The organism is Sphingobacterium sp. UBA865 (genome assembly GCF_002295765.1).
Classification (GTDB): domain Bacteria; phylum Bacteroidota; class Bacteroidia; order Sphingobacteriales; family Sphingobacteriaceae; genus Sphingobacterium; species Sphingobacterium multivorum.
In genome coordinates this window covers 1-230686 of the sequence record NZ_DBGB01000019.1, presented here as the reverse complement: position 1 = coordinate 230686, position 230686 = coordinate 1, and the positions used below count along the sequence as shown (strand labels likewise).

General features: G+C 39.7%; 195 protein-coding genes and 1 other RNA gene (1 of these 196 cut by a window edge). 103 read left to right on the top strand and 93 right to left on the bottom strand.

Going from position 1 to position 230686, the window contains the following annotated elements; genetic code table 11:
* On the bottom strand, positions 1-658 hold the beginning of the coding sequence (locus tag B2O97_RS10675; protein ID WP_286767376.1) for a TolC family protein. It extends 725 nt beyond the left edge of the window; the window shows 658 of its 1383 coding nt (coding positions 1-658); it begins with the start codon at positions 656-658; its stop codon lies off the left edge, out of view.
* A 591-nt stretch (positions 659-1249) separates the two neighbouring features.
* On the opposite strand from B2O97_RS10675, the gene B2O97_RS10670 reads away from it, so the two are divergent.
* The 16 genes from B2O97_RS10670 to B2O97_RS10595 all read left to right on the top strand — a co-directional run bounded on the left by B2O97_RS10670 (position 1250) and on the right by B2O97_RS10595 (position 33793).
* Positions 1250-2503 carry an efflux RND transporter periplasmic adaptor subunit gene (locus B2O97_RS10670; RefSeq protein ID WP_112373733.1) on the top strand — a complete coding sequence of 418 codons (1254 nt, stop codon included), beginning with the start codon at positions 1250-1252 and terminating at the stop codon, positions 2501-2503.
* Positions 2504-2566: 63 nt separating this feature from the next.
* Positions 2567-4933, top strand: coding sequence for an ABC transporter permease (locus B2O97_RS10665; protein ID WP_286767375.1), 2367 nt, complete (start codon positions 2567-2569; stop codon positions 4931-4933).
* Between the two features lie 95 nt (positions 4934-5028).
* Positions 5029-5706, top strand: coding sequence for an ABC transporter ATP-binding protein (locus B2O97_RS10660; protein WP_046672289.1), 678 nt, complete (start codon positions 5029-5031; stop codon positions 5704-5706).
* A 44-nt stretch (positions 5707-5750) separates the two neighbouring features.
* Positions 5751-8156, top strand: a complete 2406-nt coding sequence (locus B2O97_RS10655; RefSeq protein WP_286767374.1) for an ABC transporter permease — start codon at positions 5751-5753, stop codon at positions 8154-8156.
* Positions 8157-8204: 48 nt separating this feature from the next.
* The gene (locus tag B2O97_RS10650) at positions 8205-10580 is read left to right on the top strand and encodes an ABC transporter permease (protein ID WP_286767373.1); all 2376 of its coding nucleotides are present in this window, start codon (positions 8205-8207) and stop codon (positions 10578-10580) included.
* A 60-nt stretch (positions 10581-10640) separates the two neighbouring features.
* Positions 10641-13061 (top strand): ABC transporter permease, encoded by a 2421-nt coding sequence (locus B2O97_RS10645; RefSeq protein ID WP_286767372.1) that lies wholly within the window; start codon positions 10641-10643, stop codon positions 13059-13061.
* Positions 13062-13095: 34 nt separating this feature from the next.
* Complete coding sequence (locus tag B2O97_RS10640) at positions 13096-15567, top strand: ABC transporter permease (RefSeq protein WP_286767371.1); 2472 nt, start codon at positions 13096-13098, stop codon at positions 15565-15567.
* A gap of 45 nt (positions 15568-15612) precedes the next feature.
* Positions 15613-18021, top strand: coding sequence for an ABC transporter permease (locus tag B2O97_RS10635; RefSeq protein ID WP_286767370.1), 2409 nt, complete (start codon positions 15613-15615; stop codon positions 18019-18021).
* A 69-nt stretch (positions 18022-18090) separates the two neighbouring features.
* On the top strand, positions 18091-20472 hold the full coding sequence (locus tag B2O97_RS10630) for an ABC transporter permease (protein WP_286767369.1): 2382 nt from the start codon (positions 18091-18093) through the stop codon (positions 20470-20472).
* 33 nt (positions 20473-20505) lie between these two features.
* Entirely contained in the window at positions 20506-22869 is a 2364-nt protein-coding gene (locus B2O97_RS10625) for an ABC transporter permease (RefSeq protein WP_204990950.1), read from the top strand.
* Between the two features lie 215 nt (positions 22870-23084).
* Positions 23085-25475: an ABC transporter permease gene (locus tag B2O97_RS10620; RefSeq protein ID WP_286767368.1), complete on the top strand. Its 2391-nt coding sequence runs from the start codon at positions 23085-23087 to the stop codon at positions 25473-25475.
* 99 nt (positions 25476-25574) lie between these two features.
* Positions 25575-27968 (top strand): ABC transporter permease, encoded by a 2394-nt coding sequence (locus B2O97_RS10615; RefSeq protein WP_286767367.1) that lies wholly within the window; start codon positions 25575-25577, stop codon positions 27966-27968.
* Positions 27969-28019: 51 nt separating this feature from the next.
* Complete coding sequence (locus tag B2O97_RS10610; RefSeq protein ID WP_286767366.1) at positions 28020-30410, top strand: ABC transporter permease; 2391 nt, start codon at positions 28020-28022, stop codon at positions 30408-30410.
* Positions 30411-30443: 33 nt separating this feature from the next.
* The gene (locus tag B2O97_RS10605) at positions 30444-31073 is read left to right on the top strand and encodes an ABC transporter permease (protein ID WP_286767365.1); all 630 of its coding nucleotides are present in this window, start codon (positions 30444-30446) and stop codon (positions 31071-31073) included.
* The gene (locus B2O97_RS10600) at positions 31045-31197 is read left to right on the top strand and encodes an ABC transporter permease (protein ID WP_286767364.1); all 153 of its coding nucleotides are present in this window, start codon (positions 31045-31047) and stop codon (positions 31195-31197) included. Before B2O97_RS10605 ends, B2O97_RS10600 begins: the two co-directional genes overlap by 29 nt.
* Before the next feature lie 190 nt (positions 31198-31387).
* Positions 31388-33793 carry an ABC transporter permease gene (locus B2O97_RS10595; RefSeq protein WP_286767363.1) on the top strand — a complete coding sequence of 802 codons (2406 nt, stop codon included), beginning with the start codon at positions 31388-31390 and terminating at the stop codon, positions 33791-33793.
* A gap of 72 nt (positions 33794-33865) precedes the next feature.
* On the opposite strand, the gene B2O97_RS10590 is transcribed toward B2O97_RS10595, so the two are convergent.
* Entirely contained in the window at positions 33866-34534 is a 669-nt protein-coding gene (locus tag B2O97_RS10590) for a hypothetical protein (protein ID WP_159332743.1), read from the bottom strand.
* Between the two features lie 127 nt (positions 34535-34661).
* Here B2O97_RS10590 and B2O97_RS10585 point away from each other — a divergent pair, with 127 nt between their 5' ends.
* The 6 genes from B2O97_RS10585 to B2O97_RS10560 all read left to right on the top strand — a co-directional run bounded on the left by B2O97_RS10585 (position 34662) and on the right by B2O97_RS10560 (position 44378).
* On the top strand, positions 34662-34886 hold the full coding sequence (locus tag B2O97_RS10585) for a helix-turn-helix domain-containing protein (protein WP_070566237.1): 225 nt from the start codon (positions 34662-34664) through the stop codon (positions 34884-34886).
* Between the two features lie 204 nt (positions 34887-35090).
* Positions 35091-37532, top strand: a complete 2442-nt coding sequence (locus B2O97_RS10580) for an ABC transporter permease (RefSeq protein WP_159332742.1) — start codon at positions 35091-35093, stop codon at positions 37530-37532.
* Between the two features lie 27 nt (positions 37533-37559).
* Positions 37560-40007: an ABC transporter permease gene (locus tag B2O97_RS10575; protein ID WP_286767362.1), complete on the top strand. Its 2448-nt coding sequence runs from the start codon at positions 37560-37562 to the stop codon at positions 40005-40007.
* A 256-nt stretch (positions 40008-40263) separates the two neighbouring features.
* Positions 40264-42666: an ABC transporter permease gene (locus tag B2O97_RS10570; RefSeq protein WP_159332740.1), complete on the top strand. Its 2403-nt coding sequence runs from the start codon at positions 40264-40266 to the stop codon at positions 42664-42666.
* A 103-nt stretch (positions 42667-42769) separates the two neighbouring features.
* Positions 42770-43429 carry an ABC transporter ATP-binding protein gene (locus B2O97_RS10565; protein WP_159332739.1) on the top strand — a complete coding sequence of 220 codons (660 nt, stop codon included), beginning with the start codon at positions 42770-42772 and terminating at the stop codon, positions 43427-43429.
* A 97-nt stretch (positions 43430-43526) separates the two neighbouring features.
* Positions 43527-44378: a transglutaminase-like domain-containing protein gene (locus B2O97_RS10560; protein WP_312128990.1), complete on the top strand. Its 852-nt coding sequence runs from the start codon at positions 43527-43529 to the stop codon at positions 44376-44378.
* A gap of 8 nt (positions 44379-44386) precedes the next feature.
* On the opposite strand, the gene B2O97_RS10555 is transcribed toward B2O97_RS10560, so the two are convergent.
* Positions 44387-45547 carry a hypothetical protein gene (locus B2O97_RS10555; RefSeq protein WP_070566229.1) on the bottom strand — a complete coding sequence of 387 codons (1161 nt, stop codon included), beginning with the start codon at positions 45545-45547 and terminating at the stop codon, positions 44387-44389.
* A 178-nt stretch (positions 45548-45725) separates the two neighbouring features.
* On the opposite strand from B2O97_RS10555, the gene B2O97_RS10550 reads away from it, so the two are divergent.
* The 12 genes from B2O97_RS10550 (at position 45726) to B2O97_RS10495 (ending at position 55777) form a co-directional block, all read left to right on the top strand.
* A complete protein-coding gene (locus B2O97_RS10550) occupies positions 45726-46376 on the top strand; it encodes an epoxyqueuosine reductase QueH (RefSeq protein ID WP_070566227.1) in 651 nt (216 codons plus the stop codon).
* Between the two features lie 102 nt (positions 46377-46478).
* Positions 46479-47015 (top strand): YceD family protein, encoded by a 537-nt coding sequence (locus B2O97_RS10545; protein ID WP_046672268.1) that lies wholly within the window; start codon positions 46479-46481, stop codon positions 47013-47015.
* Positions 47016-47029: 14 nt separating this feature from the next.
* Positions 47030-47221, top strand: coding sequence for a 50S ribosomal protein L32 (gene rpmF, locus B2O97_RS10540; protein WP_046672269.1), 192 nt, complete (start codon positions 47030-47032; stop codon positions 47219-47221).
* Positions 47222-47327: 106 nt separating this feature from the next.
* A complete protein-coding gene (gene plsX, locus B2O97_RS10535) occupies positions 47328-48266 on the top strand; it encodes a phosphate acyltransferase PlsX (RefSeq protein ID WP_070566225.1) in 939 nt (312 codons plus the stop codon).
* Between the two features lie 7 nt (positions 48267-48273).
* Positions 48274-49263: a beta-ketoacyl-ACP synthase III gene (locus B2O97_RS10530; RefSeq protein WP_046672271.1), complete on the top strand. Its 990-nt coding sequence runs from the start codon at positions 48274-48276 to the stop codon at positions 49261-49263.
* 74 nt (positions 49264-49337) lie between these two features.
* Positions 49338-49817 carry an acetyl-CoA carboxylase biotin carboxyl carrier protein gene (gene accB / locus B2O97_RS10525; protein ID WP_046672272.1) on the top strand — a complete coding sequence of 160 codons (480 nt, stop codon included), beginning with the start codon at positions 49338-49340 and terminating at the stop codon, positions 49815-49817.
* A gap of 73 nt (positions 49818-49890) precedes the next feature.
* Positions 49891-51246 carry an acetyl-CoA carboxylase biotin carboxylase subunit gene (accC, locus tag B2O97_RS10520; protein WP_159332738.1) on the top strand — a complete coding sequence of 452 codons (1356 nt, stop codon included), beginning with the start codon at positions 49891-49893 and terminating at the stop codon, positions 51244-51246.
* A 76-nt stretch (positions 51247-51322) separates the two neighbouring features.
* The gene (tatC, locus tag B2O97_RS10515; protein WP_070566223.1) at positions 51323-52183 is read left to right on the top strand and encodes a twin-arginine translocase subunit TatC; all 861 of its coding nucleotides are present in this window, start codon (positions 51323-51325) and stop codon (positions 52181-52183) included.
* Between the two features lie 12 nt (positions 52184-52195).
* Positions 52196-52642 carry a ribose 5-phosphate isomerase B gene (gene rpiB / locus B2O97_RS10510; protein WP_159332737.1) on the top strand — a complete coding sequence of 149 codons (447 nt, stop codon included), beginning with the start codon at positions 52196-52198 and terminating at the stop codon, positions 52640-52642.
* A 179-nt stretch (positions 52643-52821) separates the two neighbouring features.
* Positions 52822-54396 (top strand): M28 family peptidase, encoded by a 1575-nt coding sequence (locus tag B2O97_RS10505; RefSeq protein WP_159332736.1) that lies wholly within the window; start codon positions 52822-52824, stop codon positions 54394-54396.
* Positions 54397-54549: 153 nt separating this feature from the next.
* Positions 54550-55482: a DnaJ C-terminal domain-containing protein gene (locus B2O97_RS10500; protein ID WP_070566219.1), complete on the top strand. Its 933-nt coding sequence runs from the start codon at positions 54550-54552 to the stop codon at positions 55480-55482.
* A 4-nt stretch (positions 55483-55486) separates the two neighbouring features.
* Positions 55487-55777 (top strand): chaperone modulator CbpM, encoded by a 291-nt coding sequence (locus tag B2O97_RS10495; protein ID WP_046672278.1) that lies wholly within the window; start codon positions 55487-55489, stop codon positions 55775-55777.
* A gap of 23 nt (positions 55778-55800) precedes the next feature.
* On the opposite strand, the gene B2O97_RS10490 is transcribed toward B2O97_RS10495, so the two are convergent.
* The 5 genes from B2O97_RS10490 to B2O97_RS10470 all read right to left on the bottom strand — a co-directional run bounded on the left by B2O97_RS10490 (position 55801) and on the right by B2O97_RS10470 (position 60112).
* Positions 55801-56691 carry a hypothetical protein gene (locus B2O97_RS10490; protein ID WP_112373758.1) on the bottom strand — a complete coding sequence of 297 codons (891 nt, stop codon included), beginning with the start codon at positions 56689-56691 and terminating at the stop codon, positions 55801-55803.
* A 16-nt stretch (positions 56692-56707) separates the two neighbouring features.
* The gene (locus B2O97_RS10485) at positions 56708-58441 is read right to left on the bottom strand and encodes an energy transducer TonB (RefSeq protein ID WP_201303465.1); all 1734 of its coding nucleotides are present in this window, start codon (positions 58439-58441) and stop codon (positions 56708-56710) included.
* 31 nt (positions 58442-58472) lie between these two features.
* Complete coding sequence (locus B2O97_RS10480; protein ID WP_046672281.1) at positions 58473-58841, bottom strand: BlaI/MecI/CopY family transcriptional regulator; 369 nt, start codon at positions 58839-58841, stop codon at positions 58473-58475.
* Between the two features lie 150 nt (positions 58842-58991).
* Positions 58992-59396 carry an alternative ribosome rescue aminoacyl-tRNA hydrolase ArfB gene (gene arfB / locus B2O97_RS10475; protein WP_070566211.1) on the bottom strand — a complete coding sequence of 135 codons (405 nt, stop codon included), beginning with the start codon at positions 59394-59396 and terminating at the stop codon, positions 58992-58994.
* On the bottom strand, positions 59393-60112 hold the full coding sequence (locus tag B2O97_RS10470; RefSeq protein WP_112373760.1) for a DUF1003 domain-containing protein: 720 nt from the start codon (positions 60110-60112) through the stop codon (positions 59393-59395). Before B2O97_RS10470 ends, arfB begins: the two co-directional genes overlap by 4 nt.
* Before the next feature lie 361 nt (positions 60113-60473).
* Here B2O97_RS10470 and bshA point away from each other — a divergent pair, with 361 nt between their 5' ends.
* From bshA to B2O97_RS10450, 4 genes are all read left to right on the top strand, one after another.
* Positions 60474-61616, top strand: a complete 1143-nt coding sequence (bshA, locus tag B2O97_RS10465) for an N-acetyl-alpha-D-glucosaminyl L-malate synthase BshA (protein WP_046672291.1) — start codon at positions 60474-60476, stop codon at positions 61614-61616.
* Positions 61617-61689: 73 nt separating this feature from the next.
* On the top strand, positions 61690-62394 hold the full coding sequence (gene pyrH / locus B2O97_RS10460) for a UMP kinase (protein WP_046672284.1): 705 nt from the start codon (positions 61690-61692) through the stop codon (positions 62392-62394).
* A gap of 28 nt (positions 62395-62422) precedes the next feature.
* A complete protein-coding gene (gene frr / locus B2O97_RS10455; RefSeq protein WP_070566206.1) occupies positions 62423-62986 on the top strand; it encodes a ribosome recycling factor in 564 nt (187 codons plus the stop codon).
* Between the two features lie 230 nt (positions 62987-63216).
* Positions 63217-64200, top strand: a complete 984-nt coding sequence (locus B2O97_RS10450) for a sugar phosphate isomerase/epimerase family protein (RefSeq protein ID WP_236560116.1) — start codon at positions 63217-63219, stop codon at positions 64198-64200.
* Between the two features lie 37 nt (positions 64201-64237).
* Here B2O97_RS10450 and purE read toward each other — a convergent pair whose 3' ends face one another.
* The 8 genes from purE to glyA all read right to left on the bottom strand — a co-directional run bounded on the left by purE (position 64238) and on the right by glyA (position 72384).
* Positions 64238-64747 (bottom strand): 5-(carboxyamino)imidazole ribonucleotide mutase, encoded by a 510-nt coding sequence (purE, locus tag B2O97_RS10445; protein WP_112373762.1) that lies wholly within the window; start codon positions 64745-64747, stop codon positions 64238-64240.
* A gap of 8 nt (positions 64748-64755) precedes the next feature.
* Complete coding sequence (locus tag B2O97_RS10440; protein WP_112373763.1) at positions 64756-65898, bottom strand: 5-(carboxyamino)imidazole ribonucleotide synthase; 1143 nt, start codon at positions 65896-65898, stop codon at positions 64756-64758.
* 31 nt (positions 65899-65929) lie between these two features.
* Positions 65930-66433, bottom strand: a complete 504-nt coding sequence (locus tag B2O97_RS10435) for an NADH-quinone oxidoreductase subunit B (protein WP_046674041.1) — start codon at positions 66431-66433, stop codon at positions 65930-65932.
* A gap of 2 nt (positions 66434-66435) precedes the next feature.
* Positions 66436-67026 carry an NADH-quinone oxidoreductase subunit A gene (locus tag B2O97_RS10430; RefSeq protein WP_070562335.1) on the bottom strand — a complete coding sequence of 197 codons (591 nt, stop codon included), beginning with the start codon at positions 67024-67026 and terminating at the stop codon, positions 66436-66438.
* Positions 67027-67361: 335 nt separating this feature from the next.
* Positions 67362-68702, bottom strand: a complete 1341-nt coding sequence (gene ffh / locus B2O97_RS10425; protein ID WP_046674043.1) for a signal recognition particle protein — start codon at positions 68700-68702, stop codon at positions 67362-67364.
* A gap of 133 nt (positions 68703-68835) precedes the next feature.
* On the bottom strand, positions 68836-69531 hold the full coding sequence (locus B2O97_RS10420) for a zinc metallopeptidase (RefSeq protein WP_070562330.1): 696 nt from the start codon (positions 69529-69531) through the stop codon (positions 68836-68838).
* Between the two features lie 442 nt (positions 69532-69973).
* Positions 69974-70570, bottom strand: coding sequence for an RNA polymerase sigma factor (locus tag B2O97_RS10415; protein WP_046674045.1), 597 nt, complete (start codon positions 70568-70570; stop codon positions 69974-69976).
* Between the two features lie 542 nt (positions 70571-71112).
* Positions 71113-72384: a serine hydroxymethyltransferase gene (gene glyA / locus B2O97_RS10410; protein ID WP_046674046.1), complete on the bottom strand. Its 1272-nt coding sequence runs from the start codon at positions 72382-72384 to the stop codon at positions 71113-71115.
* Between the two features lie 285 nt (positions 72385-72669).
* On the opposite strand from glyA, the gene B2O97_RS10405 reads away from it, so the two are divergent.
* The 7 genes from B2O97_RS10405 (at position 72670) to B2O97_RS10375 (ending at position 80415) form a co-directional block, all read left to right on the top strand.
* Positions 72670-73020, top strand: a complete 351-nt coding sequence (locus B2O97_RS10405; protein WP_046674047.1) for a HesB/IscA family protein — start codon at positions 72670-72672, stop codon at positions 73018-73020.
* A 214-nt stretch (positions 73021-73234) separates the two neighbouring features.
* Positions 73235-76648, top strand: coding sequence for an isoleucine--tRNA ligase (gene ileS, locus B2O97_RS10400; protein ID WP_159332735.1), 3414 nt, complete (start codon positions 73235-73237; stop codon positions 76646-76648).
* Between the two features lie 3 nt (positions 76649-76651).
* Positions 76652-77038 (top strand): TraR/DksA family transcriptional regulator, encoded by a 387-nt coding sequence (locus B2O97_RS10395; RefSeq protein ID WP_046674049.1) that lies wholly within the window; start codon positions 76652-76654, stop codon positions 77036-77038.
* A 55-nt stretch (positions 77039-77093) separates the two neighbouring features.
* Positions 77094-77744: a lipoprotein signal peptidase gene (locus B2O97_RS10390; RefSeq protein ID WP_075991120.1), complete on the top strand. Its 651-nt coding sequence runs from the start codon at positions 77094-77096 to the stop codon at positions 77742-77744.
* Between the two features lie 87 nt (positions 77745-77831).
* Positions 77832-78776: a M20/M25/M40 family metallo-hydrolase gene (locus tag B2O97_RS10385; RefSeq protein WP_201639729.1), complete on the top strand. Its 945-nt coding sequence runs from the start codon at positions 77832-77834 to the stop codon at positions 78774-78776.
* A 182-nt stretch (positions 78777-78958) separates the two neighbouring features.
* Positions 78959-79873 (top strand): SDR family oxidoreductase, encoded by a 915-nt coding sequence (locus B2O97_RS10380; RefSeq protein ID WP_286767361.1) that lies wholly within the window; start codon positions 78959-78961, stop codon positions 79871-79873.
* A 14-nt stretch (positions 79874-79887) separates the two neighbouring features.
* On the top strand, positions 79888-80415 hold the full coding sequence (locus tag B2O97_RS10375) for an acyl-CoA thioesterase (protein WP_046674180.1): 528 nt from the start codon (positions 79888-79890) through the stop codon (positions 80413-80415).
* A gap of 110 nt (positions 80416-80525) precedes the next feature.
* Here the strand turns inward: B2O97_RS10375 and B2O97_RS10370 are convergent, their stop codons facing one another.
* From B2O97_RS10370 to B2O97_RS10355, 4 genes are all read right to left on the bottom strand, one after another.
* Entirely contained in the window at positions 80526-80933 is a 408-nt protein-coding gene (locus B2O97_RS10370) for an EVE domain-containing protein (RefSeq protein WP_070562313.1), read from the bottom strand.
* Between the two features lie 27 nt (positions 80934-80960).
* On the bottom strand, positions 80961-81311 hold the full coding sequence (gene gldC, locus B2O97_RS10365) for a gliding motility protein GldC (RefSeq protein ID WP_046674054.1): 351 nt from the start codon (positions 81309-81311) through the stop codon (positions 80961-80963).
* A 105-nt stretch (positions 81312-81416) separates the two neighbouring features.
* Positions 81417-81662, bottom strand: a complete 246-nt coding sequence (locus tag B2O97_RS10360) for a hypothetical protein (protein ID WP_286710152.1) — start codon at positions 81660-81662, stop codon at positions 81417-81419.
* Between the two features lie 6 nt (positions 81663-81668).
* Positions 81669-83039, bottom strand: a complete 1371-nt coding sequence (locus tag B2O97_RS10355) for a DEAD/DEAH box helicase (RefSeq protein ID WP_286767360.1) — start codon at positions 83037-83039, stop codon at positions 81669-81671.
* 176 nt (positions 83040-83215) lie between these two features.
* On the opposite strand from B2O97_RS10355, the gene B2O97_RS10350 reads away from it, so the two are divergent.
* Both B2O97_RS10350 and B2O97_RS10345 read left to right on the top strand, forming a co-directional pair.
* The gene (locus B2O97_RS10350) at positions 83216-85354 is read left to right on the top strand and encodes a S46 family peptidase (RefSeq protein ID WP_046674056.1); all 2139 of its coding nucleotides are present in this window, start codon (positions 83216-83218) and stop codon (positions 85352-85354) included.
* 118 nt (positions 85355-85472) lie between these two features.
* Entirely contained in the window at positions 85473-85652 is a 180-nt protein-coding gene (locus B2O97_RS10345) for a histone H1 (RefSeq protein ID WP_070562307.1), read from the top strand.
* A 61-nt stretch (positions 85653-85713) separates the two neighbouring features.
* Here the strand turns inward: B2O97_RS10345 and B2O97_RS10340 are convergent, their stop codons facing one another.
* From B2O97_RS10340 to B2O97_RS10310, 7 genes are all read right to left on the bottom strand, one after another.
* A complete protein-coding gene (locus B2O97_RS10340; protein ID WP_070562305.1) occupies positions 85714-86505 on the bottom strand; it encodes a GLPGLI family protein in 792 nt (263 codons plus the stop codon).
* Between the two features lies 1 nt (position 86506).
* Positions 86507-89224, bottom strand: a complete 2718-nt coding sequence (locus tag B2O97_RS10335) for an outer membrane beta-barrel protein (RefSeq protein ID WP_286767359.1) — start codon at positions 89222-89224, stop codon at positions 86507-86509.
* A 253-nt stretch (positions 89225-89477) separates the two neighbouring features.
* Positions 89478-90266 (bottom strand): GLPGLI family protein, encoded by a 789-nt coding sequence (locus B2O97_RS10330; protein WP_286767358.1) that lies wholly within the window; start codon positions 90264-90266, stop codon positions 89478-89480.
* A gap of 18 nt (positions 90267-90284) precedes the next feature.
* On the bottom strand, positions 90285-93008 hold the full coding sequence (locus B2O97_RS10325; protein ID WP_286767357.1) for an outer membrane beta-barrel protein: 2724 nt from the start codon (positions 93006-93008) through the stop codon (positions 90285-90287).
* Between the two features lie 188 nt (positions 93009-93196).
* Positions 93197-93550 (bottom strand): hypothetical protein, encoded by a 354-nt coding sequence (locus tag B2O97_RS10320; protein ID WP_070562294.1) that lies wholly within the window; start codon positions 93548-93550, stop codon positions 93197-93199.
* Entirely contained in the window at positions 93543-94094 is a 552-nt protein-coding gene (locus B2O97_RS10315; RefSeq protein ID WP_070562291.1) for an RNA polymerase sigma factor, read from the bottom strand. Before B2O97_RS10315 ends, B2O97_RS10320 begins: the two co-directional genes overlap by 8 nt.
* 7 nt (positions 94095-94101) lie before the next feature.
* The gene (locus B2O97_RS10310; RefSeq protein WP_139144912.1) at positions 94102-94416 is read right to left on the bottom strand and encodes a hypothetical protein; all 315 of its coding nucleotides are present in this window, start codon (positions 94414-94416) and stop codon (positions 94102-94104) included.
* Between the two features lie 107 nt (positions 94417-94523).
* Here B2O97_RS10310 and B2O97_RS10305 point away from each other — a divergent pair, with 107 nt between their 5' ends.
* The 16 genes from B2O97_RS10305 (at position 94524) to B2O97_RS10230 (ending at position 112095) form a co-directional block, all read left to right on the top strand.
* Positions 94524-95894, top strand: a complete 1371-nt coding sequence (locus B2O97_RS10305; RefSeq protein ID WP_112373775.1) for a dipeptidase — start codon at positions 94524-94526, stop codon at positions 95892-95894.
* Positions 95895-95955: 61 nt separating this feature from the next.
* Positions 95956-96858 carry a LysR family transcriptional regulator gene (locus B2O97_RS10300; protein ID WP_286767356.1) on the top strand — a complete coding sequence of 301 codons (903 nt, stop codon included), beginning with the start codon at positions 95956-95958 and terminating at the stop codon, positions 96856-96858.
* Positions 96859-96938: 80 nt separating this feature from the next.
* A complete protein-coding gene (locus tag B2O97_RS10295; protein ID WP_070562279.1) occupies positions 96939-97919 on the top strand; it encodes a c-type cytochrome in 981 nt (326 codons plus the stop codon).
* A gap of 31 nt (positions 97920-97950) precedes the next feature.
* Positions 97951-98421 (top strand): DsrE family protein, encoded by a 471-nt coding sequence (locus tag B2O97_RS10290; RefSeq protein ID WP_070562276.1) that lies wholly within the window; start codon positions 97951-97953, stop codon positions 98419-98421.
* A 4-nt stretch (positions 98422-98425) separates the two neighbouring features.
* Complete coding sequence (locus B2O97_RS10285; protein ID WP_286767355.1) at positions 98426-99340, top strand: substrate-binding domain-containing protein; 915 nt, start codon at positions 98426-98428, stop codon at positions 99338-99340.
* Between the two features lie 66 nt (positions 99341-99406).
* Complete coding sequence (locus tag B2O97_RS10280; RefSeq protein WP_286767354.1) at positions 99407-100198, top strand: lysophospholipid acyltransferase family protein; 792 nt, start codon at positions 99407-99409, stop codon at positions 100196-100198.
* Positions 100180-100938, top strand: a complete 759-nt coding sequence (locus tag B2O97_RS10275; protein WP_070562268.1) for an ABC transporter ATP-binding protein — start codon at positions 100180-100182, stop codon at positions 100936-100938. The genes B2O97_RS10280 and B2O97_RS10275 overlap by 19 nt, the downstream gene beginning before the upstream one ends.
* 122 nt (positions 100939-101060) lie before the next feature.
* Positions 101061-101282, top strand: coding sequence for a DUF2795 domain-containing protein (locus B2O97_RS10270; RefSeq protein ID WP_028072584.1), 222 nt, complete (start codon positions 101061-101063; stop codon positions 101280-101282).
* A gap of 151 nt (positions 101283-101433) precedes the next feature.
* The gene (locus B2O97_RS10265; protein ID WP_139144911.1) at positions 101434-101901 is read left to right on the top strand and encodes a hypothetical protein; all 468 of its coding nucleotides are present in this window, start codon (positions 101434-101436) and stop codon (positions 101899-101901) included.
* 361 nt (positions 101902-102262) lie between these two features.
* Complete coding sequence (gene trpD / locus B2O97_RS10260) at positions 102263-103252, top strand: anthranilate phosphoribosyltransferase (protein ID WP_070562080.1); 990 nt, start codon at positions 102263-102265, stop codon at positions 103250-103252.
* 1 nt (position 103253) lies between these two features.
* Positions 103254-103880, top strand: coding sequence for a phosphoribosylanthranilate isomerase (locus tag B2O97_RS10255; RefSeq protein WP_112373782.1), 627 nt, complete (start codon positions 103254-103256; stop codon positions 103878-103880).
* Positions 103877-105061, top strand: a complete 1185-nt coding sequence (gene trpB, locus B2O97_RS10250) for a tryptophan synthase subunit beta (protein WP_070562076.1) — start codon at positions 103877-103879, stop codon at positions 105059-105061. The genes B2O97_RS10255 and trpB overlap by 4 nt, the downstream gene beginning before the upstream one ends.
* Before the next feature lie 3 nt (positions 105062-105064).
* Complete coding sequence (gene trpA, locus B2O97_RS10245; RefSeq protein ID WP_286767353.1) at positions 105065-105826, top strand: tryptophan synthase subunit alpha; 762 nt, start codon at positions 105065-105067, stop codon at positions 105824-105826.
* A gap of 184 nt (positions 105827-106010) precedes the next feature.
* Positions 106011-108476 carry a phosphocholine-specific phospholipase C gene (locus B2O97_RS10240; RefSeq protein WP_286767352.1) on the top strand — a complete coding sequence of 822 codons (2466 nt, stop codon included), beginning with the start codon at positions 106011-106013 and terminating at the stop codon, positions 108474-108476.
* Between the two features lie 170 nt (positions 108477-108646).
* Complete coding sequence (locus B2O97_RS10235; RefSeq protein ID WP_286767351.1) at positions 108647-109246, top strand: HYC_CC_PP family protein; 600 nt, start codon at positions 108647-108649, stop codon at positions 109244-109246.
* Between the two features lie 263 nt (positions 109247-109509).
* The gene (locus tag B2O97_RS10230; RefSeq protein ID WP_286767350.1) at positions 109510-112095 is read left to right on the top strand and encodes a TonB-dependent receptor domain-containing protein; all 2586 of its coding nucleotides are present in this window, start codon (positions 109510-109512) and stop codon (positions 112093-112095) included.
* A 55-nt stretch (positions 112096-112150) separates the two neighbouring features.
* Here B2O97_RS10230 and B2O97_RS10225 read toward each other — a convergent pair whose 3' ends face one another.
* On the bottom strand, positions 112151-112729 hold the full coding sequence (locus B2O97_RS10225; RefSeq protein WP_115047264.1) for a Maf family protein: 579 nt from the start codon (positions 112727-112729) through the stop codon (positions 112151-112153).
* A gap of 2 nt (positions 112730-112731) precedes the next feature.
* The gene (locus B2O97_RS10220; RefSeq protein WP_070562067.1) at positions 112732-113250 is read right to left on the bottom strand and encodes a KdsC family phosphatase; all 519 of its coding nucleotides are present in this window, start codon (positions 113248-113250) and stop codon (positions 112732-112734) included.
* A gap of 944 nt (positions 113251-114194) precedes the next feature.
* Here B2O97_RS10220 and B2O97_RS10215 point away from each other — a divergent pair.
* The 7 genes from B2O97_RS10215 to B2O97_RS10185 all read left to right on the top strand — a co-directional run bounded on the left by B2O97_RS10215 (position 114195) and on the right by B2O97_RS10185 (position 123441).
* Positions 114195-117620 (top strand): hybrid sensor histidine kinase/response regulator, encoded by a 3426-nt coding sequence (locus tag B2O97_RS10215; RefSeq protein WP_286767349.1) that lies wholly within the window; start codon positions 114195-114197, stop codon positions 117618-117620.
* Complete coding sequence (locus tag B2O97_RS10210; RefSeq protein ID WP_236560115.1) at positions 117608-118447, top strand: CheR family methyltransferase; 840 nt, start codon at positions 117608-117610, stop codon at positions 118445-118447. The genes B2O97_RS10215 and B2O97_RS10210 overlap by 13 nt, the downstream gene beginning before the upstream one ends.
* A gap of 6 nt (positions 118448-118453) precedes the next feature.
* Positions 118454-119014, top strand: coding sequence for a chemotaxis protein CheB (locus tag B2O97_RS10205; protein WP_070562064.1), 561 nt, complete (start codon positions 118454-118456; stop codon positions 119012-119014).
* A gap of 22 nt (positions 119015-119036) precedes the next feature.
* Entirely contained in the window at positions 119037-120638 is a 1602-nt protein-coding gene (locus tag B2O97_RS10200) for a response regulator (RefSeq protein WP_286767348.1), read from the top strand.
* A 176-nt stretch (positions 120639-120814) separates the two neighbouring features.
* Positions 120815-121348 carry a plastocyanin/azurin family copper-binding protein gene (locus tag B2O97_RS10195; RefSeq protein ID WP_070562060.1) on the top strand — a complete coding sequence of 178 codons (534 nt, stop codon included), beginning with the start codon at positions 120815-120817 and terminating at the stop codon, positions 121346-121348.
* Positions 121349-121563: 215 nt separating this feature from the next.
* Positions 121564-122970 (top strand): dihydrolipoyl dehydrogenase, encoded by a 1407-nt coding sequence (gene lpdA, locus B2O97_RS10190; protein ID WP_070560648.1) that lies wholly within the window; start codon positions 121564-121566, stop codon positions 122968-122970.
* 66 nt (positions 122971-123036) lie between these two features.
* The gene (locus B2O97_RS10185; RefSeq protein WP_046674085.1) at positions 123037-123441 is read left to right on the top strand and encodes an acyl-CoA thioesterase; all 405 of its coding nucleotides are present in this window, start codon (positions 123037-123039) and stop codon (positions 123439-123441) included.
* A 20-nt stretch (positions 123442-123461) separates the two neighbouring features.
* On the opposite strand, the gene B2O97_RS10180 is transcribed toward B2O97_RS10185, so the two are convergent.
* Both B2O97_RS10180 and B2O97_RS10175 read right to left on the bottom strand, forming a co-directional pair.
* Positions 123462-123590 (bottom strand): hypothetical protein, encoded by a 129-nt coding sequence (locus B2O97_RS10180; protein ID WP_286752332.1) that lies wholly within the window; start codon positions 123588-123590, stop codon positions 123462-123464.
* Between the two features lie 19 nt (positions 123591-123609).
* On the bottom strand, positions 123610-123909 hold the full coding sequence (locus B2O97_RS10175; RefSeq protein ID WP_046674086.1) for a DUF3817 domain-containing protein: 300 nt from the start codon (positions 123907-123909) through the stop codon (positions 123610-123612).
* Positions 123910-124154: 245 nt separating this feature from the next.
* Here B2O97_RS10175 and lpdA (B2O97_RS10170) point away from each other — a divergent pair, with 245 nt between their 5' ends.
* Positions 124155-125543: a dihydrolipoyl dehydrogenase gene (gene lpdA, locus B2O97_RS10170; RefSeq protein WP_070560650.1), complete on the top strand. Its 1389-nt coding sequence runs from the start codon at positions 124155-124157 to the stop codon at positions 125541-125543.
* Positions 125544-125624: 81 nt separating this feature from the next.
* Here the strand turns inward: lpdA (B2O97_RS10170) and B2O97_RS10165 are convergent, their stop codons facing one another.
* From B2O97_RS10165 to B2O97_RS10150, 4 genes are all read right to left on the bottom strand, one after another.
* On the bottom strand, positions 125625-126629 hold the full coding sequence (locus B2O97_RS10165) for a LacI family DNA-binding transcriptional regulator (protein ID WP_286767347.1): 1005 nt from the start codon (positions 126627-126629) through the stop codon (positions 125625-125627).
* Positions 126630-126756: 127 nt separating this feature from the next.
* Positions 126757-127287 (bottom strand): hypothetical protein, encoded by a 531-nt coding sequence (locus B2O97_RS10160; protein ID WP_070560652.1) that lies wholly within the window; start codon positions 127285-127287, stop codon positions 126757-126759.
* Positions 127288-127364: 77 nt separating this feature from the next.
* Positions 127365-127844, bottom strand: coding sequence for a hypothetical protein (locus B2O97_RS10155; RefSeq protein WP_070560653.1), 480 nt, complete (start codon positions 127842-127844; stop codon positions 127365-127367).
* A gap of 29 nt (positions 127845-127873) precedes the next feature.
* A complete protein-coding gene (locus B2O97_RS10150; protein ID WP_172462322.1) occupies positions 127874-128524 on the bottom strand; it encodes an ABC transporter ATP-binding protein in 651 nt (216 codons plus the stop codon).
* A gap of 172 nt (positions 128525-128696) precedes the next feature.
* Here B2O97_RS10150 and sucC point away from each other — a divergent pair, with 172 nt between their 5' ends.
* The 3 genes from sucC (at position 128697) to B2O97_RS10135 (ending at position 132428) form a co-directional block, all read left to right on the top strand.
* Complete coding sequence (gene sucC, locus B2O97_RS10145) at positions 128697-129890, top strand: ADP-forming succinate--CoA ligase subunit beta (protein WP_046674091.1); 1194 nt, start codon at positions 128697-128699, stop codon at positions 129888-129890.
* 323 nt (positions 129891-130213) lie between these two features.
* Positions 130214-131659 (top strand): asparagine--tRNA ligase, encoded by a 1446-nt coding sequence (gene asnS / locus B2O97_RS10140; RefSeq protein ID WP_112373791.1) that lies wholly within the window; start codon positions 130214-130216, stop codon positions 131657-131659.
* A 148-nt stretch (positions 131660-131807) separates the two neighbouring features.
* Positions 131808-132428: an L-threonylcarbamoyladenylate synthase gene (locus tag B2O97_RS10135; protein ID WP_070560659.1), complete on the top strand. Its 621-nt coding sequence runs from the start codon at positions 131808-131810 to the stop codon at positions 132426-132428.
* 678 nt (positions 132429-133106) lie between these two features.
* Here the strand turns inward: B2O97_RS10135 and B2O97_RS10130 are convergent.
* From B2O97_RS10130 to tilS, 5 genes are all read right to left on the bottom strand, one after another.
* Positions 133107-133433, bottom strand: coding sequence for a DUF721 domain-containing protein (locus tag B2O97_RS10130; protein ID WP_070560660.1), 327 nt, complete (start codon positions 133431-133433; stop codon positions 133107-133109).
* Positions 133426-134529, bottom strand: coding sequence for a DNA replication/repair protein RecF (gene recF, locus B2O97_RS10125; RefSeq protein ID WP_070560661.1), 1104 nt, complete (start codon positions 134527-134529; stop codon positions 133426-133428). The genes B2O97_RS10130 and recF overlap by 8 nt, the downstream gene beginning before the upstream one ends.
* A 33-nt stretch (positions 134530-134562) precedes the next feature.
* A complete protein-coding gene (locus B2O97_RS10120) occupies positions 134563-134883 on the bottom strand; it encodes a DUF4834 family protein (protein WP_070560663.1) in 321 nt (106 codons plus the stop codon).
* 89 nt (positions 134884-134972) lie between these two features.
* Complete coding sequence (locus B2O97_RS10115) at positions 134973-135467, bottom strand: hypothetical protein (protein ID WP_286767346.1); 495 nt, start codon at positions 135465-135467, stop codon at positions 134973-134975.
* A gap of 192 nt (positions 135468-135659) precedes the next feature.
* Positions 135660-136991: a tRNA lysidine(34) synthetase TilS gene (tilS, locus tag B2O97_RS10110; protein WP_286767345.1), complete on the bottom strand. Its 1332-nt coding sequence runs from the start codon at positions 136989-136991 to the stop codon at positions 135660-135662.
* A 54-nt stretch (positions 136992-137045) separates the two neighbouring features.
* Between tilS and B2O97_RS10105 the strand changes: the two genes are divergently transcribed.
* Positions 137046-139619, top strand: coding sequence for an OstA-like protein (locus B2O97_RS10105; RefSeq protein WP_286767344.1), 2574 nt, complete (start codon positions 137046-137048; stop codon positions 139617-139619).
* A 158-nt stretch (positions 139620-139777) separates the two neighbouring features.
* Here B2O97_RS10105 and B2O97_RS10100 read toward each other — a convergent pair whose 3' ends face one another.
* The 7 genes from B2O97_RS10100 to B2O97_RS10070 all read right to left on the bottom strand — a co-directional run bounded on the left by B2O97_RS10100 (position 139778) and on the right by B2O97_RS10070 (position 146440).
* Entirely contained in the window at positions 139778-140353 is a 576-nt protein-coding gene (locus B2O97_RS10100) for a non-canonical purine NTP diphosphatase (RefSeq protein WP_112374049.1), read from the bottom strand.
* Between the two features lie 147 nt (positions 140354-140500).
* The gene (locus B2O97_RS10095) at positions 140501-141160 is read right to left on the bottom strand and encodes a hypothetical protein (RefSeq protein ID WP_236560113.1); all 660 of its coding nucleotides are present in this window, start codon (positions 141158-141160) and stop codon (positions 140501-140503) included.
* Positions 141161-141251: 91 nt separating this feature from the next.
* Positions 141252-142232, bottom strand: coding sequence for a deoxyhypusine synthase family protein (locus B2O97_RS10090; RefSeq protein ID WP_046674101.1), 981 nt, complete (start codon positions 142230-142232; stop codon positions 141252-141254).
* Between the two features lie 129 nt (positions 142233-142361).
* The gene (locus tag B2O97_RS10085) at positions 142362-143231 is read right to left on the bottom strand and encodes a hypothetical protein (protein WP_159332732.1); all 870 of its coding nucleotides are present in this window, start codon (positions 143229-143231) and stop codon (positions 142362-142364) included.
* A 21-nt stretch (positions 143232-143252) separates the two neighbouring features.
* A complete protein-coding gene (locus tag B2O97_RS10080; RefSeq protein ID WP_286767343.1) occupies positions 143253-144728 on the bottom strand; it encodes an N-acetylmuramoyl-L-alanine amidase in 1476 nt (491 codons plus the stop codon).
* On the bottom strand, positions 144721-145092 hold the full coding sequence (locus B2O97_RS10075) for a BlaI/MecI/CopY family transcriptional regulator (protein ID WP_070560671.1): 372 nt from the start codon (positions 145090-145092) through the stop codon (positions 144721-144723). The genes B2O97_RS10080 and B2O97_RS10075 overlap by 8 nt, the downstream gene beginning before the upstream one ends.
* 250 nt (positions 145093-145342) lie before the next feature.
* Positions 145343-146440 carry a mandelate racemase/muconate lactonizing enzyme family protein gene (locus B2O97_RS10070; protein WP_286767342.1) on the bottom strand — a complete coding sequence of 366 codons (1098 nt, stop codon included), beginning with the start codon at positions 146438-146440 and terminating at the stop codon, positions 145343-145345.
* 303 nt (positions 146441-146743) lie between these two features.
* Between B2O97_RS10070 and gltB the strand changes: the two genes are divergently transcribed.
* Together gltB and B2O97_RS10060 are read left to right on the top strand one after the other, a co-directional pair.
* Positions 146744-151258, top strand: coding sequence for a glutamate synthase large subunit (gene gltB, locus B2O97_RS10065; RefSeq protein ID WP_286767341.1), 4515 nt, complete (start codon positions 146744-146746; stop codon positions 151256-151258).
* A 17-nt stretch (positions 151259-151275) separates the two neighbouring features.
* Entirely contained in the window at positions 151276-152736 is a 1461-nt protein-coding gene (locus B2O97_RS10060) for a glutamate synthase subunit beta (RefSeq protein ID WP_070560674.1), read from the top strand.
* Between the two features lie 148 nt (positions 152737-152884).
* On the opposite strand, the gene B2O97_RS10055 is transcribed toward B2O97_RS10060, so the two are convergent.
* Positions 152885-154153 carry an esterase-like activity of phytase family protein gene (locus B2O97_RS10055; RefSeq protein ID WP_286767340.1) on the bottom strand — a complete coding sequence of 423 codons (1269 nt, stop codon included), beginning with the start codon at positions 154151-154153 and terminating at the stop codon, positions 152885-152887.
* Between the two features lie 369 nt (positions 154154-154522).
* Between B2O97_RS10055 and B2O97_RS10050 the strand changes: the two genes are divergently transcribed.
* Positions 154523-157561 carry a VIT domain-containing protein gene (locus B2O97_RS10050; RefSeq protein WP_286767339.1) on the top strand — a complete coding sequence of 1013 codons (3039 nt, stop codon included), beginning with the start codon at positions 154523-154525 and terminating at the stop codon, positions 157559-157561.
* 139 nt (positions 157562-157700) lie between these two features.
* On the opposite strand, the gene B2O97_RS10045 is transcribed toward B2O97_RS10050, so the two are convergent.
* The 3 genes from B2O97_RS10045 to tgt all read right to left on the bottom strand — a co-directional run bounded on the left by B2O97_RS10045 (position 157701) and on the right by tgt (position 160943).
* Positions 157701-158612 carry a DMT family transporter gene (locus tag B2O97_RS10045; RefSeq protein ID WP_286767338.1) on the bottom strand — a complete coding sequence of 304 codons (912 nt, stop codon included), beginning with the start codon at positions 158610-158612 and terminating at the stop codon, positions 157701-157703.
* Positions 158613-158708: 96 nt separating this feature from the next.
* The gene (locus tag B2O97_RS10040) at positions 158709-159785 is read right to left on the bottom strand and encodes an LptF/LptG family permease (protein ID WP_046674188.1); all 1077 of its coding nucleotides are present in this window, start codon (positions 159783-159785) and stop codon (positions 158709-158711) included.
* Positions 159786-159812: 27 nt separating this feature from the next.
* Positions 159813-160943, bottom strand: coding sequence for a tRNA guanosine(34) transglycosylase Tgt (gene tgt / locus B2O97_RS10035; protein ID WP_286767337.1), 1131 nt, complete (start codon positions 160941-160943; stop codon positions 159813-159815).
* 275 nt (positions 160944-161218) lie between these two features.
* Between tgt and B2O97_RS10030 the strand changes: the two genes are divergently transcribed.
* Both B2O97_RS10030 and rsmG read left to right on the top strand, forming a co-directional pair.
* Positions 161219-162361, top strand: coding sequence for a glycosyltransferase (locus B2O97_RS10030; RefSeq protein ID WP_286767336.1), 1143 nt, complete (start codon positions 161219-161221; stop codon positions 162359-162361).
* A gap of 22 nt (positions 162362-162383) precedes the next feature.
* The gene (gene rsmG / locus B2O97_RS10025; protein ID WP_112373803.1) at positions 162384-163019 is read left to right on the top strand and encodes a 16S rRNA (guanine(527)-N(7))-methyltransferase RsmG; all 636 of its coding nucleotides are present in this window, start codon (positions 162384-162386) and stop codon (positions 163017-163019) included.
* Here the strand turns inward: rsmG and B2O97_RS10020 are convergent, their stop codons facing one another.
* The 3 genes from B2O97_RS10020 to B2O97_RS10010 all read right to left on the bottom strand — a co-directional run bounded on the left by B2O97_RS10020 (position 163020) and on the right by B2O97_RS10010 (position 164093).
* Positions 163020-163610, bottom strand: a complete 591-nt coding sequence (locus tag B2O97_RS10020; RefSeq protein ID WP_286728029.1) for a hypothetical protein — start codon at positions 163608-163610, stop codon at positions 163020-163022.
* Positions 163611-163685: 75 nt separating this feature from the next.
* Complete coding sequence (locus B2O97_RS10015) at positions 163686-163919, bottom strand: hypothetical protein (protein ID WP_112373805.1); 234 nt, start codon at positions 163917-163919, stop codon at positions 163686-163688.
* Positions 163920-163946: 27 nt separating this feature from the next.
* A complete protein-coding gene (locus B2O97_RS10010; RefSeq protein WP_172462306.1) occupies positions 163947-164093 on the bottom strand; it encodes a hypothetical protein in 147 nt (48 codons plus the stop codon).
* Positions 164094-164179: 86 nt separating this feature from the next.
* On the opposite strand from B2O97_RS10010, the gene dprA reads away from it, so the two are divergent.
* From dprA to accD, 5 genes are all read left to right on the top strand, one after another.
* Positions 164180-165298, top strand: coding sequence for a DNA-processing protein DprA (gene dprA / locus B2O97_RS10005; RefSeq protein ID WP_286767335.1), 1119 nt, complete (start codon positions 164180-164182; stop codon positions 165296-165298).
* 87 nt (positions 165299-165385) lie between these two features.
* On the top strand, positions 165386-166891 hold the full coding sequence (locus B2O97_RS10000; protein ID WP_204990942.1) for an MFS transporter: 1506 nt from the start codon (positions 165386-165388) through the stop codon (positions 166889-166891).
* Positions 166884-167111: a DUF6814 family protein gene (locus tag B2O97_RS09995; protein WP_112373807.1), complete on the top strand. Its 228-nt coding sequence runs from the start codon at positions 166884-166886 to the stop codon at positions 167109-167111. The genes B2O97_RS10000 and B2O97_RS09995 overlap by 8 nt, the downstream gene beginning before the upstream one ends.
* Before the next feature lie 305 nt (positions 167112-167416).
* Positions 167417-167514: signal recognition particle sRNA small type (gene ffs / locus B2O97_RS09990), an RNA gene on the top strand.
* A gap of 223 nt (positions 167515-167737) precedes the next feature.
* Positions 167738-168580, top strand: a complete 843-nt coding sequence (gene accD, locus B2O97_RS09985) for an acetyl-CoA carboxylase, carboxyltransferase subunit beta (RefSeq protein ID WP_070560696.1) — start codon at positions 167738-167740, stop codon at positions 168578-168580.
* 127 nt (positions 168581-168707) lie between these two features.
* Here the strand turns inward: accD and B2O97_RS09980 are convergent, their stop codons facing one another.
* Positions 168708-169043, bottom strand: a complete 336-nt coding sequence (locus B2O97_RS09980) for a hypothetical protein (protein ID WP_286767334.1) — start codon at positions 169041-169043, stop codon at positions 168708-168710.
* Positions 169044-169231: 188 nt separating this feature from the next.
* Here B2O97_RS09980 and B2O97_RS09975 point away from each other — a divergent pair, with 188 nt between their 5' ends.
* Positions 169232-169567 (top strand): MerR family transcriptional regulator, encoded by a 336-nt coding sequence (locus tag B2O97_RS09975; RefSeq protein ID WP_046674120.1) that lies wholly within the window; start codon positions 169232-169234, stop codon positions 169565-169567.
* A 220-nt stretch (positions 169568-169787) separates the two neighbouring features.
* Here B2O97_RS09975 and B2O97_RS09970 read toward each other — a convergent pair whose 3' ends face one another.
* Together B2O97_RS09970 and B2O97_RS09965 are read right to left on the bottom strand one after the other, a co-directional pair.
* Positions 169788-170282 (bottom strand): metallophosphoesterase family protein, encoded by a 495-nt coding sequence (locus B2O97_RS09970; protein WP_112374050.1) that lies wholly within the window; start codon positions 170280-170282, stop codon positions 169788-169790.
* Between the two features lie 3 nt (positions 170283-170285).
* Complete coding sequence (locus tag B2O97_RS09965; RefSeq protein ID WP_112373809.1) at positions 170286-170993, bottom strand: tRNA1(Val) (adenine(37)-N6)-methyltransferase; 708 nt, start codon at positions 170991-170993, stop codon at positions 170286-170288.
* 97 nt (positions 170994-171090) lie between these two features.
* On the opposite strand from B2O97_RS09965, the gene B2O97_RS09960 reads away from it, so the two are divergent.
* Entirely contained in the window at positions 171091-172248 is a 1158-nt protein-coding gene (locus B2O97_RS09960) for a hypothetical protein (protein WP_286767333.1), read from the top strand.
* A 205-nt stretch (positions 172249-172453) separates the two neighbouring features.
* Here B2O97_RS09960 and mutS read toward each other — a convergent pair whose 3' ends face one another.
* Complete coding sequence (gene mutS, locus B2O97_RS09955; protein WP_115049448.1) at positions 172454-175060, bottom strand: DNA mismatch repair protein MutS; 2607 nt, start codon at positions 175058-175060, stop codon at positions 172454-172456.
* Positions 175061-175203: 143 nt separating this feature from the next.
* Between mutS and B2O97_RS09950 the strand changes: the two genes are divergently transcribed.
* Positions 175204-176727, top strand: coding sequence for a TlpA family protein disulfide reductase (locus B2O97_RS09950; protein ID WP_286767332.1), 1524 nt, complete (start codon positions 175204-175206; stop codon positions 176725-176727).
* A gap of 53 nt (positions 176728-176780) precedes the next feature.
* A complete protein-coding gene (gene mtgA, locus B2O97_RS09945) occupies positions 176781-177545 on the top strand; it encodes a monofunctional biosynthetic peptidoglycan transglycosylase (protein WP_112373813.1) in 765 nt (254 codons plus the stop codon).
* A 112-nt stretch (positions 177546-177657) separates the two neighbouring features.
* Here the strand turns inward: mtgA and B2O97_RS09940 are convergent, their stop codons facing one another.
* From B2O97_RS09940 to B2O97_RS09865, 16 genes are all read right to left on the bottom strand, one after another.
* Entirely contained in the window at positions 177658-178113 is a 456-nt protein-coding gene (locus tag B2O97_RS09940) for an ABC transporter ATPase (protein WP_112373814.1), read from the bottom strand.
* A gap of 168 nt (positions 178114-178281) precedes the next feature.
* Positions 178282-178827, bottom strand: a complete 546-nt coding sequence (locus B2O97_RS09935) for a DUF420 domain-containing protein (RefSeq protein ID WP_286767331.1) — start codon at positions 178825-178827, stop codon at positions 178282-178284.
* Between the two features lie 7 nt (positions 178828-178834).
* On the bottom strand, positions 178835-179563 hold the full coding sequence (locus B2O97_RS09930; RefSeq protein WP_115047224.1) for an SCO family protein: 729 nt from the start codon (positions 179561-179563) through the stop codon (positions 178835-178837).
* 12 nt (positions 179564-179575) lie between these two features.
* Positions 179576-179953, bottom strand: a complete 378-nt coding sequence (locus B2O97_RS09925; protein WP_112373816.1) for a cytochrome C oxidase subunit IV family protein — start codon at positions 179951-179953, stop codon at positions 179576-179578.
* Positions 179954-179980: 27 nt separating this feature from the next.
* The gene (locus B2O97_RS09920; RefSeq protein ID WP_286767330.1) at positions 179981-180715 is read right to left on the bottom strand and encodes a cytochrome c oxidase subunit 3; all 735 of its coding nucleotides are present in this window, start codon (positions 180713-180715) and stop codon (positions 179981-179983) included.
* A 9-nt stretch (positions 180716-180724) separates the two neighbouring features.
* Positions 180725-181306 carry a cytochrome c oxidase subunit 3 gene (locus B2O97_RS09915; RefSeq protein ID WP_115047218.1) on the bottom strand — a complete coding sequence of 194 codons (582 nt, stop codon included), beginning with the start codon at positions 181304-181306 and terminating at the stop codon, positions 180725-180727.
* Complete coding sequence (gene cyoE / locus B2O97_RS09910; RefSeq protein ID WP_070563553.1) at positions 181306-182211, bottom strand: heme o synthase; 906 nt, start codon at positions 182209-182211, stop codon at positions 181306-181308. The genes B2O97_RS09915 and cyoE overlap by 1 nt, the downstream gene beginning before the upstream one ends.
* A gap of 73 nt (positions 182212-182284) precedes the next feature.
* Positions 182285-183328: a COX15/CtaA family protein gene (locus B2O97_RS09905; RefSeq protein ID WP_286767329.1), complete on the bottom strand. Its 1044-nt coding sequence runs from the start codon at positions 183326-183328 to the stop codon at positions 182285-182287.
* A 77-nt stretch (positions 183329-183405) separates the two neighbouring features.
* The gene (locus tag B2O97_RS09900; protein ID WP_172462307.1) at positions 183406-185277 is read right to left on the bottom strand and encodes a cytochrome c oxidase subunit I; all 1872 of its coding nucleotides are present in this window, start codon (positions 185275-185277) and stop codon (positions 183406-183408) included.
* 28 nt (positions 185278-185305) lie between these two features.
* On the bottom strand, positions 185306-186643 hold the full coding sequence (locus B2O97_RS09895; protein WP_286709437.1) for a cytochrome c oxidase subunit II: 1338 nt from the start codon (positions 186641-186643) through the stop codon (positions 185306-185308).
* 43 nt (positions 186644-186686) lie between these two features.
* The gene (locus B2O97_RS09890; RefSeq protein ID WP_145327840.1) at positions 186687-187922 is read right to left on the bottom strand and encodes a quinol:cytochrome C oxidoreductase; all 1236 of its coding nucleotides are present in this window, start codon (positions 187920-187922) and stop codon (positions 186687-186689) included.
* A gap of 19 nt (positions 187923-187941) precedes the next feature.
* Positions 187942-188580, bottom strand: coding sequence for a c-type cytochrome (locus B2O97_RS09885; protein WP_376747594.1), 639 nt, complete (start codon positions 188578-188580; stop codon positions 187942-187944).
* Positions 188564-189100 (bottom strand): DUF3341 domain-containing protein, encoded by a 537-nt coding sequence (locus tag B2O97_RS09880; RefSeq protein WP_286767328.1) that lies wholly within the window; start codon positions 189098-189100, stop codon positions 188564-188566. The genes B2O97_RS09885 and B2O97_RS09880 overlap by 17 nt, the downstream gene beginning before the upstream one ends.
* A 6-nt stretch (positions 189101-189106) precedes the next feature.
* Positions 189107-190591, bottom strand: coding sequence for an NrfD/PsrC family molybdoenzyme membrane anchor subunit (gene nrfD, locus B2O97_RS09875; protein WP_046674137.1), 1485 nt, complete (start codon positions 190589-190591; stop codon positions 189107-189109).
* 29 nt (positions 190592-190620) lie between these two features.
* Positions 190621-193635 carry a TAT-variant-translocated molybdopterin oxidoreductase gene (locus B2O97_RS09870; RefSeq protein WP_286767327.1) on the bottom strand — a complete coding sequence of 1005 codons (3015 nt, stop codon included), beginning with the start codon at positions 193633-193635 and terminating at the stop codon, positions 190621-190623.
* 37 nt (positions 193636-193672) lie between these two features.
* A complete protein-coding gene (locus B2O97_RS09865; RefSeq protein WP_286767326.1) occupies positions 193673-194935 on the bottom strand; it encodes a cytochrome c3 family protein in 1263 nt (420 codons plus the stop codon).
* A gap of 427 nt (positions 194936-195362) precedes the next feature.
* On the opposite strand from B2O97_RS09865, the gene B2O97_RS09860 reads away from it, so the two are divergent.
* Positions 195363-195815, top strand: a complete 453-nt coding sequence (locus tag B2O97_RS09860; protein WP_380944306.1) for a methionine-R-sulfoxide reductase — start codon at positions 195363-195365, stop codon at positions 195813-195815.
* On the opposite strand, the gene B2O97_RS09855 is transcribed toward B2O97_RS09860, so the two are convergent.
* Positions 195805-196815, bottom strand: a complete 1011-nt coding sequence (locus B2O97_RS09855) for a LacI family DNA-binding transcriptional regulator (RefSeq protein ID WP_075991038.1) — start codon at positions 196813-196815, stop codon at positions 195805-195807. The genes B2O97_RS09860 and B2O97_RS09855 overlap by 11 nt on opposite strands.
* Positions 196816-196962: 147 nt before the next feature.
* On the opposite strand from B2O97_RS09855, the gene B2O97_RS09850 reads away from it, so the two are divergent.
* The gene (locus B2O97_RS09850) at positions 196963-199245 is read left to right on the top strand and encodes a GH92 family glycosyl hydrolase (protein ID WP_286767325.1); all 2283 of its coding nucleotides are present in this window, start codon (positions 196963-196965) and stop codon (positions 199243-199245) included.
* A gap of 77 nt (positions 199246-199322) precedes the next feature.
* Positions 199323-199649: a DUF493 domain-containing protein gene (locus B2O97_RS09845; RefSeq protein WP_070563528.1), complete on the top strand. Its 327-nt coding sequence runs from the start codon at positions 199323-199325 to the stop codon at positions 199647-199649.
* Between the two features lie 281 nt (positions 199650-199930).
* Here the strand turns inward: B2O97_RS09845 and pnp are convergent, their stop codons facing one another.
* The 8 genes from pnp to B2O97_RS09805 all read right to left on the bottom strand — a co-directional run bounded on the left by pnp (position 199931) and on the right by B2O97_RS09805 (position 207145).
* Positions 199931-202117, bottom strand: coding sequence for a polyribonucleotide nucleotidyltransferase (gene pnp / locus B2O97_RS09840; RefSeq protein WP_075991035.1), 2187 nt, complete (start codon positions 202115-202117; stop codon positions 199931-199933).
* Between the two features lie 291 nt (positions 202118-202408).
* Positions 202409-202849, bottom strand: coding sequence for a hypothetical protein (locus B2O97_RS09835; RefSeq protein WP_286709433.1), 441 nt, complete (start codon positions 202847-202849; stop codon positions 202409-202411).
* Positions 202850-202860: 11 nt separating this feature from the next.
* Positions 202861-203454 (bottom strand): CHAP domain-containing protein, encoded by a 594-nt coding sequence (locus tag B2O97_RS09830; protein ID WP_286709432.1) that lies wholly within the window; start codon positions 203452-203454, stop codon positions 202861-202863.
* Positions 203373-203759 (bottom strand): hypothetical protein, encoded by a 387-nt coding sequence (locus B2O97_RS09825; protein ID WP_286709431.1) that lies wholly within the window; start codon positions 203757-203759, stop codon positions 203373-203375. The genes B2O97_RS09830 and B2O97_RS09825 overlap by 82 nt, the downstream gene beginning before the upstream one ends.
* A 41-nt stretch (positions 203760-203800) precedes the next feature.
* On the bottom strand, positions 203801-204361 hold the full coding sequence (locus tag B2O97_RS09820) for a DUF6266 family protein (RefSeq protein ID WP_286709430.1): 561 nt from the start codon (positions 204359-204361) through the stop codon (positions 203801-203803).
* Between the two features lie 93 nt (positions 204362-204454).
* On the bottom strand, positions 204455-205099 hold the full coding sequence (locus B2O97_RS09815) for a DUF6266 family protein (RefSeq protein WP_153846071.1): 645 nt from the start codon (positions 205097-205099) through the stop codon (positions 204455-204457).
* Between the two features lie 543 nt (positions 205100-205642).
* Complete coding sequence (locus tag B2O97_RS09810; protein WP_145327852.1) at positions 205643-205990, bottom strand: hypothetical protein; 348 nt, start codon at positions 205988-205990, stop codon at positions 205643-205645.
* Between the two features lie 132 nt (positions 205991-206122).
* On the bottom strand, positions 206123-207145 hold the full coding sequence (locus B2O97_RS09805; RefSeq protein ID WP_286709428.1) for a hypothetical protein: 1023 nt from the start codon (positions 207143-207145) through the stop codon (positions 206123-206125).
* A gap of 265 nt (positions 207146-207410) precedes the next feature.
* Here B2O97_RS09805 and B2O97_RS09800 point away from each other — a divergent pair, with 265 nt between their 5' ends.
* The 4 genes from B2O97_RS09800 (at position 207411) to B2O97_RS09785 (ending at position 209761) form a co-directional block, all read left to right on the top strand.
* Positions 207411-208028 (top strand): hypothetical protein, encoded by a 618-nt coding sequence (locus B2O97_RS09800; protein ID WP_286767324.1) that lies wholly within the window; start codon positions 207411-207413, stop codon positions 208026-208028.
* Positions 208028-208651, top strand: coding sequence for a hypothetical protein (locus tag B2O97_RS09795; protein WP_286767323.1), 624 nt, complete (start codon positions 208028-208030; stop codon positions 208649-208651). The genes B2O97_RS09800 and B2O97_RS09795 overlap by 1 nt, the downstream gene beginning before the upstream one ends.
* Positions 208652-208872: 221 nt before the next feature.
* Positions 208873-209373 (top strand): MauE/DoxX family redox-associated membrane protein, encoded by a 501-nt coding sequence (locus B2O97_RS09790; protein ID WP_286709425.1) that lies wholly within the window; start codon positions 208873-208875, stop codon positions 209371-209373.
* 19 nt (positions 209374-209392) lie between these two features.
* Positions 209393-209761: a hypothetical protein gene (locus B2O97_RS09785; RefSeq protein ID WP_286709424.1), complete on the top strand. Its 369-nt coding sequence runs from the start codon at positions 209393-209395 to the stop codon at positions 209759-209761.
* Between the two features lie 50 nt (positions 209762-209811).
* Here B2O97_RS09785 and B2O97_RS09780 read toward each other — a convergent pair whose 3' ends face one another.
* From B2O97_RS09780 to B2O97_RS09765, 4 genes are read right to left on the bottom strand one after another with little or no spacing between them, the layout of a single operon-like run.
* Positions 209812-211311 (bottom strand): TlpA family protein disulfide reductase, encoded by a 1500-nt coding sequence (locus B2O97_RS09780; protein ID WP_286709423.1) that lies wholly within the window; start codon positions 211309-211311, stop codon positions 209812-209814.
* Between the two features lie 2 nt (positions 211312-211313).
* A complete protein-coding gene (locus B2O97_RS09775; RefSeq protein WP_286709422.1) occupies positions 211314-212708 on the bottom strand; it encodes a RagB/SusD family nutrient uptake outer membrane protein in 1395 nt (464 codons plus the stop codon).
* A gap of 4 nt (positions 212709-212712) precedes the next feature.
* On the bottom strand, positions 212713-215952 hold the full coding sequence (locus B2O97_RS09770) for a SusC/RagA family TonB-linked outer membrane protein (protein ID WP_286709421.1): 3240 nt from the start codon (positions 215950-215952) through the stop codon (positions 212713-212715).
* Between the two features lie 10 nt (positions 215953-215962).
* Positions 215963-216337, bottom strand: coding sequence for a hypothetical protein (locus B2O97_RS09765; protein WP_286709420.1), 375 nt, complete (start codon positions 216335-216337; stop codon positions 215963-215965).
* A 952-nt stretch (positions 216338-217289) separates the two neighbouring features.
* Here B2O97_RS09765 and B2O97_RS09760 point away from each other — a divergent pair.
* Positions 217290-217985 (top strand): hypothetical protein, encoded by a 696-nt coding sequence (locus tag B2O97_RS09760; protein WP_286709419.1) that lies wholly within the window; start codon positions 217290-217292, stop codon positions 217983-217985.
* Between the two features lie 639 nt (positions 217986-218624).
* On the opposite strand, the gene B2O97_RS09755 is transcribed toward B2O97_RS09760, so the two are convergent.
* Positions 218625-219119, bottom strand: a complete 495-nt coding sequence (locus B2O97_RS09755; RefSeq protein ID WP_286709418.1) for an SMI1/KNR4 family protein — start codon at positions 219117-219119, stop codon at positions 218625-218627.
* Between the two features lie 12 nt (positions 219120-219131).
* Positions 219132-222308 carry an RHS repeat-associated core domain-containing protein gene (locus tag B2O97_RS09750; RefSeq protein WP_286767322.1) on the bottom strand — a complete coding sequence of 1059 codons (3177 nt, stop codon included), beginning with the start codon at positions 222306-222308 and terminating at the stop codon, positions 219132-219134.
* Between B2O97_RS09750 and B2O97_RS09745 the strand changes: the two genes are divergently transcribed.
* From B2O97_RS09745 to B2O97_RS09720, 6 genes are read left to right on the top strand one after another with little or no spacing between them, the layout of a single operon-like run.
* Entirely contained in the window at positions 222303-222491 is a 189-nt protein-coding gene (locus B2O97_RS09745) for a hypothetical protein (protein ID WP_286709416.1), read from the top strand. The genes B2O97_RS09750 and B2O97_RS09745 overlap by 6 nt on opposite strands.
* An 11-nt stretch (positions 222492-222502) precedes the next feature.
* Complete coding sequence (locus tag B2O97_RS09740; protein ID WP_286709415.1) at positions 222503-223753, top strand: hypothetical protein; 1251 nt, start codon at positions 222503-222505, stop codon at positions 223751-223753.
* Positions 223743-224120 (top strand): PilW family protein, encoded by a 378-nt coding sequence (locus B2O97_RS09735; protein WP_286709414.1) that lies wholly within the window; start codon positions 223743-223745, stop codon positions 224118-224120. Before B2O97_RS09740 ends, B2O97_RS09735 begins: the two co-directional genes overlap by 11 nt.
* Entirely contained in the window at positions 224117-224611 is a 495-nt protein-coding gene (locus B2O97_RS09730) for a PulJ/GspJ family protein (RefSeq protein WP_286709413.1), read from the top strand. The genes B2O97_RS09735 and B2O97_RS09730 overlap by 4 nt, the downstream gene beginning before the upstream one ends.
* Positions 224612-224623: 12 nt before the next feature.
* Positions 224624-225775 carry a type II secretion system F family protein gene (locus tag B2O97_RS09725; protein ID WP_286709412.1) on the top strand — a complete coding sequence of 384 codons (1152 nt, stop codon included), beginning with the start codon at positions 224624-224626 and terminating at the stop codon, positions 225773-225775.
* A gap of 18 nt (positions 225776-225793) precedes the next feature.
* Positions 225794-226216, top strand: coding sequence for a hypothetical protein (locus B2O97_RS09720; RefSeq protein ID WP_286709411.1), 423 nt, complete (start codon positions 225794-225796; stop codon positions 226214-226216).
* 636 nt (positions 226217-226852) lie between these two features.
* Here B2O97_RS09720 and B2O97_RS09715 read toward each other — a convergent pair.
* From B2O97_RS09715 to B2O97_RS09700, 4 genes are read right to left on the bottom strand one after another with little or no spacing between them, the layout of a single operon-like run.
* Positions 226853-227359: an SMI1/KNR4 family protein gene (locus B2O97_RS09715; RefSeq protein ID WP_286709410.1), complete on the bottom strand. Its 507-nt coding sequence runs from the start codon at positions 227357-227359 to the stop codon at positions 226853-226855.
* 14 nt (positions 227360-227373) lie between these two features.
* Positions 227374-227616: an HNH/ENDO VII family nuclease gene (locus tag B2O97_RS09710; RefSeq protein WP_286767321.1), complete on the bottom strand. Its 243-nt coding sequence runs from the start codon at positions 227614-227616 to the stop codon at positions 227374-227376.
* 27 nt (positions 227617-227643) lie between these two features.
* Positions 227644-228024: a hypothetical protein gene (locus tag B2O97_RS09705; RefSeq protein WP_286709408.1), complete on the bottom strand. Its 381-nt coding sequence runs from the start codon at positions 228022-228024 to the stop codon at positions 227644-227646.
* Positions 227993-230560, bottom strand: a complete 2568-nt coding sequence (locus B2O97_RS09700) for an RHS repeat domain-containing protein (RefSeq protein WP_286767320.1) — start codon at positions 230558-230560, stop codon at positions 227993-227995. Before B2O97_RS09700 ends, B2O97_RS09705 begins: the two co-directional genes overlap by 32 nt.
* Between the last annotated feature and the right edge of the window lie 126 nt (positions 230561-230686).

Here is a 230686-nt window from a genome sequence, read left to right as displayed (position 1 = left end):
CATCATTTGCCAGTTGTCCTTTCAAATCAAAATAATCCCCAGGGTTAATTGCGCCTTCCTTATGCATGCTCTCCGCACGTCTGACCTGCTCTCGGGTTACTTCAGTCTGCATTTCGGATTGCCGAAATATATCCTGGGCAGTCAAACTTTGAATATAAGCGGTAATAACATCTAGTTTTAGGTTATTAATCTGCGTATCAAAAGTCAATTTACCAGCTGTCTTTGCATCAGCACGCATCCGAATTTCGTTAAATAGACGAAACCCTCTAAATAACGGCAGGCTGGCTCCCAAAGAAAAATTCCCTGTTGAGTTGTTGGATGAAATATATTGAAGGGTCGAGTTATCCTGCGATCTACCTGAGGTCAGGCTATGTTGTAGGCTCGCATCGACATCGGGAAGTCTATTCGCTTTAGCCTGTGCCAAATTCACCTCGGCACGCTTCACATCGAGTTCATTCTGCAATAAGGTTGGATTGGCCTTTATGGCCAACTGGATACACTCAGCTAAGCTTCGCTTGGCAATTTGTTTATCGTCGACCGCTGCAATTGTTGCTGTCCCCGACACTCTTTCCGTTAGTTGCTGCTCCGTCTGTTGCGCCCCTGCCTTAGCATAACTCAATAAAAAGCATAATGTACTATATATATAAACTCTCTTCATATCCAGTTTTTATTTTCTTGCTGACCATCGCCATGCCAAACAACAAAAACACTAACTATCAAACAGATACAAAAAACATATTTTCAAAAATGTTCATTAATGAACAGTCGGTGTGCGTAGTTGGACAATAAAAATCCACAAGAGTATAAGTAGGAACATGATGGAAATCAAGTTCAGTATTTATTCGTTTATTCAATGGATATACATCGGAGTTTCTTCGGTTTTTATTCGCTTTCATCCGAATGAGGTCCGAATAAGGTCCCTATAAAGTCCGTATTAGTTCCGTGTAAATTAAGAGAATTGATATATTTAAATTGAAGATTCTTCTCCGTTGCAACTTAATAAACTATACATAAATCAATGTGTACTCCAATAGAACTAACGTACCTTACCACAACCTGTGGTTATATTTGCTCAAAGCACTTCAGTTGCCACAATAAACAGCGAAAAACTTCCAGTTGTACGTCTTCGTACAAGAAGTGTCCGCTATCGAACACCGAGCGCCAAACAAAACAAAATAAACAACTATAAATCAGTAAATTAAATTATTGGCACAGCTTTCATAGTTACATACAAAATTGATATTAAATTATGGACAGACCTTTAGAAAAGAAGAAGTGGAATAGCAAACGTATCATGACTATTGTGGGGGTTGCTGGCTTAGTTGGCTTAATCAGTGCCAGTTTCTATTTTACCTCCGGCAAAAGCAAACTGAATGTTGAAGCTGACCGCATCTCTATTGTCGAAATAAAAAATGGAAACTTTCAAGAATTTATCCCGATAAATGGCACCGTGCTTCCTATTAGTAGTATATACCTCGATGCTTCTGTTGGCGGACGCGTCGAAGAAAAATTTGTAGAAGACGGGGCTATCTTAAAAAAAGGGGATGCAATCATGCGTCTTTCCAATACCGATCAGGAGCTTACCCTGGTACAACAAGAAACGCAAGTGCTCAATCTATTGACACAGTCACAAATTGCGCAGACCAATGCACAACAAGCATCAATTAACAACCGCAACCAAATGGCTGATGTAGAACAGGCCTATCGTGAAGCGGAGCGGATCTATAATCTAAACAGAAAATTACTTAACGAAAAAGCCATTGGTACACAAGAGTTCGAAAAATCAAAGAACGAATACAACTATCAAAAAGAACGGGTCAACTTGACCAAACAGATCCTGAAACAGGACGAAATCTCCAATGCACAAAAAACCAATCAGGACAAACAAACTTACCAACGCACGCAGAGTGCATTGGAACTGATGAAAAGGAAAATTGGCGACTTGATTGTTAGGGCACCTGTTGACGGGCAATTGACAGCCTTCGATGCTGAAATCGGACAAAATAAAAACGCCGGGGAACGGTTGGGACAAATCGACGTCTTAACAGGATTCAAAGTGCGCGCTGATATTGACGAACACTATATCAACCGTATTTTCCCAGATCTACAAGGTGAATTTTCTATCGGTGAAAAAACCTACAAACTCCGTATCAAGAAAGTCTATACACAAGTCACCAATGGCCGATTCCAGGTTGACATGGAGTTTATCAATGATGTTCCCAAAGGGATCCGCCGTGGACAGACTTTACAAATACGTTTGGCATTAAGCGATGAAACCAAAGCGTTATTGCTGGCAAAAGGCGGTTTTTATCAACAGACCGGTGGTAACTGGATCTTCAAATTGGATAAAAATGGAAGTACAGCATATCGTGTCGATATCCAATTAGGAAGACAAAATCCGGAATATTATGAGGTTATCAAAGGTCTACAACCGGGCGATAAGGTTATCGTATCGAGCTATGAGACCTACGATAAGGTGCAAGAGCTAAATATTAAAAAGTAACATCCTAGCGGTTATCGAGCACATCAGATCTCTCGATAACCGCTTTTATCATACGACTTAATTATGATTAAAAACTTTATTAAAACCGCACTTCGCAACCTTTGGAAAACCAAGGGGTACAGCTTTCTTAATATTTTTGGATTGGCGGTCGGTATCGCTGCGGCATCGTTGATTTTTTTATGGGTTGAAAGCCAGTTGGGCTACAACGATAATTTCGCCAACAAAAAGAATATCTATGTTGTCAAATCAAAACAGACTTACGATGGTGCTACTTATGTATTCGAATCGACACCTGGACCATTTGCCCAAAGCGTAGCAAAAGAAATACCCGGTATTAAGCATGCCGTTCGCATGAGCTGGAATTCGCCCATGTTATTTTCTGTAGGAGACAATAATATATTTCAGACAGGGGTATATGCCGATGGCTCCATTGCAGATGTGCTTTCCTTGGATTTTTTGGAGGGTGATCGAAAGACCGCCTTCGATCAGGTCAACAATATCGTGTTATCAGAAACAGCTGCCCATAAATTATTTGGTAACCGCCCGGCATTGGGAAAAACCGTCAAAACAAACAATACTGAGCCATTTATTGTTGCAGGGGTAATCAAGGACCTACCCAAAAATAGCAGCTATGATTTTCAATGGCTGATTCCTTTCAAAAAGTTTGAAGCTGGTCAGGATTGGTTGGAAAACTGGGGAAACAATGGCGTACAAACATTGGTTCAGGTCGAAGATAATGCCAATGTTGACCAGATCAACAAACAGATGATGGATTTTGTCAAACGCAAAACCAATGGTGAAGTCACGTTCTCACAAAATTACCTCTATCCAATGGAACGTTGGATTACGTACAACCAATTTGACAATAGCGGAAATGAAATAGAAGGCGGTATTAAAAATATACGTCTATTTACCTTTATTGCTTGGGTTGTTCTATTAATTGCCTGCATCAATTTTATGAATCTCGCAACAGCAAGGTCAGAAAAAAGAGCAAAAGAAGTGGGTATGCGTAAAGTTGTTGGCGCAAGCCGCAAATCTTTAGTGACGCAATTCCTAGGGGAATCGCTCGTATTGGCAACCATCTCTTCCTTGGTAGCCTTGTTGCTGATTTACATCTTTATCGGTCCTTTCAATGCAATGATAGGCCAAGAGCTGAAGGTTAATTTATCGGCACCTTTACACCTCCTTTTTCTGTTGGTAATTACCCTTGCCTGTGGCCTATTTGCAGGTAGCTATCCCGCATTTTTCCTATCCGCATTCAAACCACTAACGACAATTAAAGGTGCGAAGCAAAAAGCCGGAAGCGGAAGTCTTGTACGCAAAGGATTGGTGATTTTACAATATACGGCATCCGTCGTTTTGATTATCTGTACCATTATTATCTACCAACAGATTCAGCACAACAAGAACAGGGATCTCGGATTTGATAAGAGTCAGGTGTTGACAACAGCGCTACAAGGCGATATGGCCAAACATCTCCCACTGATTAAAAATCAATTATTGGCAACAGGAGTTGTGCAAGAGGTCGGTGTCAGTGATATGAGTATACTCAATATCAACTCCAATACGTCCGGTTTTAGCTGGGATGGAAAAGATCCAAATGCTAGTATTTTGATTGGCATGTTACGTTCTGATGAAGGTCTTATTCCAGCTTTGGATCTAAAGCTTTCTGACGGTAGAAACTTCCATCAAAATTTTGTAGGTGATAGCACCTCGGTTATCATCAACGAAGCATTTGCAAAACTGATCAAAAAAGATGGCCTTGTGGCCGGTAGTATCATCAGTTACGGTGAGGAAAAGTTCACCATCGCCGGTGTCGTCAAGAACTTCGTTTATAACAATGTGTATGCCGATCCTGAGCCGATGCTATTTCTACCGATGAATAGAGATAATGGCATCATGACCATCAAGACAAAGGCTGGAGTAGATTTACCAGATGCCATTCAACAAATCGAGAAGGTCATCGTCAAAAATAACCCGGGCTTCCCCTTTGACTATAAATTTTTAGATGATAGTTTCAATAATAAGTTTAAAGCTGAGCTTTTTGTACAGCAACTATCCAGTGTATTTGCACTGATGTCTATCATTATATCCTGCCTAGGCCTGTTTGGTTTAGCCGCCTTTGCAACAGAGCAACGCGCAAAAGAAATCAGTATTCGTAAAGTCCTGGGGGCCTCTGTTTCGGGACTTATCCAAATGCTCAACCGTGAATTTGTTACGCTTATAGCGATCTCCTGTATCATTGCCTTTCCTATTGCATGGATGATTATGAGCAAATGGTTAACCAACTATGCACATCATGTAGAGATTTCCTGGACCATCTTTGTCATCAGTGCTGTAGCAGCAATTGTAATTGCCCTACTGACGATCAGTTCACAGGCATTTAAAGCAGCGATAGCCAATCCGACGAAGACTTTAAGAGATCAATAAACAATTAAATAAACAGAATTTAATAACAGAAATAATAACTGTCCAAGGCAATATCGCCAAGGATCCAAAACATAAAAACCATGAGCACAAAAAATATGATCAAGATCACAAACCTTCAAAAGTATTACCGCACTGAAGAAGTTGAAACCGTCGCATTAAACAACCTAAACATTCATGTCAAAGAGGGCGAGTTTGTTGCTGTAATGGGTCCTTCGGGCTGTGGAAAATCGACTTTACTCAATATTATCGGATTGCTGGATGATTTGGATGAAGGAAGCTATCTGTTCAACGAGATTGAAGTTGCCAAATTCAAAGAACGTGGTCGCTCAGATCTCCGCAAACATAACATTGGTTTTGTATTCCAGAGCTTCAATCTAATCGATGAACTAACAGTATTTGAAAACGTGGAACTTCCACTGGTTTATACCAATGTTCCAGCTGCAGAACGCAAAAAGCGTGTAGAAGAAGTTTTGGAAAAAGTCCAGATCATGCACCGCCGAAATCACTTTCCACAACAGCTCTCCGGAGGTCAGCAACAACGTGTGGCTGTTGCTCGCGCTGTCGTGAATAATCCAAAATTGATTCTTGCCGATGAGCCTACGGGTAACCTCGATTCCAATAATGGTAACGAAGTCATGCAACTCCTGACTGAATTGAACGAAGCCGGCACAACCATCGTCATGGTAACACATAGTGAACACGATGCAAAGTTTTCTGACCGTGTAATCCGCATGCTAGACGGGCAAGTGATTATGGAAACAACTTCGGTATAAAGACACACATATATAACCAAGATATTTATCCTAATAACCTGTAAATGATGAGCACGATTAAATTAATTTTCAGACAACTATGGCGTAACCGTCTTTTCACATTTTTAAATGTATTTGGGCTTGCCATCGGAATAAGTGCCTGTTGGCTTATTTTCCGTATCGTCAATTATGAATTTAGTTTTGATCAGCATCATCCGAAAAGTGAGCAGATTTACAAGGTCCATACCTCCTATGAAGAAAAGGATAAATTAGATCATTTCGATGGTGTTCCCGCACCATTACCGGCATATATTAAGGAAAACTTTGTTAGTGTTGAACTGACTGTACCCATCTTTAAACAATACTTCGAACGTGTCAGTAATATTGGCGGCACGCAGAAAATAGAGTTTGAAGATCAACCCGATATCATCGGTACCACGGGAGACTATTTCAAAATGACACCTTATGTTTGGTTAGCTGGCGACCAAAGGAATATACTAAAAAATAGCCATGAAGTCATCCTGACAGAATCGCGGGCTAAATTGTATTTTCCAAACAGGTCAATAGACCAAATCATAGGACAGACTTTGTCCTATGATAGTACATTATACAATGTCACCGGCATTGTAAAAGATCTAGCCCATCCAAGCAGCTTTTTGGGTAAAGAATTTATCCAGATTCCAGAAAAGGAATGGAATAGCACAAACTGGAACAATTCAAATTCAAATTGGCAGCTCTTTATTAAGGTAAAATCATCGGCTTCCCTTCCTAACCTCATAAAGACAGCCGATAAAAAGGCCTATGAGATGACGCATGCCGAATTTGACAAGTTTGGGTTTAAAATGCATGTAAACACAGTACCTTTAAAAGACTTACATTTTACTTCTTACGCGCAAAATAATGTTAATAAGAAAATAATGTATGGCCTAATCGGCATAGGTATATTTTTGCTTTTACTCGCCTGTGTCAATTACATCAATCTCGCTACCGCCCAAATCCCACAACGCGCGAAAGAGATTGGTATCAGAAAGACATTAGGAGAAAGCCAGAAAAGAATTACAAAGTCCTTTTTGTTGGAAACATTTTGCATTACAGCTTTTTCGGTGCTTTTATCTTGGCCTTTACTTATTCTCATTCAAACAGTTTTAGCCTCCTATATTCCCGATCAGCTCAAGTTGTATCCCGATCCATGGGGAGTATCGCTATTTTTAGCAACACTTACAATCACGATTACCTTAATTTCCTCAGGTTACCCGATTTTATTAACAAATAAAGTCAAGATTGTTGAAGTCATTAAAATCTCAAATGCGCAAAGTCTCAAATTTGGCAATCTTTCTTTTCGGAAAATGCTCATTATATTTCAATTTTTGATTGCTCAGCTATTTGTTATTTCAACTTGCATCATTGGTCTACAGTTGAAACATGCGCTACAGAATAACTCCGGCTTCGATAAGGATGCGATTATTACCCTACGTTTCCCGAGTAAAAGCTACCAGGACAGTAATGTTGATCCTTTTGTTTTTAAGCAAGCGATTAAGCACATCACAGGTGTAGAGCAGGCTTCCTTGGGGCATCTGCCCATGAGTAACGATCATTGGGGAAATGCCTTGTTTGCGAAAAGTGATACGGGACAGGTACAGGCAGATGTACAAATGAAATTTGTCGACCAAGATAACTTTAAGCTCTATAATTTTAAAATGCTTGCTGGCCGCCCGCTGCAGTTGGCCGATACGAGCACTGGCATCGTGTTAAACTTAGCCACCGTTCAAAAGTTAGGCTTTAAATCTGCTGAAAATGCTGTAGGTAGCTTTGTCACGTACACAGACAAACAGCGGCAGATTGTGGGTGTAACCGACAATTTTCACACAAAAAATCTGCATGCAGCCATTCAACCTGTTGTCATGCTGAGCTCTATTAAAAAATGGGAATTAAACAGACTAAGCGTCAAACTCAATAGTAATTCAACTACCTGGCCGGAAACTTTAAAACAGATTGAGAAAGAATGGAAAAAATATTATCCAAAAGCCCCATTCAAATATGATTTCTATGATCAGCAAATCAAAGAACTCTATAGCAGTGATCTAAAATTCTCGAAGATTATCAATCTATTTACATCGACGACAATTCTCATCAGCTGCCTGGGATTGATCGGTCTGGTTACCATCACCACGGTACAACGTACCAAAGAAATCGGTATTCGAAAAGTGTTGGGAAGCACGGTATTGGGGATTATTGGATTATTATCAAAAGATTATATCAAACTTATACTCATTTCTATTTTGATTGCTACCCCAATTGCTTGGTGGGCGATGCACAAATGGTTGGATGATTTTGCGTATAAAATAGAGCTATCCTGGTGGATGTTTATTATTCCGGCTGCCGCAACCTTACTTATTGCATTTTTTACGATGAGCTACCAATCCATAAAAGCGGCACGTGCAAATCCAGTACATAGTTTAAGAGATGAATAAGATGATAAAGAAGCTCATTAATGAACAATACAACTAACACCTGTCCCTATGATAAAGAATTATTTAATAACCGCAATTAGAGAATTAAGGAAAAGAAAATTCTATACCGCTATCAATATATTAGGTCTGTCGGTCAGTCTTACTGCAGCGATATTAATTATTTTTTGGGTACAGGATGAACAGAGCTTTGATAAATTTCACCCAAACTATGAGGCAATATATACCGTAAATTCCCATTTGGATCCAGAACATAACGGCGCAATTTGGGGCATAACTCCCGGCCCTATAGGCAACTATGCCAAAAATGCACCCGACGTAGAATTTGCAACGCGCGTTTCACAGGATTATAATGTTACCTTGGTCAACGATAAGCTGAAACGCCCTGTAACGGATATGAGTATCTATTATGTTGATGGCAGTTTTTTTAATATGTTTCGTTTTCCCTTACAAGAGGGCTCGCTTGTAGGTTTTCAGGAAAATTATAAACAGGCACTGGTCACAGCATCAACAGCAGAAAAACTCTTTAGCAGCCAGCAGGCCATTGGAAAGACCTTCCGTTATGGTGCAGATCTGTTCACCGTAGCCGCTATCTTAAAAGATGTTCCACAAAATTCCTCGATGCAATTCAATGTGATCATTCCATTAGGTTATCATGCACAACGGTTTACAAATTGGGGCGGTAATGGAAAATGGAAAACAATCGATGAAGACTTAGGCAATTACAGCTTCGCTACCTACGTCAAAGTAAAACCAACGGCTTCTCCTACCCTCATTGGAAAATTTATCTCGGAGAATTATACCAAAGCCCGCGATGGTGAAAATTCAACCATCTTTGTTTTAGATCCTTTAAAAACCATGCACTTAATCGCCCCGGACGGCAATAAATCGACACTTCGCATGGTGCAAATTTTTGGGATCATTGCAATCTTATTATTGGTTATTGGTGCAGTAAATTATGTCAATTTGAGTACTGCACGGGCATTGGACCGGGCCAAAGATGTTGGCATCCGAAAGATAATCGGTGCTAATCGTCTCCATCTATTCTTACAGTTTATCACCGAAACGGTTGTTGTATTCTTTTGCTCGCTCGTAATAGCTTTCATTCTTATCCTTGTACTTCATACTGGATACAATCAAATTGCACAAAAATCAATCAGCTACTCCTTCCAAAACAGTACAATATGGTTATATATAGGTGTTGCGATTATCGGCACACTAGGCTTATCCAGTATATATCCTGCGATACAACTTTCCTCATTCAATCCCATTCATTCGTTAAAAGGAAAATCAGTTAAAGGAGTTTCCTCAACGACCATGCGTAAAATATTGGTGGTTTTTCAATTTACACTTTCTGTAACACTGATTGTATGCACCTTGGTTATCCGCAATCAACTGGATTTTATCCAAAAGATCAACCTCGGATACGACCGAGATCATGTCATTACACTTGGTCTTCCTGAGGAGGCCTACAAACATATGGACGCCATACAGACCGAACTCAAAAATAACGACGCAATACAAGGAGTCTCTCTTTCAAGTGTTTACAACATGACGGATTTCGGAAATGCCACGGGCGATATAGATTGGCCTGGCAAATCCAAAGACAACAAGCTAATCGTAGCGCAAGCCAAAATTGACAAGGATTTTATTCCGTTAATGAATATACAGTTCGTTGAAGGGAAAAATTTCACAGGCCTGCCAGCGGATTCTTCCGGATATATTATCAACGAGACCTTAGCAAAACAAATGGGGTTAAAGCCGCCATATGTGGGATCCAATATGAGTTTCCACGATTTCCCTGGACAAATTATCGGTGTGGTGAAAGATTTTCACTTCAAATCCATCAAAGATAAAATAGGTCCAATGGTCTTCTGGACGCGCTGGGGATCGGGCACGCTTTATGTAAAAACAAGTACCACAAAAGCCGCTGAGGCCATCAAAGCCTTAGAGAAGGTTTATAACCGCTATCCATCAGACGCTCCTTTCAAATATACTTTCATTGATCAACAATTTGATAGTCTATACAAATCCGAACAGCGTACAGGTTTGTTGTTCAATGTTTTTGCAGGTATTGCCATTTTTATATCTGCTTTAGGTCTGTTTGCATTGGCAACTCACGAAGCGCAAATGCGTATAAAAGAAATCGGCATCCGTAAAGTTCTTGGAGCTAGCACCTTTGGTGTCGTCCGGCTATTGGGAAAAAATTTCGTGCTACTCGTTTCCATTTCCATTCTGATAGCCTGTCCCATAGCGGTTTACCTGATGAAACAATGGTTAAGCAATTTTGCATATAAAACAGATCTAGAGCTGCAAACATTTGTCTTCGGTGGTATTTTGGCCTTGCTGATCGCCATTGTTACCGTCAGCTACCAGGCTGTTCGGGCAGCTTTATCCAATCCCGTAGATAGTTTAAGGGACGAATAAAAACGAATATAAGAAAGTGGATGATTGGCATGTATACACTGGCACTTAAGAAATAAAGCTATGATCAAGAATTATATAAAAATAGCCTGGCGCAATATCCAGAAAAACAGAGGATACTCGACCATCAATATCATTGGCCTTGCAATAGGTTTGGCCTGTTGCCTATTGATCGCAATTTATGTTCAGAACGAACTTTCCTACGATAAATATCACGTAAACAAAGAGCGGATTTACCGCATCGTACACGACTATAAAGATGTTAGCAGCACAGAGCAGCATCAAATCTGGGGCAATGGACCTATTGGTGAAGCTATCAAAGCAGACTTTCCAGAAATCGAGAAAGTTGTTCAATTCTCGGGTCAAACATCTATCCTGCTCAAACAGGGCGATAAAAGATTCCAGGAGGAAAATGTATTTTTCATGGACTCCACTGCATTTGATGTCTTCAGTTGGAAGGTTTTGGCCGGCGATCCTCATACAGCTTTAAAAAACGCCTATTCTGTTGTATTAACAGAAAGTACCGCAAAGAAATATTTCGGAGATCAAAATCCCATTGGCAAGACGCTGGAGGGAGGTTTAGCTGCGGGCCGTGCTGACGCAGGTCTATATACTGTAACGGCAGTAATGGCCGATGTACCTGCTAATTCACACTTTACGTTCGATGCATTGCTCTCGATGAGTACATTCCGAAAAGCACGGCCAGACGTATTTAATAAAGAAGGCTGGGATTATGTAGACTTCTACACGTACTTTCTCGCTTCAAAAGACTTTGATCCTGTAAAGTTCGACCAGAAAATACCGGAGTTTCTCAAGCGGCATCTCCCAACAAATGAAAACCCAAATGCAAAATACAATTTCCATATCGAGCCACTTCTGCAAGCTTACATGCACTCGTCTGCAGATCGTCAACCCGGTACCAATGGAAGCTATCAGAATTTATACATATTCAGCATTATTGGCGGATTCATCTTACTGATCGCCTGTGTGAACTTTATGAATCTGGCTACATCAAGGTCAATGGAAAGAGCAAAGGAAGTAGGCGTACGAAAAACCATAGGAGCAAGCAAAAGCAATCTGATCTTTCAGTTTATGTCTGAATCATTGGTTCTTGTATTCGTCAGTAGTATTTTGGCTATACTGCTCGTTATGGCCTTTCTCCCCTTTTTGGAAGTATTCTCGGGCAAACACCTCAATTATTCATCCCTGAAAAATGGGACGACCTGGGCAATATTCCTATTCACTACCATTTTTACGGGACTTCTTGCCGCCAGCTATCCCGCGTTGATTCTAGCAAATTTCAAACCGATTGCAGTACTTAAAGGAAGTTATAGCAACAGCAAAGGTGGTACATTATTACGTCGCGTATTAGTTGTTTTCCAATTTTGCCTTTCTATTGCGCTCATTGCAGGTACAGTCGTCGTCTTTTCTCAACTAGATCAATTACAGCACCGAGATCTTGGATTTCAAAAAGATCAACGGCTTGTGATAGATTATAATTTCGATGATAAGGTAAACAATAACCTGGAAGCGATAAAATCTACACTAGCAAAAGATAACGATGTTTTGTCTGTCACTGCATCACGTACGGTACCGGGAACATTTTTTCCAAATGCAGGAACAGAAATCATGTCAGCAAACGGAACGATGAGTCAATTCGCTCCTTTCTTATATGAAGTCGATGTTGACTTTATTCCTAATATTGGTCTGCAAATGGCCGCAGGGCGTGCCTATTCCAGAGATTTCCCAGCGGATACGGCCCATTCACTTGTTATCAATGAATCTGCTGCAAAACAATGGGGCTATTCAAATCCACAAGATATTATTGGCAAACAATTTCGTCAATGGGGAAGAGAAGGAACGGTTATCGGTGTAGTGAAAGATTTCAATTACCTTTCTTTACACCGTAAGATTGAGCCTTTAGCTTTGCGACTTGAACCAAGCAGCAGCCGGTATTTAACCTTGAATATCCAACATGTAAACCAGCCTGAGACCGTTGCCAGAATCGGCAAGCTGTGGAATGAACTTGTACCAAACCGTCCATTTTTATATAGCTTTCTCGACGACAATTTCAATCGACAATATGAAGCGGATTTTAATTTTAGAAGACTTTTTACAGCCTTCTCCGGACTGGCACTTTTTATTGCCTGTTTAGGTTTATTGGGACTTGTTACGTATACAGCCCAACAGCGTACCAAAGAAATCGGTGTACGGAAAGTTCTCGGTGCATCCATCTATAATTTAATCCTCCTGCTCTCTTCCGACTTCATCAAGTTATTGGCTGTAGCGCTCCTCATCGCGACACCGCTATCTTGGATGGCGATGAAAAAATGGCTTGACAACTTTGCATACCATATTGAACCACAATGGTGGATGTTTGTCTTTGCTGGTTTTGCTACAATCACTATCGCATTAGTAACGGTGAGTTTTCAAACACTCAAGGCTGCCAAGGCAAATCCTGTAGATAGTTTAAGAGACGAATAACAATATAATTTAATCCCATCACGATATTCCAGCTATGAACAACCTCCTATTAAAATCGGCAATTCGACAACTTTGGAAGAATAAACTATTCTCCCTATTAAATATTATTGGACTAGCCATCGGTATTACGTCATGTTGGGTCATATTTAAGATTGTCAATTATGAGTATAGTTTTGAAGCTGGAGTTCCTCAGCTTGAACGAACCTATAGGATCATTTCTCAGTTTAAAAATGATGGCAAGGATAATTACAATGGGGGATTGGCCAAGCCGTTTTATCAGGCCATCCGAAAAGAAATTCCGGGCGTGGAACTGGTCGCTCCAGCATTCAGAAATTATCAAATGGAATCTGTCACAATCAACAAGGGACAAAAAAATCAAAAACTTGTCGAGGACTTTGATGGGGCTGAAGGCAATGTGACGGAGACTACCAGCGACTACTTCAAGCTCGTTGGCTACAAATGGTTAGCAGGTTCACCAGAGAAAGTATTTTCAACTGCCAACGACATCGTATTGACAAAAAAAAGGGCAGCCATTTATTTCCCAAACCAGGCTGTCCAGGGCTTAATCGGCAAAACCATCTTTTATAACGACAGTATACCCAAAACAGTAACTGGCATTGTTGATGACCTTGGCTTCAACACGGAGTTCAATGGCACAGAATTCGTCTTGCTTAAAGAAGAAGTCTACCCACTGAATGTCTGGACGAATACCAATGGTACTGACAGACTTTATATCCGATTAAAAGATGGTGTAAAAGACCTTCCAATCCAGGCAGCTATCAATAAGATCGGACAAAAAAAATGGCAGGAATTCAGCCAGGAAAAAAAACCGAAGTTTGACTACAACCGTAAGGTCGTAGTCATGCCACTAAAAGATTCCCATTTTGCAGTACACATAAAAGAATGGTACGCCGAAAGAACAAGCAAAACCGTTATTTATGGGTTAATTGCCGTAGCTGCTTTTCTGATGCTTTTGGCCTGTATCAACTATATCAATCTTAGTACGGCACAAATACCAGCGCGGAGTAAAGATATTGGTGTCCGTAAAACATTGGGAAGTAGTCAGGGAAAATTAGTTAGCCAAATTATTTTTGAATCGCTTTTAACCATTGCTATTGCACTTGTTTGTTCGGTCTTTCTGACGAAACTGGCCTTTTTCTATTTTCAGGAAATGATTCCGGAGAAAGTAAAGGATTTTACAAGTTCGACGACATCCATGCTGTTTATCGCAATTTTACTGACCGTAACGACTTTAATTTCCTCGGCATATCCTTCTTGGTTAATTAAAAAGGTACAGCCTGTCAATTTATTTCGGGCTGGCAAGCAGTTTCAAATCGGAAAAACACAAATCAACCTTCGGAAAACATTGATTGTATTCCAATTCTTTATTGCTCAATTTTTTACGGTTTCAGCACTCATTATCGGCCAACAACTCTCCTATACCCTCAACAAAGATATGGGATTCGACAAAGATGCTGTTGTTACCTTCGATCTACCTTCCAAGCTCATCAACAAATTTTATGAGGAAAAACTGGATCAAAGTAAGAAACAAACACTCCTACATGAGATCCAGAAAATAAAAGGTGTTTCGGCAGCGTCAATCGGCAGCAAGCCCTTATCAAATAATTATTCATCATCTTGGTTTCATCGACAAGACGCTACGTTAAAAGAGAAAATTTCATCCGATATTTTCTTTAAAAATGCGGATGCAAATTATATCACTGTCTATGACATGAAGTTAATTGCGGGCACCAATCTACCACAATCCGATACTGTCAATGCTTATATTATTAATGAATCTGCTGTCAAGGCGTTCGGTTTCAATTCGCCTCAAGATGCTATTGGGAAGTCAATTGGTCAAGAAGACAGTACCTTCCCGATCGTTGGCGTTATTAAAGATTTTCATGCCCAGGAATTCTATAAAGAGATCACACCTTTGGCTTTGCGCAGTTTTAGCCGTGGTGCCTATACCTTCAATATAAAACTATCGGGAAACAGCAAAGAATGGAAAACCAGTATTGAAGCGATCAACAAAGTATATACGCAGTTTTTTCCGGAACTCCCCATAGAAATAAAGTTCTACGATGAAACGATTGCGTCACTCTATCAAAAAGAGCAAAATCTGGCCAAATTAATTAACGTGAGTACAATTGTTGCTGTTTTGATCGGTTGTTTGGGCCTCTTTGGGCTGATTACCCTTGCGGCTTTCCAACGCAGCAAAGAGATTGGTATCCGTAAAGTTTTGGGTGCAAGTATTCCAAGTATCTTTCATTTATTGGCTAAAAACTTTGTACAGCTTATTTTAATCAGCATTCTTATTGCCGCACCCTTGACCTGGTGGACCTGTAGCAAGTGGCTGGAAGATTTTTACTACCGCATCGATCTTACGGCAACACCTTTTCTATTAGGCGCTGGGCTAGCACTATCTGCGGCGGTACTGACCATTAGTTTTCAATCGATCAAGGCAGCTATCCAAAATCCCGTAAATAGCTTACGGGACGAATAGCAACACTAGAATATCAAATTGGGGTTAACAAAAAATGAAATAACAATGATTGGAAATTCACTTAAAACAGCCTATCGTTTTTTAAAAAAACATAAGTTGATCACGTTTATCAATATCACCAGTCTCGCGATTGGCATTACGGCGACGCTGGTTATTTTCTTAATGATCCAATACGACTACAGTTTTGATAAACACGTTCCAAATCAAGAACAGGTCTATCGTGTTGTCAATAATGGTGAATTTAAAAATGCCGGTGTTTACGTACCATTGGTTCGTACCATGGAATCGGAATTACCGAACTTAGAAGCAGTAGCCCCCATTTATCGAAGCCATATTCCCAAACTAAAAGTTTCAACCGCGACGGATAAATTCCAAACTTTTCCAAAAGAGCAAAAGATGGCTTTCACCAACAGTCAATACTTCGATATTTTCCCTTCGAAATGGTTGGCTGGAAGTCCTAAGGCTTTGAATTCATCCGGAAATATTATCCTTACACAGAAAACACTAGAAAAGTTTTATGGAAAAGAACTGCCTGCAAATGTAATTGGCAAAACCATCATCTATGCAGATAGTATCCCACTTCAGGTCGCTGGTGTAATCGAAAATCCACAACATAATTCGGATTTTAATTTTGATAGTTTCATCGCTGATGCGACCATCGTCCAAGACAACAACCTAAAGAAGATGTATAGTTGGGAAGCTTGGAACAGCATCTCTGATTCACATCAGGTACTCATCAAGACAAAAGCACACAGCAATCCGCATCTTTTGGAACGAAATATTGCTAATCTCCTTAAAAAATATAAATACAAAGAAGGTGAAAAAATCAACGATAAACTTGAATTACAAGCCTTATCTGATGTTCATTTCGACACGCGATTTAATTATGAAGCGACTCATCCAGAAGCACTTCGCAACCTCATTTTACTGGCATTCTTCCTGTTAGCCCTAGGGGCGGTAAATTTTATCAATTTATCCACAGCACAATCCATCGAAAGAGCTAAAGAAGTGGGTATTCGCAAGACATTGGGTAGCTCTAAGGCAACATTAATTAAACAATTCTTACTAGAGACATTTCTGATTACCTTATCGGCGACAATACTCGCGGTTTTATTGCTTCCTTTGTTCTTACATGTTTTTGAAGGATTTATTCCCAAAAACTTAAGTTTAGACCGTTTAGACAAAACCGTTATTCTTTTATTCTTATTCGGGCAACTTATCGTGGTCACCATTCTTGCGGGGTTTTATCCAGCTTGGGTATTGACAGGATACGCTCCTGTATTGGCACTCAAAAACCAGCTTGGAAAAAACACCAATCTTTCCCGAAGCGTATGGGTCCGCAAAGCACTGACTATTTTCCAATTTGTCTTAGCTCAGGCTTTTCTGATTTGTGTACTCGTTGTCGTGCGGCAGATCAATTACGTCTCCCATCGAGACATGGGTTTTCAGAAAGACGCGATCGTCAACATCAATATTCCTGGAGCTTTCCAAAATTCTACAAAAGGTCTCGTGCTTAAAAATGAGCTCAAAAAATTGCCGGATATCAAAGCGATTAGTTTTGGGAACATTGCACCCGCGATGAACGGCTGGATGACCACAGGAATCACTTATGATCAGTCGCCAACAAAGGAATCGCTAACATTCGATAGCCGCTCAGGTGATGAAAATTATTTGGAAGTCTATCAAATTCCACTTCTGGCAGGAAGGAATATACGTTTACTGGATTCAACCAGTGAAATGCTGATCAATAGAAAAGGACTTGAGCTACTGCATATCAAAGATCCCCAGGATGCCATTGGTAAAACTTTCGAAAATGGGCAGAATATCATCGTTGGTGTAATGGAGGATTTTGATCTAGCCTCTGCCCGACAGGCGGTTAAACCAGTCTTGTATACAGGCAGTAAGGAAGGATACGTACTCCATATTGCATTGGACCAATCGCATCCCGAAAACTGGAAAAATACCATTGATAAAATAACGGCTAATTATAAATCGGTCTTTCCAGACGACGAACTGGATCTGAAATTTTTGGATGATGTCGTCCAAAATTTCTACACCCAAGAAAAACAGCTTTCTAAGCTTCTATCATGGGCAGTAGGGCTTTCAATCCTGATTGCTGGCCTAGGTTTATTTGGATTAGCCATATTTACGGCAAATCAACGCACAAAGGAAATTGGAATCCGTAAAGTATTGGGGGCATCTGTTTTCCAGATAACCTTTCTACTGCTTCGGAATTTGCTATCATTGGTTGCAATAGCCTGTCTAGTAGCCTTTCCAATTGCTTATTATTTTATGCAGAGCTGGCTCAATGAATTTGTCTATCGAACCACGATAAGTCCCTGGATTTTTGGACTGTCTGCACTGGGCTTGATTGCATTTGCAAGTCTTGTATTATCAACCAAAAGTGTCTTTGCAGCAAAAGCAAATCCGATCAATAGTCTAAGGGATGAATAAATCAGCGGGTAAAAGCAATAAGCGTACTCCTGTGCATAACATATATTAAGAACTTAAAACCCCATAACAATGATAAAGAACTTCATCAAAACCGCGTGGCGAAGTATTTTTTCTAATAAATTCTACAGCGCCATTAATATTTTAGGATTAACAGCAGGAATGGTTGTGGGGATATTCTTATTGCTGTGGATACAAGACGAGTTGTCCTTTGACCGGTTCCATAAAAATCAGCATTCCATCTACAAAATTGGAATAGAAGGAGGAACTGGGATATCAAAACGAATCTTTGGATCCATCATTGCTCCCGTAGGAAGTTTCGCAAAAAAGGAAATTCCTGAAGTCCAGGATGCAGTCCGTATTTTCAAAATTGGAGATGCTGCACTTAAATATAAAGAGAAGAGATTTAATGAAAAGAACTTTGCATTTGTAGACCCCAGTTATTTTACGGTTTTCGATTTTCCACTACTACAGGGCAATTCAAAACAACCCTTCCCCGACAACAATTCCATTGTACTTACGAAACGTACGGCACGTCGGTACTTCGGTGATGAAAATCCAATTGGAAAAACTGTGACATTGGGTATCGAGGACCTTTGTGTTGTATCAGGTGTCATTGCTGATTATCCAGAAAACTCTACTTTTCAATTTCAGGTTCTGCTCCCCATTTCGAGATTTAACGAACAGGCTTACATTAAAAACAAAACGACCTATGATAATAAGACCTTTTTATCTTCCATGGATGAAGATTGGTCCAATTTTTCATTCGAAACTTATCTCCAACTGAGGCCTGATGCAAATCTTGCCACAGTTTCAAAAAAGCTACAGGCGATACACGAAAGGAATAAACCTGAGGATGCCCCTGTCCCCTACGTTACACAAGCACTCGCAAAGGTGCATCTCTACCAAATGGATGGTAGTGATGCAGGAATTGACAATGTTCGAGTTTTTATAGGCGTAGCGATTATGATTCTTGTTATCGCAAGTATTAACTATATCAATCTTTCTACTGCACGGTCGTTGTCGCGCGCAAAAGAAGTTGGGATACGTAAAGTTATCGGCGCTGGTAAAAAGGAACTTTTTTTCCAATTTATATTGGAAACAACCATACTATTTGTCATTGCATCAACATTGGCACTTGCGCTAGTATTTATTGGCCTCCCTTTGTTTAATAATTTCTCGGGGAAGCAGATTTCCCTACAGCTCTTTAATCCTACGTTATGGATAAGCGTACTGCTCATGCTTTTAGGAACACTTGTACTTACAAGTGTATATCCTGCCCTGCTTTTATCGAGATTTGATCCGATTAAAGTACTTAAAGGCCGGTTTACCATAAAAAATTCCAGTGCACGAAAAATACTGGTTGTCCTGCAGTTCACTGTTTCCATCATCCTTATCACTTTAACAATTGTTATCGGTCGCCAATTGGATTTTATAAAACATCAAAATTTAGGCTACGAAAAGGATCATACTATTTCCGTTGCTATGGCACCAAAAATGTCCAAACATTTTGATGCTGTCAAAACCGAACTTCTAAAAAACAAGGATATTGATGATGTTATCCGTCTTGGCCGGGATATGGTTTATGGTGGAGCTTCAACTGGAGACAACGATTGGGAAGGAAAGCCCAGCAAATCCAATCTCTGGTTCAATATGACCTATTCTGATCAATCTGCACTCAACTTTTTTAAGATAAAACTAACACAAGGTCGTAATTTCACAGGCTCCATAGCAGATTCAACACATTTCATTCTTAATGAAACGGCAGTACGGGAAATGGGTTTAAAAGATCCTATTGGCACACGTTTACGCATTCGAACAGTTCCGGGAACTATTATTGGGGTTGTAAAAGATTTTAATTATGCGAGCGCTAGACAAAAGATCGAGCCGATGGTCTTTCAATATAGCCCAAAAGATTGCTGGCAGCTATACATCAAAACAACAACTTCTGGTACAAAATCCGCATTAAACTCCTTGCAACACATCTGGAAAAGTTATTATGATGATATGCCGATGAACTACAGCTTCCTGGACGAAAGCTATCAAAAGCAATATACGAATGAGCAGAAACAAGGCTCTTTATTCAATTTTTTTGCCCTGATCGCCATCGTCATCTCCTGCTTAGGACTCTTAGGACTATGTACCTATACTGCACAAGTTAGGACCAAAGAAATTGGTATCAGAAAGGTCCTTGGCGCAACGGTATTTAGCATTATACAATTATTAAACAAGGAATTTCTACTCTTAGTCATTTTGGCCAATGTCATCGCAATACCAATTGCTGTATATTTCAGTATAAATTGGCTCGATGGTTTTGCCTTCAGAACGACGCTCCCATTCACCATATTTCTATATGCGGCGGGGATAACCATTGCTATTGCATTATTTACGGTGAGTTTCCAATCCATTAAAGCGGCATACGCCAATCCTGTGAAAAGTTTGCACGATGAATAGTTTATATTTGAGAACCAAAAACAACAGCATAAAATGATTCGATTATTCCTAAAAACAGCGCTGAGAAATTTGAAGCGCAGTCCCTTAAACACAACAATAAATATTTTGGGATTAGCACTGGGGTTTACTGTTGCCCTGATAAGTACATTATGGGTACTGAAACAATTTTCTTTTGATAAGCATTACAGCAATTATCAACATATTTATCAGGTCATGATGACTGGAACCTTCAATGATGAGAAATCTACTGATCGCTCCACCCCTATTCCCTTGGTCAAAACAATCGCGTCTGATTTCAAAAATGAGATGGCAGATGCCACTTTGGTCACCAATATGGAAAGCAACAATCTTAAAGTAGGTGATAAAAAGCTTAATGCACCGGGATTCTATGCCATGGGAAAATTCGCCGAATTATTTTCCCTCGAATCTTTAGAAGGAAATAGTACCACACCGGGCAATCCATCGACCATCATAATTTCCGAATCCTTAGCAAAACGACTGTTCGATCAGACAAGTGTTATCGGGAAAACGCTCCAATTGAATGGTAAAGAACAATATACTGTTCAGGGCGTTTATAAAGATATTCCTGAAAACAACACTTTTTATGGCTTAGATTATGTATTGCCGTTTGTCGATTATCTTGCTAAAGACCAAGGTATTGAAGAAAGCTGGTCCAGCTGTTATTTCAGCACTTTCGCTAAGATCGAAAATGCTGCCTTTGTTCCCGCTTTGGAAAATAAACTAACAAATATCATCAACAAAAAACTGACGGATATAAAACCTGAAATCCTGTTACATCCGATGTCCAAATGGCATTTATACGATTCATTTAAAAATGGAAAGAACGTCGGCGGGCAGATTCAGTATGTATGGATGTTTGTTTGGATAAGCGTATTCATTATTTTATTGGCCAGTATTAATTTTATTAACTTGAGTACGGCGAGAAGCCTGAAAAGAGGAAAAGAAATCGGGGTTTTAAAATCGGTTGGTGTCAACCGCCGGCAGCTTATTGCAGGCTTTCTTGTTGAGTCAATCCTAGCGGTAGCCTGCGCATTTTTGATCGCTGTTCTATTCGCTACATTGCTGTTGCCTTGGGTCAAAACGATTACACACACTTCATTGCATATACCTTTTGCGGATATTCGTTTTTATGGCTATTCTTTATTAGGAATAGGCGTTATAGGGCTTTCAGCGGGTATGTATCCGGCATTATTTCTATCGGCCTTTAATCCTATTCTTGCACTTAAAGGTAAGATCAACAACCGAAAAGGCGGATCAAGAAGTAGAAAGGCAATGGTCGTCGTGCAATTTGCGATTTCTATTTTCCTGATGATATCCACTTATCTGGTGATTCAACAACTGCATTATACCAAGGACCGCCCAATAGGTTATAAAGGTTCAAATTTGATAAACATTACTTCATCCAATTCAACTATCGTCAAAAACTTTGATGTCCTTAGAAAAGAGTTGATCGGTCAGCGTTTAGTTAAAGATGCTTCCCTTTCTTCCAACTTTGTCAACCACCTATCCTTAACGGGTGGTGGCTTTAATTGGCAGGGCAATGATACCAGGGACGGTGCGATCATGGGGATCTTCACCGTGGATGAAAACTTTGCTAATACTGTACAATGGAACTTTATAAAAGGACGCAATTTTTCAAAAGATTTCAAAACAGATTCAACAGCTGTTATTCTGAACGAAGCTGCGGCCAAATTTATGGGAGTTACCGACCTAAACAGCAAACAACTTTCACGTGCCGGTATTGATTACCATATCGTGGGTATTATCCAGAACACGCTGTCCGAATCGCCGTTCAAATCCATTACACCAACGGCTTATTTTCTAAAATTTTTACCAAAGAATAAAATCACGCTTCAACTGGATGAAAATCAAGATGTCAAACAAAACCTAAAAGCTATTGCCACAGCATTCAACCGCATAGATCCTGATCTTATTTTTGATTATACCTTTACGGATCAGGAATATGCCAAAGAGTTTCAACAGATGGAAATGATCAAGAGCTTAACCAGTTTATTTACAGGGTTGGCCATACTCATTTCATGTCTTGGTCTCTACGCGCTGGTTTCCTTTCTTACGGAGCAACGAGAAAAAGAAATTGGCATTCGTAAAGTATTGGGCGCATCAGAACTTGGCTTGTGGCGACTACTTTCCACAGAATACATTTGGCTCACAGGCATTGGCTTTTTACTCGCAGCCCCTTTAGCCTATCTGCTAATGGAATCATGGCTCGAAGATTATGTCTACCGCATATCAATTACATGGACGGTCTTTGCTATCACAGGCTTAACCGCCCTAATCATCACCTTATTAACCGTTAGTTACCAAGCGATTAAAGCAACATTAGCAAATCCTGTAAAAACCTTAAGAAGCGAATAATACCAATTTGTTCGGGGACGGACACTATACTGTCCGTTTCCGAACATTTAAAACCGCTATAAAAACACAACAAAAACCTAAAAATCAATACATTATATTTATGGCAAACGAATTGAACTACTTGGCTTTGCTATTTTTCGAATAACGGAGCCTTCTACTAAAGCGAGCTAAGTGACAAGAATATAGCCTAATTAACAGTATAAATGCTCATAACCATGTTAAAGAACTATTTTAAAATTGCTTGGCGGAATATCAGAAAAAACAAAGGATTTTCTCTTTTAAATATGTTTGGCCTCAGCATCGGAATAACATGTTTCCTATTGTTGGCAGCGTACATCTATCATGAATCCAGTTATGAGCGTTTCCTTCCCAATGCGGACCGCCTGACTTATATTAGCCTCACTTATAAAGCACCCAATAGCACGGAAGAAGTAAATTCTGCGGTAACACCAACAGGTTTAGCTCCTGCTTTACAAGCTGAATTTCCGGATGTAGAACAGGCAACCAGATTCTACAGCTATTCCAAAGGCGGTAAAATAGAATCCAAAGAGGCACTAATAACTGAAAAAGGCCTACTTTATGCTGACCAAAATGTTTTTAAAACTTTAGGTTATACCTTTCTCGAAGGTGATTCACGATCAGCCTTAGCAGAACCAAATCAGATTGTCTTAACAAAAAAGCTCGCGGCGAAATATTTCCCCAATCAGTCGGCCATCGGTCAGACACTATCCATTGACAAAGTCAACTGGAAAATCACAGGTATCATTGCAGACCTGCCCACAAATACACAGTTGAACTTCTCTGCACTCCTTTCCAATAAAGGATTAGAACGCTACAAAGAAATGGCTTGGTCATCTGCAAATGATATAACCATAGCGCTCCTCAAAAACAAAGATCAGTTCGGTTCGATCCAACAGAAATTGGACCAAATGACAAAATCAAAATTCGCCGAAGCATCAAAACAAGGCTATCAATTTCGATTTATCCTAGAAAAGCTGACGGATATCCATCTTCACTCCAAAGCAGCAGGTACAGGAAACATTACTTATATCTATATTCTAATGGCGTTAGGTGCTGCGCTTATTATTTTAACCTGCATCAATTTTACAAATTTGGTATTAGCGCATGCGCTTGAACGCAAGAAAGAAATCGGTGTCAAGAAAGTTCTGGGTGCAGCAAAGAAAACGATATTCTTTCAGTTCTTTTTTGAATGTAGCCTCATGGTTTTTCTAGCCGTTGCTTTTAGTCTTCTGACGACAGTGCTTTTGTTACCCGTATTCAGTTCATTTATGGGTACCGAAATGAAATTAACCGTATGGACAGACCCTCGGTTTTATACGATTTTACTTGTTTTCATAGCCTTGTTGACGCTTCTGTCGGGTGGCTGGCCTGCCTATTCAATTGCTAGTTCAAAACCTATTTCCATTTTTAAGCGAAAACTAACTGAAAGACAACATGGTATATCATTAAGCAAGGTGCTCGTTACTTTTCAATTCAGTATCTCTATATTTTTTATTATCTGCACCTTATTTGCGGGTAGACAGATGGATTTTATCCAGTCTAAAAACACTGGATTGGATCGCTCTGATATGCTGGTCATTGATGGCCGAGGATGGCAAGATAAAGAAAGGCAGCTATTAAAAGAAAAGTTAATGCAGCTCAATAGTGTCCAGGGCGTTACCGCTTCGTATGACAATCCCGTCAATATCCAAGGAGGCTACAGCATTAGGGAGGTAGAAGGCCAACCCAATGATTTTGATATGGATGTCACTGCAATTCCGATTGAAAAAGATTTTGTATCCGTTTTTCATATTCCATCCGTCGCAGGTACACCGTTGTCAGATGCGGACATTTTACGCGCGCAAGACACTATTTCACCAGAATATGGGTTTGTAGTGAATACACTTGCGGCATCCGCCATGGGTTTTACTCCTGAACAGGCTATTGGAAAGAAAATCAACTTGAATGGGCGTAAGGGCAGCATCAAACAAGTCGTTGCGAGTTTTAACTTTGCGTCATTACATAACGAAGTCAAACCAATTGTGCTTTTTCCTGAATATGATTATTTCGGTAATATTTTCATTCGACTCAATCCGACGTCGCCGATAAAAGATGCTCTTGCGCAGATAAGAGCTGTCATCAAAGATATTGATTCAAAAAACAGCTTTGAATATCATTTTCTCAATGACGACTATAACAAATTATATCTCAAAGATCAGCAAACAACACGGGTAATGCAGTTATTTTCCATCATTACAATTGCTATCGCTTGTATGGGCCTTTTTGCCCTATCAGCTTATGCTGTACAACAACGCTTTAAAGAGATCGGTATCCGTAAAGTATTAGGTGCTTCAACGATCAAGATTGTCAACATATTGAGTGTTGACTTTATGGCCCTGGTCCTGTGTGCTGTATTGATCAGTGTACCCTTAGGCTGGTATGCCATGCACCGATGGGTAGAGAATTTTGCTTACCACATCACGCTAGACTGGTGGGTATTTATTGTGGCGGCGATAAGTGCATTATTGGTATCATTTATCACCATTAGTTTTCAAACCATAAAAGCTGCGATTCTAAACCCGGTTGATAGTTTAAGAGATGAGTAATTGTTTTAGTAGCTATTAAAATAAAGACACCTGATAAATAACAAGCTGGACCTTTAAAATTCAAGTTTTTTCTATTTAGCAATAACCAATACGACAAATATGCTTAAAAATTATATCAAAATAGCATGGCGCAACCTGATGAAAAACAAATCCTTCTCTTTGATTAACATCATCGGATTGGCGATCGGTATGGCCGGAGCATTACTTATAGCACTTTGGTTGCAAAACATGTTAACCATGGACCGCTTTCATGAAAAGGGTGATCGCCTGCATGTATTGAGTAATCGAGACGAATTTCAGGGCGATAAATCAGCTTGGGCCTTCACTCCTAAAATATTAGGCCCCTCCTTGTCCGCCGATTTTCCAGATATAGAAACTTTTACCAGATATAATGAGAGCGGCCAATTTCTAACGACATTCAAGGATAAAAAACTGATCGCAAATACTGTTTTCATCGATCCCGGTTTTTTCAAGATGTTTTCTTTGCCTTTTGTGAAAGGAGAACAGAATATTAGATTTGATAACCCTAAAGGCCTTGTTCTCACAGAAAGCTATGCCAAGGCTTTATTTGGCAGCGAAGATCCCATTGGAAAATCAGTTCGGATAGACTCTGTTAATCAGGTCTCCGTACAGGCGGTACTTAAAGACCTTCCGAGTAATTCAAGTTTCAAATTTGATATTCTCCTGCCATTTGAATATGCAAAAATAATTGGTTACGTGGATGATAACTGGAGCAATAATTCATTAACCACCTATGTACTCCTAAAAAAAGGCGTCTCACTTACCGCATTTAACAGCAAAATCAGAACCTATCTGAGAGATCATATCAATGCCAGTAATAAAGCTGCCGGTTACCAATCGGCTAGAAATACGGGTGAGATCTTTGCTTTTCCCTATCCCGATTCGTTTCTTTACAATAGTGGAAAAGGAGGAAATTATACGTCCGGACGTATTGATATCGTCAAGCTTTTTGCCTGGATTGGTGTTTTTATTTTATTGGTGGCCAGCATCAATTTTATGAATTTAAGTACGGCACGTTCCGAACGCCGCGCAAAAGAGGTCGGTGTCCGCAAAGTAATCGGCGCGAATAAGACAAGCTTAATGGCGCAGTTCCTCGTTGAAAGCATATTGATCAGCATAATCGGCATGGTACTCGCGACGATTCTTGTTTTTATTGTCCTGCCATTCTTTAACGAGCTTGTCGGAAAACAGCTTAGCTTATCGTTATTAAACTTACCCACCTGGTTGTTTTTAATTGGCTTTGCTTTATTTACAGGTATATTAGCAGGTACCTACCCTGCCTTTTTCCTTTCTTCCTTTCAACCTATCAAAACGTTGAAGGGGAAATTCGTTTCTAAAACGAGGGGTCTTAGTATTCGCTCCATCTTAGTGGTCATTCAATTCAGTCTCGCGATTATATTGATTATCGCAACGGTCATTGTCGCCAAACAAATCCAGTACACTAAACAGCGCGACCGTGGTTATAATGAAAATGGGTTGCTTTACAGCAGTATCAAAGGTGACTTAGAAAAGAATTATAAAATTTTACGCGACGAATTACTAGCCAGCAACGCAGTTGTTTCTGTATCAAAAAATATGTCGCCGGTAACCGATTTCTATAGCAATGGCTGGGGATTTACCTCCGGCACACCAACGGAACAGGACAAACGCATTTCCTATAACCGTTTTAGTACCGATGCCGATGCCGTAAAAAATCTAGGCCTAACACTTATACAGGGGCGGGATATCGATATTTACAAGTTTGCGACAGACAGTACTGCCTTGATTTTAAATGAATCCGCGGTAAAAAGTTTGCACCTCAAAAACCCAGTCAATAGCATTGTGGATGGTGATGGAACAAAATGGACCGTAGTTGGGGTGGTCAAAGATTTCATAATGGGATCGCCATTTGGAGACAATAAACCCATGGTGATATTAGGACCGCAAGCCTGGTTTACAACGATCCATTATCGTTTAAATCCAAACAATGACATCGCAGACAACTTAAAAACGATTGAGTCCATCTTTAAAAAGTTCAACCCAGACTATCCTTTTGAATATCAATTCATTGACAAGACCTATGAAGAAAAATTTAAGGAGACAAAAGCTATAGGTACACTGGCCATGATCTTTGCTGGATTGACGATCTTTATTTCCTGTCTGGGTTTACTGGCATTAATCGCCTATATGGCCGAAACACGTATGAAAGAAATTGCTGTCCGCAAAGTTCTTGGAGCAAGTGTCACCCAAGTAACCTCTTTGCTTTCGATCGATTTTATTAAGCTTGTTGTGGTCGCAATTTTTATCGCCACACCTATCGCTTGGTGGGCCATGGATAAATGGTTACAAGATTACAGTTATCGAATTGAGATACAGTGGTATTATTTTGTCATTGCTGGACTATTGGCTATTCTGATCAGTATGGCCACGATAAGCTATCAAGCAATTAAGGCTGCATTAGGTAATCCCGTTGACAGTTTACGCGATGAGTAGCCCAAAGTTTAACAACATTGTTTCGTATAGTTTTAAACCATAAAGAAAGGAATGAATTCATTCAAACTTACTTTTCGCAGCCTCATTAGCAACCGACAATATACCTGGATCAATATCTTGGGCTTAAGTATTGGTTTTTCCTTGTGCCTTCTCGTATTTGCTCTTGTCATTGAAGAAAATTCGTATGACAAAAGCTGGAAAAATTCGGATCATCTCTTTCGGATTGTGACCATAGATTCAACGGCTGGCCTTGAACGCCAAATGTCCAGAACATTCGTTAATTTAAGTACGGAACTCAAACAAGTATTCCCGGAGATTCAAAATGAGGCTCGGATAGAATCCAGAAAATATTATTTAAAACCGCATGCAAGCTCAGCACACCCCATAGGCATACAGGTTTTGGAGTCGGAAATAAATATCTTGGATATGTTGAGCATCAAGGTTCTCGAAGGCAATCCCAAACAGCTGGTCCAAGGAAAAACAAACTTGCTCATCGGCAAAGAATTCAAAGAAAAGTACTTTAAAAACGAAAATGTCATCGGCAAAGTCATCCAAAGTGCCGACCCCGATACCGATAAACCATCCGATTATATCATTACGGGTGTTATGGATAATCTTCCTTATAATTCAATGCTTAGAGCTTCTGCCATTGCTTTAGTCCCCAAAATATCGATGGAATTAAGCAAAGATGGGTCAGGCTACTACACCGAACAATTTGTACAACTAAAACCCGGAACACCAAGAATAGATCTTGAACAGAAACTAAATCATTGGTATAAAGGATACCTCAGTCCCAACACAAAACATGTGACTTCCTTTCGCCTGCAGCCTATTCAGGATATATATATGGAGCCATTAGGCAGTGCAGATATCAGCGGCAACCAAAAAACAACAAATATATTTGTGGGTGTTGCCGTTTTGGTCTTTATTATTTCCTGTATCAATTTTATTAATATCTACGCTGTAAGAACAGTTAAAAAATTAAGAGCGCTTCATATACATAAAGTATTGGGGGCCAGCCGAGCCCAGATGATCAGACGAATGCTGTTAGAAACAATCCTACTGTTTTTTATTTCGGCATTATGTAGTTTGGTACTCTTTAGACTTGGATTGTCCCAACTGGAACACTTTATAGGCTATGATCTCGCTTATATTAAATCCATACAGCTCCCGTTGCTATTGGCCTTTATGACGACAGCAATTGCCCTTGGCGTGCTAATTGGTTTTTATCCAGCATGGCTGATCTCCGGTATTAAGAGTTCAGATGCCTTAAAAAATAAGCTATCAAAAATTCCCAATGCAGAAGTCTTTATCAAAAAAATGCTTATCACAACACAGTTTAGCATTGCCATTATCGTCATCATTGGCCTTATAACAATCAAGTCCCAACTCAGTTATATGCAAGCAGCTCCCTTGGGAATGGAAGTCAAAAATGTGCTAAACATCGATTATTTCAACAAGGGTACACAAAATACAAATATAAAAGATCGAATTGGTGAACTTACCGGGGTTGAATCGGTCAGCGTCGCTGCCTGGACGCCGACAATCGGGTCAGGCTACCTTGCCAAGACAATCGTTGACAAGGACGATCCAGGGAAAAATATCCAAGTCAGTTTCATCGGTGGCGATGTCGATTTGCCCAAGACTTTGGGAATCCAGCTGGTTAAAGGTCGATTATTGACTCCTGAAGATTATACGCATGTTGAAATGGATATGGGAGAAGACGAAGGTATCAATAATGCCCTTGTGACCGAAAGTACGGCAAAAAAGCTTGGGATAAACAAACTCGGTATCCTGTATAAAGACCTTCAAATTATCCCCGTCGGAATCATTAAAGATTTCCATAGTGAGTCTTTTCGTAGCAAAATAGTACCAACAGTAATTTTGGCAAAAGATTTTAACGGAAGCGGCAATATTCTGATAAAAGTAGGGAAAGGACAAGAACAACAAATCTTTCGATCGGTATCTCAAATTATACAAAATACCTATCCTGATAAACACGTTTCCTTCCATTGGATAGATGAGTTGATTGCAAAACAATATGAAAAAGAGAACAAGCAAGTGCAATTATTTATCCTATTCAGTGCATTGACATTGTTGATCTCCGCCTTAGGAATTACAGGATTGATTATGCAAAATCTCGAACAGCGTACTAAAGAAATTGGCATACGCAAAGTACTAGGCGCTACAGTGTTTGACATATCACGTCTCTTTTCAAAAGATTATCTCATCTTATCCACCTTGGCTATTTTTATTGCCAGTCCAATAGCGGGGTATTTTTCAAAAAAATGGCTTGAAGATTATGCGTACAATGTGGGCGTGCAATGGTGGTTCTTTATCCTTGCCGCGCTTGCCATCTTTTTGATCAGCATCATTACTGTCAATTTCCAAACAATACGTGCCGCACTAAACAATCCAGTAGATAGCTTACGAAACGAGTAAATATTCATTTATAGTAATAGAGGGGGCCTCAATATGATCAAGAATAATTTAAAAATAGCATGGAGAAATTTAACCCGCAATTTCTCTACCTCGTTTATCAACATCGTTGGGTTGGCCATGGGCATTGCAACCTGCCTTCTGATCAGCTTATATGTGACCGATGAATTTAGTTTTGATCGTTACAACGAGCATGCAGACCGTATTGTACGTGTTGTTTTCAGAGGAACAGTTAAGGGCGGAACGATCAATGAGGCACATGTAATGCCACCTGTAGCTTCGACGATGAAGTCAGAGCTGCCCGAAGTTGAAGAAACTGCACGACTAAGAATAGGTGGATCGCCTCTATTTGTCGTCAATAATAAAGTTTTTCACGAAGAAAAAATGGCTTTCGTGGATGCTTCTTTCTTCAAAATTTTCACACTCCCTTTTATTAAAGGGAATTTGTCTACAGCTATTTCTTCCCCAAATTCTGCAGTGATATCCGAATCCACCGCCTTAAAATACTTCGGCACAAACAATGTTGTCGGTCGAGACCTCATCATCAAAGACAATACAAATATTCTCAAAATCACTGGCGTAATTAAAGATGTTCCTCAAAACTCCCATTTTCATTTTGATGTATTTACCTCTTTGGATGCACTGGAATTTTGCATACCGTATTGAGATGCAATGGTGGATGTTTGTACTAGCAGGCGCGCTAGCCGTTTTTATTGCTTTAATTACAGTAAGTTCACAAGCGATACGCGCAGCCCTAACAAAACCTGTCGACAGTCTACGTGATGAATAAAATAGACTCGTCTGTTCAGCTATGGACAAAGCACTGTCCGATATCGAACAGCGAGTAAAAGAATCAGGAATGCAATCCGTTAATGATCAACAGGATAATTACTTGGCCAAACATTTGTATTCTTAATTTTTTAAGTTGAGCACAAGCTATCAGCAGCTCCACGACCAAAATAAATTCATATTTTAAGACAATGAACTTTACAAACTTCAAGATTGCTTGGCGAAATATCGGAAAGAAAAAAGTACAAAATCTGATCAATCTAATTGGATTGACCTGCGGTATTACTTTTCTATTACTTGTAGGTGCTTATGTATGGGATGTACATCAAGTGAATAGCAATATCAAAAATATTGATCGGCAATTTTTGTTGCAAAGCAAGTATAAGAAAGAAGGATTTGGTATTGACTTAACTACATTAGGGGCACTCCCCAAAGCTTTACATGAGGAGTATCCCAACCTGGTCTCCAATTATTATCGGATTGATGGGTTGACCGGTATCGTAGCGAACGGAGCAACAATCCATGAAGAAGGCATGTCTCTTGGAGATCCCAGTCTATTGACGATGTTCGGATTCCAGATTTTAGCAGGCAATGCCAATACCGCTTTGAATAATCCCTTTTCAGTAGTCATCAGTGACAAAGCAGCCATAAAATATTTCGGAAATGAGGATGTACTTGGCAAATCGCTACAAATAAAAAATTTCAAGGGTGAAAAACATGATTTTGAAATTAAAGCAATCATTAAATCTGATGTCCAAAACGCCATTATGGATCTCACAAAGAATATGCATGCAGACATATTTTTACCGATCATCAACGAGCAATTCTTTGGCCGATCGATAGACAATTGGGATAACCCTTATATTGCCGGTTATATCGAATTGAAACCAGGTGTAAGTGTGGAGCGCGTAGATGCCGCCATCGAAACGCTGGTAAGAAAGAATACCGATAAAGAGTTTTCCAATCAATACAGCCCTAATTTAAAACCATTGAAAACCTATTATTTGGATGACAACCAAGGGGCCGTCCGCAAAATGATACAGACGTTGGTTTGGACTGCCATTTTCATCTTGATCATGGCCATCATCAATTTCATCAATTTTAGTATCGCTCAGCACATTACGCGATTAAAGGAAATCGGTGTTCGCAAGATGATGGGATCATCTCGCATGCAACTTATTAGACAACTGATGACCGAATATATCCTGATTGTGGCCATAGCAGCATTGATCAGTCTTCCAATTTACATCATCACGAGTCCAATCTTCGAACATGTCTTGATGCGTAAGCTACCCTCGTTGGTGGAATTGCCTATTTACTTTTTTGGTTTACTGATTATAATGACGTTGTTCATTGGTCTACTAGCGGGGCTCTATCCAGCCATTAAACTTTCCAATGTCGCGATACTTCCGGCAGTCAAAAGCCAGTTTTCGACGCTGGGGGGCAAACAACTGGTGCGAAAAATTCTTTTGTTTTTTCAATTTGGGGTAGCCTTGCTCCTGCTTGTCTGCACATTGATTATTTCCAAACAAGTGGACCTATTTCTCCATAGCAATCTAGGTTACAACAAAGACTACTTATTAACCGTTCAGGTACCTAGAGATTGGTCCGAAGATGGTGTTCGCAAAATGGAGACTTTACAACAGGAACTCAGCCAACAGCCAGAAGTAAAATCAGTAAGCTTATCTTATGAAACTCCTGGATTGCTGGGGTCCAATATGCAGCCTGCATTCGGGACGACAGACGACAGAGAAATCCAGGTACAACGGATTACAAGTGATAGTCACTTTTTGGAAACCTACGAGATACCGCTAATTGCAGGAACTTTTCTTCCTAAACATTATGCAACGAATGCGGATAATAGACCAGTTGTCATCAACAAGAAGGCTATGGATGATTTTGGCTTTAAAAATGCCGAGCAGGCGATTGGTCAGCAAATAGCAATAAATGATCCTAATTACAAAATCACTATTGTGGGCGTTGCTGAGAATTTTGTAGCCAACTCACTGCATCAGGCATCTCCGCCTATTATCTGGATGGATGTACATGAGAGTCTTCAATATCGATACCTTAGCATTCGATTGAAGCAGGGACCTCTTTCCAATGCAGTACAACAGCTCGAAAAAAAATGGAAAACGTTGCTACCTGATGCACCATTCGAATATAAATTTATGGATGAACGCATCAAAAATCTATATGAAAATGAGCTGCAGCTGCATCGCGCTTCCCAGATTGCTACGTTTGTTTCGCTGCTGATTGTTGTATTGGGACTTACCGGATTAATATCGCTTTCCATCCATCTGCGCAATAAAGAAGTCGGCATTCGTAAAGTACTAGGGGCTTCACTAGCACATTTGATGTTGCTCTTTTCAAAAGAGTACTACGGAATCTTCCTATTTGCTGCGTTTACGACAGTTCCACTGAGTTATCTATTGATGCAATACTGGCTACAAAATTACATCATCCGCGTAGAAATCAATGCATTTACTTACTTGTTACCATTGGGTACATTGATTGGATTGCTGAGTTTATTGGTTGGCATTATTGTATTTCGATCAACTCGGTTTAATCCCGTTGAAAAATTAAGAGATGAATAGAAAAATGAGCGTTGTACCCATCCAGTTGGTGTTCGTTGCGAACAGCTACTGGATGGGTAACTCCTTATTCCTTTAACCTTCATAGCTTTTCGATAGATAAACAAATCCATATTTTGATTCTTTCCGAATAAGTTTAAGCTCATCAGACCGATTGAGCAAATCTTCAAGTATCTTCATCAAGTTTTTAGGTTTTACATATGTATCGAGTATCATACAAACCAATTTATGTATCTCATAAGGACTCCTATTTTTATTAAAATATCCCGTGCCAACCTGCGCTTCGATGATTCTCTTGACCTTCCGAAGCTCATTCAACGTAGAAGGTTCATTTGGATCAAAATTATGGCGGATGTCCATTATCTTAAATTCGATCTCCTGTACCCCTTCTTCAATGGATAATCTATATAAATGGTAAATAACCTCCTCAGCCAATGTATTAACGTGCAACTCATAAGCATACTTTTGCTTGGATAAATTCATCCCTAAAGGCAACATGGCATGTATACTCCCCACTTCTAACACACGACAAAAAATATAGTAATCAATAGCAAGAATCGTTTTAATTTTGAAAGACTCAACTTTGCTTATAAAATCCAGTGCTTTTCCCATTAAAAAAGATACTTCTTCGGGTGAGAGACCATTTGAAATACGCTGTAATATCATCCGATAAAAGAACTGCATTTCCAACGGTTGACAACGATGCTTATACACCCGTTTGAACACTTTAAAATTATTTCTCATTATAGCTCATATAGTTATTCCATACAAAGAAATAGAAATAATTTAAAAATTTAAAACATTTGTATAAATAAAAATAACATTTTGTATATTTATCTATACAAAAAAAAGAGCATACTAAATCATAACTATGACAAAACTAGGTGAATTTTTAGAGAAGAAATCCGTTAATAAATCGCGAATTGCGCGAAAAACGGGTTTAAGTAAGGCAAGAATCAATGAGTTAACGATGACCGAAACGGCCAAATTACGTTTGGATGAAATGTACCTGATCGCATTGGCTATTGATACAGATCCAGCTAAAATGATGTTCGAATTATGTGATCATCTCCAGTTGAAAGAGATTGAAGAGTAAGCAATTCTCTATTTTTCGCCAGTGCCTAGCTCGTCTGTGCGATACTGAACGCCAAACTGTTCGATATCGTACAGACGAGCTTTTCAATTTTAAACCAAGAAACTAATTATCAACACATTAGCAAAATAGCAACGCAATTGATTTCAGCTTAAACGCCTGTTTTGATTATAACTACCAATCATTCAGGCTTAAAAAAAATCTGCTATGATAGGAAATAATCTCAAAATAGCTTGGCGGAATATGGCAAAAAACAAGCTATATTCATTCATCAAGATTGGCGGCTTTGCTTTTAGTATTGCCATCTGTATTCTTATTGTTTTATATATAAAACATGAGACGAGCTATAATAAGTTTTATCCGGCGATGGATAGAGTTTACCGTTTGGTCGTTCAGTTACCTATTGAGCATAAAATCGAGCGCTGGGTTTCACTTTCTGCCCCTGTGGCGCCGACCCTGAAAGCAGAAATCCCGTCCGTTGAGCAAACGGGACGCATTCTACCAAACCCTTTATTCGGTGCGGGCAGTAACCAATTGTCATTAAATAACAGCCCTGATAGCCATTATGATGATGGATTTGTCTATGTCGATCAGTCCATTCTCGACATGTTTCCTATGCCCATGGTTTCGGGCCAGCTGTCCCATGCACTCGACAAGCCCAACACATTGGTTATTACCAGAAGCAAGGCCGAAAAATATTTTAAAAATGATCCAATTGGACAAACGATCTATCTCAACAAAAATAAATCTAAGGCCTATACCATCACTGGGGTCATTGAAGATATGCCCAACAATTCGACCCTTGCCGGTTATAGTTTTTTTATGTCGCTCGCTGGAGAACCTTTTTATCAAGGCGAACAGACTGCTTGGCTCAATAACAATTATACCGTGTATGTCAAATTAAAACCCAACGTAAATGTTGCACTGGCTGAAAAAGAAATTTCAAAGAATTACTTAGAAATACATTATCTCCCTGAATATCTAAAATCTGGACGTAAACTTAATCCGCTTTTCAAGCAGGCAAAAATAACCCTACAGAATGCCCTCGATATGCATCTAAAATCTGCGGATGTAAGCGACGATAAAGTGAGTACATTGAACAGAGGGGATATTCGCATGGTTTGGACCTTCGCAACTATAGCCTTATTTATTTTGTTCATTGCCTGTATTAACTTCATCAACTTATCGACAGCAAATTCAGCAACAAGAGCAAAAGAAATTGGTATCCGTAAGACTATTGGCTCCTCCAGGAAGCTGCTTATTGGACAATTTCTTGTTGAAGCAATCTGTTATAGTGTACTGTCACTGATTATCGGGCTCTTTCTAAGCTGGCTACTACTACCCGTATTCAACCAACTAGCCAACAAATCCTTGACCATTCCCTGGATAGCGGCATACTTCTTTCCTTCTCTTTTGGCGGCTATATTGGTGATCGGCGTCCTTGCCGGAATCTACCCAGCATTGTACCTATCCAAATTTAAACCAATCACTGCACTGAAAAACAACGTCATTGGTGCCAAATCTTCGCTTTTTAGGAATAGTTTGGTTGTCTTTCAATTCGCAACCTCAATAATCCTTATCGTTGGCGCATTGGTGACCAATAAACAGATAAACTACATATTAGACAAAGATCTGGGATTTGACAAGGACCAAGTTGTTGTGCTTCGCGGAATTGGAACATTATCGAAACAGCTTCCAAGTTTAAAAAATGAGCTAAAAAGCCTCCCAGATGTTGCTTCAGTTTCCCTGAGTGATTTTCTCCCTGTACCCATCGATGGTGCCAAACGAAATGGCAATCCGTTCTGGATTGATGGTAGAAGAGATCTCGATATGGCTACACAGGGCCAATTTTGGGAAATCGATCAGGATTATCTGAGCACATTCGGTCTTCATTTAAATAAAGGACGAAATTTTGATCCCACGAGAGCCACCGATAGCAGTTCGGCTATTATCAATCAAAAGTTGGCCGACGAACTTCAATTAAAGAATCCCATTGGTGCAAAAATCACCAATGGCAATACCTGGACGATCATTGGCGTAGTAGATGATTTTATTTTTGAGTCGTTGAAGGAGAAGGGGTATGCAGGACTTTGTATGACATTACAAGGCAATCCTTCCCTACTCTCTATTAAGGTAAAATCGCAAAATCTCAAAGAGACAATCGCTGATATCACAGCAGTATGGGACAAATTTGCACCAAATCAACAAATTAACTACAGCTTTTTGGACGAAGGTTTCGAGGCCCTTTATCAAGATGTGGAACGGACCAAGAATATATTTACTTGTTTCGCTCTTGTTGCCATTTTTGTCGCTGCACTCGGGCTTTTCGGCCTTGCAACTTATGTGACACAACAACGAACCAAAGAAATTGGCGTACGTAAGGTACTTGGAGCCAGTGCGATCAGATTACTCCGATTATTGTCTGGAGATTTTATAAAATTGGTGTTTGTAGCCTTGGTCATTGCCACACCTGTTGCGTGGTGGGCAATGAACCAATGGCTTACTGATTTTAACTATCGAATCGAAATAAATTGGCTATACTTCATTCTTGCAGGTATGAGTGCCATTTTAATTGCTTTAGGCACAATCAGCTATCAGACTTGGAAAGCCATTCGCGCCAATCCGGTGGATAGCCTGCGTGATGAATAAATACAAAAACTGTAAAAGAACTTTATTATGATAGGAAATAATTTAAAGATCGCTTGGCGAAATATGGCCAACAACAAACTTTACTCGATCATCAAGATCGGCGGGTTCGCTTTTAGTATTGCCATTTGCATTCTTATTGTACTGTACATTCGCCATGAAACCAGTTATGACAAAATGTATCCCGACATGGACCGTGTTTTCCGTCTTATCGTTTCGGCACCCGATGGTGATAAAGTGAGGCAAACCTTTGCCTTTCCTGCCCCAGCAGCTAAAACCTTGCAAGAGGAAATCCCAAGTGTAGAATTAGCCGGCCGCATTTTACCCAATACCTTATTTGGTGCCGGAAGCAATCTATTTACGGTAAATGGCCGCGCAGAGAATTACCTTGATAAAGGATTTGTTTATGTCGATCAGTCCATTTTGGAAATATTTCCACTTCCGGTCGTACAAGGACAGTTATCACATGCGCTGGACAAACCCAATGCGATAGTCATTACCAAAAGTAGGGCTGAGAAATATTTCAAAGGAAATGCTGTAGGGCAGACGATCTATCTCAACAATAATAAAAGTATTTTATATAACATAACGGCTGTCATCGATGATGTTCCGAACAATTCCAGCCTCTATGGTTATGATTATTTTATATCCCTTGCAGGCGAACCATTTTACCCGGGTGAACAAAACAATTGGGGCGCGACAAATTACATTACCTATGTAAAACTGAAGGAAAATGCAGCTATTGCCAACGCACAGGGTAGCATTTCAAAAAACTATATTCAGGACCATTATATTCTGATTAATAAAAAAAATGGAATGAAAATATCACCCGAAATGATGCAGTCAACCGTCTTACTTCAAAACGCCCTCGATATGCACCTGCGTTCTAAGAATGTGTCGGAATATGGCATGGCTACGCAATATCAAGGTGATATTAAGATGGTCTGGATATTTGCGGGCATTGCATTTTTTATATTATTGATTGCCTGTATAAACTTCATCAACTTATCAACGGCGAATGCAGCAACACGAGCCAAAGAAATCGGGATTCGAAAAACCATTGGATCAAATCGACGGACACTGATTATCCAATTTATGACCGAAGCGATATGTTACAGTCTTATTTCACTCCTTATAGGGTTATTATTAGCCTTCCTGTTATTACCGCTATTTAACAATCTAGCCAACAAAGCGCTGTTTATACCGTGGACAGTGTGGTACTTTGTTCCTTCGCTGATTTTGAGCATGTTGTTCATCGGTATCCTTGCTGGCTTATACCCAGCGTTCTATTTATCAGGATTTCAACCTATCAACGCATTAAAAAGTAAATCGGTTGCTAACCCTAAATCTTCGTTGCTACGTAATGGACTGGTTATTTTCCAGTTTGCAACATCTATTATATTGATCATCAGTGCACTCATTGCAAATCAACAAATCAGTTTTATGCTCAATAAAGACATTGGCTTTGATAAAGATCAGGTCATTGTACTTCGTGGTGTAACGGGTATTGCCTCTCAGGCAAAAGAATTAAAAAATGAATTGAAAGCCATTCCAACAGTTCGTGATGTCTCCATCGGCGACTACTTACCGGTTCAATTGGATGGTGCAAAAAGAAATGGAAATCTTTTTTGGGCCAAAGGAAAAGAAGATCTTGAATTAGGTGAAGGTGGGCAATTCTGGAATATCGACGAAAGTTACCTTTCCACTTTTGGTCTGAAGCTAATAGCCGGCCGAAACTTCGATCCACATATCGCATCGGATAGTACAGGTGCTATTGTTAACAAAAGAATGCTTGCTGATTTAGGCATCAAAGGAAATCCCATTGGTACACAAATTACTAACGGCAGGACATGGACCATTATCGGTGTCGTCGATAATTTTATCTTTGAATCGATGAAAGATGAGGGCTACTACCCCGTTTGCATGACCCTTGCCAATAGTCCTTCCATGCTTTCTATCAAGACCAAATCGACGGACATGTCCAAAACATTAGCCGACATTAATACCGTCTGGAATAAGTTTTCGCCGAATCAAAAAATCGACTATAATTTCCTTGATGCCGGCTTCGCAGATCTATATCAAGATGTCCAACGGACGAAAAATATCTTCAGTTGCTTTGCTTTTGTAGCCATTTTTGTTGCAGCTCTGGGACTTTTCGGACTGGCAACCTACGTGACCCAGCAACGAACCAAGGAAATCGGTGTCCGCAAGGTTCTCGGCGCAAGTTCCATCCGATTACTCAAATTACTCTCCGGAGATTTTATAAAATTGGTGTTTGTAGCTTTGATCATTGCTACACCTGTAGCGTGGTGGGCAATGAATCAATGGTTGACAGATTTCAACTATCGAGTAGAAATCAATTGGTTCTACTTTATTCTAGCGGGTCTCAGTGCAATCCTGGTTGCTTTTGGAACCATTAGTTATCAAACCTGGAAAGTCGTCCGTGCCAATCCAGTCGATAGTTTAAGGGATGAATAAAGTCATAAGATCTTAAAAATTGGTGTTTGTTGCCTTGGTAATTGCCTTGCCTGTTACGTGGTGAGCAATGAACCAATGGCTTAGGGGGAATGGATGTTCGATTCTGGACGTAAACTGTTCGAAATCGAACATCCAAAAATAAAACAAAAACACGATAAGTGTTTTATAATAAAACCATTACGACACTGGCAAGGGGATTGTAATTTTAATTGAGTGAATTGGTTCGCATTAGTTTAAACATAATATCTTCCAAAAAATGGCAAAAAATGATTTCAAACTAGCTTGGCGTAAACTCCTAAAAAACAAAGGTTTTACTTTCTTAAATATTGTTGGTCTGACCTTGGGTTTTACGGGTTTTATCCTTTCCTATCAATACATCAATCGGGAAACGAGTTACGATAAATGGAATCCACATTACAAGGATATCTACCAAATTGGCCTTGAAGCAGAAGGTGCCTTTACAGACGAAACTTCTCCTGCGCTGGCTCCTTTGCTAAAACAGAATTTACCTGATATTGTATATGCAGGTCGGAAAATAGTTTACAATTATGGAAGTTATCCGCTTTTCGGAGAGAAGACGGTACTTATTAAAAATGCTGCACTGATTGACTCCTCAGCCGCACGAATCTTTCAAATCGAAAATGCGACCGGACCGCTCTACAAAAACAAGGACCAAAAGGATGCGACCATGGTCAAAAGCCGTATTGCCGAACAACTATTCAAAAAAGAAGACTTAAATTTTGACAGTCCCCATTCGATTCCAGCTCTAAGTCTACAAATTGGAATGAAGGAAACAATCTACGGTACCCTCAAAAAGCAAGGTCTGTCCATGATTGACTACGATCTCCTTTTTATCCGTGAACCGCAGGACCTTTTCGCCAATAATAATCCTTTTTTGTATCAAACTTATATTCAAGTACGTCCCGGTACGGATATCACGAAGTTGACCAATCGCATCAACGCGCTTTACCAGAAAGAAATTGCACCGAAAGATAAAATCCGCTCCTCCAGTTATGCCAAAGGGAGGATCTACCTAGACCCACTGTCCAACCTTCACCTTCGGCCAAAAACAGGAAGTAACACGGCTTATATCATCACGTGGATTATTGGTATTCTCTCCGTTTTGATCCTCTTACTCGCCTCTGCCAATTTTGCCAATATGATTATGGCACAAGCGGATCAGCGCATTAAGGAACTCGCGCTCAAAAAAATATTGGGAAGCTCACGTTGGGCTATCGTTAGGCAATTGGTACTGGAAGTATTTATTCTGACTTTCAGTGCTGCAATTCTAAGTTTCGTTGCTTTGGCCCTCACAGGAAATATTCTCCAAAAATGGTTTAATGATGATCTTAAGGGTTATATTTTGAGTTCGGAGACAATCGCCCAACTTGCTATTGCCGTACTATTGACAACAATTCTATCGGCAATATACCCAGCGATCATACTCTCTGGCTTCAAATCTGTTAATCTCCTAAAAGGTGGACTGACTTCCATTCTCAAAAAGGGCACATTTCGAAACGCACTACTAACTTTTCAGATCAGTATGGCCATCCTATTTATATCGGGCATGCTGGTTATTAGGGCACAGCTAAATTATATGCAGCAGGCGGATAAAGGATTTGAGCCTGGACAGGTTGTTAATTTCAAAGGAATAGGCATGTATTATGATTCCAAAATTGATGGTTCCTATCAACAACTAAAACTTCGGTTAGAAAATGATCCAAGTATTGCCTCTGTTGCATCAGCGACAAATATTCCAGGGGAAGGCGAACAACCTCCCAAAATGGATTTTTCCTATGCTCAAAAAAACGTTTCGTTTGCACATGTCGGTATTGATCCTGGATACTTCAAGACGCTAAATATCTCCAGTATACAAGGAAACACCACTGTTTCAATAGATCAACTGCTTCACGATTCCTTGGCCAACTATGCTATTATCAACGAATCTGCAGCCAAAAATTTAGGACTCGAAAACCCCATAGGTGCTAAAATCAAAGGCTGTGATGTCACCTTTGAAATTGTTGGCCTAGTCAAAGATAGTAAAGCTTATGGCTTTGAAAATGTAGTTCAGCCGAGCCTATATTCATTTAAAAACGAATGTGGTACTATGCGCTTTCAGACAACCCTCATGGTCAAAACAAAACCGGGAATGGTTGATCAGGCCATCAATACAGTCAAAGTAGAATGGTTGAAAAATCCATCCGCAAAAGATCTGCCTCTTGATTATTCTTTTATGGATGAGCAATATGCTTTACAGCACAAAAAACAGCACGAATTGCAGACTGCATTTAATAGTTTCACAAGCCTTTCGGTTATCATCGCGGCCTTAGGGCTATTTAGTATGGCGGCGTATCAGGCGGCATTACGAAAAAAGGAAATGAGCATCCGTAAAGTACTGGGAGCCTCGGTACAATTGCTCTTTATTCAATTGAACAAACCATTTTTCAAGCTCTTTTTAGTCGGGATCGGCATAGCCCTTCCAATAGCCTATCTACTCATGAATAAATGGCTTTCCAATTTCGCCTATCATATTCAGCTGTCCTGGTGGTCGTTTTTGATCCCAATATTTTGCATATTTATCCTCATATTGGTTTCCATCAGCTTCCAATCTATAAAAGTCGCAAAAACAAATCCAATAGATAGCCTGCGCGATGAATAAAAGATAATTTGAGCGGTAAAGGGCCCTATTCCCCAGTCGAACAGTAATTATGATGACTAATAAAAATATAAAACAAGAATATCTAAGATCTCAATACTAAAAAATGATACAATTAAAAAATTTATTCAAGTGGTATAACGTAGGTGGTACACGCTCATTCGTCCTTAAAGATGTAAGTCTCGATATTGCTGAAGGTGATTTTATCTCCATCATGGGACCATCAGGATCTGGAAAATCAACTTTATTAAATATTATCGGTATGCTTGATGAACCTGATGAGGGTGAATATATCTTTATGGGCGAGAATGTATTGGATATGAAAGCAAAGAAAAGAAACCAACTATACCAATCTCACATAGGCTATGTATTTCAAGCTTATCATCTCTTGGATGAATTGACCGTGTATGAAAATATCGAAACACCCTTGATCTATAAAGACATTTCAAGCAAAGAAAGAAAAGCTATTGTTGCCGATATGCTTGATCGCTTTGGCATTGTCGGGAAGAAGGATCTCTTCCCGGCCCAGCTATCCGGTGGTCAGCAACAGATTGTCGGTATAGCGCGTGCATTGGCGGGATCACCGAAGTTATTACTGGCCGATGAGCCTACGGGTAACTTAAATTCCAAACAAGGCGAAGAAATCATGGATTTATTCAAACAGCTCAACGATGATGGCGTTACAATTATACAAGTAACCCATTCTGAAAAGAATGCCGAATACGGTAAAAGAGTTGTCAATATGCTGGATGGTCAGCTCAAATAATTGTATGCCAATTTAACCTGGATAATCCCTACGCAGTACATCAATGACGGTAGGGATTTTTTTAGCTCATATCTCGAATCAATTCTTTAACTTCGTTATGATGAATGAGAGAGAGTTGAAATCGCTAATATCCCTGTTGGACGACACCGACCAACAGATTATTCAGGAAGTGGAGCACCAGTTAAAAAGCCAAGGTCCTGAGATTGTACCCTATTTGGAAAAATTTTGGGAGTCCAGCTTCGATCCTCACATACAGGGTCGATTAGAGAATATTATCCATGAAATTCAATTTGATCAGACCAAAAACGAATTACAGATTTGGAACCTGAGTAACTCATTCAATCTACTGGAAGGATTAATTATCCTCAATAATTATCAATATCCTTCTTATGAGGATCATAAGATTATTTTAGCGATAGAAGATCTCAAAACTGAGGTATGGCGCGGTTTGCATTACGACATGAGCCCGCTGGAAAAAGTGAACCTGATGAATCATGTTCTTTTTGGCTCCTTCGGCCTAACAGGAAATACAAAGGATTATCATCATCCACAGAATTCCTATATTGGTCAAGTACTCGATACCAAACAGGGGAATCCCTTAACCCTATCCTGCATTTACAGTATCATTGCACAAAAATTGGACATTCCGATCTACGGTATTAATTTACCAAAGCATTTTGTATTGGCGTATATGGATTCGGATGAAGAAGGGAATGAAAATGTGCTGTTTTACATCAATGCCTTTAATCGTGGGCAGGTTATGCAAAAAAGCGATGTAAATTCATTTTTGAAGCAACTGAACCTCAATCCGGATAGAGAATTCACCTATCCCTGCGATAATGTGACCATCCTTAAACGAGCTTTGCGAAACTTGATGTCTGCCTACGAGGAACATGAAAGTTCAAACAAGCAACAGGAAATCAAAGCGCTTTTCCAGTTGCTTGCTTAAACTGCACGTTAGAAAATATTAGCTTCACGAGCATCTAAAAAGATATAATTCGGCGTCAAAGAGCCATAGGTTTTCGCTGCAATATCGGGTTTTATATTGCCTTCACCTAGCAATGGAAAACGCGAAATTGTACGATTCGTTAGATCAGAAACATAAAAGAATTTCCCTTGTTCCGTACGATCATCAATGGCTATCCCCCAAGGTTTTACTAAACCTGTATTAGCCCCACCGATGACGTAATCAGGCGCCACAGTTTTGTCCGTGCCTCCACTAAATAAGGTTTTTGGATCTTTGAAAAATAGCACTTCACTACCGGAAGTTACCGCCAACAAACCCTTTTTGGGTGCATAGGACACCGAGCCTAATCCCGTTTTACCATTGATATATACTTTCATCACTGGCGTAAATCTAGTGGAAGCTACAATGGTATCGCGAGGACGGTCGATGAGTTCTTGTTTGAGTTGAGAATATACAGCAAAACCACTTCTATTTTCTGTTCCTTCATTATTAAAACCAATCAGCACCAATTTCTCATTACTATCACTTGTATTGCTATTCAATAAAGTCAGTGAACTCGGAACCAGGTTCCCAAGGTTAATCTGTTTGTCAATGATTGGTGCTCCACCTTTTGATCCCACTTTTCCACTTGGTGTACTTATCGCATATAACATGGAATTACCTACTCCGCGATTTGTAACCGCCAAAAGAAATGGTGTTGTTACAGATCCAGATGTACCATTTTGTTGGGCATACGTATAATAGGCCAATCCCCTAACATTCGTAAAACCGCGGTATCCAATAGCACCTGCATTACCGGGAATTCCATAGATCTCATTGGCAAATGGAATCACCTGAAGAAAGGTATCCTGTGCCGTAACACTCGCCTGAAAGATAGCCCGGGCAGCAGCATCAAAAAGAATTGGTCCGCCCCCTTTTGCCGGAGAAAGATATTGATAGATATTATCTAAATTGGTCGTATCAGCCGGATCGATAATCATCATGTTTTTAAGCGCAGAATTGTTCTGGTCGTAATCCGAGAAAGAAACATATAATCTAGAGATCAAAGTAGCCCCCGTTCGTACAGGCTCATCATCCAGTTTCTTGCAAGAAGTAAAACCTATTACACTGGCAACGAATAGGATAATACAGGATTGAAACGAAAATTTCATATATTTTTTATTAAAAATAGCGTATTGCGTTAAACATACAAATCTACTAATATATGCAGAATATCAATGAATTTATATGATTCTTTTAGGGGCAAACCCGTATAAGTAAAACGGAAATATTTGTCAATCCGCTACTTTTTGATTAAAATTGCCTTTGTTTTTGTTAGCACATACGATTATGGAAAATAAGGAATTTGTAAGGGAGACGTTGACATTACCGGGAGAGGGCAAAAAATTACTTTTACACTCCTGCTGTGCTCCGTGTTCTGGAGAAGTGATGGAAGCACTCATTGCTTCGGATATCGATTTTACAATCTATTTTTACAATCCCAATATTCATCCCCGCAAAGAATATGATTTACGCAAAGACGAGAACATCCGATTTGCGGAAAAACATAATATCCCTTTTATTGATGCGGACTACGATGTTGATCATTGGTTTGATTTGGCCAAAGGGATGGAGCAAGAGCCTGAAAGAGGCATCCGTTGCACGATGTGTTTTGATATGCGTTTTGAAAAAACGGCTGAGTATGCGGCTGCCAATGGCTTTGATGTGATTTCAAGTTCGCTGGGTATCTCCCGTTGGAAAAACATGGAGCAGATCAATGATTGTGGTTTACGTGCTGCCTCCCGCCATGAAGGGATGGAGTATTGGACTTTCAACTGGCGTAAGAAAGGTGGTTCTGCCCGTATGCTTGAAGTCTCCAAAAAGGAGAAATTCTATATGCAGGAATATTGCGGCTGTGCTTATTCGCTACGCGATACCAACAAATGGCGTATGGCAAATGGGCGCGAAAAAATAGAGTTAGGCAAAAATTATTATGAATAAGTCCTGTTACTGGTGTATATGAAGCTTTGCTTCGGAATATTTGAAAAAATATTTCTATCCTAATGATTTTATACATACCTTTGCAGGCTCAAATGCAAGATTGTGAAACATCTAAAACAATACAGAATTCCCTTTTCGGGGCTCAACGCTGGAAAGCACAATTTTGAGTTTGACATTAATAAAAAGTTCTTTGACTGCTACGAACATTCGATTGTAAAAGATGGCAATCTGAAAGCAGAAGTTGAATTGCAAAAACAAGAAAATCTTTTGATTTTGCATTTTGATATCCAAGGCGAAATTCAATTGACTTGTGATACCTGCTTAAAAGAGTTTATGTCACCGATTTCAATTCAAGAACGAATATTAGTCAAATTCACGGATGAAGATTGGACAGATAATACCGAAGAGGTGTTGATCTTATCCAAAAGCGACCATGAGTTGGATATAGCTGAGTTGTTATACGAATACATTAATTTAGCTGTTCCCTATATCGTAAAATGTGAAGAGCAGGGACAAGGTATACAATGTGATCCTGAGATGCTCGCGTTATTTACAAGCGAGCCTGATTCAGAGGAACAAAAAGAAGAAGAAATTATCGACCCACGTTGGGAAGCATTGAGAAATATTAAAAATAACTAAAACAAGAATACGAGATGGCACATCCAAAACGTAAAACTTCTAAATCAAGAAGAGACAAAAGAAGAACACATTATAAAGCTGAAGCTCCAAGCTTGACAGTATGTAAAGAAACTGGCGCAGTTCATTTACCTCACCGTGCATATACTGTAGACGGAAACTTGTACTACAACGGTAAATTGATCATTGAAAATACAGCTGTTGTCTAAGGTAAACCTTTCATAACACCAAAACATCCCAGACAAGCACTATTTTAGAAATTTGCTTTACTTTGGGATGTTTTTTGCGTATTATTGATTTACTAAATAATAACGGATGAAGATTGGTTTAGATATTTTAGGAGGAGATTATGCTCCTAAAGCAACGATAACAGGTGCTATTGAAGCACAAAAACAGCTTACTGGAGACCAAAAAATAGTCCTTTTTGGTAAAACTGAAGAGACTAAACAATTAATCAATCAAGCCGGAGGAAATTCATCTGACTTTGAATATGTGGAGGCTCCAGAAGTCATTGCAATGGGTGAACATCCAACCAAAGCAATAACTCAAAAACCCAACTCAAGTATTGCGAAGGGATTTGAATATTTAAAAAACAAAGAAATTGACTCATTCGCTTCTGCTGGTAATACTGGCGCCATGCTTGTGGGCTCAATGTTCAGCGTTAAAGCTATCCCAGGCGTATTACGCCCTGCAATAGCATCCATTGTTCCCAAATTAAAATCAGGCTTCGGAATCTTATTGGACGTCGGCGCTAATGCGGACTGTAAACCAGAGATGTTGAACCAATTTGCAATCTTGGGAAGTGTCTTTGCCGAACATGTGTTTAATGTATCCACCCCTAAAGTGGGATTATTGAATATCGGAGAAGAAGAAGAAAAAGGAAACATCCTAACAACCTCTACCTACCCCCTACTTAAAGCCAACGACAAGATTAACTTTATCGGAAATGCAGAAGGCCGTGACCTGTTCAGTGACCATGCCGACGTTTACGTCTGTGATGGATTTACAGGCAACGTCGTCTTGAAACTCGCAGAATCATTTTATGTAGTGACGTTGAAAAAAGGTTTTAAAGATGATTTCTTCGACCGATTCAACTACGAGCAGTACGGCGGTAGCCCGATCTTGGGAGTTAATGCTCCTGTCATTATTGGCCATGGTATTTCGACACCTGAGGCCATTAAAAATATGGTTTTATTTTCAAGAGATATGATCGAGTCTAAGTTCATTGACAGCATCAGATCTATTTTCAATTAGAGTATTTATGTCAAAGATTCACGCCGCAATCACGGCTGTAAATGGTTACGTTCCGGATTATATCCTTACTAACAAAGAATTGGAAACAATGGTCGACACCAACGACGAATGGATTGTTTCCAGAACGGGAATCAAAGAGCGTCGCATCTTAAAAGGTGAAGGTCTTGCTACTTCAGATCTTGCTGTACCTGCAGTGCAAGGTTTATTGAAAAAAAGAGGTATAGCTGCTACAGATATTGACCTTATTATCTTTTGTACAAGCACACCAGATATGCTGTTCCCTGCGACTGCAAATATTCTGGCCGATAAAATCGGAGCTACAAATGCATGGGGATTTGATCTTCAAGCGGCTTGTTCAGGTTTCTTGTTCGGTCTGAATACAGGAACACAATTTATCACTGCTGGCACTCATAAAAAAGTCCTTGTTATCGGTGCCGATAAAATGTCTTCGGTCATCAATTACCAAGACCGCAATACCTGTATCCTATTTGGTGATGGTTGTGGCTGTGTATTATTGGAGCCAAATGAAGAAGGCATGGGTATACAAGATGCTATTTTAAAAACCGATGGTTCCGGAGGACAGTTTTTGAATATCAAAGGTGGGGGTTCGCTGAATCCGGCGTCGCATGCAACGGTAGATGCAGGATTACATTACGCTTACCAAGAAGGTCGTACGGTGTTTAAATTTGCCGTAACCAATATGGCTGATGTAGCACATGAGGTTATGGTCAAAAATAACTTAAAGTCAGAAGATATTGCTTGGTTGGTGCCTCATCAGGCCAACAAACGTATTATTGATGCAACGGCAGAACGTGTGGGGCTTCCGGAAGAAAAAGTGATGGTGAACATTCAAAAATATGGAAATACCACCAGTGGTACTATTCCTTTATGCTTGTGGGAATGGGAATCTCAATTGAAGAAAGGAGATAATCTTATCCTTGCTGCTTTCGGTGGAGGTTTCACTTGGGGATCCATCTATTTAAAATGGGCGTATTAGTTGTCCATTTTATGGTATAATTTATTACTTTTGACAGTTAGAATTTTTTAGAAACAAACAAAACCTAGAATACTATGGGTATGGATATCAAACAAATTCAGGACTTGATTAAATTCGTTTCAAAATCAGGTGTGAATGAAGTCTCAATTGAAGAGCAAGATTTTAAAATTACAATAAAAACAAATCAAGAGCCTACGTACGTAACAGCTACTGTTCCTGCTGTTGCTCCAATTGCTGCTCCTCAAGTTGCACAAGCAGCGGCACCAGCTCCAGTAGCTAGCCCTGCAGCACCAGCCGCAAGCGCTGAAGCAAACTTGATCACAATCAAATCACCAATGATCGGTACATTTTACCGTTCGGCTGGACCTGGTAAACCATCTTTCGTCAATGTTGGTGATGATATCAATACCGGTTCTGTACTATGCATCATTGAAGCAATGAAATTATTCAACGAAATTGAATCTGAAGTTTCAGGTAAAATCGTTAAGATTTTGGTAGAAGACGCTCAACCTGTTGAGTTCGACCAACCATTATTCTTAGTTGAGCCTAAGTAATTTACAATTACGTAAATGAATACATGTAGCCTCCAAAGGGCTACATTTTTTGCAAACTTCATAATTCAATACAATGTTCAAAAAAATATTAATTGCAAATAGAGGCGAGATTGCCCTGCGCATTATCCGTACCTGTCGTGAAATGGGTATCAAGAGTGTCGCAGTATATTCCACTGCCGATCGCGATAGTTTACACGTAAGATTTGCGGATGAAGCAGTTTGTATTGGTCCTCCACCGAGTAGAGACTCTTACTTAAACATTCCGAATATTATTTCTGCAGCTGAATTAACAAATGCAGATGCGATTCACCCAGGATATGGTTTCTTGTCGGAAAATGCTCGTTTCTCAGCTATCTGTGCAGAGTACGGTATCAAATTTATTGGTGCAACTGCAGAGCAGATCGAGAAAATGGGTGATAAATCCCGTGCAAAAGATACCATGAAAAAAGCTGGTGTTCCTACTGTTCCAGGATCCGATGGTTTGATCTCAAACGTAAAAGAAGGTATTACCTTAGCCAATGAAATCGGCTACCCAGTTATCATCAAGGCAACAGCCGGTGGTGGTGGCCGTGGTATGCGCATCATTTGGAAAGACGAAGAGTTTGAACCAGCTTGGGATTCTGCGCGTGTAGAATCTGCGGCTGCGTTCGGTAACGACGGTATCTACCTTGAAAAATATGTAGAGGAACCGCGTCATATCGAATTCCAAATTGTGGGTGACCAATTCGGTACAGTATGTCATCTATCCGAACGTGACTGTTCGATCCAACGTCGTCATCAAAAATTGATCGAAGAATCGCCATCACCTTTTATGACTCCCGAATTGAGAACTGAAATGGGAGAGGCTGCTGTCAAAGGTGCTAAAGCTGTAAACTATGAAGGTGCTGGTACAATCGAATTCTTGGTTGACAAACACCGCAACTTCTACTTTATGGAAATGAACACACGTATCCAAGTAGAACACCCGGTAACGGAAGAAGTCATCAACTTTGATCTGATCAAAGAACAAATTAAGGTGGCCGCAGGAATTCCGATCTCCGGAAAAAACTACGAACCAGGAATGCATGCGATCGAATGTCGTATCAATGCGGAGGATCCTTTTAACAATTTCCGTCCTTCACCAGGTAAAATCACCAACTTCCACTCACCAGGTGGACATGGTGTACGTGTAGATACACACGTTTATTCTGGTTACTCAATTCCGCCAAACTATGATTCTATGATTGCTAAATTGATCACCGTTGCGCAAACACGTGAGGAAGCAATTTGTACTATGGAACGTGCATTGAGTGAATTCGTCATTGAAGGGATCAAAACAACCATTCCTTTGCATTTGAGATTGATGCGCGACCCTAACTTTAGAGCCGGCAATTTCACGACAAAGTTTATGGAAACTTTCGACCTAACGGAATATCCTGCGGAAGATTAAATAAAATTATCTTTACATACATAAAAAATACCATTCTTTACAATAAGAATGGTATTTTTGTTTCCAAACAATTTTTATGAGTACACCTAATTCGAAAGATCTAATACAAGCTATTAAAGATAAAGGGAAGAATATAGAAGCGGAAATGTCTTTTTTTGACCACCTTGAGGTTTTAAGATGGCATTTGGTCCGTTCAGCAATTGCGATCTGTATCTTTGCAGGTATTGCCTTTACATTCTACGATTTCGTATTCAACGATATCATCATGGGGCCAAAGAATTTAAATTTTTGGACCTATCGCATGATGTGTAAGGCAGCAGATGCTTTCAATTTAGCAGACTTCTGTGTCAAGAAAATTCCTTTTAATATCATCAATACCGAACTAGCAGGTCAATTTATGCTTCAGATAAACTCCTGTTTATTGATGGCTTTGATGATGGGATTCCCCTACCTCCTTTTTGAAATTTGGTTATTTGTAAAACCAGCACTGACCGATGTGGAAAGACGGTCTGCACGCGGGTTTGTTTTTTACTCTTCTTTATTGTTTATTTTAGGAGCACTCTTCGGATACTACATTGTTGTACCCTTATCCATCAACTTTCTAGCCAACGTATCCCTAAGTGATGAGATCGTCAACCAGATTACCATTGATAACTACCTTTCTACGATAGCAACGTTAACATTGGGCTGTGGAATTGTTTTCCTACTCCCGATACTGGTATTTATTCTCTCGAAAATAGGCATTATGACCCCTGAATTTATGCGGGCCAGCCGTCGTTATGCAACTGTAATTATTTTAGTGATAGCAGCTATCATTACACCTTCCGCAGATATCATCACCATGCTGACAGTTGCAGCACCAATGTTCTTATTATATGAGATAAGTATCATGGTTTCGGCCGATGTCAAAAGAAAAAAATTAGCACAAGAAAAATAAAATAACAATAAAATGAGCAGCGTAAAGAAAATTGCGATTGGAAGTGACCATGCCGGCTTTGAATACAAAACAGCTTTGGTAAGTTTTCTAAATGAACTGGGTTATGAGGTAACAGATTTTGGAACAAATTCCCCAGATTCAGTGGATTATCCGGATTTCGCACACCCAGTTTCATCAGCGGTAGAAAACAAAGAAGCTGATGCCGGAGTCTTAATTTGTGGAAGTGCAAATGGTGTTGCTATCACAGCCAATAAACACCAAAATATCCGTGCTGCTATCTGTTGGTTAGAGGAAATTTCGGCTTTAGCCCGTCAGCATAATGATGCGAACGTCGTATGTATACCTGCACGTTTTATCGACCTTGACCTCGCTAAAAAGATCGTCAACACATTTATAAACACGGAATTCGAAGGTGGGCGTCACGCTAACCGCGTAAACAAAATAGCTTGTAGCTGTTAGGTAAATTAACATATTTTAAGAAGCGGATGAAAAGCAAATTACACTTTTCATCCGCTTTTTTTTATATATTGTGCAGATAACGACACCTGTTATATCAATCAAGGAGATGATACGCAGCTGATCTGGTTAATTAAATTACAAAATAAGGTACTGAAAGTCACACTAGTAAAAAATAAACAATGAAGAAAATATACAACCTGCTTTGGATAGCATGCGCTCTGATGAGCTGTGCAAATGCACAGGACATAAACAGTAAATATGCCGATGAAATCACGGTAGAATCTACCCAGAAGCATCTGCGCACTTTAGCTTCTGTCGATTTTGAAGGCCGAGGAACCGGCCAAAAAGGCGGACGTCTGGCAGCAGAATATATTGCCAATGAATTTAAAAAATATGGACTTAGTGCACCTGTCAACGGATCCTATTTCCAACCTCTGCAACTAATTCGCAACAGCTTTAAAGTAAAGCAATTTAGTATTAACGACAGGCCCTTCCAGCATGGTAAGGACATTTTCGTCATTGGCAACAACGAGAACAAATTCTTCGAAAGCAATGAAATCGTGTTTATTGGTTATGGCATAGATGATCCCAAGTATTCGGATATCTCGGGCTTGGATCTCCACAATAAGATCGTTATGTTGATCAATGAGAATGAGCCAACAGATGAGAAAGGAAATTCATGGATTAGCAGCAAAAAGACTGCGTCGGACTGGGCAACAACCCGAAATAAAAAAGTCAAAGAGATCCTTAAACACAATCCCAAAATGGTATTAGCGATCAATAGTCAGCTGTCCCAACTTTTGGAGGATGCGGGAGACCGTGCTATTGAGGGTCGTTACAATTTGGCGGTGGACCAACCAGCGCCGGAAAAGTCGCCAATGATCCCTGTAGTCAACATTACAGACCATGCCGCAAATTATATACTAAACCTGGCGAGAACTAACCTTGCTACTGTTGTTGCAAAGATTAATCGTACGGGAAAACCTAATTCCTTTGTTATTTCAACAAATTTTAAAGCTGAGTTTGGCACCAATGCGGCTGCTTTAGCTGATCCAAACATTCTTGGCTATCTGGAAGGAACAGATAAAAAAGACGAAATCGTTGTGATCGGAGGCCACTACGACCACGATGGAATGGATTCCAAAGGCAATATCTTCTTTGGGGCCGATGACAATGCCTCGGGCACAACAGCCGTCCTTGAGTTGGCACGCGCTTTTTCGAAAGCTAAATCAACAGGAAATGGCCCACGTCGCAGCATTTTGTTCATCACCTATGCTGCAGAAGAAAAAGGTTTGCTAGGTTCCAAATTCTATACAGAAAATCCGATATTTCCATTGAAAAACACCGTTGCTTGCATCAATATCGATATGATCGGCCGTGTCGACGACAAGCATCTCAAAGGCAATCATGATTATATCCACGCTATCGGTTCAGATAAATTGAGCTCCGAGTTATATGAGATCAATAAAAATGAGAATGAAAAACATACGAAACTGGAGATTGACTATATGTATGACAATCCAAAGGATCCTATGCGTTTGTACTATAGATCCGATCATTATAACTTTGCCAAGAAAGGTATTCCTTCTGTCTTTTATTTTTCGGGCCTGCATCCGGACTACCACACGCCTGCAGATACCTATGACAAGATCGACTTTCCATTAATGGTAAAACGCGAAAAGCTCGCATTTTACACGGCATGGCAAATAGCCAATAGGGAAAATCGCCTGGTCATCGACAGTAATAAAGAGTAAGGTCAAATTATCGGCTTTATCAAGGATTATTTTGTACAATATAAAAAGCAAGTAAATGATTGTTTACTTGATTTTTTTTGTACTAAAATGACCTTTAGCATCAACCTTTTATTCACAATTATTGTTATCTTTAATACAAAACAAGTATAATTTATGGCTTTTGTAGATTACTATAAAGTGCTTGGCATTGATAAAACAGCTTCTGCTGATGACATCAAAAAAGCATATCGAAAACTAGCCCGTAAATACCACCCTGATGTCAACCCCAATGACAATGAGGCCAAACAACGATTTCAGGAGATTAATGAGGCAAATGAAGTATTATCCGATCCCGAAAAGCGCAAAAAATATGACCAATACGGTGAACATTGGCAACATGGAGAGGAGTATGAAAAAGCGCAACAACAATACCGTCAGTCACAATCTAACGGAGGAAATCCATTCGGCGCTGGAGGAAATCCATTTGGTGGTGGCGGTTCCCATGAGTACACTGGAAACTTTGATGATGGGCAATTCTCTGATTTCTTCGAACAGATGTTTGGTAGCAGACGCGGAGGAGGCCGCCAAAGTACATTCCGCGGCCAGGACCTTAATGCGGAGCTCAGCTTAACCTTACAAGAAGCTTACACGACACATCAACAGACCTTCAATATCAATGGAAAAAGTATTCGCATCACGATTCATGCTGGCGTGGAGGATGGTCAGAAGATCAAACTGAAAGGTTATGGCGGAGAGGGCATCAACGGTGGTCCAAAAGGAGATCTCTATATCACCATCAACATCACACCTGATGCCCGTTTTAAACGTCAGGGGAATGACTTATACACAACACTTGATATAGACCTCTATACAGCTATTTTAGGCGGTGAAGCAACCTTAGATACATTCGGCGGCAAAGTTAAACTGAAGATTAAAGCCGAAAGTCAAAATGGTGCAAAAATGCGACTTAAAGGAAAAGGATTCCCCTTGTATCGCAAAGAAGGTGAATTTGGCGATCTGTATGTCACATTGAATATTCAAATGCCCAATAATCTGTCTGCCGAAGAAAAGGCCTTGTTCCAACAATTGAAGGATTTAAAACACTAATCTTATGGAAACGACACTCATTAAAGTCATCGACTTCTGCCAGTCCAGAAAGGTTGAAACAACATTCCTGCAAACCATGGAGGAATACGGACTCATACATATTGTCATTCAACAAGAAGAACAATATATTGATGAAGAGGAGCTCCAAAAATTGGAACGCTTTTCAAATCTCTACTATGATCTTGAAGTAAATCCTGCCGGAATTCAGGTTGCCAGTCACCTATTGGAGAAAGTTGAACAGCTCCAAAATGAAATTTCACATTTAAAGAATAAATTGAAAGCCCTGGATTATTGATCCAAGGCTTTCAATTTATTTCGTTAGAATTCGACATCCCGCTCTGTGTTCACCTTGGTCTGCCAAACAATCTTGTCTTGCAATGTGGTATATAGAATTTCATAATCCCCTTTACAAGTCACAAAGGACCCATAAAAATCACCAGGCTTCATCACGCGGTAAACAACCAGTTTTCGTTCTCCGCCAACTTCACCATAAGCTTTCATTAACATGTAACCTGTTTTATTCACCTTTTCTTCCGGAATTTTATAATCTAAATGCGAACGGCTACTACCATCATCAGGACATAAAATCTCTGTGCGGCTCGGGGTAAATTTATAACGATCGCGATACATAGCAACATTAGACATCACTACATCCTTCGCCCACGCGATATCGGTAAAATCCTCCGGGAAGAGAAAGATCAGCGACACCATTTTCTCTTGCCAAAGGCGCCCGTTAAACGGAATTACAAAATGAAGCAGCTTTTGTCCCTTAAAAGTTGTAGTCGTATAAAAATATCGTCCCTCCTTATTTTGCTCCCGTTGAAAAGAACTTAAATCAAGTAGGTGATTTTTTTTCCCTTTTACATTTGGCGAGTTGTTGACTACAGCAAGCATGTCATACTGATATTTTCCTTCCAGATGTCCAGAAAACAAAACCTGATACGCGGTATCTGAATAGCGTAAATGGCGTAATACACGACGAAATCGATTGTCAACCTGCTTTGCATTAATCGGATTAGTCTTACCTTGCCAATTTTTATCCTCCATAATATCATCCCCGAGGAATACGGTGAGCTCTTTGTTAATATTAACAAAATACTCATCTCCTTGTACAGCAAAACCGTTGGGAACCACTTTATAGGACTTACAGGAAGAAAGCATGGCCAAAACCACAATAAAATAGAAAATTTGAATGAATCTGCTCTGCATATTTATGATCTAATCTTTACTTCTTTAAATTTAAACGAATAGGCAATGTGTAAGCCACGCGTACCGGTTTACCGTTAACTAATCCCGGTTTCCATTTTTTCGCACCTTTTAGGAGCTCCAATGCCGCCTCTTTGGTTCCATAACCAAGATCTTTTTTTACATCAACATGGGATAAACTGCCATCCTTTTCGACAATAAAAGCTACTTCAACAATGCCATTAACCTCCCGTTTAATTGCTGCTTCCGGAAAAACAAAATTATCGCCTACCCAGATCATAAAAGATCGCATTCCCCCAATAGGTGTTGGTTGCACCTCAACTTTATCAAAAGTTACTAAATCGGACTGAAAATCCAATGAAAGATTCCAGCGGTCGCTCTCATCTTCCGTCCTTATCGATTTTACTTCCTTGAGTTGTTTTTCCGTCTCTTCACCAGATTCAGCGCCCGGGAATGAATGAGATGACATCCGGACCTTTCTGCCCAATGTGTCAGTTTCCTCCCAATAGTACGTCGTTTTTCCGCCAACGGTAACGGGTAAGGAAAGCAGCGATCGAACGACTTTCCCATTGACGATTGCAGGTTTCCATTTCCCACTTGCTTTTACAGCATTTTCCACAGCGGATGCCAGGCCATAGCCCAAATCATTCTTAGCCTTTATATGGCTCAACTCACCATTTTTCTCCACGATGGCTGAGATGACAATTACCCCGATCATATTATTTTTGATTGCTTCATCACTCACGTGGATTCTACTGCTCAATCCAATGACATACTTTTTCATTCCTCCAACTGGAATAGCCATGATCTCAGGATCTTTGTAGACCTTACTGTCTTCATTTACCTGTCCATTTTTCAGCTCCTCAGACTGGCTCGGCAATGTCTGCTCATCAGTCACAGTTAAGCCATTAACGCTTTCTTCTACATCCGCTACCATAGCCTTGGCCCTACTCGTATTAAATACCAACGTAGACCCCGCTACCACCAATAACATGGGCAGCACAATCACATATAACAAGCGTTGTCTTTGTACAGATTTATCTTTAAATAACATCGTGATGCGCTGCTTTAAAAAAGAATGATTGGAAAACTTATGTGAAAAAGCCAATTGATCTGTACGTAATGCATGAGCAACCAGCATTTCTGCATAAGCCACTTTATCGGTCGAGCAAATTTCATCTACAATATACTCGTGTTGAAACCTTATTTCCTTTTGAAAGAAATACACAACAGGATTGAACCAATTGAAAATTTTAAGTAGCTCAATCAACAGTAAATCATAGGAATGTCCCTGCTCAGCATGAACCTGCTCATGCCATGCAATATTCTTCTTGTTTTTAATCGATTTCCCAATCACAACCCGATTAAAAAAAGAAAAACTCAGGTACTCAGGAGAAGAACGCAATACCCGAACAAGTTGCCTGATCCGTATCGCCAGGAAAAAAAAAGCGATTCCCACTCCTATCCAATAAATCTTGGCAAGAATATCCAACAGAAAAAGAGGTTTTTTTTCGATCGGGCTCCCGATTTCGACATCCATATATGTTCCTAAGTCGACCTGTGGAATATGATTGGAAATCATTTCCGTCTTGGGTAATTCAATAAAAATACCCACAGGAGCTAATAAGGAAAATACAACCATTCCAATCAGATAGATCCGGTTCCATTGAAAAAAAGTAAGTTTTCTAAAAATCAGTTTGTAGAGCACAAAACTGATAATCAATGAAATATTGACAATCAATAAGTAAATCATAATCAAAAAGTTTATAAAAGGGTATTGGTTGTTATTTATTACGTTCGATGATCGATAAGATGTCATCAAGTTCTTTGATGTCCAGCCTATTCTCTTCCAAAAAATAAGAGAGCATACGCTTGGGCGAATTATCAAAATAATTCGTTAATAACTTTCCTGTGATACCTTTCTTATATTCCTCTTTTGAAATCTTTGGTAAATATTGATGACTTTTACCAAAAGATTCATGCCTTACAAAGCCCTTTGTTTCGAGAATACGAACGATGGTCGAGACCGTGTTATAGGCCGGTTTCGGCTCCGGAAGTCGATCAATAATTTCTTTGACAAAGCCACGGCCCATCTCCCAGAGCTCTTGCATAATCTGCTCCTCGGCTTTCGTTAACTCTTTAAAATCCTCCATAACTCCTCAGGAATAAAATAAATACCAGAATAATAAATCAATACACAAGTTATAACTAAAATCATAGTTTTACAACTAATAAATTAGTTTAAAACACAAAATACTGATAATTAAACAATTAATTTAAAACAACAAGTGATATTATCATCTTTATTCGTCGAAATTCTTTTTCCTTGAAGCTTTCAATTGAGACTGTTGTTTCTTTCGATCCAGTCTTTTCAGCACACTCGAATACGGAGTTTTGGTTTTTTTACGGGGTTTTGCTGGCACAAGTGCGCCTTCCACTATACGCTTAAAGCGATCGATTGCGATTTCTTTATTACGGATCTGCGACCGATCGATATCGCACTCCAATTGCAGTATTCCTTCTTTATTGATACGGTTTGCCAACGCGTTGAAAATCATTGCTTTTTCTTCAACAGAAGCAGCTGTGGATAGCGCAACATCCCACTGCAACAATACTTTCGATGACACCTTGTTTACATGTTGTCCACCTGCTCCACCCGATCTGGAAAACTTAAACGTAAGTTCTCCTATTACTCCTTCTAAATTCATTTATTTTTAAATGCTTCTTCTATTTTTTCCATCTTTTTTAATAGAAAGCTCAATTTTTCCACTTGATCCCGTTGTACTTCGACAAGTTCTTGTTCTTTGCGGATAATGAGATGATCTATTTTCTCATGCAATTCCCTGATTTCGAGTTCAGCCTTTAAGTTGACCATATAGTCATTTCTTGCACGTTCACGATCCTTATCTTCCTGTCTGTTTTGACTCATCATAATAACTGGAGCTTGCAAAGCAGCTACGCAGGACAAAATCAGGTTCAGTAAAATAAAGGGATAAGGATCAAAGCCTTTATTATTTAACCAAAAGATATTGGCCGCAATCCAGACAATCAAAAATAAGACAAAGGAAATAATAAAGGTCCAGCTTCCGCCAAACTCAGCCACTTTATCGGCAACCCGGTCTCCTACGCTGACTGGCTCCAAATTATCTCCATCCAAACTTGCGCTGATCACTTTATTTTCCTTAAAACTGTTGATGACCTGCTGATCCAATTGACTTAACTGTCCAGACTCATCTTTCAGAAATTCGGCGATATAAGTTTCTTTGAATCGTGTCAACTCGCTTGCGGCGATATACTTGTCCTTACTAAAACCTGGATATTCCTTTTTTATCAGCTTAAAAATGGGTTGTCGGATTGAAGCCCCCAAAATACGTTGTTCCGAAGGAAATTGCTGTCCTGAAATATCACTTATAAAGTTATCCATATACCGATTTAATATCTATTTAAAGATAGTGCTTTTTAACCAATCAAAAAATTCACAAAACTATGGCAATTGGTTTTTGTTATTTTACGCATAAATAGACGAAATTTGCAACACAAAATTCAGGAAAAAGCATCTTCAATTTACCTTGTTATCATAAAGTAAAATAAGAGGGCAATTGTCAAGCTAAAGAACTTCGTCGGTGCCACATGAATGAATAGCGTTTGTATGTAATGGACATTGCGAGTCTTGAACAACGACAATCAAAGTACTAACACGAGGTTCCCGGGAGCCTTTTAACAAAAAATAAACAGCGTTTATAACGGGATGCCGTTAAAATATGCGCTCAGACATAATTACGCAGATGAAAATAGGAATTGTTTGTTATCCCACCTTTGGTGGAAGTGGTGTAGTTGCAACCGAACTAGGAAAGGCCTTGGCCGCAAATGGACATGAGATTCATTTTATAACCTATCGACAACCTGCACGTCTGGATTTCTTTTCTGAAAACCTATACTATCATGAGGTAGCTGTTTCGCAGTATCCTCTTTTTGATTTTCTACCCTATGAATCTGCGTTAGCCAGCAAACTGGTTGATGTTGTTCGCTTCGAAAAGTTGGATTTGATCCACGTCCACTATGCCATTCCACATGCATCAGCGGCATTTATGGCCAAACAGATTTTACTCACTACCTACGGCATTAATATTCCTGTCGTGACGACTTTACACGGGACAGATATTACATTGGTTGGCAAAGACAAGAGTTTTAGTCCGGTCGTAACATTCTCCATCAATCAGTCCGATGGCGTAACCGCTGTATCACAGAATCTGAAAGATCAGACGCTTCAATATTTTGATATTACGCGCGATATCAAAGTGATTCCCAACTTTATTGACCTCGACAGATTTAGCAATAAAGATCGGTCACATTTCAAAAAAGCCATTGCCCCCGGCAATGAGCGTATATTAGTCCATACGTCCAACTTTAGAAAAGTCAAAAATACAGAAGATGTCATCCGTATTTTTAAGAAAGTACATGATGTTATCCCTTCCAAATTATTGATGGTAGGCGACGGTCCTGAGCGTCGAAATGCAGAAGAGCTATCCAGAGAACTTGATGTCTGCAAGGACGTCCGTTTCTTGGGGAAACAGGATGCAGTGGAAGAAATATTGTCTGTATCAGATCTTTTTCTGATGCCTTCAAGTTCGGAAAGTTTCGGTCTTGCGGCTTTAGAAGCCATGGCTTGCCAAGTGCCAGTTATCTCTTCCAATACTGGAGGGTTACCTGAGCTGAATGAAAACGGCGTCACTGGATTTCTCAGTGCTGTTGGTGATGTTGAAGATATGGCAAAGAATGCGATTTATATCTTGGAAGATGGAGAGCGCTTAGAAAAATTTAAGGAAGCGGCATTAAATCATGCGAAAAAATTCCAATTGTCCAATATTATGCCTTTATATGAACAGTATTACGGAGAAGTCATTAATCAAACAATAAAAGCACAATAAATATTATTTTAGGCTTAAGGGATAAAAAAAATATTTTATCTTTGACCTTTGGAAAATTTCCAAAAAAACAATTATGAAATACAAACGTATCTTATTAAAACTTAGCGGTGAATCCTTAATGGGTGACCAAAGCTACGGTATCGATATTAACCGTGTATCACAATACGCTAATGATATCAAAGAACTTCACGATCAAGGTTTAGAAATTGCAATTGTTATCGGTGGCGGTAATATATATCGTGGTCTAAGCGCCGAAAAATCAGGCATGGACCGTGTTCAAGCAGACTATATGGGCATGCTTGCCACAGTCATCAACAGCATGGCACTTCAAGATGCGCTTGAGAAAGTTGGGAAAAAGACACGTTTGCTTACTGCGATCAAAATGGAGCAAATCTGCGAACCATTTATTCGCAGAAGAGCTGTACGCCATTTGGAAAAAGGCCGTATTGTTATTTTCGGAGCTGGTACAGGAAACCCTTATTTCACAACGGATACCGCTGCATCTTTGCGTGCAATCGAAATCAATGCGGATGCCGTATTGAAAGGAACCCGTGTGGATGGTATTTACACCGCAGATCCTGAAAAAGATCCTACTGCAACAAAATTTGAAGAAATATCATTCACAGAGGTTTATGAGAAAGGATTAAATGTTATGGATATGACAGCCTTTACCCTTTGTCAAGAAAACAAATTACCGATCATCGTATTTGATATGAACAAACCAGGCAACTTATTGAAACTTGCTAATGGTGAACATGTCGGAACTGTGGTTAAATAATTTAAATCTGTAAAAAACGTAATCTTATATGAACGAACTAATTTCAATTGAATTGGACGATTGTAAAGACAAGATGTCCAAAGCAGTTGCTCACACCGAATCCGAATTAACTAAAATTCGTGCGGGTAAAGCTTCTCCATCGATGTTAGATGGAATTTCAGTAGACTATTATGGTAGCGCCACTCCACTTTCACAAGTGGCCAACATCAATACAACTGATGCACGGACTATTGTTATCCAACCTTGGGAAAAATCGCTCATCAACGCAATTGAAAAAGCTATCACTGACGCTAACCTAGGAATCAACCCACAGAATGACGGTATCGTTATTCGTCTGAATATTCCTCCTTTAACAGAAGAAAGAAGACGTGATTTGGTTAAGAAAGTAAAAGAAGAAACTGAAAGAGGCCGTATTGGTGTACGTAATATCCGTAAAGATGTCAACGAATCCATCAAAAAATTAAAAAATGACGGCGCTTCTGAAGATGAAATCAAAACTGCTGAAGGTGAAGTTCAAAAATTAACAGATGCATTCATTGTAAAAGTTGATAAATTGGCTGAACTGAAAGAAAAAGATATCATGACTGTTTAAGTTTTCCTACTTGAATAGAAAAAAGGTCTGAAAAATATTCAGACCTTTTTTATTGGTGTGAAGAACTCCGCACTCCTCCCCTAAAAAGAACTCTTCCCAACCTACAAGACATTGACCTTCCAAAAATTTTATGGGTTAAGATTCAGCATACACTTCAAAAATATTCCCTGTTGTACCATTGATTTCTGAACAAATAATTGTACATTGTACACTAACAAGTAATCAATTATATGATGAACAATTCTCGTCGTCAATTTTTAAAGCAAGCTGGAATAGGTCTTTCGGCAGCTTATCTGGTGCCCAACTTTATATCTTGTCAAAATAAAGCCGGTGCAATCAGCGACAATCCATTACAGACTATAGGCGTACAGCTGTATTCCATTCGCGATTTAATGGATAAAGATCCGAAAGGATCTTTGGAACAAATTGCCAAAATTGGGTATAAACATGTTGAGCTGTATGGGATAGACGCCACAGCCAAGCAGTTCTGGAAATTGCCTTACAAAGAGTTGAAGAAAATATTGGATGATAACGGTCTAAAAACACATTCAGGCCATTACGATATGTCCAAATACCTCAGTAAAGCGCATACCGACAAAGAAGATCTTGCGGCTTATTTTGATGCAGCAAAAGAACTTGGCCAAGAATATGTAATTGCTCCTGTAACACCGATGTTTGATCTGAATGCATTGAAAAAAGATGATTATCTCTATGCTGCCGAGCAATTGAATAAAGCTGGTGAACAGGCTAAAAAATTGGGTCTAAAAGTTGCCTACCACAACCATTTCTGGGAATTTAGGGATCTGGGCAATAATACGACCGGTGAAGAGGTGATGTTAGCATTCACTGAACCTGATTTGGTCGATTTTGAATTAGACCTTTTCTGGGCAGAAAAAGCGGGTAAAAACCCGATATCCTTGTTTGAAAAATTCCCCAACCGTTTTAAACTATGGCATGTCAAAGATATGGATAAAACAAAATCCAATCCCATTGAATGGCCCAAAGATGGAAAATTGCCGATTGAGCAAATCTTCAATGACATCAAGTATACCGAAGTGGGGACCGGAAGCATCAACTTCCTTGAAATCGTCAAAGAAAAGAATAAAGCCGGACTTAAATATGCATTTGTCGAGCAAGACAATATCTATATGCCAAATAAGATCGAAAGTCTCAAAAAAAGTTACGATTATGTTCAGGCAAATCTTACAAAATAAAAAAAGGNNCCTTTTTTTATTTTGTAAGATTGTCAGCTTAGAATTCGGTATCTTCGACCTCTACTGCGGTCTCGATTACTTTTCTCGCCAACTCTTCTTTAAATTCGATGATATTCTTGCTGATTGTTTCATCATGTGTACCCAGAATCTGAGCTGCCAATATACCTGCATTCTTCGCCGCATTTAAAGCGACAGTTGCTACAGGAATACCATTGGGCATCTGAAGGATAGAAAGTACCGAGTCCCATCCATCAATGGAATTTGATGATTTTACAGGTACGCCTATTACAGGTAAATGTGTAATTGAAGCGACCATTCCAGGCAAATGCGCCGCACCACCCGCTCCAGCAATAATAACTTTCAAACCATGAAATGCTGCATTTTTGGCATAATCAAACATACGTTGTGGTGTACGATGTGCTGAGACGATCGTTACCTCAAATTCCACCCCAAGGGTTTTGAGCACATCTATCGCATCCTGCATAACAGGAAGATCTGATTTGCTTCCCATGATAATGCCTACCTGGGCCTTATTATTGACTGACATAGTATTGTTTAAGCTTTAACTTTTAATATTTCTTGTACTTTTCTTGCATTGGAGATCGCTTTCTCCCGGTCATCATTGATAATACAAACATGGCCCATCTTACGGAATGGCTTCGTATATTTCTTTCCATATAAATGGATATATACGCCTTCCATTGCCAACACCTCTTCTACACCCTCGTATTTGGCCAATCCTTCATAGCCAGGTTCACCTAACAGGTTAATCATAACGGCGTTCGTTCTGCATCTGGTATCACCTAACGGTAGATTGAAGATAGCTCTTAAATGCTGTGCAAATTGCGACACATAATTACCCTCTATGGTCTGGTGACCACTATTATGCGGACGCGGAGCCAATTCATTGACCAGAATATCACCATTTTTCGTTAGGAACATCTCTACAGCCAATATACCCACGATCTGCAGATCATCGGCAATCTTTTTTGCTATAGCCTCTGCGCGTTGTTGGATCTCTACACCATACAAAGACGGCGCAATCAAAAATTCCACCAAGTTAGCCTGAGGATTAAATTCCATCTCTACCATTGGAAATGTAGACACCTCACCTTTATCATTCCGGGCAACAATGACCGCAATTTCTTTTTCAAAATCTACCCATTCTTCAATTAAGCTGGGTTCTTCGAAAGCATCTTGTATATCTTGTTGGTTAACAACCTTCTTTACCCCTTTCCCATCGTATCCATCCTTACGCAATTTCTGGATATAGGGTAAGTTTAACGAGGCATTCACTAAATTATCTTTATTGGATATCAATTGAAATGCCGAAGTGGGGATATCATTTTGTTTAAAAAATTGCTTTTGCAGACCTTTATCTTGAATCAGACGAATGATACGTGATTGTGGGTACACGATAACGCCCTCGCCTTCCAGTTTCTCTAAAGCATCTACATTCACCTTCTCAATCTCGATCGTGATCATGTCCAAATCCTTACCGAAATTATAGACCGTTTCAAAATCGCCCAATGAACCACATTCAAATTTATTGCACAACTTGCGACAAGGAGCATTCTTATCCGGGTCCAATACATGAACATTTACATTGTAATTAATGGCTTCCTGGATGAGCATTCTTCCCAGTTGACCACCGCCAAGAATACCCAATTGCAATTCACCATAAAAATCTTTTGCCATAATTGATTTAAAATCTTATAAAATTTATCTTTTAAGCTTTTCCGCTGAACAATTGCTCACCCAACAAGCTTTCTTTGTCTATCTTTTTTTGCAACTCAATAAAAGCACCAATTAATGCCTCGGGACGTGGCGGACAGCCCTGGACATAAACATCCACAGGGATCACTCGATCTACCCCTTTGACCACATGATAACCATGCTGCCAATATGGACCGCCACAGTTGGAGCAAGAGCCCATCGAGATAACATATTTAGGATCGGGCATCTGTTCATATAGTTTCTTGATACGATCGGCCATCTTAAAAGTAACCGTTCCAGCAATAATGATCACGTCGGATTGCCGTGGAGAAGGCCTTGGGAATACGCCCATCCGGTCTAAATCATACGTCGAAGCCATTGCCCCCATCATTTCAATGGCACAGCAAGCAATACCAAAGCTCATGGGCCACATTGAAGACAACCTTGCCCAATTCAGCAAATCATCTAATTTGGCAACAATAACACCATTATTCTGCAATTGACTATCTAAACTCATGCTTACTCAGGTTTTTTAAATCGAGGTTTAAAGGCTGGTTTCGGCGTCGACACGTGTTCATCTGTCGTCGTTTTGTGCGCGACAGCATCTTCTACAATCCGTGCATAATCACGCACCTGATACGTCCTACTATTCAGGCTTGCATAGGCACTATCCGGGATAGCCACAGGAACTTTAGGTAAGGACACATTCGGTTTAACCCATTCCAAATCGCCCTTTTTCCAGACAAAAACCAATCCTAAAATTAAAATGCCAATGAACATAGCCATTTCAATCATGGTAAACCACCCCCATCTTCCATCTGCCGCAATATATTCGGACTGTCCAAATACAGTGGCCCATGGAAAAATAAAAATAAGCTCTACATCAAAAAGTAAAAATACAAGGGCAATAACATAGAACCGTGGATTAAACTGAACCCAAGAAGAACCAATGGGATCCTCTCCACATTCGTAAGTACCAGATTTGATGGGATTATTCTTTTTCGGAGAGATTAAACGTGCTAGAAAAATGGTCGCACAGACTAACAGCGCCCCTATCAGCAGAATGATAAGGATTTTGCCGTATTCCGATAATTGCGCGGGGTCATCCATAATAATTACAAATTTAACAAATATTTCGTTTACTCGGGTGAGGAACTTGAAATTACGAATTATTTCTTTAAAAACAGTTCGAATTTTAAGGCACTAATGCCCCGTATCCGGTCTGCAAGCAGTCCCCAATTCATCTGGTGCTGCACTTAGCAGCAACCGAAAATTAATCGAAAGAGCAATGCCATGTTCAAAACCTTCATGACTTTGCAGACACCAACAGCAATGAAAGCGGACTGAAGGTTCTTTCTGGCCAATAAGATCAGACATTTTCAGAAAAAAAAAGAGGGCATCGTATAAAACGATGCCCTTCTTATGATGTAACTATTCTCTAAAAATTACATTTTTCCTGGCATTTTGGGCATATTACGCATCAATTTAGCCGCCATCGCCGGATTAGACATCTGCTTCATGACTTTACGCATATCACCAAATTGTTTCAATAACTTATTCACTTCATTAATATCAGTACCTGATCCCTTGGCAATACGTAAACGACGTTTTTGATCAATGACATCTGGGTTTTCGCGTTCAAAAGGTGTCATGGAATCGATAATCGCTTCAATGGGTTTGAAAGCATTGTCATCGACTTCAATATCTTTCATTGCTTTCCCAACGCCAGGGATCATTCCCATGAGGTCTTTCATATTACCCATTTTCTTGATTTGTTGAATCTGGGATTTAAAATCGTTGAAATCGAATTTATTCTTACGGATTTTCTTTTGGAGCTCTGCGGCTTGCTTCTCGTCAAACTGTTGCTGTGCACGTTCCACTAAGGATACCACGTCACCCATACCCAAAATACGAGAGGCCATACGATCAGGGTGGAATACATCCAATGCATCCATCTTTTCACCTGTACCAATAAACTTGATAGGCTTATTAACGACAGATTTAATCGATAAAGCTGCACCACCGCGTGTATCACCATCCAACTTAGTCAATACTACACCTGTAAAGTCCAGACGGTCGTTGAACGTCTTAGCTGTATTCACGGCATCTTGACCAGTCATTGAATCCACAACAAATAGGATTTCGTCTGGCTTTGTCGCCTCTTTAACTGCTGTAATCTCCACCATTAAAGGCTCATCGATGGCCAAACGACCGGCTGTATCAATGATTACGACATTATTTCCATTGCGTTTTGCTTCTTCCACACCGGCTTTGGCAATCGCAATAGGATCGTTAGATTCACGATTCACATACACTGGTACGCCCACTTGTTCGGCAAGCACTTCCAATTGATCGATCGCTGCAGGGCGATAAACGTCACCAGCCACCAACAATGGTTTTTTATTCTTTTTATCTTTAAGGTACAAGGCCAACTTACCGGAGAAAGTTGTTTTACCAGCACCATTCAAACCCGCAATTAGAATGACTGTTGGATTTTTTCCAGTCTCAAGCTCCGTAACAGATCCGCCCATCAAAGCTGTCAACTCATCGTTCATGATCTTCGTCAACAATTGGCCCGGGGAAATACTTGTCAGTACATTTTCGCCTAAAGCTTTTTGTTTAACATCGTCGGTAAAAGTTTTGGCAGTTTTATAATTCACATCGGCATCCAACAACGCTTTGCGAATTTCTTTCATCGTTTCTGCAACGTTGATCTCGGTAATACTACCCTGTCCTTTTAATACTTTAAAGGCCCTATCTAACTTATCTTGAAGATTTGAAAACATAAAATCTGAATCTTATTCTATATAAACAGCAAAGTTAAAAAAATTGTCTATAGTAACCTCATTAACACCCCATAAAAAATGCGACTATGAAAAATAATCGCATTTTTGTAGGATAAAGTTACAATATCCGTATTTAATCACTTCTACGGCCACCGAATAAAATAGACGCATAATACAAAAGTGTTACCAACGCACTTAACGCCGCTACGACATAAGTCATCGCTGCCCATTTCAAAGCATCTTTCGCACCGTCATGTTCTTCGCCATTATAGGTTACACCAGCATGGTTTAACCATTCCAGTGCGCGGTTCGACGCATCAAACTCTACGGGCAAGGTGATAAAAGAAAACAGGGTCGTAATAGCCAAAGCCCCCACTCCAACAGCTAAAAGCCAGGGGTTACCCCCTTTGGAAAAAGCAAATAGCATAACACCCAGCATCAATACCCATGATGTCATTTTAGAGGCCACATTTACCATCGGAACCATTGCCGAACGGAATCCCAACCATTTATAGGCTTTGGCGTGCTGTACAGCATGGCCACATTCGTGCGCCGCTACTGCTGCAGCTGCAACACTGCGGCCACTGTAAACTTCAGGACTTAAATTTACGGTTTTATCTGACGGATTATAGTGATCTCCCAAGCGATCTGGAATAGACACTACCTTTACATCATATATACCGTTATCATTTAACATTTTTTGCGCAATCTCAGCTCCAGACATCCCATTGCTCAAAGGCATTTCGGCGTATTTCTTAAATTTGTTTTTGAATCTTGTTTGGACAATCAGGCTTACCACCATTATTCCAATAAATAAAATCAAGTACATAGCTATTCAATCGTTTTATTTTATTATATGACTATCAAACCTTATTCCAATCGTCGAAAAAAGGTATATGCATGAATTTCTAAGATAAAAAAAGTCTTTGACCTGACAAAAAGAACAGGTTCTTCTGATCTCCACATGACATAATTGCCAGATCATTTGGGCAGATAACTCCATTATCAGCTTCGTACAGTGAAGCACCTGCGCTATTTAACAAGAATCCAAGATGTAGTCTCATCGGTGAGTATTGGAGATGCGTTTTATTTCAAGTTCGATCAGGGAGCTTATTATTGAAGCAAATGGCTTTTGAAAACACGATGCCCAACGGATTGTAGCCTTGCTATACTATTAAGACAAAAGACGAGAAACTATAAAAGCGTCAAGACTTCCTATAGCTCCAATTAGCAATGCAAATAAAAAGGGGCATTAAAAAATGCCCCCTTTATTATAAATAGCCCATTTGCAGGGTAAGATCAGTACCTTCAATCATTTTACGTAAATTGCTCAATGCGTAGCGCATCCTCCCTAAAGCAGTATTGATACTTACTTCGGTTATCTCCGCAATATCTTTAAAACTCATATCACAAAAGTGACGCATAATAAGCACTTCTTTTTGATCGTCCGGAAGCTTTTGAATCATTTTTTTAAGGTCGACATCAACCTGCTGTTTGAGCATTTTTGACTCTGCGCTTTCATCACTAAATTCGAGCACCTCAAAAATATCAAACCCGTCGGCATTCACAATATTCGGAGCACGTTTTGCTTTTCTAAAAAAGTCAACGATCATATTGTGCGCTATACGTATAGCCCAAGGTAAAAATTTACCTTCTTCATTATATTTACCGGATTTTAAGGTGTTGATGATTTTTATGAAAGTCTCCTGGAAAATATCTTCAGCAAGATATTCATCTTTTACTTTCATATATATGGAAGTATATATTTTCGATTTATATCGATTCAACAATGCCTCTAGACCGGACTCTTGGCCACCGACATACATTTGGATCAACTCTTGATCGCTTTTACTTTTTAAAAGTCTCATACGTCACTTACTTCTTTAGCAGTTCGCAAATAAATTATCAGTTCTGTGTTAAAATGTAAATGTTTGCCGTATAAACTATCCTTTCTTATTGTAAAACAATCAATTAATCTAAATCCAAATTACCGTAAAATAAATGAGTAATCAAATTATTACAATTTATTTTAAGATTTTTTAACATTTAAAAATAAGTTATCTACCTCATAATTCCAAAATAAAGGTTCTTCGACCACAGTACGCCCCTTCAGACAAGATGGAATAACAACCTCGAACAGCTCCAAAATAACAAGTTTTAAAGTTATTACTTCATACGGACTTTATAGGGAGCTAATAGGGACCTTATAGGGACCTCATTCGGATGAATACCTATAAAATCCGTTTAAAGTCCGTATAAGATTGTTGTTAATATCGTCTAAAAAGTTAAGTTGATACGAGACTGTAACGGAACTATCCTTTCTACAATGGCAGTAGAAAAAAAGACGGGATAAAAAAAGCGGAACCACCGCATCGGTAATTCCGCTTTTTCTATTCCTATGGAAAAAGTCTTATTTATACAATGGGAACTCAGCCATCATTGCTTTTACTTTACCATGGATCAAATCCAGTTGCGCATCATTAGATGCATTTTTCAATGCCTCATCGATCAATTCACCGATTTGAATAATTTCATTCTCTTTAATACCACGTGTAGTGATTGCAGCAGTACCAAAACGTACACCTGAAGTCACAAAAGGAGAACGTGTATCGAAAGGAACCATATTTTTATTTGTTGTGATACCCGCTTTACCCAATACAGCTTCGGCTTCTTTACCAGAAATATCTTTATTGCGTAGATCCACCAACATCAAGTGATTGTCTGTACCACCAGAGATGATCTTATAATCTCTTTCTACAAAGAATTGCGCCAATGCAGCTGCATTTTTCTTTACTTGAACGATATATTCCATATACTCATCGGATAAAGCCTCACCATAAGCAATCGCTTTCGCAGCGATTGTATGTTCTAAAGGACCACCTTGCGTACCTGGGAATACAGCTAAATCCAATAATTGTGTGATTGTACGGATTTCACCTTTAGGTGTTTTGATACCCCATGGATTTTCAAAATCTTTACCGACCATGATCATACCACCACGAGGGCCACGAAGCGTTTTGTGCGTCGTTGTCGTAACGATATGGCAATGTGGAAGTGGATCATTCAATAAACCACGCGCGATTAAACCTGCAGGGTGAGAAATATCTGCCATCACGATAGCGCCAATTTCGTCTGCAACTTTACGGATGCGTGCGTAATCCCAATCACGAGAATAAGCAGAAGCACCACAGATAATCATCTTTGGTTTTTCACGAAGCGCTGTTTCTTCCAATTGCTCATAGTCAATTAAACCAGTGTCTTCTTTTACACCATAAAATAATGGTTGATAGATCTTACCCGATAAGTTCGCTGGCGAACCGTGTGTCAAGTGACCACCGTGAGATAAATCAAGACCTAAAATTTTGTCGCCAGGTTTGATTGTCGCCAAAAAAACAGCCGCATTTGCTTGAGCACCAGAGTGAGGCTGAACATTTACCCATTCTGCGCCAAATAATTGTTTTGCACGGTCAATTGCGATGGTTTCGATCTCATCCACAACTTCACAACCTCCATAGTAACGTTTTCCTGGGAGGCCTTCTGCATATTTATTTGTCAACACTGAACCAGCAGCTTCCATCACTTGTTTTGAAACAAAGTTCTCTGAAGCAATTAATTCAATACCTTCTTCTTGGCGTTTAAGCTCATCAGCTATTAAATTAAAAATGGCTTGATCTCTTTCCATTGTTTTTAAATGTTGTAAAGTAAATTTTGTAGTTTATTTTAATGCCTCAAAGATAGCATATTCCATAAAGAATATCGACAAAAAGCCATATTTTATTAAATGTTCTTAGAAAAACAGCCTTATTAATGCGAATTACCTAATTAGGTCGGGATCATTTTATGGTACTATCGGACAAAATAAGCGGACAAAGAATTGAATGTTTCGAAAATGTCAAAAAATCCAGGTCAAGCAATTTGCCGTTAAAAAAATGTATTTTTGTATTGGATTGGCTAAAACACTATTAAAATGAGTACAGAACATACAGCAGTTGCTCCTGTTTCTTTAACAGAGGGGGCAATCAAGGAACTAAATAAATTAAAGGATCAACAAGAAATCTCTGATGATTTTGGTTTACGTGTCGGTGTTGAAGGCGGCGGTTGTTCCGGTATGAGTTATATCTTGGGCTTTGACCAGAAAAAGGACGGCGATAACGAATACGAAATTCAAGGAATCCGCATCTTTATGAACAAAGCACATGGCCTATATCTTGCCGGAATGGAAATCGACTTCAAATCGGGACTCGATGCAAGGGGCTTCACATTTAATAACCCCAATGCAACAAGTACCTGCGGATGTGGAAGCAGTTTTTCAGCATAACTGAATTTCAGTACAAATGAAATAAGAAAGGGACTGCCATAGGTAGTCCCTTTGTCGTAGTAGACACCACACTCATTTTTTGTCGGTTGATCGAGGAGAGATTTCAAAAAGTTCGACCTCGATTTAATGAGATTAGTACAACAAAGCCCTCTTTCATTTTCCATCATAAATCACTAAATTAGCGACCTTTATAAAAGAAGCATACAACAGTCTGATGTACAAAGAATATAAGCAGTTAAATTTACCCGAGATAGGTAAAGAGATTTTGACCCGTTGGGAACAGGAAAAAATATTCGAAAAAAGTATCAATAATCGTCCTGAAAGCAAGACCTATACATTTTTTGAAGGTCCGCCTTCTGCAAATGGAATGCCTGGAATTCACCACGTGATGGCACGTACGATTAAGGATATTTTCTGTCGTTACAAGACTTTGAAAGGTTACCAAGTGAAACGAAAAGGCGGCTGGGATACTCATGGTCTGCCCATTGAACTTGCTGTCGAAAAAGCTCTTGGAATCACAAAAGAGGATATCGGCAAAAAGATTACTGTAGAACAATATAATGACGCTTGTCGCAAGGAGGTAATGAAATATACCGATGTATGGAATGACCTAACCACCAAAATGGGCTATTGGGTTGACCTTGAGCATCCTTATATTACTTACAAGAATGAATACATCGAAACCTTATGGTATTTATTAAAAGAACTTTACAAAAAAGGTCTTTTGTACAAGGGTTATACGATACAACCTTACTCTCCGGCAGCAGGTACGGGATTGAGTTCGCATGAACTTAACCAGCCCGGCACCTATAAAGATGTTAAAGATACCACCATCGTTGCAGAATTTAGACTGATCAAAAGTCAGCTTCACCCAGCTATAGAAAAATTAGTTGACGACGATGCGGAGGATGTAGCATTCATTGCCTGGACGACCACGCCATGGACTTTACCGTCCAACACAGCTTTGGTTGTAGGCAAGAAAATAAATTATGTTAAGATCCGAACTTTCAATAAATATACTGGTGCTCCTGTATCTGTCGTGTTAGCGAAAGATTTGATCAGCAAACATTTTAAAGCGGAAGGCGAAAATGCATCCTTCCAAGACTATAAATTGGGCGACAAAGTAATTCCTTGGGAGCTTGCAGCAGAATTTGTAGGCGAAGAACTTGTTGGCTTGCGCTACGAGCAATTGTTGCCTTATATCACCAACGAGGAATTACAAGAAAATGCTTTCCGCGTTATTCCAGGCGACTTTGTTACGACTGAAGACGGTACCGGTATCGTTCACGCTGCTCCTACTTATGGTGCGGATGACTTTCGTGTCGCAAAAGAACATGGTGTACCGGGCATCTTGGTGAAAGATGAAAACGGAAAAGAGGTTCCTACTGTTGACCGTACGGGACGTTTTGTAAGTGAAATCACCGATTTTGCCGGAAGATTTGTCAAAGAGGAATATTACAGTGCAGAGGAACGTTCAAAAGAAGATTTCAAACCTACGGATGTATTGATCTCTATCAAACTAAAAGAGGACAACAAAGCTTTCGATGTCAAAAAATACGAGCACACCTATCCACACTGTTGGCGGACAGACAAACCTGTTCTTTACTATCCGCTAGACAGCTGGTTTATCCGCACAACAGCAGTGAAAGAAGATTTGGTTGCCTTAAATAAAACCATCAACTGGAAACCTGAAGCAACCGGTACTGGACGCTTTGGAAACTGGTTGGAAAACTTGGTAGACTGGAACCTTTCACGTTCACGTTATTGGGGAACTCCACTTCCTATCTGGCGCTCAGAAGACGAAAATGAAGAGGTTTGTATCGGTTCCTTACCTGAATTAAAGTCTTTATTGGAAGCTTCTTTGACCTCCGACATTCTGTCTGAGGATGAAAAAGCGAAAAATAAAGCTTACTTGGATAAATTCGATACCGAACAATTGGACCTTCACCGTCCCTATGTAGACGATATCGTCTTGGTTTCTGATGCCGGACAAAAGTTATTCCGCGAACCTGACTTGATCGACGTTTGGTTTGATTCGGGTGCCATGCCCTATGCACAATGGGGACTGGATCACGAAAAATTAGCCAAAGGGGAACAATTTCCTTTTAAAGCTGGATTCGATCATGCATACCCGGCAGACTTTATTGCTGAAGGGGTTGATCAAACACGGGGCTGGTTTTTCACCTTACATGCGATTTCTACGATGATGTACAAATCGGTTTCCTTCAAAAACGTCGTTTCCAATGGCCTGGTATTGGATAAAAATGGAAATAAGATGTCCAAACGCCTGGGCAACGGTGTGGATCCATTCTCGACGATCGATCAATACAGTGCCGATGCAACACGCTGGTACATGATCAGCAATGCCGCTCCATGGGACAACCTTAAATTCAATATGGAAGGGTTGGATGAAGTCCGTCGTAAATTCTTTGGTACTTTATATAATACCTACGCTTTTTTTGCATTGTATGCCAATATCGATAAGTTCTCCTATGCAGAATCCGATATTGCGTTGGAGAAACGTCCTGAAATTGATCGTTGGATTATCTCCTTGTTAAATTCGTTGACCAAGGAAGTAGACGAATACTTGGCGGATTACGAGCCTACAAAAGCAGCGCGTGCTATTCAAAACTTTGTTGATGAACATCTCAGCAACTGGTATGTCCGTCTTTGCCGTCGTCGCTTCTGGAAAGGAGATTATACAGAAGACAAAATTTCGGCCTATCAGACACTTTATACATGTCTTGATACGATTGCGAAATTGATGTCGCCAATATCACCTTTCTTCTCAGACAGGTTATTCCTGGATTTGAATGCAGCAACGAATAAGGAACAAGTTGAATCCGTTCACTTAGCGAATTTCCCGGTTTACAATGAAAGTTTAGTCGATAAAGATCTGGAAGAACGTATGGCGTTAGCGCAGGACATCTCGTCTTTGACACTTTCCTTGCGTAAGAAAACCTCCATCAACGTACGTCAACCATTAAACAAAATTTTGGTTCCGGTACTTGATAGTGCCTTCCAGGAAAAGGTAGAAAAAGTAAAAGATCTGATACTTTCGGAGACGAATATCAAAGATATCGAGTTTATTACGGACACCACCGGTATCATTAAGAAAAAAATAAAACCAAATTTTAAAGCTCTTGGCGCGAAAGTTGGTAAGGATATGAAGTTAGTTTCTTCGTCTATCCAATCGTTGACTATAGATCAAATAAGTTCATTGGAATCAACAGGCGAATTGGCCTTAGCAGGCACGCCATATACGATTCTATTGAGCGATGTAGAAATTATAGCAGAAGACGTCGAGGGATGGCAGGTAGCGAACCTAGGTAAATTGACCGTAGCATTAGATGTACATATCACCGAAGAATTGAAAAAAGAAGGTTTGTCAAGAGAATTGATCAACCGCCTACAAAATCTAAGGAAGGATAAAGGATTAGAAGTAACTGATAGAATTAACGTAAAGTTAACAGCTGCTTCAGAAGTGGTCAATGCTGCCAACGAAAATTTATCGTATATTTGCACCGAAATTCTGGCCGATTCATTGGTATTTGAAGATTCACTAACTGAAGGAGAGACCATCGAGATCGATGGCAAAGAACTTAAGGCATTAATCCAAAAAAATTAAATTATGGCAAACAACAACGAGAAAACACGCTATAGCGATTCAGAATTACAAGAATTCAAAGATATTATCTTGGACAAGCTTAGAATAGCAAAAGAAGAGCTTTCCTCGTTGACCGCAACGCTAAATAACAGTAATGCTAATGGTACCGACGATACTGCTGGAACGTACAAGACATTGGAAGACGGTTCAGCTACTTTGGAAAAAGAGCAAACAAACCAATTGGCGGCTCGTCAAAAGAAATTTATCGACAACCTAGAAGCGGCGTTGGTGCGCATCGAGAACAAAACGTATGGTATCTGTAGAGAGACCGGAAAACTGATTCAAAAAGAACGTTTGAAAGCTGTTCCACATACAACGTTGAGCATCGAAGCGAAAAACAAACAATATTAATTTTAGGCATTAAATATATGGTCTTTGCTTAGGCAAAGACCATTTTTATAACACAATGAAGGGTTATACGAAACCGATCGCGCTCATCGTAGCGATACTTTTAATAGATCAATTGTCAAAAATATGGGTTAAGCTCACAATGACAATTGGACAAAGCCACCATGTATTGGGCAAATTTTTCCAGATTCATTTTATTGAAAACAATGGAATGGCCTATGGTATGGAATTTGGCGGTGATTATGGAAAATTATTTTTGACGGTATTTCGTATTTTAGCCGTAGCTGGTATTGGATACGGCCTGCATTACATGATCAAAAATAAGTATAACCGTGGTTTCATCTTGAATGTTGCCCTAATTCTTGCCGGTGCCTTAGGAAATATCATCGATTCTGCTTTTTACGGTGTCATCTTTAGTGAAAGTACCTGGTATGATAAAGCAAGTTTATTCCCAGCAGGTGGTGGTTATTCTTCCTTCCTGCACGGAAAAGTGGTCGATATGCTTTATTTCCCATTAATTCAAGGCAACTTCCCTTCTTGGGTGCCCTTTTGGGGCGGTGAAGAGTTCCTCTTCTTCCGACCTGTATTCAACATTGCCGACTCGGCAATTTCTGTTGGGGTGGTTTTGATCCTGTTATTTCAAAAACGGTATTTCAAAACAGAAAAAGAAGAAAAATCCAGCATCCACAGTGAAATCGTTGAAGATTAACGAAATATTCCTTAAAAGCCTTGTTAATCGCAAGGCTTTTATTTTTTTACATATAACCCAATACAACTTCTAAACTCTACTATTCGCATGAAAAACATTAGTCTACTTCTGACACTTTGCTGCCTACTAGGAATCCAAATAGCACAGGCGCAGCAGATCGAAGTTTCCAACTTAAAGAAACATATTTATTACCTCGCTGACGACAAAATGCAAGGACGAGGAACGGGCAGTAAGGAAGTCTTTAAAGCTGCAGATTATATTGAAAAGGAATTCAAAAAATACAAACTTGAGCCTAAAGGTGAAAAAGGCTACCGCCAATCCTTCAAAGCCAAAGTCTGGAAAGTAAAAGTTGCAGACAGCATTCGCAATGCAGATAATATCATTGGATTTCTTGACAATGGTGCCGACTTAACAGTTGTTATAGGCGCACATTACGATCACCTGGGAACAGGTCGTCAAGGAAGCTCAAAGGATTCTTTAGGGGTAGGCAAAATCCATAACGGAGCCGACGATAATGCCTCTGGTACTGCTGGTTTATTGGAGCTCGCACGTTACTTTAGCAGCAACAAGGAAAAAGAGCCTTACAACCTATTATTTATCGCTTTCGGGGCAGAAGAATTGGGATTAGTAGGTTCCAAATATTTTACGGAACACCCTACGCTCCCATTGGAGAAAATCACAGCCATGCTGAATATGGATATGATTGGCCGTTATAATCCCAGCAATGGCCTTGCTGTAATCGGATATGGAACAAGCAGTCAATGGCCGGCTATATTCAAAGACGTTCAGGCCCCTATAAAATTTAATCTTAGTAAGGATGGTAATGGCGGATCTGACCAAACTTCATTCTACAAAAAGAATATACCGGTGTTATTTTTCCATACTGGTGGACACCCAGACTACCATATGCCGACCGATGATGCCGATAAAATTGATTACAATGCTTTAAAATCCATTTTAGATCTAGAAAAAACAGTGGTTGAAAATATCATGAAACAATCCAGTAAAATGGACTTTATATGGACCAACTAAAACAAAAAAAGCGGATTTGTCTTTAACAGCAAGTGATAATCTAGCTTTTTATATGCTCAAATGCTATAACAGAGATTAGTCAACGAGTTTGTAGACATACACGAATAAACTAAACAGCGCACTTAAGTCCCTGCAAACGAGTCTTTATAAACGGGTGCTTGGATATCATTTAATTATTGTTGATGAAAAAAATACTAGTGACAGGATCCAATGGATTCCTCGGCCAAAAAGTCGTTGATTTACTTGCAAAAAATGACCAATATGATGTTGTTGCCATTTCGAAGGGTCCAAATCGCAACCCGAATCAAGTGAATTATACTTTCTATCAAGTAGACCTATCGGATCGGGAAAAACTGACAGATTTTTTAGCTGCACAAACTTTTGATGCAATTGTACATACAGCAGCTATGACAAGTGTGGAAGCTTGTGAAGCAGATCAAGCCGCATGTCAATCGCTTAACGTCGATCTTGTGGCCTATCTTGCCTCCTATTGTACTACACATCAGACCCAATTGGTCCACTTATCTACGGACTTTGTATTTGATGGCAAAAAAAATGCGCCTTATGATGAAACAGATCTCCCCAATCCACAAAGTGAATATGGGAAAAGTAAATATGCTTCCGAACAAGTGCTTGCACAATCGGGCTGTCATTATGCTATCCTTCGCACAATATTAGTCTATGGAATCAATGCTGACCCCAATCGTTCGAATCTCGTATTATGGGCCAAAAGTAAGTTGTCACAAAATGAACCTATAAAAGTAGTCAATGACCAATGGAGAATGCCTACCTTTGTGGATGATTTAGCTTATGCTTGCCAACTCGCTATTGACCGAGAAGCACAGGGAATATTTCATATTTCAGGAGCAGAGCTTATGTCGATCAATGAGGCTGTCTATAAAATTGCAGACTTCTGGCAACTAGACAAAGGATTGATTTCGGAGGTCAGCGCTGCCAGCATTGGACAGGCAGAAAACAGGCCACGGCAGACAGGCTTTGATCTGACTAGATCTAACGCTGAATTGGGTTATGTGCCGACGTCATTTACGGATGCTTTGGCAATCATAGATCATCAATTCAAAACGTTTGGACGATAATGACAAATAATGATATGATAGAGAAATTTGCGCGAGAGTCATACACAGAGATGAACGAATTGGTATTACCCAACGATACCAATACATTTGGAAATTTGATGGGTGGCCGTTTATTGTATTGGATGGATATCTGTTCGGCTATTGCTGCTCAAAAACACTGTAGCAATGTCGTCGTCACAGTATCTGTTGACAATGTATCTTTTAAGCGTTCCATTAAACTGGGTGAGGTCGTCACGATACAAGCTCAAGTAACACGTGCGTTTAATAGTTCTTTGGAAGTACGCATGGAAATTTTCGCATCTAATTTACCGGAAGGCACCCGTGTAAAAACCAACGAAGCTTATTATACCTTTGTTGCTGTTGATGCGGATAACAACCCCAAAGCTGTGCCGGTACTAATTCCTGAAACAGACATAGAACACAAAGCTTACGAAGATGCATTACAACGAAGAGAGCTGCGTCTTATTCTCGCGGGGAAATTAAAGCCTGAAAATGCAAAAAAATTAAAAGCGCTGGTTAGTCTTTTTAGCCAAAAGAATTAATACCTAATTTTTATGGCTTACATACCGTGCAAATAATAAAAAAGGGAAAACAGCTTGTTTTCCCTTTTTTGTTATATCCCCATACACTGGGTTTATTTATTTGCGGTAGTTTACCCGTTACCGAGCGCTAAAATCCGATCAAACTCCTCCGGCTTCAACGGCATCACAGACAGACGCCCCTGTCTGACCAAAGCGATATCCTGCAACTGCGCATCAGCCTTAATGGTTTCCAACGTAACGGATTTCTTCAGCGTCTCTACAGGTGCCAGATCCACAACGACCCAACGCTCGTCATCTGTTGTCGGATCCTGATAAAATTCCTTGACGACTTTGGCCACGCCGACAACTTCTTTTCCTTCATTGCTATGGTAGAACAGGACCAAATCACCTTCTTTCATGGCTTTGATATTATTCCTAGCTTGGTAATTACGAACACCATCCCAAAATGTACGGCCATCTTTATTAAATTGTTCCCAGCTATATTTAAATGGTTCAGATTTTACTAAGAAGTATTGCATGGTCAAATTTCTGTTAAGCGTTTAAAACTATTGTTGTGGCATTAAAACTTCCATTTTATCTGCAAAATGCGCACAGTAATCACGCAAGTCGCCAATAACCTTTTCTGCCATTGGATCACCGCCTGAAGAACGGATAAAGGAGTCGCCCAATGTTTGAAGTGTTTCATAGAAAAAACGTTTCATCTCATCGTAAGGCATATCTTTAGTCCAAAGATCGATACGCATTGAATTTTTATAATGTGAATCCCATAGGGCTAAAAACATGGCTTTTGCAGGTAATTCCTCTGCATTATTTCCATCTGTAGACGACCACATGATATTTTCAGGCACGTTGTTTTCATCTAACGCTACCTGTAATTTTATTTCAGCTTTTTTCATTTTAATATTATTGAGCTATTTTTATTGAGCTATGTTTTTTGAAACAGAGACTATATTTGTCATCGATTTACAACCTAACTCGTCTTTATTTTTAAATTTTACCTTTTACCCAAAGGTAACTTTAACAATTAAACTGGTGACACAAACGACTATCAAAAATGCCAATTGTAATAACCACATTTTTTTATTTGGCTTTACAAAGACCCTAAATACAATATCAATGACGGTCAATATCAACAACAATAGGATAAATGCACCCCATGTAAATAAGGCCTTTTCATCATTGGGGTTTTCCATAACAAACCAGGCAACAAGGCATGCACTAGCGATATTTAGTGGTGTAAAGCGCACAATAAATTAACGTTTTTTAAAATTACGATTTGCTCCCCCCGATTTTCCACCTGCAGATTTACTTTTACTTTTTGCTCTTGGTTTAAATCCCGAAGCTCGTTGTGCCTCGCGCACTTCTTTCTGTTTGATAACGTATTTTTTCTCGTGAAAAGCACCTTGGAAATCAGGATCATCTTTTCGCTTTTGATTATCAATCTCGCGCGCAATATCCTGTTTTTCATGAAAAGGTGTTTTCTCGATAAAGACATCCTCTGGGAGTGCGTGCACAGGGATACTTTGCTTGATCAATTTTTCGATTTTGCGAACATAATATTTCTCGGCCTCATTACAGAACGTGATGGCGTCCCCCTCATTGAACGCTCGCCCGGTACGTCCAATACGATGTACGTAATCTTCAATAACAATAGGTACTTCAAAGTTGATCACATGGCTTACATTAGAAACATCAAGTCCTCGCGCCGCCACATCCGTTGCGACCAAAATCCGGATATTTCCTTCCTTAAATGCATTAATAGAGTTGATGCGTGTGTTCTGGCCTTTATTGGCATGAATAACACGAACCTCATCTTTACCATATTTGCGTTCCAAAAAGTGGAAAACATTATCTGCTACCTGCTTTGTTTTACAGAAAACAATCAATCGGCTAAACGCTTCATCATCTTTTAGGAGATGTTGAAGTAAATTCAATTTTGTCTTTTGGTTGGGAACGATATAGAGCGCCTGGCTTACCGTCTTCGCTGGTGTAGCTTGTTCGGACACTTCAATAACCGTCGGAAATGCTAAGAAATCGCCTGCAATTTTGCGGACAAGCTCACTCATTGTTGCTGAGAACAGTAAGTTCTGCCGTTTGCGTGGTACAATTTCAAGCACGCGATGGATCTTACTGATAAAGCCCATATCCATCATCTTATCGGCCTCATCTAAGACCAAAAATTTAAGTGACTTAACGCCAATATGTCCTTCCAGGTACAGGTCCAAAAATCGACCCGGAGTTGCAACGATAATATCCACTCCTTTTTCGAGTGCTTCTACTTGAGTTTTTGGCCCTAATCCACCATAAAGTACCACTGAACGCAAATCAAGATAAGTAGAAAACAGTTTAATATTTTCTTCGATTTGCATGGCCAATTCCCTCGTTGGTGTCAAAATCAACGCACGCGCATCATTTCCCTGAGCATACTTTAGCTTCATCAGCATGGGCAAAACGAACGCCGCCGTTTTTCCAGTTCCAGTCTGAGCGATACCCATCACATCCTGCCCGGCCAATATTGGCGTAATTGCCTTTTCCTGGATCTCTGTCGGTTGTTGATACCCCGCCTCCGCTATCGCATTTAAGATCTGTTTATTGAATTTAAAATTTTCAAATGATTGCTGCATCTTGCAAAGATAAGGAAAAGAGTCCATTTGACTTTCCTTGACAACCAATACGGTACACATTTACTTTCAATTGACATAAAAATTGGTAAAAAGCATATTATAAAGTCTAATATTTTGGTTTTTAAGAGAATTAAAGCATTTTTGTACTGTATAAACAAACTTTTTATCAGGTTGATATGAAAAAATTATGGATGTGTTTGTTGTTCATCACAACAAGCTTTGCTGCATTTGCCGATGAGGGAATGTGGTTTTTAATGTATCTAAAGCGTCTGAATGAGTCAGATATGCAGAAAAAAGGACTTCGCTTAAGTGCCGAAGAAATCTACAGCATTAACCACTCGAGCTTAAAGGATGCAATCGTACAATTCAATGGTGGCTGTACCGCTGAGATCGTTTCTGATCAAGGATTGGTATTCACCAACCATCACTGTGGATATGGTGCTATTGCAGAACTTTCTACACCAGAAAATGATCATTTAACAAATGGTTTTTGGGCCAAATCCAAAAATGAAGAGTTAAAACCTAAGTCTCTATCGGTTCGCTTTTTTGTGCGTATGGATGATGTTTCAAAACGAATCTTAGGTTTGGTCAACAACAAAATGTCTGAAGATGAACGTAAAAAGATCATTGCTGCTGAGACTGCTAAAATCCAAAAGGAAAATAGCGAAAATGGCAAGTATGTGGTTGAAGTAAAATCGTTCTATCAAGGCAATGAGTACTATTACTTTGTATACCAAGACTACAATGACGTTCGGTTGGTGGGCACGCCTCCAAATAGCATCGGTAAATTTGGTGGTGATACCGATAACTGGGAATGGCCCCGTCATACCGGAGATTTCTCGATTTTCCGAGTATATGCTGATAAAAATGGGAATCCCGCAGAGTATGCACAAGATAATGTTCCTTTGAAACCAAAACATTTCCTACCTGTCAGCTTAAAAGGTGTTCAAGAAGGAGATTTTGCAATGATCTTAGGATATCCAGGTCGCACCAATCGTTGGATGCCTTCTGGTGGCATCAACCAAAATGTTAAATTCGCTTATCCAGCTTGGGTAGAAGCTTCTAAAACAGGTATGGATGCCATGAAAAAATTCATGGACCAAGACCAGGCAGTCAAATTGAACTACGCTTCGAAATACTCTCAAGTAGCGAATTACTGGAAAAACCGTCAAGGAATGATTGACGCTTTGACATTACATAAAACGGCGGAAGCGAAAGCAAAAGACGAAGCTAAATTTGACAAATGGGCAAATAAAGCTGCTAACAAAGCGGAGTACGGTGATGTCATCAAAACAATCAACGAATTTTATGCTTCGACAAACGAGAAAGCTAGACATGACAATTATTTAATGGGCATGCTGCGTTCTAGCGCAATGGCAGCGTTACCGTATACAATCGGATCCGGTTTAGAAGTTTATGCTGCTGGAGATGAAGCCAGAAGAAATGCTATTCTTCCTCGTTTAAAGTCGGCCATCGATGCAGGTTATGAAAAAATGTATATGCCGCTTGAAGAGCAGGTATTGATTGACGAATTGAATCTTTACGCTAAAAAAGCAGGAAATATTGCACCATATATTGCAGAATTGGCAGCTAAAAACAATGGTGACTTTACGGCGTATGTCAAAGAATCTGTGAAGAACAGCATCTTCGCTTCAGCGGAACGTTTGAACAATTATCTGGCTACCCCTAACGCTGAAATCTTAGCCAATGATCCATTGTATAAACTTTCTTCGGCCCTACTTAACAGATACCGTCAAGTAGATCCTAGCTGGAAAGCACAAGACGACAAATTTGAAGGTGCTTATCGCAAATATGTTGCTGGTGTATTGGCTTCTAATCCAAAAGGTAAATTCTATCCGGATGCGAACAGTACTTTACGTTTAACTTACGGCTCGATCAAAGGCTTACCACAAGACCCGCGTAACGATGCTGACAAGAACTTTTACACGACGTTAAAAGGTACTATTGCAAAATACAAAAAGGGCGACGAGGAGTTTGATTTGCCACAGCGTTTGATGGATCTGTACAATAATAAGGACTATGGTCGCTATGCGGACAAAAAAGGACATTTACCAGTAAACTTCCTAAGTGACAATGACATAACAGGCGGAAACTCAGGTTCACCAGTGATAAATGGCAACGGTGAATTAATTGGCCTAGCTTTTGATGGTAACATTGAAGCAATGGCTGGTGATGTGATCTTCGACCATAAGCTACAACGTACAATTTCAGTTGATATCCGTTATGTATTATTTATCATCGATAAATTTGCAGGTGCAACTAACATTATTGACGAACTTAAGATTGTTGAATAGTTTTTTTTAAGCTTTTTCGATAAAAAAAAACGAAATTTATTTTCTATTTGATTCGTTTTTGTATATTTAAGGAGTATTTAGGAAAAACCATAAAAACTAAAATTATAATTATAAAAAAATGGAAAACTACGTAAAATTAAAAGAGTTAGTAGCTTCTATCGAAGCTGATGCAGACAAGTTCTTCAACAATGGTAATTCTGCAGCTGGTACACGTGTACGTAAAGGATTACAAGAAATCAAAACCTTAGCACAAGAACTTCGTAACGAAGTTACTGCTAAGAAAAACGACGGAAAATAGTTTTTTTTCGAAGTTAGACATAAAAAAGGCCTTTCAAATGAAAGGCCTTTTTTGTTGGCTGCTACAGAAATGTACAGGCCATCACCAAATTATAAATCTTAATACCCAGGTAATCACCGAAAGAGGACTTCAGTTTATCATAAACCTGCTGCCTGGTCAAGGGTTTATCTTTCTTCTTTAACAATGTTGCCGATGAAGGATTTACAGCGCCCAATTCCACCTTCGTCGCAAACATATTGTAATGTAGTTCCGGAACGGCCAAACCAAGGATCATTCCCGGTAGTCCATTAAAGGCCGAAGGACCTCCCGAAACAGGAATTTGATCCGTATAAAAAGCAACGGCATAGATGGAATCCAATACAAGTCCATTGGCCCTGCGGCAGGGATAACCTGCAATTTCACGGTACTCATTCGTAATTTTCCACTTGATCTTCAATGTCGAATCCGCCACGACAACCCTTTCCCCACCTAACTCAAAGACAGAATTAAAGGCTTTACTTTTCAGATTCTGATAGCCACTTATCCCCGACTCAAAAATTCCAGAGCGCATCAAGCCACTAACAACGTCCGAATACTCTTCAGCAATATGCTCATAGAGCACCTCATCATTGGAGAAGGTCAGTTTCTTTTTCAACACCTGATTTTCGGGAATCTGCCCCATCATTTCTTTGATGGAGTTTCGTGTATCCTCGTCTTTTGCATAAGTTGCATAGCGTTTGAGGAGGTTTTTAAGAAACACAGTCTTGTCATACGTAATTGTTCCTTGTGTAGGAAAATAAGCATATTGTCCAACAGCTGTAGCTCCCCAGAAAAAGAACAGCAATAGGACGAGTAAATTTTTGATATCTTTCATTTTATTTCGATTTTACGAGCATTTTATTTATTTCCCAAGTGAGCTTAACCATATAATATCTACTGATTGTATTGTATCGGCGTTCCGTCAGTAGTGTTCCATTTTGACTTCTGTCAAAACCCACATTCTGTTTGAAGAGGTCATTAACCATAAAGGTCAATTCGAGCTTTTCATCTTTTCGGAATTTTTTTGACAATGCAGGGCTCAGCACAAATCGTTCAAATTTTTTACTGTACACCGCCGTGGGTGCCTGATACGTATAGCTAAAATCTGCCCGCACAATAAATTTAGCCGGAAGAAAATACTTTAGGTTTCCTTCAGATGAAAACGTAAATCCCTTACTATCTTCCATTGCACCGATGGAATTGTCTTGTATAAGATATCCTGGAGACAATTCAATACCAAAGTCCAAGCCTTTGGTGGTCGATCGCTGTAGACTATAATTGATCGCATAACGCTGCACTTTGGCATTCGCCAAAACAGTATTGACATAGTTATAATTGTTGCTGAAAGATACCGATGGACCGCCACCATGTCTCAATTGAATTTTTTTCCATAATTTGCCGTAATACATTGGCCTGATGCTAATTTGATTATTGCTGTTATGATTCAAATTTCCCCAGACAAATGTCGTCTTGCCCAATGAATCAATCGTTGTATTTTGCACCAAAGCATTGTTGGTACGTGATGCACTCAAAAATATACCTATAAACTTATCTTCCAACACGGAATACGTTCTAAAGCTTAGATTCAAATTATTGGTGTAGGAGGGTTTCAAATTTTCATTACCTAGATATTCATTCAAAGGGTCCAAATTCGACCGGAGTGGCTGGATCTGATTCAAAGAAGGCAAACCATTGGTACCCTGATATTCCAGATTGATCGATTTATTTTTTTGTATTTCATAATTAACATTAGCCACCGGATTATAGACAAAAAAAGATCGTGAGAGTCTCGAATTTTCCATCCGGTTTAACTGTGACAGATTACTGTTTTCGAACTTATTCGAGACATTGATCACTAGCTTTTCCAGGGGTTTATAATTAATTGCGAAATTATAGGTGTTTTTTATCGTTTTATATAAGAAATCATTGCTATACAAACTATCTAGCCTATCAAAAGTACCGGTATGCTGATTTTTATCGAAAGATCTAACTGCGTTGTTATTTCTGTTGAGATTCAATCCATATTCAAAAGAAAGGATCATCTTTTTTGAAATCGGTTCGGAATAAGCGAATTCACCGCCCGTGGAAAAAGAGCTGTTTTTCACAAATTTCTTCTGGTCGAGAGTCGAATCTCTTTCAGCATTCCCTTCTTTGTAAAATTTGAGTTTAGAAAACAAATCTTGCTCACCATCCTGTTTATTACCTGATGTAAAATAGTTGAATGATAACGAACGGCCTTTCTTTTTAAAACGTCTTACATAGAGTGCTGAGGCATTATACTGTTCTGACTTAGAATCGTTCGTAAACTTCCGCATGTTATCGTTGATCTTTTGATCAAATTGATTTACAGTAGTTGATTGTGTCTCTGAAGAACTATTATCATGTCTTTTGTTTGCACCTGCCCAGACCGTTAAATCCGACATGGAATCGACCTTAAATTCATATTTCAAACCAATATTATGCTTTCTGTTCTCATTTGACGCCAATGTGCTGCTATTGCTAGTCAATATCGTGTCGCGTGCCGCATTGCGCGTAAACACACTGCGATCCAGATCAACATCAGATCGGATATGCTTATAGTCGATCCGCCAAGCATGTTTTTTGTTAGCGGTTTTATCCGAATATAAAAATCCTGTATTCAAGGATTTGGGAATACCTTCGCCATTAAAATTATCACCGCCATCGTAATCTCCCCCCATACTATTCACTTCATCATAGCTGAGACCGGTCTTCCCGGTATTGCTTGCAATCAAATAAGCCGAAGCTTTAAACGATTGATTAAAATAGTTCAAAAAGCCCTGTCCAGCGTAGAATTTATCGCTACCTCCACCGACATCAACTTTTCCGAATATTCCGCGTCTAGCTTCCTCTTTTAGTTTCACGTTGATTGTCTGTGTACGTTCACCGTCATCAATTCCTGTTTTCTCAGCCTTATCAGACTTCTTTTCATAAACCTGAATTTTATCAACCATATCAGAACGAATATTCCGGCTTACTAAAATGGGATCGTCACCAAAGAACTCTTCCCCGTCAACAAGCATTTTCTTCACTGTTTTTCCTTGGGCAGTAATTTTTCCAGAGGCATCGACGGTAATCCCAGGTAAGACTTTCAACAAATCTTCAACTTTGGCGTTCTTTTCCACTTTAAAACTTCCAGCATCATATTCCGTTGTGTCCCCCTTGATACTAATGGGCACCCGTCCCATTACAATGACTTCCTCCAGCAAGGTTGCGCTGCTGGTCATTCCAATAGATAGGTTATTGTAATGCTGCCCTGGCAAGATCTCCGCGTAATATTCACCATACTTCGGATAGGTTACAATGATAAAATATTGTCCCGTATCTGGTCGCTCAAGAGAGAACTTACCTTGTTCATCTGAACGGGTAAAATTGGTCAAAATAGAATCTTTGGCAGTTAACAACATAATTGTTGCATTATGCAGCTTAAGCTGATCCTTTACATCACTGATTTTTCCTTCAATTCGCGATTGAGCATGAACTATTCCGCAGAAACAGAATAAAAGAAGTAAAAGTAGTTGCCCCACTCTTTTCATAATATGGTTTTGGATAGTATATAATTATATAAATAATAAAATTCGTGCACAAAACTAATATTTTGTTTCAGTTAATTTCAGTTTATCCCAAAAAAAATACAATCAATAAAAAGGTATTAAAAAATAAAACAAACAATTGACTAACAATGCAATACAAACTAAAAATCATAAAAAAAGCTCTTCTTTTGAAGAGCTTTTTTATCTAAACAGTTAGAAATATGCAACATATTGTATAAACAGCATGCTGTGATCTTTATAAATTGCCAAGTTCCATAATAAATTGAACAGTTTCTTTATTCATGTGTTGAGACAGCACACTTGTAATCTGATCTGTCATGGCCTTTCTTGACATTCGTTTGACTTTGGTATTCTCGAATTTCTTTTTGTCCATCACTACGGTGTTGCTGAGTTCAACTTTTGTTGCAAAATAGGAAACGTGCTGACTAGGTACAACCAAGCCTAAAATCATTCCGGGGAGACCATTGATGGACTCTGGGCCACCACTGATCGGAATTTCATTGCAGTAATATCCAATGACATAAATGGAATCCGGTGTAATACCATTGGCTCTCCTGCAATTGTACCCAGCGATCTCACGGTATTCATCGGTGATTTTCCATTTGATACGCTTCATGGAATCCTGAACAATAATTTTTTCACCTACAATATCATTGTATCTCAAAAAAGATCGGTTGGACATATTTGAAAGTGTGGATGCATCAAAGTCTAGCGCAAGCATCATAATATACTGCTTAATCTCCGCATCCAGGCTCTCGTCTTTTACCGACTCAAACAAAGTCTCCGTGGTATTAAATTTCATAGACTTCTTTAACACGGCACTTTCTGGTAATCTCGGTATTATACGCTCAAAAAATTGTTTTGAGTTATCATCGGCTTTAGCGATGAATTTTTTACTTACGATATTCTTCATATACATCGTCTTATCGTAGGAAATAGTTCCCGATCGACCAAACAACGTATACTGTGCTTTAAGACCAAAGGCTGAACAACAGAAGAAGAGAAAAAAGATATATTTTAACATTGTATTTCGCTTAATATTTTATAAAAACATTTTTGTAAAATCCCATGATAGTTTAAGCATATAATATCTGCGTATCGTATCATATCGACGTTGCATAAAGACAGAAGTCGATGCCGAACGACTAAAGCCCTTGTTTTGGTTAAGAACATCATTGATCATAAAATCCAACACCAACGATTCATTTTTCAAGAATTTCTTGCTTACGCCCGGATGCAACAAAAACTGCTCAAACTTCTCATCAAAAGCTTTGGTCGCTGCCTCGTAGGAGTAGGTATAATTCGTGTAAACCTTAAATGTTTTGTTGAAGAAGTACTCCACACTTCCGTTGGAAGCGAATACGAAACCATTGCTATTGGTATTGCGTTCCAAACTTGATTTCATCAAACGATATTGTGGACTAAAGTTCAGGTCAAAATTTAAACCTGTCTTGGTATCTCTTTTAAAATTATACGTAAAATTAAAGTTCGTCGTATTTACTTTATTCAATTGGTGATTGAACATATTATAATTATCACTCATATTCACATAAAACTGTGGCGAGTTGGACAGGCCAAGTTTTTTGCTCAATTTGAAATAAACTCCAGACCATACGTTCAGGGAAGTATTGGTCTTACCCTCAACGTTATTCCAAGTATATGTATTGATCCCGTTCAATGTATCAATATTTTGTGTTATCGGGTTTCTTTCGGTAGAAATATTACCGCCGACATACACGTAATTCCCGGTCAACACACGGAACGAATTATAGTTCAGATTTAATGAGTTTCTAAACGATGGTCTTAAATTTTCATTTCCCAAATAGCGATTAATCTGGTCTGAGTTGTCTAATATCGGTTGGATCTGGCTCAAAGAAGGCAATTGATTTTTACCGGTATAATTCATCCATAACCCCTTAGTTTTTGTAAAGGAATAGCCTGCACTTACATTTGGATTGTAAGTAAAGTAACTTCTTGTAATCCCCTCGCTTGTATAGTTATTGAACTGTTTCAATTTGTCATTATTGAAATTATTAGCCACAGTGAACTTAAATTTTTCAGTTGTATGGACTATAGCCAATTTGTACCTATTGCTGCTTCTATCAAAATCATAGTTATTACTGAAACGACGATCCAATTGCGTGTAATTTCCCTCTCCATCCTTATTGAAAGACTCCACGATGGAACTACTATTACTTTGCTCAATTCCAGTTCCCACAACAAGGTTCCAAATTTTGGACAAAGGTTCGGTATAGGAAATTGAAGCGCTTAGCACATCACTTGTATTGTTACGTACCTTACTTTGATCTGTAGTTGAATCTGTTTTTAAGCTATAATTTCTCAGGTCAGAATTTAAATGCCCAGTACCTTTCATTTCATTTCTTTTCCATTGACCATCAAATGTAAAAGAACGTCCCTTTTTCTTGAATTTATGGGTAAAATAGGTATTCAAGTTGAACTCGTTGATATTATTTTTCACCAATTCCCTTGTATTCTCGGCAATGGTTGTGTCTGCGTTTTGGCCAAACTGATAAGCTTCACGTTTGTTATCTGACCAAAGATTCTTTCTTGATGCTCCACCTCGTATGGTTAGGAGATTTAACGAATCTAATTTCAGGTCATATTTCAGATTCGCACGATGCTGGTCATTTTCGGAATCTATATTCTTCACCGATTTGTTATTGATCAAACCTGTTGTAATCGTCTCATCATTTCCATCACTGCTCAATCTTCCGTATTTATAGTTAATGTTGACTGTATGTTTATCTTTATCAAATTTATCCGAGAAGTTAACGCCCGAATTTATGGCTTTAGGTACACCAATAACTCCTTGTCCAGAAAAAGGATCCGTAAAATTAGACCAGCTCATCGATCCGTCATCACCATAGGATACACCTGAATCACCACCATACTTTTGGGCATCCTGCCAGTTCATGCTCGTGGTACCATTATTACCGAAAAGCCCATAAACTGATATTTTTTGCGAACCCTTAAACTTGTTCAACATCAATTGCCCCATATAGTAGTCGTCGGTTCCACCACCAAGAAGCGCTTTTCCGAACATGCCATTTTTAGAGCCTTCTTTTAGCTTTACATTGATAGTTTGCTCACGCTGACCATCATCCACTCCTGTTCGCTCTGCCTGCTCGGATTTTTTCTCGTAAACCTGAACTTTATCCACCATATCCGATCGGATGTTGCGCGTTACCAGCGTTGGATCATCGCCAAAAAATTCCTCGCCGTCTACCAATACTTTTTTGACTGTTTTACCTTGTGCAGTAATCTTTCCAGATGCATCAACCGTGATGCCGGGCAAAGCTTTCAACAGGTCTTCAACTTTGGCATTCTTCTCAACTTTAAAACTGCCGGCGTCATATTCAGTGGTATCACCTTTAATGGTGATTGGGATACGGCCCGTAACGATGACTTCTTGTAATAATGTAGCTGTGTTTGTTAGACCAATAGCCAATTTGGAATAATCCACACCGGATTGGATCTCCGTATAAAAATCACCATACTTAGGGTAACTCACAATAAGCACATAAGATCCTGTATCGGGCTTGGCTAAGGAAAATAGACCATTTTCATCAGACCGGGTAAAGCCTGTTAATATAGAATCTTTAGCAGTCAATAGCATAACTGTTGCGTCTGATAACTTTAGTTGGTCCTTTACATCACTTATTTTTCCAGCAATCTTGGATTGACCCAAAGCCAGACCAGGAATAGCAAAAATGAAAAATAAGAGCATTTGTAAAACTCTTTTCATAAAATTGTTGGATAGTAAATTAATATCAATATAACATTAGTAGATAAAACCAATGTTTTGTTACAGTAAATTTAATTTTATTTCTAAAAAAACTAATTTTGGCCCACGCCCCCACTATTTGAACGAAATAGGAAGTCCTTTGTACAAAAACTCAGGTCCTATACCTTTACTCAAAAAAAGATTTTTTGCTAGACTTGATAATGTTTTTTCTGTTGCATATTGATCAACCGCCACAACTGCAGACAAAAGAAGCATATCAATAGGGCAAAAGATATTTGACAAGCTATCGCACTATAATTTTTAAGATCCGTGGTTATATCTGCAACTTCAATTTTGGCCATCAGATAATTATTTAACAGGATTCCGCAAACAGTCCCAAGGAGAAAAAATGTAATCGCATACTTTTTATTTGACAGGGCTTTTTCTTTATCTTTCTCAAGCGCTAAGATGCTGCCCATGATCCGTTGTTCAAAATCGTCGAATGGCATTTCTATTTTGCTCATTTGCATAACCCTTCTGAATTTTTCCTGCTGCTTATCCATAATACTCTGCTTTTTTAATTAACTGACTCAAGATGATCTGCATATTTTTACGGGCCCGGTGTAAGATCACTTTTGTATTTGCCAATGTCCAGCCCATAATTTCCTGAATTTCATCCATAGACTGTTCTTCTAAATAAAATAAACGTAATGCAACAGACTCCCGGGCGGGCAGGATAGTGAGTGCATCGTTGATCATTTCTTTTCTTTCATGCGCGATTATTTCATCCAATACAGAATCCTCATGCGATGTGTCATGGTGGGAAAGATCAAAATTGACCAGGTCCAGTTTCTTATGTCGAACGGCATTAAAAGCCACATGCACCACAATCCGGTAAAACCAGGTACTAAATTTAGATTTCCCTTTAAAGGAAGACAGCGATTGATAGCATTTTATAAATGCATCCTGAACGGCATCTTCTGCCAAATGCTCTTCCTTCACAATAGAAAGAGCGACAGAAAATGCCATATCCTTATACGTTTTTATAAAATAACGATAAGACTCCACATCACCTGACAGAACTTTTCGAATATAGATTTCATCCATTGGCGGGTTAAATATCGCGTTTTTTATCCAATCGGTTAGCAATTATCATCGCAACTCCTGCAGAAATAATCAAAATTGCTACGGCAAGTGAATCTGGCAAGTCTGTATTGATATAGTTATCCAAAATCCCGACAATGAACAGGCCTACTCCGATACCAAGGACCAAAATTCCTGGTTTTTGCCAATCCAAAGACTCCTTTTTCCTACTTTCGCTAGGTAGGTGTACTGTGGCACTTCGATAACGCATAATAAAATAAACACACAAGGTAATACACGTAAATAATCCGACGCCCAAAACGGCTGCTACTGATTGCTTTTCCATAATTATTTGAATTAGTTTTTACATTAGTCACGGCTATTCCCGAAAAGGTTACAACAAATTGAGTTAAATGTGTCGATTTGTGTAAATTTGTTTCAAACACAAACAATATGCAAAACATTAAAGAATATGTAGAAGCAAACAAGCAACGTTTTTTAGATGAGTTGTTTGATTTATTGCGTTTACCATCAGTAAGTGCCGATCCTAAATTTAAAGGAGATGTGGAAAAGACTGCTGACTTTGTTGCTCAGAAATTGCGTGAAGCCGGAGCCGACAATGTAGAAGTCTGTCCTACCGCTGGTAATCCAATCGTTTATGGAGAAAAAATTATCGATCCGGCACTTCCTACAGTGTTGACATATGGTCACTACGATGTACAACCTGCTGATCCTTACGAGCTGTGGGATACCCCTCCTTTCGAACCGACGGTCCGTGATGGCAAAATTTATGCACGTGGTTCTGCCGATGATAAAGGTCAGTTTTATATGCATGTAAAAGCCTTCGAATACATGATTAAAAATGATGCTTTAGCATGTAACATCAAATTTATGATTGAGGGTGAAGAGGAAGTAGGCTCAGTCAATTTGGGCACGTTTGTTAAAGAAAATACAGAGAGACTGAAAGCAGATGTTATCGTTATTTCTGATACCTCGATGATCAGCATGGAGCAACCTTCTTTAGAAACTGGCTTACGCGGCCTTTCTTATGTTGAAGTTGAAGTTACGGGGCCTAATAGAGATTTACACTCCGGCGTATATGGTGGAGCAGTAGCCAATCCGGCGACGATATTAGCAAAACTGATTGCATCATTACATGACGAAAACAATCATATCGCTATCCCTGGATTTTATGATGATGTTGTCGAATTGACTGCCGAAGAACGCAAAGCATTAAATGAAGCACCTTTTGACATTGAAGAATACAAAACAGACCTGGGTATCCAAAATATCTGGGGAGAAAAAGGTTTCACAACATTAGAACGCACCGGTATTCGACCAACCTTGGAGGTAAATGGTATCTGGGGTGGTTATATCGGTGAAGGCGCCAAAACAGTACTTCCATCAAAAGCGAATGCGAAAATCTCCATGCGTCTTGTACCAAACCAAAACTCTCACCGTATTACGGAGCTTTTCAAAAAACATTTTGAATCTATTGCACCAGATTATGTGAAAGTTGAAGTAAAGCCCCATCATGGTGGTGAGCCTGTCGTGACACCGACCGACAGCATTGCTTACAAAGCTGCAGAGAGAGCACTACATGAAACATTTGGTGTTCAACCGATCCCAACTCGGGGTGGCGGATCTATTCCAATCGTTGCTCTTTTTGAGGAAGTATTGGGTTTAAAAACAGTACTTCTAGGCTTCGGTTTGGATAGTGACAACCTGCACTCGCCAAATGAAAAATATGGTATTGAGAATTACCTAATGGGAATTTCAACAATACCTTTATTTCATAAATATTACGCGGAACTAAGCAAATAATTTAGTTTTTCATTAGATAAAGGGTTATTTTTAAATTTTGGAAATAACCCTTTATCGTTTTATGGATTTTGACTTCCGCTTAATTGTATTTTACACTGCTGCTCAGCACCTTAACTTCACCAAAACGGCCGCTGCCCTTTTTATCTCGCAACCAGCAGTAAGCAAAAACATCCAAGAACTAGAAAAGAAACTTGGCGTACCACTCTTCGAAAGAAAGGGTAACAATCTTAATTTAACCGATTCAGGTCAAATTCTCTATAAATATGCCCAACAGATTATCAATCTATACAATCAGGCGGGCCAAGAAATACAGGAATTGCAAGAAGGACGAAAAGGAAATCTGGTGTTGGGAGCCAGCACAACCATCTCCCAATATGTTTTACCCGCTCTACTTGCTGATTTTCTATCCCAATACCCCAACAACCGTATTCAGTCTTTTCAATCCAATAGCCGCAGTATTGAGGAACAGCTTATTGATAAAACATTGGATTTAGGTATCACGGAGGGGTCTACCGACAACCGGGCCCTGAAATACATTCCTTTTATGAAGGATGAACTGGTTCTTGTCACAAATAGCCAAAACCCACTATTAGATCAATTAAAAAATCCAGTATTATCCGATATCACACGCTTACCTTTGGTACTACGCGAGCAGGGCTCGGGTACACGAACAATTATTGAGAACGCACTAAAAGATAACCGCATCAATCTATCCGAAGTACAGATAGAAATGATCTTACCTTCAACAGAGAGTATCAAAGGCTACCTTGCCCGTCGCAATAGCTTTGCTTTTTTGTCAATTCATACGGTGCAAAAAGAAGTGTTAAATAATTTATTGACCATTGTCGATATTCCACCACTGACAATAGAACGTTACTTCTATTTTACCCATTTATATGGAGGACTTGCCGGTACGCCCAACCAGTTTCTGCAATTCTGTCTACGGCAAAACTTCAAGTTATAACCAAATGTTATGTCTCATAAACAAACTTCGTTTTAATTCCAGGTTGGAGCCGCATAGATTTGTACAAATGAATTAGCGGAATGGATTATAAAAAACTTACAAATTACTTAAAGGCACTCAGCTGGATCATCGTCGCATTGGTCATTACTTGTACAACTTTATGTGTGTTTCCACTCAAACATGAGAATCGGAAAAACCGAGCAGATGCTATTGATATACACAACGACTCCCTTATTACGCACGTTTCCCAATTTAAGGAAATCTCCTTCAAAGATAGCCCCGAAGGTGAAATGGCCAGTTATGGTGAAAAGCTAATTAAAAACACATACGATTATTTTTATGATGGTGAAGTCAAGATTGGAAACAAGCTGGCCTGTAGCAGCTGCCATCTTAATGGTGGCACAAAGGCTTTTGCTGCTCCTTACGTCGGGCTCACCAATGTCTTTCCAACCTATATTGGACGAGAAAATAAGATTGAATCACTTGAAGAGCGCATCAATGGTTGTTTTGAGCGGAGTATGAATGGTCGAGCTATTCCCGAAAACAGTAAGGAAATGAGGGCTATTGTCACCTATATCAAGAACATCAGCGTGAATACAGTTAATAAAGGTCGGTTGGCAGGCCAAGGATTTATAAAAATGGATATTCCCAACCGTGCGGCGGACCTGAAACATGGTCAAGTGGTCTTTGAGAACAAATGTGCCAGTTGTCATGGACGAGATGGACAGGGGCTGCCTCAAACAGCTGGCAAAGGATATCAATATCCACCCTTATGGGGTAAAGACAGCTACAATGATGGCGCGGGGATGGCACGATTGCTTACCGCGGCCCGTTTTATCAAAGCGAATATGCCTTTAGGCGCAACTTATGATGCACCTCAGTTGAAAGACGACGAAGCCTATGATGTGGCGGCGTATATCAATTCTTTCGATAGACCTCAAAAAACAGATAAGCAATTGGACTATCCTAATCTAAGCAAAAAGCCCAAAGATAGCCCCTATCCACCTTATGCCGATAACATTAGTATAGAACAACATAAACTCGGACCTTTTAATTTTTAAACATACATATCCCTTTAAATCAATAATAAATATGAAAAAACAATTTACAATCGCTTGTATTTTATTAGCGATAATGACTATTCAAGCGAAAGCACAGGACAATAAATTGTTGCTCGATAACCATCAATACAGCGGTGCCGTTGCGAAGAAAAAAGCGTATAAAGCTATCTATCAACTGGACAGCAATGATCCAAAAACAATTGAAAAAGCAATTCGCAATATTAACAATGTCTTGAAGGACCCGCGATTAAAAGGACGTTTACAAATTGAACTGGTTGCATTTTCTGGCGGTACCGAAGCCTACCTAAAAAAGAACAGCCAATACGAGAAACCCTTGAAAGATCTCGTCGAGAAAGGCGTTATCGTAGCGCAATGCCTGAATACGTTGGAAGAGAAACATATTGCCAAAGAAGAGCTATTTGATTTTATAGGTTATGTTCCTAGCGGAAATGGTGAATTAATCTTACGCGCAAATGAAGGTTGGGTTATCGTTAAACCATAGTATAATGAGAAATTTTCTACTGCTTGGTCTAACAATAGCATTATTGGGTGTCCAGGAAATTAAGGCACAAGAACATCGTTTTGATCCGCCCTGGAATACTCCACCAGAATCGGCGCTAAATTTTACGGTGCCCGGGATAGACAATATTCCAGATTTGTATGGTGATATCGAGAATCCGCAGCTTACCGTTTTTTTCGCTGGCAATCAATTTATGGTCGTCGATGATCTACTCGCATCATTCAAACAAGAATACCCACAATACGAACGTATTTTTGTTGAAACACTGCCACCAGGCATTTTAGCCAAGCAGATTAAAGGCGGTTCAATTACGATAGGCAATCTACGCATTACGCATAAGCCCGATATTTACACGGCGAGTAAACGGGCGATCAACGAAATGGCAGATTATTTTAGCCATACGCAGGTGTATTGCTATAACAATATCTGTTTGATGGTTCCAAAAGGAAATCCCGCTAATATCAGCACATTGAATGATCTAGGGAATGACAAAGTTCGTATCAGCATGCCTAATCCCCAATGGGAAGGAATTGGGGAGCAGATCAAAGCATCCTATAGAAAAGCCGGGGGCGAACAACTCGTCAAAAAAATCATGGAAGATAAGGTCAACGACGGCAGCACTTATCTGACTAAGATCCACCATCGCGAAAGCCCCATGCGTGTATTGTATGGACAGGCTGATGCGGCTCCAGTTTGGGCTTCTGAAGTCGTTTATCAAAAACTAATTGGCCATCCTGTCGAAGGGATTACCATTCCTGATGCGCAAAATACAACCGCAACTTACGTTGCTGCAAAATTGAAAAACGCACCGCATACGCAGGCTGCAGATGACTTTATAAAATTCATGGACTCGCCAACAGCCAAGCGTATTTACAAGAAGTATGGTTTTACAGTAGACTAAAAAAGAAAATGGATAATTAATTATCCATTTTCTTTTTTTACTTTAGGTCAAAATTAGTTGACTTGTATGATCCTATTGCTCAAAAAACTCCATCGGTATTGGTATTTTATCAGCGTTCTACTTGTTTTTCTTCTGTTTTTCCCTTATATCTATTTTTTAGCACGACGTCCCGAAAAAAATTATGCTCGGATTGCCCGTATGCGACGCTGGGTATCAGTTGGTGGTTCGGCCTTAGCTGGTGTATTTTTTAAGGTGAGCTATGAATCAAAAATAGATTGGAACCGTTCCATGGTATTGTGTCCCAATCATACTTCGGTCTTGGATATAACAGCCCTTACCTACTTGTGCCCAGCTCCTTTTTCATTTATTGGAAAAGCTTCCCTGCTTAAAAACCCGGTTACACGCATTTTTTTCAAAACAATAGATATCCCGGTCACAAGAAGAAGTAAAGTATCTTCTTTCAAGGCTTTTCAACGTGCCAATGAACTCGTCCGAAGCGGAAAAAGTGTGGTTATCTTCCCAGAAGGAAAAATCGACGATGGTTTCCCCCCACAGATTCACGCATTTAAATCCGGAGCCTTTCGAATTGCTATTCAGAATGACGTTCCCACAGTACCCATTATTATAGAAAATGCCTGGGATATCTTTTTCGATGACGGCTCGAAAAGAGGGTCTCGGCCGGGAATAGTTAAAATACATGTATTCAAGCCGATAGAGACTAAAGATTTTAACGATGATAATGCATCGGAACTAGAAAAAGTTGTATATGACAAAATGCATTCCTATTGGATTATGAAGAATAAATCGTATTTTCATAACCTAGAGAACCTCCAAAAAATATGTCAGGAAAGATCTTAATCGAAATCAAGGATATTGCCAGAGAGTACCAAATTGGTGCAGAAACAATTCATGCCTTAAGCTCCGTTACACTCAACATCCATAAAGGAGAATTTGTTGCCTTAATGGGGCCTTCAGGATCAGGCAAGTCCACGTTAATGAACATTCTCGGTTGTTTGGATACCCCTAGCCGGGGAGAATATATCCTCAACGGGATTAATGTGAGTGACATGACTGACGATGAACTCGCCGAAGTAAGAAACAAAGAAATTGGTTTTGTCTTTCAAACGTTTAACCTATTACCAAAGAATACAGCACTTGAAAATGTTGCACTTCCCCTAATTTATGCGGGCTATAATAAAGTTAAACGTGAGGAAAAAGCTACTGCAGCATTGGAAAGTGTCGGCTTAGGACATCGTATGGATCATAGGCCGAACGAGCTCTCAGGAGGACAACGACAACGTGTGGCTGTTGCAAGAGCGTTGATCAACGATCCATCCATTATACTTGCCGATGAGCCAACAGGAAACCTTGATACCAAAACGTCTATTGAAATTATGGGTCTACTGGAAGAAATTCACTCCAAGGGCAATACCATTATCCTAGTGACTCATGAAGAGGATATCGCATTACATGCACACCGTATTGTACGCATGCGAGATGGCTTGATCGAAAATGATTATCCAAATCCTGATATTAAATCCGTGTCCCCAAGACTTAATGCGTTAAACGAAAAGGGAAGTGATTTTGAGAATATCTAAAAATATTATAACGTTAAAAATCAACCACTTACATTAAAACCACAAAAATAACACGTGATTTACTTGCTTAAGTTAAATTAAATCATAGTTTTGCGAAAATAGAGAACTTAAATTGTTTTTATATGTATTGGACATTAGAATTAGCTTCGCATCTAGAAGATGCACCATGGCCAGCAACAAAAGATGAATTAATCGATTACGCTATTCGTTCGGGTGCACCTGTTGAGGTGATTGAAAACTTACAATCTCTTGAGGACGATGGTGAGCCATATGAAAATATCGAAGAAATTTGGCCCGACTATCCAACAAAAGACGATTTCTTCTTCAATGAAGATGAATACTAAAAAATAAAAAACGCCTTTTTAATAAAGGCGTTTTTTATTGAAAACATCCCCCTCTTTTCGGAGACACCTCAGTATGGTGTATACCGATTAGCTCCCGAGTTTTTTTATTCCATGGTTTTAATCCATTTAGATGAAGCTAAGTCTTACAGATATGAAGATAAAATTAAAGCTATTGTTGTTCCTATTGATTAGCTGTATGGTCAGCCAAAGCCTATTTTCTCAGGAACAACAAACATCCAATGAATATATTGTTGTTTTAAAAAGGTTTGTCCAACGTTTACATGATCCTAGTCTAGCTACTGATATTATACTAAGTCAAGATCTAATCACATCAAAAAAACTAAACGAAGACCTGCAAGAATACTTATTGGCAAGCATCGATGAAATCAGGATAAATGTACAGAGCAAGAATATCAACCAACTGGAATATCTTAGCTTTGCTCAAGCGGGAAGAAAAGAAACAAGTGATATCGATCTCGAAGGTATTGATCCACAACAAGTCTACTTTGTCAAATACCTCAAGCGTTTTGTATTTGCTGCCGTTATTCGTGATAGAAAAATAGCTTCTTTTACATTAGTCTCTAAAGGTAACAATAAGGCCCATTTTGTATTCTATTAATTTTCATCTTGTTTTCATCGCCCCCATTTTATCAGATACCTGCTCTTATAACCCTTAAATATCACGCTCAGGCTTACATAAATGCGCGCTTATCAGGTTTTATTTTACAGCATATTTGTGAGCAATATTAAGCCAATGATGCTTTCTTAAAAATTTTTCAATAAAAACACTTGCATTTTATAATTCTATCAACCATATTTGTATTAATAAAAACAACAATGATAACAACTGTCTCAAATAAAGCTTGGTGGTGGCACAACGAATAACGTTGTGGCAAATTCCTATTGCATTATTTGATTAATACGTCAAGATATGATGGGCTTGCCTAAATAAGGTAAGCCCTTTTTTTATTTAAATTACCATGAAAGAAATTTTAGCGCATTTATTTGAATACAAGACATTTTCTCGGCAAGAGGCCTACGAGATTCTAACCAACATTGCCATGGGCAAATATGACAGCCACCAAATTGCGGCATTTATGACCGCTTATGGTATGCGCAGCATTCGCGTTGAAGAGCTTGGAGGGTTTAGGGATGCGATGTATGATTTATGTCTCAAACTGGATTTTGATGGTTATGATTTAATTGACCTTTGCGGTACAGGTGGGGATGGTAAAAATACCTTTAATATCTCGACAATAGCATCTTTTATCACAGCTGGGGCTGGTTACCATGTCGCAAAACACGGTAATATCGGGGTATCTTCGAGCTGTGGTTCTTCCAATGTCATGGAATATTTAGGCTATCAATTCAGCAACGATAAGGCTGAACTACAACGCCAGCTTGATGAAGCCAACATCTGTTTTCTCCATGCACCATTGTTTCACCCTGCAATGAAAACTGTTGCCCCGATACGTCGTGCATTGGGTGTTAAGACTTTCTTTAACATGTTAGGGCCATTGACAAATCCTTCCAATCCTAGATTTCAGTCTGTTGGTGTATTTAGTTTAGAATTGGCAAGACTATATGGTTATTTATACCAAAACACCAACAAACAATATTCCATTATTCATGCTTTGGACGGTTATGACGAGATATCCATGACCGGTGATTTTAAGTTAATCAACAACCAAGGGGAAAATTACTACAACATGGAAGAGCTTGGTTTCACCCCAGTCTCAGCCCAGGAGCTGACAGGAGGTGAAACGATAGCGGATGCCGCCCACACATTCTTATCGATATTGAACAATCAGGGTACAGATGTGCAGAACAATGTTGTTTTGACCAATGCCGCATTTGCGATCAAGACCTTTAACCCCGAAAAATCTTTTGGCGACTGTTTTTATGAAGCAGAAGGTTCATTGATGGGAGGTAAAGCTTTACGAAGTTTCCAAAAACTAATCAAAAAATAAAATGGCGGTCAAAGTAAAAGTTTGTGGTATGAAATATCCCGACAATATAACCGCTGTAGCTTCCTTGGGCATCGATTATATGGGATTTATATTTTATGATCAATCCAAACGTTATGTTGGTCAAAGCTCCTCCGCATACATTAAGGAGCTTGACGGTCTAAGCAAAGTCGGCGTTTTCGTCAATGCTAGCCTCTCAGCAATTCTAGATAAAATAACTGAATTCCAACTAAATGTAATTCAATTGCATGGCGATGAATCTGTCGAATTCTGTCTTGAATTGAAAGAAAAATCAGGGGTTATCATCTTGAAAGCCTTCGGAGTTGATCAAAACTTTGACTGGATACAGCTTGATCCTTACGCTAAAGTTGTGGACTACTTTTTATTTGATACCAAAAGTAGTTCCTATGGTGGTACAGGAGTACAATTTGACTGGTCCCTATTGGACCAATACAAACTTACTACCCCCTATTTTCTCAGCGGTGGTTTAGATCCCGAAAATATCAAAACAGCGCTAGAAAGAAATGATCCACGACTATATGCCCTGGATTTAAATTCAAAATTTGAAGTAGAACCCGGCTTAAAAGATATTGCGCTATTAAGCCACAGTATAAATACAATTAAAAAATGAGTATATATCAAGTCAATGAAAAAGGATATTATGGTCCCTTTGGAGGAGCCTATATCCCTGAGATGCTCTATCCAAATGTGAAAGAGCTACGTGAAGAATATCTCAAAATTATCGAAGAAGAGAGCTTTCAGGAGGAATTTAACCAACTGCTCAGCGATTATGTCGGACGTCCTTCTCCATTATATCATGCCAAGCGTCTATCTGAAAAATATGGAACTACGATTTACTTAAAACGGGAGGATCTTAACCATACCGGAGCGCATAAAATCAACAATACCATTGGCCAAATTCTATTAGCGGAACGCCTGGGCAAAAAGCGCATCATTGCGGAGACAGGCGCAGGACAGCATGGCGTAGCGACAGCGACCGTCTGTGCGCTCAAAGGTATACAATGTGCAGTGTACATGGGAGAAGTTGATATTCAACGTCAGGCTCCAAATGTAGCACGGATGAAAATGATGGGTGCCGAAGTTATTCCGGCAACATCAGGGTCCAAAACGCTAAAGGATGCTACCAATGAAGCTTTGCGAGATTGGATCAACAATCCTGTCGACACCCATTATATCATTGGGTCTGTTGTGGGACCACATCCTTATCCCGATATGGTTGCTCGCTTTCAGTCTATTATTTCTGCCGAAACGAAAAAACAGCTCTTGACAAAAACAGGAAGAGAAAATCCAGATATTGTATTGGCCTGTGTCGGTGGAGGCTCCAATGCGGCAGGTATGTTCTATCATTACCTCGATGAAGAATCGGTTCAATTGTATGCCGTAGAGGCCGCTGGCCACGGTGTTGATTCAGGCGAATCCGCTGCTACAACAGCATTAGGAAAAGAGGGAGTTTTACATGGAAGCCGATCTATACTTATGCAAACAGCGGATGGCCAGGTCATCGAACCTTACTCCATATCGGCGGGACTCGATTATCCCGGTATTGGCCCCCAACACGCTTGGTTATTCAAATCCGGTAGAGGTAACTATGTCAGCGTAACTGACGACGAAGCGATGCGTGCAGGTCTTGAGCTTACGCGATTAGAAGGTATCATACCGGCTATTGAGAGTTCTCATGCGCTGGCTTATCTGGAAAAAATACCTTTTAAAGGCGATGAGACTGTCGTTGTCTGTCTTTCTGGACGTGGTGACAAGGATCTAGATAATTATATGAAATACTTTGATTTTTAAGGCATGAATACAATTGAGAAAAAAGAAGGTACCCCCCTTTTATCGATATATTTTACAGCTGGGTATCCAACATTGGACAGCACAATCCATATTGCAAAGAAATTGGAAGATGCCGGCGCGGACTTTCTGGAAATCGGTTTCCCTTATTCCGATCCAGTGGCAGATGGACCTGTCATTCAGCACAGTTCTGAAATTGCCTTGGCAAATGGTATGACTGTAGAAAAGTTATTTAATCAGTTGAATGACCTGCGTAAGCATGTCAGTATCCCCGTATTTTTGATGGGCTACTTTAATCCTGTACTTCAATTTGGTGTGGAAAGATTCTGTGAAGCATGTAAAAATGTAGGCATTAATGGTGTCATTATACCCGACCTACCAATAGATGAATACGAAGAACTTTACAAAGAGACGTTCGAGAAAAATGGGATCGCCAATATATTCATCGTAACACCGCAGACTTCTGAAGAACGCGTCAGAAAAATAGACAGCCTTTCTAGGAGCTTTATTTATTTACTTTCTTCCAATGCAACGACGGGTAAAACACTTGATGTTGGAGACGATACAGCAGCTTACTTTAAGCGGATACATGATCTCCAATTAAAAAACCCATTGATCGTTGGCTTCGGTATCTCCGATAAACCGACCTTTCAAAAAGCAAGCAAGCATACGGCGGGTGCCATTATAGGTACTGCATTTGTAAAACGGTTAAAGGAACCGGATTATCTCGACCAAATCCCAGCATTTATCTCGTCTATCAAAGCTTAACCTACAGGCTAAAAATTAGCAAAGCATTATTTTTTTAATAAGAGTTCGATCTAAAGTCTTTTTTCTTGGATCGAACTCTTATTTTTAAGACGGTTTTTGAAAATGTATTTTTTCAAAGAGAATATCTTTGCTGCCTTAATTAACCAAGCAATAGGCGGCCCGTCAAATCTATACTGATATAACCATGGATACACGAAGAGATTTTTTAAAGAAAGCGGCTATGCTTGCTGGGGGAGCATCTCTCTCCCATGTTATTCCATCCGCTATTGCGAAGGCGATGGCTATTAATCCAGCATTGGGCAGCACCTTTTATGATGCCGAGCACGTCGTTTTATTAATGCAGGAAAACCGTTCATTTGATCATGCCTTTGGAACACTACGTGGTGTAAGAGGCTTCAATGACCCAAGAGCTATCCGTCAACCCAATCGAAATAAAGTATGGTTTCAGACGCAAAAATCCGGAGAAACATTTGCCCCCTTCCGATTGGATATCAAAGATTCAAAAGTTACCTGGATGGGCTGTCTTCCGCACAACTGGACCGATCAAACCGACGCAAGGAATAAGGGTAAAATGAACAGATGGTTGGATGTAAAACATTCTGGATTTAAAGAATTTGCCGATCTACCGTTGACTATGGGACATTATACCCGTGAAGACATTCCTTTTTACTACTCTCTGGCAGACTCTTTCACAATCTGTGACCAACACTTTTGTTCGAGCATCACCGGCACGAATCCAAACCGGCTTTATTTCTGGACGGCCAATATCCGGGAAAATCTGACAGGAAAAGCCTTAGTTTGGAATGGAGACTCCGAGTTTAGCGGGAAAGCAACATGGACCACTTTTCCTGAACGCCTTTCGGAATTAGGCGTAGACTGGAAAATCTATCAAAATGAAATTTCTTCAAGCAGTGCTGGTTATAGTGGAGAGGCAAACAGCTGGCTCGCCAATTTTGGTTGTAATCCGATGGAGTACTTCCCCCAATATCAGGTCAAATATCATCCCCGCTATCGCCAGCTCCTGACTCTAAAAAAAGAAGATCTCGAGCGCAAAATTAGCGAAACACCAGCTGCCGAAGCACTTGAAGATTTAAAGAAAAATCTCAAGCATATTCAAGAAGAATTACAGCGATATACAGCCGATAACTTTGAAAAGCTCGACGAGCGGACAAAAGATATTCATCGCCGTGCCTTTGTTAACAACAGTGCGCAGCAAGATTATATGGAATTGGAAACAATGCATTATCAAGAAGGGGGGCAACAGCGCGAGTTACAGATCCCTAAAGGAGATGTCCTGTATCAATTCCGAAAAGATGTTGAGGAGGGTAAACTTCCAACCGTATCTTGGTTAGCTCCGCCCCAGCTTTTTTCTGACCACCCCGATTCTCCTTGGTTCGGCGCATGGTATGTCAGCGAAATTATGGACATTCTCACCCAAAATCCAGAAGTTTGGAAAAAGACAATTTTTATACTTACTTATGATGAGAATGATGGGTATTTCGATCACTTTGCACCCTTTACAGCACCAAACCCTGATGATACAGAAAGTGGAAAAGTATCCGAGGGAATAAATCCTGCATTGGAATTTGTACGCCGCGATGAGCAATATTATCCTGAAAGCGGAAGAGAAAGCAATATCGGTCTTGGCTATCGTGTACCAATGATTATTGCTTCTCCGTGGACCAGAGGCGGTTGGGTCAATTCACAAGTGTTTGACCATACCTCCAGTTTACAATTCCTGGAGAAGTTTATTAATCACAAAATCAATAAAAATATAAAAGAAACCAACATCAGCACTTGGCGGCGTACTGTATGTGGAGACTTAACTTCGGCATTTAGACCCTATCATGGCGAAACCATGAACAAACCTATTGTGCTGGAGCGGGAACCTTTTATCCAAGAGATTCACCAAGCCAAGTTCAAAGGTCTTCCCATGGGGTTCAAAGCGCTTAGCGCAATGGAGATCAAACAAATAGAGCAAGACCCCGGCAGTTCACCCTATTTCCCAAAACAAGAAAAAGGGCTTCGGGATTCATGTATCCTTCCTTATGAACTTTATGTGCATGGCGAATACCAATCCAAAGGGGATTACCTGGTCACATTTGAGGCTTCAGATAAAATTTTTGGCAAACAGGCCGCAGGCGCACCATTTACAGTTTACCATGCTGCTAGCTACAAAGGAGAAGTTGGAACCTCCAGAAATTATGCGGTTGCTCCAGGAGATCATGTAACAGACCATTGGCCGCTAGATGCCTTCGACAAAAGAATGTACCACCTCGAAATCCATGGTCCAAACGGATTTTATCGGGAATTTAAAGGCGACGCGGATAATCCACATGTAAAGATCCGCTGTACGTATGAAAAAAGTAAAAATGAAGCAGCATTTACTGGCCGTTTGTCTTTCTCCTGTACAAACAATGGAAAAACAACCGAGCAACTTATTTTTGAGGATCTCAGCTATGGAAAGGAAAAAAGAAGTTTGCAACTTAAAGGTGGACAATCCATCACGATACATTTTGAATTGGCTAAACAAAACTTTTGGTACGACTTCAGCCTTACTTGCAATTGTTTTCTAAACTTCGAAGAACGATATGCAGGTCGTGTAGAGATTGGAAATGCGGGAAAAAGTGACCCTTTATTAAGCCGATAAACAACACGAATGGGAGCATCTAGAAAATGTTCCCATTCTTATAAAATCTTCCTTGAGTAGTCAAATTTAAGGGACTAAACTACATAGGCTGTTTCCCTGTAAAGTGCTCCTAAAAAACACCGAACATACTGTACTATTCCTGTATACGACGAGCCAGATGGTAAAATCCCTTGTACAATAGAATTGCCCCAACAATCAAAAAGATAGCTAGCAAATACGAGCTGACCGGATTGATAAATAATAAATTCATAACTTTGGTAAATTTTAGTTTTTCATTTGTTACTACAAGTTATAACATTTATCCAAAATATTACAAAAAAAAATTACATATTTTCTTTATTTTTGCTTCGATGAAGAAAATTGCACTATTAATCGGCCTATTTTTCTATTTGCTCGCAGCAAGTGGTGCCTCAGTGCATCTTCATTTTTGCCAAGGGGAAACACAAAGTGTATCGTTATCGGAAAGCCATAATATGGCCTGCCCTCTGTGTGCCAAGTCTGCAAAAAAACAGCAGAAACACTGTCATGAAACAGGAAGCTGTAAAGATGTTAAGATCGAAGCACAAAAGGTCGATAAATTCAGCAGAGTAACACAAAATCTTGATTTCAACCATTTTTCTCCTGCGATAATTACGCTTCATTGGATACTTAATTATTATCATTTCGCTGGGGAGGAAGACGATTTTTCTAAACTAAAGTATGCCGATTTTGCGAGTTACAATAGACAGAGCTCTCCTGTTTTTATTCTCAATCAAAATTTTAGAATTTAATATCACCTCTTTTCACTGAACGCAGTTCATTTTCTTGAATTGATCGAAGTCCACTATAGTTTTTATATCTCGCGAGAATAGCAGACTGTTATTCCCAACATTCATCTTTTCGTAGCTTATCACGGAACAAAAAAGTGGATTTTAAATCATTCAGCAAAAAAATTGTAGAACTGAAAAAAATAAATCCGTACCCCTTGCATGTGGTTGCGCGATATCATGAAGGTAAAATTAAATGCTAGTTGAAGCGAATACTCTTAATTAAAATGATGAATCAAATTTTCAAAAAAATATATACAACGACCATCCTATCCTTATTTTTTCTGGCATTTGTACAGGCACAGACCGACAGTACCCGCACACTTACAGTGGCTGGAAATTGCGCTATGTGTAAAAAACGTATTGAAACGGCCGCAAAAATGCATGGCGTAGAAACGGCCATTTGGAATGCAGGAGACAACCTATTGCAAATCAAATATAACCCCCAAAAAGTTCAGTTGGAGGCAATCAAGAAAAATATTGCTCAGGTTGGTCATGATGTTGACAACCTGGTGGCCACTGATGAAGCCTATGCTAAACTCCATGAATGCTGTATGTATCCGCGACTGGAAAATGGCAAAGTACCCGAAAAGAAAGCGGTGACAACCGATAACCATGATCATCCACATACCGTTACCGGTGTTGTTGTTGAAGAAAATGAAAAGGGGGATCTTAAACCCATCATTGGCGCCAATTTACACTGGGCCAACCTCCCAACCAAAAACACAAGGACAAACGAAAATGGTGTTTTTAAATTGGACCACAAAGAAGGGTTCAACAAATTGGTTGTAAGTTATGTTGGGATGAAATCTGACACCATCACCATCAAAGATCTTCATGAAGTCATTATGATTACAGCGAAGGGCAATGTGTTGATGGAAGTCGAGGTTAAAGGAACACGACGCTCAAATTATATTGACCGTATGACACCTGCACGACTAGAAGTTCTTACCGGAAAAGAGTTATTCAAAGCCGCTTGCTGTGATTTAAGCGAAAGCTTTGAAACCAACGCCTCCGTCGATGTCGTCAGTGCTGATGCAGTAACAGGCAGTAAACAGATTCAAATGCTAGGCCTTAGCGGTATTTATACCCAATTAACCGTTGAAAATTTACCTGGGCCACGTGGGCTCGCTTCTCCTTTAGGTTTAAATTCTATTGCAGGGACATGGATTGAATCAATTCAAATTGCGAAAGGTATCGGTTCCGTAGCCAACGGTTTCGAAAACATGGCCGGACAGATCAATGTCGAATTGAAGAAACCTCAAAATTCAGAAAAATTGTTTTTTAATGCCTATGCAAACAACATGGGACGTACAGATGTCAACTTAAATCTTTCACAAAAAATTGGTCAGCATTGGTCCACTGCAGTGCTCCTGCATGACAATTTCATGTACAATAAATCCATGAACTTTAGTCACAACGGTTTTAGAGATATACCCGTTGGCAATCTATTCTCTGGTGTCAACCGCTGGTTTTATGAAAATGGAAAAGGGCTTATGGTACAATTTGGGGTTAAATATCTCAATGACGACCGTACAGGCGGACAGATTGATTTTAACAAAAAGACAGATAAAGGTACGACAAATCGCTATGGTTTGGGATTTGATATCGAACGCGTAGAAGGTTTTGCTAAAATTGGTTATGTGTTCCCCGAAAATAAGCACCGCAGCATAGGTCTCCAGCTTACAGGATCAAACTACAATCAAAAAAGCTATTTTGGGCTCAATAACTACGATTCGGAGCAACAAAATGGATATGCTAATCTCTTATTTCAAGATATTATCGGGACAGTCGCCCACAAGTATCGCGTTGGTGCCTCCATTAATTATGACAATTACAATGAGTGGTATTTAAAAGATCAAAACTTCAAAAGGAAAGAAGTGGTTTCGGGAGCATTTGCAGAATATACCTATAGTCCATCAGAAAAATTTGATGCCATTATTGGTCTTCGCCAAGACTACAACTCCCTGTATGGATGGTTTACAACACCACGCATCCATTTACGTTATGCCCCGCTTTCGGGAACAACAGTTCGAGCTAGCTCAGGAAGAGGTCAACGTACTGCAAATATATTTGCGGAGAACACGGCAGTATTGGCTAGTAGCAGAAAATTGGTTATCCAATCGCCTAATATATACGATAAGGCTTATGGCCTACAACCTGAAGTCTCCTGGAATAGCGGAATAGCGATAGACCAAAGTATGCGGATCTTCGGACGTGAGGCTTCGGCATCAGTTGAATTTTTCCATAACAGCTTCTCTAATCAGGTCGTGGTCGATTACGAAAATCCCCGAGAGATCAATTTTTATAATTTGAATGGAAAATCTTTCTCCAATAGTTTGCAAACAGAATTTCGCTTGATGCCAGCACCACATTTTGAAACGAGGTTGGCCTATCGCTTACTTGATGTTCAAACTGATTTTGAAAGTGGCAGAAAGACCAAACCGCTATTGGCCAAACACCGTGGTTTTGTCAACCTGGCATATAATCACCATTCTGGCTGGAGTGTAGATTATACATTGAATGTCGTTGGACAAAAACGCATTCCATCAACAGCAGAGAACCCCGTTGAATATCAAATGCCTACAGCATCAAAGGCTTATGCGACAATGAATGCGCAGATTAGCAAAACTTTTGGGAAAGAGAAAAACTTCACCGTGTATGTGGGCGGAGAAAATCTGTCTAATTATTTCCAAAATATGCCAATCCTTGCCGCGGATCAACCCTTTGGAAACTATTTTGATACGTCAATGCTTTGGGGTCCTTTAACAGGACGCATGTTCTACACCGGCGTTCGTTATTTCATCAAATAACAGGTAAGCTAAAAAAAATCAAAGAGTAATAAAAAAGCGGCAAAAGCCGCTTTTTTTATATTAACTTTTTCAATTCTTGATAAAGCTTTGCCGTGGGTAATCCGACCACATTATTGTATTCCCCTTCTATCTTTTTTATGGCGATTAAGCCGATCCATTCCTGTATTCCATAAGAACCTGCTTTATCTAGTGGCGAAAATTGAGTAACATAATGATCGATTTCATCCAGCTCTAGTTCGTAAAAATAAACAGTTGTAGTCTCGACAAAAGTGCTCATCTTACCCTCCCATGAGATCGCTACAGCAGTAAGCACCACATGTTTCTGACCAGACAAGTTTGTTAGCGTTTCTCTGGCTTCCTGTTCATCTTTGGGCTTACCTAAGATTTCGCCCTTATCCGATACCACAATAGTATCGGCACAGATAACCAAACAATCTTTTTTATCCGCAAATGCTTCCGCTTTACAAATAGCAATTTGACGAACGACCTCAGCTGCAGACAAATTCGGATCCACATATTCTGCCGTTTCCCGTACGTCGACTTCAAATGTCAGTCCAAGCCCTGCTAACAGCTGCTTTCTCCGTGGAGACTGAGACCCTAATATAATTGTTCTATTTTTTAGATTTTTCAACATCCCTATATGCTTTTTACCGTTTCATCCTCATACCAGTTGCCTTGTACTTTCATTACCTTTTCGATCAATTCACGTACAACTCCCTTTCCGCCACAAAAACCAGACACATAATGTGAAATTTTCTTGATCTCTTCTACTGCATCTGCCGGAGAAACAGCTATCCCAACGGACTTCATGCAGCTAAGATCAGGGATATCGTCGCCGATGTACATCAATTGATTTAATTCAAGCTTGTAATCACAAGCAAGTTCTTTCATTTTAGAAAGCTTGTCCGTAACTTTTGAATAGACTTCTTTGATCCCCAAACCTTTCATCCGCTGCTCGACGCCCTTCGAACCTCCACCTGTGATAATAAAAATCGGATAACCTTTCTTGATCGCCAACTGCATGGCATAGCCATCTTTTATATGAAATGTACGTAACTGATGCCCTTCTTCATTAACTTGCACAGTACCATCAGTCAGCACACCATCTACATCCAATACAAATGCTTTTATCGATTTAAATTCAGTCAATACCATAAATATATTTTTTGTAAAAGTAAGGCATTTCGAGTAATAATTCGCGAAGCGATACTGATCTAATTGACAACACTGTCAGATAATTATTCAGATAAGCCAAAATATCATTTGTGTGTCACAACATAGTTGTATTAGCAACTTATTCTTAAAAATATTTGGATGCTACGGTATATTTACCGTACCTTTGTAGAAGATAATTAAAGGTTATCTCGCTATGAAACACTAACAGCAAGCAATCAGAAGAGTTATTGACTTGAAGCTTGCATAAGATTAAAAAAACAATCATTTTTAGTTTTCACGGCACAACACGGCAACTAATTTAGTTTAGAAGCCCTTAAAGAGTCTTTTCATAATTTAGGTTTATAATTGGTTAGTAACGAACCCTGGTGCCCATCATCAGGGTTTTGTTTTTATAAGTATTTTTTCTTCTTCTATTTCATAGATTCTAATATTTGATGATTACCATAATATCTTATTATCAATCGAAATAACAATCGGTCTGACAGATCTTCATATCACCTTAAAGCTTACTACAGTTTTCCATCTATTATTAAACAGTGATCAGTCACTCAATATTCAGTTCATACTGAGTAATCACTGAACAAGCACTGAACAATCACTGAACAATCACTGAACAATCACTGAACGAGCACTGAACAAATACTGTTAGAATATCAAACCTGATCACTACTTGCCCCCAATTTGCTGCGACTAAGAATGAAAAGACAAAAAATGGTCTAAGTTACGCTTATGCAACAAAAAGTCGATGTTGTGCGCAAATAGATTGGTGGGATCCTTGACGGGCTGTACAGGTTTGTTTCTATGCTGACTTTTGATTATTTTAGGAATAGCAAGTTTTTTTGTTATTTTACATATATCTTTTTCCCCAGGTACCATCGAAACACAATACCTACAGAAAAGTAAAACGATAAACTCATTCTCACATGGATCGAAAAAATTATAGAAAGCAAATTACCATTGGAGTGATCATTTCTTTTTCGCTTATCTTCCTTTCAGCCCTATATTTTTTCATATCGCTGCATCATAACTTAAATAACGAGCGAAGTATTGTTCGTGTCGCCGAAAATAGATTCAATATCATTAATGAAATCAAATCAAGTGTAGACGAGGTAAATGACATCAAACTTGATTACGTGAATAAGAAAGACGCTTCACTATTTATTCCTTATAAAATGGAATTAAAAAAAATGGATGAACTGTTACGATCTTTAAGTCTAAAAGATGATTTCTATCATGTTCAGCCAAACAGCACTGAAAACATCCGAAAGGATATTGTTGCATTTTACGACTTTGAGCAGGATATTGACAACACGAAGGAAACACAATCCATATCCCATAATATTCACGAGCGAAAAGCCGCGATATTAAATCAGATCGATCTCATGTCGAGAGACTTATTGGATCAACGGGCAAGACTCTTAGAAAGATCTAGAAATGAACTACAACTGGCCCAGTACATTACTTACCTTTTTATCGCTATTGGCTTAAGTGGATTTTTCTATATTCTCGCCAAAATTTCCTCGATCTCTAGATTTCTGAGGTCTACAGTGAAAAGTCAGCAAGAATCCAATAACCGCCTCCAACTATTGCAAGACCAGACCAACAGTGATAACTGGATTTTGAATGCTATAAATGGCATCGACGAACAATTACGCGGTGACTATACAGACAAGAAAATTGCCGAAATAAGCCTACATGCTATTGCTTCCACGACAAAAGCATTAGGTGGGACTATTTATATTTTCGATGACAACTATCAGGAGTATCAGCTTTGCCACAAAATTGGCATTTCCTCCACACAGTTTATCAAACGAACGTTTAAGGAAAACGATGGTATTTTGGGCGAAGTCGCAAACAATCATGAAGTCGTTAAAATAAAGGACGTCGACCACAAGCATCTTATCTTAGAAACCTCATTATCCGACCGCTTAGAAACTGAGATTTATATTGTACCCTTCTCTTATGAAAACCAGTGTGTCGGTATCATGGAAATTTGTTGCCCAATTATTAATGCGAAGGACGAGCAACTGCGATTTAACTTCTTGGATAAAGCAAAAGATAACATTGCCGTTGTCATAAAAGTAGCCCAAACGCATGGAAAGCTTGCTGATCTTTATGAGGAACTTCAACAACAAACAGAGGAATTAGAGACTCAACAGGAGGAATTGAGAACAACCAATGAGGAGTTAATCCATAAGACACATTTGTTGGAGGCTTCTGAGGAAGAGCTTAGAGTACAGCAGGAAGAGCTTATCCAAACCAATAATGAGCTGGACGAGAAGGCCAAATTGCTCTTTGCACAAAATGAAGATCTGGAAAAAGCCCGTCAGGCCATAGCTCAAAAAATAGAGGAAGTAGAGCTGTCGAGCAAATATAAATCTGAATTTATGGCCAATATGAGCCATGAATTGCGGACACCACTCAATAGTATTCTCATTCTTGCCAAATTACTTCAGGATAACAAAAAGAAAAACCTCAGTGAAGACCAAATAAAGTATGCTTCTATTATTCATAGTGCCGGCTCAGATCTCCTACATTTAATTAACGAATTGTTGGATCTGGCAAAAATTGAATCGGGGAAGGTTGAAGTCCAAAAAGAACGTATCAACACGTACGACCTTGTCAATTATATTAAAGATTTTTTCAGCGATACCGCAGCGTCGAAAGATATTCACTTCTTACTCGATGTCAATGTAAATGCACCGCAGGAATTCATTGGTGATGAACATCGTATACAACAAGTCCTCAAGAATTTATTATCGAATGCGTTCAAGTTTACAAGTGAAAAAGGCGAAGTTTCTTTAGGAATAATAGCTGAAGCAGAAAATCTTCTTTTTACGGTCAAAGATAACGGGATCGGGATCGCCCCTGAAAAACAAGAGCTTATCTTTGATGCTTTTAAACAGGAAGATGGCTCAACGAGCCGTAAATATGGTGGCACAGGTTTAGGCTTATCGATATGCCGCGAAATTGCTAGCTTATTAAAAGGGAAAATAATCTTATCCAGTAAGGTTGGTGAAGGTAGTATTTTCACCTTCAGTATCCCGCTAGAACAAGAAATTCAGGTTCCGAAAGTACCATCTATCGAAAAAGAAAGTAATCCGCCAACACAAATTCCGAAGGAAAATCCTATAGTCGAAAAAACAAAGTCAATCGACAACGATGGAAAACACAATAAACTGCTGATTATTGAAGACGATTTCATTTTTGCAGATATTCTAAAAGACTACGCCGAACAAAACGGCTACGATGTATACATCAGCTATGATGGGCAAGATGGGCTACAAAAAGCACAGAATTTACGCCCTGCCGCGATTATCCTAGATATTATGTTGCCTAAAATGGACGGCTGGGAAGTTCTTCGTAACCTCAAAAAAATCGACAGCACCAAGGAGATTCCTGTGCACATGATGTCGGCAGGAACATTTTTACATGACGAACCTATTTCTGCCGGGGCCATCGGGTTTATGGCTAAACCTGTGTCAGAAGAATCTTTGGCTGAAACATTCTTAAAAATAAAAGCATCGACTAGTCATCCACTGAAAAAAATTCTGCTGGTGGAAGATCAGGAAATCCAAAGCGATTTTATCAAACAATCTTTGGAAGAACAGCACATTCAGATATTTCAGGCCTTCAATGCGAGACAGGCTTTCGATTTATTAGATCAAGAGAAATTGTTTGACTGCATCATTATGGACCTAAACCTTCCTGACAAATCGGGCATTGAACTCCTGAATGAAATCAAATCGAACGATCAATTTAGGGATTTACCTATTATCATCAATACGGCAATGGAACTCACGACAGAGCAGACTTCCGAAATTTTGCATCACAGCCAAGCGATGGTCCTTAAGTCAGCGAAATCAAATAATCGCCTGATCGATGAAGTTAATTTATTCTTAAATAAAATCCGCAGCAATAAGCGCGAATACAATATGTTCAATCACGCCGGAGCTTCTGTCATTGCTGAAAACAATTTAGCTTCCAAAACAGTACTACTAGCAGATGACGATATGCGAAATATATTTGCCCTTAGCACGGCGTTTGAAAGCTATGATATGAACATTGAAATTGCCAATAATGGTCAGGAGGCATTAGATATTCTTGAACGAAATGAACAGATTGACCTTGTCTTAATGGATATCATGATGCCCGTGATGGATGGTTATGAAGCTATTGAAAAAATAAGGGCAAACAAGAAATTTGCAAACCTTCCAATTATTGCTGTGACAGCGAAAGCCATGAAAGGTGATCGGGAAAAAACAATTGCTGTTGGTGCAAACGATTATATTAGTAAACCGGTTGATGTTGACAAATTAATATCCCTAATGCGCGTATGGCTGAGTTAACTGATAAAATAGTAGCAATGATCAATTTTGAAGAGTTAGAAGAAGTTATTGATATAGTCAAAAATCTCCACGGATATGATGTGTCCGGCTATACAAGAGCTTCTTTAAAAAGACGTGTGACTAGAATAATGGAACTTAACAAGCTCAATCTACAGGAGCTAAAGTCCAATTTGATCAATCAGCCCGGATTCAGCACCTATTTCCTACAGGAAATTACAGTCAATGTGACTGAAATGTTTAGGGATCCCGATTTTTATAAAGCTGTAAAAACGGATGTATTTCCCTATCTCGCAACTTATCCACATATCAAACTCTGGAGTGCAGGTTGTTCGACTGGCGAAGAAGTCTATTCGCTAGCCATCTTATTAGAAGAAGCAAATCTTTACCAACGGGCGTTTATCTATGGCACCGATATCAATGGCAAAGTGTTAGAAAAGGCAAAACGCGGTATTTATTCGCTTACGAAAGTTAAGGAATACTCGGAAAATTTTATTAAGACGGAACCGAAAAACTCATTGTCAGATTATTATACAGCGATGTACAACGCCGCTACCATTAATAATAGTCTTAAAAAAAATGTCCTTTTCTCCATACATAGTTTGGTATCCGATGGCGTTTTTAATGAATTTCAACTGATTACCTGCCGTAATGTATTGATCTATTTTGATACTGAATTGCAAAATAAAGTCCTGGATTTATTCTATCATTCACTTTGCCATCTGGGCTTCTTATGTTTGGGAGCAAAAGAATCTTTAATCAACTATAAAGATGCTGCTAAATTTAAGATCGTAAACAAAAAACAGAATATTTACCAAAAAATTGGGTAGTAGGTAATGGAAAGAAAAATTCTTTTATTAGCGGGGTCTGCAGGTGGGTTTAGTGTGATTCTAAATATTTTAAAGTCATTGGAACGGCCAATTCGCATACCCGTTATTGTCATCGTACACAGAAACCCTAAGTATGCTTCTAGTATTGAGGACACGCTATCTAAAGCACTTGTTCAAAAAATAAAAACTGCAGATGATAAGGAAGCGATAGAAAATGGAACGATCTATTTTGCCCCTGCAGGCTATCATCTTTTAGTTGAACCAGACTATAGCTTTTCTTTGGATATCTCAGAACCTGTTCAATATTCCAGACCATCAATTGATGTGACTTTTGAATCCGTAGCCGAAATATATAAAGAAAATTGTACAGCTATTTTATTCTCTGGGGCGAATCAGGATGGTGCACAAGGATTATTAATGATAAAACGATACGGCGGGAAGACATTTGTACAAGACCCTGTGACTGCTGAAGTTCCCATCATGCCCGAAGCAGCTATTCAACTCGATGCGCAGGAACGCATTTTGAGCATTCAAGAAATAAAGGACTACGTCAAACAGTTGACTTAAAATTGTATTTAGATTTGCTAAAATGAAGAAGGTAAATATATTGATTGTCGATGATAAAATTGAAAATATTATCAGTCTAACAGCATTACTGGAGGATATCGAAAATATAAATATAGTGACGAGCACAGATCCCAACGAAGCTTTAAAAATCTGTTGGAAAGAGGATATTGATTTAGCACTTGTTGACGTACAGATGCCCGAGATCAATGGTTTTGAATTTGTTTCCTTCCTAAAGAAGAATCCGAAAACAAACCATATTATCCCTATTATGGTAACAGCAATCTCAAAAGAAGACAAATACCTTATTCAGGGACTAAATAGTGGAGCTGTGGATTATTTATATAAACCGCTTAACCCGGAAGCAACGATCGCGAAAGTAAAATCTTTTGTCCAGCAATTACTGATACAGCAAGAAATTAAAGAGAAAAACATAGCCTTAGAAGAATCAAAACAGGCGATTCTCAAAGCTAAAGAAGAGGCCGATCTTGCTCGAAAATCCAAGGAAACCTTTTTGGCCAATATGAGCCATGAGATCCGTACCCCGATTAACGGTATTATGGGCATTACACAGATGCTAAAAAACTCGCAGCTCACGCTAGAGCAAGAAAATTGGATCAATAAATTGGATTCTGCCTCTCAAAATCTGTTGACTATTATCAACGACATACTCGACCTATCGAAAGTTGACTCGGGTATGATGAAACTTAATATGGAATCTACCTCTGTACATGATATTACGGATGATCTAAACAATCTCTTCATTGATAAAGCGGTCTACAAAGGCCTGGATTTTTCAATTGATGTGGACGATCGGATCACAAGTTATTTTCTAACCGATCCACTTCGATTAAAACAAATACTGACCAACTTTATCTCCAATAGTTTTAAATTCACCTCGGAAGGTTCTGTTGTATTAAAGATTCAACTCCTAGCAGAAGATAACCATAGCATTTGTTTAGGGTTTCAGGTAATAGACACAGGGATCGGCATTGTAGAAGACGCCCTGGAGAAAATATTTATTGCGTTTGAACAGGGAGAGGATAGTATCACCAAAAAGTTTGGCGGTACAGGACTAGGTCTTGCGATTGTAAAACGTATTGCTGCGCTGCTCAACGGTCGGGTTTTTGCTTCAAGTGAATACGGTAAAGGAAGTATATTTTCTTTTGAATGTACCTTTGACAAAATCAAAGACAAACCGGTAGAGAAAGAAACGCAGGTACTCTATACGGAATTACCCAAGTTCAACTTTCCGATGATTCTCATTGCTGAAGACAATGAATTAAACAGTTTTATGCTGGCAAATATCCTGAAGAGCTGGAATTGCGAGGTCACTTTGGCGACCAATGGCCTCATTGCATTAGAAGAAATCAATAAGAAAAAAATTGATCTGGTGTTTATGGACGCCCATATGCCACTCATGAGTGGTTTTGAAGCGATCAAGGAAATACGTCGAAACACGAATCCGATAATCGCAAACATGCCGATTATTTCCATTTCAGCCTCTGTGCTTCAAGCCGAACAACAGGAAGCGCTCGATGCTGGAGCCAATGAAGTTGTCGGAAAGCCATTCGATCCTATCAAATTATATAAAACAATTGATACTTTATTGTCAAAATTGAAATGATAGTTTCAATTTATCAATGAAATCATTAATTTTAGAACATAAACAATATGTTTTGATGTTATTTCTCAAGAACGCACATCCAGAAAGGAATCAAGTTCGTCATAACTTCATCACTAAACCGCTAAAGGCTGCGGAAATGCCTACAATAAATAAAAGATAAACAAACAATCATTCAAATGAAAAAACTTTTTATGATACCAGCAGTTGCAGTTGCTTTATCAATTGCATCTTGTGGTGGAAACAGTGACAAGTCTGAAAAATCAACTGGTACAGAAGCGACAACTTCAACCGAAAGCCAAGCAACAGAAACAGTGCCTGGTATTGAAAACGTAGCTATTTCCAACAGCTTATCTTTAGAAGGTAACGATCAAATGAAATATAATAAGGATCTTTTCCGTGTAAAAGCGGGTGAACCAGTAGAATTATCTTTCAAAAATGCAGGTACTATGCCGAAAGAGTCCATGGGACATAACGTCGTTATCCTAAAACCAGGTGTTGATCTTCCAACTTTCGGTGCTGAGGCTGCTGCAGCTGCTGCAGACGAATATATTCCAAAATCAGCTTTATCTTCAATTGTTTCCCACACCAAATTATTGGGACCTGGAGAAACTGATAAAATCACATTTACACTTGAAAAAGGAGTTTATACGTTTATTTGTAGCTTCCCTGGTCACTATGGTGTCATGCAAGGAAAAATTGTTGCAGAATAACAAATAAGTAAAAAAAGGATATTCATATTTTGAATATCCTTTTTTAGATTTATCCCCTTTATAAGCACCGCCCCGTTCCTCCCCAAGGTGCATACTTTCCATTCTTTTATCAAAAAAATGTAAAGTAAGGGTCTTTGATCACAAATCGTAAGTTTTGATTTCCTATCCCATTAATAATCATTAAATTTGTGCTACAAAAAAATAAAACGTAATCAATGCAATACGACGTAATTGTAATCGGAAGTGGTCCAGGCGGATATGTAGGAGCTATCCGTTGTGCCCAATTAGGATTAAAAACAGCTGTTATTGAAAAATATAGCACATTTGGTGGTACTTGTCTTAACGTTGGATGTATTCCTTCAAAAGCGCTTTTAGATTCTTCGGAGCATTACCACAATGCTGCGCACAATTTTGATGCATTTGGCATCAGTTTGAAAGATCTGAAAGTAGACATGGCAAAGATGATTGCTCGTAAAGACGATGTCATTGCCCAAAATACTGCCGGTATCACCTTCTTATTTAAGAAGAATAAAATTGACAGTTTTCAGGGTGTCGGTTCATTTGTGGACAAAAACACCATCAAAATAACGAAAGCAGATGGTTCTACAGAGCAGATCACTGCTAAAAATGTAATTATCGCAACGGGATCGAAACCGACTTCATTGCCTTTCTTACCTGTTGATAAAAAAAGAATCATTACCTCAACCGAAGCACTTAACCTAAAAGAAATACCAAAACACCTTATTGTCATTGGTGGTGGTGTTATCGGTTTGGAACTCGGTTCAGTTTATGCGCGTTTGGGTTCAAAAGTATCTGTTGTTGAATTTGCAAAATCTATCATCGGTACAATGGATGGTGGCTTAGGAAAAGAACTACAACGTGTTTTGAAAAAATCATTGGGCATGGAGTTCTATTTAGGTCATAAAGTGACTGGAGCTTCCGCGAAAGGTAAAGTTGTAAAAGTAACTGCTGAAGATCCAAAAGGACAAGAAGTAACTTTAGAAGGCGACTACTGTATCGTAGCCGTTGGTCGTACCGCGTATTCTGAAGGTTTAGGATTAGAAAATATCGGCATCACAGTAGAAGAAAGAGGTAAGAAAATCCCCGTTAATGCCCATCTGGAAACAGCAGTGCAAGGTGTATTTGCAATTGGTGATGTGATCACTGGAGCAATGTTGGCACACAAAGCTGAGGACGAAGGTGTATATGTTGCAGAATATATCGCAGGTCAAAAACCACATATTGATTATAATTTGATTCCAGGTGTTGTTTATACTTGGCCTGAAGTTGCTTCTGTTGGCAAGACGGAAGAACAACTTAAAGAGGCTGGTGTAAAATACAAAGCTGGATCATTCTCTTTCAAAGCTTCTGGTCGTGCAAAAGCATCGGGTGACACCGACGGTTTTGTAAAAGTACTGGCAGACGCGACAACTGACGAAGTATTAGGTGTACATATGATCGGTCCTCGTGCAGCAGATATGATTGGTGAGGCAACCGTAGCTATGGAATACCGTGCATCTGCAGAAGATATCGCACGTATTTGCCACGCACACCCAACTTACACGGAAGCAATCAAAGAGGCGGCGCTAGCAGCTACAGCAAATAGAGCAATACACGCTTAGGCGATAAATATCGAAACGTAAGGGGAAAAGGAAACTTTTCCCCTTTGTCTTAACTACCTAAACACGATGAATTTTTACACAAGAAAGTGGGTCAAACCCGAAGACCTAAATCCCAATGGAACATTATTTGGCGGAACACTCCTGCGATGGATTGATGAAGAGGCGGTCATTTATGCTATCGTTCAATTAGGAAACCCCAAAGTGGTTACGAAATTTATTTCAGAAATTAACTTTGTAAGCTCAGCCAAACAAGGCGATATACTTGAACTGGGTATTGAAGCGATCAATTTTGGAACAACATCGTTAACGATGCGCTGCGAGGTCCGCAATAAAATATCCAGAAAAACAATTCTATCAATCGATAAATTGGTCTTTGTAAACCTGGATGAAGAAGGTAATCCTGCTCCCCACGGAAGGGATAGCATTACCTATGCGTATATGGGTATTGAGAAGACAGGTAGAGAGGATTAAACATCTCTCTCCTGTTCTTATTAATTGATATCTCCCGCAAAGGAAAGGGACACAAGTATTCGTCCATTGAATACAGGTGATTCCTCTGGTCTATTCGCAATCCAATTCCTTCTCTTACCTCTTCCTGAACCTTTATAAAAATCATGCATTTGAATTTTTATACAAACACTATGACTTCTGTCTTTTTCCTTCGATTTCTTTTTTAAGGTCCAATTCCACCCAAAAGCCAAAAATAGGGATCAAGGATGCTAAGAAATATTTTACCGCTTTTAATATAGGCCACTTGTATTCTACTGTTGACATAATCAGCATAACCACAAAAATAACAACAAAGAAGCCATGAATGGAACCGGCTATTTTGACAGCTTCGGGGATTCCCGCAAAATACTTCAAGGGCATAGCAATAAAAAACAAGCAAATGGTGGAGATAGCTTCCCACAAGGCGATCTGTCTGAATATTCTTAACATAATGATAAACTGTGTATTGTGAACTTCAAAAATAAGACACTAAAAACGCTTTAACTATTATTTTTCCCCCTTTGACCAGGATGTGACATTCAGCCAGAAACAGCGACAGTGTTTTATCAGAAACCGCCAATTTTACAATAAATAGTTCATATTCATCAGAAAAAATGCGTACTTTTGAATGAATATATGCTTCACATATTTTGTCATTTGAAGCTATAACACTCAACTACAGAATATTTATTTATATGAATTACGACATCATTGTAATCGGTAGTGGTCCAGGCGGGTATGTTGCTGCCATTAGAGCCGCTCAGTTAGGGTTCAAAACAGCGATTATTGAACGCGAATCATTAGGCGGAATCTGTCTAAACTGGGGCTGTATCCCTACAAAAGCATTATTGAAAAGTGCTCAGGTATTTGAATATTTAAACCATGCCGCTGATTACGGCATCAATGTTCAAGGTGGTGAGGCTGATTTTGACGCCATTGTCAAAAGAAGTCGCGGGGTTGCTGAAGGAATGAGTAAAGGTATTCAGTTCTTGATGAAAAAGAATAAAATCGACGTCATCAATGGAACTGCAAAAATTAAAAAAGGTGGTAAAATCGATGTGAAAGGAGCAGACGGTTCTACTAAAGAATATTCGGCAAAACATACCATCCTAGCGACTGGTGCACGTTCACGTGAATTGCCTAATTTACCGCAAGATGGTAAAAAAATCATCGGTTACCGTCAGGCAATGACACTTCCTAAGCAACCAAAGTCTTTAGTTGTTGTTGGCTCCGGTGCAATCGGTGTTGAATTCGCTTATTTCTATAATGCAATCGGAACAAAGGTAACGATCGTAGAGTTTATGGATAGAATCGTTCCTGTTGAAGATGAAGAAATTTCAAAACAATTAGAGAAAAGCTTAAAGAAACAAGGTATCACCATCTTAACGAAATCTGAAGTTCAATCCGTTGACACAACAGGTGAGTTGAGCAAAGTTTCAATCAAAACAGAAAAAGGTATTGAAGTTATCGAAGCAGAGATTGTCTTATCGGCTGTTGGTATCGCTCCAAATATCGAAAATATCGGCTTGGAAGAGGTTGGTGTAAAAACTGATCGCGGCCGTGTTGTTGTAGATGATTTCTACAAAACAAACATCGAAGGTGTATATGCTATCGGTGACATCGTTAAAGGCCAAGCCCTGGCTCACGTTGCCTCAGCAGAAGGGATCACATGTGTTGAAAAAATCAAAGGGCTACATGTTGAACCTATTGACTACAATAATATCCCAGGCTGTACCTATTGCTCCCCAGAAATTGCTTCTGTAGGTTATACCGAAAAAGCGGCAAAAGAAGCCGGCTATGAAATTAAAGTTGGTAAATTCCCATTCTCAGCTTCAGGAAAAGCTTCAGCTGCTGGTGCGAAAGATGGCTTTGTTAAAGTTATCTTTGACGCTAAATATGGTGAGTTTCTAGGCGCACACCTTATCGGAGCCAATGTGACCGAGATGATTGCAGAAGTTGTTGTTGCCCGCAAATTGGAAACAACAGGTCATGAAATGATTAAAACGATCCATCCTCACCCAACAATGAGTGAAGCGATTATGGAAGCTTGTGCTGATGCTTACGGTGAAGTGATCCACTTGTAGTATTAAAAAAAATAAAACTAAAAAGGGGAAAATCTAATGATTTTCCCCTTTTTAGTTTTATTGCCGAATGGATAATAGCGATTACATAACCAATCGTGACTTAAAGACGATCTGTTGATCGACAATTTCGGTATTGTCAATGCGTTCAAATAAGATTTCAGCGGCTTTACGCGCTTGCATGCCTGGAAATTGCTCTATGCGTCCCATTGGCGGATTTTCCATATATTGCCATAACGGATAGTTGGCATAACTAATAAAGAAAATATCTTGATTTAAGACAAGCCCCTTTTGTCTGGCTGCTTTCATCAAATCAAGTGTAACAAAGTCATTAAAAGATATAATGGCTGAAGGCCGCTCAGACATCGCGAATATATGATCCATCGCTTTCTCGTTTCCTTCCGTACTCAAATCCGTTTCGATGATATTATTCTCCAGAATATCCATCCCATTCCTTTTCATTGCCGATAGGTAAGCTACTTTTCTGTCTTCACTAGCGGGCAGTGTTTTCGGCCCATTTACAAGCGCGATAACTTTGTGTCCACGGGCTACGAAGGCGTCCACAGCTTCGTTCATACCCGTAGAAAGATCACTTTGTACTTTATTGATATTGGGTAAACTAGGCACACAGTCAAAGAAAACAATCGGGATACCGGACGATTCCAATTTCTCAATAAATTCCAAATTGGTCGTCTTTTTACCTATAGACATTAAAATCCCGTCAACACGATGGTTTTTAAATGTTTTTAAAATTTGCTCTTCCCGATCAGGATCATCCAAGGATTGCCCCATCAGAACTGTATATCGGTGTTCTGATGCAACATTTTCAATTTCACTAATGGCGAAAGAAAAAAACGGTTCAGACAAACTCGGTAAGATTACAGCAATCGTAAAAGTTTTACGCTGCTTGAAGAATATAGCCGTCTGATTGGGTTCATAATTCAATTCTTCGGCCATTTTTTTAACCCGCATTGTTGTTACCAGTCCAATACTTGGGTGATCATTCAATGCTCTAGAAACTGTCGAAGGACTGATTTTGAGCTTCTTGGCAATTTCTTTAATCGTGGCAGGCTTGTTCACTTTATTCATAAATCCAAGGGCTTTATATAAAAATAGGGCTTTTATATCCCTAATCATAATTTTTTCTCAACAATATCGACAACGACTTTAATGGCAATTATTGTTGGTAGATTCAACAAAGATACTGACTGTAAACTTAGTCTACAAATTGAATTGCAGCCGTTTCAACGGTAAACTCCTTGGCGAGGAACTCCAATGGATCAATTTCCCTAAAAACAAGTTCATCTTTAAAATAAACCTTTATATCATCCCCATATTCACCCCAATCCACAAATTTAACTTTATTGAGTTGTTCTAGCGGATTTCCTTTCGTCAAAATACATACATGTTTATCTGCCGCTTTTAATTGCTTAAACAGCGTATTAATATGATCAAACAAATGTAACCGTAGCGGCAAAATTGCATTGACATGAAGCCGCTCAAAATTCTCTTTATATTTTGGATCAAATCCAAAAGTTTGCTGCGCATGTTCGAACAATAAATACTCACCTTGATGCTCAAGGTGATTTTTCATAAATTGAACCAAATCTGCTTGCGCAGGAACAGTCTCTGTAAATTCTATAAAACTAGCAAAAAGATAATATACTTGAAGTAAGTAATCCTTTTTAGGAAAAACAACATCATCCAATTCAAAAACATATACCTTTTTATCTTCTGGAAACATCATGATAAGTAAAAGCTTAAAATTAAGGGTTGTGTCGACATCGTTAAAACCTTAATGACACTGGCCACAACAATAAGATTCTATTTGGACACACAGATTAGCGCTAAGTCCTCGCCTGAATCCGAAGTGACAAACAATCCATCCAATGGCCTGTCAAATCTCGTCGAATCCAATAAATTGTTCCCCTTCGAAAGGAGTTTATAAGGCAATTCAGCAGGTGGATTTTCCATAACAGGAATAGTTTCAAGCTGCTGTTTATCGGGGACAAGAACGGAGATCTGATATTCCTCAAATAAAACCTTGGCAGTGGACAATGGCTCCAGCTCAAAACCACCCAGAGGCAACACATAATCAACCTCTTGGTCTAAACTTAATTTGAGTATCTCATGCGCAAAAGTAGGAAGAAGACCTTTTGGAATTTTAGCATATTTCCCTGAGGCTAAAAGCAATTCGGGAATATCTTCTGAACTTGCATATAATATTTCGAAATCAGTCCCAAGTCTTTTAGCGATACGCATCGCCAAAGGTCTGGTCCCGAAAGTTATGAGTATTTTCTTCATTAAAAATATAATTATAATCCCGATTACTGTTACACGACTAACCCATCGCGCATATGAATCGTTCGATCCGAAATTCGGGCAAGCTCCTCATTATGAGTAACGATAATAAATGTCTGTTGAAATTTATGTCTAAGATCAAAAAACAATTGATGTAAAGCTGCCGCGTTCTCTGAGTCAAGATTACCCGAAGGTTCATCGGCCAAAATAATGGAAGGATCATTGATCAAAGCGCGGGCCACAGAAACGCGTTGTTGTTCGCCGCCAGACATTTCAGCGGGCTTGTGGTCAATACGATGAGAAACCCCCAATAATTCCAGCAATTCTCTTGCTTTAGCTTCCGCCTCGGATCTCCCTTTTCCCTGAATAAAAGCTGGAATACATACGTTTTCCAAGGCCGTAAATTCAGGCAGCAAATGGTGAAATTGAAAAACAAAACCGATATGTTCATTACGGAAAGCACTGAGCTTTTTAGCATTCAATTTTTGAACATCAACACCATTGATGAAAACTGTTCCCTGATCAGGCTTATCCAAGGTACCAATAATATGCAACAGTGTACTTTTTCCAGCTCCTGAGGCACCAACAATACTGACGATTTCCCCTTTTTCAACAGCGATATCAACACCTTTCAAAATTGGTAATGATCCATAAGCTTTGTGAATTCCTTTGGCATGTAACATCATAGGACAAAGATAAATAAATTTACGATACCACGAGTTTGAATAAATAAGCTGTTATTTCTCTATTCCAGCCATTTTATTTTGTCTAAATGTCAAAAAATAGATAAAAGAGCAACTTATCCCTTGTCTTATCCCCCAAAAAATTATATTTTTACGCCAAATATTTTTGCAAATGAACATTCACGAATATCAAGGAAAGCAAATACTAAAGAGCTTTGGTGTGCGCGTACAGGAAGGTATCGTAGCAGATACTCCAGAGCAAGCTGTGGAAGCGGCCAAAAAAATGAAAGAAGACTACAATTCTGATTGGGTTGTTGTTAAAGCTCAAATTCACGCTGGTGGCCGTGGTAAAGGTGGTGGTGTCAAGTTGGCTAAGAACTTAGATGAAGTCAAACAAAGAGCAACTGATATCATTGGCATGCAATTAGTAACGCCTCAAACTGGACCTGAAGGTAAAAAAGTAAACAAAGTTTTGGTAGCTCAAGACGTTTATTATCCAGGCGAGAGCGAAACAAAAGAATTCTACATGTCTGTATTATTAGACCGTGCTAAAGGACGTAACATCGTTATGTACTCTACAGAAGGTGGTATGGATATCGAAGAAGTTGCAGAAAAAACACCACACTTGATTTTCAAAGAAGAAATCGATCCAAAAGTAGGCTTACAAGGATTCCAAGCACGTAAAATTGCTTTCAATCTTGGTCTTTCTGGTGCTGCACACAAAGAAATGGTAAAATTTGTTGCTGCTCTTTACAAAGCATACGATTCTACAGACTCTTCTATGTTTGAGATCAATCCGGTATTAAAAACTTCAGACGACAAGATCTTAGCAGTTGATGCGAAGGTAAATCTTGATGAGAACGCTTTGTACCGTCACCCAGATTACGCTGCTATGCGTGACGTAACTGAAGAAGATCCGACGGAAGTTGAAGCTGGTGAATCAAACCTTAACTACGTTAAATTAGATGGTAACGTAGGTTGTATGGTAAATGGTGCTGGTTTAGCAATGGCTACAATGGACATCATCAAATTAGCTGGTGGTGAACCTGCAAATTTCTTGGACGTAGGTGGTACTGCTAACGCTGAAACTGTAAAGGCTGGTTTCAATATCATCTTAAAGGACCCTAACGTAAAAGCGATCTTAATTAATATCTTCGGTGGTATTGTTCGTTGTGACCGTGTTGCTCAAGGTGTAATTGATGCTTACAGCGAAATCGGTAACATCCCTGTTCCAATCATCGTTCGCCTTCAAGGTACGAATGCTGAAGAGGCTAAAAAATTAATTGATGAGTCCGGTTTACAAGTTTATTCCGCAATCTTATTGAAAGAAGCTGCTGAATTGGTAACAAAAGTATTAAAAGGTTAGTTCCTTTAATCATCATAACAAAAAGCGCGGATTAGTTATAATCCGCGCTTTTTTGTTTCTATCGGCTATTTCTGTACGCCACAACGAAAAAAAAGCACTTCCTACCGATCCGATATTTCATAGCAAAGTGAGCTATGTGTCGTTTCCCCTGCTTTGCGTTTTCACCCATCTTTATTTCAGAAAATATTTTTCCTTTGCACATTAACGAACCATCTTCAAGTGAATTAAATCAACATTTATAACCAATAAACCAACAGAATAGCTTATTTTTGTATTGCTTTTCTAACAAAGCATCTTTTACAAGTCAATCTCCAAAAATTAAGATGGAACACACAAGAATAAAGGAACTATTGAATGCCACAGAATTTGGCAAAGAGGTCGTTGTTAAAGGTTGGGTAAGAACTTTCCGTAACAATCAGTTTATAGCAATCAATGACGGTTCGTCAATCAATAATATTCAAGCAGTAGTCGATTTTGAAAATACACCTGAAGATATCTTAAAACGGATCACCACTGGAGCAGCAGTTCGCGTAAAAGGTCAATTGGTAGAATCACTGGGTAAAGGGCAAAAAGTTGAGGTTAAAGCGACAGAAGTTAGTATTATTGGCGACTCTGATCCCGAAAAATATCCATTACAGCCCAAAAAGCATAGCTTAGAATTTTTACGTGAAATTGCGCATTTGCGTTTCCGTACCGGAACATTCAATGCGGTTTTCAAAGTGCGTAATGCTTTAGCATTTGCAGTACACAAGTTTTTTCAGGAAAATGACTTTGTCTATATGCATACACCGATCATCACAGGTTCGGATGCGGAAGGTGCTGGAGAAATGTTTCAGGTTACAACCTTGGATTTAAAAAACCCGCCACGTAAAGAAAATGGAGATATCGATTTCAAAGAAGACTTCTTTGGGAAATCGACGAACCTTACTGTATCAGGCCAATTAGAAGGGGAACTTGGCGCTATGGCCTTTGGAAACATCTATACGTTCGGCCCAACATTTAGAGCGGAAAACTCAAATACAACACGTCACTTAGCCGAATTTTGGATGATCGAACCAGAAATGGCTTTCTATGAATTGGAAGACAATATGGATCTGGCCGAAGCTTTGCTGAAATATGTCATCAAATACGCTTTGGAAACTTGTCCAGAAGAAATTGAGTTCTTAACAAATCGCTTAATGGAAGAAGAGAAATCAAAACCAGCTGCGGAACGGTCAGAATTAAACCTGGTAGAGAAATTGAACTTTGTTTTAACAAACGATTTTGAACGCGTAACCTATACAGATGCCGTTGAAATATTAAAGCGTAGCAAACCAAACCAGAAGAAACAATTCAAATATTTAATTGATGACTGGGGAGCTGATTTACAATCGGAACACGAACGTTATTTGGTGGAAAAACACTTCAAAAAACCTGTTATCTTAACAGACTATCCACGCGAAATCAAGTCCTTTTATATGAAGCAAAATGAGCCGGATGCACAAGGAAGAAACACAGTCCGTGCCATGGACATTCTTTTTCCAGGTATTGGTGAAATGGTCGGTGGTTCGCAACGTGAAGAAAATCTTGATCGCTTACTCGATCGCATGGCTGAAGTTGGTATTCCTGCAGAAGAAATGGAGTGGTTCTTGGATACACGACGCTTTGGTTCAGTCCCACATTCAGGATTTGGTGTAGGCTTTGAGCGCTTGGTATTATTCACAACCGGAATGACAAATATCCGCGATGTAATACCATTTCCGCGCACACCGAAAAACGCAGAATTTTAATCTAAAGAACAACAGCCAAAACAAAATATTTTGGCTGTTGTTCTTTTATATATAGTGTATCTGAATGCAGATAATAACCATTGCCCTATTGACATCCTACAATAGGGCCTGAGATTAGACCTAATTCAGGTGCTTAACAAAAATAAAAATGCTCATTAAGATATATAACGATAACCCCAATCCCAGGGCAATAGAACAGGCGGTTGATATTCTTCGCCGTGGTGGTGTAATTATCTACCCTACCGATACCGTATACGGTATTGGCTGTGATATCACGCAACAAAAAGCCATAGAACGCTTATGTGAAATTAGGGGGCTAAAACCAGAAAAGGCGAACCTATCATTTATCTGCTATGATTTAACAGATATTTCGCAGTACACAAAATCCTTCGATACCTCCGTATTCCGTGTATTGAAAAAAGCATTGCCAGGACCCTTTACTTTTATTTTTAACGCAACAACTAAAGTCCCTAAGCTCCTAAGTTCCAAAAAGAAGACCGTGGGTATCCGTGTTCCAGACAATAATATTGTTCGTGAAATTGTCAGACAATTAGGCAACCCTATTGTGACAGCCTCCATTCACGATGAAGATGAAATTATTGAATATTCTACCGATCCAGAATTAATTCACGAAAAATACGAAGATCTAGTTGATGCTGTTATAGATGGCGGTTATGGCGATAATGTCGCATCTACCGTGGTTGATCTTACAGAAGGAACTTTTGAAGTAATTCGTGAAGGAAAAGGTGACTTGGAGCAATTCCTATAAAAACCAACTTTCAATAGAAATTCTACATACTGACCTATTTGCAAAATTTTCCCCAGCGTCATTGTTGGTAATTTGTGCATAAACTACTCCCGTCAACATACTTATTAACAAAACAAGCTACTTATTAACATAGAGAATGTTAATAAGTAGCTTAATGACCTATGCGTATCAACATAAAATGTGCACAAGTAACCACTTATCAACATGAAATTGTTAATAACACAAAGTATAAGGTTTCCAAAAAATGACAAAATGTGCAAAACTAAGTAGTTATACACATAAAAATGTGTATAAGTTAGCGGTCATCGACAAATTTGTTAAATAGCGTGTTTATAAAAAAGCTATACTAACAGATCCCTGTGGAAAGTTAAGAACTATATGCTATCCGTCCTTTTATCGCTATGTTGAAAAGGTCAATTCTGCGCTTTGTTTCTATAAGTAGTTTTCCAGGAAAAAACAATCCAAAACAATTCACCTTGGACAAATCTAACCTGTGCATTTCCGACCGGTTGCTTTTCAAACTGTTTGATAGTTGGGCTCCATTCCTCTTCTGCTGTCGCGTCAATGAGAATACTCGTTTTAATTCAATACGCTCGAAGTTTGAGAAAAGTTTTAAGGCACTAGCCTCAGATATAGGAAAAAAATATTAAAAGAGTTGCTCTAACATGAAAGGAGGTTTTATAAAATCACGACTTCTTCAATAATGACGTGACCTACATATTCATTTACTCTTCCTAGAATTTGTCTTCGCATAAGCGCCAATTCATTCTTAATAACAGCAGACTCTACCCGTACGAACAGTTTTTTATCACGAACATATAGCTGCTGTGTGCGATTAGCAATAGCCTTACCAATTAATTGAGGCCAAACAGATGCGATCGAAGTTTCATCAAATTTCCTTCGTAGCTTATAAGCCTCCAAAAGACGCTCAACCCCCTCTTTAATCGTCATATCGTCGCTTGACCGAATGAATTCTAGGCTTTTTTTAGTTTGCTTCTTATACATTGACTTGTCCTCCTTCAATATCAAAGATACGAACAGGGCGGCTGATTTCGTCAAAGATTCGCTGAATTCTCATGGAATCTGTATCCGTCAGGAAAATCTGTCCAAAATCATCTTCTGAAACCATCTGCATCAATTTATGTGTACGGCGATCATCAAGTTTATCAAAGATGTCATCCAAAAGAAGTAAAGGCTTAAAACCTTTTTTCTGTTGTAGATAAGAATATTGCGCAAGCTTCAGTGCAATTAGAAAAGATTTTTGTTGGCCCTGGGAGCCAAACTTTTTTAAGGGCATTCCACCGTGAATGGTAAAGATCAGATCATCTTTATGTATTCCCTGAGTTGTGCGTTCCAGAATACGGTCACGTTCCAAATTCTTCTCCAAAATATTTAGAAAAGAATCAGCCATTAAAGGCGATTCATAGTGTAAGTGAACAGACTCTGCATCCTCGGTAAGGAACTGATAGTGTCGATCAAACTCTGGCTGAAATTCCTCCATAAAAGACCTTCTTTTCTGGAAAATAATATTTCCTACTTCTTCAAGTTGAAAATTGAGAATTTCGATTAGGCCCAGATCCAATACACTGGTTTGACGCGCTTGTTTAAGGAGACTATTACGTTGGGCTAAAAACTTATTATAAATAATTAGGGTATCTAAATATTTATTATCTGTCTGGGAAATCACATTATCGACAAACTTTCTGCGCTCTTCACTCCCATCTGTTACGATGATGCTATCATTGGGAGATATCATGACCAAAGGAAATAAGCCGATATGGTCAGCGAGTCGGGGATAATCCTTTTTATTTTTTTTAAACTGCTTTTTCTGATTTTTCTTAAGGCTACAAGAAATGAAGTCACTAATTGATTCTTTATCAAACTCACCCTGTACCATAAACCAGTCATTACCTGATTTGATATGCTGCGAATCAATTGGATTGAAATAACTTTTACAGAGTGATAAATAGTGAATCGCATCCAAAAGATTGGTTTTACCAACACCATTATTCCCTGTAAACGCATTTACCTCGGGAAGAAATTCCAAAGATGATTCCGAGTAATTCTTGAAATTCAGAACAGAAAGTTGCTTCAGCCACATAGCACAAAGATACGCTATTTGGGTTGCTAAAAATTATTTTATTTCCTCAAAATCCACAAACTCACCAGCAGTTTCAGTCCCTTTACGTTCAGGGCCATCCTTCGGTGGAATGTAATCGACATGTACCTTCCCTTCGGGCTGAGACCTTTTACTTTCCTGTTGTCCTTGACCATTAAATTCATAATAAAATGTACCGCCTGATCCTTGGCTACCGTATGCTCCACCCTGCTGCTGCGCTTTTTTCATCAACTTTTCAGCTGCCTTACGCATTGCAAATGGTAAAAATAATCTAAATAAGAATCTTACTACAAAGTAAACAGCGAATGCAATAAGTATAAATTTTAAAAATGCCATAGTTAATTCGTTGCTATTTTCTCAAATTTAACCAATAACTCGATAAACTGTTGTCTTTAAAATGTCAGATAAGAATTTATTAACAAATTTTAAGACTTTCCTATTCGCCCTTTTGTTTCCATAATTATTCGATAGAGCTCTTCTTGGCGCTGTGTTCCCAATACGTAAGTAAGACCATCTTTATCTGTTAAAAAAACAGCATTTTTGCCACCAGCAAAGAATTTAATCTTTCCTTTTGTATGCAGGTTATAAACCGGATTATTGAAAAAGAATGTGCTATAAGGCGCCTTTTCTATTTTTGTAATAGAGGCAAGATCGATTTTGACGACACGAGTAGACCATAGTCCACTAATCAGTATATGGTCTTGAAATACTTCCGTACGGAATAATACCATATACATCATGACAATGGACGTGATGATAATACCTACTCCTACGATAAAGAACAATTGACTCGATATCAAATGGTCTAAATTCAAATAAAATGCTGTGAAGCAAAAAAGTACGAGCACCAAACGCACGCTTATCCAAACACGGTCACGACCTAAATATTGATTTTCCGAATAAAGTACACCTTCTTTCATTTACTTAAGATTTAGCTATTAATTTGGAGACTTCACACCATTGTTTTCTAATAGCAGAGCTTCTCAATAACTTCGTTTTTACTTCTATAGATTTTGTCACCTCCAGGGCCCATTGTTTGGACTATCAAGCATATGGCATTAATTCTCAAAACAGAGACCCTTGGCGCTGATTAACATCAGCAATTTTTGCTGCTAATCAATTTTGCAAACTAAAGTAAGGACTTTTTTTGTATTGGCGGTAATTTTATAACGATTGTCCATGCGATAATTGGCTACCCATAGGATATCTCCATTTCCATTCACTACGATCGGAATATTTTCTTTTTCAAATAAGCTGATCTTCTTATTGATAAAAAAATCGCTCAACTTCTTCCGCCCTTCCATACCTAAAGGATAAAAGCTGTCGCCAACTTTCCATGATCGAATCGTGAGCGGGAAAACTAATACATCATAATCCAGCTTTGCAACCTCACTCGCTTTGACGATAGCTAGATCCGCAGAAACATTGGCATGAAAACAATAGTGTTTCCACTCCACAGTTGAAGTTTCGGAGGTGATTAAAGCCTCGTCGGGAGAAATAAATTCCTTTTCACGAATAAAAAGCTCATTTCTATCCAAGAGCATATGGTAGGCATCGGATTGAAAAATACGCCCAGACTCTCTCGTCCAAGCCTGTTGAAGATCACTTAGTACCGCCTTTGAGAAATTAAAAGCCGAAAACAACTCATAGAGTAAAGGCAAATTATCCATATAGGGTTCCAGGTCTTCTTTCCGAACTCCCCAGCCCTCATCTATAGGATAAAACAGCTTTCTCCGGATAGGCTCCACAAATTGCTGCAACAGCTGATAAGATTCCTTAAAATGATTGATATTCTGCTCGAAGACTATCTCAAAATCTGGCTGAAGTTTTTTAAAATGTGGGATGATATCAATTCTTATTTTATTACGCGCATATTTTGTTGAAAAGTTGGATTGATCGTCTCGATAAGCAATCCCATACATATCAACAAAATGTTCAATCTCGCTTGCTTTCAGAAAAAGTAGTGGCCGAATGATGCGTTCCCGGATAGGGAAAATACCCTGGAGTCCTTGGAGACCCGTTCCACGTGAAAGGTTCAGGAGTACCGTTTCGATATGATCGTTCAGATGCTGGGCTATTGCAATTCGATCGAACTGCAGTTCATGTCGCAATTTCTCAAACCAAGTATAGCGAAGTTCCCGGGCCGCCATTTGAATCGAAATCTGATGGTCCTTTGCGTAAGCTTTTGTATCAAAGTGCTTCACGTATATTGGAACATTATTTTCCGTTGCAAATTTCCGAACTAAAGCTTCATCCTCATCAGATTCTGTTCCTCTTAATTGAAAATTGCAATGTGCAATCGCAATAGTATACCCTGCTTTTGCAAATAAATGTGCCATTAACATCGAGTCCTTTCCCCCACTCACCGTAAGCAATATTTTATCATGAGGCATCAACAAATGCTCCTTTTCAATATAGCCCATTAGTCTTTCCAGCACATTCATAGAACAAAGTTACGGTATATTTTGTCCGAATGATAAATTCAACTCTTAAAATTTGTGAAATCCAGTGAAGTAGCAATTAAAATCCATATTTTTGCCCTTGTGAAACAATACATTTATACACTTATTGTATTTATTTTAACTGGCTTGTCGGTCCAAGCACAGAAACAGGATGAACTAAAGCTTCTTTCGTCATCCCATATTATTACTGGGAAAGACGGCAATATTTTGTTTTACCGTCCAGTCTATGAACATGTAGGTTCAACGCTATCATCAGATAGTGGCTATTTACATAAAGACAACATTGGCCGACAATTTTTTGAAGCCTTTGGAAACGTAATCATTACTCAACCCGACGGTACACAGATATTTTCCAATAAATTACATTATGAAGCAGCAATGCAGCTCGCTACGCTTACAGGCGCTGTTCGAATGGTCAGCACTAGTGGATCGGTATTAACGACCGATCATCTTGTCTACAATATGCGAAGTAAAATCGGCAATTATTACAGCGGCGGGCGTATTCTATCAGGAAGCGATACAATTACAAGCCAGCGAGCTACTTATTTCGAAAATACAGGGGAATCTTATTTCAATCAAAAAGTTGTGGTTCGATCGACCAATGTAAAAGTCTACACAGACTCCATGAAATATAATGGTAATACACGCATTACTGATTTCTATGGTCCCACGAATATCAAGGGAAATAAAGGGGAAAACCTGTATACTGAAAAAGGCCGATACCATATGGCAACGGGCCAGGCTTATTTCTCTAAAAACAACCTCTACACAGAAGGGACAAAGTTTCTTAAAGGAGACAGCCTATTCTACGATAGACAAGTGGGAATCGGTAAAGCCGTAAAAAATGTGGTCTTTGTTGATACCTTAGACAAATTTTACGCCTATGGTGGATTTGGTTTGTACAACGGGAGGAACGAATCCATTACAATGACAGACAAACCCCTGATTATTTCGGTGGTCAAAAAAGATTCAACACAAAAAGATTCTGTATCTTCTTTGTCTCCTGCCCAACAAAAATCGGAGAAAGAGCGAAAAAATGAAGCCAAGGAATTGAAGAAGATTGAAAAAGAACAAAACAAAGATGAACTCAAATCAAATAAAGCCACATCGCAAGTTGTTCTAGAAGAAAAGGAACATCCAGGTAAGAATATCAAAAGCGATAATAGTAAAACCCTTAAGGCTGATTCACAAGTCGATTCTGTTTTTATGACAGCCGACACCCTCTTCTCACAGATGATATTTCGCCGAGATTATATTGCAAAAGATTTTAAATTGAATCGTGAAGGTGGGGCTATTGAAGATGACAATGAAGTCGATTATGGTGACCAGGATTCCAGCTCAACAACAGTTGATTCTACTGGTACATCAGATAACACAAGAGTTAACCTTCACAAGGGAATAGACAGTTTGTCTAAAAAAGACAGTGACAAACCGGTTCTTGAAAAGAGCATTAAAAAAGTACAAGATACACGTATAAATAAAAAACCGATTGCACCAAAGAAAACACCAGTTATTGTCGGCGATCAAAACAAGATAGAAATTGAAAAAAACCTCAAGGCTGATAGTGTTTTGCGTAAAAAAGCGATCATCCCCAAAGGCGGTGAATCCGATAAATTGATGGGAGCAGCTTTAAAAAATGCCCAAGAGAATAGAAGAGATTCTCTCGCACAGGATACTGCTAAAACACGGATTATAAAAGCCTACTATAATGCACGATTATTTAAATCAGACTTGCAGGCTGTAGCAGATTCTATGTATTATGGTATGCAAGATTCGATGTTCAGGCTGATGGGAAAACCAATGATGTGGGCCGAAAACTCACAAATCTCCGGAGATACCATATTTTTACAGGTAAAGAATCAGAAATTGGACAATTCCTTACTCGTCGGTAATGCTTTCATGGTGAACGCAACAAGCGACTCATTAAAGTTCAATCAGATTAAGGGCCGTAAGATTACCAGCTTTTTCACCAATAACCGTATGGAACGTTTGTTTGTTGATGGCAATGCAGAAAATATCTTTTACAATATTGATGAAAAGACCAATGTAACCACTGAGCTTGTACATGATCGAAGCAGTCGTTTCAAGATCTTGATGGAAGATAATAAGTTGAAGGAATATGTATCTATTCGAAAAGTGGATGGCAAAGTCTATCCCATTGCTGAAGTCACGGCCGACAAAGAATTTCTTCCGAATTTCACCTGGCGTCCCGAAGATCGACCTAAATCAAAAGATGATTTATTAAATCGAAAAAGGGATCTTTCAAAAGCGTCATTTACGGTTCCGACTGCACCAGAAGGTGAAGAATCCGGGACAATGAAGTCTATTAAAAAAGGCGATAAAACAACGACTCCTCAAAAAGGTGCCGCTAAGAAAGCTGGTACTACCGAAACGCTCGAGGAAGAAAAAGAGGTGGGTGCTGCAAACAATAAAACAAACGCTGTAACCAAAACAGCTAAGCCATCTGAAACAACGGATAAAGTTAGCGCTACAAAAACAAATGTAAAGACCGCAACCGACAAAGCAGCTGCGAAGTCTGACTCAACAACCAATAAATCGGCGATAATACCTGCTCAAGATAGTATTCAAACAAAAGTAAAAGCTAAATAACCGTCAATACTGAGTCGCACAAAAAAGCAGCGCAAAACAAATTGTTTTGCGCTGCTTTTTTAATTTAAGGCTATCTCCTGATCGTATCAGACGCACTCATTCCTTAGCTCAGAGAAATGAAAATTTCTATTTATAACTCAAATGAGGTAGTTATTAACCTATTTCGTTTTTAAATATGTAGCAAGTTTACCAACTGCAATCGCTCGATGGCTAATGCTATTTTTTTCTGCCGCTGTCATTTCGGCAAACGTCCTATCATAGCCATTCGGAATAAAAATAGGATCATAACCAAAGCCATCAATACCTCTACGTTCTTCAATAATTTTCCCCTCGATACTTCCTTCAAAAAAGTGCTGCTGCTCATTCAAATATAATGAAATAACTGTTTTGAATCTCGCTGTACGATTGGTGTTATCGCCTAATTTTTGTAGGACAAGATCAATATTCTTTTCCATATCCCTTGATCCCGAATAACGTGCTGAATAAACTCCCGGTTCGCCATTTAATGCATCAATTTCCAAACCTGAGTCATCTCCAAAACAGTAAAGTCCATATTTATTAACCAAATAATCTGTTTTCTGCTTGGCATTTTCCTCAAAGGTCTCTCCTGTCTCTGGAATATCATCGCTACAGTCAATATCATTTAAACTCTTAATGATAAAAGCACTTCCCACGATCGCTTGGACTTCCTCCAATTTATGGGCATTATTGGTTGCAAATACAAGTTCTAGCATCTTCTTCAAATTTAGCTTTTTGTTTGTTCTTTCTCTTTGTTGACAGTGCTCCTCACGTTGTAGTATGTTACTATCTTTCCATGAATTCACGCCCCCAAAAATAAGCATTAAACCCCAATTTTTATTCAGAACAAGTATCTGATAAAATCAGGAAACAATAAAGGTCTTAAATTCGTTCCAGAACAGCTTCTTTTTATTTACATCGACAAACATCTCTTCAAAACTGAACGTATTAAAAACCGTTGCAATACGGCCTTTCATGTAGGAATTATGTTCAATAAATGGAAGTTTCAAAGACGCGGGTTCCACACCCAACAATATAATCTTAGTCGGTTGAAAAAACTGCATAATGCGCTTAAAATCATTCGGATTATGGGGATTTGCCAAATTGAGTACCGCAACGGTCTCTTTAGTCAATTTCAAGGCACCAATTGTTTTTTCAAAAGCGTCCAATGCTGCGGGAGAAAAGTAGGGATATTGCTCGTAGCGCAATATAAATAGTATGCCCTGATCCTTATTTCCTTGATAAATAAATTCACCTCCCAATACCTCCAGATTGTCAACAGTATCGCCAACCCTGCCGGACTCAATAGCCATAGCGGCCTGCTCCGCACCTACCCCCACTGCCACATACGAGGTATCCTTCGTTGTCGATGATGAGGGGGCAGCATATTGCACATGAGTACTGTTCTCCTCCTGTAAAGGATGTACAGACAGATCGGCTTTAAAATCAAAACCATTTCCAAAGATTGTTTCATCCATTAAGGTCTGAAGTGCAACGGGATTATCTGTTGTAAGATTGCTCATCGGGAAAAGAAATATTAGACCGTAAAGATAAAGAAGAAAAAGGGAAAAGAAAAAGGAGCGAAGAATCGCTCCTTTCTATATGTCAAAAAGATTAATGACCTAAGATATAGGAGAAAATTAATGGCGCAACGATCGTCGCGTCAGATTCTACGATAAATTTAGGTGTATCAATATCTAATTTGCCCCAAGTGATTTTCTCGTTTGGAACAGCACCAGAGTAAGAACCATACGAAGTAGTTGAATCCGAAATCTGACAGAAATAAGCCCAGAAAGGTACTTCTTCCCATTCAAGATCCTGATACATCATCGGAACTACACAGATTGGGAAGTCACCAGAAATACCGCCTGCGATTTGGAAAAATCCAACACCTTTACCTGCGGAGTTGTTACGGTACCACTCTGTCAAGTAAATCATGTATTCGATACCCGATTTTACTGTACTTGCTTTCAATTTACCTTTTATCACATTGGAAGCGAAGATATTACCTGTCGTTGAATCTTCCCATCCCGGACATACGATCGGTAAATTTTTCTCAGCGGCTGCAACAATCCAAGAATCTTTTGGGTCGATCTCATAATATTGTTCCAACACACCCGAGTTAACAACTTGATAAAGAAACTCATGTGGTAAGTAACGCTCACCTTTAGCTTCAGCAGCATGCCAAACATCCTCGAGATGTTTTTGCAGACGACGAAAAGCTTCCTCTTCTGGAATACAAGTATCTGTAACACGATTATAGTGATTATCCAATAGCTCTCTTTCTTGCTCAGCTGTCAAATCTCTATAATTCGGAATTCTTTTGTAGTGTGAGTGTGCGACAAGGTTCATCACGTCCTCTTCCAAATTGGCACCAGTACAAGAAATAAAGTGTACTTTATCTTGACGGATCATTTCTGCTAAAGAAACACCCAATTCGGCAGTAGACATTGCACCCCCCAAAGAGATCAACATTTTTCCACCATCCAACAGATGCTCCTCGTAACCTTTTGCAGCGTCTACTAATGCAGCTGCGTTAAAGTGACGGTAATTATGCTCAATAAATTGAGAAATAGGTCCTTTTTGAGTACTCATGATATTTTCTAACTTTTATAAAATAATAAGTACCGCAAAGGTACTGAATATAATCTATTTTCGTCCCAATAGAGATTTAAAACACGTATAGACCACATTTTTTTAACAAATGTAAAAGGAATCGTATTCCTAGGCTGCACTTATAAATGTTCCATCGGCTGAAAAATCATTTTGATAGACGCCTATCTCCTCATAATTATTGCGAAGATAATTCCAGTTCAATTCAATAGACGACTGCTTGTCGATTCGATAACTCATGCCCAAACGACCATTTAATTCCTGCGTACTATTCGTCTCTTTATTCAGCTGTCCGATCACATAATGAACATTTTCACGATACGCAAGTTCACGCCTACGGTCAACATCAAAATAATTCGAAGAGCGTGCAACGGAAAAACTGGAGTTTAAGGTCCATTTCTTCATTCCATACTGCAGCCCCACGCCATTATTACATTTCCAAAGCCTTCCTTTTGATGCTCCTAAAAAAACATTTCCTGTTAGACCTTTCAGGACATCCTTTTTGATACGAATATCAATTACTCCACCGGCCCCTTCCGCACTCCATTTTGCTGGTGGAATGGTCATGAGATCAATGCTCTCTAAAGAGCTTGCCGGGATAGATTTTAAATAGGCGATCAAAGAGGTTCCGTTGAGATAGGTCTGCTTGCCGTTGACGGTAATCAACACGCCCGTTTTTCCCTGTAAAGAAAAATTGCCTAATTCGTCTACCTGTATACTCGGAATGGCATTTAAAACAGCCAACGTATTTCCATTCAATAAAACGGGATTGCTGTCCGTTCGAATACGGACCCGATCCAAAAGTTGCTGTTCGAGAGGCCCTGATCCCTCAACAAGCACTGTATCTATCCTCCTTGAATCGGATCCAGTATTTCGCAGCATCGTGCTGTCGATTAATTGCTGTTTAGTTTTGGGGACTATTTGCGCCGATAACAGACATGGCAATGCCATGGATAACCCTATAAGTATCCTAAACTTCATGATATCTACGAAAATTAACGCTTAGTCTTCAAAGCTTTGGTCTATAGCCTGTGCTAGTTTATGGATAAATTCAGGTTTTACGTTTTTATCAATGGCATTGATGTTCTCCAGCTCAAGGAGAAGCGCCGGTATTTTAGCACCGCGTAAAATTGCAAGCTTTGTATTTATCGCTGGAGTACCCGCAGCCAGTCCATTCTGTTGCAACATTTGGCCCAAACTAAACGCAAATTTGCGGTTAAGCTCTTCTAGCATCGTATGACTAACCCCCGACTGATATAATATTCGTATAGGAAGAGATTGTTTGCCCTTTACATTGTCGAAATGGATTGATAACAATAAATCCCCTTCAACGTTCGATCGGTCTCCGAGTAATTTATATTCATCAGCCGCTCTTGACAATACGACTTTGTGCCCCTTGCGCTCCAGCTCCTGTTTCAAAAGCAAACAGGTTTCCCAGGTCAATGATTTTTCTTCCAATCCGAAAGATGAAATACCACCCGTGTCTTTTCCTCCATGTCCGGGGTCAAGAATGATCGTTTTAGACCGATTACTTCCTTCTTTTAAAGAAGTAGAAAACCAAGTGCTCTTCGGTGGATTAATAAAAGAGTAAAATAACAGTGAAAGACCTAGTAATGGAATGGTCAATACGTACTGCCATCTTGCCTTTTTGGAGGAAGGTTTTGACATCATAACCTGTACCCGCTCCACCAACTCATGTCTATTCTTAAATAAACTACTCTGCAACCCAGTGGGACATGGCTGCTGTGTTTGAGTCAGTAGAAAACGGGCATAGCCGCTATTACCATATCGATTGGCCAACACCTCATCAACCTGATATTCATGCAGCAAATACAGCTGTCTACGCAACCAATAAACAAATGGATTTAGCCAATAAAGGCAACGAAAAATTTCTATCAACCATTTATCCCGGCAATGGTTAAAAACAATATGCTGACGCTCATGCTCAAAAATCAATTTACCTTCTGGCGTATCGAGCTGATCCTCTTCCATAACAATGACATGCTGCACATAACAATTCGCATAATGTCCAAAAGGAGCAACCATTGTAAATCCGTCAAATTTATACTGACTTAACTGTCCAATTCGACGGTATAAGCGGATATAGCGAAACGCAAAGCGGCACAACAATACAAAAGATACAAGCAGATAACCATAAGCAATGCCATATCCGATCGAAAAGGAGTGCCAGAAAGAATCGGCCATTTCTACTTCTGACACGAGACCACTCGCAGTTCCGATGGAATGAGTTAGTGTATTGGATTGTCCAAAAGCGAGAGCCGGACTTGCCGACGGAAGAAATAATTCGCCCAAACGTACAGTTCCAAATGGCAGAAGCAGACTCAACAAACATAAACCTAGGATAAAATAACGGTTCCATTGAAAAAATGAAAGCTGTCTGAATACCAGAAAATAAAGAACTGCCCCGATGACCAGACTGCAGTTAACTTCAAATAAATAATAAAGTAAGCTATTCATGATCTTCTTGTTTTTTGATGAGTTGTTCTATTTTCTGAATATCCTCCGCCGAAAGCTTCTTTTCTTTTACCATAAAAGAGAGTAAATTCTCTACCGAATCATCAAAATAATGATCGAGCACTCTCGAGAATGATAATTTCCGGTATTGCATCTTTGAAATCAAAGGATAATATTGGTAAGTTTTTCCGAAGGCCTTATAACCTACATACCCTTTCTTTTCCAATATTCTTACAATCGAGGAGATTGTATTATAAGGAATTGAACTGCTTGGATCCAGATACTCAATAATATCTTTGACAAAGACCTCGTTGAGTTTCCAGATCACCTGCATGACTTCCTCTTCTTTTTTTGTTAATTCTTCCATAATTTGATGCGTTGTTTATACTAACATAAAGCTATAACTTATTTTTCAGTTTTACAACTTAAAAATAAGTTATAAAACTGAAAAATAAGTTCATCGAAGGAATTCAATCAAAAAAAGGCAATTAAAACCTACTTTTTCAACAACTTAGAGAAAAACAAATAGGCCGCTATCAAAAAGATAACGATTATAATCAGGACAATAATCTCTTGTGTCCCTATTCCCCAGTTCATACTATTCATATTTTTTCAATTTAAATGATCCATTTCTCGCATTGATCTAAAAATGTCTGTTCCATATCTGCTCCGATTCCAATTTGGTCTGAGATATGTATTTTGTATCCATCATATTGAATCCCACCTATAACAGGGTCCTTCAGATGGCCAACCATACAGGTGTCCAGATCAAAAAACTTGACATTCGGTGCAGCATAAGCGAAATGTACTTTAGCTGCTAAAGCCAAGCGAGATTCCAACATCCCTCCGATCATACAAGTAATACCGTATTCCGCGGCAATATGATTAATTTTTAAGGCTTCCTGTATGCCTCCTGATTTCGAAAATTTAATATTGATATAATCGCAAGCATCCGCTTTGCAGAGACGCTCTGCGTCATGGTGAGAATAAACGGATTCATCCGCCATCACGGGAACAATTGTTTCTGCACGCAATTGCGGTAAATATTCGTCGTCCCATGTACGCATCGGTTGCTCGCAAAATTGTATCTTATAAGGTTCCAACCCCTGTAATGCTTCTAATGCCTCCTCATAAGACCAGCCTTGGTTTGCATCAACACGAATAGGCATTTCGAATCCAACAGCCTTACGTATTTCACGTATACGCGCAATATCTGTTTTTGGATCCTTTCCCAACTTAACTTTCAACATGACCGCACCTTCGCTCTGTAAACGTTTTGCTTTCAACGCCATCTCTTCTGGAGACGCAATTCCCAAGGTGATATCTGTCGTAATCTCTCGCTTCGCTCCCTTTAGAAATTGATAAAGTGGCAGACCAGCATGTTTGGCCGCCAGATCATGCAAGGCCATATCAAAAGCTGATTTGATCGTCTTGTTACCGGCGATATATAGGTCCAATTCTGCCAAACGCTCTTCTATAGCCAAAGGATCGCGCCCCTTCCAAATCTTTGCAAAATCCCGTGCCAGAACTAAACAAGTATCTTGTGTTTCTCCTACGATCATCGGAAAGGCAGAACATTCGCCCACACCATATATATTAGCATCTGTATATATACGTATAAAAGTATTTTGCGCATAATCCATCGTCCCTGTTGCGATAACAAAAGGTTCCATAGGAATGCTTAGTCGATAAATTTCAATTTCAGTTATTTTCATCTCACTCTTTAGTTAAGCCATGTCGATACAGCATAAAGGATATGCAATACTTTGCCTAATTTATATATATTCTTGCAATCTTGGGATGATTTTTCCATATCCCACAAAAAATATTGCCAAATGTTGCACTATTCAGCGATGCATCAAACTGAATTGACTGCGGCGAATATCAAATACAATATCGGCAACAAAACATATCAAAAGGAATGATAAAATCAAACTAAATACATTTTCATTATAATATTTATAATATTTCCGTTTTTTATTCCTATATTAGCAATGTATAATATTTGAAAAGGAAAGATGATTCAACAAAGACCGAAAACGGAGGGCCTCTACGACCCTAATTTTGAGCATGACGCCTGTGGGGTAGGCTTTGTCGCCCATATCAAAGGGAATAAATCACACGCACAAGTAAAGGATGCATTGACCATGTTGGAAAACATGGAACACCGCGGTGCTTGTGGCTGTGACCCAGAAAGCGGTGACGGAGCAGGTATCATGATCCAGCTTCCACATGAATTTTTATGGGAAGAATGTATCAACTTGGGTATACAACTGGAAGAGCCAGGTTATTATGGCACAGGTATGGTCTTTCTTCCTAAAGAAGAAGACATGAACAAAATATGTCGGGATTTGATTGAGGAAGCGGCAGCAGAAAGGGGTATGAAATTCCTTGGCTACCGTCCAGTACCAGTCAATCGTGAAGGTATTGGACCAACAGCGCTCAGTGCAGAACCTGAAATAGTCCAATTTTTTGTTAGCAGACCGGACGGCGTTTCAAACACTGAAGAATTTGAACGCAAACTTTTTGTACTACGTCGCCTGATCATTCAAAAAGTTAAACAACAACAAGAATACCCTCTCCCCCTTTACTTTGCATCGCTTTCTTGCAAAACAATTATTTACAAAGGTCAATTAACAACATACCAGGTCGGAACTTATTATCTTGATTTACGCGATCCTCGTGTGGTATCTGCATTTGGCTTAGTTCACTCGCGCTTTTCCACCAATACTTTTCCTTCATGGTCCCTCGCTCAGCCATTCCGTATGCTGGCACACAATGGCGAGATCAATACATTGACAGGTAACCTGAATTGGTTTTACGCAGGTATGCGCGCTTTATCATCGCCGTATTTTACGGAAGAAGAGATGGAAATCTTACTTCCTATTGTTGACCGTGGTCAATCAGATTCTGCCTGCCTTGACAATGTAGCCGAGCTGCTTTTACATAGCGGACGTAGTCTCACCCATGTGATGTTGATGTTGGTCCCTGAGGCTTGGGATGGCAATACGCAAATGGATCCTTTAAAACGTGCTTTCTACGAATATCACGCAACCTTGATGGAGCCTTGGGATGGTCCTGCAGCACTCTGCTTCACCGATGGCAAGCATATTGGTGCTACATTAGACCGCAACGGCTTACGCCCGCTACGTTATGCCGTAACCTCAGACGACCGCGTCGTTGTTGCTTCTGAAGCAGGGGCACTTCCGATCGAGGAGTCTACCATCATCAAAAAAGGCCGTCAACAAGCAGGCAAGATTTTCCTTGTCGACATGGAACAAGGCCGTATCCTCACCGATAACGAAGTAAAAGATCAATTGATCAACCAACAGCCTTATAGTGATTGGTTGGACAACTATAAAATTAAGCTAGAAGAACTGGAAGAACCTCGTGTAACCTACACCTATCTTTCCAAAGATTCTGTTTTCAAATATCAAAAGACATTTGGTTTCTCCCGCGAGGATCTAGAAGCCATCCTGACCCCAATGGCATTGACAGGATACGAACCAACAGGCTCCATGGGGTCCGATGTTCCGCTAGCCATTCTTTCCGATCAACCACAACATATTTCAAGTTATTTTAAGCAATTTTTTGCCCAAGTAACCAACCCACCGATCGATCCGATTCGCGAACGCTTGGTCATGAGTTTAGCAACATTTATCGGTAACGCAGGCAATATCCTAATCGAAGACAAGAAATTCTGTCACTGTGTAACCTTACCGCATCCGATCCTGACCTCCAAAGAACTGGAGAAATTGCGTTCGATCGATACAGGATTGTTCCAAGCAAAAACCATCCAGTCTTACTTCCGCTCAGATGGTAAACCTGGATCATTGGAAGCCGGTCTGGAACGCTTGTGCCGCTATGCGGATGATGCTGTACGTGATGGTTTTGAAGTACTCATTCTTTCGGATCGTGCGATTGACTCCAAACATGCAGCTATACCTTCATTACTTGCTGTTTCGGCAGTCCATCACCACTTGATCAAAACAGGTAATCGTGGTGCTGTAGGCCTAGTGGTCGAAGCCGGTGATGCTTGGGAAGTACACCATTTTGCCTGCCTATTGGCATTCGGTGCCACAGCGATCAATCCTTATATGGCCTTGGCAAGTATCCGTACCATGAAGGAACAAAACACCTTGGATACCGAACTGACTTGGCCTGAACTATCCAAAAATTACGTCAAAGCCGTTAACAATGGTTTGTTGAAAATTTTCTCCAAAATGGGGATCTCCACATTGCAATCCTACCACGGTGCACAGATCTTTGAGGTACTTGGTATTGACAAGTCTGTTGTCGATAAATTCTTTTGCGGAGCTGTCTCACGTATCGGCGGTATGACCTTGGATGATCTGGCTAAAGAAGCTCTTTCAAAACATTGGCGCGGATTTGAAAAAAGCCGTACTCCACAAAATCTATTGCCAGAAGGCGGTATTTATCAATGGAAGCGTCGTGGTGAAGGCCACCTTTGGAATCCAGACACGATTCACCTATTGCAACAAGCCTGTCGCACTGGAGATTATGCGACCTATAAAAAATACGCGCAGAAAATCAATGAGCAAAAAGAACACATGTTTACCCTTCGCGGATTGTTGGACTTTGCAAAACATCGCAATTCTATTCCATTGGAGCAAGTAGAACCTGCTAGTGAAATTCTAAAACGTTTCGCAACCGGTGCGATGTCTTTTGGATCAATTTCCCACGAAGCGCATAGCACCCTTGCCATCGCCATGAACCGCATCGGCGCAAAATCGAACACCGGTGAAGGCGGCGAAGATGAATTGCGTTATCGACCGCTTCCAAATGGAGATTCTATGCGCTCGGCAATAAAACAGGTTGCCTCGGCTCGTTTTGGTGTTACTTCCAACTATCTGACACAAGCAGACGAACTACAAATCAAAATGGCGCAAGGTGCCAAACCGGGAGAAGGAGGTCAATTACCCGGCCCCAAAGTGGATGCCTGGATTGCAAAAACCAGACACTCTACACCGGGTGTCGGTCTAATTTCACCACCACCCCATCACGATATTTACTCCATCGAAGATTTAGCGCAGCTGATCTTTGACCTAAAGAATGCTAACCGTCAAGCAAGAATCAACGTAAAGTTGGTCTCTAAAGCGGGTGTTGGTACCATTGCTGCCGGAGTAGCGAAGGCCCATGCCGACGTGATTCTTATCGCAGGTTTTGATGGTGGTACAGGTGCATCCCCGATCAGTTCAATCAAACACGCTGGATTGCCTTGGGAATTAGGGCTTGCAGAAGCGCATCAGACACTTGTTAAAAACAAATTGCGCAGTCGCGTTGTGTTGCAGGCGGACGGTCAGGTAAAAACAGGTCGTGACATCATCATCGCCACACTATTGGGCGCTGAGGAATGGGGCGTATCTACAGCAGCATTGGTTGCCGGTGGCTGTATCATGATGCGTAAATGCCACTTGAATACATGCCCTGTGGGTGTTGCAACGCAAGATCCAGAACTGCGTAAATTATTCTCTGGAAAACCAGAAGATATTGTCAACTTATTTACCTTCTTAGCAGAGGAAGTCCGTGAAACGATGGCTTATCTTGGCTTCCGCACCATCAACGAGATGGTCGGGCGGGCTCAGTTCTTAAAGAAACGGGAAAATATAGACCATTGGAAAGCTAAGAAAATTGATTTCACAGACATTCTACATGTGGAACGCAACGAGCCTGGACAATCGTTATACAATACCGAAGAGCAGGATCACGGTATGGCCATGATTTTGGATTGGGGCTTATTAAAACAATCCAAGTTGGCTTTAGAAAGCAAAACGCCTGTATTTGGCACATTTAAAGTAAAAAACACAGACCGTACCATCGGAACCATGCTGTCCAATGAAATTTCAAAACTTTATGGTTCAGAAGGTCTTCCAGACAATACCATCAATTTCAAATTTGAAGGTTCTGCCGGACAGAGTTTTGGTGCATTTTCAACGAAAGGTCTTTCATTTGAATTACAAGGTGAAGCCAATGACTATGTTGGAAAAGGACTATCAGGAGCTCAGTTAGCCATCTATCCAGTTGCAGAAAGTGCTCTAGTACCGGAAGATAATATCATTATTGGCAACGTTGCACTATTTGGAGCAACATCTGGGCATCTATTCGTCAACGGACAGGCCGGTGAACGCTTCGCCGTCCGTAACTCTGGTGCAACAGCTGTAGTTGAAGGTGTTGGTGACCATGGCTGTGAGTACATGACAGGGGGGCGTGCGCTGATCTTGGGTGCTACAGGTCGTAACTTTGCTGCCGGAATGAGCGGTGGTATTGCGTGGATCTACGACATTAATGAAGATTTCCGCGAAAACTGTAATCAGGAAATGGTCGATCTGGATCCATTGGAAAGTGAAGACGAAACCGCAATTATCGCCTTACTGAAACGTCATATCTTGCTCACCAATAGCCGTAGAGCAGATTTCATACTACAAAATTGGTCAAGAGAAAAAAATAAATTCATTAAGGTATTCCCGAGAGAATACAAAAATGTCATTCGTCAAAAATTAGTTGAAGCATAATATAGGAAGCACAGATCATGGGAAAAATTACAGGTTTTAAAGAATTTGAGCGCGTGCTTCCAACAAAAGAAGCTGTGGAAGGTCGCGTACAGCACTATAAAGAATTCAATAAAGGGTATTCTGAGAACGAGCTCAATAAGCAGGCCGCGCGCTGCATGGACTGCGGTATTCCATTTTGTCATTCAGGTTGTCCACTGGGCAATGTCATCCCTGAATTTAACGATGCCGTATACGATGGAAAATGGGAAGAGGCCTATCAGATTTTGTCCTCCACCAATAACTTCCCTGAATTTACAGGTAGAATATGTCCGGCACCATGCGAATCAGCCTGTGTACTTGGTATACATAGTACTCCGATCACTATCGAGGAGATCGAAAAACATATTATCGAGATTGCTTTTAAAAAGGGTTATGTCAAAGCACATAAAAGTTATTTAAAAACAGGCAAACGCGTCGCCGTCGTGGGCTCCGGTCCAGCCGGACTAGCGGCTGCTGCTCAGCTCAATAAAGCAGGACACGATGTTGTTGTTTTCGAACGTGATGATCAGGTTGGAGGATTACTCCGCTACGGTATTCCGGATTTTAAATTAGAAAAATCGGTAATCGATCGCCGTGTCAATCTCCTGAAAGAATCGGGAATAGAATTCAAGGTGAATACAGAAGTTGGCAAAGACATCAGCTTTTATGAATTAAAAGCTTATGATGCTGTTATATTGGCAACAGGCTCTACCGTTCCATGGCACATGCAATTACCAGGGCATGAAGCTAAAGGCATACATTTTGCTATGGACTTTCTGACCCAGCAAAATAAAGAAGTAAGTGGAATTGCTATCGAACAAGACCGCATCCTGGCAACAGACAAACATGTTGTTGTCATCGGTGATGGTGATACCGGATCAGACTGTATTGGTACATCCAATCGTCATCGTGCAAAAAGTATCACACAGATTGCCCGCAAACCTACACCTTCTAAACAACGTCTAAAGAACAATCCTTGGCCAATGGACAAGCTCACATTCGGAACCTCCTCTTCTCAGGAAGAAGGCTGTGAAAGACTTTGGGCTACAGAAACGCAAGAATTTGTTAAAGATGAAGATGGCCATATCAAAGCTATAAAAATCAAAGAGGTTCAATACGAAGTTGATGAATTTGGAAAAAGAACCCGCTTAGGAGAATCCGAGATCCGTGAAATACCAGCAGACCTCGTCTTATTGGCTATTGGTTATCAACACACTGAACATACGCTCCTAGAACAATTGGGTGTACGTGTCGATGAAAAAGGAAATATCCTTGCAAATGATAAAGACTACCAAACGACAATTGATAATATCTTCACTGCTGGAGATTGCCGTAAAGGCCAGTCGCTTGTTGTTTGGGCCATCTCTGAAGGACGCGAATGTGCTCGAAAAGTAGACGAATACTTAATGGGGTATTCAGAGCTTGAAAGCAAGGACTTCCTGGCAACAATAAATGCTTAAAAGAAGGAAGTTCTCAATAGAGAGATCATACCAGTGATATGCTAAGCTACGTTTAGACTTCGTAACAAGGATAAAAGCTTGGACAGCACAAAACATAGAAAGGTCCGTTGAGAATTCAACGGACCTTTTTATAATTAATAGTTAGTCACTATTTCAATGGATCCTTAAGTTTAACAAAATAAATACTGTTTTTGTCTACAGCCTTTATATAAGGTAATATTTTCGTCGCATAAAAACCTTTTCCCGTTACCCCAAAATCATCATCATTACATACCGCGATCAGAGATGGATTAATGACAGCCAGGCCCTCAGCTTTATCATGCGGATACAATTCCTTGATATCCGTCATTAAATCGGCGACCAATGTCTTATTGACTGGTTTAATATTATATTTTGCCAATGTAGCCGCGTCTTTGAGTTCCTCCACAGTTTTACCATCAAATAATTTCCCCGTTGCCGTATTATTCGCATCTGAGATATCTGTTGCGCCAGAAAGATCTATTTTATAAATCTTCTTAAATACAGTAGAACGAGTTGTTTCTGTCGCGTATTCCCCGTCACGTTCCAATACAATAAATGTTGAATTGCTCACGGCAGCGATTTCACTTACTGCCTGCAAATCGGTACGCTCCATCATATAGACATATTGTTTCGTGACGCCGCTCGCAATATCCAGCGTAACAATACGGATTGCCAATGAATTTTTAATCGCATCTTTAGATGGATTATAAAGTGGAAATTGCATAATTCCGACCAGTGTTTTACCATCTGGTGTAAGCGTCAATCCTTCCATTCCACGATTAGGACGACGTTTGGCAAATACCAAAGGCAACTTTTTACCCGTAGACCACGGATTGATCCGCTCTATTTCCTTTCCCGAAGCGTCAAAATGAACGATATGTGGTCCGTATTCGTCACTGACCCACCAAGAACCATCCGCCGCTCTCGCTAGTCCCTCTGAATCGATTCCATCCTCACTTTTCCCTAGATCGTTACCATCAACCCCCAATGCTTTTTCCCCAGAACCACCTTTCCCTTCTGGATTTGGTAGACCATTCAATTTCACACCATCTTTATTTTTCAATTCGATAACAGATTCCAATGTTAGCGTATTATCTTTTAATCTGAATTTACCGATCTGCGGTGTAAATGTTGGCGAAGCAAATACTTTACTATCATTTTCCGTCCCATCAATATTTGGTCCCCTATCCGTTAAAAGATAAAATATAGATTTATCAGTAGGATCTTGAGCCATCGATGATCCATAACCCCCATTATACACTTTTACCCCATTAACATCAATCAATACTTTGGGATCTGTTGCTATGGCCTTTTCGGGATAGGTCAGTTCAATCGGATCAGTAATCTGCGATACGTCATCTTTACTACATGAAGCACATAATAGGGCCAACGCCAATACACTGTATATTTTTTTTCATCTGTCTAAATTTTTCAAATAATGCTTACTGTTATCCATATTCCGGACACGTTCAACTAGTTAAATTTCATTCTTATCGTCTTGCTAAGGCTATAACACAGCAGGTTTTGTCTACACAATCCATGCGCAGTGGGCTACCCAACGGTATTGCAAACATAAAAGCCAAATATTAGCCAATGATTAACATAAGTTTAAATAAACTGCATCAACCGTAAAAAACACGATATAAAAATTAATTATCCTCGATTATGGAATTTTGAATTTCCTGGCATCACTACAAGAATAAATAGCTAATTGTGCAGCGAATTAACAGTATATTCTCTGCCCTCACCTACTAAAAATAGAAAGATGAAAAAGATCATAGTTGCCCTTTGCATAATTTTGGTATTTTCTAATGTGGATACGAAATCTCAGATCAGAACTACACGCGAAATACCAAGCTTAAAAATTAAAGATGGCGATGGCCAGCAAAACAAGGTGATATTGGCAGACCTAAAAATAGCTGTCGTCATATTCGGAAATATAGCCAAAACGACGATGACAATGGTCTTTGATAACAAGACCAACCGCGATCTCGAGGGCGAACTGACATTCCCTATGCCCGAAGGTGTCTCCGTGAGCGGCTACGCCTTAGATATCAACGGCAAATTACGACAAGCAGTTCCAGTCGATAAGAATAAAGGAACCGAAGTATTTGAAAGTATAGAAACACGCCGCATTGATCCGGGTTTATTGGAAAAAGTCGAAGGAAATAATTTCCGAACTCGAATTTACCCTTTACCAGCGAATGGGAAGCGTACCGTTCAGATTAGCTATTCAGAAAATCTGACCACAACATCGGATCAGGCTCGGTACTACCATCTACCCTTAAACTATAGTTCCCCCATTGAAAACTTCGCATTGGATATTCATGTCTTTCAAAATACCGATAAGCCAGATTTCACCGAGAAACCAGACGGTTCTTTGGCTTTCTCACAGCATAACAGCAATTACACAGCTTCTTTACATAAACAACAGTTTAAATCCCAGCGAAATTTAGTTCTTCAACTGCCGACAGGCAACAAGGAAGCATCTGGCCTATTTCAGGAAAATGGGGATAAAAGCTTCTACTTTCTTGCCAATGTAACGGCAAACGCGACAAAATCTACTCAAAAAAAATGGGGGCACAGTATTGGAATTATATGGGACCGCTCGCTCAGCAGTAAAAATAGAGATATAGAAAAGGAACTCGCCCTATTAGATCTCTTTTTTAAAGAAAACCCCAATATGACTGTCGATCTCGGCTTATTGGATATCCGCTTTGTAAAAGGTCATACGTTTCAGGTACGACAAGGTAATTGGAATGATCTCAAAAACTACATCAAAGGAATTGACTACGATGGCGGCACAGACTATAGTCAAATAAAAACCGGTGTAATACAGGCCAACAATTACCTGCTGTTTAGCGATGGCCTTTCTACATTTGGTCAAAGTAAAATCAACCTTGACAATCCAGTTTATTGCATTACTTCGTCCAATGGATCGGACTATGGTGTCCTAAAACAAATTTCCCAGAAACATCTTGGAAAGATGATCAATTTAGCCAATACCTCAACAACTGAAGCGTACCATAAGCTAAATACGATAGACCTTATTTACCTGGGGATAAAAGAAAAAAATGATTTTGAGGAAGTTTATCCTCAAAAAGGCACGCCAGTACAAGCCAATTTTTCTCTCGCAGGCGTAGGGAAACGCCCGGGATTAAAGCAGATCACCGTACTTGTAGGAGATGGGCAACAAGCACCGCAAGAGATTAGTATAGCGCTACAGCCTGACCATGGTGAAATTGACCTACAGCAGATCTGGGCACAAAAGAAAATTGAAGCGTTGGATCTTCAATACGAAGACAATCGTGAAGAAATTGAAACACTTGGCAAACAGTTCGGTATTGTTACCCGAAATACCAGCCTGATTGTACTGGAAACCACAGAAGATTACGTACGTTATGCAATAACTCCGCCCGCCGAATTGCTTTCCGAATTCAATCGGCTCATCAAAGAAGAACATATAGAAAAGGAAGAACGTGTAGCAGACTTGTTGGATCAGGCTCAAGACATTACCAAACAGCTTCAGTCCTGGTGGAATACCGATTTTCAGCAAAAAAAGAAATACCCAACGCGTAAAAAATTGATTTCCATCCCTGAACTTGATGTTGCCGAAGAAATGGCTACCGGAGTTGCTCCTGTTACACCTATACCGTCGCGTCCTTCAGCTAGCCCTGCCGCGACATCACGAGCCGAAGAACTCAGGTCATCAGCTCCCACTAGTGAAAAAAGAGTGTCAGCCGAAGGCAATTCAAATACCGCCAAAGCTGTTACCAGTGAATTGGCGATGGCGGCATCTGATGATGTTCTTCAGGATTTCGCTGTTGTTCAATCCTTAGAAGAACGCGTAGCTGGCATACAAACGACAAGCAGCATCAACAGCATACATGGAAAAATAAGCATCCCTGAAATTAAAGAAGACCAAGCCTATTTACAGGACCTTAATCAATCCAAAGATCCTTACAAAAGCTATCTCCAACTTCAGAATCAGTATATGGGAACGCCAACTTTTTATTTCGATGTCGCAAACTTCTTTTTCAAAAGAGGAGATCACAACAAAGCCTTACTCATCTTAAGCGCACTTGCAGACTTACAAATTGAAAATGCAGATCTCTACAAAACCATTTCCTATAAGTTACGGGAATGGGGAGATTACGACAATGCACTGTTCATTACTGCAAAGGTATTAAAATGGCGTCCCATGGATCCACAAAGCCACCGCGATTATGCCCTCGTTTTACAAGACAAAGGTATGTTTAAGGAGGCGCTAGAACAATTATATGGGATTTTGACCCAGAGCTACTCCCCAGAAGCAGCCGATCGCGATGATGGTATTGAAGAAACATTGGTCATGGAAATCAATAATCTCATTAAAGTAAACAAAGCTGCTAGCTCCAAAGTTGCCGTGAATAAAAAATTGATTGCTGACCTACCCGTCGACATGCGTGTTGTCATCAATTGGAATTCACGAAACACAGATATCGACCTTTGGGTAACTGATCCAAATCAAGAAAAATGCTTCTATAGTAATCCAGCCACAGCCATTGGGGGCCGACTCAGCAATGACTTTACTGGTGGTTATGGCCCTGAGCAATTTTTATTAAAAAAAACTTTAAAAGGAAAATACAAAATTGAAGTTGACTTCTATAACGATGATTCCCTTACTTTAGCAGGACCTGCAGCGGTAATGGCCGAAATTTACACCTACTATAGCAGTGGCAAGCAAGAACGAAAAATCGTTACGATCTATCTTGACCGCAATAAAGAGCGCAATATTGGGATTGGCGAATTTTCATTCCAGTAGATGAGCAGAGACAGAAGGTGTCCAAAAAGACAAATCAAACCCTTTAAAAATTGCATCTATGAAATGATGCTTTAGGGGAAAGGTATATAACCACATGAAATCCGGGCTATCCAAAAAGATTGGATAGCCCCGATTTCAATTAATGCAATTTACGAATAACAAGATCTTTTTGTCTATTCTCTAATTTCGTTTTGACATAAGGGTAAGTGAATACTGCTCCCAAAACGATACAAGCGCCAAGATAAAACCCACCGCTCATGGTCTCCTTTTGTCCAAATATCAACATCGCCAACAGAATACCATAAACAGGTTCCAGATTTGTTGTCAGCGCAACAGTAAAAGCAGATAATTCCTTCATGACAGCAACCCCCATAACATAGGCCACCGCCGTACAAACCACACCTAACAACAGCAGATAAATTAAATCTTGCTGTCCCAATTTCATTTCAGCATTGAAATCTCCTGTAAACAACATCAATATGCTGATCCAGAAGCATGCCCCCATCATCTCATAGAACGTAATCAAGGTCGGGCTCGATTTTTTAACCATGCGCGCATTGGCGATAGAAAATATACTCGCGCAAAACGCACAGCCGAGCCCCGCCAATAGACCAACGAGGTAATGTGTTTCAAAAGAAAAGATTGTATAAATACCGATGATAATGACCAAACCAACAACAATATCCAACAGCGCAATACGCTTTTTATTCACAATAGGCTCCAATATTGCTGTAAATAAGGTCACAGAGGATAGCGTAACCAATGTCACCGATACGGTAGATACTTTAATTGAATAAAAAAATAATACCCAATGCAGCCCAACAACGGCCCCCACCATAAAAAACTGGAGAAATTGTTTCCTCGAAACTACAATAGACTGTTTGGCTACCAAGAAATAGATCAACAGCGCGATAGACGCTATTGCAACACGATACCACACTAAATGAAGGGCAGATACGGAAATCAGACTACCCAAAATTCCGGTAAATCCCCAAATGAGTATTGTTAAATGCAGAATTAGAATATTCCGATTTAATTGAATTTTAGTCATATTCTCTAGAATACATTTGTATAGAAATGATGAGCAATACCTATTATTTCCCTTTATAAGGCAGGCTCACTGAAGTTATTGAAAACTAACAAAAAATTACTTTGGCGCTTTTATCGCCAGGTATAGTGCTACCAAAAAGAAGGTAACATTCGGAATTAATACGGCTATCAACGGTGGCAGTCCCCCTTTCAAAGAAAACATAGTCGCAAACTGTATAAATACGATATACGTAAAACTTAGCGCGATACCAATACCAAGACTCAATCCTATCCCCCCACGCACTTTCTTGGAGGACAGTGCCACACCCATCAAGGTCAATACAAAAGCTGAAAATGGATATACGTAACGCTTGTATTTCTCCAGTAATAAATCGTTCATGACTCCGGTTCCCCTGATCTCCTCCTTATGGATACGAATATTTAATTCGCGTGTATCCATAGCGGTAAACATATTATCACGTACCTCAAAATCAGAAGGTTTCATATCCAAGGTTGTGTCTTTAACAGCTCCTTTGTCCATGCGTTCATGTAGTCCATTGATAATACGATTGGTATAACCTTCGATCTTCCATTTTGTCGCCACCGAGTCCCACGTAATACGATCAGCCATCATTTTCTCCTTAAGGGTATCCCCTTTGAAAATTTCAAGTACAAATCCGTAGCCTGTTTTGGTAGAATTATCAAAGTTGTCTATATAAACATAGCTGTTTTTGTCCAGTTGCATATGGGTAGAAACCCTCGAGTTATCCTTAGGTGGCTTTACATAGATATTTTCAAAATCAACCTTCATCTTATTGGTCTTCGGAATAATAAAGATGTTAAATACCAAAGAAATGGCAAAGATTAGGGTTGCAGCGATCATGTAGGGACGAAGCAAACGGTTAAAGCTATATCCGGCACTGAGAATCGGGACAATTTCGGTTTGGTCCGCCATCTTTGAGGTAAAGAAAATAACCGCAATAAAGTTGATCAGCGGACAAAGAAAATTTAGGTAAAAGGGAATAAACCCTGCATAATACTCAAAAATAATCTTATCGAGGGGAGCATGATATTTTAAAAAATCATCCAATCGTTCGGACACGTCAAAAACCACCATGACAACAGTAAATATTGCCATAGTGAATAAAAAAGTACTTAGATACTTTTTGATGATGTAACGATCGATTAACGACAGCATTTTTTTAACTTGAGCTATTTAGTTTTACAAACGTTGATCCAATATTTTCACCATTTTGTTTTTCCAATCGTAGAAAGTTCCATCAATGATTCGCTCCCTAGCCTGATTCACCAACCAAAGGTAAAAATGTAAATTATGTAAAGAAGCAATTTGTGCTCCAAGAATTTCCTGCGATTTAATCAAATGTCTTAGATAAGCTTTCGAATAAAATTGATCTGCCTGCAGATCACTCTCCGCTTCTATTGGTAAAAAATCATCTTTCCACTTTTCATTTTTGATATTGATAATACCATTTTGCGTGAAAAGCATACCATTTCTAGCATTACGGGTTGGCATAACGCAATCGAACATATCCACCCCTAAAGCAATATTTTCAAGGATATTTACCGGTGTACCTACCCCCATGAGATAACGTGGCTTGTCATGTGGTAAGATATCACAGACAACTTCGGTCATCGCATACATTTCTTCCGCCGGTTCGCCTACCGACAATCCACCAATCGCATTTCCTTCGCGGTTAAACGAAGCGATAGTCTCCGCAGATTTTATCCTTAAATCTTTGTAAACAGATCCTTGAACGATTGGAAACAAAGTCTGGTCATATCCATAAAGCGGATCTGTACTATCAAAACGATCCACACAGCGTTTCAGCCAACGATGGGTCATATCCAAAGAACGACGTGCATACCCATAATCACATGGATAAGGCGTACACTCGTCAAATGCCATAATGATATCCGCACCGATAATACGTTGTGTATCCATGACATTCTCTGGTGTAAATAGATGTTTTGATCCATCAATATGGGAACGAAAGGTAACCCCTTCTTCTTTGATTTTACGTACTTCGGTCAACGAATACACCTGATAACCACCGGAATCCGTTAAAATAGGTCGATCCCAACCATTAAATTTATGCAGCCCGCCCGCCTTATTCAACACATTCAATCCGGGACGTAAATAGAGGTGGTACGTATTACCCAGAATAATCTGCGCTTCAATATCGTTCTTCAATTCATGTTGATGAATTGCTTTCACTGTACCTGCCGTACCAACAGGCATAAAAATAGGTGTTTGAATGGGACCGTGTGCAGTTTCGACAACACCTGCACGTGCTTTTGACAATTTATCTTGTGCTTGTAGCGTAAATTTCATTAATATTTTTCCTCTGAGACTATTTCTATTTTAAAGGATGATTTGCCATGGACATGGCGATATCGGCATTTGGTGTAAAAAATTAAAAACTCATTTTCAGTCAGTTGTAACTTAAAAAGTCGTTATAGCTTTTCTAATTTTCACCCAAGCTCGGATTCATCCCTAGAATACGTTGCAAAAATACTATAAAAAGATTTGCAAACAGGATGTTTCAAAAATAAATTATCATTTTTCCCCTATAAAAAAGTTGCGGAAAGCACTTATCTTTGTGAGCTATGCTTGACCTTCACGTATTTTTGGCCAATCTTCCATATATTGCTTTCGGAGTATTGGGTCTTTTCCTCTTGATACAATTGTACTACATCTTATTTGTATATAGCAAATTGAGTGGTTATCAAATTGAACCTATACAAGAAGGAACTGAATTCCCACCGCTGTCCGTTATTATTTGTGCACACAATGAACAGGATAATATTCGGGAATTCCTCCCGAGTGTACTGAATCAAGACTATCCCAATTTTGAAGTCATTGTGGTCAATGACTTTTCGACTGACAATACGCCCTGGATATTGCATGAGTTCGAAGCAAAATACCCCCATTTAAAGATTGTGGATATCAAAGAGCATATTCGCTTGAAACATGGTAAAAAGTTTGCCGTTAGTATGGGTATCAAAGCGTCAAAGCACCAGACACTGGTGTTTACTGACGCAGATTGTGCACCACAATCCGATCAATGGCTCAAAGAAATTGCAGCAGCCTTCAGACCAGAAACAGAAATTGTACTTGGCTATTCTCCTTATTTTAAGCAAAAAAGCTTGCTAAATCTATTGATTCGATTTGAAACCAGCCATACGGCCATGAGTTACTTTGCCTATGCACTAAAGGGAGATGCCTATATGGGAGTAGGACGCAATATGGCTTACAAAAAAGACCTTTTCTTTCGTAACAAAGGTTTTGCAGCCCATATGCATATTAAGTCTGGCGATGATGATCTTTTTGTCAACCAAAATGCAAATCCGACCAACGTTAACATTGCACTGGCAGCCGAATCCATTGTCTATTCGGAACCCAAAGCGACCTGGAGGAGCTATTACAAGCAAAAAGCAAGACACTCAGGAGCCTCTACCATTTACAAAAAGCGACATCAGCGCATGCTCGGCACGCAGCTGGTATCAGCCGTCCTTTTTTATGTCGCCCTTATCGCAACAGCAATTGCCTTTCCAATGTACTGGTATGTTCCTGTTACAGCCTACCTCCTAAGGCTGATTGCACAATGGATAATATTTGCCAACATCTATAAAAAACTAGAAGTAAAGGAACTCATTTGGTGGCTACCTTTGGCAGACTTCATCTACTATTTCTATATTTGCATCAATGGCATGTTCAGCAGAAAAAAGAAAAAAATAAGCTGGAAATAATTCACTTTTAAAACATTAAGCTTTGAATCCAACAGTTGATATCATCTATAAGTATTTTCCAAAATTAACGGATATTCAAAAAGAACAGTTTGCAAAACTTGCCGACCTCTATACATTTTGGAATAGCCAAATCAATGTCATTTCACGTAAGGACATAGATAGCCTCTACCTGCACCATGTGTTACACTCGCTAGGTATCGCTAAATTTGTTCAAGAGCTCACGCCAGGAACACAAATTTTGGACGTGGGAACCGGCGGGGGCTTTCCAGGTATCCCAATGGCCATTATGTTTCCTGAAGTCAAATTCCATTTGGTCGATTCTATCGGCAAAAAAATAAAAGTCGTACGCGAAGTTGCTGCAGGACTGGGTCTCCAAAATGTTGAAGCAGATCATATCCGCGCAGAACAACTCGACGACAAGTACGATTTTGTGATATCACGAGCTGTGACAAGACTTGGAGAATTTACGCCTTGGATACAGAATAAATTCGCAAAAAAAGATAAAAACGGTATTCCTAATGGAATTCTTTACTTGAAAGGCGGAGATCTCACCGAAGAGATCAAAGAATCTAAGCTCAAAGCAGAATTACACCCGCTTTCCAGTTACTTTAAAGAAGACTTCTTTGATACAAAATACCTGGTATACGTACCTATGTAGTTAAAGTTTGGCATTACCCATAGGAAATTGAAGTCGCCTATGGATAATGTCTACAGAATCCAGGTAGTTCGTTAAACACAGATGGATATAAGCAATCTTCTCATACCGATCATTCTCACGAAGCCACTTTAAGGAAGGCTCATAGTATATTCTAAATTTGCGCAGAGAATCTCCCGACAACTTACTGTATTCCTGAGTCAGCGGATACCATTCCTCGCGAATCAGATCCTGTTGGTATTCTTTTTCAAACTGACGTTGAAGCTTCCGCGAATTTCGTCCCTTTCGACTGAATTTATTGTAAAGCTTGTTCAGATTGACCGCAATTCCTCCCTGGTGAGGCAAGGTCACCATATTTTTCGTATCACCCCAGAAAAAGATCGACTTATACTCCTCCTTTTTTTCTTCCCATTTATCCGCTGCTGATTTACGCTTGATCGAAACAGTATCCAAACGTAAAGTATCTTTTTGACTGCCTTTTTTTCCAATGGTATCTTGATAATAAAATTCCGCTGGATGGGCAAAAACTCCCGGCCGATAAAATGAAAAGTAGACACAGAAAAACAATAAAGATAGAAATCCGATACGTACCATATTTATAATTGACAAACTAAAATAACCAACTATAAATAAAATTAAAAAGCATTTAACTATCTTTAACTTAAGAGACTAAAGACCCAATTCTTTTTTAATTTCTAGGCCAATTAAATTGATTTCTTCATCCATACCGAACATAGGAAGCTCCGTTTCTGGGTTCAGTTTCAGCCAGTTTGTATCATTGTCTTTAATAATCTTTACGTATTCCACACCATCCTTAAAAATAACATACGTATCTTCTTCCTCAGGGAAAACAGAATAAACTACATCCCCCAATTCGATATCAAAAGGTTCTTTTATTTCCATAGTTAAATTATCATTAATCGCTCAAAGTTACCAATTCCTCTTCTTCTTTCCATAATCGACCAATATTTCATTCCTTGATATCTCAAATAAGCTTAGGAAAAGCGCATTCATGCCATGGCGATCCGCGGATTTTCGAGCAGGCACGCGATCGCCTTCGACTAAGAACTTTGTCATTGCTTTAAAACATAATATGCCTAAGCAATTCTAACAAAAAGTATGACAGCTACTTATATTTTTCCTATATTTAAATAAACCCGATTATGAAACTAATTTATCCCATAGCTTTGACGAAAATCAAGGGCATTGGCCCTAGGACAGCGCGTAACATCATTGACCAAGGTCACGAGTTGGCAGACTTATTTGCTTACTCAAAAAAAGATTTGATGCAAATTCTTGGGATACGGGAATCGATCGCAGAAGCCATACACAATAAAAGCTATATGTCTGCCTGTGAAAAAGAACTTGCTTTTATCGAAAAACATCAGATACAAGCGTTATGGCTGGAAGACCAAAATTATCCAAATAGGCTACGACAATGTGAAGACGCTCCGCTTGTCGTCTATTATAAAGGAAATAAACCACTTAACAACACCAAAGTTATCAGTATCGTCGGTACTAGACATGCAACCTATTATGGCCAGAAAATATGCGAAGATCTGCTAGAGGCTATGAATGGTTCCAAAGACACCTTAATCGTAAGCGGTCTTGCTTATGGTATTGATGCTTTAGCACATCGCAACGCACTAAAAAATAATATTCCCACCGTTGCTGTATTAGGGCATGGTCTCGATCGCATTTACCCGGCATCCCATCGTGAACTTGCCACAAAAATGCTAGATCAAGGAGGTTTATTGACAGAATTTACATCCAACACATTACCTGAACGCAGTAACTTCCCTATGCGCAATCGCATCATAGCCGGTATGGCGGATGTCACCATTGTTGTAGAAGCTGCAATTAAAGGAGGTGCTTTGATTACCGCCGAAATAGCCAACAGCTACAATCGCGATGTATGTGCCTTTCCAGGAGCCGTTTACGAAAAAAGTTCTGAAGGCACCAATTACCTCATCAAAACCAACCGTGCGCATATGATTAGAGGTCTTCAGGATCTGGAATACCTCATGAATTGGGAAATCAGTACAAAAGCTGTTGGTCAACAGCTTAGCCTTCCTTTGACATTGACAAAAGATCAACAACTCCTTTTTACGCTCATTCAGCAAAAGGGACAATTAGAAATAGACCATATGATTGACCTCACAAAATGGCCCCAAAGTAAATTGGCCTTAATCCTATTGGAACTTGAAATGCAGTCACTCATTCACAGCCTACCCGGAAAACGCTATAAAATAGTCGGACAGACCGAAATTCAAAAGAATTAGCTCTTTTCCGATCATGCAACAGCGCCGAAATGCCGTTTGGAGCGCCATTAAAATGTACATTTATATCCAACCAAAAACCAAAAATTAATGAACGAAAACAATACAAAAAGCATCTGGAAAGTCATAGGAGCCTCCTCCATGGGAACGCTTATTGAATGGTATGATTTTTTCATTTTTGGCAGCCTATCCATTGTAATTTCCACCAAATTCTTTCCGGCAGAAAATCCAACTGCTGCTTTTCTTTCCACCCTAGCCACATTTGCTGCAGGATTTGTCGTCCGGCCATTTGGCGCTCTATTTTTTGGTCGACTAGGCGATATTATCGGTCGAAAATATACGTTTATGGTAACTTTAATGCTCATGGGCGGCGCAACATTTCTCATCGGTTGCATCCCCAGTTATGAAAGTATCGGTTTTTGGGCACCGCTGCTCGTGTTGATCCTTCGTCTCTTGCAAGGTCTTGCCCTAGGCGGAGAATATGGCGGTGCGGCAACTTACGTCGCCGAACATGCTCCATTGGGCCAGCGGGGCTATTGGACATCCTGGATACAAACAACAGCTACTTTTGGCCTTTTCATATCTCTGGTCGTCATCCTCCTTACCAAAGGCTTTCTCAGCGAATCGCAATTTGATTCCTGGGGATGGCGGCTTCCCTTCCTCCTCTCTTTGGTGATGGTATATGTTTCCTATCTCATCCGTAAGAAGATGAAGGAGTCACCCGAATTTAGCAAGGCCAAAGCGGAAGGGAAAACAAGTACAAATCCGCTAAAAGAAAGTTTTGGCAACCGCTACAACCTCAAATTTGTGCTGCTCGCGCTCTTTGGTGCAGCCATGGGACAGGGCGTTGTTTGGTACACCGGACAGTTTTACTCGATGAGTTTCATGAAAACAGTCATGCACCTACAATCTGACCAGGCCGATACCATCCTCGGTATCGCCTTACTCTTGGGAACGCCATTTTTTGTCGTATTTGGGTGGCTTAGTGACAAAATTGGGCGAAAATGGATCATGCTCGGTGGGATGTTACTTGCCGTATTGACTTATCGTCCGATTTACGAATCCATGTACCAACTTTCCAATACCGAACAGAAAGTCAAGGTGAACGAAACAACGGAGAACCCTCATGGATTAAAAACTGCAGAAACCATTTCCATCATCAAGACACAATATGAGGACCAAACGGAAGTTACTCGAGCCAGCATGATTCATCAATCCGGTAAACTGAAAGGGCAGCAAACAACCAAAACCACAGTCCATATTGCAGGCAAAAACTATATGCTGCTCGTCCTGCTGATCTTTATACAAGTGATTTATATTACGATGGTGTACGGGCCCATTGCAGCATTCCTTGTTGAACTGTTCCCCGTAAAAATCCGCTACACATCCATGTCCTTACCCTATCATGTTGGCAATGGAATATTCGGCGGACTCCTTCCGGCTGTATCGACATATTTAACGACAAATGCCGAAGCATCAAATACCCCGCAATTCTATCTTGCAGGTTTGTGGTACCCTATTATCATTGCCATTGTATGTTTTATCATAGGCAGTATTTATATCAACAACAAATCAACTTCAGCACCCCATGAATAACCTCAAAAAATTCCTCGGCATCTTATGGATCATTTTAGCTCTATTTACAGCCTACTTCTCCATTTTTGAACTGGCGCTGCCAAAGATTTCAACGGGACATCAAGAAGATCTGGTATTTGGAATCATTATCCTGTGCATCTTGACCCCCATAATCTCCATTGGACTTGGCTTATTTGGCTATTATTCCCTATTGGGTGAATACAGCCAAGAGAAAATGTAGTTCCAAAAATGAGATCGACTTTGAATAGGCAAAATTAGCCGATTATGCTTATTCAAAGTCGATCTTCCATACGCCAGATTATGCAACTTTCCGACATTTTGAAAAGAACATTTCGGCAAATGGACTTCGTCAAGCACTTTTTTCACGCCATTTTTAGCTATTTTACACAAATACCAAATCTACTCCGCCATAAATTGGTGCTATGAAAAGATATCAAATGCAATTTATTGCCATGATAATCAACCGAATAAGATAAAAAGGTGTTTTTTCTTTCCTAAAACTGTTTTTTTTTCTACTTTTGTGGCGGGTAAGTCTTCTACGACCAGCTCCCATTGACTCCCCCAGGTTGGGAACAAAGCAAGGGTATTTGGTTGAGCGGTGCGATAGGAGTAGCTTACCCTTTTTTTATGCCCATTTTTTTTGACTAATCTTCCGGTCCGAAATTCAATTCTAACCTAATAATCAGCTAAATACCGTGTATATCCCAATTGTTACCCGCATTTCCCCTATTTATAGAAGCCCTGTTACACAAGGCGTTTTAATCGCTTGGCATGTACATTCAACACAATTATAATTGTATATAAAAGCAAATTTATATAAGTTTGTAATCGAATAAGAACTATCGTATGAGTTGGTTTAAAAGAGAAAAAGCTGGTATTAGCACAGCTACCGCTAATAAAAAAGAAGCACCTGATGGTATGTGGAACAAATGTCCTACATGTAAAAAACCATTGTTGCATCTTGAACAAGTAGAAAACGACTATGTTTGTCAATATTGTGGCCACCACTTAAGAATTGGCTCCAAAGAATATTTTTCAATTTTATTTGATAATAACGAATTCACAGAACTATTTCCTAATCTAAATTCTGGTGATCCATTAGAATTTTTCGATTCAAAGCCATACCCTGAACGTTTAAAGGAAAGTCAAGCCAAAACAGGTCTTAAAGATGCTTTACGTTCTGGCCATGGAAAGATGAATGGTCAAGATATCGTGATCGCTTGTATGGACTTTAGTTTCATCGGCGGATCAATGGGATCTGTCGTGGGCGAAAAAATCGCGCGTTCGATAGATTACTGTATTGAGCATAAAATTCCATTTATGTTAATATCCAAATCAGGTGGTGCACGGATGATGGAAGCCGCATTTTCATTGATGCAAATGGCTAAAACTTCGGCTAAATTAGCGTTATTGGCAAAAGCAGAACTTCCTTACGTTTGTTTATTGACCGACCCTACTACAGGGGGAGTTACAGCATCTTACGCGATGTTGGGTGATATAAATATCGCAGAACCTGGTGCGTTAATCGGATTTGCCGGACCCCGTGTCATTAAAGAAACAATTAAAAAGGATCTTCCAAAAGGATTCCAGACATCGGAATTCGTGCTCGAGCATGGATTTTTGGATTTCATTGTCGACCGTAGACAGTTAAAAAACCAAGTGGCTACCTACCTTAAATTAGTGGGATAATCATTGTCAGGATATAAAGGAAAGCGGTGCCAAGAATATTCTTGGTACCGCTTTCTTTTTTCGCCCCATAACTGTTGTGCCTGCGACCTCTTGTCGGATATATAGAACGTATAAATCAACCGTCTTTTTAAAGATATCGCCAAAAAGCCCATATTTTTCTTTTGGACAGATAATCCGTTTCACCCTCCTTCTCATAAGCTTCCCGCTCAAACGAAATACGCCGGTACGCTTTATCAAAATGCCGAAATTGAATAAAATGAACGGCAAATTCAAGAAGATACCAAACATAGAAAAAGAAAATACCTAATTCAAGCGCTTGTCGCAAATGTATACGCTCATGACGAATCAAGTCGTCCTTCTGTTTAAAAAAAGTACTTTTCAGAAAGATAAAAGGATAAATAGTAATTGCATTAGCTTTTCCAAAAGAGAAGAAATTTGTCCAAAATTTGCTAACTATAATCATATAAGAAGTCCAGACCGTTCTCAAACGACTCAAACTTAGAAAAATTTACCTTTATACACAATTATTATTGGCGTCTTATGAATTGTACTATATACCTATCGTTCAGTCCTTGATCAGATAAGAGATCGCAAAAATTTCTTTTTGAATAGGAATTTTTATTAAGTTTGCTATAGATTAATTGTGAAGATATGCCGTACAAAGAGCGTGAAATAAATAAATTGTATTATACAATGGGAGAAGTTACAGAAATGTTTGATGTAAATGCATCCCAGATACGTTTTTATGAGCGTGAATTTGATATTCTACAGCCTAAGAAAAATAAAAAGGGTAATCGCTTATTTACGCAAGAAGATATTGCCAATTTAAAGATCATCTTCAATTTGGTTAAAGATAAAGGTTATACACTACAGGGGGCACGTGATTACCTGCGTGACAACAAATCTGAGGCAAAAGAAAATCAACGTGTTGTAGATTCATTGGAGCGTTTGAAGAACTTTCTTCTTGAAGTTCGTGATTCACTATAGCATTGAGAAAACTCTTATAAAACTCCCGAAACGTAACCATTACATCATATTCGCAGTGTTCATGGGATCCATTTCAGTAACGAAATCCATTCGACTATACAGAAGTAGCGCAAATTTCTGGACCCATTACATGAGAACCAAATGTATCCACGATCGCTTTGCCATCACACCATATATCATCCAGCTTTCAAAGCTCAAAAAAGATTAAAGAAAACCCCATCTAACGCTCGTTCAGTTCTATAACCTCAAGATTTTCAATTTTATCTTTATTGATATCAAACCGCATCAATGTCCTCACTTTATGCCAGCCGTGCTTACCCGCTGCACCTGGATTGAGGTGAAGGCATTGAATCTTAGGATCGAAGATAACCTTTAGAATATGGGAATGTCCAGTAATAAATAATTTCGGCGGATTTTTCATCAATTCTCCTTTAATACGTGGAGCATATTTCCCGGGATAACCACCAATATGTGTCATAAAGACGTCCACTTCCTCACACCTAAACCTCAAATCTTCTGGAAATTGTAAACGAATTTCTTGACCATCAATATTACCAAAAACTCCGCGCAGCGGTTTAAAAGCCGCCAACCGATCTGCAACATCCACATCACCAAAATCGCCTACATGCCAAATCTCGTCGCAGGCTGCAAAATGAGTAAATACCGCTTCATCTAAAAAAGAATGTGTATCTGAGAGTAATCCGATCTTTGTCATCATTTAAAAAGCTAAAAAATAAGGTGCCAGGGCCGTGCGATATGCTTCTGAATAAATACCTTTAGCAGCATAAATAACAAACTCACGTACTGCAACCGACTCAACAGGCCTACGTTCAAACGTTACGATCTTACGTAGCACCGATTCTCCTTCAAAGGAACTTATCCGAACTTCAGTAGAACAATGTAAACCTCTTTCTGTAGAAATACTGACCAAGGTATCCGCTAATGCCGCTGGAAGGATAAGGATTAATTTCCCCCGATTCGATAAGCGTATAGAGGCGAAATCCAACAGTTCAAAGAAAAAATCCAGATCCGTATGTCTAGCCAGTTTCCTCCGTTCATCCGGATTATGCAACGAATCCGTATAAAAAGGTGGATTTGATACAATCAAATCATAATTTCCTGTTGTATCCAGTTGCTGAAAGGAACTAGCATGTAGCGTTAGGCGTTCACGGAAAATGGAATTGCGAAAATTTTTATCCGCCATCAACGCAGCCAAAGCGTCGACTTCAACAGCTTCTATCTGGCTATTCCCAAGACGCTGAGCCAACATCAAGGCAATGACTCCAGTGCCTGTGCCCACATCTAAGACACGTTCTACAGGTTCTATCTCCGACAATGAAGCCAACAAAACACCATCTGTATTGATCTTCATCGCACAGTCAGACTGATCAACCTCAAATTGTTTAAACCGAAATATCGACGCCATACGCCAAAGATAAAACTTTTAGGACCTTTGGCACAAACAAACCCATGTAACCTGCGATTTATTTGCTAATTTAGTCAGCAACAAATCTATATAAGCCATGAATATCCGTCAGCTTGCTCTTATGATATTGATTATGAGCTGTGTCCTTCCCACAAAACTATTGTATGGACAGGAAAATTGTGAACGATATACCGTTGAGACACTTCCCCTATTGACACAAGCCTTAAACAACAATGACTTTGACAAAATTGACCCTTTACTTAATAGCATAGAGGCAAGCTGTGGTATCAATGAATTTGTACAAAGGTTACGCATCCTTATGCAAATCATTGAAAAGAAAAATAGTGCTGCAGCGATTGACCTCTATTGGAACAGTCAATTTGATAAAAGCTTTCTACAAAGACTGGATGCGGCAGACCAGGACGATTTCTCAACGCAATACGAACAGCATAAGGAAAAATACAATTTTTACCCATTGCGGCACCCACTGGATGGCCTCATCAAAGTAAGGGCACAAGCACTCCTTGTTTCTGACAGTTACACGTTAACGGATCAGGAAAAAGATATTTTACTGCTTTTTTCAGATACTGACGTTTCCAGTGCCGAGCAAGACCGACAAGCTGATGAACAAGATAATCAACAGCGGTTTCCAGCACCCAAAGTGTACAGAGATAGACAAAAAGCCAAACTTGGCTATGTTCCTTCAATCGGCGTAGTCACCCCACTTGGTGGAGCCAACAAAATTTTCGGAACCAACATAAGCTTTGGATTTATGCTGACGAGCTCGCTGGAAAGAAAATTTATTTTTGAAGGTGGCTTCAAGGTGCGCATCAACTCAAACGACCGCAATATTGATTACAATTACGATGGCTCCAATGTTTCGGTCAATTCTTCAGCGACCGCATTTATGGGCGGTGCTGTAGGTTACAAAGTTTTTGACAACGACAAATTTATACTGATTCCAAAAGGTATCCTTGGCATAGATATTACAGATACCGGCATTACAGAAAGCGCTTATTCCTCTGGTTATTATGATCCGGATGGTTATTATTATGATGGTGGATACACCGATCGTATGGTAACCATCAATAATGTGCACTTAGGACTTGGTCTCGCATCCCTATTTCGCATGAAAAACCAAAAGTACATTGGTTTCGAACTCGGCTATCATTACGCGCCTTATGATGCCAGCAGTAAGGTATTGATCCCAATACAGGCGAATTACGGAAGCTTGGAACTATTTTTCAGGTTTTAAGCAATAGCCCTTCAAAAACTTTCATGACTTCGCAGACATCAACAACAATGAAAGCGAACTGAAGGTTCTTTCTGGCCAATAAGATCAGGCACTTTCAGAAAAAATACGCCAGATGATGTTCTGTTTTAAAAAACATGATCTGGCGTGTTCAAATCGAAGAAAACAAGTCCCACTTGAGATCGGGTGTCCAAGTCCAAAAGAAAATTTAATTCTTTAGCAGGCGTTGTATCTCATCCAGCTTCATTAATGCTTCAACTGGAGTAAGCGAATTAACATCCAGATTATTCAGCATATCCCTGATCTTATTCAAGACAGGATCATCAATGGAAAACATTTGCAATTGGTAGGCCTGTTTCTGAATCTTACGCATACTATCCTTAATCTGCTCCCCACCAGTTCGCTCCTGCTCCAATCTTTTCAGGATCTGGTTGGCACGATTCAGCAACTTTTGTGGCATCCCCGCGAGCTTTGCCACATGAATACCAAAACTATGTTCTGAGCCTCCTGGAACGAGCTTCCGCAAGAAAATAACTTTGTTATTGACTTCCTTCACCGTCACATTATAATTTTTAATACGATCCAATGAAGTTGTCAGCTCATTTAATTCATGGTAATGCGTTGCAAACAATGTTTTTGCTTTGGCTGCGGGATGATTGTGTAAAAACTCAGCAATAGCCCAAGCAATAGAAATACCGTCATAGGTACTGGTACCACGACCGATTTCATCTAAAAGAATGAGACTACGGTCTGATAAATTATTCATGATGCTCGCCGTCTCATTCATCTCTACCATAAACGTAGATTCTCCAGAAGAAAGATTATCTGAAGCACCCACACGGGTGAAAATTTTGTCAACCAGACCGATCTTTGCTTCTTTTGCCGGTACGAAACAACCAATTTGCGCCATCAACACGATCAATCCAGTCTGACGGAGTAACGCCGATTTACCGGCCATATTAGGCCCCGTAATAATAATAATCTGTTGTGTCTTTGGATCCAAGAAGGTATCATTGGTAATATAGTCCTCGCCTATTGGCAGGTTTCTTTCAATGACAGGGTGTCTTCCGCCTTTAATATCCAAGATCTTGCTCTCGCTGATTTCAGGCTTTACATAATAATTTTTCTCTGCTACAACCGCAAAGTTAAGCAGCACATCCAGCTTAGCGATCAGCTGTGCATCGAGCTGAATAGGTTTGATATATTCAGCAATGGAAAGCAATAGCTCTGCATATAATCTATTCTCCAGTGCTTGGATCTTCTCCTCAGCACCTAGAATCTGTTCTTCATATTCTTTCAGTTCCTCCGTAATGTAACGTTCAGCATTCACCAGCGTCTGTTTACGTATCCACGTCGTAGGAACCTTATCCCTATGGGTATTGGTAACCTCCAGGTAATAACCAAAGACATTATTGAATGCAATTTTCAAGGATGGAATTCCAGTGAGTTCTGCTTCCCTTTTTTGAATCTCAAGCAAATAATCCTTACCGCCAAAGGCAATTTTACGCAATCGATCCAATTCCGGATCAACGCCATCAGCAATTACGCTACCCTTATTGATTGCCACTGGGGGCTCGGCCTGAACCTGCAGCTCTATTCTTTCTCGGATAACTGTACAAGCATCCAATTGCTCCGATATGGTCTGTAGCGCGTTGGCATCTTTACGATCTGTAAGTTCCTTCAACTTTTCTATCGCATATAAAGCCCGTTTTAATTGCACGATTTCCCGCGGATTCGCTTTTTGTAGTCCTATCTTGGAAATTAGGCGTTCAAGATCCCCCACCTGCTTGATCTGACCAATCAACTCATCCCTTAAATTGCGATCAGCAACAAAGAAATCCACCACATTCAATCGTTCCTGAATACTTTTCTTGTCTTTTAACGGCATCACAATCCAGCGCTTGAGCAAGCGCGCTCCCATTGGACTGGATGTATGATCCAATACATCAGAAAGGGTGACAGCATTTTCATTCAACGAACCGATTAATTCCAAATTGCGGATCGTAAAGCGATCCAGCCACATAAAACGATCTTCTTCGATACGCGAAAGCGTAGAAATGTGTTGTAGGTTACGATGCTCGGTCTCGTTTAAGTAATGTAAAGCTACACCGGCAGCAACAATCCCCGCAGGCATCCGATCAACGCCAAACCCTTTCATCGACGAAACCTCAAAATGCTTCAATAATGTTTCTGTAGCATAGTCTCCCGTATACGGCCATTCGTCAAGAAAATAAGTATAGTAATGCGACCCAAACTGCTCCGCAAAATCCTTGCTCTGTTTTTTGGAAAGAATGACTTCCGTTGGCTTAAAACCTTGAAGCAATTTATCGATATAGGTAACACTTCCCTGAGCAACCAAAAATTCGCCTGTTGAAATATCAAGAAAAGAAATACCGATCCGCTCTTTTTCGATAAAGATTGACGCTAAATAATTATTCGATTTCTGCTGAACAATATTGTCATTGTAGGAAACGCCAGGGGTAACCAACTCTGTCACACCACGCTTAACGATTGTTTTTGTCGTCTTAGGATCCTCCAACTGATCACAGATCGCCACCCGTTGGCCGGCACGCACCAATTTTGGAAGATAGGTCTCCAACGAATGATGAGGAAAACCAGCCAACGCGGTTTCCGATTCCGAGCCATTACCACGCTTCGTCAAAACAATGCCCAAAATCTGGGCAGCTTTGATTGCATCCTCACCAAATGTCTCGTAAAAATCGCCAACACGGAACAACAATAACGCTCCAGGATATTTAATCTTGATCGCATTATACTGTTGCATCAATGGGGTCACTTTCTTTTCTTTTGCCAACTTGTAAATCAATTTTTATGAAGCGTAAAAATAGGATAATATCGTCGCTTTGGCAAATTACAATATCGAACAAATTTTAACACTAATTAAGAATCTTTGATCTGTCAAATTAATATATTTGATTTCCATATAAATTATTTATTATGAAAGTCTTTTTCGCCACATTATTGCTTTCGCTAATGCTCCTCAACATTGCTTACGCACAAATGAAATCAGATCCCATTTCGTTAACCGATGAATCATATTATAAGTCTGGCAAAACACAGCTTGCTAAAGTGACAGGCCGTGTGCTAAACGCAAGTCCAGAGGAACTCTCAAATCTCAAAATTCAATACACCTTTGTTAACCTAATCGGACCTAGTCAAAGCAGCAATGAGATAAAGGCAAATGCCGATGGTACCTTTGAATTTACCCAAATACATATACTACCTTACCAACAGATATGGTTTAGCTTAGGTGACTATGCTTATACCTGTCTTTACCTTCAAGATGGATTGGAAATCACCTTCGATCTAAGCAAGCTCAAGAAAAAAGAGATTTATATGATCGGTGATGGTATTTCGTTTGCAGGAAAAGATGCCGAAGTAAATCGGCAAATGAACGAATATATTTTATTTGACAAGAAGCATAATCCCGATTTTTACAAGCCACTCCGCCAGCTCAATCCAAGCGACCCTAATTTTCAATATAAATTAGATTCCCTATTTAAGATTCAGCGGAATACAGATCAGGCTTTCTATCATACATACGGCACAACATGTAAAACGCTGATTGACGCCGCCACTGATGCCCAGTATACGTACAGACAATTGGATTACTACCTAACAAATAAAATTAAAGTAGCTAATGATAGTATACTAGTTCCTATTTATTCGATATCTAATCATGTCAGCGATTATTTTAGATTTTTGCATTATTACGTGAAATATGTCCTTTACCCGGTCAATGAAACTCGTGGAGACTACGTGAAAGTAGCAGACTATGCCAATCAAACCTTCCCTAAAAATTACGCCGATATTATCAACCTCAGATTTGAAGACGACGATATTGCAGCGCAAAATAAGATTTATAAGACAATACTGAACAAATTAAACAGCAAATGGGCGAAAGAGAATATTAGAATAGAAATAGATGGGCTAAATGTTAAACAAACAAAATTGGAAAAGCTACTGGCGTCAGCAAAGTCAGCACCAAAACAGACCTCACTAGGAAAAATAATCAAAGAATTTTCATTTGATGCCGAGCTCCTCTCAAACCAAAGCAAAGACGGATCCGAACTTCTTAAAACCATCAAAGCAAAATACCATAATAAACTTATCGTATTAGATATATGGGCTACCTGGTGTGCGCCTTGTATTGGTCAGATGCCTTACAGCAAAAAACTACATCATGAGGCTAAGGGAGCAAAATCACCAATAGAATTCGTGTATCTATGTACTGATCAAGGATCAAATCAAGAGAAATGGATCAATAAGGTAGCCGAACTTGAACAACCTGGCACACATATTTTTGTCGAAAATAATGTAATTAGCGAGCTATTGTCTTTATTTAACGGTGCCGGTTTTCCAACTTATGCTGTAATTAAACCCAATGGTGAAATTGATACCAAGGCAATATCCTGGATGAAAGACGTGACATTAGAAAAATTAGAAGAAATGACAAAATAGTATGTGGAATCTTTGCTTTATGATGCTTATGTTTGCACAAATTTTGTAATGATATGGCCATCAAAAGATCTGGTAAACAAAATACGTCCAGCAAACAACAAAATACCTTCAAAAAAAAATCCTTCAACCCATTGAAGTCCATAAAATCTCCGATCCTGCGCATTGCGACACGGGTAGTGCTCTATTTTATTGGTATTTCACTCTTTTGGGTCATTAGCTTAAGGTTCGTCAATCCTCCCATCACCTGGTTGATGATTCAACGTGGGTTTGAACTAAAAGAGCAGGGCAAAGGATTTAAACTGGAAAAAAACTGGCTGGATTACGATGAACTTTCGGACAACCTCAAGTTAGCGGCCATTGCAGGAGAAGATGCTCACTTTATGACACACTGGGGATTCGACATGCAAGGGATTCAGAATGCCATTAAAAAAAATGCACAGGGAAAGAAATTACGCGGCGGAAGTACAATCAGTCAGCAGGTCGCCAAAAATGTCTTTCTATGGCCAGGGCGCTCCTGGTTAAGAAAAGGTTTCGAGACCTACTTTACAATTCTTATAGAAACATTCTGGAGCAAGAAACGCATCCTCGAAGTTTATCTCAATGTGATTGAAATGGGACAGGGAGTTTATGGTGCCGATGCGGCAGCGTCGTATTATTTTAGTAAAACAGGCAGCAATCTTTCAAAAAAACAAGCCGCATTGATTATAGCCATACTGCCAAACCCAAGAGAATGGGATGCCCGTAACCCTTCTGCTTATGTCAATAGACGCGCAAATGCGATTGCAAAATACATGCACCATTATACTATTCCTGAATAAGCGAAGCTATCGCCATTCGGCGGACCAATCAGAAAGAGAAGCAATACAGATCTATAGATCAAAAAGAAAGGCCACAATTACATATGGCCTTTCTTTTATACTTGTTTACAACTTATTTAAAAAGTCGCTTATGCCAGCTTTGATGGAAGGGCACTGCCCAAGCATTCTCCATTTGATGTTCATGGGTAATAGTATTATCAAATACTAAGGTATTATCATTGATGGTACCGTCTGCCAGTAGCTTCTCAAATCCGTCACGGTTAACCACGCCTATTCCTTGATCCCCTTTATATGCAAATTGCATGCGATCAAATAGTTGAATACCATACTTCGATTCAACTCCTTTTAAAAATCGAACCGAACTATCAATAGAACAACCTGATGCAGCCGCCACTTCCTCGTCCACCTTAAGGATAATAAAAAGATTATCCCGCAATTCTGCGGAAGCAGAAAGTGGTTTTCCATGTACTTTCCACTGTTCAGCAAAAGCTTCTAGGTCAGTAACAATCTCCTGTCCCTCTGCTGCCGTTAGCAGACGATCTGCCTGATAAATCCAGATACGCTTCATATGCAAATGATTTTTTAAAGATCCATCTAGCCGATACAAATCGGCTGATTAATCCTACGCTGTTTATACTCTTGAATGGCTGGAATATATACTCCTTCGCTTCCAATTTCATTTCAATTTTAAGCCAGATCCCCCACATCGAATCCGTTGCACCCCGCCCCTTTCTCACTAACCGATATAATACGGAGAAATCATTAAATAAACTATCACACCGGTAACAGCCACGTAAAGCCACATTGGATAAGTAATGCGGGCAAGCTTTTTATGACGCTCGTAAGAACCGGATATACCTCTTACAAAAGTAAAAAGCACAAAAGGGATGATAATGATAGAAAGCAAGATATGCGTAATCAGGATAAAGAAATAGATCGGTCTCAAAATTCCCTCGCCACCATATTTTGTTTCGATTGAAGTCATGTGATAAGCGACATACATCGCCAGAAAAGCTAAAGAGCAAGCAATACACAATTTGATCAAACGCTCGTGCAAGGGCTTATTACCCTTTTTTATCGCAGACACAGCCCAAAACAGTAATACAGCAGTAATCCCATTGATAGCCGCGTAGATAGGGGGTAAAAATGTTAGCGGTTTTACATCATAACCCAGCTTTTGTAAATTCACTGTAAAGAGGATAGCAACCACTATCGGTATAACGATAGATAACAACCAAATCCATTTACTGTACTTTTTTTCGTTATTCAAACTCTCTTCCATGATATAACTATCTTTTTTGTTCTATTGTTGCTGGATGGTTTCGGATTTCCTCGACCAATAATAATTTAATTTCATCTTCCAGGCGGTCGACATCTGTCTTTACGTTGATGTCATATATCCCTCTTATACGTCCTTTTGTATCGAGTAAAAGATAATTAGAGCCAATAATGAATGGTTTATTGCCATCATTGTTGACAAGCGCGTCCTGCAATAGACTTTCTTTAGCAAATTTAAAGATATCAACAGAAGGATCTGTCACAAAAAACCAAGATTTGGTCCAGGGTTTGTAAACTTTCGCGTATTTCGCTAATACATCAGGTGTATCATAGGCTGTATCAACCGTGATAGAATACAACTTAACTTTCTGATTCTGAATAAACCGATTAGCAATTTGATCTAATCGCTTAATCATTGTCCTTGATAAGGAAGCGTCCCTAGAATACATCAGGTGGACTACAGAGAGTGTTGTATCATTGTCCAACAAATGCACTTTCTTACCATCGTAATTCACAAAATCAACAGGCGTCACCGTATGGTAGATGGTATCGGGAATATCACGTCCCCATTTTCGATGTGTTGTTCCAGGCACTTCCTTTTTCCCAAAAATTGGTAAGGAGGCGTAGCTATTCGAGCCGCTTTTATTTAGTATAAAATATAAAAATCCCGGCAGTAAAAGAATTACTGCCAGGATCAATATAGTTTTAATACCTTTCTTTTGTCCAGTATTATTATCCATTATCCACTTTATCTATTTATTTGGAAACAATTGATGCTCTTGAAAAGCACCTGCCAAGAAACCTCCCTCAACCAACATCAGGACAATAAAATAAATAATAAAAATAAAGACAATTGCAACGGTAACAATGAAGCTCGACTTCTCGAATTTCAAGTGCATAAAGAATGCAACGATATAATAAGCTTTAACTAAAGTAAGCACGATATAAATAGTATTTACTAACGCCCCTTTAGTTAGAATTTGCCAATGGTGCACAAAGCCCAATGCAATTAAGAACTCGAGACAAGTAAGCGCTAAAAGCACTCCAAATACTCTCCAGATGGCTTTTTTATCCATCCCACCTTCGTGAGCATGCTCTCCATGAGCGATATTATCTTGATATTGTGACATAGCTATCTAAAATTATTTATTGCGTAATTAGATTAAGTAGAAGAATGTAAATACAAATACCCATACTAAATCCACAAAGTGCCAATATAAACCTACTTTTTCGATCATTAAGTAAGAACCACGGTCTTCAAATGTATTATTTAAAGTCATGCATAGGATGATGATATTTAAAATAATACCCACAGTAACGTGGAATCCGTGAAAACCAGTAATTGTAAAGAACAGGTTAGCAAATTGCAACGCTGAAGTATAAGAAATATCATGCGTAAAATATGGCATCAATGCTGTTTTAATGGCATCACCTTCCAAACCTGTTGCAGGGTTTTTACCAAACCAGAAACCCATGTGGTGTAAGTGAGTCCACTCGATAGCCTGACAACCAACGAAACAGATACCGCCCAAAATAGTCCAAAGCATCCATTTAACAACTTCATTCTTTTGATTGCGGTGACCAGCTTCCACGGCTAAAACCATAGTTACCGAAGACATAATCAAAATAAAGGTCATTAAACCGACAAATACCAACGGTTGACCATGCTCTGCAATTCCAGGGATAGATTGGAAGATCTTATCTGGGTCAGGCCAAGTTGGATGAGAAAAGCGTTGTGCGCCATAATAAACCAAAAATGCCGAAAATGTGAAGGCATCCCCTACCAAGAAAAACCACATCATGATTTTTCCATACTCTAAGTTCCAAGGTGATTTTCCACCATTCCATGGACCAGTTTTTACCTTATCCAATTGCGATACTGTTGTACTCATTGTTTACTATTATTGATTCAAAAGTAAGAAAACATATATATAAATCCATAAAAGATCGAGAAAATGCCAAAAAATACTGGCAAGATCCATGCGGAAAAGATTGCCGTCCTTAGGAAGTTTGTTACTTCCTATAATAGCGCCAATCAAAACGATCAACCCCGCAATAATATGCGCCAAGTGCATCCAGATAAAAACGTAAATAAAGGATTGTGATGCATTGTTATTCACAAAATAAACACCCCTATCGATCAATACATTCCAAGCATGAACTTGCAAGGCAAAAAATACAACTCCCAAAATAAAAGTTGCTATCAAAAACAACCGCTGTTTGGAAGACTCCCCATTTTTAGCCGCTCTATTTGCTAAAAACATCGTCAGACTACTCACCACAATCACCAAGGTACTATATAAAAGTGCATTTGGCAAAAGGGTCTTAATCCCTTTGTCCACGCCGCTCGCTGTATATACAATGAAACCACTGGATAACGCTGCAAACATCATGAACATACCCAACATACCCAACCACAGGTTGAACTTTTGGGCTTTTCTCTGTACTAACTTCTCGTCAGTTTGTGCTTGTATATCTAACATTATTTCAACGGAATAAAGTTAAGCAATAATACGAGTTGTGTCACAGGCAAATAGATAAATGAGGTAAACATTACTTTCTTCGCTGAAGGAATATCACAATTCTTAAACAACAAATAACCGTAATAACCAAACATTATTCCGCCGACCACGGATACAATCGTAAACCAAATTCCACCAAAGCCAAAATGATACGGTATAAAACCTGCTGGTATCATAAACAAACCTGAAATGAATACCATAAAAGCCGATATCTTATCACGTTTTGTCGTCGGCAATAAGCGAAAACCCGCTAATTTATAGTCGTCGTCCACAACCCAGGCAATTGCCCAGAAATGCGGAAACTGCCATAAAAACTGAATAGCAAACAACACAAAGGGAATAATAATAATTGCCGCTTCGTTATGTCCACTATAGTAGGCTAGATCATCTTGCGAAAAAGCTGCATAATAACCAATTAATGGCGGAAATGCACCCGGAAACGCTCCGACAAACACTGCTATTGGTGATTTTCTTTTTAATGGTGTATAGATAAATGCGTAAAGAAGGATACAGAAAACCGACAGCAGACCAGCGACAAAATTTAAACGAACAAGCACCAAGGTTCCTAAGATGCCCATAAAGACACTCAATACCAAAGCTTGTCCTGTTGTCATGCGGCCTGATGGCAACGGTCTGTCCTCCGTACGTTTCATCAGTTTATCCAAATCCTTTTCAATGATCTCATTAAAACCGTTGGCAGAACCTGTCACCAGAAAACCACCTATAGTCAACAATAACCAATTGAACCAGAATATATCACCCTGTTGTTTTGATCCTATCAGAAAAGCAATTGACGCAGAAAATACGACCGTCAACGTAAGTCTCAACTTAACAAGCTTTTTGAAATCTGAAATAAATTCTTTCATAACTAAAAGAGACCTCCTACTATCAGTGTAATTAAACACGTACTTTTAAACATAAACATCCCGAATTCCAAGATTAGTGCCTTTGCTTGTTTAACAATAACAACAGGTAGAACTGTGCCCCAAATAGAAGCGTCGCCACCACCAAATGCGTTGTCTGTGCAAATGCAGGTATTGCAAATCGAGCTAAGATAATTCCTGATAGCATTTGGATACCCACTAGAATCAATGCGATTAAAGCAAATTTATATTGCTTAGAACTCGTATTAAAACTCGTGCGGACCAAAAAGAATAATACAATAACTAAAATCAAAGAACAATATGCCAACCAGCGATGTAACTCAAACTGTTGACCAATAGTTGTTATAAAATCAGTCCGGGCTATCGTTGAACCGGTTAATAAATCAACCTCCTCACGAACTCCCGTTCCGACAATTACCTGTGTTAGCATCAATAAAATTGAAGCAATAGCAAGTCCTTTTAATATACCCAAAGAACGATTGACCAGTAAGGTCTTGTTTCGCAAAGTAACTGCTTTGAAATATGTATAAATACTAATACAAACAATTACAATGGCTAAGAGCATATGTACCGTAATAATCCAGGGCATCAGATTTGTCGATACAACGATCGATCCCAGCCAAGCCTGAAGTACGACAACAAAAAGATTAATCACTGACCAAACAACGATCGAGCTTTTTGATTTTAAATAGGTGAAAGAATAAATAGCTGTAAATAACAAACAGAATCCGGAAACAACGCCTACCAACCGATTGATATATTCCGTCCAAGTTTTCGCAACCTTAAACTCTTCATGCTGCAAAATACTCTTATCGGTACGGAGCTTGTAAGCCATTTCCTTATCGCCGAAAAATTCTACAATTTTCGCGAAACGTTCGTTCTTCTTTGCCCTTCCTTCAATATAATGCTGTTCATATCCTTGAGGTAATTGAGAGATATCTGTTGGAGGAATAATACGGTTAAAACATCTTGGCCAATCTGGGCATCCCATTCCTGACCCTGTACTCCGAACAACTCCTCCAGCAATAATGACCAAAAACAACACAATGATCGTTATAAAATTGGTCTTTATAAATCGCTTCTCAGCTGCTGGAAACATAATACTACCCCTACCTCTTAAAATACAAACTTCTATAAAATAGAGTAGGAATCCCTACTCTATTTTATAAGATTTTATTAGTCTTTTCTACCATTTTGAGCATTCCATTCTGCCTGGATACGCTCAGCTTCCTCGTCTCCTTCGAAATCATGAGGCAAATTAGAGCTCATTGTTTCAGAGAAAGGAACACTTTGAGGAATAAAATCCTCACCGTGACCTGGCTTACTGTAATCGTAAGGCCAACGGTGTACAGTTGGAATTTCACCTGGCCAGTTACCATGGATATGCTCTACCGGAGTAGTCCATTCCAATGTGTTTGACTGCCAAGGGTTTTGTGGTGCTTTTTTACCGAAGAAAATCGATGTAAAGAAGTTCCACAAGAAAGCTACCTGACCTAAAGCAGCGATGATTGCAGCCCAAGTCACCAATTTGTTTACAGAAACCCATTTCGCCATGAAAGCAAATTCTGTAAATGCATAGTAACGGCGAGGCACACCATCGATACCCATAAAGTGCATTGGGAAGAATACCATGTAAGCACCAATGAAAGTCAACCAGAAGTGTAAATAACCCAATTTTGTGTTCATCATACGACCGAACATCTTAGGATACCAGTGGTAAACACCACAAAGCATACCGAAGATTGACGCCGATCCCATTACCAAGTGGAAGTGGGCAACAACAAAATACGTATCGTGTAAGTTGATATCTAACGCTGCATTACCTAGGAACAATCCTGTCAAACCACCAGAGATAAAGAACGATACCAAACCTATAGCAAACATCATCGCCGGAGTGAAACGGATATTACCTTTCCACAACGTTGCAAGATAGTTAAACGCTTTTACAGCAGAAGGAACCGCGATAATCAACGTTGTAATCATAAATACACCACCCAAGAACGGATTCATACCTGTTACAAACATGTGGTGACCCCATACGATAAACGATAATACAGTGATACCGATCAACGAATAAACCATCGCATGGTAACCAAAGATTGGTTTACGTGAGTTGGTTGCAATAACCTCAGAAGTTAAACCTAAAGCCGGCATAACAACGATATATACCTCAGGGTGACCTAAGAACCAGAACAAGTGTTGGAACAAAATTGGTGAACCACCTTCGTTCGGTAAAATTTGTCCTTGAACAACAAGATCCGACAAATAGAATGACGTACCAGCAGCACGGTCAAAAATCAATAGAACAACCGCCGAAACCAATACTGGGAATGACAACATACCCACGATAGCAGTTAAGAAGAACGCCCAGATTGTCAAAGGCATTTTCCATAAGTCCATTCCTTTTGTACGCATGTTCAAAATTGTACTTACATAGTTAATACCACCGATCAACTGTGAAGCTACAAATAGAACCATACTCACCAACCACAAAGTCATACCAGTTGCGGATCCTGCGATTGCAGTAGGAACAGCCGATAGTGGCGGGTAGATTGTCCAACCAGCAGAAGCAGGTCCACTTTCTACGAAGAACGATGCAACCATAATCACTGATGCTACAAAGAACAACCAGTAAGATAACATGTTCATAAAAGGAGATGCCATATCGCGTGCTCCGATTTGATATGGAATCAATAAGTTACTAAAAGTACCTGATAGACCAGCCGTTAACACGAAGAATACCATGACGGTACCGTGAATGGTTACCAAGGAAAGGAAAAACTCCGGTTTTATACGACCGCCTTCAGCCCATTTACCCAAGAATACTTCTAATATAGGGAACTCTTTATCCGGCCATGCTAATTGGATACGGAATAATACTGATAAAAGCATCGCAAAAACTGCCATGATGATACCAGTGATCAAGAATTGCTTAGCAATCATCTTGTGGTCACCCGAGAAGATATACTTTCTGATGAACGACTCCTCGTGATGATGGCCGTGCGAATCGTGATGTTCAGCGCTATGCGATATTACTGTACTTGACATATTCGATTTTATATTCAAAAATTCTTAATTAGTTCAAAGATGCTGTAACTTGTACGCTATCCTTTTTCACGTTAGCTGTTTTACCGCTGAACTCTTTTTGCAAATCCTCAGTAAAATATTTGTTTTGTTTAGCTAACCACTCTTTATATTTCTCTTCAGTTACGACAACCACTTTCTTCGCCATGTTAAAGTGACCTTGACCACAGATCTTGTTACACAACATCACATAGTCATAGTTATAATCACCCAAACGATCACGCATCTCTTCTGTTGTAACAGTAGGTGTGAACTGGAAGTAATTGGTCATTCCTGGTACCGCATTGATCTGAACACGGAAATCAGGAATATAGAAAGAGTGAATAATATCTTTTGAAACGATATGGAAACGAACTGGTTTATTTACAGGCAACCAAATTTCAGATCCTTGAATATCATCCCAAGAATTTTTATCATTAAAGTCAATACCGTACGGGTTGGTTGGTGTCGTCATTTTATAATTACGTTTACCAATAATCCCATCTGAACCAGCATAACGGACATTCCATTGGAATTGCTCGCCTAATACCTCAACTTGTAATGCTGATTTTTGAAGATCTTCAGGAATATTTGTGATTGATCTCCATGTAAAGAAACCGAACAATACCAATACTGTCAAAACAACAGCTGGAACAATTGTCCACAATTTCTCGATTGCATTGTTATGAGGATAATAATAAGCTTGACGTTTTGCACGCATGCGGTACAAGAATGTAAATGTCATCAACAAGATGTGTGTGATAACCAATACAAATGTTGTAATTGCTGTCGTAATGATAAACATCGTATCAATACGCTCACCGTGCTCAGTTACTGCAGATCTCCAATAAGCGGCTCCCCAGTGTACATATGACCAATATACACCGTAAAGGAATACAACCAAGAAAATGAATAACAATGCCGATTGAAACGTGTTATTCGCAAACGGATTGTATTTACCGTTCATCTTTCTTGTCAATTCATAGATCGAAAGTACTTTACCGATAACGGCAACAACTGTACATATAACCAAGAATAACAAGACATAATATGTGAAGTTTTTATAAACCTGAGGGTCTACTTGCTTCACTTCTTCAACAGCAGGAGCAGCAGCACTAGCTTCTGTAGAAGAACTAGCAGATGCAACAGCAGCAGTACCTGCTGCCGCTGTTGTATCTTTTGCAACCGAATCCGTTGCTGCAGGGGCAGCCACTGCTGTAGTCGCCGCTTTAGCAGAATCAGATGCTACTGTATCTTGTTGACTTGCTAGGATAGGAGTCGCAAAAAGCAATCCTAGTGCAAGCACAAAACCCGAGATGGATTTGAATCTATTATTTAATTTAAAGCTCATTTCTTTTATAACGTTTTTACGTAACCTTCCTTTAAAAGTGAAACTATATCTGGTGATGCAAACTCTCATCCAAGAAAGGATGATTTTTAGGCACCAATGCTTGTTTACTCAATTTACTCATCACTAAGAAGATGAACAAACCTAAGAAACCAAGTGCAGTTCCGATTTCAATGATACCAAATCCTCTATGTTCAGCAACAGTACCAGGCATGATCATGATATAATAATCTAGCCAGTGACCAGCCAATAATAGAATCGCTACGAACAACATCACGTTTTGTTTACGTTTAGCATCGCGATCCACTAATAGTAACAATGGTGCCACAAAGTTAATGATAATACTCAACCAAAACCAAGGTTTGTATTCAGGTTCCCAACGTTTGTAGAAATAAACTGTTTCCTCTGGGATGTTTGAATACCAAATCAACATGAATTGTGCAAACCAAACATAAGTCCAGAAGATAGAGAAACCGAACATCAATTTACCCAAATCGTGTAAATGATTTTCGTTTACCCAGTTCATATAACCAGCTTTCTTCAATACAACAACGATGATCGTGATACATGAAATACCGCTTACCCACATTGCTGCAAAGTTATACCAACCGAACATTGTCGAAAACCAGTGTGCTTCTAAAGACATTACTGTATCGAAAGACCAGATAGGTGTAGTAAAACCGAAGATAACTAAGAAGATTGCCGACAATTTGAATGACTTTTTATAAGAAGTCAATCCACCTTCTAAATCTTCTTTATAAGAAAGTTTCGCAAAAATAACAGCAAAAATGCTATATGTTCCCATAAATACCACCTGACGGATCAAGAAGAATGGAACATTTAAATAAGCAGATTTACCTGCGATAATAGGGTCAAAATTTGTACTATGCGGATCAGTGATACCATCTGCATTCCAGTGGTGATATAAGTTATGTGTGGTTAAACCTAAACCTACAATAACTAATAAAACTAATGATGCTATTGGTAAAACACTCGCCATAGCCTGAGGTATACGTACCAAACCTGCAGACCATGCAGATTGTGTTACATATTGCAAGGCAACAAAGAATGTTCCAGCTGCGCATACACATGTAAAGTAATAACCCATCAATAACAAGTTGGCATAAGTACGCTCTACAGTAACGTGATCGCCCGAAAGCAACCCGAAAGCTACAGCAGCTACGCCTAGTACAACAGCGATAATACTGTACAATTTAGCCTTGCCAGCAAACTCGTATCGCTCGTTGAAATTATAATCGTGATGATGACTGTGAGTTCCCATTTATATATCTGATGTTAGATTATTTCTTTTGTAATTCGTGAACATACATAACAACTTTCCATCTCTCCTCTGGAGACAATTGAGATGCATGTGATCCCATGGAGTTGTGTCCGTAATAAATTGTATGGTAAATTTTACCATCAGTCAAGTCAGCCATCAAACCACCCCGTGAAGAGCTCGCTGCATCTGTTCTTTGATAAGATGGTGGCGGAGGAAAGTTCTCTAATTGACGAGTACCTCTTGAATCAGTCACGCTACGGTCTTTTGTGATAGGACCATCACCTTTACCTTCTACTCCATGACATATAGAGCAGTAAGTGGTGAACAAAGCTTTACCTTTTTCAAGATTTTCGGCATTTACGACCAAAGGACTTTTTGCTTCTCTTCCTGCACGTTCATAATCCTCTAATGTATTGGCATACTCAAAACGAGTGAAACCAATTGGATCCGTACCTTTAGGAGGTGCTTGTGCTGTTTTTCCATCAGCAAAATTCGCATTAGGTTGATCCGGATTGAAAGCAAGCGGATCGTACATGTTACGAGAAAACTCTAAACCTGTACTACGAGTTGTTTTGTCACCACAAGAAGAAACAAGTGCTGTCAATGCCACAGCTGCGCATAGCGTTCCAAGTAAATTCTTCTTATTCATAGCTAACATATTTTCTATCATTGTACTTAACTTCAACAGCTCCAGCTTCTTTCAATAAGCTATCGATCAAAGCGTGATCTGTATTTTCATTGGCATCTACTGCAAGGATGAAACGATCATCTGTTGCTCTCAAGTCCATTACACGAGGTGCACGTCCCGGAAATAAGTGGTTACGGAAGAAAAACGTGGCAACCATACCCAAGGCACACAATAAGATCGTAACCTCAAATGTAACTGGAACAAAGTTTGGTATACCAAAAGATGGTTTACCACCGATATTCATCGGCCAATCATAGGCCATTGTATAATACAACAAACTAAAACCCAATGTCGTTCCTAATGCTCCAAAGCAAAATGCTGCGATAGGCAAGCGAGAAGGTTTCACACCCAGCTTTGCTTCGATGCCGTGAATAGGCATCGGAGTAAAGCAGTCGTAAATACTTATATTGTTTGCTTGCAATTTGTCGATCCCATGCATCATTTCATCGGGATCCGCAAAACTACCTAATATATATTTTGTATTGCTCATTGCTGATTATTTTCTAACTGATAATTCTTTAATCTCTTCTTCTGTCACTGAATCATATTTCTCTAATGACTCTTGGAAGTACTTAACTTGTTCCTCAGGGAATGCGCCTTCTTGAGCCAATTTAGTTTTATGTTGTAATGAAGATGATTTCAACAACAATTTCACTTCGGCGATAGCGATACCTGGTAAGAAACGTAAGAACAACAAGAATAATGTAAAGAATAATCCGATTGAACCTACAAAGATACCTACGTCTGTCCAAGTTGGGTAGAACATTGCCCAAGATGAAGGCAAGTAATCACGGTGCAATGAAGTCACGATAATTACAAAACGCTCAAACCACATACCGATGTTTACAACAATCGATAAGATCCATGAGATTGGAATACTTGTACGGATTTTTTTGAACCAGAATAACTGTGGAGAAATTACGTTACACGTCATCATTGACCAGTAAGCCCAAGCGTATGGACCCAACATACGGTTCTCGAAAGCATACATTTCGTATTCTGAACGAGAGTACATGGCGATAAACAATTCAGTCAAATAAGCCACACCTACGATAGAACCTGTCGTCATGATAATGATATTCATCGACTCAATGTGGAACATCGTGATGTAGTTCTCAAAGTTCATTACTTTACGTAAGATCAACAATAAAGTCTGTACCATCGCGAAACCAGAGAAGATCGCACCCGCCACGAAATATGGAGGGAAGATCGTTGTATGCCATCCAGGGATAACCGAAGTTGCAAAGTCCATGGATACGATCGTGTGTACAGAAAGTACCAGCGGCGTAGAAATACCTGCCAAGATCAATGACACGATTTCAAAACGTTGCCAAGTCTTAACTGAACCATTCCATCCGAATGATAATACAGAATAGATTTTTTGTTTTAATCCAGTAGCACGGTCACGAATTGTCGCGATATCCGGCAACAAACCACAGTACCAGAATACCAAGGATACTGTAAAGTAAGTCGAGATCGCAAACGCATCCCATACCAAAGGAGAGTTGAAGTTTACCCAAAGTGATCCAAATTGATTTGGAAGTGGGAAAATCCAATAAGCCAACCAAGGACGACCCATGTGAGCTACAACGTATGTAGCCGCACAGATTACCGCAAAGATCGTCATCGCCTCTGCAGAACGGTTGATTGAATTACGCCAGTTCTGGCGGAAGATTAATAATACAGCTGAAATCAACGTACCCGCGTGACCGATACCTACCCACCATACGAAGTCGGTGATATCCCAAGCCCAGCCTACAGTTTTATTCAGACCCCAAGCGCCGATACCTGTCCAAAAGGTATAACTAACGCTAACTACCCATAATAAAGCACCTAATACAGCAACGGTAAAACCAATCCACCATGCTTTATTCGGTTTATTTTCAACCGGTAGTAAGATATCATCCGTAATTTTTGCATACGTAATGTCCTTACCGGTCATTAATGGTTCTCTTAATATTGATTCGTTATGCGATGACATAGTATTTTTATTTCAAATATTGTACAAGATTACGCCTCAAAAGTGTTTCTAACTTTTGTCATATAACCGATACCCGGTTGAACATTGATTTCCTCAAGTACGTAATAAACACGCTCGTTGCGTAATGCTTTAGATACTTCTGATTCTGGATCATTTGCATCACCAAAGATAATTGCATTTGCAGAACATGCTTGTTGACAAGCCATTTGGATATCGCCATCTTTAACTTTACGATTTTGAATCTTAGCTTGTAATTTACCTGCTTGAATACGTTGGATACACATTGAACATTTCTCCATTACCCCACGTGAACGAGTAACAACATCTGGATTCAATACCAATTGTGTGAACTCATTGTTCAAGTAGTTGTCAAAACGTGAATCATTCCAGTATGCAAACCAGTTGAAACGACGAACTTTGAAAGGACAGTTGTTCGCACAGTAACGTGTACCAAAACAACGGTTATATGCCATATGGTTCAAACCTTCTGAAGAGTGTACTGTTGCCAATACTGGACAAACCGTTTCACAAGGTGCGTGACCACAGTGTTGACACAACATCGGTTGGTGAACAACAGTGATATCTTCGAAATCTAAATCAGCCGAAGCTCTTGCAATTTCTTTCTCTTTTGTAAGATCTTGATCTTTTCCTTCGATTGTATAGTAACGGTCAATACGTAACCAGTGCATTTCACGACGACGACGAACCTCATCACGACCTACAACAGGAATATTATTTTCAACGTTACAAGCAACGATACAAGCACCACAACCTGTACATGCGTTCAAGTCGATCGCCATCACCCATTTGTGACCAGGTTGCTCATATTTGTTCCACAAATCGTAAGTTTTGTGATTATCTGTAAAGCGTCCTGCCTCAGAGTTAGGATCTTTCAGATATTTCGCAAATGTCGTTTCACGAATAACGTTACGACCTTCGATCGTGTGGTGTGTTTGTGTTTGTGCCAATTGGTAAGTACCAGACGCTTTCGCTACAGTTGCTTTAGCAACACCTTGTACTGTACCATTGATGATAGATGCAAAAGGGAATGCGTTTTTACCAACTTCATTACCTGCTTTACCAACTTTTGTACGGCCGTAACCTACAGCAACTGAAACTGTTCCTTGTGCTTGACCTGGTTGTTGTACAACTGGCAATTCCAATTCAACACCATTTGCTTTTACAGTTACTTTACCATCTTCACCCAAACCTAATTTCTCAGCATCTTTCGGGTTAAGAGCCGCGTAGTTGTCCCAAGTCACTTTAGATACCGGGTCAGGCAACTCTTGTAAATAAGCGTTGTTCGCGTAGCGACCGTCACGAAGTGCAGAAGGCTCATAAAGTTTCAATTCAAACTCACCTGTAATCGCTTTGCTTGATGCCTCAATTGCCGAAGCCGCTGCTGCAGCATTTCCTGTAAATGCAGGAGCTGTTGCCGCTTTAGCACCTTTATATTCAAAACCAGTTTGCAATACAGCATCCCAGTTTTTCGTAGAACCTGCTAAGATTTGTGTAGACCACAAGTTCTTAACGAAGTTGTACATATCGGTATCATTTCCTGCCCAAGTCAACAAGCTTTGTTCAACTTGACGTGTTTTGAAAACAGGATTGATTGTTGGTTGAACGATAGAGAACAAACCTTCTTTTGGATTCGCATCACCCCAAGATTCCAAGAACGTACTTGCTGGAGCAATCGCTGTCAATTCAGAAGCTGTTTCATCCGCACGTTGCGAAAATGATAAGGTGAAAGGAACTTGTTTCAACGCTGCTTTTACATCATCTGCTTTGAAGTAGTCATACACCGGGTTGCTATTCAAGAAGAACGCAACACCAACTTGACCTGATTTCGCTGCTGCTAAGAAAGCTTGGAACGAAGAATCCGAACCTTGGTATTGTTTAGAATAGTTATCCAAATCGATGATTGTACCGTAAGCACCTAATGCAACGTTGATTGCATTAACCAATACCTGTACATTGACATCGTTAGATCCAGCAACAACAACTGCTGCGCCTTTGCTGTTCACCAATTCTTTCGCTGCTAGAGCGACACCTTTTTGTGCTTTTTTGTTTGCAGTAGCACCAGCCAAAGACTGACCAGTGATTGCATTATATAAAGCAACCAATGTAGCACCTTCTTCCGAAGGTTTGATTGCGATACGTGCATCCGCATTTGTACCCGTCATGGAAAGACCAGACTCAAATTGCACGTGACGTGACATTTTGCCGTTTTTCAACGATTTATAATCACGGTTTTTAGCATATTGTTGTGTATGCTCCTCACCTGCTAACCAAGTTCCTAAGAAATCAGCTGCAACGGAAACAATCACATTTGCCTTTTCAAAATTGTATGAAGGGACAACAGCTTTACCAAATGAAGCTTTATTCGCCTCGATAATACCGCTGTAAGAAACAGCATCGTATTGTACATGGTTAACTGTCGGGAATTTCGTTGCGAAAGCAGCGATAGCCGCCAACGTTGAAGGACTGTTTACGGTGTTAGAAACGATCGTAATTTGTTTACCAGAAGATGCTGCTGCATTTAAAGCTTTAACAACTTCCCCATCCAATTTAGACCACTCAACATCTTGACCTTTCAATTGCGCCTGTTTCAATTTGGACTCATCATATAAATCCAATACAGAAGCAGCAGTCGTTGAATCCAAACCTTGGTTCAAACCAATTGCATTCGGGTTAGGCTCAACATTGATCGGACGACCTTCACGAGTTTTAACCAAGATGCTTTGACCGTTGAACGTCGAAGCATAATAGTTAGGGATACCTGGAGTTACCTCTTCAGGTTTAATCAAATAAGGAACTGCCTTATGCACAGGAGTACGGTTACAAGCCGCTAAAGAAACAGCACCCAAACCAAATCCTAATGCTTTCAAGAAGTCACGGCGAGGAGTTTTAGTACTCAAGCCTGCTTCGTTTAATACATCTTCTACAGGAATAGATTCGGCAAACTCACCCTTGCTTCCTTCAACGAAAGCAGGAGTTTGATTTAACTCTTCCAAACCTTTCCAATATTTTTTATTGCTATCCATTTAAGCTGTATATAAGATTGCGTATTTCAAATAATTATTAATAGTGACACTTACCACACTCAAGACCACCGATCATGGCTGCAGTCATTTTCTCACCTTTCTTAATTCTTTCGTGTGCTTTAATCAAATCTTCATAGTATTTGTTATCCGATTTGATATCTGTCTTTTTGTGACAATCAACACACCATTTCATCGTCAATGGAGAGTATTGGTATACTTCTTCCATATTTTGGATTGGACCGTGACAAGTTTGACACTCAACACCAGCTACCACAACGTGTTGTGAGTGGTTGAAGTAAGCAAAGTCAGGTAAGTTGTGGATACGAACCCATTGAATTGGTTTCGGATTGTTACCGTAAGTACGTGTATCAGGATTCCAATCCAATGCACGATAGATTTTAGCAATTTCCGGAGAAATTTCACCATCATAATGTTCTGAAGCAGTGATTGTATTGTGACAGTTCATACATACGTTGGCCGATGGAATAGACGCATTTTTAGATTTAAATGCTCCACCGTGACAGTATTGACACTCAATTTTGTTAACACCAGCGTGGATTTGGTGCGAGAACTTAATTGGTTGAACCGGCTGATAGCCTTGGTGAACACCAACGTTCCACATTGTTTTCCAACCACCTACAGCTAATAATGCAACTAACATCAAGACTGTAAAGCCAACCAACTTCTTGTTCTTAACGAATGCTTTCGCAAACTTCACAAAACGTTGGCTATCTTCTGGCTCTTGTTGCGCAGCAATAGCTTCTTGGTTTTTAGCAATTACATTTTCTAAGGTACGGATCACACGATTCAACACCACGATAACCACTACAGCCAAAACAACAACTGCGATCAAGCCCAAAATCATGAACATAGATGCGTTATCATCTTTAGCTCCGGCACCACCAGGAGTTTCAGTTTTCGGTTTCTCCTTAGAAGCATCTGTGATATACGCTAATACCGACTTGATCTGATCGTCAGATAAATCAGTAAAAGAAGTCATCACAAGCTTGTTGTTCTCTTCGAAGATTTTAACTGCATCAGCATCGCCAGACGCAATTAAAGCCTGAGAGTTCTTGATCCACTTGATTAACCAAGCTTCGTCTTTCGTCTCTGGAATCCCCTTTAAAGCAGGACCAACCACTTTTCTGTCAATGGCGTGACAGGATGTACACTTAGATTTGAAGATTTTTTCACCTTCCTTGACATCTTGCGCATGCAACGTCGTAACGGCAAATAATAGCATCAAACTCGTTGACACCACCCTCGCAAGGCTTCCCAAAACGGATGAGATAGTTCTCATATTTAGCACTTTATACTATTTATTTGTGAATGTAAAAAATTAACTCCCATGGTTAAAGGAGCCACTACCCCCCTAACAATGCCACAAAAGTATGATTTATTAACAAATCGCTGACAATTTTGTGACCTTTAATATCAATTTATAATCATTCTAAACAAATGCGTTTAAACAAGGATAAAAACAACATTACGCTATTAAAGTGGTTCCATCACTACAACTTTTCATTTGAATAGCTACCCAAATATAAGACAATTCCATGACAATTTAAAATATTCAAAATAACAGATCGCAGAAGACACAAAAGGTTTTTTTTCGACTTAATTTCCGTAACTTTATCAAGATGAATGGAGAACTTTTTCAAAATGAATGGAGATGTTCAGGGTCAAGTCGCAAACTAACAATAAAAGAATCTGAATAATATCTTTATATAGAAGGAATAGCTCATTCTTATTGCGTAGTTCCTAGTAAAGCCAGCTTCAAGACTAAACACACAACAACAATGGACACAAACAAAGAATTCAACCCGTTAAGTAAAGAAGAGGAATACATTATTATACATAAGGGAACTGAACGCCCTTTTACCGGTGAACTTTTAGACAATAAGCTCAAAGGAACTTATATCTGCCGCCGTTGTGACAGCCCACTATACCGTTCGGAGTCAAAATTTGAATCTGGATGTGGCTGGCCAAGTTTTGATGATGAAATTCCCGGGGCAATTACAAGGATCACCGATGCCGATGGTCGCCGCACTGAAATCCTGTGTAGTAGATGTGGCGCGCATTTAGGCCATGTGTTCCTCGGAGAAGGCTTTACGACAAAAAACACGCGTCACTGCGTTAATTCTATTTCAATGAAATTTGTGGCCGATACTACGAAGTAACTTTCACTTTAGTCGACTCACGAACTTTCAGTTCACAAGGCAACACCATTCTACGTGTTGCTTTTATTTTACCCTGAAGACGAAGCAACAAAATATTGATCAGATTTTCCGCAATATCCTTGATCGGCTGCGAAACAACCGTAATAGCAGGTTCGACCAGCTTAAAAACCGTATGGTCATCGAAAGCGATCACCGCCGGCATCGTAAAATTAAATTTTTTGGAAGCCTTCAAACCCGAAATCGCCAGATAGTTCGTAGAGAACAAAACGGCATCCAGTCTGTTTTCACAGATAAACTCCCGCAATAGTTCCATTGCTTCTTCATCCGAAGCATCCATCTGAATCTTTTGAATAAAACTTTGTTGCTTATTATTATCCATAGCCTTCATATAGCCATCTGAACGCTCCTTCATTTGGGTCTGATCCGAATAGAGCGATACAAATCCGATACGTCTATAGCCTTGTTGACACAAATGGTTACTGGCATCAAAGGCCCCCTGAAAATTGTCCGCACCAACATAGTCTGTTTCAAGCCCCGGAAAATAACGGTCGAATAGCACAACCGGAATATTATTCTGCTGCAACTGCTTTACGGTATCTTCCAAACCATCGGAAGGTGTAATAATAAAACCATCTACCTGCCGATCGTAAAACATCTGGATTAACTCCTTCGCCTTTTCTACATCATTGTTGGTGCTACAATAAATAATACGGTAGCCCTGCTCATAGACCTTACTTTCGATCAGACGTGCTATATTCCCAAAAAAAGGATTGGAAATATCTTCGATAATCAAACCTAGAATCTTCGTCTTCCCTGTGCGGAGACTTTTTGCCAATTCGTTGGGCTTATAGCCAACCTTTTTGACATAGTCCAGAACCCGCTTAGTCAAAGCCTCACTAATACGCTTTTCTTTTGCCTTATCATTCAAAATAAAGGACACAGTAGTTACAGAAATCCCCAACGCCTTTGCGATATCACTGATCAGAATACGTTTCTTCATGTAGTAGTAGTAGGTTTGTTAAGTTTTTTATTACGAAGATTACTAAAGTAAAAAATTTAACGACAATTTACTAAAATAATAATAAAATTGCGCTAAAAGGTTTTATTTACTAATTTTAAGCAGTTTTCAAATACCCGAACAAAACCTATGACAGGAAATAAACTACTCAAAACAGTGTTGGGCACACTAATTTTGCCATTTTTTGCGCAAGCCCAGCAAAATCTTACACAATATGTCAACCCCTTTATTGGGTCAGCGGATCATGGTCACGTCTTTGTTGGTGCAAATGTACCTTTAGGTGCTGTCCAATTAGGGCCTACCCAAATTCCACAGATTTGGGACAAGTTCAACGGATGGGACTGGTGCAGTGGATACAATTACAAAAGCCAGGAAATTTTGGGTTTTACCCATACGCACCTGAGCGGAACAGGTATCGGTGACCTCAACGACCTCATGATCGTTCCAGCCAACGGAAAATTACAATTAACGCCAGCGGAATTCAATAAAATGAATACAGGTTATGGCTCTTCCTTCAAAAAGGAAAATGAGGTTGCCAAACCCGGATTCTATAGCGCTTATTTAGATGACTATCAGGTACAGGCCAACTTGACGGCAACCGAACGTGTTGGCTATCATCAATATCGTTATGAAAAAACAGACAATGCACATATTTTGGTCGACTTAGGTTACCATATCAATTGGGATAAACCGACAGACACCTACATCAAACAGGTTAACGACTCGACCTTTGTTGGTTATCGCTTTTCAACAGGATGGGCAACTGACCAAAAATTGTATTTTGCGATCAGAACTTCCCAGCCGATACAAAAAGTAAGATTTTTCGACGGTAAAGAAGAAAAATTTGGCCAAACAACATTTAAAGGACAGGCAATCAAAGCGGCTTTATTCTTTGATGCTGTTAAAAACAAAACCATCGAACTTAAAGTCGGTATTTCTCCCGTAAGCTCGACCAATGCGCTGAACAACATCAACGCCGAGATTCCAAACTGGAATTTTGAAAAAGTAAAACAAGAAGCCGATCAGCGTTGGAACAAAACCTTAAATAAGATTCAATTTGAAGCCGACAAAGATACGAAGACAATCTTTTATACCGCATTATACCATACCTACTTCGCTCCTACCATCTTCAACGATGCCAATGGCGATTATTTAGGAACTGATAAACAAGTATACGAGAAACAGGATTTTGTCAACCATACGGTATTTTCGCTTTGGGATACTTACCGTGGCCTTCATCCTTTGATGACGATCTTGGAGGACCGTAAAATCAACCAGGATTTTATCAAAACCATGTTGGCGATCTATCAACAACAAGGTAAATTGCCCATGTGGCACTTACAAGGCAATGAAACCAATACAATGGTTGGATTACCTGCGATTCCAGTCATTGCGGATGCCTTCTTAAAAGGGATCATTGACGAGAAAGATTATCCATTGGTCTGGGAGGCTGTTAAGACCACAGCCATGGGCAACGATCATGGTCTGAAATATACTCGTGAACTGACTTACATTCCGATCGACAGCATGCCGAATGAATCTGTAGCATGGGCATTAGAGTATGCGATTGCTGACTTTGGTGCTTATAAAATTGCCGAAAAATTAGGTAAAACAGAAGACGCGGCCTATTTCAAAAAACGCTACAAACTATACGAGCAGTATTTTGACAAAGAAGTAGGTCATTTCGTCGGTAAAAAAGCCAATGGCGAGTTCCGCAGACCTTTCGACCCATTGATGGCCAAACACCGTGAGAATGACTATTGCGAAGGAAATGCATGGCAATATACCTGGTTAGTACCTCAAGATGTCAAAGGTCTGATCAATCTTTTCGGTGGTGAAGATAAATTTTTGAAAAAACTGGATTATTTTACGACCATGTCATCGGATCTTGGTGGTGAAGCTTCTCCAGATATTTCAGGACTAATCGGCCAATATGCGCAAGGTAACGAACCAAATCACCATATCCCTTATTTATATGCTTATGCTGGGCAACCTTGGAAAGGTGCAGCTCTAGCCCGTAAGGCGATGACGGAGTTTTACACAAACAGTCCAGCTGGTCTATGTGGCAATGATGACGTCGGACAAATGAGCGCATGGTATGTGTTCTCAGCAATGGGCTTCTATCCACTGAATGCAATGAGTGGTGTTTATGTCTTCGGATCCCCGATGATGCAACATGCGAACATCAATTTACCAAATGGCAAAACGTTAGCGATCGATGTTAAAAATCAAGGTAAAGCAAATCAATACATTAAATCGATCAAATTGAATGGTAAACCTTATGCTAAGTCGTTCATTACACATGCACAGCTTTTAGAAGGTGGACAGATGGAAATCGAGATGAGTGCTACGCCAAACAAAAACTTTGGTAAAAACAAAGCCGATTGGCCTTCAAGCATTGACAATAATTAACTGAAATATTGTCAGTAAAACATTACTGGATTAATATTTGTTAATACCTTAATAACATATTTAAGGAGAAACAAAACATGGCAGATTACAAAAACATCAATATACAAGATATCCCTGACGGAGGTGATAATCCAAAAGACTTCTATGAAACTTTTAAAGAGCGCTTAGAAGATTTAGAAACATTCCCAAAGGACTATACGTATAAATTTATCTTACCAAAAGATCAGGACCACTTCAATCAGATCCAAAGCGTATTTGATGACACAGGTGCTCAGTTTGATTTTAAGGATTCCAAAACAGGTAAGTATACTTCAATTACGGTAAACTTGAACGTAAAAGACGCCGATCAGGTGATCTACTTCTACAAAGAAGTGGCGAAGATAAAAGGTGTTATCATGTTATAAAACCACAAAATCAGGCTGTCAATTCGACAGCCTGATTTGTTTTCTGATCTACATATAAACCTTACTACTCCCCTATTTCAGCATAACGACATCAAGCCAATAATCGCCGCTAAATCTTTTACTACCATGGTGTAGCTTGAATAGATTAACAACAGCCTCCTCATTTAAAAAATCCAAAATTCGTTTGACATCCCGCCGGGCAGCAAACAGTTCCTAACAGCATTTTCCATAAAAAAAGCCCGCTTAAAGCGAGCTTTTCATATCATTTGAAAGGAATAAACCTATTCTTGTCCAGCACCAGCTACAGGAGCTTCACCGGCAGGTTTATCCTGCTTTGGTTTGTCTTCTTTCGGAGGACGAGGCAATAAGGCTTTACGCGAAAGCTTCATTTTACCTTGTTTGTCGATATCCAACAATTTAACCGTTACTTTATCACCTTCTTTGAAGATACCGTCCATTGTTTCAAGACGTTTCCAGTCGATTTCAGAGATGTGCAATAAACCATCTTTACCAGGCATGATTTCAACGAAAGCACCGAATGGCATAATTGATTTCACTTTACCTTCGTAAGTTTCACCAATCTCTGGTTTAGAAGCGATTGCTTTAATACGACCTACTGCATCATCGATAGCGGCTTTATTATCTGCGAATACTTGAACAACACCCTTGTTATCAACTTCTTCGATCGAAATTGTAGCACCGGTCTCACGTTGCATCTCTTGGATAATTTTACCACCTGGTCCGATTACAGCGCCAATAAATTCTTTATCGATCAACAATTGAACGATACGAGGTGCATGTGGTTTGTAATCTTCACGTGGAGCAGAAATTGTTTTCTTCATTTCACCTAAGATGTGTAAACGCGCTTCTTTTGCTTGATCCAAAGCTTGCGTCAACACTTCCCATTTCAAACCATTGATTTTTAAGTCCATTTGACAAGCAACGATACCTTTTTCTGTACCAGTTACTTTAAAGTCCATATCACCTAAATGATCTTCATCACCTAAGATATCCGATAAGATCGCATACTTACCTGTTTTCTCATCAGAAATCAATCCCATGGCAATACCTGAAACTGGCGCTTTCAATTTCACACCGGCATCCAAAAGTGCCAATGTACCAGCACATACCGTAGCCATTGAAGAAGATCCATTTGATTCCAGGATATCAGAAACAACACGGATCGTATATGGATTTTCACTGTCTGCAGGAAGTACCTGTTTCAATGAACGCATAGCCAAGTTACCGTGACCAACTTCACGACGGCCAGGACCTCTATTAGGTCTTACCTCACCTGTAGAGAATGCAGGGAAGTTGTAGTGAAGAATAAATTTGTTATAACCGTTGATAAAAGCACCATCGATCATTTGCTCATCGTCTTTAGCACCTAAAGTAACCGATGTCAATGATTGTGTTTCACCACGTGTAAATACAGCCGAACCGTGTGCAGCAGGCAAGTAATCCACTTCAGACCAGATCGGACGTACAGTACGTACATCACGGCCATCTAAACGCATACCTTCATCCAAAACCAGGTTACGGACAGCATCATACTGAACATCGTGGAAATATTTTTTAAATAAGAATGCGGTATCATCATCCAATTCCTCTGGCATTGTTGCTCTGTACTCTTCCGCGATTTTTGCGAAGTTCTCAGAACGGTCATGTTTCGCAGAAGCAGATTTTGCAATAGCATAAACCTTATCGTAAGTAGCTGCAAAAATAGCATCTCTCAATTCAAGGTTTTCAGGCTCATGGTTATACTCACGCTTCACAGTTTTACCAACTAAGTTAGCCAGCTCTACTTGAGCAGCAACTTGTTTTTTGATAGCTTCATGAGCAAAAGCAATTGCTTCTACCATTTCAGCTTCAGAAATCTCTTTCGCTTCACCTTCAACCATACCGATATCCTGTGCAGAACCAGCAACAATAAACTCTAAAGTTGCATTTTCAAGCTCAGACAATTTTGGGTTGATCACTAACTGACCGTCAATTTTCGCAACACGAACTTCAGAAATTGGTCCATTGAAAGGAATATCAGAAACAGCAATAGCTGCAGAAGCAGCCAAGCCCGCTAAAGCATCAGGCATAATATCTTTATCTGCAGAGATCAAGCTGATTGCAACTTGTGTATCTGCGTGATAATTTTCAGGGAACAAAGGACGTAATGCACGATCTACCAAACGTGAGATCAATACCTCATAATCTGACAATCTAGCCTCACGACGTAAGAAACCACCTGGAATACGGCCAGTTGCCGCATATTTTTCTTGATAATCTACAGAAAGGGGTAAAAAATCAACGCCAGATTTCGCTTCTTTAGCTGAAACAACTGTTGCAAGCAACATCGTATCACCTTGTTTTAATACTACAGCCCCATCAGCCTGTTTTGCCAATTTACCTGTAGACAATTCGATCTGGGTGCCATTACCCATATCGATGGTTGTTTTAATTTCGTTGTAATTCATTTAATCTTGTTTGCGACATGCTTTTCATCTTGTTGGCAGCATGCCAATATTTTAAATACATTAGATTTCAGCACAAAGGTAAATTAAAATATTAAGATTAATGCAATTAACGGCAGGCTAAATGCGCAAAGCCTGCGCTAAGGCTCAATGGTTGTTATGCAAGCGCCATAATTTTTTGAAAATTTACTTAAAAAGCACCCGAAGGTGCTTTTATAGCTATTATCTTCTTTTGGACCATCTTCTCGTTGCGAAGCTGCCCAACGTAGCGGTGAGCAGTATCTGAATGAAGCCTCAAAAAGTTCTTATTTTCCTACGGCATATAAAAAGTATTACCAAGACCAGAACGAAAGCAATTGCTAATACCCATACTAACGGTGCGAGCCGTGTCATCTTTGTTTTTCTTTCGGAACCAGATACTATATCATCATTACGGACCGTATGAGCCGATCTATTTTCCCCTAAAGTAGTTATCATTGACTCCTTGGCGATCAGTCCGCCCGACCTGGCCATGAAACCACTATCCGGATGAAAGCGAAAAGCGCTGTCTGTCCAGAAATACCAGGTACGCGAAAGACTATCCTTTTTACGGTAACTAAAGTCTAGTGCTTGCTCCCGGTTCTGTTTCACCGATGTATGCTGATTTTCTTCCGTCCGATGCTTAAAAATAGTACAGGAACTTAATATACATAGACCTGCCAATAATATCGACAGATAATTCAACAGTCTTAACATCCTCCCTCCTTTCAGTCCAACCAGTTAGCGAATGCATAAATGGTCACCAATGCCCGTCGTTTGGAAAGCGCCCTATTCTCGACATTTCCTTCGACCGTCAGAATGTATTTATCGTCACTTTTTCGCACGATCCCTACGTGATCGATTCGTCCGAGCTTTTGGTTATATATGGCAAATAAATCTGCTGGCCGCACTTCTCCTCTTCGTATCTGCAGCTTGGTATACCGTCGGGACAGTGGAAATAGAGCGGGGCTCCAGGCATTGCGCGGAAATGATAATCCCGCCCGACTAAAACACCAGGATACAAAGGCCGCACACCAAGAATAACCTTTACCTAGCCCGGTATAGGCCAGGTATTCTTCCACACGCCTACCATCATTATTGCCTGTCATTTCACTGACACCGATCTCAGCGACTGCAATGTCAACAATAGCCGACCGAACTTTCTGCTGCACAGTAAACTTTTCAGGCTTGTCATAGACAGAGCCTAATTCATAGCGATTTTTTGTGAATTCCCGCCTGACTAAAGTATAATCGCTAAAACCCCCAACAAAAAGGAGAGCCATAGAAAAAATACCGAAAAATAGATAATGCACTGTTGCCATGATGTCAATTGATTAAAGTGATAATTAAAGTCCTCTCGAAAATATTTAAAAGGTTTCCATAAGAACTCCTGCAGCCAGAAGCAGCAATAGATGAGCAGAAATGCTGCTAAGACCGCAAAGAACAATACGGAAAGGATGCCGATATCCAAAATACCGGCAGTGGGGTCTATGACCTGCAATAAAAGGCCAGTGCCTATGAAGCAGATCAGGAGACAGGCCGATAGGATACCCATCTCCTGCTTTTTTGTGAATGCCCAGGTTATATCCTCGATAAACCAGCGCTTTTGTATTTGTACTAATTTCATTTGTTAAAATTTGATTTATAAGTAAACTTTTAGATCATGGACTATATAAACAGCCCCAAGTATTGACTATTTGAGAAATTCGCTTTTTCTCGGTCATGTACGATGAGATAAAGATGGATCGGCAGCTTTTCCATGCCATCCGGTAACTGCATGGTCAATGTACCATCTTGTCGTAACGCTACTTCATTATTGATGGCAGCGAGTTCCTCCTCGACCGCATAGGCACAGAGAATGATGGCGTCGTCCGCCCTATCTTGATATAAAACATTTGTAGCACTGTTCCAGACAATGGTAATTTGCTTTTGTTGGCGGTCGACAGAATCTACCCCCAGCGACAGTTTAACACCCGCACTCAACTGTGCTTTTGCGGGATCCACTACAATATCTGGGTAAGTACCTATCATGGCATTTTGCAGTAAACCTGACATAGCCCGACCAATTGCAGTCTTTCTCAAATTACGCTTTCGTGCAGTATACCCCATCTGTATGATATCGTTTACAGGATTGATAAATTTCCGCGCGCGGGCAAACTTCATACGAACTGTTTCTGTTCCATTGACAACAAGCACTTTCCTTTCCTTTTGTTTTGATAATAATTTCATTTTACATTGTTTTAATTTTCATTCCTTAGAAAAATTCATTACATAATCCACATAATATGGCCGGTCCCCCACACCGGCCACATCATTTAATCACTAGATAAGATCATACTCCCCCAAATAGGTTGTACGACTGATCCTCTCGTTTTTTCGATCTGTAAAAAACAGCCAGAGATGCCCCTTTTCACCCAAAAAGTAATCGGGCAGCTCAATATCGATCGTAGCGTCCCCACGCACAGGAGGTTTCGGAGCGGTCAAAAACTCATCCAGCGAAGGCAGATACAGCAGAATATGCACGACATCGTCCAAGCTCCCTTTCTGCATCTGTATTGCCTGGTCCGACCAGCCCATTGTGAGTATCCCGGAATTAACCGATGCATAAACGTTACCGCCAGGCTGCAGACTTCCTGAAGAAATCTTTATCTTAGCGTAATCCAATGCAAAATTTGGATAAGTACCAGCAATAGCAGCTTTCATATTTGCCTGTATTGCTGCATTTACCCCCGTCATCCGTTCACTATTGACCTGCGAAAAACCGACCTCTACAAATGGTGCTATCGGCATAATAAATTTGGCAATCGTGTAGAAGCGTGCTTGTTGGATCAGCTGTGCTTCACTAGCCGGTTTGTTGCTCTTTTTGGAAAGCCCTCTGATATAATCGATACTCTTCCAATGTGCGCCTATTACCGATCCAGCTTTACCGCTGAATCCACCATTGACGCCTTTTCTAATTGTTCCCATGTTGTAAATTTTAAAAGTTAAAAAACATGTAAAAACTTGACTGATACCGGTATATCTTGCTTTACATCAACAAACATAAAACAGAAAAAACGCATTTTCAAGGGCTGAAAAAGACTAGTCCGATCACTGTCCGCCCCCCTATGTGGATCTGTCTGAACAGCTCAGATAAATGTCCATTTGCTGTCCATAGAAGATAATCCTCTGTAATCAGAAAAAGCCAAGGCTTACTCTTGTCGCCTTCGATTTTGATCTGCAACTGGTTCGCCTCTCTTTCGGCTTTTGCCTACAACCCGCCCACACTTTACCTACTCTCCGCCTTCTAATCGGTAGGAAAAACGTAGGGCATCCGTAGGGAAATTGTATTGCCATTCCGAAAACAGGCCGAACGAATGCCGAACAAGGGACGAAGCAGGCATGAAGAGGAGAAAACCAGTAGGAACACAGGATGGTAAAGAGAGATGGACAAATACAGCAAGTAGGGCCCTTGCTATAAAATGAAACAAAAGAAAAATAGAAAAACGAAAGAAGAAAGAAAATGAAAGATTAAAAATCGGATAGATTATGGTATTTTTTCTTAAATAGCACCATATCAGCGTGTAAAAAATACTTGCCCGTATGATCCTTTTTATAAGCAAGGATCATCCCTTGTTTCTCGCAGCGGTAGAGTGTTTTTGCAACGATGCCGACATAGCTGCAGACTTCTTTGCTATGTACAAGCTGTATTGGAGGATCGGGCAATTTACGCTGGATCAATGCGGTCACCTGTTCCACGGACTGAACAATCTGGTCAACAATCAGCCGGCAGGCATTCAGCAGACAGGGCGTCTGGCATTTCTCGGGTTTCGCCGACAAAGCAAAGCAATTAACACAAGGTAATTTTTCACTCATCATTTTGGATTTTTGGAGCAATCGCCTCCCATATCTTATCGATCTAGTCAAAAATTGCTCGGATTTATAATTTAGTTACATGGTTTTATCAGCTTTTCCAATCCGACCAGCCTATATACCACTGCGGTTGTTCCTTTACATCTTCATGACCTTCGCTCTGTAGTCCTCAACCTGCTTGGACAGCTTTTTCATCAACTTGGTTTTTACCAGTTCTGAGCATTTATTGGCCGGATTAGACCTTCCTCGTAAGGCCTGAAAAGTAAGATCAAGATACGTTGAGAAATCAGGATCTTTGATACCGACCGATTGAATCATAAATATTTTCAACATGGCTTCAGCTGGAATGTCATCTGAACCAGTAAGCACAAAGCTTTCCCGCATCACAGACTCGAAATAATACAATTCTACAGTCCCCCCGTGCATTTTTTCACCTTTGGCAACCATTGTTTTGATATAATCGACAAGGCTGTCGATCTGGCCGAGCAAAAGATCCAAGGTTTTCTGTTTTTCAAACTTGCCAAAGAAAACACTTTCAGCTAGTAATCGTAATAGTTTTTCAAAGGTAAATCCATCCCAAATTTCTTCGCTGGAGATACTACCATAGGCCGCAGAAATCGCTTTAAAATGTTCGCTCAGATTTAGAGGTTGTATTTTCTTCAAAAATTCCTCAAATGTGATATCTAGTTTCACAATATGATAATAATAGGTGTAGATTTTAAAATAGGCGAGTTCCTCAAACGCCATCAGATGTACTAGCGGCACTTCCGTACATGTCATTTTCAACCATGCATGATCACCTTGATTTTGGAGTTTTTCAAATTCATACCTCAAATTTTCGATGTAATGCTTGAGTTCCATAAACTCTCCGCTCAACAGAGGCAGATAAGACACATCAGTTAGTTTTACCTCCAGGCCTGTATGGTCACTTAAATGGTTTTCCAACCGTATTGCGATATCGTCCAATGAGATCTTATAATGCCGTGCAAGACGATAAAACTCCGGCAGCGTAAGGTAGGTGTCCCCACGTTGCCGATTTCTTAAGGACCTATTTTCAATGCAGAGCAGCTGCTCTAATTCCTTGATCAGCTCATTAGGATTTTCGGTTCTTTCTTCGATAAGATTAAACAGTATTCGTTGAATATTAACGTCCAGTTGCATAATTCATGATTTAAAACACTTCAGGTTAGTATAACACTAAAATAAGTTTATAAACCAAAAGAACAAAGTTAAACCCTAAAGAAATCCTATTTTTAATATAGTTTTCGGCTATTTGGTAAACATTCCTCCAAGGAAAGCGATAATCATCGCTCGCTGGTATTTTTCATACCAAATCAATTAATCACAGGAAAAACAAATACCTTTTAACGAAACAGGTCATTCTGTAATTTAGTAATGAGTACTTTATACTTACATAACTGAGCCAATGTATAATCCTAATATGAATGATCTGTCCGTTATTAAACAACATTTGTTATCCCATTTTATTTATCTCCTAAAGGATACAGGGATTACTAGGCTCCACGATGAGGAGAAACTTGCTAATGTGCTCAAGATACATTACCTCTCTCCCGGACAGCGTATAGAACAGCCCGAGCCACAGTTGTTTATATTGATCCATGGACTTCTTAAAGAATACGACCGTTCGTCACGCAAGCGAGAGCCCAGTTCTCTTGTTCAGCTCCTGATGCCCGATACGATATGGCTTTACAATCAGTCGGCATACCATTTTAGAACCAGGGCCCTGATGCCAAGCTGGCTGCTGTCGTTAGAACCGTCCTATTTGCATTATATTCTCAATCATCCAAAGAAGTTGAAGTTGTGGCTCGAAGAGCATGAACTGCGCTACCGTTCAAAACACTATCTTTCCGAATTTTTAAAGACCCACTCCAGTTCGGAAGATCGAATTCATCTTTTTTTGGAGGAGTATGGTCCCTACGTCGACTTTCTTAGCGACAACGAAATCAGTCTATATGCTGATATTAATAGCAAGGCTGTACATAAATTACGTGAAATAGCATTTTTATACCAAAGATTTGATTGATGGGCACTTACTATTCTGCGAAAGAAATGCTGTTGAAATTTCAAGGCTATTGGAAGAAGTTCCATCCTGAACTTGGTGATTTTCATAAAAATTGGCTGTTAAAAAATGGGCAGGTTCGACCTATGGTAAAAGGCGAAACCTTGGTCGCTGCCGAAGATCGGCAATCGGCCATTTATATTGTTCTGGCAGGTCTGCTTGTCAAACAGCGTTATTGTCCTCATCGAAATCGGTATAATATCATGAACGTCGCCTTGCCACATATGGGAATTTTCACAACCATCCATTTTTACAGCAAAAGCCCGGCATTGGGCGACATCAGCTGTCTGCGATCTGGCCTGGTGCTGAAAATCCCCTACAAAGCAGTCGTCCCCTACCGGCAAACTGAAACCGCTATCGATACCCTGGTCAACTTATTGATCAACAAACAGAAACATCAGCTCGACCATCTTCGTGTGATGGGCTCGATCCCTAATGTGACAGAACGTTATTTTTATTTTGGGGACTATCTACCCCATCTGTATAGCGCCCTGAATATCAGGGAGCAGTCTGATCTTTTGCTTATTTCAGAGAGTTCGGTCCACCGGGCCAAAAGATTATACCTAAAAAGGAGATCGAAAAACTGAATTTACTGTCAAGCTGTGACAGACTTTGGCCAAAAATCCCGTCCTACCTTTGAATTAAACGAAAGAAGAAAAAAATGGAACGGATCAAAAATTGGAACAGCTATCGATTGAAAGTTTTCCCGCAGGGCGGTAAGGAAAAAGACTAACCCGGAAACCCATCGGCTACAAGCAGGTGGTTCCTCAGCAAACAGAAAAACATCACAATCAAACAAAACAAGCTTATGGAAAAGCGGTTCAATAGCACAGTGTATCAACAGGGTCAGCCTGCAAGCTCCACAAAACGCGGTAGTTCAATCCGCTCGGGTGCGCGCTGGGTTTATCATCGCCTACCTGACCTGATCATTTATGGCTATGCCTTTCTATACATGTATACGGGCTGGGTCAAGTTCAATAACATAGCCGCCTTTATCAGGGGCAATGGCAAGATCCCCCATCTGGGTCAGTATGCGAAACTAATCGGCTATGGCATCCCTTCGCTGGAGATTATGCTGGCTATTCTGCTTATAGTGCCTGGGTCTCAAATCAAGCACTTTGCACTGTGGACTTCGACCCTATTAATGGCTGTATTTACCATATACCTCAGTCTGATGGTTCAGTTTGTGGAGAAAAAGCTTTGTCATTGCGGTGGTGTCATCGAATCAATGGGCTGGAAAACGCATATCGTCTTTAATATCATCTGGCTGATCGCGGGACTCTATGCCCTCAAAAGAACAAAATTGTAAACATTTAAAAATTAACCCCATGGGAACAATTAGAAATTATGGGAAAGTGCTACTTGGAGTAGCCACACTTGCGGCAGGAGCTGGAATGGCGCAATATGCCCAAGCGCAAAATGCAGCAAAAAAAGCAGCCGATCAAACGGCAATGCTTCATGCAACAACAACAGGAAAGGCAACGATGCGTTACTGGGTCAATGACCAGGCAACTGGCAAGTACATCGAAGTAACTACTCCGCCAAATCCTATTGAGAATTGTCAGGAACCAAGTCCAAATGACTGTGTCGTTCAATCTGAGAATGCTTCATTGCCTTCGACATTAGACTACAGTCAAGCGACTCCGACAAATGGTGTACAACCACACCCAGATTCAAATAAGGCCTTTTACCAATAGTATTTTGGATCGAAGACAGCAGGCCGGCAATTATTTGCCGGCCTGTTGCATTAAAGATTCTTTTCCATTAACTCAATTAATGCCTTCCCTCCGTCTAACCTCGGATCTGGAGGCCCCGATGAAATAATATTCCCTTTTTTGTCAATAAGCAGGAGCTGCGGCGCGCCTTTAAAATTGTAATGTTTATAGAATGGATTATCATACCAAGATGTCCCATAGGTAGAGAGTTTCAATTGCTCGGGCTGGCTGTATTCTTTGGTCTTCAATCCATTTATCCAGCCCTTTCTGGTTTTATCAACGCTGAGGCTTATAAAAACAATATCCTTTATTTTTTTTGGTTTAAAATGGTCTATAATTTTGCGCATTTCTTTGTTCATATACTTACAACCAAAACATCCGTTAAACCAAAGATCAATTAAGACCATTTTACCTTTAAAATCCTTTAGCCGATGTATTTGCCCTAATGTATCGGGCAGGCTAAAAGCATATGCAGGCACATTATTTCCCGTTTTTGACTGCCACCTTTCAAATAGATTCTTTATAGTAGGATCCTTTAGCATTTTAAAAATACTTGCCGCCGTATCTTGTACGCCGGCTTTCCGATCAGCGAGATTTATTGTGGTTGCAGTCAATAATGCATCCCGTTGTTTGTTTGCAGCTATACTAGTAATCGTTTGAAGTATATCCCTAAATTCAAAATCCTGGGCTATTTTATCAGGATATTTTGTATAAGCGGCACGGCTTTGCTCTCTTTCGAAAAGATATTTGATATAAAGTGGCGCAAATGCAGCCAGATCATTATCATCTCTAGGGATTTGAGATAGCCAGTTTAGAAATCCTTGTTTAAATTGCGAAAAGTCAAATCCTCCTTTTCCCTTATCCAACCATAACTGCGAGCACAGTATCAGATAAGCACCTCCGATCGTATTGTATTTTATGATTTGGTATACCGAGTCGGTCAAATCATTTTTATAAAGGTCAAGGATAGCCAGCTTTGTTTGCAGATTTTTATCAATCAATCCAATTAAAGATTTTACGTAATCACCGCTATTTTTGCGTTCTTTCTGACGAAGCAATGGTAAAATAGAATTTCTCGGAAATATCTGGTTAGCATATATAGCCTGCTGGCAGTTCATCCTGTCCTCACCTCGTCCAGAAAAAATAATATTATCATCCGATATATCCATATGTAAGCTATCTCCGGCCTCCATTAGATAAAGTGTAAAATTATTATCCAGTGCATTCAGATAGTTGTATTCCTGTTTAGGACCCTCAAGTTTAAAGCTTACAAAAAGTTTAGAACTCTTAGGCTGAAAGCTAAGTTGAAAACGACCATCCGCACTGATTTCGCTTTTGTAAGATGTCGAAAATGCAAACCAATTTGGCAATGCATATTCATCGAGCACAATCACATTTAACTTGGTCCCCTTTGGTAATTCTTTTGAAAAGCGCCCTGCAATGGTGATATCGGACTGCGCTTTTACTGTCGGCACCATCCCGGATAGACAGCCGATAAAACATATTATTATTTCAAAAAAGATTTTTCTCATGATTACTTATTATTTGTATAGAAAATAGATTCATTGGTTGGTATTGGAAATGCAAATCGCGGAGAACCTGCCTCGAGTACGTAAATTTCATTTCCCAGCTTCCTGCTAAGGGATATGTTGGCACCCTCTTTATTGAGCCGCCGGATATCGTCCCATCGTAATCCTGCTCGCCATACTAATTCTTTCCGTCTTTCTATCAAGACTTTCTTTAGGGCTTCATCCTTTGTTAAAAAAGTTCCCATTGTGAACGTCCCAGTTTTATATCTTTTAGAAAGCAGCTTAAATAAATAATCCTTACATGTCCGTAGATCATTTCTTCTGGCGGCGCATTCCCCTTTAATCAGATATACTTCATCCGTAGCCAATCCAGAATAAGGGAAACGGGAAGAGCCACTATATCCCCGTTTTGTCTTGATGAGTCCGTTTGTAGCATTTTTAGAAAAGAAAATAGATTTTCGAAGGTCATTATCAGCGTATAAATTATACAGTTCAGTATCAATACTCATATTTTGTGTACTAGCATACAATACCAATGAATAATTGCGCCCAACGGTTGAATACAGCATTGACTCTTCATTGTCTAGCGTAAAAGGTGCCGCTACGGTTAAGCTAATTGTATTATAATCGATCAGCTTATCGTACAAGGCAAGACAGCTATCGGCATATTTTTCGGCCAACTCATAATTCCGCATACTCAGATAGATGCGGGCAGCCAAAGCGTAAGCTGATGGCTTGTTTGCCCGGTTTCTATCAGCTGTAATGGGTAAATCCAATAATGAAATGGCACGGTTTAAATCGAACAAGATCTGATCATAATTTTCTTGAACAGAAGAACGTTGTACTACTTCATCAACATTAGGAGTTCGTTTTAGCGCGATCCCAAGTTCCTGTTGTGAAGAAACTGCATCATAGGGTGCTGCAAAGTTTTTGACCAGATCAAAACATGAAAAAGCCCGTGCAAAATAAGCCTGCCCTAAAATATGGTTATATTTTTTTCTATCTGCAGCGGTATTTTGGAGATTTTCCATCCCTGTGATAATCGAGTTTGCATAAAATATGCCCTCATAAGGGTAATTAAAATCTTCTATACTCGTCTGTCCACCATACTGATCGTCGGACCAGATATAAACATTTCGTTCCAAATTTGATTGAGCCAACCAGTCTTTTTCCTCCGGTATATTACACTCGTCCGAGGCCAGGAACGGGAGTGCTGATGTCTGATTTATCCGAGGATAATCCAGCATTTGCTGAAAATCGTCCAATGTTTTGGGCGATACAATATCTGTCGAGGGCTTCACATCAAGAAAGCTATCCTTACATGAAGTAAGATATAACGACATAAATAACAATAGAAAAGAGAATCTTGAAGTAATGTTTTTATTTATATTCATCATCATTTCCTTAGAAGTTTGCATTTAATCCAACACTATAAGCACGGGGCATAGGCATTAAAGGAGAATCAGGATCCTGCCCCTGCTTATTGGCTTTCCAGAGCAATCCAATATTATTTCCATAGACAAAAATCTGGAGTTCACGGATTCCAATCCTGTTGATAGACCTGCGATAAGCCAAACGTATGTCTTTCAGGCGAACAGCACTGGCATTTTCGATCAATGCTGCTCCATACCTGTAAAGACTCTCCCGATTGCTGTCGAAGGGGTACGTCATAGCAGGTACATTCGTCCACAGCTCATCACCGGGCTGCCGCCAACGCTTACCATAATCAGGTTGCCTATAATTGGTCAACAATTCCGAATAATTTAGCGACTCCCGTCTATACTTATGACCAGCTTTAAAAACGATATTGAAGCTAAAGTCAAAGTCTTTATAATGAAAAGTATTCATCAGGCTTCCGAAAAATGTCGGTGTAGCTACACCTGAAGAGATCAGGTTGTCGGTATTTGAACTACTTATCATCGCGCTATAATTTTGGCTTTCCACTCCATCCAGTTGGCCAACCGGGTTTCCAGTTCCATCCAGTCCGAGGTAAGGAAAACTGAACAGCGCATACAGCGGATGGCCTTCCAATGGATTGATGTAATTGCCGGTCACAATATCGAAGTTGTTACTTTGCTTTGCCTTATAATTTGTGATCCGATCTTTCACCCAGCTCAGCAACGTCATAGTTTCCCATTTTAATTCTCCGATCAGGTTACGGCTATTGACTGTTATATCCCAGCCCCTGGTCACCATATCAGCTGCATTTCCCTTGATGGAGACCACACCGGTCTGCGGAGCCAAAGGGCTGTTGGCGATCAGATCCGTACTTCCTTTGCGGTAATATTCGATAGAACCTGTCAAACGTTTTGCTGCAGTCTCAAAATCAAGTGCCATATTCCAGATCCCCACTTTTTCCCAGCGCAAGGAAGGATTAGGTGGATTTGAGATTTTCAAATATCGGTTACCAAAGCTGTTGATACCCGTTCCCGCCAATGTCGTGAGGTAAGCCGATACGGATTTGTCCAGATTACCATTGTAACCATAGGAAGCCCTTAGACGGAGTATGGGAATTGGGTCAAAATGATAAAAGTTTTCATTCGAGAGCTGCCATAGGCCACCAATAGACCAGAGCGGTACTCCTTTCTGGTTTGTTTTGACCCCAAACAGATTGGACTCATCCCGTCTGGCACTGACCGAAAGCGTATAGCGGCTGTCATAACTATAGGAGCCATTAAAATAAACAGAACGGTTGCGGTCTATAGCTCCCCGATTACTTACGCGCGCTGCAATACGGCTACTTCCGTAACCATAAGACTGCGGAAATTCTGTAGCAAAATCCATGGCATTGTTGCCCGATATACCGGTTTCAGGATCATATCCATATCGTCTATCGCTCGATGATACCGTATTATAGTTCCTGATTTCATAACCTGCCAGCGCATGGATATCATGTTGACCAAACTTTCTATCAAAATTTAACTGCACCCGCCCCGCTTTATTGGTAAAGGCACTGTTGTCTTCATCTAAGATATCACCCAAGGGAATGGGGCGGATTACCTGTCCTGTACTTTTATCGATCTGGGTAAATGAATTGATCAGATGACGTGTATAATACGATTCTGATAGATAGTGGCGTGTATTATTTTGTGTTCCTTTTTGAAACAGGTAATCCGCAGAGAATTTTAAGCCTGTCATAATTTTTACCTCAAGCCGATGGTTTAACCGATAGTCAATTCCGCTGATCACACGGTCGGCGTCCAATTCATTGGCCGGATAGTATGACCAATCCAACAGCTTGTCCCTATCGATTCCATCCACAAAACTGGCACGCAAGTCTTTCACTGTAGCCAATGGACTGCCGCTCTCATCATACATACGCTCGTAAGGGTATCGTGGCGTGAGATAAGGCGAATTAATAGCCCTGTTGTTACTCTCTGTAAAGAAAATATCTGAAGAAATAACCAGACGGTCTTTCCACAGGTCAAATGAATTTTTGGCCGTCAATGAATAGCGCTGGTCCAATTGGTTGACTATGCTCCCCATATTCCCGTCATATCCACCCGAAAGATAATAACGATATGCAGTTCCCCCTCCACGTACGGAAACCGCATACTGCTGATTTACTGCCGATCGATATACGTGATCTGCAATATCCTGCCGGCCGTCATAACCGCTCAGCCGGTCGACCAATGAAGCCGAATCTGCTGCCGAGATCAGCCCCTCTTTTCGCTGTTGCAACATGGCGACTATAGGCGATATGGACGAGTAACCATCAGTGACATTCCAGAAATACCCCTTATCAAATAAAGAAGTTTCCAGTGCAATATAATCAGAAGACGATAGCTGTGGCCTATAAAAGAGATCCGGTTTTTGTGATAGAGTCAGATTGGAAACGAGATTTACCTGCGTTTTTTGACTGGCTCCTTTTTTAGTATTGATAACAATCACTCCATTGCCCGCACGCACTCCCCAAATAGAAGCAGCCGCTGCATCTTTAAGCACGGTGATTGTCTCAATATCATTCGGATTGATACTTTCCAAGGAACCTTCATACGGAAAATTGTCCAGGACGATCAAAGGGACCTGATTACCATAGATGGTACTATTGCCCCGTATTGTTATGGGCGAACTACTTTCCGGATTTTTGTTGAATACAAGACCATTTGTGATCCCATCCAATCGATCTAGTATATTGGTGCTAACAGTCCGATTTAGTATTGCGTTATCAATCTGCACAAAACTCCCTGTCGCCCGTTCTTTGGGAATCTTTTGGTAGCCTGTAGAGACCACTTCCACCTCGTCCAGTTGATTTGCCAGTGGTAACATTTTAATGTTCAACAATACCCCAGCGACATATTCCGTTTCTAAAGCCTTATACCCTACATAGGTAAACTTCACTTTACCCTTTCGGTACAGTACGGGCAGGCTAAAGGTGCCATTCTTTTTAGACGAAACGCGACTATTTTCCGCTTCGATGTGTACCGATACCCCTTGCAGTGGTTTGCCATCCGCATCGGATGTGACGGTCCCTTGTAGGACTAAGTCCATTGGCCCGTTAGCCCCGCTGTCCTTGCGGGGCGTCTGGGCTGATAAACTAAACATAGAAACGAATAGCAATACCAATGGTAGGGCTATTTTTATCATTGTATGGCGTGCGCCCCTATCCGATAAGGCAGACACAAGATTTGATTTGTTTGTCATCTGCTTATGGTTAAGATTGGTCAGTTATTCGATTAAAGAAATCATGAATTTTCTTTTTAGTATTCAATTCCGACTCTATCGTTTCGAGCGATTCTACAAAGGAGAACTGAACACCATCCAGTTTGATCTTGCGATAATGCACAAGAAAATAGGCGATCAATAAGCGCAATAGATTAAAGAAAAACTCCTTTTTTTTAGTTAGATTAGCAACGCCTACTTTATTATTCTTTATAAAGTCAAATACTGCTTCAATATTTTCGTGGCATTCATGTATTGAATGACTGGACCAGAATTTTCTTATCGTCCGTATTGGATCATATCCATGATCATATATTTCATAAAATGCTAACTCTAGTGCTAGCGGATTAACTGATTTTTTGCTCATAATTGAGGTTCGTAAATATGGCGGAAGCAATATTCTGATTTCTGAACAGAACGCAACATTCCCCTTTGCAAAAAAATTGCATCAAAAAAAGGTCCTATTGCAAAGGCATACCAGCCATCGCCGTGTAACATTAAAAACTAATTGATCCGAAAAGCACCTAAAAACGGTTACAAGGCATTGATTAGTGGATAATTAGGGTGCTTCCTGTCGGAATAAGGAAAAAACTCGTCGCGGCTTTATTGCGCGACAATAAAAGATTGTCATTCATCGCCGCTTGAAAAGATTCTTTTTATTTGCTAATTTTAGGTTTCGAATCAGTAATTAACAGTATAAAAAAATCTAAACAATGGGATTAAAGACATCCCGAAACGAGAAAACCGAGGAAAGCTTAACCTTCTAGCAATACGAACATTCACATTTGTTCAATACGATATCGTTTGACCGGTATCGCTCCCTTTGTTTTTTTGAAAAATACGGTTACTTATTCTGGTGGTGAAATAACGTTCTGGTAGTGAAATGAAAGGAATCTTCGCACCTCGAGACATTTGGTCTTGCGGCACAGACATTTAATGGTTGTAATTTTTGTTCTCATAATTTATCAGTTTATGAAAACGAAAATCACTCTGATTAGATTGATGCACAATTGGACTTTATAAACCAATAGAGCGAATTCCAATGCTCAGATAGTGGTACCGCAAAGACCGCTTCAACCAAAGTTGAAGTTCCGCTGAGACTAACAAGGAATCGCCCTATTGGAATATGCACAAATATACATTAAATCCAATAGAAAGCGAATCCAAGATCAGCTCAAGCGGAAAATTGCGGTTTTCTATCTTGAGTGATTTCGTTTTATGGGCAGTTTGTAACTGCTCAACATTTCGCTATCAAAATACTTACAGTACAAATATACTTAAAAAGTAACACTATGTACTACTTTTTTTAAAAATAAATTATGGGACGAAAAAAATTAGATGAAGTAATCAGGATAAATAGAATATCAGAAGAATTAAAATCATTAAAAATCTCAAATTTTTTGCTATCCGTTTGGACAGGAGCCCATGTTAAAACAATAAGCTCATGGCGGAGTAATACCTCTCAACCTAGCGAAGAGAACTTAAATCAATTGGGAGAACTGTTTGAAAAAGACAATGCTTTGTTAAAAGTACGCGATCAAAGCCGACGCAGCACTGGTCTTGCCAAGGCATTGGACCAAGAACTAAAACGCTTGATGAAAGTCGAGAAAATTCCATTTGAAGTTGAGGTGGATAAAGAAGTCAAAAAAGATGGGGCCAAACCGGAAAGCGATGCTGGAAAAGATAATACAAAAGGTAAAAAGTCAACAAAAACTATTAATCCCGTTTTAATTGAGAAGATTAAAACGTTTGCAGAAGAATACAAGAAAAATAATCCGCCTGCTAATCTATCTTATTTCGATAAACAACTCAGCGAGATTAAAGATGAAGAATTGAAAGGTATTGAGGTCTTTATTTGTGATTCCAACGCATCTGAGGGCGAGTTGGAGTATCAAATTGTTCACCTAGGATTAGGTGATGACAAACTCGTTGCGAAGTTCAATCGCATTGCTGATGCTGAAAAATACGTTGATTTGATTCAACGTGGATATATTGACTTTAAAACCGAGGAGTAAAGTTCTTTGATATCAATATTACCAGACTAGCTTCCTTACGACAAGCCTGCAAGACGACTTGGAAAATGTGGGAACTTCGAGCGATTATTGGCCCGTATACCTCTAAACCGACAGCACATCAACGGGCTATCCAACCTTTTTGGATAGCTATTTTTATGCGATTTTATACGTAATTTCCACAGCAGTATTTCAGATAGTCAATTCTCAAAGGACTTGACCTGATTTTTTGGATACCTTCGTTGTTGTTTTATATCACTCATATCTTTTTTAGTATGGAGGATTGCAAAACAAGGCGTGTCTAAATTGTAGCTATTGTCGTTAAGACAATAGCATGCCAAAGTATTGGATCGTGCTTATAAAAGAGAAAACAAAAAGCCTCCCTTATTAACCGTTAAAGGAAGCTCTTTGGCTGGATGAAGAACTGGCCTTTCAACCTATATACTCTTTAATCTGACTAGTATCTAATTCATCCTATCCCTGCAAAAATTACTTAGCTACATGGATAATATGACCCCTGGTATGATCAGTTTAATTAAGGAGGAGACGAATCATAAAGATAGAAAACAACTATATCCCCGCTTTGCCAGGAGCTATATTGTTTTATATAGCTCCTATATCAGACAATCGAAAAATCATTGTTCAAATCCAATACTTTGCTCCATTACTTTCTATAATTTTCTGTATCAATATGTCAAAAGTATCATCAATCGCTTGCCATTCAGAAGGCAGAGTATCCATAATGCAAAATACTATCTGGACTTTTTCTTTATCTATTTTGAAACCTAGGTATTCAGCATCTCCTATAATTTCGCAAAATAACACTACATGTTTATCCCAATCTTCTCCAAAGTTTTCCTGTTGAAACTTATTGTGATTAATCAATTCCTCAGTACCCAATAGTTTGAATCCTGCAAAATCATCTACTAGAAATAGCTTCCCTCCATTAAAATTCCTCAAAAAAAACTCATAATCGTTGGGTAGTCCTGCTTCTAAAGTTACTCTACATTTATCTATATCTAAATCCGAGGCTGCAATATTCATTTCGAATGTAGACTTCAAATTTTCATAGGTAAGTATTTCGCCTTTTAAAGAGGGATCAATTACTTTGTTAATCAGTTCCAAATATTTTTTCATATCCATATTATATTATTGTTTGAATCCTCTCCACCAATTCGTAAATGGCTGATGTTGCTCTGGTTGAACTAAGGGAACCAAATTATCAAATGCATTCGTCCCTCCTTGAGCCAACGGTTTAATGTGATGGATATTCAGCGTACTGCCTTCAGGAACTTGTGGCCAAGGTCTTCCCTGACTAATCCACCATTCTTTAAAATCAGCTTTATATTTTGCTGTAAAAGAACCTCTTAATACGCTTGAATTATTTGGTGTATATGGACCTTCAGGAAATGGCACTTCTCCATATCCTTCGACCACAACTTTGGGATATGGCGTGTTTTTCGAATTGGTTATATAATTACCAGCAATAGGATCCGCCGGTGTAACACCGTCGTCAAAAGGGACTATTTTACCATTATCGTTTTTAACACCATAAGGTGTAGGTTCGATCGGCTGAACCCAGCCCTTAAGATTAGTAAATTTACCAGTCCAAAAATTACGACCCGCAGCGCTATTACTAATCCCTTGAAATAAACCTCCAGTAACACCTCCTATCAGGGCCGTAGTACCTAATCGAGCTGGAGACGGATCGTAAGGGTCGCCAAAAGCTATCATATTCCCTAAGCCCAGAGCCATATCATTGTATACAGCTCCTATACTCCCTCCAATAAAAGCTGTACTTACCGAAGTAACCGACATCCCGGCGATTGCCGCCCCGCCTGTTGCTGCTCCCAATCCTCCTGCAAATGCTCCTACACCAAATGCTTTCAGTCCTGAACCAAAATCAGTTACTTGTCCGTGGACTATTTTATCCACCAAGTTAAAAGTACCACCAATAGCAGCGCCAATAACAATATGCCAAAATTTCCCATTTGGATCAACTCCTATGACAGGATTATTTCCCATCGCCAAATATGGGTTAACAAATTGACTTGCCGGATCTGTAACAGACCAGCGCCCAAGGGCCGGGTCGTACATTCGGGCACCATGATCATACCAATTTAACCCACCTTGGTCATAAAGCTCTTTTCCTGAATAAAGATATTTACTTTTTTCTCCAGATACATAAGAAAGATGCAAATTATTGACCGCGTCGCCATACATGGCTAGACCATATGGGTAATAGCTATTTTGCTGGATCACCTTGGCAACAGGCTGGTTCGGATTTGTCAGATCAGCTGTAAAGGTAACGCGCGCATTTCCTAAATGATCGGTGATATCATATTCATAGCTGTAACTCGTTCCAGTTTTACGTGCTCGTCCTTCATCGGTTTGAATAAAAGCAATCTGTCCTTGCTCATATTGGATACCTCCGATATAGTCTATCGTATATACAGCAGCATCTTTTGTGTATTTGGATTGAAGTTTCCTTCCTGTACGATCATACAGAAATTCTAGTTTGTGGTTTGTACCAAATGTAATCTGCTGAACCAAATTACGTTCATTATAGATGATCGTAGTTCCTTTGTTCAGATCGGTTATCATATTTCCATTTAGGTCATACAGGTGCTCCTCAGCGACCTTTTGCTTATCATCATAACCGAGCGTCTTATTCGCTGCTGTACTCAGATCGTCGATCTTCTTAGTGCGGTAACCGTCGTAAGTATAAGCTAGATTATCGATCTCCTGGACAGCACCGCTTGTAAACGCATTCCGTTTTAATGTGATGATATTCCCATCCCTATCATAGGTAACAGTCTCATTATGTGAATTGTCCACCACTCCGTTTTTCTCCGAAATAGCAGAGGTTAAGCGATCTAGTACATCATATCGGTATTGATAGCCCATTTTTGGTGGGGCAACAGTTTGAACAGTCGGGACCTGGCTGGTCTTCCAACGCATAGCCGCAATGTTTCCATTGTACTGCGGAGCAACCGGATCATCGTGATAACTTAGCTTAAGACCAAACAGATCAGGACCACTATTGCTGTCTCCGTCGTTTGAAACAGAGGTGACCAAAAGATCAGGATCATTTATCGAGATCAGCGAACCGCTTTCGTTGTATCTATAATCTAAACTCTGCAGAAAACTCGTGGTCCCGGACTTTTGATGAAGTCTTACATCGATTACCTGTCCCAATTCATTGTAGACAGTTTGTCTAAGCAACACCTCGGCATCTGCACCAATCTTTGAATAAAGATTGATTTCACGACCATGATGGTCATACTCATAACGGTTGGCTATAACCAAACTTCCCACACTACTACTATGTGTTCGCGCTACCTTACTTACCTGACCGGTAAAAAGATATTCTGTATCAACAATGTCTTTACCTGCTAGATGATGTCCCAATTGCGATTGGATGCCCCGCCCGTTCTCATCATAAAAGAGTACGGACCATAGTTCAGTTGTCCCATTTGGTAGCCATGTTTTGGTGGCGGTCAATTTATCGTAAGTCTGCTTGCTACTTCCTGCAGGATTACCCGCATAACTTTGGTAAGCATATCCCGATGGAATCCCCGGTATAGTATAGTCATCGTAGTAGTTGATGAGATTATATCGCGTTATCGTTTGAGGCCAGGAAACTGTTGTATAGCCGTTTCCTGTTGTAGTCTTTTCTTCCCAAAGTTTTGCCTGCTGGTCGACAAGAGTCTGTAGATCATTTCTTGATATAGCCGTGTTATTATTATTCCAAACACCTTTAATAATGACTCGTCCTAAGCCATCGTATTTGGTAACAAACCATTCCTTACGCAAACGGTCATTACCATCCTGGATAGCTACGACCTGATTAAGGGAATTATAGACACTATATTGCCAATCAATCCCCGGTTTCTTTATCGCTATCGGTCTACCCTTCGCATCGTACCTATATTGATAGCATAATTTATCCAGTATGTCCTGCGTAATGACATTACCAGATATATTTACAGCATTGTCCGGTAGAGCACCCGGAGGTAGGGTGTAGCAAAGATTACCAAAATCATCATAAACGTAATATGTCGATAATATCTCAATATTTCCACTGGAATTTTTGTTGAATGTTCTTTTTAGGACTTCCTGCCCCTGAACATTGGTGTAGACTTCCTGTGTACGGGCGCGACCATCAGATGCACTCCAATTAGCATCTTTTGTTACTTTTACATACAACTCATTGACATTATAATACAGATCAGAACCGGCCAAGCTATGGACTAAGGTATAGTTACCGCCGGCATCAATACTTACGTTATACAAAACAGCTAACCCTAAGAGGGTAAATTGCATGGCAGCATAGAGAACCAAACAAGCGGTGTCATTAGTTACCAATACTTTGATCTGGGCAAGGAAATTTCCAAAGAAGCTTTCCAAAATAACAATATCTTCCGCAAGACTGGAAAGCTGATCGGTGACCAGATCAATAAATGGTTTAAAAAGAAAGAGAATCAGCCCGAACCTGTAACACCCTAATTCCTAAAACTATGCTCAAGGCGGCAGCATTATATCTGGTGTTGGTCATTTCCCTTATCGTGTCGGTACTTTTGGGGAGTTTGATCTATCTTGCTTTCTTTTTTCGGGATCAAGATGCCCGTTTTAATCGTAAAGAACAGCTGAGACAGCAGATTGATGCCGGATTTAGTCTGGTTACCTCCACCAATTTTCTCTACGCCCTGGATACCGCACTGACCAATATCACCCAGCAGGGAGATTCGGTCTATCTATCGAGATACGAATGGGGACTTTATGATATTGCCGTCGTCCGCGCACATATGCAACGCGATTCCCTCATGAAGACTGCTTTATTAGGTACGGCGCCCACAGACTCAACAGTACTCTATATCACAGATGAAGATCGGCCAGTTTCTGTAAGTGGTGAAACGGTTATTAAAGGAACAGCATTCATCCCCAAATCTGGGGTCAGGCCATCTTATGTTGATGGGGAATATTTTAAAGGCAATGAGAAGATCGTTGAAGGAAAGAGTAAAGACAGCGACCGGCAAATGCAGGCACTGAACACCAAGCGCCTGACAGCGCTGCAAGCCTTGCTCAAACAAGACAGTCTGAAGGGCGAAATCATGCCTATAGGTACCACAAATAAAAACCCTTTCCATCAGCGAACACTACATTACCATCTACGTGCAGGCCAGGGACAGATGAGCGATAGTCTGATGGGTAATATTCAATTACTATCGGACACCACAATTGTCATTCCCGCCACAGCTTTTTTACAAGATATTTTGGTGATCGCGCCATGCATACGGATCGAAAAAGGATTTAAAGGCGCTGCGCAGTTCTTTGCCACCGACTCATTGATATTGGAAGATAATGTTTCCCTACAGTATCCATCGACCGCAGCAGTAATCGGCGGAGAAGGCAAAAGCACAAGCTTAAGAATAGGCAACAATTGCAATATCGCAGGAACTGTTCTCTTATACGAGCCCAAACGCTCCGATATGCCATCGGCGGCAAGCCTCGGAAAAGACTGCAAGATCCTGGGGGATCTTATTGTCTATGGTCTTTTAGACTACAGCAAAGGATTAGAAGTAGTAGGCTGCACAGCCTGTTACCGCTTTCTCTACAAAAGTCCTTCATCTATGTACGAGAATTTTTTGGTCAATATTAAATTTGACCGCAGCAAGCTACCCCCCCATTTCCTGACCTCCTATTTATTGATCGCCGATCAAAAAAAACAGGTCAATAAACCTTTAAAGTGGTATAGCTATGGGAGTTAACATTCTTCGGATCAAAGCCTCCACCCTTGTGGAAACACTTGTATCCATGGTGATTATCCTGATCGTCTTCGGCATAGGCATGCTTATTTTTGTCAACCTGACCAAAGCTTCCAGAAGTGAAACACGAAAGAGCACAACGGAGCAGATGATGCTTTGGAGCCGTCAACTGGAAGCCAATGGATTTGATGGCGACACCGAGGGGGAAAGCTTGCAGGATAGTATAAAATTGAGCTACCAGCTCCAAGAAGCTGAAGGGTATCCCGACCGCCTGCGCTTGGCCGTTTATGCAATCTCCGAGGAAGGAAAGGTAATCGATAGCCTGATACGCTATATTGAAAATAAAACAGCCGAAGGAGGTCAACAATGAGAAAACAAAAGTTAAAGGCTTTTACCCTCATGGAACTCACCATTGCCATGCTGATTTCAGCCATCAGTATCGGTATGGCTTTCTATATGTTTCAATATTTTCAACAGCTCTTCCTACGGCAGCAAAAGCAACGACAGGAGCGTTTCTCCTACAGCCTCTTCAAACATCTGCTGGAACAGGACATTGGTAGATCGGTTTGGTTAAAAACAAGCGAAAATAGTCTGATCTGCGAAAATGAATCCGGAAATATCAGTTATGAGTTTGCACCTAAATTCATTGTGAGAAATCAAAACACCGTAGAAAAAGATACTTTTTTGATCCAAACTGTCAACCTGGATATGACGCCAAGGATACAGCATCTTCCATCGGAAGAACTGACGGATCATATTAACCTGAATATCCGGTTTGAAAATAAAGAACATCAATTTGATTACCATAAGATCTATTCGGCTCAGCAACTTTTACAGCTTGAATCGGAGATCACTAATTAATGTATTTCGTCTATGCCTTCAATTGATATCTCAAAATATAAGAAAAAGCCTGAACAGCCTACTTCCCCTAAGAAAAAAGAAGGATCTGGCGATATTTTGGCCTTTCTGAACAAAGACATCAGCTTTGGAAACGGCCAGCTTCCCGACAAGAAAAAAGAAGAGTTCTATGTCGAATTCAGTACCCTGCTCTTATCGGGTGTTGACCTCAAGACTGCATTTGATCTTGTTCTTTTGGATCAGAAAAATAACAAGGACAACAAATTGTTCCAAGAAATCAAGAGCAATGTCCTTGTGGGCGACAGCCTATCAGATGCCATCCGTAAAAGCGGAAAATTCAGCAATTACGAATTTTTCAGTTTACGGATTGGAGAAGAGACCGGAAAACTTGGCGAGGTCATGAAAGAATTGGCCTCTTTCTACAAAAGCAAGATTGGGCAGCGCCGTAAAATTATTTCGGCACTCACCTATCCCATCATTGTCTTAAGCACATCGATGGGCGCAGTACTGTTTATGCTCAAGTTTGTGGTACCGATGTTTTCCGATATTTTCAAACGTTTCGGCGGCGAGCTACCGGCCATTACGGCCTTTATTTTAAAAGTCTCCCAATTTATGGACCGTACGTTCTGGTGGGGTGTATTAGTCCTTATTGGTCTTATTGTAGTTATCCGTTTCAACCAAAGGCAGCTGTGGTGGCGCAAGTGGTCATCCAAGATAATGTTAAGGCTTCCCTTATTTGGCGATATTATCAGAAAGGTGCATTTAGCGCGTTTCGCGAATACCATGCGTCTATTGGTCAGCACCAACACGCCGCTGTTGCAATCTATCCAGCTGGTGCAGCAAATGACCGATTTTTATCCCATAGCACATTCTTTGGAGGGGGCCGAGAAGGAAATTTTACAGGGCGAATCCCTGCATGCTGCACTTTCCAAATACCCTTTTTATCCAGCCAAAACGGTACAATTGATCCGTGTTGGGGAGGAGGTGAACCGGTTGGATTTTTTCTTTGAAAAGATAGCAACCCAGCTGACGGAAGAAGTCGAATACAAGACCTCTACGCTATCCAGTTTGTTGGAACCTTTTATTATTATCTTCTTGGGCTTGGTCGTTGGATTGATCCTCATCGCTATGTACTTGCCGATGTTCCAAATGAGTAATAGTTTTTAACCAAAATAAGTATATTTTATGAATAAGTTTATTTTTTCAATTATCCTACTCCTATTGGGATATAGCTATTGTGCCAAAGCGCAAAATGCGAATGATTATTTCCAGACTACAGTTACTTTTCCTGCAGATTTCAAGGTTGGCGATTTTATTGAATTCGCTTCAGCCAAACCAATCGCAGTAGGTGCGTCAGGTTATTATGAAGTTTCAATAGCTTACACCAGGGGTAACGTAGCGTCTGCGGCCACACATATCGTTTCTTCTACACACTCCAATCCTACGAGATGGCTTGAAGCTGGTCGAATAAATAATAACGTATATACATCTGGAGGTCTGAATTTTACGATTGATCATAATACGGGTACAAAAGCATTTCGCATTAGAGCAACTAATACTTTAGGAGTAGCGACACCTTTGGCTGTAGACGTAAAAATTCGTTCCTAAAATTTCTTTATGATGCCTTGATCTTTACACGAGAGTGCAAAATGATTAGTGATGAATTTGGTCCCCATGTTCTAATCGCAGACAGAACCGCTTATTTCGCCAGTCTATGATTTATTCCAACATTTGGTTTACACGAATGGAAGAAAAGGAGAAGAGTCCTATTGAGTTTGACTTGTTGCTAGTTGTAATATAGCTGTTGTATCCAGTGTTAAATTAATAGAACATTTTTATTTTTGAACATGGCACAAATCAAATCAAGCGAAAAGAATATCTTAAACGTCATGCTTTTTAAGATCGGTACGTCCAGAAAAACAGAACTTTGCGCCTATTTTTCTGGGCCATAGAGACCGATCTAACCTTTTCTACCGTCCAAACCGATTGCCAAAATGTTATAAATATCCCTTGATTTGACAGTTCTATTCTAGAGGACTTTAATGTGCATGCAATCTAGAAATACAACGGCATGAACGGCTTCAGGAGGCTTACCTCGCCACTAATTTACTGCCGGGAGCGCACTTTCGTTAATACGTGATATTTCAGTCGCAGAGATCTCGCTGATTAACTCGTCAAAGCCCCGTGTACTCATTCCTTTTGCATAAATGCATGAACAGAAAAGATTATTAGGTATTCCTTCGACTACTTAGAAGTTCCATCATAATTATAATTTTCCAAATTCCATTCTAGCATTACTTCCTCTATCCAACTTAAAAAACTACCATTACACTCCTCAACATCCTTTATTCTTGGATAATCATAATCCCACTGCCAAAAAACTATTGGGCAAACACCATCTATTATCTTAGTAAGATTAAGACAATAATGATTACCTCTTCCATCTGGGGAAAAAGGCAAAAATTCTCTAGACATTTTATTATCTGCTATATTGTGCTCAAATTCATATATTTTTTCTAAAGAGTTGCCCCTGAAAGCTGCATCAAACCCATAAATTTCTGTTCCTATTAACGTAATTCCATTATGTTTCTTAAGAACATATTTAAAGTCAATGGGTAATTTATAATCCAATGCGTCTTCTAACATTTCCAATCTATTATCTTTTATTGGATTACCAAAATTGATAATATCGTCAGAAAACCTATACAACTCTCTTAGTACCCGTTCACACTCGTTTTCAATTATATTCATAATTTATTTACTTTTTAAGTCTGGAAACTCTGCTTTCCAATATTGCGGTCTATCTTTGTTAAATTGCCTACGCTGCTCTTTTGTAAGCGGCTTTTGACCTGAGGGTGATTTTTTCTATAATTTTCACCTCTACGATGGTCATCTCTGTGCATTTCTTTATAAGGACCATCTGGATTTTGTCCTTCATGATGAATCTCAAAAGATGTACCATCTTCTTTAAATGTCGAAGCATCACCTGTTTTTTTAGGTGGATACAATAATTTTCTATCTGAACCTTAAATTCATCATTCGCGTTCAGAATAGGGAAAGAGTTTATCACTTATCTTAAAAATATAGTCGGAATTTAACAACCAATCAACCTCCTCAATGACCTCTTCTGTAATCCCATTTTCATTTATCAGTGATTCTATATTTTCAATTTTATCTATAAATAGAATTCTCATTCCCAGTTCATTTAACCCTTTTTCTATAATGTCGGGCACCTCATTTATTCTATCACAAATAACCAAAATATTTCCCCAAGCACCGATATATTGTTCTTCTAATTCCCCCTCAAAGTCGAGAAGCTCATGAAACATGTTACCCTTTCCTGCTTCGATGTCGACTAAAGCAAGCCAAACAGATTTATACATTTTATTTATTTCTTTTAGTTGATCGATCTTCATAATGAATATTATCTTTACCCCCTTGTTTCTCACCATCCCGAGTTGAATGATAGTGAGTTTTTTGCCCACTATCACTAGAATGTTTTACAGGTTTAGTATTCGATTTAGGATTATTTTTAGCTGCGTCCATCGCTCTCTTATTATTTGCCTTGGATACGTTATGAACCTTCGGTTTACCAGATGGACCGATTTGGGAGTTTGGCACACCTTTATCCCTTGATTTCTCCAAATTTTGTGATTTTTCCGCTGTTACTCTACCTTTTTTAGTGGCAAAATTAGTCATTGAATTTTTAAGCGTGCCAACTCCTATTACAACTTCTGCTGATCCTGCTGCCGCAACTGGTAAACTTACGATACTAGCGGTTCCTCCTGATCCAACAGTAACCACAACTCCCGCCGCAATATTCTTAGCTCCATCAATCGTCATTAAAGCACCAACCCCAGCACTTATAATGTCGCCAGCATCTTGCCCAAGGTTATAATCCGAAGCACTATTATAGGACGTTCTCTTTCGATTATCGAGTGCTCCTTGTGTCATATTATCAGCTACGGCTACAGCGGCACCTTTGATAATATCCCACCAGTCTTCACCATTCGGGTCAATCCTTTTAACCGGATTATCTCCCACATAATTGTAAGGTGTATGACTATCAAATTTCTCCGCTAATGGATCCACTACATTCCACCGTCCAATTTCAGCATCATAGAACCTGGCCCCATAATCCAATTGCCCCTCCAATATATAAGAACTTCCCAAAGTATGCGTACCGCCATTTAGGTCAGCCTGCATCTCTTTGCCATTATAAAGATACTTATTATCGATACTCGTTGCAATACTCTTCGTCTTTCCAAATGGATAATAATCCTGCTTTTGCATTACTGCCGCAGTTGGCACCGTAGCTGTACCTCCTTTTTTCAATACTACACGTACATTACCCAAGTGGTCCGTCAGATTATAATAATAGCTATATGCCCCCGAACTGTTCAACAGAAAACCATCCTCGGTACCAATTCGCTCAATGACCGGACTACCCGTTCCTGTCTTACTGTATTCTATCCCGCTGATATAATCCCGTTGTGTCTTGATTCCGCCCACATCTGACAGACGGCTTAATTTTGTCCCAAGAGCATCATAGGTATAGGCTATATTCTTTCCTCCTCCAATAACGGTTTTCGGAAGGTTCAGCTGGTTGAAGGTCAACAGCATACCTGTACGGTCTTTGGTTGCATTACCGTTCTGGTCGTAGGTAAACGATCCTGTCAGACCACCGGACAATGTATTCAACCGATTACTCTTGTCGCTATTGTTATATCCATACGTAATCATTGTACCATTGTCCCGGATCAGTGTTCTGATATTGCCCATATCGTCATAGGTCATTGCCTCACTCATCACTGTTCCCGTACTCACACCGTTCTTCAACCTGTTCAGGGCATCATAACTATAATTAAAAGTACTGTTTGTGGTAGCGGCATATCCCCACAGCTGCTGTGCGATATTGCCATTGTACTGTGCATTTGCAAGAACTGTGGTACCGTTGACATTATAGTTCAGTAATGAGGTGAACTGTGCCGAACTGGCTTTGGTCTGCCAGCCACGTTCGTTGTAGGCATAAGCTATGCTGGTCATAAAATTACCACCGCCATTCTCACTGTGAAGCGATTTGGTTGTAAGCTGGCCGATCTCGTTATAGCCCAATTTACTCTGGATAATCTCGGTTTGGCTGTTCACCTTTTTTCTGACCTGGACCAAACGTCCCTGATGGTCATAATCATTGCCCGTTGAAAGGGTAACGGCCGTCCCTGTGGACGGTGTGTGTACCCTGGTACTCTTAACCAGTTGATCCGAAAAATTGTATTCATTGGTGACGATATCGGTGCCATCAAGATGGTTTGTGCTACTCACTTTCACAATACGGCCCTGATCATCGTAATCATTGACAGTCCATAACCACTTTGCAGGACTTGAATCCAGTACAAGCAACTTATTGGCAACCAGAAGGCTCTGTGTCCGGATACTATAGGTGCTATGATCCGTAAAGGGTAAACCCGGTATGGAAGTATAATTATCATAGTAGTTGACTGCCTGAACTGTAATATTGCCTGTATTTTGTGGCATCGTATTGTTGGTATATCCTTCCATAGCCGATCCGCGCTGTTCCCAAAGGGGGCCTGTAAAGGATGACAGTGATGACTGTAGGCTGCTTTGGTCATCACCGGTGTGCCCTTTCTCTATTCCGGTCAATATTACTCTTCCCTGAGCGTCATATTTGGTAAAACTCCATTCCCCACGTGCTACCTGTTCAGCGTCACGTGTGAACACCACCTGGTCATTATTGTTATACACATAATACTCCCAGCCTTTTCCCGGTATTTTTTTCCTGACAACCCGTTTTCGCGCATCGTACTTATAAGCATAAATAAGCTCAAAAAAATCTCCGCTAACCGTTTCCGAAAATGTGGTACCCGTAAATCCTGGCGGCAGTACATAGCGAAGATCTCCAAAATCATCATAAACATAATATTGGAATTGCAATAGTAAATCGGAGACTTTTTAAGCAGCTTTTTCCATTTCCAATTCTAGCTCACCAGGTGTCTTATACCCAATTGCTGAATGTAATCTGCCTTTATTATACCAACCCTCAATATACCTAAACACACA

Bases quoted from the DNA above. Each gene is read 5' to 3' on its own strand.
- B2O97_RS10670 (WP_112373733.1), top strand. From the start codon at position 1,250: ATGGACAGACCTTTAGAAAAGAAGAAGTGGAATAGCAAACGTATCATG.
- B2O97_RS10665 (WP_286767375.1), top strand. From the start codon at position 2,567: ATGATTAAAAACTTTATTAAAACCGCACTTCGCAACCTTTGGAAAACC.
- B2O97_RS10660 (WP_046672289.1), top strand. From the start codon at position 5,029: ATGATCAAGATCACAAACCTTCAAAAGTATTACCGCACTGAAGAAGTT.
- B2O97_RS10655 (WP_286767374.1), top strand. From the start codon at position 5,751: ATGATGAGCACGATTAAATTAATTTTCAGACAACTATGGCGTAACCGT.
- B2O97_RS10650 (WP_286767373.1), top strand. From the start codon at position 8,205: ATGATAAAGAATTATTTAATAACCGCAATTAGAGAATTAAGGAAAAGA.
- B2O97_RS10645 (WP_286767372.1), top strand. From the start codon at position 10,641: ATGATCAAGAATTATATAAAAATAGCCTGGCGCAATATCCAGAAAAAC.
- B2O97_RS10640 (WP_286767371.1), top strand. From the start codon at position 13,096: ATGAACAACCTCCTATTAAAATCGGCAATTCGACAACTTTGGAAGAAT.
- B2O97_RS10635 (WP_286767370.1), top strand. From the start codon at position 15,613: ATGATTGGAAATTCACTTAAAACAGCCTATCGTTTTTTAAAAAAACAT.
- B2O97_RS10630 (WP_286767369.1), top strand. From the start codon at position 18,091: ATGATAAAGAACTTCATCAAAACCGCGTGGCGAAGTATTTTTTCTAAT.
- B2O97_RS10625 (WP_204990950.1), top strand. From the start codon at position 20,506: ATGATTCGATTATTCCTAAAAACAGCGCTGAGAAATTTGAAGCGCAGT.
- B2O97_RS10620 (WP_286767368.1), top strand. From the start codon at position 23,085: ATGTTAAAGAACTATTTTAAAATTGCTTGGCGGAATATCAGAAAAAAC.
- B2O97_RS10615 (WP_286767367.1), top strand. From the start codon at position 25,575: ATGCTTAAAAATTATATCAAAATAGCATGGCGCAACCTGATGAAAAAC.
- B2O97_RS10610 (WP_286767366.1), top strand. From the start codon at position 28,020: ATGAATTCATTCAAACTTACTTTTCGCAGCCTCATTAGCAACCGACAA.
- B2O97_RS10605 (WP_286767365.1), top strand. From the start codon at position 30,444: ATGATCAAGAATAATTTAAAAATAGCATGGAGAAATTTAACCCGCAAT.
- B2O97_RS10600 (WP_286767364.1), top strand. From the start codon at position 31,045: ATGCACTGGAATTTTGCATACCGTATTGAGATGCAATGGTGGATGTTT.
- B2O97_RS10595 (WP_286767363.1), top strand. From the start codon at position 31,388: ATGAACTTTACAAACTTCAAGATTGCTTGGCGAAATATCGGAAAGAAA.
- B2O97_RS10590 (WP_159332743.1), bottom strand. From the start codon at position 34,534: ATGAGAAATAATTTTAAAGTGTTCAAACGGGTGTATAAGCATCGTTGT.
- B2O97_RS10585 (WP_070566237.1), top strand. From the start codon at position 34,662: ATGACAAAACTAGGTGAATTTTTAGAGAAGAAATCCGTTAATAAATCG.
- B2O97_RS10580 (WP_159332742.1), top strand. From the start codon at position 35,091: ATGATAGGAAATAATCTCAAAATAGCTTGGCGGAATATGGCAAAAAAC.
- B2O97_RS10575 (WP_286767362.1), top strand. From the start codon at position 37,560: ATGATAGGAAATAATTTAAAGATCGCTTGGCGAAATATGGCCAACAAC.
- B2O97_RS10570 (WP_159332740.1), top strand. From the start codon at position 40,264: ATGGCAAAAAATGATTTCAAACTAGCTTGGCGTAAACTCCTAAAAAAC.
- B2O97_RS10565 (WP_159332739.1), top strand. From the start codon at position 42,770: ATGATACAATTAAAAAATTTATTCAAGTGGTATAACGTAGGTGGTACA.
- B2O97_RS10560 (WP_312128990.1), top strand. From the start codon at position 43,527: ATGATGAATGAGAGAGAGTTGAAATCGCTAATATCCCTGTTGGACGAC.
- B2O97_RS10555 (WP_070566229.1), bottom strand. From the start codon at position 45,547: ATGAAATTTTCGTTTCAATCCTGTATTATCCTATTCGTTGCCAGTGTA.
- B2O97_RS10550 (WP_070566227.1), top strand. From the start codon at position 45,726: ATGGAAAATAAGGAATTTGTAAGGGAGACGTTGACATTACCGGGAGAG.
- rpmF (WP_046672269.1), top strand. From the start codon at position 47,030: ATGGCACATCCAAAACGTAAAACTTCTAAATCAAGAAGAGACAAAAGA.
- plsX (WP_070566225.1), top strand. From the start codon at position 47,328: ATGAAGATTGGTTTAGATATTTTAGGAGGAGATTATGCTCCTAAAGCA.
- B2O97_RS10530 (WP_046672271.1), top strand. From the start codon at position 48,274: ATGTCAAAGATTCACGCCGCAATCACGGCTGTAAATGGTTACGTTCCG.
- accB (WP_046672272.1), top strand. From the start codon at position 49,338: ATGGGTATGGATATCAAACAAATTCAGGACTTGATTAAATTCGTTTCA.
- accC (WP_159332738.1), top strand. From the start codon at position 49,891: ATGTTCAAAAAAATATTAATTGCAAATAGAGGCGAGATTGCCCTGCGC.
- tatC (WP_070566223.1), top strand. From the start codon at position 51,323: ATGAGTACACCTAATTCGAAAGATCTAATACAAGCTATTAAAGATAAA.
- rpiB (WP_159332737.1), top strand. From the start codon at position 52,196: ATGAGCAGCGTAAAGAAAATTGCGATTGGAAGTGACCATGCCGGCTTT.
- B2O97_RS10505 (WP_159332736.1), top strand. From the start codon at position 52,822: ATGAAGAAAATATACAACCTGCTTTGGATAGCATGCGCTCTGATGAGC.
- B2O97_RS10500 (WP_070566219.1), top strand. From the start codon at position 54,550: ATGGCTTTTGTAGATTACTATAAAGTGCTTGGCATTGATAAAACAGCT.
- B2O97_RS10495 (WP_046672278.1), top strand. From the start codon at position 55,487: ATGGAAACGACACTCATTAAAGTCATCGACTTCTGCCAGTCCAGAAAG.
- B2O97_RS10490 (WP_112373758.1), bottom strand. From the start codon at position 56,691: ATGCAGAGCAGATTCATTCAAATTTTCTATTTTATTGTGGTTTTGGCC.
- B2O97_RS10485 (WP_201303465.1), bottom strand. From the start codon at position 58,441: ATGATTTACTTATTGATTGTCAATATTTCATTGATTATCAGTTTTGTG.
- B2O97_RS10480 (WP_046672281.1), bottom strand. From the start codon at position 58,841: ATGGAGGATTTTAAAGAGTTAACGAAAGCCGAGGAGCAGATTATGCAA.
- arfB (WP_070566211.1), bottom strand. From the start codon at position 59,396: ATGAATTTAGAAGGAGTAATAGGAGAACTTACGTTTAAGTTTTCCAGA.
- B2O97_RS10470 (WP_112373760.1), bottom strand. From the start codon at position 60,112: ATGGATAACTTTATAAGTGATATTTCAGGACAGCAATTTCCTTCGGAA.
- bshA (WP_046672291.1), top strand. From the start codon at position 60,474: ATGAAAATAGGAATTGTTTGTTATCCCACCTTTGGTGGAAGTGGTGTA.
- pyrH (WP_046672284.1), top strand. From the start codon at position 61,690: ATGAAATACAAACGTATCTTATTAAAACTTAGCGGTGAATCCTTAATG.
- frr (WP_070566206.1), top strand. From the start codon at position 62,423: ATGAACGAACTAATTTCAATTGAATTGGACGATTGTAAAGACAAGATG.
- B2O97_RS10450 (WP_236560116.1), top strand. From the start codon at position 63,217: ATGATGAACAATTCTCGTCGTCAATTTTTAAAGCAAGCTGGAATAGGT.
- purE (WP_112373762.1), bottom strand. From the start codon at position 64,747: ATGTCAGTCAATAATAAGGCCCAGGTAGGCATTATCATGGGAAGCAAA.
- B2O97_RS10440 (WP_112373763.1), bottom strand. From the start codon at position 65,898: ATGGCAAAAGATTTTTATGGTGAATTGCAATTGGGTATTCTTGGCGGT.
- B2O97_RS10435 (WP_046674041.1), bottom strand. From the start codon at position 66,433: ATGAGTTTAGATAGTCAATTGCAGAATAATGGTGTTATTGTTGCCAAA.
- B2O97_RS10430 (WP_070562335.1), bottom strand. From the start codon at position 67,026: ATGGATGACCCCGCGCAATTATCGGAATACGGCAAAATCCTTATCATT.
- ffh (WP_046674043.1), bottom strand. From the start codon at position 68,702: ATGTTTTCAAATCTTCAAGATAAGTTAGATAGGGCCTTTAAAGTATTA.
- B2O97_RS10420 (WP_070562330.1), bottom strand. From the start codon at position 69,531: ATGTACTTGATTTTATTTATTGGAATAATGGTGGTAAGCCTGATTGTC.
- B2O97_RS10415 (WP_046674045.1), bottom strand. From the start codon at position 70,570: ATGAGACTTTTAAAAAGTAAAAGCGATCAAGAGTTGATCCAAATGTAT.
- glyA (WP_046674046.1), bottom strand. From the start codon at position 72,384: ATGGAAAGAGATCAAGCCATTTTTAATTTAATAGCTGATGAGCTTAAA.
- B2O97_RS10405 (WP_046674047.1), top strand. From the start codon at position 72,670: ATGAGTACAGAACATACAGCAGTTGCTCCTGTTTCTTTAACAGAGGGG.
- ileS (WP_159332735.1), top strand. From the start codon at position 73,235: ATGTACAAAGAATATAAGCAGTTAAATTTACCCGAGATAGGTAAAGAG.
- B2O97_RS10395 (WP_046674049.1), top strand. From the start codon at position 76,652: ATGGCAAACAACAACGAGAAAACACGCTATAGCGATTCAGAATTACAA.
- B2O97_RS10390 (WP_075991120.1), top strand. From the start codon at position 77,094: ATGAAGGGTTATACGAAACCGATCGCGCTCATCGTAGCGATACTTTTA.
- B2O97_RS10385 (WP_201639729.1), top strand. From the start codon at position 77,832: ATGAAAAACATTAGTCTACTTCTGACACTTTGCTGCCTACTAGGAATC.
- B2O97_RS10380 (WP_286767361.1), top strand. From the start codon at position 78,959: ATGAAAAAAATACTAGTGACAGGATCCAATGGATTCCTCGGCCAAAAA.
- B2O97_RS10375 (WP_046674180.1), top strand. From the start codon at position 79,888: ATGATAGAGAAATTTGCGCGAGAGTCATACACAGAGATGAACGAATTG.
- B2O97_RS10370 (WP_070562313.1), bottom strand. From the start codon at position 80,933: ATGCAATACTTCTTAGTAAAATCTGAACCATTTAAATATAGCTGGGAA.
- gldC (WP_046674054.1), bottom strand. From the start codon at position 81,311: ATGAAAAAAGCTGAAATAAAATTACAGGTAGCGTTAGATGAAAACAAC.
- B2O97_RS10355 (WP_286767360.1), bottom strand. From the start codon at position 83,039: ATGCAGCAATCATTTGAAAATTTTAAATTCAATAAACAGATCTTAAAT.
- B2O97_RS10350 (WP_046674056.1), top strand. From the start codon at position 83,216: ATGAAAAAATTATGGATGTGTTTGTTGTTCATCACAACAAGCTTTGCT.
- B2O97_RS10345 (WP_070562307.1), top strand. From the start codon at position 85,473: ATGGAAAACTACGTAAAATTAAAAGAGTTAGTAGCTTCTATCGAAGCT.
- B2O97_RS10340 (WP_070562305.1), bottom strand. From the start codon at position 86,505: ATGAAAGATATCAAAAATTTACTCGTCCTATTGCTGTTCTTTTTCTGG.
- B2O97_RS10335 (WP_286767359.1), bottom strand. From the start codon at position 89,224: ATGAAAAGAGTGGGGCAACTACTTTTACTTCTTTTATTCTGTTTCTGC.
- B2O97_RS10330 (WP_286767358.1), bottom strand. From the start codon at position 90,266: ATGTTAAAATATATCTTTTTTCTCTTCTTCTGTTGTTCAGCCTTTGGT.
- B2O97_RS10325 (WP_286767357.1), bottom strand. From the start codon at position 93,008: ATGAAAAGAGTTTTACAAATGCTCTTATTTTTCATTTTTGCTATTCCT.
- B2O97_RS10320 (WP_070562294.1), bottom strand. From the start codon at position 93,550: ATGGATAAGCAGCAGGAAAAATTCAGAAGGGTTATGCAAATGAGCAAA.
- B2O97_RS10315 (WP_070562291.1), bottom strand. From the start codon at position 94,094: ATGGATGAAATCTATATTCGAAAAGTTCTGTCAGGTGATGTGGAGTCT.
- B2O97_RS10310 (WP_139144912.1), bottom strand. From the start codon at position 94,416: ATGGAAAAGCAATCAGTAGCAGCCGTTTTGGGCGTCGGATTATTTACG.
- B2O97_RS10305 (WP_112373775.1), top strand. From the start codon at position 94,524: ATGCAAAACATTAAAGAATATGTAGAAGCAAACAAGCAACGTTTTTTA.
- B2O97_RS10300 (WP_286767356.1), top strand. From the start codon at position 95,956: ATGGATTTTGACTTCCGCTTAATTGTATTTTACACTGCTGCTCAGCAC.
- B2O97_RS10295 (WP_070562279.1), top strand. From the start codon at position 96,939: ATGGATTATAAAAAACTTACAAATTACTTAAAGGCACTCAGCTGGATC.
- B2O97_RS10290 (WP_070562276.1), top strand. From the start codon at position 97,951: ATGAAAAAACAATTTACAATCGCTTGTATTTTATTAGCGATAATGACT.
- B2O97_RS10285 (WP_286767355.1), top strand. From the start codon at position 98,426: ATGAGAAATTTTCTACTGCTTGGTCTAACAATAGCATTATTGGGTGTC.
- B2O97_RS10280 (WP_286767354.1), top strand. From the start codon at position 99,407: ATGATCCTATTGCTCAAAAAACTCCATCGGTATTGGTATTTTATCAGC.
- B2O97_RS10275 (WP_070562268.1), top strand. From the start codon at position 100,180: ATGTCAGGAAAGATCTTAATCGAAATCAAGGATATTGCCAGAGAGTAC.
- B2O97_RS10270 (WP_028072584.1), top strand. From the start codon at position 101,061: ATGTATTGGACATTAGAATTAGCTTCGCATCTAGAAGATGCACCATGG.
- B2O97_RS10265 (WP_139144911.1), top strand. From the start codon at position 101,434: ATGAAGATAAAATTAAAGCTATTGTTGTTCCTATTGATTAGCTGTATG.
- trpD (WP_070562080.1), top strand. From the start codon at position 102,263: ATGAAAGAAATTTTAGCGCATTTATTTGAATACAAGACATTTTCTCGG.
- B2O97_RS10255 (WP_112373782.1), top strand. From the start codon at position 103,254: ATGGCGGTCAAAGTAAAAGTTTGTGGTATGAAATATCCCGACAATATA.
- trpB (WP_070562076.1), top strand. From the start codon at position 103,877: ATGAGTATATATCAAGTCAATGAAAAAGGATATTATGGTCCCTTTGGA.
- trpA (WP_286767353.1), top strand. From the start codon at position 105,065: ATGAATACAATTGAGAAAAAAGAAGGTACCCCCCTTTTATCGATATAT.
- B2O97_RS10240 (WP_286767352.1), top strand. From the start codon at position 106,011: ATGGATACACGAAGAGATTTTTTAAAGAAAGCGGCTATGCTTGCTGGG.
- B2O97_RS10230 (WP_286767350.1), top strand. From the start codon at position 109,510: ATGATGAATCAAATTTTCAAAAAAATATATACAACGACCATCCTATCC.
- B2O97_RS10225 (WP_115047264.1), bottom strand. From the start codon at position 112,729: ATGTTGAAAAATCTAAAAAATAGAACAATTATATTAGGGTCTCAGTCT.
- B2O97_RS10220 (WP_070562067.1), bottom strand. From the start codon at position 113,250: ATGGTATTGACTGAATTTAAATCGATAAAAGCATTTGTATTGGATGTA.
- B2O97_RS10215 (WP_286767349.1), top strand. From the start codon at position 114,195: ATGGATCGAAAAAATTATAGAAAGCAAATTACCATTGGAGTGATCATT.
- B2O97_RS10210 (WP_236560115.1), top strand. From the start codon at position 117,608: ATGGCTGAGTTAACTGATAAAATAGTAGCAATGATCAATTTTGAAGAG.
- B2O97_RS10205 (WP_070562064.1), top strand. From the start codon at position 118,454: ATGGAAAGAAAAATTCTTTTATTAGCGGGGTCTGCAGGTGGGTTTAGT.
- B2O97_RS10200 (WP_286767348.1), top strand. From the start codon at position 119,037: ATGAAGAAGGTAAATATATTGATTGTCGATGATAAAATTGAAAATATT.
- B2O97_RS10195 (WP_070562060.1), top strand. From the start codon at position 120,815: ATGAAAAAACTTTTTATGATACCAGCAGTTGCAGTTGCTTTATCAATT.
- lpdA (WP_070560648.1), top strand. From the start codon at position 121,564: ATGCAATACGACGTAATTGTAATCGGAAGTGGTCCAGGCGGATATGTA.
- B2O97_RS10185 (WP_046674085.1), top strand. From the start codon at position 123,037: ATGAATTTTTACACAAGAAAGTGGGTCAAACCCGAAGACCTAAATCCC.
- B2O97_RS10180 (WP_286752332.1), bottom strand. From the start codon at position 123,590: ATGCATGATTTTTATAAAGGTTCAGGAAGAGGTAAGAGAAGGAATTGG.
- B2O97_RS10175 (WP_046674086.1), bottom strand. From the start codon at position 123,909: ATGTTAAGAATATTCAGACAGATCGCCTTGTGGGAAGCTATCTCCACC.
- lpdA (WP_070560650.1), top strand. From the start codon at position 124,155: ATGAATTACGACATCATTGTAATCGGTAGTGGTCCAGGCGGGTATGTT.
- B2O97_RS10165 (WP_286767347.1), bottom strand. From the start codon at position 126,629: ATGAATAAAGTGAACAAGCCTGCCACGATTAAAGAAATTGCCAAGAAG.
- B2O97_RS10160 (WP_070560652.1), bottom strand. From the start codon at position 127,287: ATGATGTTTCCAGAAGATAAAAAGGTATATGTTTTTGAATTGGATGAT.
- B2O97_RS10155 (WP_070560653.1), bottom strand. From the start codon at position 127,844: ATGAAGAAAATACTCATAACTTTCGGGACCAGACCTTTGGCGATGCGT.
- B2O97_RS10150 (WP_172462322.1), bottom strand. From the start codon at position 128,524: ATGTTACATGCCAAAGGAATTCACAAAGCTTATGGATCATTACCAATT.
- sucC (WP_046674091.1), top strand. From the start codon at position 128,697: ATGAACATTCACGAATATCAAGGAAAGCAAATACTAAAGAGCTTTGGT.
- asnS (WP_112373791.1), top strand. From the start codon at position 130,214: ATGGAACACACAAGAATAAAGGAACTATTGAATGCCACAGAATTTGGC.
- B2O97_RS10135 (WP_070560659.1), top strand. From the start codon at position 131,808: ATGCTCATTAAGATATATAACGATAACCCCAATCCCAGGGCAATAGAA.
- B2O97_RS10130 (WP_070560660.1), bottom strand. From the start codon at position 133,433: ATGTATAAGAAGCAAACTAAAAAAAGCCTAGAATTCATTCGGTCAAGC.
- recF (WP_070560661.1), bottom strand. From the start codon at position 134,529: ATGTGGCTGAAGCAACTTTCTGTTCTGAATTTCAAGAATTACTCGGAA.
- B2O97_RS10120 (WP_070560663.1), bottom strand. From the start codon at position 134,883: ATGGCATTTTTAAAATTTATACTTATTGCATTCGCTGTTTACTTTGTA.
- B2O97_RS10115 (WP_286767346.1), bottom strand. From the start codon at position 135,467: ATGAAAGAAGGTGTACTTTATTCGGAAAATCAATATTTAGGTCGTGAC.
- tilS (WP_286767345.1), bottom strand. From the start codon at position 136,991: ATGAATGTGCTGGAAAGACTAATGGGCTATATTGAAAAGGAGCATTTG.
- B2O97_RS10100 (WP_112374049.1), bottom strand. From the start codon at position 140,353: ATGCTAGAACTTGTATTTGCAACCAATAATGCCCATAAATTGGAGGAA.
- B2O97_RS10095 (WP_236560113.1), bottom strand. From the start codon at position 141,160: ATGAGCAATCTTACAACAGATAATCCCGTTGCACTTCAGACCTTAATG.
- B2O97_RS10090 (WP_046674101.1), bottom strand. From the start codon at position 142,232: ATGAGTACTCAAAAAGGACCTATTTCTCAATTTATTGAGCATAATTAC.
- B2O97_RS10085 (WP_159332732.1), bottom strand. From the start codon at position 143,231: ATGAAGTTTAGGATACTTATAGGGTTATCCATGGCATTGCCATGTCTG.
- B2O97_RS10080 (WP_286767343.1), bottom strand. From the start codon at position 144,728: ATGAATAGCTTACTTTATTATTTATTTGAAGTTAACTGCAGTCTGGTC.
- B2O97_RS10075 (WP_070560671.1), bottom strand. From the start codon at position 145,092: ATGGAAGAATTAACAAAAAAAGAAGAGGAAGTCATGCAGGTGATCTGG.
- B2O97_RS10070 (WP_286767342.1), bottom strand. From the start codon at position 146,440: ATGAAAATAACTGAAATTGAAATTTATCGACTAAGCATTCCTATGGAA.
- gltB (WP_286767341.1), top strand. From the start codon at position 146,744: ATGATTCAACAAAGACCGAAAACGGAGGGCCTCTACGACCCTAATTTT.
- B2O97_RS10060 (WP_070560674.1), top strand. From the start codon at position 151,276: ATGGGAAAAATTACAGGTTTTAAAGAATTTGAGCGCGTGCTTCCAACA.
- B2O97_RS10050 (WP_286767339.1), top strand. From the start codon at position 154,523: ATGAAAAAGATCATAGTTGCCCTTTGCATAATTTTGGTATTTTCTAAT.
- B2O97_RS10045 (WP_286767338.1), bottom strand. From the start codon at position 158,612: ATGACTAAAATTCAATTAAATCGGAATATTCTAATTCTGCATTTAACA.
- tgt (WP_286767337.1), bottom strand. From the start codon at position 160,943: ATGAAATTTACGCTACAAGCACAAGATAAATTGTCAAAAGCACGTGCA.
- B2O97_RS10030 (WP_286767336.1), top strand. From the start codon at position 161,219: ATGCTTGACCTTCACGTATTTTTGGCCAATCTTCCATATATTGCTTTC.
- B2O97_RS10020 (WP_286728029.1), bottom strand. From the start codon at position 163,610: ATGGTACGTATCGGATTTCTATCTTTATTGTTTTTCTGTGTCTACTTT.
- B2O97_RS10015 (WP_112373805.1), bottom strand. From the start codon at position 163,919: ATGGAAATAAAAGAACCTTTTGATATCGAATTGGGGGATGTAGTTTAT.
- B2O97_RS10010 (WP_172462306.1), bottom strand. From the start codon at position 164,093: ATGACAAAGTTCTTAGTCGAAGGCGATCGCGTGCCTGCTCGAAAATCC.
- dprA (WP_286767335.1), top strand. From the start codon at position 164,180: ATGAAACTAATTTATCCCATAGCTTTGACGAAAATCAAGGGCATTGGC.
- B2O97_RS10000 (WP_204990942.1), top strand. From the start codon at position 165,386: ATGAACGAAAACAATACAAAAAGCATCTGGAAAGTCATAGGAGCCTCC.
- B2O97_RS09995 (WP_112373807.1), top strand. From the start codon at position 166,884: ATGAATAACCTCAAAAAATTCCTCGGCATCTTATGGATCATTTTAGCT.
- accD (WP_070560696.1), top strand. From the start codon at position 167,738: ATGAGTTGGTTTAAAAGAGAAAAAGCTGGTATTAGCACAGCTACCGCT.
- B2O97_RS09980 (WP_286767334.1), bottom strand. From the start codon at position 169,043: ATGATTATAGTTAGCAAATTTTGGACAAATTTCTTCTCTTTTGGAAAA.
- B2O97_RS09975 (WP_046674120.1), top strand. From the start codon at position 169,232: ATGCCGTACAAAGAGCGTGAAATAAATAAATTGTATTATACAATGGGA.
- B2O97_RS09970 (WP_112374050.1), bottom strand. From the start codon at position 170,282: ATGACAAAGATCGGATTACTCTCAGATACACATTCTTTTTTAGATGAA.
- B2O97_RS09965 (WP_112373809.1), bottom strand. From the start codon at position 170,993: ATGGCGTCGATATTTCGGTTTAAACAATTTGAGGTTGATCAGTCTGAC.
- B2O97_RS09960 (WP_286767333.1), top strand. From the start codon at position 171,091: ATGAATATCCGTCAGCTTGCTCTTATGATATTGATTATGAGCTGTGTC.
- B2O97_RS09950 (WP_286767332.1), top strand. From the start codon at position 175,204: ATGAAAGTCTTTTTCGCCACATTATTGCTTTCGCTAATGCTCCTCAAC.
- mtgA (WP_112373813.1), top strand. From the start codon at position 176,781: ATGGCCATCAAAAGATCTGGTAAACAAAATACGTCCAGCAAACAACAA.
- B2O97_RS09940 (WP_112373814.1), bottom strand. From the start codon at position 178,113: ATGAAGCGTATCTGGATTTATCAGGCAGATCGTCTGCTAACGGCAGCA.
- B2O97_RS09935 (WP_286767331.1), bottom strand. From the start codon at position 178,827: ATGGAAGAGAGTTTGAATAACGAAAAAAAGTACAGTAAATGGATTTGG.
- B2O97_RS09930 (WP_115047224.1), bottom strand. From the start codon at position 179,563: ATGGATAATAATACTGGACAAAAGAAAGGTATTAAAACTATATTGATC.
- B2O97_RS09925 (WP_112373816.1), bottom strand. From the start codon at position 179,953: ATGTCACAATATCAAGATAATATCGCTCATGGAGAGCATGCTCACGAA.
- B2O97_RS09920 (WP_286767330.1), bottom strand. From the start codon at position 180,715: ATGAGTACAACAGTATCGCAATTGGATAAGGTAAAAACTGGTCCATGG.
- B2O97_RS09915 (WP_115047218.1), bottom strand. From the start codon at position 181,306: ATGTTAGATATACAAGCACAAACTGACGAGAAGTTAGTACAGAGAAAA.
- cyoE (WP_070563553.1), bottom strand. From the start codon at position 182,211: ATGAAAGAATTTATTTCAGATTTCAAAAAGCTTGTTAAGTTGAGACTT.
- B2O97_RS09905 (WP_286767329.1), bottom strand. From the start codon at position 183,328: ATGTTTCCAGCAGCTGAGAAGCGATTTATAAAGACCAATTTTATAACG.
- B2O97_RS09900 (WP_172462307.1), bottom strand. From the start codon at position 185,277: ATGTCAAGTACAGTAATATCGCATAGCGCTGAACATCACGATTCGCAC.
- B2O97_RS09895 (WP_286709437.1), bottom strand. From the start codon at position 186,643: ATGAGCTTTAAATTAAATAATAGATTCAAATCCATCTCGGGTTTTGTG.
- B2O97_RS09890 (WP_145327840.1), bottom strand. From the start codon at position 187,922: ATGGGAACTCACAGTCATCATCACGATTATAATTTCAACGAGCGATAC.
- B2O97_RS09885 (WP_376747594.1), bottom strand. From the start codon at position 188,580: ATGTTAGCTATGAATAAGAAGAATTTACTTGGAACGCTATGCGCAGCT.
- B2O97_RS09880 (WP_286767328.1), bottom strand. From the start codon at position 189,100: ATGAGCAATACAAAATATATATTAGGTAGTTTTGCGGATCCCGATGAA.
- nrfD (WP_046674137.1), bottom strand. From the start codon at position 190,591: ATGTCATCGCATAACGAATCAATATTAAGAGAACCATTAATGACCGGT.
- B2O97_RS09870 (WP_286767327.1), bottom strand. From the start codon at position 193,635: ATGGATAGCAATAAAAAATATTGGAAAGGTTTGGAAGAGTTAAATCAA.
- B2O97_RS09865 (WP_286767326.1), bottom strand. From the start codon at position 194,935: ATGAGAACTATCTCATCCGTTTTGGGAAGCCTTGCGAGGGTGGTGTCA.
- B2O97_RS09855 (WP_075991038.1), bottom strand. From the start codon at position 196,815: ATGAAGAAACGTATTCTGATCAGTGATATCGCAAAGGCGTTGGGGATT.
- B2O97_RS09850 (WP_286767325.1), top strand. From the start codon at position 196,963: ATGACAGGAAATAAACTACTCAAAACAGTGTTGGGCACACTAATTTTG.
- B2O97_RS09845 (WP_070563528.1), top strand. From the start codon at position 199,323: ATGGCAGATTACAAAAACATCAATATACAAGATATCCCTGACGGAGGT.
- pnp (WP_075991035.1), bottom strand. From the start codon at position 202,117: ATGAATTACAACGAAATTAAAACAACCATCGATATGGGTAATGGCACC.
- B2O97_RS09835 (WP_286709433.1), bottom strand. From the start codon at position 202,849: ATGTTAAGACTGTTGAATTATCTGTCGATATTATTGGCAGGTCTATGT.
- B2O97_RS09830 (WP_286709432.1), bottom strand. From the start codon at position 203,454: ATGGCAACAGTGCATTATCTATTTTTCGGTATTTTTTCTATGGCTCTC.
- B2O97_RS09825 (WP_286709431.1), bottom strand. From the start codon at position 203,759: ATGAAATTAGTACAAATACAAAAGCGCTGGTTTATCGAGGATATAACC.
- B2O97_RS09820 (WP_286709430.1), bottom strand. From the start codon at position 204,361: ATGAAATTATTATCAAAACAAAAGGAAAGGAAAGTGCTTGTTGTCAAT.
- B2O97_RS09815 (WP_153846071.1), bottom strand. From the start codon at position 205,099: ATGGGAACAATTAGAAAAGGCGTCAATGGTGGATTCAGCGGTAAAGCT.
- B2O97_RS09810 (WP_145327852.1), bottom strand. From the start codon at position 205,990: ATGATGAGTGAAAAATTACCTTGTGTTAATTGCTTTGCTTTGTCGGCG.
- B2O97_RS09805 (WP_286709428.1), bottom strand. From the start codon at position 207,145: ATGCAACTGGACGTTAATATTCAACGAATACTGTTTAATCTTATCGAA.
- B2O97_RS09800 (WP_286767324.1), top strand. From the start codon at position 207,411: ATGTATAATCCTAATATGAATGATCTGTCCGTTATTAAACAACATTTG.
- B2O97_RS09795 (WP_286767323.1), top strand. From the start codon at position 208,028: ATGGGCACTTACTATTCTGCGAAAGAAATGCTGTTGAAATTTCAAGGC.
- B2O97_RS09790 (WP_286709425.1), top strand. From the start codon at position 208,873: ATGGAAAAGCGGTTCAATAGCACAGTGTATCAACAGGGTCAGCCTGCA.
- B2O97_RS09785 (WP_286709424.1), top strand. From the start codon at position 209,393: ATGGGAACAATTAGAAATTATGGGAAAGTGCTACTTGGAGTAGCCACA.
- B2O97_RS09780 (WP_286709423.1), bottom strand. From the start codon at position 211,311: ATGAGAAAAATCTTTTTTGAAATAATAATATGTTTTATCGGCTGTCTA.
- B2O97_RS09775 (WP_286709422.1), bottom strand. From the start codon at position 212,708: ATGATGATGAATATAAATAAAAACATTACTTCAAGATTCTCTTTTCTA.
- B2O97_RS09770 (WP_286709421.1), bottom strand. From the start codon at position 215,952: ATGACAAACAAATCAAATCTTGTGTCTGCCTTATCGGATAGGGGCGCA.
- B2O97_RS09765 (WP_286709420.1), bottom strand. From the start codon at position 216,337: ATGAGCAAAAAATCAGTTAATCCGCTAGCACTAGAGTTAGCATTTTAT.
- B2O97_RS09760 (WP_286709419.1), top strand. From the start codon at position 217,290: ATGGGACGAAAAAAATTAGATGAAGTAATCAGGATAAATAGAATATCA.
- B2O97_RS09755 (WP_286709418.1), bottom strand. From the start codon at position 219,119: ATGAAAAAATATTTGGAACTGATTAACAAAGTAATTGATCCCTCTTTA.
- B2O97_RS09750 (WP_286767322.1), bottom strand. From the start codon at position 222,308: ATGCAATTTACCCTCTTAGGGTTAGCTGTTTTGTATAACGTAAGTATT.
- B2O97_RS09740 (WP_286709415.1), top strand. From the start codon at position 222,503: ATGCTCAAGGCGGCAGCATTATATCTGGTGTTGGTCATTTCCCTTATC.
- B2O97_RS09735 (WP_286709414.1), top strand. From the start codon at position 223,743: ATGGGAGTTAACATTCTTCGGATCAAAGCCTCCACCCTTGTGGAAACA.
- B2O97_RS09730 (WP_286709413.1), top strand. From the start codon at position 224,117: ATGAGAAAACAAAAGTTAAAGGCTTTTACCCTCATGGAACTCACCATT.
- B2O97_RS09725 (WP_286709412.1), top strand. From the start codon at position 224,624: ATGCCTTCAATTGATATCTCAAAATATAAGAAAAAGCCTGAACAGCCT.
- B2O97_RS09720 (WP_286709411.1), top strand. From the start codon at position 225,794: ATGAATAAGTTTATTTTTTCAATTATCCTACTCCTATTGGGATATAGC.
- B2O97_RS09715 (WP_286709410.1), bottom strand. From the start codon at position 227,359: ATGAATATAATTGAAAACGAGTGTGAACGGGTACTAAGAGAGTTGTAT.
- B2O97_RS09705 (WP_286709408.1), bottom strand. From the start codon at position 228,024: ATGAAGATCGATCAACTAAAAGAAATAAATAAAATGTATAAATCTGTT.